Source organism: Mesorhizobium sp. GbtcB19, assembly GCF_019091085.1.
In the GTDB taxonomy this organism is placed as follows: domain Bacteria; phylum Pseudomonadota; class Alphaproteobacteria; order Rhizobiales; family Rhizobiaceae; genus Mesorhizobium.
In genome coordinates, this window is sequence record NZ_JAGXJY010000011.1 from 1 (window position 1) to 199,221 (window position 199,221).

At 64.1% G+C, this 199,221-nt stretch carries 195 protein-coding genes, 1 tRNA gene and 1 pseudogene; 90 read left to right on the forward strand and 107 right to left on the reverse strand.

From position 1 onward, the window contains the following. Nucleotides 1-237 precede the first annotated feature (237 nt). Nucleotides 238-1,851 carry a LysM peptidoglycan-binding domain-containing protein gene (locus tag KVT37_RS19000; RefSeq protein WP_217575850.1) on the reverse strand — a complete coding sequence of 538 codons (1,614 nt, stop codon included), beginning with the start codon at nt 1,849-1,851 and terminating at the stop codon, nt 238-240. Between the two features lie 120 nt (nt 1,852-1,971). Here KVT37_RS19000 and KVT37_RS19005 point away from each other — a divergent pair, with 120 nt between their 5' ends. Further along, nucleotides 1,972-2,583: a TIGR00730 family Rossman fold protein gene (locus tag KVT37_RS19005; protein ID WP_217575852.1), complete on the forward strand. Its 612-nt coding sequence runs from the start codon at nt 1,972-1,974 to the stop codon at nt 2,581-2,583. Between the two features lie 86 nt (nt 2,584-2,669). On the opposite strand, the gene KVT37_RS19010 is transcribed toward KVT37_RS19005, so the two are convergent. Beyond that, the gene (locus tag KVT37_RS19010; RefSeq protein ID WP_217575854.1) at nt 2,670-3,554 is read right to left on the reverse strand and encodes a LysR substrate-binding domain-containing protein; all 885 of its coding nucleotides are present in this window, start codon (nt 3,552-3,554) and stop codon (nt 2,670-2,672) included. A gap of 117 nt (nt 3,555-3,671) precedes the next feature. Between KVT37_RS19010 and KVT37_RS19015 the strand changes: the two genes are divergently transcribed. Continuing rightward, complete coding sequence (locus KVT37_RS19015; protein WP_217575856.1) at nt 3,672-3,962, forward strand: muconolactone Delta-isomerase family protein; 291 nt, start codon at nt 3,672-3,674, stop codon at nt 3,960-3,962. Nucleotides 3,963-4,004: 42 nt separating this feature from the next. On the opposite strand, the gene KVT37_RS19020 is transcribed toward KVT37_RS19015, so the two are convergent. Then, nucleotides 4,005-4,856 carry a hypothetical protein gene (locus KVT37_RS19020; protein ID WP_217575858.1) on the reverse strand — a complete coding sequence of 284 codons (852 nt, stop codon included), beginning with the start codon at nt 4,854-4,856 and terminating at the stop codon, nt 4,005-4,007. 73 nt (nt 4,857-4,929) lie between these two features. Further along, entirely contained in the window at nt 4,930-5,304 is a 375-nt protein-coding gene (locus KVT37_RS19025; protein ID WP_217575860.1) for a hypothetical protein, read from the reverse strand. 167 nt (nt 5,305-5,471) lie between these two features. Here KVT37_RS19025 and KVT37_RS19030 point away from each other — a divergent pair, with 167 nt between their 5' ends. After that, the gene (locus tag KVT37_RS19030; RefSeq protein WP_217575863.1) at nt 5,472-6,242 is read left to right on the forward strand and encodes a pyrroline-5-carboxylate reductase; all 771 of its coding nucleotides are present in this window, start codon (nt 5,472-5,474) and stop codon (nt 6,240-6,242) included. 180 nt (nt 6,243-6,422) lie between these two features. Here KVT37_RS19030 and KVT37_RS19035 read toward each other — a convergent pair whose 3' ends face one another. Next, complete coding sequence (locus KVT37_RS19035; RefSeq protein ID WP_217575865.1) at nt 6,423-7,139, reverse strand: FadR/GntR family transcriptional regulator; 717 nt, start codon at nt 7,137-7,139, stop codon at nt 6,423-6,425. Between the two features lie 181 nt (nt 7,140-7,320). On the opposite strand from KVT37_RS19035, the gene KVT37_RS19040 reads away from it, so the two are divergent. Both KVT37_RS19040 and KVT37_RS19045 read left to right on the forward strand, forming a co-directional pair. Then, complete coding sequence (locus KVT37_RS19040) at nt 7,321-8,103, forward strand: glucose 1-dehydrogenase (protein ID WP_217575866.1); 783 nt, start codon at nt 7,321-7,323, stop codon at nt 8,101-8,103. Between the two features lie 12 nt (nt 8,104-8,115). Then, nucleotides 8,116-8,430 carry a putative quinol monooxygenase gene (locus KVT37_RS19045; protein ID WP_217575868.1) on the forward strand — a complete coding sequence of 105 codons (315 nt, stop codon included), beginning with the start codon at nt 8,116-8,118 and terminating at the stop codon, nt 8,428-8,430. 4 nt (nt 8,431-8,434) lie between these two features. Here the strand turns inward: KVT37_RS19045 and KVT37_RS19050 are convergent, their stop codons facing one another. The 5 genes from KVT37_RS19050 to KVT37_RS19070 all read right to left on the reverse strand — a co-directional run bounded on the left by KVT37_RS19050 (nt 8,435) and on the right by KVT37_RS19070 (nt 14,657). Further along, a complete protein-coding gene (locus KVT37_RS19050; protein ID WP_217575870.1) occupies nt 8,435-9,046 on the reverse strand; it encodes a nucleoside/nucleotide kinase family protein in 612 nt (203 codons plus the stop codon). Between the two features lie 189 nt (nt 9,047-9,235). Further along, nucleotides 9,236-9,994 carry a glutamine amidotransferase gene (locus tag KVT37_RS19055; RefSeq protein ID WP_217575872.1) on the reverse strand — a complete coding sequence of 253 codons (759 nt, stop codon included), beginning with the start codon at nt 9,992-9,994 and terminating at the stop codon, nt 9,236-9,238. A gap of 64 nt (nt 9,995-10,058) precedes the next feature. Continuing rightward, nucleotides 10,059-11,060: a rhamnose ABC transporter substrate-binding protein gene (locus KVT37_RS19060; RefSeq protein ID WP_071074644.1), complete on the reverse strand. Its 1,002-nt coding sequence runs from the start codon at nt 11,058-11,060 to the stop codon at nt 10,059-10,061. A 46-nt stretch (nt 11,061-11,106) separates the two neighbouring features. Beyond that, entirely contained in the window at nt 11,107-12,096 is a 990-nt protein-coding gene (locus tag KVT37_RS19065; protein WP_217575875.1) for an ABC transporter permease, read from the reverse strand. Continuing rightward, nucleotides 12,093-14,657, reverse strand: coding sequence for an ATP-binding cassette domain-containing protein (locus tag KVT37_RS19070; protein WP_217575877.1), 2,565 nt, complete (start codon nt 14,655-14,657; stop codon nt 12,093-12,095). The genes KVT37_RS19065 and KVT37_RS19070 overlap by 4 nt, the downstream gene beginning before the upstream one ends. Before the next feature lie 189 nt (nt 14,658-14,846). Here KVT37_RS19070 and KVT37_RS19075 point away from each other — a divergent pair, with 189 nt between their 5' ends. Beyond that, entirely contained in the window at nt 14,847-16,097 is a 1,251-nt protein-coding gene (locus KVT37_RS19075) for an ROK family transcriptional regulator (protein WP_217575879.1), read from the forward strand. Nucleotides 16,098-16,118: 21 nt separating this feature from the next. Here KVT37_RS19075 and KVT37_RS19080 read toward each other — a convergent pair whose 3' ends face one another. The 4 genes from KVT37_RS19080 to KVT37_RS19095 all read right to left on the reverse strand — a co-directional run bounded on the left by KVT37_RS19080 (nt 16,119) and on the right by KVT37_RS19095 (nt 18,734). Next, the gene (locus KVT37_RS19080; protein WP_217575881.1) at nt 16,119-16,625 is read right to left on the reverse strand and encodes a DoxX family protein; all 507 of its coding nucleotides are present in this window, start codon (nt 16,623-16,625) and stop codon (nt 16,119-16,121) included. Nucleotides 16,626-16,833: 208 nt separating this feature from the next. After that, the gene (locus KVT37_RS19085; protein ID WP_217575883.1) at nt 16,834-17,295 is read right to left on the reverse strand and encodes a tetratricopeptide repeat protein; all 462 of its coding nucleotides are present in this window, start codon (nt 17,293-17,295) and stop codon (nt 16,834-16,836) included. A 35-nt stretch (nt 17,296-17,330) separates the two neighbouring features. Next, a complete protein-coding gene (locus KVT37_RS19090; RefSeq protein WP_217575885.1) occupies nt 17,331-18,302 on the reverse strand; it encodes an MBL fold metallo-hydrolase in 972 nt (323 codons plus the stop codon). A gap of 216 nt (nt 18,303-18,518) precedes the next feature. Beyond that, nucleotides 18,519-18,734, reverse strand: coding sequence for a DUF680 domain-containing protein (locus KVT37_RS19095; protein WP_217575887.1), 216 nt, complete (start codon nt 18,732-18,734; stop codon nt 18,519-18,521). A gap of 42 nt (nt 18,735-18,776) precedes the next feature. On the opposite strand from KVT37_RS19095, the gene KVT37_RS19100 reads away from it, so the two are divergent. From KVT37_RS19100 to KVT37_RS19120, 5 genes are all read left to right on the forward strand, one after another. After that, nucleotides 18,777-19,313 (forward strand): CU044_2847 family protein, encoded by a 537-nt coding sequence (locus KVT37_RS19100; protein WP_217575889.1) that lies wholly within the window; start codon nt 18,777-18,779, stop codon nt 19,311-19,313. Nucleotides 19,314-19,320: 7 nt separating this feature from the next. Further along, the gene (locus KVT37_RS19105; RefSeq protein ID WP_217575891.1) at nt 19,321-22,653 is read left to right on the forward strand and encodes a serine protease; all 3,333 of its coding nucleotides are present in this window, start codon (nt 19,321-19,323) and stop codon (nt 22,651-22,653) included. 196 nt (nt 22,654-22,849) lie between these two features. Beyond that, the gene (locus KVT37_RS19110) at nt 22,850-23,929 is read left to right on the forward strand and encodes a glycosyltransferase (RefSeq protein WP_217575893.1); all 1,080 of its coding nucleotides are present in this window, start codon (nt 22,850-22,852) and stop codon (nt 23,927-23,929) included. Continuing rightward, nucleotides 23,926-26,769 carry a class I SAM-dependent methyltransferase gene (locus KVT37_RS19115; RefSeq protein ID WP_217575895.1) on the forward strand — a complete coding sequence of 948 codons (2,844 nt, stop codon included), beginning with the start codon at nt 23,926-23,928 and terminating at the stop codon, nt 26,767-26,769. Before KVT37_RS19110 ends, KVT37_RS19115 begins: the two co-directional genes overlap by 4 nt. A 110-nt stretch (nt 26,770-26,879) precedes the next feature. After that, entirely contained in the window at nt 26,880-27,875 is a 996-nt protein-coding gene (locus tag KVT37_RS19120; protein WP_217575897.1) for a transporter, read from the forward strand. Nucleotides 27,876-27,877: 2 nt separating this feature from the next. Here KVT37_RS19120 and KVT37_RS19125 read toward each other — a convergent pair whose 3' ends face one another. The 9 genes from KVT37_RS19125 to cysS form a co-directional block, all read right to left on the reverse strand. Continuing rightward, entirely contained in the window at nt 27,878-28,564 is a 687-nt protein-coding gene (locus tag KVT37_RS19125; RefSeq protein ID WP_217575899.1) for a glutathione S-transferase, read from the reverse strand. A 60-nt stretch (nt 28,565-28,624) separates the two neighbouring features. Further along, nucleotides 28,625-29,554, reverse strand: coding sequence for an EamA family transporter RarD (rarD, locus tag KVT37_RS19130; protein WP_217575901.1), 930 nt, complete (start codon nt 29,552-29,554; stop codon nt 28,625-28,627). A gap of 306 nt (nt 29,555-29,860) precedes the next feature. Continuing rightward, on the reverse strand, nt 29,861-31,477 hold the full coding sequence (cimA, locus tag KVT37_RS19135) for a citramalate synthase (RefSeq protein ID WP_217575903.1): 1,617 nt from the start codon (nt 31,475-31,477) through the stop codon (nt 29,861-29,863). A 49-nt stretch (nt 31,478-31,526) separates the two neighbouring features. Beyond that, the gene (gene pip, locus KVT37_RS19140) at nt 31,527-32,492 is read right to left on the reverse strand and encodes a prolyl aminopeptidase (protein WP_217575905.1); all 966 of its coding nucleotides are present in this window, start codon (nt 32,490-32,492) and stop codon (nt 31,527-31,529) included. Then, on the reverse strand, nt 32,489-32,965 hold the full coding sequence (locus KVT37_RS19145; protein WP_217575907.1) for a GFA family protein: 477 nt from the start codon (nt 32,963-32,965) through the stop codon (nt 32,489-32,491). Before KVT37_RS19145 ends, pip begins: the two co-directional genes overlap by 4 nt. Beyond that, entirely contained in the window at nt 32,962-33,453 is a 492-nt protein-coding gene (locus KVT37_RS19150; protein ID WP_217575909.1) for a GFA family protein, read from the reverse strand. Before KVT37_RS19150 ends, KVT37_RS19145 begins: the two co-directional genes overlap by 4 nt. Before the next feature lie 21 nt (nt 33,454-33,474). Next, nucleotides 33,475-33,861, reverse strand: coding sequence for a VOC family protein (locus KVT37_RS19155; protein WP_217575911.1), 387 nt, complete (start codon nt 33,859-33,861; stop codon nt 33,475-33,477). Then, the gene (locus KVT37_RS19160) at nt 33,858-34,256 is read right to left on the reverse strand and encodes an endonuclease domain-containing protein (protein WP_217575913.1); all 399 of its coding nucleotides are present in this window, start codon (nt 34,254-34,256) and stop codon (nt 33,858-33,860) included. Before KVT37_RS19160 ends, KVT37_RS19155 begins: the two co-directional genes overlap by 4 nt. 283 nt (nt 34,257-34,539) lie before the next feature. Next, nucleotides 34,540-35,991: a cysteine--tRNA ligase gene (gene cysS / locus KVT37_RS19165; RefSeq protein WP_217575915.1), complete on the reverse strand. Its 1,452-nt coding sequence runs from the start codon at nt 35,989-35,991 to the stop codon at nt 34,540-34,542. Between the two features lie 391 nt (nt 35,992-36,382). On the opposite strand from cysS, the gene KVT37_RS19170 reads away from it, so the two are divergent. Beyond that, nucleotides 36,383-36,538 (forward strand): hypothetical protein, encoded by a 156-nt coding sequence (locus KVT37_RS19170; protein WP_140755187.1) that lies wholly within the window; start codon nt 36,383-36,385, stop codon nt 36,536-36,538. Nucleotides 36,539-36,646: 108 nt separating this feature from the next. Here KVT37_RS19170 and KVT37_RS19175 read toward each other — a convergent pair whose 3' ends face one another. Continuing rightward, on the reverse strand, nt 36,647-37,408 hold the full coding sequence (locus KVT37_RS19175) for an SOS response-associated peptidase (RefSeq protein ID WP_217575917.1): 762 nt from the start codon (nt 37,406-37,408) through the stop codon (nt 36,647-36,649). A 118-nt stretch (nt 37,409-37,526) separates the two neighbouring features. Between KVT37_RS19175 and KVT37_RS19180 the strand changes: the two genes are divergently transcribed. From KVT37_RS19180 to KVT37_RS19195, 4 genes are all read left to right on the forward strand, one after another. Beyond that, nucleotides 37,527-37,937: an NUDIX hydrolase gene (locus KVT37_RS19180; RefSeq protein ID WP_217575919.1), complete on the forward strand. Its 411-nt coding sequence runs from the start codon at nt 37,527-37,529 to the stop codon at nt 37,935-37,937. Nucleotides 37,938-38,021: 84 nt separating this feature from the next. Then, nucleotides 38,022-38,399 carry a TIGR02301 family protein gene (locus KVT37_RS19185; protein ID WP_217575921.1) on the forward strand — a complete coding sequence of 126 codons (378 nt, stop codon included), beginning with the start codon at nt 38,022-38,024 and terminating at the stop codon, nt 38,397-38,399. A 357-nt stretch (nt 38,400-38,756) separates the two neighbouring features. Beyond that, complete coding sequence (locus KVT37_RS19190; protein ID WP_040984202.1) at nt 38,757-39,014, forward strand: hypothetical protein; 258 nt, start codon at nt 38,757-38,759, stop codon at nt 39,012-39,014. Between the two features lie 235 nt (nt 39,015-39,249). After that, nucleotides 39,250-40,032 carry a hypothetical protein gene (locus tag KVT37_RS19195; RefSeq protein ID WP_217575923.1) on the forward strand — a complete coding sequence of 261 codons (783 nt, stop codon included), beginning with the start codon at nt 39,250-39,252 and terminating at the stop codon, nt 40,030-40,032. 9 nt (nt 40,033-40,041) lie between these two features. Here KVT37_RS19195 and KVT37_RS19200 read toward each other — a convergent pair whose 3' ends face one another. The 3 genes from KVT37_RS19200 to KVT37_RS19210 all read right to left on the reverse strand — a co-directional run bounded on the left by KVT37_RS19200 (nt 40,042) and on the right by KVT37_RS19210 (nt 42,430). Then, nucleotides 40,042-40,755, reverse strand: coding sequence for a nucleotidyl transferase AbiEii/AbiGii toxin family protein (locus KVT37_RS19200; protein WP_217575925.1), 714 nt, complete (start codon nt 40,753-40,755; stop codon nt 40,042-40,044). Nucleotides 40,756-40,822: 67 nt separating this feature from the next. Next, on the reverse strand, nt 40,823-41,047 hold the full coding sequence (locus KVT37_RS19205; RefSeq protein ID WP_127228498.1) for a hypothetical protein: 225 nt from the start codon (nt 41,045-41,047) through the stop codon (nt 40,823-40,825). A 51-nt stretch (nt 41,048-41,098) separates the two neighbouring features. Continuing rightward, a complete protein-coding gene (locus KVT37_RS19210; RefSeq protein WP_217575927.1) occupies nt 41,099-42,430 on the reverse strand; it encodes a dihydroorotase in 1,332 nt (443 codons plus the stop codon). An 85-nt stretch (nt 42,431-42,515) separates the two neighbouring features. On the opposite strand from KVT37_RS19210, the gene KVT37_RS19215 reads away from it, so the two are divergent. The 6 genes from KVT37_RS19215 (at nt 42,516) to KVT37_RS19240 (ending at nt 49,141) form a co-directional block, all read left to right on the forward strand. Further along, nucleotides 42,516-43,394: a folate-binding protein YgfZ gene (locus KVT37_RS19215; protein WP_217575929.1), complete on the forward strand. Its 879-nt coding sequence runs from the start codon at nt 42,516-42,518 to the stop codon at nt 43,392-43,394. Beyond that, on the forward strand, nt 43,394-44,032 hold the full coding sequence (locus KVT37_RS19220; RefSeq protein WP_217575930.1) for an HD domain-containing protein: 639 nt from the start codon (nt 43,394-43,396) through the stop codon (nt 44,030-44,032). Before KVT37_RS19215 ends, KVT37_RS19220 begins: the two co-directional genes overlap by 1 nt. A 165-nt stretch (nt 44,033-44,197) precedes the next feature. Beyond that, a complete protein-coding gene (locus KVT37_RS19225) occupies nt 44,198-45,028 on the forward strand; it encodes an oxidoreductase (RefSeq protein ID WP_217575932.1) in 831 nt (276 codons plus the stop codon). Between the two features lie 34 nt (nt 45,029-45,062). Next, entirely contained in the window at nt 45,063-46,106 is a 1,044-nt protein-coding gene (locus KVT37_RS19230) for an AraC family transcriptional regulator (protein WP_217575934.1), read from the forward strand. A gap of 156 nt (nt 46,107-46,262) precedes the next feature. Continuing rightward, the gene (locus KVT37_RS19235) at nt 46,263-46,886 is read left to right on the forward strand and encodes a methyltransferase domain-containing protein (protein WP_217575936.1); all 624 of its coding nucleotides are present in this window, start codon (nt 46,263-46,265) and stop codon (nt 46,884-46,886) included. A gap of 113 nt (nt 46,887-46,999) precedes the next feature. Further along, a complete protein-coding gene (locus KVT37_RS19240; RefSeq protein ID WP_217575938.1) occupies nt 47,000-49,141 on the forward strand; it encodes a bifunctional diguanylate cyclase/phosphodiesterase in 2,142 nt (713 codons plus the stop codon). A 13-nt stretch (nt 49,142-49,154) separates the two neighbouring features. Here the strand turns inward: KVT37_RS19240 and KVT37_RS19245 are convergent, their stop codons facing one another. Beyond that, nucleotides 49,155-50,072 carry a fatty acid desaturase family protein gene (locus tag KVT37_RS19245; RefSeq protein WP_217575940.1) on the reverse strand — a complete coding sequence of 306 codons (918 nt, stop codon included), beginning with the start codon at nt 50,070-50,072 and terminating at the stop codon, nt 49,155-49,157. 84 nt (nt 50,073-50,156) lie between these two features. Here KVT37_RS19245 and KVT37_RS19250 point away from each other — a divergent pair, with 84 nt between their 5' ends. Further along, a complete protein-coding gene (locus tag KVT37_RS19250; protein WP_217575942.1) occupies nt 50,157-51,080 on the forward strand; it encodes a LysR substrate-binding domain-containing protein in 924 nt (307 codons plus the stop codon). A 22-nt stretch (nt 51,081-51,102) separates the two neighbouring features. On the opposite strand, the gene KVT37_RS19255 is transcribed toward KVT37_RS19250, so the two are convergent. The 6 genes from KVT37_RS19255 to KVT37_RS19280 all read right to left on the reverse strand — a co-directional run bounded on the left by KVT37_RS19255 (nt 51,103) and on the right by KVT37_RS19280 (nt 58,471). Next, nucleotides 51,103-51,375, reverse strand: a complete 273-nt coding sequence (locus KVT37_RS19255; protein ID WP_217575944.1) for a DUF3303 family protein — start codon at nt 51,373-51,375, stop codon at nt 51,103-51,105. A gap of 90 nt (nt 51,376-51,465) precedes the next feature. Continuing rightward, nucleotides 51,466-52,929: a RimK family protein gene (locus tag KVT37_RS19260; RefSeq protein ID WP_217575946.1), complete on the reverse strand. Its 1,464-nt coding sequence runs from the start codon at nt 52,927-52,929 to the stop codon at nt 51,466-51,468. A gap of 3 nt (nt 52,930-52,932) precedes the next feature. After that, nucleotides 52,933-54,030 carry a GNAT family N-acetyltransferase/peptidase C39 family protein gene (locus KVT37_RS19265; RefSeq protein WP_217575949.1) on the reverse strand — a complete coding sequence of 366 codons (1,098 nt, stop codon included), beginning with the start codon at nt 54,028-54,030 and terminating at the stop codon, nt 52,933-52,935. 207 nt (nt 54,031-54,237) lie between these two features. Continuing rightward, nucleotides 54,238-55,032, reverse strand: coding sequence for an anti-sigma factor (locus tag KVT37_RS19270; RefSeq protein ID WP_217575951.1), 795 nt, complete (start codon nt 55,030-55,032; stop codon nt 54,238-54,240). After that, nucleotides 55,029-55,547, reverse strand: coding sequence for an RNA polymerase sigma factor (locus KVT37_RS19275; protein WP_112095761.1), 519 nt, complete (start codon nt 55,545-55,547; stop codon nt 55,029-55,031). The genes KVT37_RS19270 and KVT37_RS19275 overlap by 4 nt, the downstream gene beginning before the upstream one ends. A 131-nt stretch (nt 55,548-55,678) precedes the next feature. Then, nucleotides 55,679-58,471 carry a DUF2339 domain-containing protein gene (locus tag KVT37_RS19280; protein ID WP_217575953.1) on the reverse strand — a complete coding sequence of 931 codons (2,793 nt, stop codon included), beginning with the start codon at nt 58,469-58,471 and terminating at the stop codon, nt 55,679-55,681. Nucleotides 58,472-58,713: 242 nt separating this feature from the next. On the opposite strand from KVT37_RS19280, the gene KVT37_RS19285 reads away from it, so the two are divergent. Beyond that, nucleotides 58,714-59,178, forward strand: coding sequence for an NUDIX domain-containing protein (locus KVT37_RS19285; RefSeq protein WP_217575954.1), 465 nt, complete (start codon nt 58,714-58,716; stop codon nt 59,176-59,178). Nucleotides 59,179-59,193: 15 nt separating this feature from the next. Here the strand turns inward: KVT37_RS19285 and recO are convergent, their stop codons facing one another. The 7 genes from recO to KVT37_RS19320 form a co-directional block, all read right to left on the reverse strand. Continuing rightward, a complete protein-coding gene (gene recO, locus KVT37_RS19290) occupies nt 59,194-59,952 on the reverse strand; it encodes a DNA repair protein RecO (protein WP_217575956.1) in 759 nt (252 codons plus the stop codon). Nucleotides 59,953-60,040: 88 nt separating this feature from the next. Beyond that, nucleotides 60,041-60,934, reverse strand: coding sequence for an aminoglycoside phosphotransferase family protein (locus tag KVT37_RS19295; RefSeq protein ID WP_217575958.1), 894 nt, complete (start codon nt 60,932-60,934; stop codon nt 60,041-60,043). Between the two features lie 42 nt (nt 60,935-60,976). Then, nucleotides 60,977-61,909 (reverse strand): GTPase Era, encoded by a 933-nt coding sequence (era, locus tag KVT37_RS19300; protein ID WP_217575961.1) that lies wholly within the window; start codon nt 61,907-61,909, stop codon nt 60,977-60,979. After that, complete coding sequence (gene rnc, locus KVT37_RS19305; RefSeq protein WP_217575963.1) at nt 61,894-62,610, reverse strand: ribonuclease III; 717 nt, start codon at nt 62,608-62,610, stop codon at nt 61,894-61,896. Before rnc ends, era begins: the two co-directional genes overlap by 16 nt. 4 nt (nt 62,611-62,614) lie before the next feature. Continuing rightward, nucleotides 62,615-63,364: a signal peptidase I gene (gene lepB, locus KVT37_RS19310; protein WP_217575965.1), complete on the reverse strand. Its 750-nt coding sequence runs from the start codon at nt 63,362-63,364 to the stop codon at nt 62,615-62,617. Between the two features lie 78 nt (nt 63,365-63,442). After that, nucleotides 63,443-63,856 carry a holo-ACP synthase gene (acpS, locus tag KVT37_RS19315; protein ID WP_217575967.1) on the reverse strand — a complete coding sequence of 138 codons (414 nt, stop codon included), beginning with the start codon at nt 63,854-63,856 and terminating at the stop codon, nt 63,443-63,445. Further along, a complete protein-coding gene (locus tag KVT37_RS19320) occupies nt 63,853-64,440 on the reverse strand; it encodes a DUF2062 domain-containing protein (protein ID WP_217575969.1) in 588 nt (195 codons plus the stop codon). Before KVT37_RS19320 ends, acpS begins: the two co-directional genes overlap by 4 nt. A gap of 215 nt (nt 64,441-64,655) precedes the next feature. Between KVT37_RS19320 and KVT37_RS19325 the strand changes: the two genes are divergently transcribed. Beyond that, entirely contained in the window at nt 64,656-65,186 is a 531-nt protein-coding gene (locus KVT37_RS19325; protein ID WP_217575971.1) for a GNAT family N-acetyltransferase, read from the forward strand. Here the strand turns inward: KVT37_RS19325 and KVT37_RS19330 are convergent. The 4 genes from KVT37_RS19330 to rpoZ all read right to left on the reverse strand — a co-directional run bounded on the left by KVT37_RS19330 (nt 65,164) and on the right by rpoZ (nt 69,111). Further along, a complete protein-coding gene (locus tag KVT37_RS19330) occupies nt 65,164-65,547 on the reverse strand; it encodes a VOC family protein (protein ID WP_217575973.1) in 384 nt (127 codons plus the stop codon). The genes KVT37_RS19325 and KVT37_RS19330 overlap by 23 nt on opposite strands. A 13-nt stretch (nt 65,548-65,560) precedes the next feature. Continuing rightward, the gene (pyrE, locus tag KVT37_RS19335) at nt 65,561-66,139 is read right to left on the reverse strand and encodes an orotate phosphoribosyltransferase (protein WP_217575975.1); all 579 of its coding nucleotides are present in this window, start codon (nt 66,137-66,139) and stop codon (nt 65,561-65,563) included. A gap of 76 nt (nt 66,140-66,215) precedes the next feature. Then, on the reverse strand, nt 66,216-68,447 hold the full coding sequence (locus KVT37_RS19340; RefSeq protein ID WP_217575977.1) for a bifunctional (p)ppGpp synthetase/guanosine-3',5'-bis(diphosphate) 3'-pyrophosphohydrolase: 2,232 nt from the start codon (nt 68,445-68,447) through the stop codon (nt 66,216-66,218). A 262-nt stretch (nt 68,448-68,709) separates the two neighbouring features. Next, nucleotides 68,710-69,111, reverse strand: a complete 402-nt coding sequence (rpoZ, locus tag KVT37_RS19345) for a DNA-directed RNA polymerase subunit omega (protein ID WP_127228529.1) — start codon at nt 69,109-69,111, stop codon at nt 68,710-68,712. Between the two features lie 303 nt (nt 69,112-69,414). On the opposite strand from rpoZ, the gene KVT37_RS19350 reads away from it, so the two are divergent. Both KVT37_RS19350 and KVT37_RS19355 read left to right on the forward strand, forming a co-directional pair. After that, nucleotides 69,415-69,996 (forward strand): NYN domain-containing protein, encoded by a 582-nt coding sequence (locus KVT37_RS19350; RefSeq protein ID WP_040984251.1) that lies wholly within the window; start codon nt 69,415-69,417, stop codon nt 69,994-69,996. A gap of 12 nt (nt 69,997-70,008) precedes the next feature. Further along, entirely contained in the window at nt 70,009-70,665 is a 657-nt protein-coding gene (locus KVT37_RS19355) for a uracil-DNA glycosylase (RefSeq protein ID WP_217575979.1), read from the forward strand. Between the two features lie 29 nt (nt 70,666-70,694). Here the strand turns inward: KVT37_RS19355 and KVT37_RS19360 are convergent, their stop codons facing one another. Further along, nucleotides 70,695-71,168, reverse strand: a complete 474-nt coding sequence (locus KVT37_RS19360) for an Lrp/AsnC ligand binding domain-containing protein (RefSeq protein ID WP_308642662.1) — start codon at nt 71,166-71,168, stop codon at nt 70,695-70,697. Between the two features lie 144 nt (nt 71,169-71,312). Between KVT37_RS19360 and KVT37_RS19365 the strand changes: the two genes are divergently transcribed. Continuing rightward, a complete protein-coding gene (locus KVT37_RS19365; RefSeq protein WP_217575981.1) occupies nt 71,313-72,242 on the forward strand; it encodes a DMT family transporter in 930 nt (309 codons plus the stop codon). A 41-nt stretch (nt 72,243-72,283) separates the two neighbouring features. On the opposite strand, the gene KVT37_RS19370 is transcribed toward KVT37_RS19365, so the two are convergent. The 3 genes from KVT37_RS19370 to dapA all read right to left on the reverse strand — a co-directional run bounded on the left by KVT37_RS19370 (nt 72,284) and on the right by dapA (nt 74,534). Beyond that, entirely contained in the window at nt 72,284-72,994 is a 711-nt protein-coding gene (locus KVT37_RS19370) for a GH25 family lysozyme (RefSeq protein ID WP_217575983.1), read from the reverse strand. Between the two features lie 153 nt (nt 72,995-73,147). Then, nucleotides 73,148-73,627 carry an SsrA-binding protein SmpB gene (gene smpB, locus KVT37_RS19375; protein WP_112095724.1) on the reverse strand — a complete coding sequence of 160 codons (480 nt, stop codon included), beginning with the start codon at nt 73,625-73,627 and terminating at the stop codon, nt 73,148-73,150. A gap of 25 nt (nt 73,628-73,652) precedes the next feature. Then, entirely contained in the window at nt 73,653-74,534 is an 882-nt protein-coding gene (gene dapA, locus KVT37_RS19380) for a 4-hydroxy-tetrahydrodipicolinate synthase (RefSeq protein ID WP_217575985.1), read from the reverse strand. 302 nt (nt 74,535-74,836) lie between these two features. Here dapA and KVT37_RS19385 point away from each other — a divergent pair, with 302 nt between their 5' ends. Further along, nucleotides 74,837-76,870 (forward strand): lytic transglycosylase domain-containing protein, encoded by a 2,034-nt coding sequence (locus KVT37_RS19385; RefSeq protein WP_217575986.1) that lies wholly within the window; start codon nt 74,837-74,839, stop codon nt 76,868-76,870. 232 nt (nt 76,871-77,102) lie between these two features. Then, nucleotides 77,103-77,999, forward strand: a complete 897-nt coding sequence (locus KVT37_RS19390; RefSeq protein WP_217575988.1) for an alpha/beta fold hydrolase — start codon at nt 77,103-77,105, stop codon at nt 77,997-77,999. A gap of 78 nt (nt 78,000-78,077) precedes the next feature. Here KVT37_RS19390 and KVT37_RS19395 read toward each other — a convergent pair whose 3' ends face one another. From KVT37_RS19395 to KVT37_RS19405, 3 genes are all read right to left on the reverse strand, one after another. Then, nucleotides 78,078-79,142: a site-specific integrase gene (locus KVT37_RS19395; RefSeq protein ID WP_217575990.1), complete on the reverse strand. Its 1,065-nt coding sequence runs from the start codon at nt 79,140-79,142 to the stop codon at nt 78,078-78,080. Nucleotides 79,143-79,387: 245 nt separating this feature from the next. Further along, nucleotides 79,388-80,542 (reverse strand): porin, encoded by a 1,155-nt coding sequence (locus KVT37_RS19400; protein WP_217575992.1) that lies wholly within the window; start codon nt 80,540-80,542, stop codon nt 79,388-79,390. 391 nt (nt 80,543-80,933) lie between these two features. Next, a tRNA-Ser gene (locus KVT37_RS19405) sits at nt 80,934-81,024 on the reverse strand. Nucleotides 81,025-81,349: 325 nt separating this feature from the next. Between KVT37_RS19405 and KVT37_RS19410 the strand changes: the two genes are divergently transcribed. Beyond that, the gene (locus KVT37_RS19410) at nt 81,350-82,510 is read left to right on the forward strand and encodes a porin (protein ID WP_217575994.1); all 1,161 of its coding nucleotides are present in this window, start codon (nt 81,350-81,352) and stop codon (nt 82,508-82,510) included. A 206-nt stretch (nt 82,511-82,716) separates the two neighbouring features. Here the strand turns inward: KVT37_RS19410 and KVT37_RS19415 are convergent, their stop codons facing one another. Together KVT37_RS19415 and KVT37_RS19420 are read right to left on the reverse strand one after the other, a co-directional pair. Continuing rightward, nucleotides 82,717-84,384, reverse strand: a complete 1,668-nt coding sequence (locus KVT37_RS19415) for a tetratricopeptide repeat-containing sulfotransferase family protein (RefSeq protein ID WP_217576196.1) — start codon at nt 84,382-84,384, stop codon at nt 82,717-82,719. Nucleotides 84,385-84,642: 258 nt separating this feature from the next. Then, nucleotides 84,643-86,310, reverse strand: a complete 1,668-nt coding sequence (locus KVT37_RS19420) for a sulfotransferase (RefSeq protein WP_217575996.1) — start codon at nt 86,308-86,310, stop codon at nt 84,643-84,645. 119 nt (nt 86,311-86,429) lie between these two features. Here KVT37_RS19420 and KVT37_RS19425 point away from each other — a divergent pair, with 119 nt between their 5' ends. After that, nucleotides 86,430-87,542: a pyridoxal phosphate-dependent aminotransferase gene (locus tag KVT37_RS19425; protein WP_217575998.1), complete on the forward strand. Its 1,113-nt coding sequence runs from the start codon at nt 86,430-86,432 to the stop codon at nt 87,540-87,542. Nucleotides 87,543-87,555: 13 nt separating this feature from the next. Here the strand turns inward: KVT37_RS19425 and KVT37_RS19430 are convergent, their stop codons facing one another. After that, nucleotides 87,556-88,062, reverse strand: a complete 507-nt coding sequence (locus tag KVT37_RS19430; protein WP_217576000.1) for a MarR family winged helix-turn-helix transcriptional regulator — start codon at nt 88,060-88,062, stop codon at nt 87,556-87,558. 130 nt (nt 88,063-88,192) lie between these two features. Here KVT37_RS19430 and KVT37_RS19435 point away from each other — a divergent pair, with 130 nt between their 5' ends. From KVT37_RS19435 to KVT37_RS19445, 3 genes are all read left to right on the forward strand, one after another. Next, nucleotides 88,193-88,492 (forward strand): acylphosphatase, encoded by a 300-nt coding sequence (locus KVT37_RS19435; RefSeq protein WP_217576002.1) that lies wholly within the window; start codon nt 88,193-88,195, stop codon nt 88,490-88,492. A 146-nt stretch (nt 88,493-88,638) separates the two neighbouring features. Further along, entirely contained in the window at nt 88,639-89,286 is a 648-nt protein-coding gene (locus KVT37_RS19440) for a TetR/AcrR family transcriptional regulator (protein ID WP_217576004.1), read from the forward strand. Nucleotides 89,287-89,335: 49 nt separating this feature from the next. Then, nucleotides 89,336-90,499, forward strand: a complete 1,164-nt coding sequence (locus KVT37_RS19445) for an isovaleryl-CoA dehydrogenase (protein WP_217576006.1) — start codon at nt 89,336-89,338, stop codon at nt 90,497-90,499. Here the strand turns inward: KVT37_RS19445 and KVT37_RS19450 are convergent. Together KVT37_RS19450 and KVT37_RS19455 are read right to left on the reverse strand one after the other, a co-directional pair. Beyond that, nucleotides 90,496-90,864 carry a type II toxin-antitoxin system HicB family antitoxin gene (locus KVT37_RS19450; RefSeq protein WP_140807565.1) on the reverse strand — a complete coding sequence of 123 codons (369 nt, stop codon included), beginning with the start codon at nt 90,862-90,864 and terminating at the stop codon, nt 90,496-90,498. The two genes, KVT37_RS19445 and KVT37_RS19450, sit on opposite strands and share 4 nt — an antisense overlap. Beyond that, nucleotides 90,861-91,115 carry a type II toxin-antitoxin system HicA family toxin gene (locus KVT37_RS19455; RefSeq protein WP_140822150.1) on the reverse strand — a complete coding sequence of 85 codons (255 nt, stop codon included), beginning with the start codon at nt 91,113-91,115 and terminating at the stop codon, nt 90,861-90,863. Before KVT37_RS19455 ends, KVT37_RS19450 begins: the two co-directional genes overlap by 4 nt. 103 nt (nt 91,116-91,218) lie before the next feature. Between KVT37_RS19455 and KVT37_RS19460 the strand changes: the two genes are divergently transcribed. The 6 genes from KVT37_RS19460 (at nt 91,219) to KVT37_RS19485 (ending at nt 96,683) form a co-directional block, all read left to right on the forward strand. Then, the gene (locus KVT37_RS19460) at nt 91,219-92,826 is read left to right on the forward strand and encodes a carboxyl transferase domain-containing protein (protein WP_217576008.1); all 1,608 of its coding nucleotides are present in this window, start codon (nt 91,219-91,221) and stop codon (nt 92,824-92,826) included. Between the two features lie 2 nt (nt 92,827-92,828). Then, the gene (locus tag KVT37_RS19465; protein ID WP_217576010.1) at nt 92,829-93,356 is read left to right on the forward strand and encodes an O-acetyl-ADP-ribose deacetylase; all 528 of its coding nucleotides are present in this window, start codon (nt 92,829-92,831) and stop codon (nt 93,354-93,356) included. A 119-nt stretch (nt 93,357-93,475) separates the two neighbouring features. After that, on the forward strand, nt 93,476-93,847 hold the full coding sequence (locus tag KVT37_RS19470) for a hypothetical protein (RefSeq protein ID WP_217576012.1): 372 nt from the start codon (nt 93,476-93,478) through the stop codon (nt 93,845-93,847). Between the two features lie 39 nt (nt 93,848-93,886). Then, a complete protein-coding gene (locus KVT37_RS19475) occupies nt 93,887-94,258 on the forward strand; it encodes a hypothetical protein (RefSeq protein WP_217576014.1) in 372 nt (123 codons plus the stop codon). A 39-nt stretch (nt 94,259-94,297) separates the two neighbouring features. Next, nucleotides 94,298-94,669, forward strand: a complete 372-nt coding sequence (locus KVT37_RS19480; RefSeq protein ID WP_217576016.1) for a hypothetical protein — start codon at nt 94,298-94,300, stop codon at nt 94,667-94,669. A gap of 49 nt (nt 94,670-94,718) precedes the next feature. Next, complete coding sequence (locus KVT37_RS19485) at nt 94,719-96,683, forward strand: acetyl/propionyl/methylcrotonyl-CoA carboxylase subunit alpha (RefSeq protein WP_217576019.1); 1,965 nt, start codon at nt 94,719-94,721, stop codon at nt 96,681-96,683. Nucleotides 96,684-96,863: 180 nt separating this feature from the next. Here the strand turns inward: KVT37_RS19485 and KVT37_RS19490 are convergent, their stop codons facing one another. Together KVT37_RS19490 and KVT37_RS19495 are read right to left on the reverse strand one after the other, a co-directional pair. Beyond that, nucleotides 96,864-97,985 carry an ABC transporter substrate-binding protein gene (locus KVT37_RS19490; RefSeq protein ID WP_217576020.1) on the reverse strand — a complete coding sequence of 374 codons (1,122 nt, stop codon included), beginning with the start codon at nt 97,983-97,985 and terminating at the stop codon, nt 96,864-96,866. A gap of 369 nt (nt 97,986-98,354) precedes the next feature. Then, nucleotides 98,355-98,621 (reverse strand): sel1 repeat family protein, encoded by a 267-nt coding sequence (locus KVT37_RS19495; protein ID WP_112095690.1) that lies wholly within the window; start codon nt 98,619-98,621, stop codon nt 98,355-98,357. Nucleotides 98,622-99,054: 433 nt separating this feature from the next. Here KVT37_RS19495 and KVT37_RS19500 point away from each other — a divergent pair, with 433 nt between their 5' ends. From KVT37_RS19500 to KVT37_RS19515, 5 genes are all read left to right on the forward strand, one after another. Further along, nucleotides 99,055-99,396 (forward strand): DUF2147 domain-containing protein, encoded by a 342-nt coding sequence (locus KVT37_RS19500; protein ID WP_217576022.1) that lies wholly within the window; start codon nt 99,055-99,057, stop codon nt 99,394-99,396. Nucleotides 99,397-99,592: 196 nt separating this feature from the next. Continuing rightward, nucleotides 99,593-99,727: a hypothetical protein gene (locus tag KVT37_RS33805; RefSeq protein ID WP_306796981.1), complete on the forward strand. Its 135-nt coding sequence runs from the start codon at nt 99,593-99,595 to the stop codon at nt 99,725-99,727. A gap of 66 nt (nt 99,728-99,793) precedes the next feature. Then, nucleotides 99,794-99,997, forward strand: a complete 204-nt coding sequence (locus KVT37_RS19505; RefSeq protein ID WP_217576024.1) for a hypothetical protein — start codon at nt 99,794-99,796, stop codon at nt 99,995-99,997. Between the two features lie 179 nt (nt 99,998-100,176). Beyond that, on the forward strand, nt 100,177-101,637 hold the full coding sequence (locus KVT37_RS19510) for an AMP nucleosidase (protein ID WP_254634132.1): 1,461 nt from the start codon (nt 100,177-100,179) through the stop codon (nt 101,635-101,637). A 130-nt stretch (nt 101,638-101,767) separates the two neighbouring features. Then, the gene (locus KVT37_RS19515; RefSeq protein ID WP_217576197.1) at nt 101,768-102,772 is read left to right on the forward strand and encodes an endonuclease/exonuclease/phosphatase family protein; all 1,005 of its coding nucleotides are present in this window, start codon (nt 101,768-101,770) and stop codon (nt 102,770-102,772) included. A 60-nt stretch (nt 102,773-102,832) separates the two neighbouring features. Here KVT37_RS19515 and KVT37_RS19520 read toward each other — a convergent pair whose 3' ends face one another. Continuing rightward, the gene (locus tag KVT37_RS19520) at nt 102,833-103,426 is read right to left on the reverse strand and encodes a DUF922 domain-containing protein (protein WP_217576028.1); all 594 of its coding nucleotides are present in this window, start codon (nt 103,424-103,426) and stop codon (nt 102,833-102,835) included. 239 nt (nt 103,427-103,665) lie between these two features. Beyond that, nucleotides 103,666-105,345, reverse strand: coding sequence for an electron transfer flavoprotein-ubiquinone oxidoreductase (locus KVT37_RS19525; protein WP_217576030.1), 1,680 nt, complete (start codon nt 105,343-105,345; stop codon nt 103,666-103,668). A gap of 251 nt (nt 105,346-105,596) precedes the next feature. Here KVT37_RS19525 and KVT37_RS19530 point away from each other — a divergent pair, with 251 nt between their 5' ends. From KVT37_RS19530 to KVT37_RS19540, 3 genes are all read left to right on the forward strand, one after another. Continuing rightward, nucleotides 105,597-106,271, forward strand: a complete 675-nt coding sequence (locus tag KVT37_RS19530; protein WP_217576032.1) for a hypothetical protein — start codon at nt 105,597-105,599, stop codon at nt 106,269-106,271. A gap of 200 nt (nt 106,272-106,471) precedes the next feature. Then, entirely contained in the window at nt 106,472-107,407 is a 936-nt protein-coding gene (locus KVT37_RS19535) for a uracil-DNA glycosylase family protein (RefSeq protein WP_217576034.1), read from the forward strand. A gap of 209 nt (nt 107,408-107,616) precedes the next feature. Then, nucleotides 107,617-108,429, forward strand: coding sequence for a helix-turn-helix domain-containing protein (locus KVT37_RS19540; protein ID WP_217576036.1), 813 nt, complete (start codon nt 107,617-107,619; stop codon nt 108,427-108,429). Between the two features lies 1 nt (nt 108,430). On the opposite strand, the gene KVT37_RS19545 is transcribed toward KVT37_RS19540, so the two are convergent. Further along, entirely contained in the window at nt 108,431-109,378 is a 948-nt protein-coding gene (locus KVT37_RS19545) for a DMT family transporter (RefSeq protein ID WP_217576038.1), read from the reverse strand. Nucleotides 109,379-109,612: 234 nt separating this feature from the next. Here KVT37_RS19545 and pepN point away from each other — a divergent pair, with 234 nt between their 5' ends. The 4 genes from pepN to KVT37_RS19565 all read left to right on the forward strand — a co-directional run bounded on the left by pepN (nt 109,613) and on the right by KVT37_RS19565 (nt 115,734). Continuing rightward, entirely contained in the window at nt 109,613-112,258 is a 2,646-nt protein-coding gene (gene pepN / locus KVT37_RS19550) for an aminopeptidase N (protein WP_217576040.1), read from the forward strand. Between the two features lie 380 nt (nt 112,259-112,638). Next, nucleotides 112,639-114,960, forward strand: coding sequence for a PAS domain-containing sensor histidine kinase (locus tag KVT37_RS19555; protein WP_217576043.1), 2,322 nt, complete (start codon nt 112,639-112,641; stop codon nt 114,958-114,960). Between the two features lie 79 nt (nt 114,961-115,039). Beyond that, on the forward strand, nt 115,040-115,300 hold the full coding sequence (locus KVT37_RS19560) for a type II toxin-antitoxin system prevent-host-death family antitoxin (protein WP_217576045.1): 261 nt from the start codon (nt 115,040-115,042) through the stop codon (nt 115,298-115,300). Beyond that, the gene (locus KVT37_RS19565) at nt 115,297-115,734 is read left to right on the forward strand and encodes a type II toxin-antitoxin system PemK/MazF family toxin (RefSeq protein WP_217576047.1); all 438 of its coding nucleotides are present in this window, start codon (nt 115,297-115,299) and stop codon (nt 115,732-115,734) included. The genes KVT37_RS19560 and KVT37_RS19565 overlap by 4 nt, the downstream gene beginning before the upstream one ends. On the opposite strand, the gene KVT37_RS19570 is transcribed toward KVT37_RS19565, so the two are convergent. The 4 genes from KVT37_RS19570 to KVT37_RS19585 form a co-directional block, all read right to left on the reverse strand. Beyond that, nucleotides 115,719-118,700, reverse strand: a complete 2,982-nt coding sequence (locus tag KVT37_RS19570; protein ID WP_217576049.1) for a bifunctional [glutamine synthetase] adenylyltransferase/[glutamine synthetase]-adenylyl-L-tyrosine phosphorylase — start codon at nt 118,698-118,700, stop codon at nt 115,719-115,721. The two genes, KVT37_RS19565 and KVT37_RS19570, sit on opposite strands and share 16 nt — an antisense overlap. Nucleotides 118,701-118,814: 114 nt before the next feature. Beyond that, nucleotides 118,815-120,293 (reverse strand): HAMP domain-containing sensor histidine kinase, encoded by a 1,479-nt coding sequence (locus tag KVT37_RS19575; RefSeq protein WP_217576051.1) that lies wholly within the window; start codon nt 120,291-120,293, stop codon nt 118,815-118,817. A 7-nt stretch (nt 120,294-120,300) separates the two neighbouring features. Beyond that, complete coding sequence (locus KVT37_RS19580; RefSeq protein WP_040991372.1) at nt 120,301-120,975, reverse strand: response regulator transcription factor; 675 nt, start codon at nt 120,973-120,975, stop codon at nt 120,301-120,303. A 203-nt stretch (nt 120,976-121,178) separates the two neighbouring features. After that, nucleotides 121,179-122,735: a Do family serine endopeptidase gene (locus KVT37_RS19585; RefSeq protein WP_217576053.1), complete on the reverse strand. Its 1,557-nt coding sequence runs from the start codon at nt 122,733-122,735 to the stop codon at nt 121,179-121,181. A gap of 192 nt (nt 122,736-122,927) precedes the next feature. Here KVT37_RS19585 and KVT37_RS19590 point away from each other — a divergent pair. Further along, a pseudogene (locus tag KVT37_RS19590) lies at nt 122,928-123,074 on the forward strand (CopG family transcriptional regulator); the annotation flags it as partial. Between the two features lie 268 nt (nt 123,075-123,342). Here KVT37_RS19590 and KVT37_RS19595 read toward each other — a convergent pair. The 8 genes from KVT37_RS19595 to KVT37_RS19630 all read right to left on the reverse strand — a co-directional run bounded on the left by KVT37_RS19595 (nt 123,343) and on the right by KVT37_RS19630 (nt 130,458). Beyond that, on the reverse strand, nt 123,343-123,804 hold the full coding sequence (locus KVT37_RS19595) for a cytochrome c-type biogenesis protein (RefSeq protein ID WP_217576057.1): 462 nt from the start codon (nt 123,802-123,804) through the stop codon (nt 123,343-123,345). Beyond that, entirely contained in the window at nt 123,801-125,783 is a 1,983-nt protein-coding gene (locus KVT37_RS19600; RefSeq protein WP_217576059.1) for a heme lyase CcmF/NrfE family subunit, read from the reverse strand. Before KVT37_RS19600 ends, KVT37_RS19595 begins: the two co-directional genes overlap by 4 nt. Continuing rightward, a complete protein-coding gene (ccmE, locus tag KVT37_RS19605; protein WP_217576061.1) occupies nt 125,783-126,226 on the reverse strand; it encodes a cytochrome c maturation protein CcmE in 444 nt (147 codons plus the stop codon). The genes KVT37_RS19600 and ccmE overlap by 1 nt, the downstream gene beginning before the upstream one ends. 4 nt (nt 126,227-126,230) lie before the next feature. Next, nucleotides 126,231-127,367, reverse strand: a complete 1,137-nt coding sequence (ccmI, locus tag KVT37_RS19610) for a c-type cytochrome biogenesis protein CcmI (protein WP_217576063.1) — start codon at nt 127,365-127,367, stop codon at nt 126,231-126,233. 85 nt (nt 127,368-127,452) lie between these two features. Next, the gene (locus KVT37_RS19615; protein WP_217576065.1) at nt 127,453-127,890 is read right to left on the reverse strand and encodes a hypothetical protein; all 438 of its coding nucleotides are present in this window, start codon (nt 127,888-127,890) and stop codon (nt 127,453-127,455) included. Between the two features lie 128 nt (nt 127,891-128,018). Continuing rightward, entirely contained in the window at nt 128,019-129,407 is a 1,389-nt protein-coding gene (locus KVT37_RS19620) for an ATP-binding protein (RefSeq protein ID WP_308642668.1), read from the reverse strand. 22 nt (nt 129,408-129,429) lie between these two features. Then, nucleotides 129,430-130,095: a response regulator transcription factor gene (locus KVT37_RS19625; RefSeq protein ID WP_027164846.1), complete on the reverse strand. Its 666-nt coding sequence runs from the start codon at nt 130,093-130,095 to the stop codon at nt 129,430-129,432. A 63-nt stretch (nt 130,096-130,158) separates the two neighbouring features. Further along, nucleotides 130,159-130,458 (reverse strand): hypothetical protein, encoded by a 300-nt coding sequence (locus tag KVT37_RS19630; protein ID WP_217576067.1) that lies wholly within the window; start codon nt 130,456-130,458, stop codon nt 130,159-130,161. 225 nt (nt 130,459-130,683) lie between these two features. Here KVT37_RS19630 and KVT37_RS19635 point away from each other — a divergent pair, with 225 nt between their 5' ends. After that, the gene (locus KVT37_RS19635) at nt 130,684-131,070 is read left to right on the forward strand and encodes an ester cyclase (protein ID WP_217576070.1); all 387 of its coding nucleotides are present in this window, start codon (nt 130,684-130,686) and stop codon (nt 131,068-131,070) included. Nucleotides 131,071-131,088: 18 nt separating this feature from the next. Here the strand turns inward: KVT37_RS19635 and KVT37_RS19640 are convergent, their stop codons facing one another. The 3 genes from KVT37_RS19640 to KVT37_RS19650 all read right to left on the reverse strand — a co-directional run bounded on the left by KVT37_RS19640 (nt 131,089) and on the right by KVT37_RS19650 (nt 132,179). Beyond that, nucleotides 131,089-131,496: a DUF3168 domain-containing protein gene (locus KVT37_RS19640; RefSeq protein WP_217576072.1), complete on the reverse strand. Its 408-nt coding sequence runs from the start codon at nt 131,494-131,496 to the stop codon at nt 131,089-131,091. Nucleotides 131,497-131,652: 156 nt separating this feature from the next. Then, a complete protein-coding gene (locus KVT37_RS19645; protein WP_217576074.1) occupies nt 131,653-131,919 on the reverse strand; it encodes a DUF1488 domain-containing protein in 267 nt (88 codons plus the stop codon). Then, nucleotides 131,916-132,179 (reverse strand): hypothetical protein, encoded by a 264-nt coding sequence (locus KVT37_RS19650; RefSeq protein WP_217576076.1) that lies wholly within the window; start codon nt 132,177-132,179, stop codon nt 131,916-131,918. Before KVT37_RS19650 ends, KVT37_RS19645 begins: the two co-directional genes overlap by 4 nt. A 248-nt stretch (nt 132,180-132,427) precedes the next feature. Between KVT37_RS19650 and groL the strand changes: the two genes are divergently transcribed. The 3 genes from groL (at nt 132,428) to KVT37_RS19665 (ending at nt 134,743) form a co-directional block, all read left to right on the forward strand. After that, nucleotides 132,428-134,053 carry a chaperonin GroEL gene (gene groL, locus KVT37_RS19655; protein WP_217576078.1) on the forward strand — a complete coding sequence of 542 codons (1,626 nt, stop codon included), beginning with the start codon at nt 132,428-132,430 and terminating at the stop codon, nt 134,051-134,053. Between the two features lie 83 nt (nt 134,054-134,136). Next, nucleotides 134,137-134,523 (forward strand): hypothetical protein, encoded by a 387-nt coding sequence (locus tag KVT37_RS19660; RefSeq protein ID WP_217576080.1) that lies wholly within the window; start codon nt 134,137-134,139, stop codon nt 134,521-134,523. A gap of 55 nt (nt 134,524-134,578) precedes the next feature. Further along, nucleotides 134,579-134,743 carry a hypothetical protein gene (locus KVT37_RS19665; RefSeq protein WP_217576082.1) on the forward strand — a complete coding sequence of 55 codons (165 nt, stop codon included), beginning with the start codon at nt 134,579-134,581 and terminating at the stop codon, nt 134,741-134,743. A 15-nt stretch (nt 134,744-134,758) separates the two neighbouring features. Here the strand turns inward: KVT37_RS19665 and KVT37_RS19670 are convergent, their stop codons facing one another. Next, nucleotides 134,759-136,312, reverse strand: a complete 1,554-nt coding sequence (locus tag KVT37_RS19670) for a trimethylamine methyltransferase family protein (RefSeq protein ID WP_217576084.1) — start codon at nt 136,310-136,312, stop codon at nt 134,759-134,761. A gap of 15 nt (nt 136,313-136,327) precedes the next feature. After that, nucleotides 136,328-138,736 carry an FAD-dependent oxidoreductase gene (locus KVT37_RS19675; RefSeq protein ID WP_217576086.1) on the reverse strand — a complete coding sequence of 803 codons (2,409 nt, stop codon included), beginning with the start codon at nt 138,734-138,736 and terminating at the stop codon, nt 136,328-136,330. A gap of 110 nt (nt 138,737-138,846) precedes the next feature. On the opposite strand from KVT37_RS19675, the gene KVT37_RS19680 reads away from it, so the two are divergent. Then, a complete protein-coding gene (locus KVT37_RS19680) occupies nt 138,847-139,485 on the forward strand; it encodes a TetR/AcrR family transcriptional regulator (protein WP_217576088.1) in 639 nt (212 codons plus the stop codon). 28 nt (nt 139,486-139,513) lie between these two features. Here the strand turns inward: KVT37_RS19680 and KVT37_RS19685 are convergent, their stop codons facing one another. From KVT37_RS19685 to KVT37_RS19695, 3 genes are read right to left on the reverse strand one after another with little or no spacing between them, the layout of a single operon-like run. After that, nucleotides 139,514-140,386 carry an alpha/beta fold hydrolase gene (locus KVT37_RS19685; protein WP_217576090.1) on the reverse strand — a complete coding sequence of 291 codons (873 nt, stop codon included), beginning with the start codon at nt 140,384-140,386 and terminating at the stop codon, nt 139,514-139,516. Between the two features lie 42 nt (nt 140,387-140,428). After that, nucleotides 140,429-140,956: an SRPBCC domain-containing protein gene (locus KVT37_RS19690; protein WP_217576092.1), complete on the reverse strand. Its 528-nt coding sequence runs from the start codon at nt 140,954-140,956 to the stop codon at nt 140,429-140,431. Then, the gene (locus tag KVT37_RS19695; protein WP_217576094.1) at nt 140,953-141,282 is read right to left on the reverse strand and encodes a helix-turn-helix transcriptional regulator; all 330 of its coding nucleotides are present in this window, start codon (nt 141,280-141,282) and stop codon (nt 140,953-140,955) included. The genes KVT37_RS19690 and KVT37_RS19695 overlap by 4 nt, the downstream gene beginning before the upstream one ends. A gap of 272 nt (nt 141,283-141,554) precedes the next feature. Here KVT37_RS19695 and KVT37_RS19700 point away from each other — a divergent pair, with 272 nt between their 5' ends. From KVT37_RS19700 to KVT37_RS19715, 4 genes are all read left to right on the forward strand, one after another. Continuing rightward, nucleotides 141,555-143,711: a transglycosylase domain-containing protein gene (locus tag KVT37_RS19700; RefSeq protein WP_217576096.1), complete on the forward strand. Its 2,157-nt coding sequence runs from the start codon at nt 141,555-141,557 to the stop codon at nt 143,709-143,711. Between the two features lie 80 nt (nt 143,712-143,791). Beyond that, nucleotides 143,792-144,376, forward strand: coding sequence for a DUF1214 domain-containing protein (locus KVT37_RS19705; protein WP_217576098.1), 585 nt, complete (start codon nt 143,792-143,794; stop codon nt 144,374-144,376). After that, entirely contained in the window at nt 144,369-144,917 is a 549-nt protein-coding gene (locus KVT37_RS19710) for a DUF1254 domain-containing protein (RefSeq protein ID WP_217576100.1), read from the forward strand. Before KVT37_RS19705 ends, KVT37_RS19710 begins: the two co-directional genes overlap by 8 nt. Nucleotides 144,918-145,358: 441 nt before the next feature. Further along, nucleotides 145,359-146,363: a DUF2336 domain-containing protein gene (locus KVT37_RS19715; protein WP_217576102.1), complete on the forward strand. Its 1,005-nt coding sequence runs from the start codon at nt 145,359-145,361 to the stop codon at nt 146,361-146,363. Nucleotides 146,364-146,368: 5 nt separating this feature from the next. Here the strand turns inward: KVT37_RS19715 and KVT37_RS19720 are convergent, their stop codons facing one another. From KVT37_RS19720 to KVT37_RS19730, 3 genes are all read right to left on the reverse strand, one after another. Continuing rightward, nucleotides 146,369-146,716, reverse strand: coding sequence for a DUF1491 family protein (locus KVT37_RS19720; protein WP_217576104.1), 348 nt, complete (start codon nt 146,714-146,716; stop codon nt 146,369-146,371). Between the two features lie 72 nt (nt 146,717-146,788). Further along, nucleotides 146,789-147,577, reverse strand: a complete 789-nt coding sequence (locus tag KVT37_RS19725; RefSeq protein WP_217576106.1) for a peptidoglycan-binding protein — start codon at nt 147,575-147,577, stop codon at nt 146,789-146,791. Then, on the reverse strand, nt 147,552-149,288 hold the full coding sequence (locus tag KVT37_RS19730; protein WP_217576108.1) for a HAMP domain-containing sensor histidine kinase: 1,737 nt from the start codon (nt 149,286-149,288) through the stop codon (nt 147,552-147,554). Before KVT37_RS19730 ends, KVT37_RS19725 begins: the two co-directional genes overlap by 26 nt. Before the next feature lie 555 nt (nt 149,289-149,843). Between KVT37_RS19730 and KVT37_RS19735 the strand changes: the two genes are divergently transcribed. The 3 genes from KVT37_RS19735 to KVT37_RS19745 all read left to right on the forward strand — a co-directional run bounded on the left by KVT37_RS19735 (nt 149,844) and on the right by KVT37_RS19745 (nt 151,042). Continuing rightward, complete coding sequence (locus tag KVT37_RS19735) at nt 149,844-150,236, forward strand: DUF5330 domain-containing protein (RefSeq protein ID WP_217576110.1); 393 nt, start codon at nt 149,844-149,846, stop codon at nt 150,234-150,236. A 60-nt stretch (nt 150,237-150,296) separates the two neighbouring features. Next, entirely contained in the window at nt 150,297-150,527 is a 231-nt protein-coding gene (locus KVT37_RS19740; RefSeq protein ID WP_217576204.1) for a hypothetical protein, read from the forward strand. A gap of 86 nt (nt 150,528-150,613) precedes the next feature. Next, a complete protein-coding gene (locus KVT37_RS19745) occupies nt 150,614-151,042 on the forward strand; it encodes a SufE family protein (RefSeq protein ID WP_217576112.1) in 429 nt (142 codons plus the stop codon). An 82-nt stretch (nt 151,043-151,124) separates the two neighbouring features. Here the strand turns inward: KVT37_RS19745 and KVT37_RS19750 are convergent, their stop codons facing one another. Continuing rightward, nucleotides 151,125-151,550: a MucR family transcriptional regulator gene (locus KVT37_RS19750; protein WP_027164827.1), complete on the reverse strand. Its 426-nt coding sequence runs from the start codon at nt 151,548-151,550 to the stop codon at nt 151,125-151,127. Between the two features lie 414 nt (nt 151,551-151,964). Beyond that, nucleotides 151,965-152,315 (reverse strand): SH3 domain-containing protein, encoded by a 351-nt coding sequence (locus KVT37_RS19755; RefSeq protein WP_254634135.1) that lies wholly within the window; start codon nt 152,313-152,315, stop codon nt 151,965-151,967. A gap of 127 nt (nt 152,316-152,442) precedes the next feature. On the opposite strand from KVT37_RS19755, the gene KVT37_RS19760 reads away from it, so the two are divergent. The 3 genes from KVT37_RS19760 (at nt 152,443) to KVT37_RS19770 (ending at nt 156,068) form a co-directional block, all read left to right on the forward strand. Then, the gene (locus tag KVT37_RS19760; protein WP_217576116.1) at nt 152,443-154,554 is read left to right on the forward strand and encodes a S9 family peptidase; all 2,112 of its coding nucleotides are present in this window, start codon (nt 152,443-152,445) and stop codon (nt 154,552-154,554) included. 99 nt (nt 154,555-154,653) lie between these two features. Beyond that, nucleotides 154,654-155,043: an SET domain-containing protein gene (locus KVT37_RS19765; protein ID WP_217576118.1), complete on the forward strand. Its 390-nt coding sequence runs from the start codon at nt 154,654-154,656 to the stop codon at nt 155,041-155,043. Between the two features lie 200 nt (nt 155,044-155,243). Beyond that, a complete protein-coding gene (locus KVT37_RS19770; RefSeq protein ID WP_217576120.1) occupies nt 155,244-156,068 on the forward strand; it encodes an LON peptidase substrate-binding domain-containing protein in 825 nt (274 codons plus the stop codon). Between the two features lie 13 nt (nt 156,069-156,081). On the opposite strand, the gene KVT37_RS19775 is transcribed toward KVT37_RS19770, so the two are convergent. From KVT37_RS19775 to KVT37_RS19790, 4 genes are all read right to left on the reverse strand, one after another. Continuing rightward, the gene (locus KVT37_RS19775; RefSeq protein WP_217576122.1) at nt 156,082-157,029 is read right to left on the reverse strand and encodes a cytochrome c; all 948 of its coding nucleotides are present in this window, start codon (nt 157,027-157,029) and stop codon (nt 156,082-156,084) included. Between the two features lie 9 nt (nt 157,030-157,038). After that, nucleotides 157,039-157,476 (reverse strand): cytochrome c, encoded by a 438-nt coding sequence (locus KVT37_RS19780; RefSeq protein WP_217576124.1) that lies wholly within the window; start codon nt 157,474-157,476, stop codon nt 157,039-157,041. A 261-nt stretch (nt 157,477-157,737) separates the two neighbouring features. Further along, on the reverse strand, nt 157,738-158,340 hold the full coding sequence (locus KVT37_RS19785; protein WP_217576125.1) for a superoxide dismutase: 603 nt from the start codon (nt 158,338-158,340) through the stop codon (nt 157,738-157,740). A 203-nt stretch (nt 158,341-158,543) separates the two neighbouring features. Beyond that, the gene (locus KVT37_RS19790) at nt 158,544-159,422 is read right to left on the reverse strand and encodes a branched-chain amino acid aminotransferase (protein WP_217576127.1); all 879 of its coding nucleotides are present in this window, start codon (nt 159,420-159,422) and stop codon (nt 158,544-158,546) included. 150 nt (nt 159,423-159,572) lie between these two features. Here KVT37_RS19790 and KVT37_RS19795 point away from each other — a divergent pair, with 150 nt between their 5' ends. Next, nucleotides 159,573-160,232: a haloacid dehalogenase type II gene (locus KVT37_RS19795; protein WP_217576129.1), complete on the forward strand. Its 660-nt coding sequence runs from the start codon at nt 159,573-159,575 to the stop codon at nt 160,230-160,232. Nucleotides 160,233-160,612: 380 nt separating this feature from the next. Beyond that, complete coding sequence (locus KVT37_RS19800; protein WP_217576131.1) at nt 160,613-161,440, forward strand: L,D-transpeptidase; 828 nt, start codon at nt 160,613-160,615, stop codon at nt 161,438-161,440. Nucleotides 161,441-161,535: 95 nt separating this feature from the next. Here KVT37_RS19800 and KVT37_RS19805 read toward each other — a convergent pair whose 3' ends face one another. Further along, entirely contained in the window at nt 161,536-162,963 is a 1,428-nt protein-coding gene (locus tag KVT37_RS19805) for a PLP-dependent aminotransferase family protein (RefSeq protein ID WP_308642667.1), read from the reverse strand. A gap of 76 nt (nt 162,964-163,039) precedes the next feature. Between KVT37_RS19805 and KVT37_RS19810 the strand changes: the two genes are divergently transcribed. Together KVT37_RS19810 and KVT37_RS19815 are read left to right on the forward strand one after the other, a co-directional pair. After that, complete coding sequence (locus KVT37_RS19810) at nt 163,040-163,663, forward strand: FMN-binding negative transcriptional regulator (protein ID WP_217576133.1); 624 nt, start codon at nt 163,040-163,042, stop codon at nt 163,661-163,663. 34 nt (nt 163,664-163,697) lie between these two features. Further along, nucleotides 163,698-164,348: a LysE family translocator gene (locus KVT37_RS19815; RefSeq protein WP_217576135.1), complete on the forward strand. Its 651-nt coding sequence runs from the start codon at nt 163,698-163,700 to the stop codon at nt 164,346-164,348. 34 nt (nt 164,349-164,382) lie between these two features. Here KVT37_RS19815 and KVT37_RS19820 read toward each other — a convergent pair whose 3' ends face one another. Beyond that, entirely contained in the window at nt 164,383-165,708 is a 1,326-nt protein-coding gene (locus KVT37_RS19820) for an aspartate aminotransferase family protein (RefSeq protein WP_217576137.1), read from the reverse strand. Beyond that, nucleotides 165,705-166,595: a MurR/RpiR family transcriptional regulator gene (locus KVT37_RS19825; protein ID WP_217576139.1), complete on the reverse strand. Its 891-nt coding sequence runs from the start codon at nt 166,593-166,595 to the stop codon at nt 165,705-165,707. Before KVT37_RS19825 ends, KVT37_RS19820 begins: the two co-directional genes overlap by 4 nt. Nucleotides 166,596-166,674: 79 nt before the next feature. On the opposite strand from KVT37_RS19825, the gene KVT37_RS19830 reads away from it, so the two are divergent. From KVT37_RS19830 to KVT37_RS19855, 6 genes are all read left to right on the forward strand, one after another. After that, entirely contained in the window at nt 166,675-167,502 is an 828-nt protein-coding gene (locus KVT37_RS19830; protein ID WP_217576141.1) for a 3-keto-5-aminohexanoate cleavage protein, read from the forward strand. Between the two features lie 119 nt (nt 167,503-167,621). Next, nucleotides 167,622-168,374 carry a glutamine ABC transporter substrate-binding protein GlnH gene (gene glnH, locus KVT37_RS19835; protein ID WP_217576143.1) on the forward strand — a complete coding sequence of 251 codons (753 nt, stop codon included), beginning with the start codon at nt 167,622-167,624 and terminating at the stop codon, nt 168,372-168,374. A gap of 71 nt (nt 168,375-168,445) precedes the next feature. Then, the gene (glnP, locus tag KVT37_RS19840; protein ID WP_217576145.1) at nt 168,446-169,102 is read left to right on the forward strand and encodes a glutamine ABC transporter permease GlnP; all 657 of its coding nucleotides are present in this window, start codon (nt 168,446-168,448) and stop codon (nt 169,100-169,102) included. Then, complete coding sequence (gene glnQ / locus KVT37_RS19845) at nt 169,099-169,827, forward strand: glutamine ABC transporter ATP-binding protein GlnQ (protein WP_126061996.1); 729 nt, start codon at nt 169,099-169,101, stop codon at nt 169,825-169,827. Before glnP ends, glnQ begins: the two co-directional genes overlap by 4 nt. Continuing rightward, nucleotides 169,817-170,875 carry a C45 family peptidase gene (locus KVT37_RS19850; RefSeq protein WP_217576147.1) on the forward strand — a complete coding sequence of 353 codons (1,059 nt, stop codon included), beginning with the start codon at nt 169,817-169,819 and terminating at the stop codon, nt 170,873-170,875. The genes glnQ and KVT37_RS19850 overlap by 11 nt, the downstream gene beginning before the upstream one ends. A gap of 9 nt (nt 170,876-170,884) precedes the next feature. Beyond that, nucleotides 170,885-171,802, forward strand: coding sequence for a MurR/RpiR family transcriptional regulator (locus KVT37_RS19855; RefSeq protein ID WP_217576149.1), 918 nt, complete (start codon nt 170,885-170,887; stop codon nt 171,800-171,802). 33 nt (nt 171,803-171,835) lie between these two features. Here the strand turns inward: KVT37_RS19855 and KVT37_RS19860 are convergent, their stop codons facing one another. From KVT37_RS19860 to KVT37_RS19890, 7 genes are all read right to left on the reverse strand, one after another. After that, nucleotides 171,836-172,309, reverse strand: coding sequence for a DUF4189 domain-containing protein (locus KVT37_RS19860; protein WP_217576151.1), 474 nt, complete (start codon nt 172,307-172,309; stop codon nt 171,836-171,838). 51 nt (nt 172,310-172,360) lie between these two features. Next, nucleotides 172,361-173,083 (reverse strand): hypothetical protein, encoded by a 723-nt coding sequence (locus KVT37_RS19865; RefSeq protein WP_217576153.1) that lies wholly within the window; start codon nt 173,081-173,083, stop codon nt 172,361-172,363. Between the two features lie 12 nt (nt 173,084-173,095). Then, nucleotides 173,096-173,671, reverse strand: a complete 576-nt coding sequence (locus KVT37_RS19870) for an invasion associated locus B family protein (RefSeq protein ID WP_217576155.1) — start codon at nt 173,669-173,671, stop codon at nt 173,096-173,098. Nucleotides 173,672-173,679: 8 nt separating this feature from the next. After that, nucleotides 173,680-178,197 carry a YadA-like family protein gene (locus KVT37_RS19875; RefSeq protein WP_217576157.1) on the reverse strand — a complete coding sequence of 1,506 codons (4,518 nt, stop codon included), beginning with the start codon at nt 178,195-178,197 and terminating at the stop codon, nt 173,680-173,682. Continuing rightward, on the reverse strand, nt 178,194-178,649 hold the full coding sequence (locus KVT37_RS19880; protein ID WP_217576159.1) for a hypothetical protein: 456 nt from the start codon (nt 178,647-178,649) through the stop codon (nt 178,194-178,196). The genes KVT37_RS19875 and KVT37_RS19880 overlap by 4 nt, the downstream gene beginning before the upstream one ends. Before the next feature lie 197 nt (nt 178,650-178,846). Further along, nucleotides 178,847-179,269 carry a helix-turn-helix domain-containing protein gene (locus KVT37_RS19885; protein WP_254634136.1) on the reverse strand — a complete coding sequence of 141 codons (423 nt, stop codon included), beginning with the start codon at nt 179,267-179,269 and terminating at the stop codon, nt 178,847-178,849. Nucleotides 179,270-179,705: 436 nt separating this feature from the next. After that, complete coding sequence (locus KVT37_RS19890; RefSeq protein ID WP_217576161.1) at nt 179,706-181,229, reverse strand: helicase HerA-like C-terminal domain-containing protein; 1,524 nt, start codon at nt 181,227-181,229, stop codon at nt 179,706-179,708. A 252-nt stretch (nt 181,230-181,481) separates the two neighbouring features. On the opposite strand from KVT37_RS19890, the gene KVT37_RS19895 reads away from it, so the two are divergent. From KVT37_RS19895 to KVT37_RS19905, 3 genes are read left to right on the forward strand one after another with little or no spacing between them, the layout of a single operon-like run. Continuing rightward, nucleotides 181,482-182,924, forward strand: a complete 1,443-nt coding sequence (locus KVT37_RS19895) for a methylmalonyl-CoA mutase subunit beta (RefSeq protein WP_217576163.1) — start codon at nt 181,482-181,484, stop codon at nt 182,922-182,924. After that, entirely contained in the window at nt 182,921-185,044 is a 2,124-nt protein-coding gene (scpA, locus tag KVT37_RS19900) for a methylmalonyl-CoA mutase (protein WP_217576165.1), read from the forward strand. Before KVT37_RS19895 ends, scpA begins: the two co-directional genes overlap by 4 nt. A 60-nt stretch (nt 185,045-185,104) precedes the next feature. Beyond that, entirely contained in the window at nt 185,105-185,335 is a 231-nt protein-coding gene (locus tag KVT37_RS19905; RefSeq protein ID WP_217576167.1) for an AbrB/MazE/SpoVT family DNA-binding domain-containing protein, read from the forward strand. 9 nt (nt 185,336-185,344) lie between these two features. Here the strand turns inward: KVT37_RS19905 and greA are convergent, their stop codons facing one another. Continuing rightward, nucleotides 185,345-185,827 (reverse strand): transcription elongation factor GreA, encoded by a 483-nt coding sequence (gene greA / locus KVT37_RS19910; RefSeq protein ID WP_217576169.1) that lies wholly within the window; start codon nt 185,825-185,827, stop codon nt 185,345-185,347. A 106-nt stretch (nt 185,828-185,933) separates the two neighbouring features. Here greA and KVT37_RS19915 point away from each other — a divergent pair, with 106 nt between their 5' ends. Next, nucleotides 185,934-187,310, forward strand: coding sequence for a TIGR03808 family TAT-translocated repetitive protein (locus tag KVT37_RS19915; protein ID WP_217576171.1), 1,377 nt, complete (start codon nt 185,934-185,936; stop codon nt 187,308-187,310). Nucleotides 187,311-187,338: 28 nt separating this feature from the next. Here KVT37_RS19915 and KVT37_RS19920 read toward each other — a convergent pair whose 3' ends face one another. Then, on the reverse strand, nt 187,339-187,674 hold the full coding sequence (locus KVT37_RS19920) for a hypothetical protein (protein WP_217576172.1): 336 nt from the start codon (nt 187,672-187,674) through the stop codon (nt 187,339-187,341). A gap of 150 nt (nt 187,675-187,824) precedes the next feature. Further along, on the reverse strand, nt 187,825-188,637 hold the full coding sequence (locus KVT37_RS19925) for a class I SAM-dependent methyltransferase (RefSeq protein WP_217576174.1): 813 nt from the start codon (nt 188,635-188,637) through the stop codon (nt 187,825-187,827). A gap of 179 nt (nt 188,638-188,816) precedes the next feature. On the opposite strand from KVT37_RS19925, the gene KVT37_RS19930 reads away from it, so the two are divergent. Both KVT37_RS19930 and KVT37_RS19935 read left to right on the forward strand, forming a co-directional pair. Further along, a complete protein-coding gene (locus KVT37_RS19930) occupies nt 188,817-189,098 on the forward strand; it encodes a DUF1778 domain-containing protein (protein WP_217576176.1) in 282 nt (93 codons plus the stop codon). After that, on the forward strand, nt 189,098-189,577 hold the full coding sequence (locus KVT37_RS19935) for a GNAT family N-acetyltransferase (protein WP_217576178.1): 480 nt from the start codon (nt 189,098-189,100) through the stop codon (nt 189,575-189,577). The genes KVT37_RS19930 and KVT37_RS19935 overlap by 1 nt, the downstream gene beginning before the upstream one ends. Here the strand turns inward: KVT37_RS19935 and KVT37_RS19940 are convergent. Next, nucleotides 189,570-190,571: an asparaginase gene (locus KVT37_RS19940; RefSeq protein WP_217576180.1), complete on the reverse strand. Its 1,002-nt coding sequence runs from the start codon at nt 190,569-190,571 to the stop codon at nt 189,570-189,572. The genes KVT37_RS19935 and KVT37_RS19940 overlap by 8 nt on opposite strands. 52 nt (nt 190,572-190,623) lie before the next feature. Then, nucleotides 190,624-191,790 carry an acetyl-CoA acetyltransferase gene (locus KVT37_RS19945; protein ID WP_217576182.1) on the reverse strand — a complete coding sequence of 389 codons (1,167 nt, stop codon included), beginning with the start codon at nt 191,788-191,790 and terminating at the stop codon, nt 190,624-190,626. A gap of 188 nt (nt 191,791-191,978) precedes the next feature. Between KVT37_RS19945 and betI the strand changes: the two genes are divergently transcribed. From betI to betB, 5 genes are read left to right on the forward strand one after another with little or no spacing between them, the layout of a single operon-like run. After that, complete coding sequence (gene betI, locus KVT37_RS19950; protein WP_217576184.1) at nt 191,979-192,569, forward strand: transcriptional regulator BetI; 591 nt, start codon at nt 191,979-191,981, stop codon at nt 192,567-192,569. Beyond that, nucleotides 192,566-194,095: a choline-sulfatase gene (betC, locus tag KVT37_RS19955; protein WP_217576186.1), complete on the forward strand. Its 1,530-nt coding sequence runs from the start codon at nt 192,566-192,568 to the stop codon at nt 194,093-194,095. Before betI ends, betC begins: the two co-directional genes overlap by 4 nt. Beyond that, nucleotides 194,092-195,096, forward strand: a complete 1,005-nt coding sequence (locus KVT37_RS19960; RefSeq protein WP_217576188.1) for a threonine/serine dehydratase — start codon at nt 194,092-194,094, stop codon at nt 195,094-195,096. Before betC ends, KVT37_RS19960 begins: the two co-directional genes overlap by 4 nt. Then, nucleotides 195,089-196,741 (forward strand): choline dehydrogenase, encoded by a 1,653-nt coding sequence (gene betA, locus KVT37_RS19965; protein WP_217576190.1) that lies wholly within the window; start codon nt 195,089-195,091, stop codon nt 196,739-196,741. Before KVT37_RS19960 ends, betA begins: the two co-directional genes overlap by 8 nt. 53 nt (nt 196,742-196,794) lie before the next feature. Beyond that, a complete protein-coding gene (gene betB / locus KVT37_RS19970) occupies nt 196,795-198,258 on the forward strand; it encodes a betaine-aldehyde dehydrogenase (protein WP_217576192.1) in 1,464 nt (487 codons plus the stop codon). Nucleotides 198,259-198,368: 110 nt separating this feature from the next. Here betB and KVT37_RS19975 read toward each other — a convergent pair whose 3' ends face one another. Next, nucleotides 198,369-199,211 carry a LysR family transcriptional regulator gene (locus KVT37_RS19975; RefSeq protein ID WP_308642669.1) on the reverse strand — a complete coding sequence of 281 codons (843 nt, stop codon included), beginning with the start codon at nt 199,209-199,211 and terminating at the stop codon, nt 198,369-198,371. Nucleotides 199,212-199,221 lie beyond the last annotated feature (10 nt).

A 199,221-nucleotide genomic window follows, 5' to 3' on the forward strand; every position in this document is an offset into this window, starting at 1 on the left:
CGCAAGGAAGCTCCTGGTCGTCCTCAACGCCATCATCAGGGACAAAATCGCATTCGCATGAACACAGTTGCCATGCCATTACGTCGAAACCGGCGATGGAGAATTCTCACCCGTGCCGACGGGCGCTGGCAGCGGCCATTTCTGCACCGCTGCATCCTTCAGCAGCCGTCACGGCATGGATCCTAGGGTCTGCGCGCGTCGCTTCGCTCCTTGCTCCGCCCTAGGATGACGAAGTCGCTATTCCGTCTTCGCCGGCGCGGCGGTCATCTGCTCGCCCATGGCCTTCATGTCGGCAGCCTCGCCTTCCTTCGACGTCGAAGGCACCTTGAACACCTGGCCCGGCCAGATGCGGTCGGGATCGCGGATCTGGTCCTTGTTGGCGAGATAGAGGGTCGAGAAGCGCGTGCCGTGGCCGTAGACGCGACGCGAGATGCGCCAGAGTGTGTCGTTGCGGCGGATGATGACGGCGCCGTCGGCATGTTCGAGCTTCGGCGCAACCGTCTCGGGCACATCGGTCGAAGGCGTCGCCTCGGCAACCTTGGCGGGCGCCTCGGCTGCCGGTGCCGCGGGCTTGGCCGCTTCGGCCGTCGTCGTGACCTGCGTGGTGGTTTCGGCCGGCTTGGTTTCCGTGGCCTGGGAGCCCGCGCCCTGGACCTGTGCGAGCTTGGTCTCCGCTGGCTTGGCCTCGCCGGTGTTTGTCTCGCCAGCCTTCGTCTCGCTTGGGGCTACGGCGGCGATCGCCTCGCCGGGCTCGCGCTCGAACGGCACGGCAGCGCGGGCGACGACCTTGACGCCGTCATCGTCCAGCCCGTCGACATGGATGGTGTAGCTGCCGACCGGAATGTCGCGCGTCGCTTCGATCAGGAAATGGCCGTCGGCCGAGGTCTTGGCATCGCCGAGCAGGATGGCGTCGGCATAAGCGCGCACCTTGCGGCCGGGATCGGCGGTGCCGGCGACGAAGATCTTGCTGCCGTCGATCTCGACCGCCTCGACGGCGATCTTGGGCTCGGCCGCAGCGGCAGCCGGCGCGGTCGCAGCCGCCTGATCGGTGGCGGCGGGCGCGGTCGCGGCGGGCGCCGAGGTCGTATCGGACGCAGCCGGCGCGGTCGTTGCCGGAGCTTGCGCAGCCGGTGCCGCCTGGTCGGTGGCGGTCGGCGCCGCCGGCTTGGTCTCGGCCTGCGGCACGGTGATCAGTTGCGAAGCCTTGCCGGGCTCCTCGACCATCGCCAGCACCTGGCCGGTCGGGCTCTGCGGCACCGAGACGACAGCGGTTTGGGCCGAGGCGACGGCCGTGCCGCCAACCGTCTGGCGCAGCGTGATGGTGTAGTCGCCGGGCTTCAGCGGATCGTCGAGCACGATGGCGAAGGCGCCGTCGGGGCCTGAATCGGTCGCGCCGAGTACCGTCCCGCCATTCAGGATCTCGACCTTGGCATTGGGCGCGGCGCTGCCGGCGACGACGATCGAGCCATTGCCTTCGACGCGCACGACATCGAAGGTCGGCAGTGCCGGGCCGGCCGCGGCGGCAGGCGCCTGGGCGGCTGGAGCGGTCGCGTTGTTGGCCGATGCCATCGTGTTGGCGGGGGCCATCTTGTTGGCAGGCGCCATGGTGTTGGCTGGCGCCATGGTGTTGGCCGGAGCCATCGTGTTCGCAGGCGCCTGGGGCACGCGCCCCTCGGTGCTCGTGCTCGAGGATTCAGCCGGTTTCGCATCGCCTTGCGGCAATGCCGCGACCTGCGCCGGCTTCTGGTTGTTGATGTAAGGGTCGAGCGCGCCCGACCCGTAGGCGACCGCCGCGACGACGACCACGCCGCCCGCCGCGAACAAAAACGCCTTAGAAGGATTGATAGCCATAATTCCGTATTGCCCCCTTAGCCACCTAACGCCCGGTCTAGCGTGTTTTCTCCTAGCTCACAAGAAAAAGCCCGCCCGCGGGCTTGACCCCGCCGACCGTCCCTATCACCAATCATCGCCATGAACACGATTCGATCCGTCTGCGTCTATTGCGGCTCGTCTCCGGGCCGCGACGAGGCCTATATCAAGGCCGGCCACACACTCGGCCGCTCGCTTGCCAAATCCGGTTTGCGCCTGATCTATGGCGGCGGCACCAAGGGCATCATGGGCGCCGTCGCCGATGGCGCGCTCAAGGCCGGCGGCAAGGTCACCGGCATCATCCCGCGCTTCCTGATCAACAGGGAAGCGACCGAAACCGCGCTCGACAAGCTCGACGAATTGCTGATCACCGACAACATGCACGAGCGCAAGCACAGCATGTTCGAAAAATCCGACGCCTTTGTGGCGCTGCCCGGCGGCATCGGCACGGTGGAGGAAATCGTCGAGATCATGACCTGGGCGCAGCTCGGCCATCATCGCAAGCCGATCGTCTTCGCCAACGTCAAGGGTTTCTGGGACCCGATGCTGGCGCTGATCGAGCATATGTCGGCCGAAGGCTTCATCCACACCGCGCAGCGCGTGAAGCCGCTGGTGGTCAACGACCCCGAAGCCATCGTCGCCGCCATCATGGTGGCCGGATCGTCGGTCGACGCGCCGACGGAGGGTGTAAGGGCGGTGATAGATAAAATGTAGGGCAATAAGGGAGTAGGGCAGTAAGGCAGTATGTGAGGTTGCGGAACACGCCCCCTACTGCCCTACTGCCCTACTGCCCTACTGCCCTACTGCCCTACTGCCTTCCTCAAATCCCCAATCACCGCCCGCCGGTCATTCCTGCGCCACGCCAGATGGATCGACACGCTGCGCTTGAACCACGGCAGGTCGCGGAAGATCACGCCGGGGGGTGCGGCGCTTCGCAGGCTTTCCTGAACCGTCGCCAGGCCGAGACCGGCGCTGACCAGGCCGAGCGACGTCAACGGGTCGTTGGTCTCATAAGCGATGTCGGGCACGAAGCCGGATTCGACGCAGGCCGCAAGGAATTGTGCGCGGTTGGTGTCGCCGGGCTGGCGCACGACAGTGATCCAGACGCGGCCGTCGAGATGGCCGGGTTGGATGTCGGCGATACTGGCCAGCGGATCGCCTTCCGGCATTGCCAGAACCAGCGGCTCGCGCCGCACCAGCCTGCTTTCGAGATCGGGATCGCCCTCCGGCGCCGGCGAATAGACGAAGCCGAGATCGAGGACGCGCTGCCGCAAATCCTCGAACTGCGCCGCCGTCCGGCGGCTGCGCAATTGCAGATGAAAATCCGGCCGCGCGCGGCGGAAATCCCTCAGCATGTCGGCGACCAGTCCGGAATGCACCGCGCCCTCGACATAGCCGATGGCGAGGCTGCCTGCCGCGCCGCTGGCGAGGTTGCGGCCGAGCTCTTCCAGCCGCGCGGCATTGGCAAGCAGCGCTCGCGCTTCGGCGAGGAAGGCCCTGCCCTCGGCGTTGAGATGGACGCGCTGCTTCGCCCGCTCGAACAAAGTGACGCCGAGCTGCTCCTCGAGCTGAATGATCTGCCGGCTCAAGGGTGACTGCGAAATGTGCAATTGCTCGGCGGCTCGGCCGACATTGCCGGCCTCGGCGACGGCGACGAAATATCTGATCTGGCGCAGGTCGAGCATTTTTCGCTCCAACAGGTTAAGACTTTGATGGTCTTAACTATAGCCTAATCAGTCTTGGACAGTCTGGCCAGTCAACGCGATATCTCCGGGCATCAACCGGCCACAAAGGAGACAGCCATGCAGTTCTTTGCCCTGCTCACCCGCAATACCCAGAAGTTCAGCGACGCCGACTTCGCGCCGCTGCTGCCGCCAGAGTCCGAACAGCGCAAGACGCTCTACGTACAAGGCGCGGTACGCCAGATCTGGAACCGTGGCGACGTTCCCGGCACCGGCATCATGTTCGAAGCAGCCGACGAGAAGGAAGTCCGCGGCCATCTCGCCACGCTGCCGCTGATCGAGGCCGGCATGATGGACATCGCGGCGATCGTGCCGCTCAACCCCTATCCCGGTTTCGGCCCGAAGCGCTGAGGCAACGGCAGCGCGAGCTGCTGCCGCCCTTTTTGGCTGCGCCTATCCGCGACCGAAAAGACGACTGAAAAGCCCCGGGCGCGCGCCGCCGTAGCACTCGGGTAGCGGGCGCGTGAGCAGGAACTGATCGAGACCCTCGACGGTCTCCGTGCCGCAATAGCTGCATTGCAGCGAACGGGCCAGGGGAGCGATTTCCCGCAGCACAGCGCGAAACCCCTCGCCATCGATCGGCACGTCCTTCGCCATCCTGAGCTCGTGCGAGAATATCTCCATGCCAAGGAAGCGAAAGCCGCGCTTTTCGAGCGCGGCGCGCAACTTTGCCAGGGACGGCTCCGCGCCCCAGAACTCGAAGCGCGTCGGCCGGATGCGGGCATCCGCGGCGACTTCCAGTCCGAGGTCGCCGATAGCCTCGGCGGGAAGAATGAGCGGCGCAAGTGCTGCAAGCGAATGCCGTTCCAGCGTGAGCGGGAAGGCCAGCGCCTCGGCGGCCTTGCCGGCTATCCGTTCGAAACCGGTGATGTCTTCGGTCGTAAAGTAGAAATCCCGGCGTCCCTCGCCATGCTGTTCGGCGATGTAACAGGCGGGGCAGTTCGCGGCGGCCAGATCCTCGCAAAGCCTTTCGAGGAAAGCGTAGTTTCGCTGCGACCCTTTGGGCGTCAGCAACCCATCGCGCGGCATCAATTCGTTTGCGCGTGGCGTGATCTTCAGGCGCAGGATCGGCAGCGATGCGGCGGCGCGCAGCAGCGCCATGTTCACCCTTGTATGGATGAACAGCTCGCCGCCGTCGGGGCGATAGCGCACCAGGGCGCGATGCGGTTCCGCCTCGCGGATGACCTCTTCGGTCTCCTCGTTCGAGACCTGTTCGCCGGTGACCGGGAATTGCAGCAAGGTCATGCGATCGCCCCCAATCGCTTTGGTCGGCCCATCCTGCCAGTTTGTCGGGCCGGAGCCTAGAGCGTTCAGTGGCTTACGGCCATGCGTCCTGCATAGCGTTCACCGACAGCCATGCCATCATCGGCAACGCGACCAGCAGCGCCAGCCGCAGCCCCGCGGATCGCGCCTGGTCGGGCTCCTGGCGCTGAAGCCGGCGCCAGATCTGGAATGCCGCGAAGAAAATGAGCAGCGCATAAAAGCCGGCGAGCAGCCAAAGGGCCGTCTGGCCGGATATCGCAATGCCGTTGTTCTCGAGCACCTTGCCGATCAGCATGGCCGGCCCGGCGACGAAGAAGGCAATGGCGGTGCCGAACAGGAAGCCGATCATCGCGCCTGGAAAGGACGTGGCCGACAGCGCGACGAGCACCGCCAGCAGGATGAGCAGGGTGATGAACGCGCGCTGGCTCATGGCCACATTCCCCGACCTAACGCGGAGGAATGTACCAGTCCGGCCTTAATCGCGCGTAACGGCATGGGTCTTCGGAGGCGCAGCATGGCCAAAACCTCCCTCCCCTTGCCGGCAACGGAACCGTCGCTATTGTCGACGGCGATCCGAAACAGTGGGGACGGAACTTCATGAAACTTGGCTTTGTCGGCACGGGCGCGCTGAGCTCGGCCATCGTCACCGGGCTGAAATCGCTGCCGGGCGAGACGACGCCGGTGGTGGTCTCGCCGCGCAACGAGGAGATCGCCGCCGAGCTCGCCGCGCGCTACCCCGATGTGCGCATCGCCGCCGACAACCAGGCCGTGCTCGACCAGTGCGACACCGTCATGCTGGCGGTGCGGCCGCAGATCGCGCGCGAGGTGTTGCGGGAATTGCGGTTCCGGCCGGACCATCATGTCGTCAGCCTAATCGCCACCGTTTCGCGCGAGGAGATCGCCGGCCTCGTGGCGCCGGCGACGCATGTCGGCAAGGCCCTGCCCATGCCGATGATCGCCCGCCTGCAGGGCGCGACGCTCATCTGCCCGCCGGACCCGATCGTGGCGGCGTTCTTCGGCAGGCTGGGCGGCGTGATCGAGGTCGAGGATCAGAGCGAGTTCGACGCGCTCAGCGTCGTCACCGCGACCTATGCCAGCTATTTCAAATATCTCGACACGATCCATACCTGGGTGCGCAGCCAGGGGGTGGACGGCGACAAGGCCCGCGACTACATCACCAGCATCTACAAGGCGCTGGCCAACGCGCCTGATACTGCGCCGGACGAAGATTTCACGCATCTTGCGCAGGACTATGCGACGCGCGGCGGCATCAACGAGCAGGTGCTGCGCGAGCTGACCGAGCGGGGAACGTTCGAGGCCTTCGCGGAAAGCCTGGAGCGCATTCACCAGCGCGTCGCGGGCAAGTAGCCGGCGAGCCCAAGCAGCGATTGCCATCACGCCGCCGGCGCGAGCCGCAGCGACGGCTTCCGCGCGCCGAGCCGATCGAGATACAGATAGACGACCGGCGTGGTGTAGAGCGTCAAGAGCTGCGAGACGATGAGGCCGCCGACGATCGCCGCGCCGAGCTACGGTTCCGGTCCGAACGATTCAACCGGCACCTGTCAGCTCGACGGCCGTGCGCACGCGGGCGAGCACTTCGCTCAGCATGTCGTGCATGGCCTTGCGCGCCTTGGCGGCATCGCCGGCCTCGATCGCCCTCAGCACCTTGCCGTGCGCGTCGAGATCGCCGACCGGGTGACCGAACAGCGCGTTGGTGGTGGGCACGCTATATTGCAAGGCGGTGTGGATCAGCGCCGAGAGCGGCAGGAAGAAGCGGTTGCCGGTGGCGGCGAGCACGGCCTCGTGGAAGGCAGCGTCCGAAGAGACCGGATCGCCCTCGCCGGAGGATGCGGCGCGCATCGCTTCGAAGGCCTCGCGGATGACGGCAATTTCGTCCGGGTCGTTGCGGCTCGCGGCAAGGGCCGCGGCCTCGCATTCGAAGCCCAACCGCACTTCCAGAAGCTCGATGATGAAGTGGCGCGGCGTAGCACTTGCGCGCAGCCAGCCCAGCACCGAGGGGTCCAAGAAGTTCCAGTCCTTCAGCGGGCGGATGCGCGAGCCGCGCCGCGGCCGGGTGAGCAGCAGGCCCTTGGCCCAAAGAATCTTCACCGCTTCGCGCGCCGCACTGCGGCTGGCGCCGAAGCGGGCGCAGATCTCTTCCTCGCCCAGCAGCGTCGCGCCAGGCGGAAACAGCCCGCCGAGGATCTCGCGGCCAAGACTATTGGTTATCTCATCAGTCACCGACGAGGTCTGGTTGCCTGCCATTTGTCCCGGTTCGTCTTAGCCTGCCAACAACCGGTCGGTGTTACCGCACCGGGTTGTGCCTGTCCATGTCATCTGATTTGTCAGATAAATTGAGTTGAAGCCGCCGCGGCTTTCCGGCTAGCTGTGGGGAGAAAAGCCTTCGAGTTGGCCAGCGACAAATCGCAATCGATGAAGGTGCAAATTGCGTTCGACTGATTATCTCGGCCGTCTGTTCGGCCTCGAAGGCAGGCATGCCTTCATCACCGGCGCCAGCCGCGGACTGGGGCTTGCCTTCGCGGAGGCGCTGGCAGGCGCCGGCGCGCGCGTCACCATAGGCGGCCGTAAGGCCGACGAGCTCAAGGCCGCCGGTGACCGGCTGCGCGCCGAGGGCTACCCGATTGCGGAGTCACTGATCGACGTCACCGACACGCAGTCGGTCGATGCGGCAATCGCGGCGAGCGAAGCCGGCACCGGCCCGATCGACATCCTGGTCAACAATGCCGGCATCCAGCGCCGCGCGCCGCTCGAGAGTTTTTCCGACGCCGACTGGGACGCGCTGATGGCGACCAATCTCGACGGCGTGTTCAAGGTCAGCCGCGCCGCCGTGAAGGGCATGATCCAACGCCGCAAGGGCGTGATCATCAATGTCTCCTCGGTGCAGAGCACGCTCGCCCGTCCCTCGATCGCGCCATACGCGGCGAGCAAGGGCGCCATCACCATGCTGACCAAGTCGATGGCCGGCGAATGGGGCCAGCACGGCGTGCGCGTCAACGCCATCGCGCCCGGCTATTTCAAAACCGAGCTCAACGCCGCGCTGGTCGCCGACGAAAAATTCTCAACCTGGCTCACTGGCCGCACCCCGATGCGCCGCTGGGGCGATGTGGAGGAACTGGCGGGTGCGGTGGTGTTCCTGGCGTCAGACGCGGCGAGTTTCGTCACCGGGCAGACGCTGCTGGTGGATGGCGGGATTACGAGCGTGCTTTAAGCGGATCGAACAATGATCGTAAGGATGGCCGAGCTGGAGATCGACCCAGGCAGCGTCGACGCGTTCAACGCATTGCTCTCAGAAGAGATCGAAGCCTCGGTGCGACTGGAGCCTGGGGTGCTGTTTTTGTTTGCGGTTGCCGTGAAAGAAAATAGCCACCTGGTACGAGTGATCGAAGGTTATGCTGACCAAGCAGCATATGAAGCGCATCTGACCGCGCCGCACTTTCTCAAATACAAGGTCGGGACCGCCGATATGGTCAAGTCGCTCCGCCTACTCGAAACCGATCCGATTTTGCTCAAGGCGAAACCCCAAATTTCAAACTGAGACACTACTCCCACGTCACATCCGCCGGCACACTGTGCTCCAGCACGAGGTCGACATTGAGCATGTCGTTGCCGCGGACCTTGGCGATCGCATATTCATCCGGGTAGCTGAGGTCGGTCCAGCGCTTCAGCAGCCGCTGTTCCAGCTCGGCGCGCGACGCGGTCAGGAAGACCGTCAGGTCGAACAGGCGGGCGAGGCCGGACCAGGGCGCGCGGCCGAGCAACAGGTAGTTGCCTTCCACGATGACATAGCGGGTCGATGGCGCGATCAGCCTGGCGCCGGCGCGCGAAAGGTCTAGCGGGCGGTCGAAGGTCGGCACGGCGACGCTTTGCGCGCTATCGCGCACGCGCCGCAAGGTGAGCTCGAAATTGTCGAAATCGAAGGTCTGCGGCGCGCCCTTGCGCTGGCGCAGGCCAAGCCGGTCGAGCACCGCATTGTCATAATGGAAGCCATCCATCGGCAGGATTTCCGCACCCTCCGAGGCGAGTTCCTTCCGCAGCCGCTCCGCGATTGACGACTTGCCGGCGGCGGGAGGGCCAGCGACGGCGATCATGACGCGCGCGCCGGAGGCGTCGGTCGCCAGGATACGCGAGACGAGATCGTTCCAGTCGCTCATGGTCGGTCCTTGGGCCTGGCTGTTGCAAGGATGTTGTTGGAGCATGATCTTTTCCGAAAACCGGATCCCACTTTTCGGGATCATGCTCTGATGATGAAAGGGGTTGACCAGTGCCGCCTCGCCAAGGCGGTCAACCTGGCGATGCCCGCAGGGAGCGCCGGGCGGCGGCACTGGTCAAGGCGGTGAAGGTCAGTCGGCCGATATCCAGCGGATGATGTTCGCCATCAGCCGGCCGTAGAGCGGCCATGCAAGAAAATCCTGCGACAGCCAGTGCGGGCCGATATCGGTCGTCCAGGCGGCGGTCCGGCCCTTGCCAAGCTCGCGTACGGAAAGCAGCGGCCAATCCGCGCCGCGATAATGGCAGGAGGCGAGCAGCCGCGAAGAGCCGTCGCGGCGGAAGTCGGTCTTATTCATGCCGAGGATCGGCGGCAGCGGCCCCTCGATGCCGGCGAAGATTGGATGCGAGGACTGCAGGATGGAGGCCTGCAGGCCCTGCGGCACTTCCAGTCCGTCGCTGAACGGCAGGCAGCGCACCGGCAGCACGTCCTCCACCGGCGTGTCGCGGAAACGCGCGGTGCCGAACATGCCCTGAAAACCCATATAGCCGCCGGCCAGCATCAGCCCGCCGCCGGCCTCGACATAGGCCTTCAGCACATCGAGGCGGTTGACGCCGACGCAGCCGGCGCGGGCTTCGGGTGTGACCAGCAGGCTCAGCGCGCCGACGTCGGAAATCACCACCGCGTTGTAGGGCGCCAGCGCTTCGAGGTCGTAGGGGAATTCGGCCGGGCAGCGCTCACCGCCGATCTGGGTGACCGAGATGCCCTCGGCGGCCAGAGCGGCGTTGAAGGCAGCGGCGCCGTTGACATAGGCGGCGCTCGTCAGCACCTCGGCGCCGGATGCCACCGATGTCGTGGCCGAAAAGGTTTCGCCCGCAAGCAGGATTTTCATTGCGCACCGTGCTGTCGATCGAGAGAAAGCGGCGGGCGCCGTGGCGCCCGCCGGGTTTGGGGGATCAGAACTTGAACTCGGCAAGGTTCTCCGGCGTCACGATCTTGGCCGGGCCGAGCACCAGCTCGCCGCCGGCGCCGATCGTGTATTCGCCCAGACGGCCGGCCTTGAACTTCTCGCCTTCCTTGCCGGTGATCTTGCACTGCGCCAGCGCCTGCGCGGTCTGATAGGTCAGGTAGCCGAGGTCGGAGACGTTCCACCAGATGTCCTGCGCGGAGCCGTCCTTGATGTATTTCGAGATCAGCGTGGCTGGCGCCAGGCCCGTCAGCTTGACCTTGCCCATCAGGCCGGCTTCCTCGAGCGCGCGCGCCGCGGCCGGCAGGCCGATGCCGGCCGGAACGATGATCGCCTTCAGATCGGGGAAGGCCTGGACCAGCGCCAGCGCCTGCTGCTGGTTGACCTGCTCGCTCTCCTCGCCATAGGCGACCTGCACCAGCTTCATCTTCGAAAATTTCGGCTCGGCCGCCATCTTCTTCTTCATGAAGTCGATCCAGGCGTTCTGGTTGGTGGCGGTCGGCGTCGACGACAGGATGGCGAAGTCGCCCTCGCCGCCCATCAGATTGTAGGCGCTTTCCAGCATCATCTCGGCCAGGCTGTCGCCCTTGGCCTGGTTTGCGAAGACCGCGCGGGCATCACCCGCGACGTCGGAATCGTAGGACACCACCTTGACGCCCTGCTGGGCTGCGCGCTTCAGCGCCGGCGCCACGGCGTTGGCATCATTGGCCGAGATCGCGATGACGCCGACCTTCTGGGTGACCAGGCTGTTGATGAAATCGATCTGCGCCTCGGCAGTCGCCTGCGAAGGCGCGACCTGGATCGCCTTGCCGCCGATCTCCTTGGCGGCCTCCTCGGCGCCCTGCTGGGCGACCTTGAAATAGGGATCGGTGTCGAGCTTCGGCAGGAAGCCGACGGTCACCGGCTCCTTGGCGCATTCGTCGGCCAGGGCCAACGATGCGGGGGCAAGCAGAATGGTCGATGCGAGCAGGGCTAGTCCAAACGCTTTCATTGTACACTCCTCCGTTTAGTTCGGGCTTGCTGGAAGGGGCCCGATATCACCCCTTGGTTTCGCGCAAGGCGCGCGATCTTGAGAGGCGCTCCTCCAGGGAGCGCCAGTAATTGCCGATGAGCAGCGAGCCGATCAGAAGCAGGCCGATGATCATGCCTTGCGCGTCGCCACCGATCTGGTTGAGCGCCAGCACGTTGCGGATGATGGCGATCAGCACCAGCGCCAGCATGACGCCGGTGAGCTTGCCCTTGCCGCCGAAGACGCTGACGCCGCCGAGCAGCACGATGGTGATGACGTCGAGCTCCATGCCGAGCGCGTTGTTGGCGCGCGCATTGGCAAGGCGCGCCGTGTAGACGATGCCGGCAATCGCCGCGACGACGCCGGAGACGACGAACAGCCAAAGCACCATGCGGCGCGTGTTGATGCCGGAGTAGCGCGCGACTTCGGGGCTGCCGCCCAGCGCATAGAGCCGCTTGCCGGTCGCGGTCTTCTGCAGCACGACCGCAAAGACCGGCGCCAGTATGAGGAAGGGCACGATGGTCCAGGGGATCTGCGTTCCAGGCAGATTGTCGATGCCGAAATCGACGATTGCGGGCGGCAGGATGTTGACCGAGCCGGTGCCGAGCAGGATGTAGCCGATGCCGCGATAGAGCGCCATGGTGCCAAGCGTCACCACCAGCGACTGCAGGCCTAAGCGCGACACCAGAAAGCCGTTGAAGGCGCCGAGCAGCGCGCCGAAGAGCAGCGTCAACGGGATCGCGGCGAAGGTCGGCATGCCCGCTTGAACGGCAAGGCCGAAAATCACCGAGGTCAACGCCAGCACCGAGGCGATCGACAGGTCGATCTCGCGGCAGATGATGAGCAGCGTCATCGGCAGGATCAGCAGCGCTTTTTCCGAAGCGCTGGCGGCGAGCTGCGAGAGGTTGAAACCGGAGACGAAGTTCGGCGCGAAAAGCGCGGCGTAGAGGAAGACGGCGAGACAGGCGGCGGCCAGCAGCAGGTCCCAGAAATCGATCGAGCGGAGGAACTTCGTCATCTCATCCTCGCCTGTCTGGCATGTTCGGCGCGCCGCACGATGAAGGTGTCGATGCCGATGGCGACCAGGATCACCAGGCCGTAGACGCCCTGCAGCCACAGCGGATCGACGCGCACCAGGGTCAGACCGTTCTTGATGACCAAGAGCGTCAGCGAGCCGAGCACGATGCCGAGCAGCGTGCCGGAGCCGCCGCGGATGGCGACGCCGCCGACCACGGCTGACGCGATCACCGTCAGCTCGAAACCGAGCGCGACGCGGGCGTCGATGGTGGCGTAGCGCGAGGCCCAGAGCGCGCCGCAGAGGCCGCCGAGCAGGCCCGCCAATCCAAAGGCCATCAGGATGCGCCGGTCGACAGGAATGCCGATGAGGCGCGCGCCGTCCGGATTGGAGCCGGTGGCGAACAGCTCGCGACCGACCGCCGTGCGGTAGAGCAGCACATAGCCGGCGCCGAGGATGAGGACGGCGATGGCGACGATCAGCGGCACGCCGGCGAGCTTCAGGCCGGTCATGTCGAGCCAGCGCTGCGTCACCTCATCGGCGCTGACCTGGTCGCCGGCGGCCCAGATCGAATTGAAGCCGCGGAAGATCGACATCGAGGCCAGGGTGACGACGATTGCCGGGATTTTTCCCCGGGTGACGACGAGGCCGTTGATCAGCCCGCAGACGCCGCCGACGGCGCAGGCGGTGGCGAGGCCGATCGCGATATCGAGGCCGGGATGGGCCTGGACCATGCTGGCCGCCATATAGGCCGACAGGCCGATCACCGAAGCGATGGAAAGATCGATGTTGCGGGTGATCAGCACCAGCATCTGGGCAAGTGCCGCGACCACCAGAAGTGCGGCGTCCATCGAGACCGCCGTCAAATTGGCGGCGCTGACCATGCGCGGGTTGATGATGGTGACCGGAATGGCGACCGCCAGCATCGCGGCAAGCAGGCCGAACTCGCGGCGCTTGAGGATATTTGCCGGACCTTTGCTGGCTTCCGCGAGCGCGGCCTGCGCGGCCTCGGTCGGCGCACCAGCCTGCTCGACCGCGCGGGTCGCGGCTTCCAGCACCTTTTCCTGCGTCGCCTCGCCGCTCGCGAACTCGGCCGTGCGATGGCCCTCGCGCAGCACGACGATACGGTCGCACATGCCGATCAGCTCGGGCATTTCGGAAGAGATCAAGAGGATCGCCATGCCCTGCGCGGCCGAGTCGGCGATCATGGCATGCACCTCGGCCTTGGTGCCGACATCGATGCCTTGCGTCGGCTCGTCAAGGATCAGCACGCGCGGCTCGGTGCGCAGCCATTTGGCCAGCACCACCTTCTGCTGGTTGCCGCCGGACAGTTCCTTGACCGGCTGGCCGTAGCCGGCGAAGCGCAGCTTCATGCGCTTCAGCCAGTCGGCGACGAGACCGGTGGCGCGGTCGGTGCCGTAGAGACCGAAGCGCGCCGCCTTGTCCAGAACCGGCAGCACGGCGTTGTCGAGAACGCCGAAATCCATCACCAGGCTCTGGCCCATGCGGTCTTCCGAGACATAGGCGATGCGGGCATTCATGGCGTCGCGCGCCGAGGCAAAGCGCACCGGCTCGCCGTCGATGCGGATCTCGCCAGCATCGGGCCGGTCGATGCCGAACAGGACACGCGCGATCTCGGTGCGGCCGCTGCCGACCAGGCCGCCCAAGCCCACCACTTCGCCGGCATTGAGCTCGAGGTCGATATCGGCGAAGGCGCCGGTGCGCGACAGTCCCTTCGCCTCCAGCACCAGCGCGCCGGGTTTTTCGCGACGGTCCGGATAGAGATCGCTGACCTCGCGGCCGACCATCATGGAAATCGCCGCGGCGCGGCCGAGCTCGGCCTTCGGCCTGACGCCGACAAGGCGCCCATCGCGCAGCACCGCGATGCGGTCGGCGATGCGAAAGATCTCGTCCATGCGATGGCCGACGAACATCATCGCCACGCCATGTTGCCTGAGGTCGGCGACCACAGTGAAAAGCCGCTCCACCTCGCGCTGCGAGAGTGCCGCGGTCGGCTCGTCCATGATCAGCACGCGCGCGTCGAGCGAGAGCGCGCGGGCGATCTCGACCAGCTGCTGCTCGGACGTGCGTAAGGCGCCGAGCCTGGTGTCGGTCGGCACGGCAAGGCCGACGGTCGCCAGCACCTTCTTCGCACCGGCGAGCATGGCTGAATTGTCGATGCCGCCGAAACGGTCCCGTGGCATGTGGCCGAGATAGATGTTTTCCGCCACCGACAGGTCGGGGAACAGGCCGGGATGCTGGTGCATGACGGCGATGCCGGCGGCCTGAGCATCATGCGGGGAGCGGAAGGCGGCGGGTTTGCCGTCGACCTCGACATGGCCGTCGGTCGGTGAATATACGCCGGCGAGCAGCTTTACGCAGGTGCTCTTGCCGGCGCCGTTCTCGCCGAGCAGCGCCAGCACCTCGCCGGGACGCAGGTCGAAAGAAACATCCTTCAGTGCGACGGTGCCGCCAAAGGCCTTGGTGGCGCCGACCAGCGCTACCGGAGCAGCCTTCCCCTGCGCCGTTGCTACGGCTTCACCAAGCGCGCCTTGCTGCAGCACGTTTCCTCCCTGGTCGTAGTTATTTTTTCAGTTTGCTATATTAAATGCCTCCAAGCCGCAACCGGAAAATTGACTTCCTGACGCGCAACGCGCAGTGTCGCGCCACGCTTCGACGCGATCCGGCGGCTTCACGACCGCGATTGCAGATAGAGCCGGCCGCATCGGCGGCAAGACCTGGGGGATGGCGGTTTGTCGGGAAAAGGCAGCAATTCGGTCAAGGTTCGGCACTATAACGAGCGTTTCGTGCTCGACGCCGTCCGCCGCCTGAAGGAGGCGTCCAAATCCGACCTGGCGCGCGCCGCCCATCTCACGCCCGCCGCCGTTGCCGACATCGTCGATGGACTGGAGCAGGCCGGTTTCGTAAAGCAAGTGGGAAAAAGGTTCGGGCAGCGAGGATCGCCTTCGATCCTCTACCGGCTGGCGCCGGAGCGCATCTACAGCGTCGGCATCAAGATCGGCCGGCGCGCGCTGGAGGCGGTGCTGGTCGATTTCGCCGGCGAGGTGCGGGCGCGTGCCTCGCATGAATACCGCTATCCGGACCCGGATCTGGTGCGCAAGGCCGGCAACACCTCGCTCGCCAATTTCGAGGCGCTGGTCGACGGGCTCGACGATGCCTCGATCGTCGGCGTCGGCATCGCCTCGCCCTATTTCCTCGGCGGCTGGAGCGAGGAACTGGGTTTCCCTGACGACCTCGGCGATCGTTGGGAAGCGATCGATCTCATGACCTTCTTCGCCACGCCGCCGAAGGCACCGGTGTTCATCGAAAACGACGCCACTTCCGCCGCGCTGGCCGAGCTCGTGCAGGGCGCGGGTTCGCGCTTCCGCGACTTCATGCACATCTCGATCGACACTTTCGTCGGCGGCGGCCTGGTGCAGAGCGGCAAGGTGCATACCGGGCCGCATGGCAACAGCGCCGCGCTCGGCCCGTTGCCGGTCTCGCCGTCGAGCCTCGATTCGGTGGCGGCGAAGCCGGCGCGCTACCAGAGCCTGCTGCACCGCGCCTCGATCTATGTGCTGGTCAATCATCTCAAATCGCGCGGCATCGAGATCGTCCGCGTGCGCGAGCTCGACCCCATGCCGCCCGGCGCGCGCGAGCCGCTGTTCGAATGGATCGAGGACTGCGCCAACGCGCTGGTCGAGGCGATCATCGCCATCACCTCGGTCATCGACATCGAGGCGATCGTGCTGGACTCGATCCTGCCGCGTTCGATCCATCTCGAATTGCTGGCGAAAGTGCAGAACCAGTTCAACCGGGTGAGCGCCATCGGCATCGTCGCGCCGGAAATAGTACCGGGACAGTTTGGCCCCGAGGCCTCGCCGATCGGCGCCGCCATGCTGCCCTTCTCGGCCCTGCTTGCGCCCGACAGCAGCGTGCTGATGATCGGCAAGGACCGGACGAAGCTGTTGAGCAGCCTCTCGGCGCTCGCCGGCCAGGGCTGAGAGAAGGCGGCAGCCTGGCCGTCACACCGGCAGGCTTGTCACGCCGGTCGAAAGATGCGGCTCGGCCGGTGTGGCTGTGGAGCCAACCTTGGCGCTTGCGCCCGCTTTGCCCTTCATCGTCTCGACGAGCACGCGGTCGACCGACAATCCGCCCGCGCCGCTCAGCGCCAGGATGAACATACCGCCAGCAATCGCGAGGTCCTTTTCGAAATGCAGCAATTCGTTCTGGCTGGCGAAATTGGTGTGGAAGAGGCTTGCCGTCATCAGGCAGAACAGGCCGAGCCCGACCGCGCCCAGCCGCGCCAGTATGCCCAAGGCCACCGACAGGCCGGCGCCGAGCTGCAGCAGGATGGTGGCGACGAGCAGCGGCGTGCCGACTCCGAGCGCGGCCATCGCTTTTTGAGCGCCCTCGAAATGCGTCGCCAGTTGCAGTCCCTCATGCACGAAGATCAGGGACAGAAGCAGCCGGCCGGCAAGCAGGACGACGTCCCTGGCATGCAGCTTCTCGGCAAGTTCGGTCGATGTCATGGTCGGCTCCAGTCTTTGGAAACAGGCAGGATCGAGATTGAAAGGTCGGAGCCGGCGCGAGGGAGAGGAACGCCGGCTCCGGTTTTCGGGCGCTACCGCCGTGGCGCCCAAAAAGTTGGTGTTAGCGAGAGAGATCAGCGCGAGGCCCCCTCTCCGGCCGCTTCGCGGCCACCTCTCCCCGCTTCGTGGGGCGAGGAAACAGGCGGGGTTACTTCGTCACCTTGGTGTCGATGGCCTGCTTGAGGTCCGAAAGCTCCTCGCAGCCGGCCGGGCAGAGTTTTTCCAGTGAGGCAAGCTGCTCGTTGGCCTTGGCCATGTCGCCGGTCTCGACATAGAGCTCGCCCAGATATTCATGCGCGGCCTTGTGGTCGGGCTTAAGCTCGAGCGCCTTTGTGTAGTAGGTGAGCGAGGTCTGATAGTCGCCGGTCTTGCGCAGCGTGAAGCCGAGCAGATTGTAGACGTCGGCCTGCTGGGTGTCCTGCGCGAGGTCGCGCAGGTCGGCCAACGCGCCCTTGTAGTCCTTGGCGTCGATCTTGGCCTTGACGGCCGTGAGGTCCGGCGCATCGGCGCCTTCGATGTCGTCGACGGCATAGGCCGGAACGGCGATGGCGATCGGGGCCGCGGTCAAGACCGCAATGGCGCCGAGCACCGCGAAAAGTGCGTGTTTCATGGAAGTTGTCGCTTTCTGTTCAGGATCCGATTCAATCAGATCTCGGTTGGAGTGAAGGCGTAGGCGCTGCCGTCCTTGACGAAGCTGCCGGTGCCGGGGAACGGGAAGTGCGAGCCGCAGATGCGGACATTGTCGGCAATCACCTGATCGATGATTTTGTGACGCGTGGTGATCGCCATCGGCCCGTCCTGGTCGTAGGCGCCCTGCCATTCGGGATGCGGGGCAAGCAGCGCCGGCACGTACATGGTGTCGGCCGAGACGAGGAACTGCTCGGCGCCGGCATCGACATGGTAGACGGAATGTCCGGGCGTATGGCCGGGCGCCGCCATGATGCGGATGCCGGGCACCACCTCCGCGCCGTCCTCGACCAGCTTCCAGTTCTTCCATTTCGGGAAGTTCTCGGCGATGCGCTTGCCCGCCGGCTTGCGGCCCTCGGGCAGCTTGGCGAGGCGGCTGGGATCGGTCCACCAGTTGTACTCGGTGGCGTTGACGATCAGCTCGGAGTTCGGGAATACCGGGTCGTTGGTGCCCTTCTCCATCAGGCCCCAGACATGGTCGGGGTGGAAATGCGAGATCAAGATGGTGTCGATCGCCTTGTAGTCGATGCCGGCGGCCTTCATATTGGCCGGCAGATGCGTGGCGTTGGCCTGCCACTGGCCGACGCCGGAGCCGGCATCCATCATGATGGTGCGGCCGTTCATCTGAAGCACCACGACGGTGAGCGGGATCGGCATGAAGTCGGTGGTGAGCCCCGCCTTGGCGAGCGCTGCCTTGGTGTCGTCGACCGACACGTCCTTGATGAAGGCCGGGTCGTGTGGCTTGCGCCAAATGCCGTCATAGACGGCGGTGACCTCGAGCGAGCCCACCTTGTATTTGTAGAAGCCGACCAGCGGCTCGACCGGCGTTTCGGCGTGAGCCGCGGGCGCGAATTCCAGCTTGCCGGCAATGCCGAAGGCGGCAGCGGCGGCGGCTGATCCGAGCACCATGCGGCGTGTCATGTTGAACATCAGAAATCTCCTCTTGTGGCTACGTTCTGCTTCAGGTTTCAGGCGGTACGATTGAATGGCGGAGGGCCCGGTGCGACCCTCCGCCGGCTGCGGAAACCGGAGTCGGCCGGTCCGACTGAAGACCGACCTGCGCCGGGGAGATCGGGACTTCGGTTCCTTAACCGACGAGGCGTGCCTTCCTCACCCGGATGGGACGTTCGGCCCCGAACTCCGAGCTCAATGACCCCAGATGCGTTGGCCGGGCTCATCCGCAGCAATCCTGGCCGCCGGCTTCATGTCGTGGGCGGCCATTTCGGGCTTCACGATGGAAGCGGTGGTGGTGGTGTCGACGGCGACAGCCTGCTGGCCGGTCGCGGAGAAGTGGTCGCTGCCGGCAAAGGCGCTGCCGGTGGCAACGAGAATGGCGAGAGCGGCGAAGACGGTTCTGTTCATGTCGGTATTCCTTCCGGTTTGATCGATGCGTGCCTTGGGAGGATGGCCTCGCTACAGCCAAGACCCGGAAGGCCCGGGCTTTATTCCCGGGGCGCGGCAGATTTTTTTGCGCGGGCATGGGAAGTACTGCCCGAACCGGCAGCACCGAACGCTGCTGGTTCGGAGGCATCACGGATTTTGCGGCGGCCATGCACCGGCAAGAAATGGCTCGCCTACCCAAGTATTATCGGCAATACTGGCGTTGGCGTGACAATCACGGAGGGGGAGTTCGAAGTGGCGGATACTGTCGTTTTCCAAGTGGAAGGTTTTGAGATCCGGGCTGAAGTCTCGGACACAGGAGGGCCGCTCAAGGCCGCCGGCGCCGAGGATGTGGCGCATGTGGCGCAGAAGCCGTTCAAGGCGGCCATCGGAATGGTCGGGGCTCTTGCCGACGCCTTCGCGGACGCCTTCAAGGGACGTAAAGTCGGCGCGGCGGAGATAACCCTCGGCCTCAAGGTCACCGCCAAGGGCGATTTCATCGTCGTGGGATCGTCGGGGGAAGCCTCGCTCAACCTGAAACTTACACTGACGCCCGGTTGAGGCGACCATGAATGCCGATGTTCTCCAGGCGGCGACGTTCCGCCTGGAGACCAAGGATCGCAAGCTGGCCGGCACGGCTGTTCTCGTCGATGGCGAGGGCACCCTGCTGACTTGTCATCATGTCGCCGCGACAGGCAGCGAGCTCGTGGCGACCAGCCGGGACGGAGTAAGAGCAAAGGTCGCCTGGCTTACCTCCTCCGACAACGTACTGGCAGCTTGCGACCTGGCGCTGATGCGACTCGACATGCCGCCGGACACTTCCCTTCCAGCCGCCGTCCCGCTTCTGTCCGCCGCTATCGGAGGGCCTTTCCAGACACGTGTCCAGCTCTTGGCCGCCGGGGCCTTCGGCGAAAGCGCGCCATTGAGCGGAACCGTCACGGGGGAAATGAAGATAAGCTACCCGCACGATGCCCGCACCTACACCATCACCGGCGGCCTGGTAACGGGCTTCCAGGTGCTTGGCGGCATGAGCGGATCGCCGATCTGGGACCCTGTCCGAGGCGCGGTCACCGGCTTGCTCGCGGTCGGCTCCGAACCGGGCAATATCGGGGGCTTCGTCAGCCCACTAGCGCAAGCAGCCGCTTCCCAGACGCTGCAGCGACTGCTCGCCCACAACGAGCAAACCGTTCCCCGCTACGGCAATTCGCCCAATCGTCTGGCGGCCAAAGAGCTGCTGAGGTCGGCCACGGAAACGACGCTGCAGCGGATGCGCGACCGCGACATCATCGTTACGGCCGACCGTATCGTTTCGCGCGAGGGCTTCGAGCAAGCCCTGAATGATTTCCTGCAATCGAACGTCGCAGCCTTTCCGATTATCTCCGCCGCCGGCCAGGGCAAAACGACGCTCCTCGTGCAATTGGCAACGCAGCGCTCGCAATACCCTGTCTGGCTCGTTCGCGGCGCCGACCTACCCAGCAACCAGCCCGTAGCGCAGGCATTTGAAGCGCTCCTGGCAGCGTCCGCAGCCATGCCCGCCGGGTGCGGCATGCAGGCGCTTGGAAGCCGCTGCGAGCCAAAGCCGCTGTTGCTGCTCGATGGCCTCAACGAAGTGCCGCTGGAACTTCGAAAGGTCGCCGATGAATGGCTTCCCGACCTGCTGGGCTTAATCGACCGAACGGGTTGGCGCATGGTTTTCACCACGCAGCGCGAACTGTTCTCCCGCGTCGAAAAGCAGGTAGGCAAAAAGCTGTTCATGGCGAAGGCTGCGGACGAAGAACGGGGTTGGTTCCGACTGGGTCAATTCACCACTGATGAGGCCGCTCAAGCGGCGCAGGCCTACCACCTCCCGGCCAGTCTTGCCCGCGCGATCGGTCGCCAACCTTTGATGTTTCGCCTGGCGACACCTGGCGCGGGCACCCAGCACCGCAGCGCCGTCCTGTCGAGTTATCTCGACACGCTGCTCGACCGGGCAATGGTGCAGTTGAAGGACAGGCATCCCGCCAAGGCTCGTGCACAGACGATCGCGCTGGCGGCGGAGATGGCCAAAGAACCTTCCGGCGTACTCGGCTTCGACCACGAAGCCGTCGCGGACGCCGCGCTGGTCAATGCGTTATGCCACGCCAACATCCTTGAACCGGTCGAGGCAGGTTACCGCATCATCTTCGACGAATTGAACGACTTTTTATTGGCGTTGAAATTAGCCGCGGACGGCGCGTCAAACTGGCCAACCGCGGCACCCAATGTCGTCACACTGACGATCGAGCTTCTGCTGGACAAAGATCAGGCGAAGGCCACGCAGATGGCGGAGCAGGTCGCCACGGGCAGCGGGAATGCCAGTATTTGGGACTGGCTCCGCTTCTTCGGCATCCTGGTTGGTTTGGAACGAAGGCCCGAATTGGATGCGGCGAAAATCTCAATCGTGAATGCGCTCGTCGAAAAAGAGCTCGTCGAAAGCGCGATCAGCGCCGAGACCGACCTGCCTGCCAGCCTGCCTTTGCCCGCTCTTCGGATCTTGCTGAGAGAGGCTATCCTTTTGCAGGAGGGCTATGGCTGGCGTGAAAAGGACGTCTACAGCAAGTGGCATCGCCCCGGCACGGTGGGATCCGCCCGACTTGGACTCGGGCTGACGCGTCTGGTGGCCGAGCTCGTGCAGGAAGATACGATCGACGGAGCGGGCATTTTGATCGACCTGCTCTCGGATGGCGCAACGTTGTCCCATCACAGCGAGCGCGGAGCATCTCGCGAAGCGACGGTCGGCAGCTTCGCCTTATGCATGCTGCTCGCCCATCGCGAGCGGATCGGCCTTGGCCGAGTGTTCAAGGAGGTCATCCTTGTCGAGCGACAGGGTGGCGATTCCCTCCTGGAAGCCCTTTGTGAGGATGAGCCAAGCCTGGTGGCGGAACAACTCGAGCAGTCGGCGCAGCAGAGGCCTGGGCCAACGCCTGTTGTTCTGCGCAAGGCCTGGATGACGTTGCTGGAAAAGGCAGAACCAAATGAAGAAATTCGAGCGCGTATCCGCAACGGCTTGTTGCAGCTAATCGACCGATTGGACGACCTTCAACTGCAGGAAATGTTCATCGCCTGCGCGCCAACGCGGTTACTGCCGCCCGAGACGTCGCAACAATTGTTCAATAGGATCGTTGCGTCTCACTGTCTGCATGAGGCAACGTTGGTTGCAGGCGTCAGAACGAACATCGTCGGTATCAATGACGCACTTGCGATCGCCAAGCGTCTGGGACTGGAGAAGCGAGTCGTCCTGCGGTTGACAAATCATTGGAAGCCCGACGATCCGCAGCTTTCGCTCGACGATCTGGTCCCGTTGCTCAAGGCTTATTTTCCTCCCCGTGAGAAGATGAGCAGTGATGTGCGTTATGCGCTCGAAGAGGTTTGCTACAGAACGACCCTGGAACAGGCCAAAGTCTCCCAGTTCTGCGATTATCTCGAAAAGGTCCTGGCGGTCTGCCATCCAGACGATACCCACATTTTCGTCTATCCAGCCTTTTCCGCTTTTGGCGACCTAACACCTGGTCAGGCCGCATTTCGCGAATGGCTTGGCTTAGAACTTTCCAAGATGAGTCAGGTGACTTCAATCGCGTCGCTTGCTTTGAAAAAGCTCATGTCAATTAACCCTATGTCAAACGAGGTACCCCCTCTCGCGTTCGTCTTTGCCCGTTCTGCCGACCCGCGCGACGTTTTCTGGTTCGCAGAAGAGGAATTTTCACCGGTTAAGGTGAGAGCAGTCCTCAATGCCATCTTGGAAGAGACACGCCGTCGAGGCGATCAAGATGGCGAGAAGGCCCTCCTCTATCTGCTTGAGATATTCGAGGATGACAGCCTCACCCCAGCAGAACGCAAGGATCGCATCTGGAAAGCAATAATGTCGGGGAAACTATCCCGCTGAACGAACCTCGCGGATACGGGGTCGGCGAATTCCTAAAGCCGTAGGTCAGGCCCCAGTTTGCCGATACCGACCCAACGCGGCCGCACTCTCGTCCTGAGAGGTGGTTGCGGCCTTCGATTTCCGTTTGCGGTGGCCGGCCCGGTTGGCTATCGGATGGTACGGATCGGAGGCAGGCTTGCAGCGGCGACAGGACGAAATGTCAGATCACATTCCGCGCGCATCCGTGGTGATGACGGCCTATACCGACCAGCGTTTTCTCGACAGGGCGGTCGACAGCGTCCTCAGCCAGGACTTCGAAGACCTCGAACTGATCATCGTCGACGACGCCAGCGGCCGTGGCGAGGTGTTCGAGGCGCTGGCGCGGCGCGATCCGCGCATCCTGATCCTGACCAATCCGACCAATCTCGGCACGGCCGCGGCAGCCAACCGGGGCATCGCCGCGGCGCGCGGCGACATCATCCTGCGGCTCGATTCCGACGACGTGGCCGAGCCTTCCCATGTCGCGCGGCTGGTGGCGGCGCTCGACGAGGACAGCGAGCTCGGCCTCGTCGGAAGCGCGGTGACGCTGATCGACGAAGCTGACCGGGTGGTCGGGGCTCAGGCCATGCCCGAAACGGACCTCGAAATCCGCTGGACGATCCTGTTCCACAATCCGTTCTACCATTCGGCGGTCGCCTATCGCAGAAGCCTGTTCGAGGCGGCAGGCACATACCGGGTCCACGAGCTCGTCTCCCAGGACCATTATCTGTGGTTCGACATGCTGCCGCTCTGCAGGGCGCGCAATCTTGCCGAGCCGCTGACGCTTTACAGGTTGAACACGCTGGGACTGACGGTGGCCAACGCAACGAATGCCCGCAACCGCACGCATGCGATCCGCGAGGCTTCCTGGGCCCGTATCGGGCTCACCTACGACCTCTACGACGATGCCTTCGCGCGCGACCTGACCGGCTTCATCCGCGGCACAGACATCGCCATCGAGCGAAGGGCCGTCGCCTATCGCAAGCTGCTGGACGTGCTCGGGGTCTTCCTTGCCGCCTCCGGGCCTTTCAAGCGCCCGGACGATGCGGCGGCGGCAAGACGGCTCAAGCGCCACATCACCGCCCGCATGCTTGCCAGCCCGCCGCAGCGGCTCAAGGATGCGCTGGCGCTGTGCTTGCGGTGCCTGCCCGTCCATCCGCTCGAAGCGACCCGCGCCGCCGCCAGGCGCCTGGCGTTGGGCGTGGCATCCAGGATGGGTTCGGCCGGATCGAACCCGTCGGGACAAGAGCGGGAATGATGAACGCCGATTTCGCAAGCTGGTTCGAAGGCAAGGCGCTCTCCACCGACTGGACGTCGCGGTTCTTCCCGGTTTGGGCGACGCTGCTCGCGGCGCGGCGCGAAGCGCCGCTCGACGTGCTCGAGATCGGATCGTGGGAGGGCCGCTCGGCGATCTTCTTCCTGCGCTATCTAGCCTCCTGCCGCCTGACCTGCATCGACAGTTTCGAAGGCAGCACCGAGCATGCGCTTCGCCTCAAATGGTCGAACCAGCTGCCGCATATCGAGCAGCGCTTCGACTTCAATCTCGCCGAGTTCCAGGGGCGATTCGAAAAGCTGAAGGCCATGTCTTCGGCGGCGCTGGCCGGCCTCATCGCCGAGCGGCGCCGCTTCGACCTGATCTATATCGACGGCAGCCACCACAGTGCCGACGTGCTGGCCGACGCCGTGGCGTCATGGCAGATGATCGACAAAGGCGGCCTCATCATCTTCGACGACTATGAATGGGCCTTCTTCGCGGACGAGGCCGACCGCCCGAAGCTCGGGGTCGACACCTTCCTCGCGAGGCACAAAGGCGAATATCGCGAACTCCATCGCGGCGAACAGCTCATCATCCAGAAGACCGTGCCTCTGGAAGCGGCCAACCCGCGTACGGATCGGACTGCGTCTTTCGCAAAGCCGTTGCCGGACAATCCGGCCAAAAGCGTCGAATTCGTTCTGATCGCCGAGGCCGGTGTGCTGGAGGCGCAGGCGCTGCTGCTTTGCGAGAGCATACGTTCTTTCGCAGGCAGCTATTCGCAATGTCCGATCATTGTCGTTTCGCCGAGAAGCGACCGTCGGCCGTCGGCGTCGACGATCCAGAAGCTCGAGCAGATGGGGGTCGAATACCTGCCACTGGAGATCGACAGCTGCTGCCCGCAATACGGCACCTCCTGGCGCATCCATTCGCTTGCCGCGGTCGAGCGCCGGCCGGGGCCGCCGGTCATCGTCCAGCTCGACAGCGACGCGGTCTTCATCGGCGAACCCGATCTTCTGCTCGAAGACTGCGACGCGGCGGCGCGCCCGGTCGACAGCAAGGGCATGTGCACGACAGGCCCAGGCGATGCCTTCGATCCCTATTGGCGGGACCTGTGCGGGCTTGCCGGCGTCGAATACGAGCACCTGCCGGTCGTATGGACGAGCGACGGCGCCGCTGTCGTGCGGGCAAGCTACAATGGCGGGCTGATCGCCGCCCGCAGAAGCTGTGCCCTTTTCCAGCGCACCGAAGGCATCTTCAGGCAGTTGGTGGCGGCGGAGCTGAAGCCCTGGCGCACCGACCAGCCGACCTACAGGACCGGCACCGGCCTCCAGAGCGGCGAAGCAACCGCCTATTGGGGGACCAGCCAGGCGGCTCTTTCGCTGGCGGCCGTCGCCGGCAATCATGCGGTGCGCCATTTGCCGGCGACGCATAATTTTCCGCTGCACAATCTGGCGCGCACGAAGGCTCCGGACCCCGCGAAGCTGATCCACATCCACTATCACGGGCTGTTTTCGGCCAACTCCAGCGAAGCCAATCCAATATTCGACGGCAGGCTCGAGCTGCCGGCCGGTATCGCCGAATGGCTGCAGGCGCGTTTGCCGCTACCGGAAGAGCCGCAGCCCGCGGACGAGAAAGCCCGCTCTGTCCATGCGAAGCGAGAAGCGATTCTTATCCTGGGTATGCATCGCAGCGGCACTTCCGTCCTGGGCGGCATGGTCAACGCGCTGGGCGTCGCCGGCCCGCACAGCCTGATGTCGGGGGACCGTCACAACCCGACGGGATATTGGGAAAGCCTGCGCCTCAACGCGGCGACCAACGATCTGCTCGCCGCGGCCGGTTCCGGCTGGCACGACTGGCTGCCGCTCGATCCGGGCTGGATGGCTTCCGAAGTGGCGCAAGGGCATCGCCACAGGATCGAGGCGATCCTGGAAAGCGAGTTCGGCGATGCGGCGCTGTTTTTCATCAAGGAGCCGCGCAGCTGCCGCTTCCTGCCATGGATGTCATCGATCCTCGCCGACATGCGGATCGACACGGCCGCGCTGCTTCCAATCCGCAATCCCCTCGAGGTCGCCTATTCGATAGAGCGGCGCGACGGTTTTCCAGTGGCCGGCTCGCTGCTGGTGTGGCTGAGGCACGTGCTCGATGCGGAGCTGCACTCCAGGCACATGCCGCGCTCTTTTCTGCTCTACGAAGATTTGCTTGCCGACTGGCAAGGTCAGCTGACGAAAGCCTCCAGGGCGATCGATCTTGCCTGGCCGATCCGGCCGGAGCAGGCCGGGAGCGACGTGGAAAGCTTCCTGTCGCAAGAGCTGCATCATCAACGATGCACCGTCGATCAGCTGCGCGACCACCGGGATGCTCCGCCCATCGTGGCCGATGCCTATGCGATATTGCGCGCGATGGCGCGCGACGGCGACAGCCAGGACCTTCGCGATCAACTCGACGGGATTCGCGTTAAGTTGGACAGCGCCTCAGCCCTGGTGGGGCGGACATTTGCCGGCGAAAGGGCCGCAGCGAGGCGGTCGGTCGACGATCTCCAAAGCCGGCTGGGCGAGTTCCATACGCAGTCCGAGCAGTTGCATGCGATCGTCGCAGAATTGCATCGGGACCGCGACGCTGTGCTTGGCGATCGCGACCGGTTGCTTCGCGAGAATGCGGCTCGGTCCGGTGAGCGAGAGGCGTTGCTGCACGAGAGGGATGCGTTGCACCGCGAGAGGGAGGCCTTGTACCGGGAGCGAGAGGGCCTCGTCACAGCGCGCGAAGCGATGCTCGCCTCGCACAGCTGGCGTTTGACCGCGCCGCTGCGCTGGCTGCGCAACCCGTTCGCCAAACGCGGCGAGTGAAGCGGCCGAAACGCGGTCACCAAACCGTCACACCAGGCGGAAACCTCCATGGTAAGGTTGCCATGGCCGCCCAGCGAGCCGTTTGCAGAACCAAGACCGGCGAAGCCGCCATGAACATTGCTGTTCCTTCCGAAGGCACCGATCTCTCGCCCTATCTGCCGGACGAGCACGGACTGTTCTTCATCTACCATTTCAAAGAAGACGGTTCCCGCACAAAGGACCCCGCCGAGGCGCATTGGAGCTGGCGCAGCTACCAGATCACCGACATGCGTGCGCGTCAGGAGATCGGCGCCGAGCAGGCGCTGCCGGCGCCGGTGCGCGATGCCTTCCTGTCGCCCAGCCATGGCTGCCAGATCGATTTCGAGGACGATTTTCTCTATGGCGACCTGCCCGACCTCAGGCACGATTTCGCCGAAGCGCGCGGGCTCACCCATTTCCGCTTCGCCTTCAACGACAGGATGCTGATCGGCGCCCGCAAACAGCCGCTGGAATCGGTCGACAAGATTCGCAAGCTGGTGGAAAGCGGCGCGCGCAAGTTCCGCACACCGTCCGAGCTGATCGAGGCGGTGATGGGCCAGTCGCTCGACGGCATGGCGGTCGAGCTCGACAAGATGGGCGACACGCTCGACGGCATCGAGGACCGCATCGTTTGCGATGCATGGCACAATGAGCGCCAGGCGCTGGTCGACGCGCGCCGCCAGCTGGTGCTGATCCACCGCCAGATGGCGACGCTCACCAATCTCTTCCGCCATCTCGACCATTCGCATCGCAATGAGCTGCCCGACCCGATCAACGACATGGCCACGCGCCTGTCGCACCGGGCGCACACGCTGCATCACGACGGCGAGCAGTTGCAGGCGCGCACGCGGCTGTTGCAAGACGAGCTGATGGCCAAGCTGACCGAGCAGTCGAACCAGCTGCTCTACATCCTCTCCGTCATGACGGCGGTGCTGTTGCCGATGACCATCATCTCCGGCCTGTTCGGCATGAATGTCGGCGGGCTGCCGCTGGTCGATACGCCGCACGGCTTCTGGGTGGTGACGGCGATCTCGATCGTCATCGCCGGCATCGTCTACAAGATCGTGCGGCGGCTGGGCCGGGTGTAGCTCTAAGCGATCGCGCGCAAATCCTCGACGATCGTGCCGGCCGCGCCGACTTCCGCTTCGTGGCCAGACTCGCGCCATGTCTCGGCAAGTCCGGCCGCGTGCCATTCACGCATGGCCGGCAGGTCGAGCAGCTGCTGCGGATAGATTGCGGCGGCGCCTTCGAAAGCCAGGCCATAGGACTGCGCCCTGAACGCGATGGGCGCGAAGAAGGCGTCGACGGCGCCGAACCGGTCGCCGGTCAGGAATGGTCCGCCGAAACGCACAAGGCCGTCGTTCCAAAGATCTCCCATGCGGAAGAGGTCGTGTTCCAGCGCGGCGGACATCGGCAATGGCTCGACGCGCACGCCGCAGCTCATCGGGCAGTCGTTGCGCAGCGCGGTGAAGCTCGAATGCATCTCAGCGGCAGCCGAGCGCGCCCAGGCGCGCGCTTTCGCATCCGCCGGCCAGACGCCCGGATGGCGTTCGGCCAGGTATTCGACGATCGAGAGTGAATCCCAGACCGCCCAGCCATCGTCGACCAGGCAGGGCACGCGTCCATTCGGCGAGAATTGCCGGTAGAGGCTGAAACTCGGTCCGGCCGGGAATGGCGTCAGCCGCTCTTCGAAGGGAATGTCGAGGACGCGCATCAGCAGCCAGGGCCGCAGCGACCAGGACGAATAGTTCTTGTTGCCGATATGCAGAACATACATCGGGCGCCCTCTCCTTCTCGCTTATGCAATTTCCAGACGGCCAGCCGTCTCGCCCTTTGCCTATCTTGTCGCGGGCGCCGGCGGGCGGACCTCGCGACCCCTGAACATCGACCAGCTGTACATCGCCAGCGCCGTCCAGATCAGCGCGAAGGCGATCGCCTGCGTGGTGCCGAACGGCTCGCCGAAGATCAGCACGGCGATCAGGAACACCATGGTCGGCGCGATGTATTGCATGATGCCGATGGTGGACAGGCGCAGCAGCTTGGCGCCGAAGGCAAAGAGCAGCAGCGGCACCGCGGTGATCGGGCCGCAGCCGATCAGCAAGGCCGTGTCGGAGCCGGTGCTGGAGATGAGATGATCCTGCCCGGTGGCGATCAGATAGGCGATGTAGCCGAGCGCCGGCACCGACAGCAAAAGCACTTCGAGCAGGAAACCCTGGCTCGGGCCGATCGGCAATGTCTTGCGGAAGAAGCCGTAGGCAGCGAAGGAAAAGGCCAGCGCCAGCGACACCCAGGGCAGCTTTCCGGCCTCGATTGTGAGCACCGCCACAGCGATGGCGGCAAGCGCGACCGCGGCAATCTGCAGCCGGTCGAGCCGCTCGCCGAGAAGCACCGCGCCGACAACGACCACCACCAGCGGGTTGATGTAATAGCCGAGCGCCGTCTCCACTGTACGGTCGACCGCGATCGCCCAGACATAGATGCCCCAGTTGATCGAAATCAGCGTCGCCGTCAGCGCTGCCATGGCGATGCTCTTCGGTGAGCGGATCGCCGCCTTGAAGTCGGCGGTGCGGCCGGTCCAGACCAGAACGCAAGCCGCGATCGGCACCGACCAGACGACGCGGTTGGCGATCACCTCGGCTAGCGGCAGATGCGCCACCGCCTTCATGTAAAACGGCAGCAGTCCCCAGAGGAAGTAGGCGCCAAGCGCCAAAAGGAAGCCGCGGCGGGCCTTGGCATCTTGATCGAGATCGGCTGTAGCGGTGACCATGGTCCAACGCTATGGCCCAGCGGGTCGCCCAAAACCATCACAAAATTATGATGGATCAATGGACTTATGGTGATGGTTCAAGCGGCCGGGGCGCTATTCCTCGCCCCACGCAGTGGGGAGAGGTGGCCCGGCGAAGCCGGGACGGAGAGGGGCCAGCGCGGCGGTTGACAATTACCGCTTCGGGATGACCAGCCTCCCACCCTCTCTTGCATCCACTCTGGCTTCGCGGAGGGCGTCCTCCTCTCCGTCCCGGCTTCGCCGGGCCACCTCTCCCCCGCTTTGCGGGGGCGAGGAAATGAGGCGGTGCTACTCCGCAGCCACCAATCCAGCCATCTCGCGGTTCTTCATCAGCTTGTAGATGATCGAATCCATCAGCGCCTGAAAAGAGGCGTCGATGATGTTTTCCGACACGCCGACCGTCCACCAGCGGGCGCCGGTGGAATCGTGCGATTCGACCAGGACGCGGGTGATGGCCTCGGTGCCGCCATTGAGGATACGCACCTTGAAGTCGGCAAGCTCGAGGTCGACGATCTCGCTCTGGTATTTGCCGAGGTCCTTGCGCAGCGCGATGTCGAGCGCGTTGACCGGGCCGTGACCTTCCGCCACCGACATCTTCTCCTCGCCATCGACCTCGACCTTCACGATCGCCTCGGAGACGGTCTTCAGATTGCCGTTGGCGTCGAAGCGGCGCTCGACCATGCAGCGGAAAGAGGTGACGTTGAAGAACTCCGGCAAGCCGTGCAGCATTTTTCGCGCAAGCAACTCGAAGGACGCGTCGGCGCCCTCATACGCGTAGCCTTCGGCCTCGCGCTCCTTGACCACGGCGATCAGCGCGTCGAGCCGGTGATCGTCCTTCGGCACGTCGATGCCGCGCCGCTTCAACTCGGCGAGGAAATTGGCCTTGCCGCCCTGGTCGGAGACCATGACCCGGCGGCGGTTGCCGACGGCTTCCGGCGGCACGTGTTCGTAGGTCGCCGGCTCCTTGGCCAAAGCGGAGGCATGGATGCCGGCCTTGGTGGCGAAGGCTGAGGCGCCGACATAGGGCGCCTGCGCTTCCGGGGCGCGGTTGAGCAATTCGTCAAACGCGCGGGAAAGCCTGGAAATCCCGGTCAGCGCTTCGGCCGAAATGCCGGTTTCGAATCGGTCGGCGAAGGCTGGCTTCAGCGCCAGCGTCGGGATGATGGAGATGAGATTGGCGTTGCCGCAGCGCTCGCCGATGCCGTTCAACGTGCCCTGGATCTGGTGCACGCCGGCCTCGACGGCGGCGAGGGAATTCGCCACCGCCTGGCCGGTGTCGTCATGTGCGTGGATGCCGAGATGATCGCCCGGGATGCCGCCGGCGATCACCTTCTCGACAATGGCGCGTACTTCCGAGGGCTGCGTGCCGCCATTGGTGTCGCACAGCACGACCCAGCGCGCGCCGGCATCATAGGCGGTCCTGGCGCAGGCCAGCGCGTAGTCCGGATTGGCCTTGAAGCCGTCGAAGAAATGCTCGCAGTCGACCATCGCTTCCCTGCCGGCCGCGACAGCCGTCTCGACCGAGATTTTTATGGACTCCAGGTTCTCCTCATTGGTGCAGCCGAGCGCGACGCGGACGTGATAGTCCCAGCTCTTGGCGACGAAGCAGATGGCGTCGGACTCCGACTGCACCAGCGCCGCCAGCCCCGGGTCGTTGGAAGCCGAGACCCCTGCCCGCTTGGTCATGCCGAAGGCGACGAAGCTGGCTTTCGCCGTCCGCTTCTTCTGGAAGAAGGCGGTGTCGGTCGGATTGGCGCCCGGATAGCCGCCCTCGACATAGTCGATGCCGAACTCGTCGAGCAGTTTTGCGATCGCGATCTTGTCCTCGACGGAAAAGTCGATGCCCGGCGTCTGCTGGCCGTCGCGCAGCGTGGTGTCGAAGAGATAGAGGCGTTGCTTTGTCATGGCTGTAGCTCGAAAGGCCGCGATCGCCGTAGAGCGCGGACGTGCATCATCATTTCCCCGCGAACCGATCCGTCGCCCGGATCAACTGATCGAGTATCCCCGGCTCCGAATAGGCGTGCCCTACCCCCTCGATGAGATGGAAATCCGCCTTCGGCCAGGCCTTGTGCAGCGCCCAGGCATATTTAGCCGGACACGGCATGTCGTAGCGACCGTGGACGATGGTGCCGGGGATGTCCTTGAGCTTCCACGCATCGCGCAGCAGCTGGCCCTCCTCCAGCCAGCCGGCATGGACAAAATAATGGTTCTCGATGCGGGCGAAGGCGACCGCGTAGTCGTCCTCGCCGAACTTGCCGCTGGTCTCGGGCTCGGGAAGCAACGTGATCGTCTCGCCTTCCCACAGGCTCCAGGCGAGCGCCGCCTCCACCTGTGCCTTGCGGTCCGAGCCGACCAGCCGCTTGCGGTAGGCGGCCATCATGTCGCCGCGCTCGGCCTCGGGGATCGGGGCGACAAAACGCTCCCATTTGTCGGGGAACATCTCCGAGACGCCGAACTGATAGTACCATTCGAGCTCGGCGCGGGTGAGCGTGTAGATGCCGCGCACGACCAACTCGCTGACGCGCTCGGGATGCGTCTCGGCATAGGCGAGCGCCAGCGTCGAGCCCCAGGAGCCGCCGAACACCAGCCATTTGTCGAAGTCGGCCATCTCGCGCAGGCGTTCGATGTCGGCGACGAGGTGCCAGGTGGTGTTGGCCTCGAGCGAAGCGTTGGGCGTCGACTTGCCGCAGCCGCGCTGGTCGAACAGGATGACGTCATAAAGCTTCGGGTCGAACAGGCGCCGGTGTTTCGGCGAGATGGTGCCGCCCGGACCGCCATGCAGGAACACGGCGGGCCTGGCGCCCCTGGTGCCGGAACGCTCCCAATAAATGGTGTGGCCGTCGCCGACATCGAGCATGCCGGACTCGAACGGCTCGACCTCCGGATAGAGGCTGCGCAAGGAACTGCCGTGGATCGTCATAGTTTCAAGCCCTGCTGTGGCCAGTTGGCCGTCTCGTGGTCGGGATGCTGAAAGGAGATGATCTGCTCCTGCCGTCGATAGAAATCGGGATCGTCGAGGGTCGGCGCCTCGAAGATCTTCTCCACCCAGGGCAGGCGAACCGCGTAGTTGACCTGGATCTGCGGCGCGAGATCGGAGCGGTCGTCGAAAGCGCCGATGGCGATCTCCAGCGCGCCGGGCTGGCGGTAGGTCAGCGGCGTGCCGCAGCGGGCGCAGAAGCCGCGATCGATGTTGACCGACGACTGGAAATAGCTCGGCTCCTCGTGGGTCCATTCGACGCCGTCCTTCGGCACCGTCACCAGCGCGCCGAAGAAAGAGCCGAACTGTTTCTGGCACATGCGGCAGTGGCAGATGGACGGGCGCCCGAGCTTGCCCTTGATACGGAAGCGCACCGCGCCGCATTGGCAGCCGCCGGTTCGAACTTGATCGGTCATGGTCTTTCCTCCGGCGGCCATTGGTCGGTGTCGTGATCGGGATGCTGATAGGAAACGAGCTCGGCGAGATACGGCGCCGAGGCGATATCGGCCATCGTGTCCTCGGACGGCAGTTTCGGGATGCCGTCGACATAGGGGAGCTTTGCCTCCGTCCCCCACTGGACGGTGGGCGCGATGCCGGTCGGGTCGTCGAAGGCGGCAATCGCCAGCGCCACGCCATCCGGCGCCTCGAAGGTCAGCGGCGTGCCGCAGTCGGCGCAGAAGCCGCGCCAGGCGGCGTTGGACGAACGGAAGCGTTTCGGCTCACCGCGCGTCCAGTCGAGCGTGGCGCCGCGCACCGACACCAGCGGCAGGTAGAAATTGCCGCTCGCCTTCTGGCACATGCGGCAATGACAGACGGAGGCATCGCCAAGCGCGCCCTCGACGCGGAAGCGCACCGCGCCGCATTGGCAGCCGCCGGTGTAGATCGGCCGGTTGTCGAGGCTCATCGCTCGCTCCTGATCTTGGGCTCACGCCGGGTCATGACAAACCGCCTCGACATTGTTGCCGTCGGGATCGAAGACGAACGCGCCGTAATAGTTGGGATGATAATGCGGACGCAGGCCCGGCCCGCCATTGTCCCTGCCGCCGGCGGCAAGCGCCGCGGCATGGAAGGCGTCGACCTCGGCGCGGCTGCGCGCGGTGAAGGCGATATGCTGGTGGTCCTTCGGCTTCTCCTTGCCCGCGCTCACCCAGAACACCGGCCGGTCGCGGCCATAGCCGCCGACCTTGGCGCCGCCGGTATATTCCTGCGGCACCATGTAGAGCAGCGAAGCCCCCAGCGGCGCCATCGCCTTGTCGTAGAAGGCCTTCGATGCGTCGAAATCGGCGACGCTGATGCCGAGATGGTCGATCATGGAACGAGTTCCTCCCTTGGTGGCGCGGGCGCATCGGCCAGGCCGGCCACGATGACGATGTGCTGGCAGACATTGTCGATATCGCGGATTATGTCGTCGTTCCAGAAGCGCAGGATGGTCCAGCCGCTGGCAGCCAGAAAGGCGCTTCTTTCCTCGTCACGCAGAGAGTGTTCGGTCTCGCCATGCTGACTGCCGTCGACCTCGAGAATGAGACAATGGGTCGAGCATGCGAAATCGACGATGTAAGGCCCTATCGGCACCTGTCGCCGAAAGCTCATGCCCATCAGCCTGTGAGCACGCAACTCGTTCCAAAGCTTCAGCTCGGCATCGGTCATCGCTTTGCGCATCGATTTGGCGTTCTTGCGCTGACGGGATGGAACGCGGTCGTGGCCCATGCTCAGGCCGCCCAACGCTGGAGGTTAGCGAAACCGCACGCGACAGCACATCTCCCCCCTTGCGGGGGAGATGTCCGGCAGGACAGAGGGGGGTGCTGTCCCGCCGACGTGGCAACGAAAGAGCGCTGGACTTTCAGAAGATGCACACTGTCACCTACGGCAGGCGGAGAGGTCGGCGTTCCGTCACACCCCCCTCTGTCCTGCCGGACATCTCGCCCGCAAGGGGGGAGATTGGCCGTCACAAGCGCCTCCGCCAGTCTTGCAACGATGTCCTGCGACACCATCACCGCTTCACCTCCCACGTCGTTATGCGCGCGCCCGTGACCGCGTCCTTGCCGTCCTTCAATTGCACGCCCTGCGCCAGCAGCTCGTCGCGAACGCGATCCGCTTCGCCCCAATTCTTGGCCGCAATCAGCGCGAGCCGATCCGCGATCGCCTTTGCCACCGCTACCTCGTCCACCTTGGCGGCGCCGACATCGAAGCCGAGGAAGGCCAGCGCTGCCTTGAGCGATGCGGCAGGCTTATTCTCGCCGGCACCGCCGAACTCACCTGCCTCGCCGGTCAGCTGCGTCAGGCGTTGGAACGCCGTGTAGGTGGCGAGATCGTCGGACAGCGCTTCCACCACCTCGGCCGGCAATTCCTTCGCGGCCGCGGGGGCGAGATCGGCGGCGCGTTTCCATTTGCGCAGCGTGTTTTCCGCCTCCTCCAGCTTGCGCACCGAAAAGTCGATCGGCTCGCGATAGTGCGTCATCAGCATCGCCAGCCTGAGCACCTCGCCGGGCCAGGTGCGGCCACCAAAAGTCTCGGTCTCCAGCAATTCGTGGATCGAATAGAAATTGCCGAGGCTCTTCGACATCTTCTGGCCTTCGACCTGCAGGAAGCCGTTGTGCATCCAGACATTGGCCATGACCCTGGTGCCGTGGGCGCAGCGCGACTGGGCGATCTCGTTCTCGTGGTGCGGGAAGATCAGGTCCAGCCCGCCGCCATGGATGTCGAAGACTTCGCCGAGATAGGCGGCCGACATGGCCGAGCATTCGATATGCCAGCCGGGCCGGCCCCTGCCCCACGGGCTTTCCCAACCGGGCTCTTCCGGGCTCGACAATTTCCACAGCACAAAATCGCCGGGGCTCTTCTTGTGCGCGTCGACCGCGATGCGGGCGCCGGCCTGCTGCTCGTCGAGATTGCGCTTCGACAATTCACCATAGTCAGGCATCGAGGCGGTGTCGAACAGCACCTCGCCGCCGGCGACATAGGCGTGGCCGCGCTCGATCAGTTGCGAAATCAGCGACAGCATGTCGGCCTTGCCGTCCGCGCGGGGTGCTACAAACTCCGTCGCGCGCGGCTCATAGGTCGGCTCGAGGCAGCCGAGTGCGGCGACGTCCTTGTGGTACTGGTCGGCCGTTTTTTCGGTGACCTTGCGGATGGCGTCGTTGAGCGACAGTTTTCCGGTCGCGATGTCGTCGCCGAAGTCGCGCAGCGCGCGGGCGTTTATCTTGTCGTCGACGTCCGTGATGTTGCGCACATACGTGACATGGCTTTCACCGTAGACTTGGCGCAACAGACGGAAGAGCACGTCGAAGACGATCGCCGGACGCGCATTGCCGATATGGGCAAAGTCGTAGACGGTCGGGCCGCAAACATACATGCGCACATTTTGCGGGTCGATCGGAACGAAAGGTTCCTTCGCCCGCGTTAGCGTGTTGTAGAGGCTGAGGCCTTTCGATGCGTCAGACATGCGGTCCCGGTCCTTAATTTGGGTTCGCTGAAACCGAATCCGCGCCGCAGGCACAAATCTGGCTCCAGCCTGCTGGCCGGGGCGTTTGTCCACTCTAGGGAAAGATGAGGCGAAAACGTCCGGACCAGCGCGAGGCTAGCCAATAATGCAAATGCCACAAATGGCGAAAGACGTTTTCATGGCCGGCTTTATCGCGCCGGCAGGTGTTGCCGTCAAGTCGCTCCACTTGGGAAAGATGTCGTCGGATCACAGGTAAAGACAGGCCGAAACATTTTATTAAACATGTCGGCACAGTGATGAAACATTCGCCGGCTAGACCGCCAGATGTCACGATTTGGTCGGAATCCGCCGCCAAACGCTGAACACGAAACCGTTACCAGGGAAGAGAATCATGGCTCGTAGCAAGCAAGAACAGAACCGACAAACGCAGCCCGCACTGGCCAGCCACTACCGCGCGATCGGCCCGGCGGCTATCGTCGCAGCCCTTCTTCACACCGCGAAGAAGAAGAAGCCGGCGCAGAAGATCGTCTCGCCGCGCGCTGCCTGAAACGGCACGACCGGCACCGTCCCCGACGATGGGGATGCCGGCGATGAAGGCGCCATAGAGCGCCTTTGAGATGAAGGCCCCAAAGCAGCCCTCCCGAGGCAGCCTTCGCTAAAATAAAGTCATCTGGTTTTCGTCCGCGCCAGACTTCTGGCGCCTCGGCTTTTCCGCCTGCGGCGAAACGATGCCCTGCTCCTGAATCTCAGGCCCGGTGTTGGCGACCTTGTTGACGAGGTCCGAAACCGGAATCGCTTCGAAGAAATCGGGCTCAGTGGGCTTGAGCAGGTCGAGCACGTCGCGCGGCTCCTGCGTGCGGCAATCGAGCCAGCGGGCGAAGTCGCGTTCCTCGATCACCACCGGCATGCGGTCGTGGATGTGAGCTATGCCGGTATTGGCCTCGGTCGTAATGATCGCGCCGGTATCCATCTCGGAGCCGCCCGGTTCGGAAAAAGTCTCGATCAGGCCGGCGAAGGCGACCACGCCGCCGCGTCGCGGGCGGATCCAGTAGGGCTGACCCTTGCCGCTACCCGACTGCTGCCACTCGTAGAAACCGGAGGCCGGCACAAGCGCGCGGCGGTGGCGCATGGCGGTCTTGAACGAGGCCTTTTGCAGCACGCCTTCGGAGCGGGCGTTGATGAGCAGCGGAAACGCCTTTGTGTCTTCGACCCAGGCCGGTATCAGACCCCAGCGCACCAGCATCGCCTGGCGGTCCGGCAGGTTCGAGCCCGGCTCCCGCTGCGGGCCGGCAAGCGCCATCAGCACCGGCTGGGTCGGCGCGATGTTGTAGCGCGCCGGAAATTCCTCCAGCTCCGCAAGGCCAAGCAAGGCGGCGGTCTGGTCCGGCGTGGCGGTCAGGGCAAAGCGTCCGCACATGGATCTGGCTCGTCGATTGATGTTCGATGAAAGTGGCGATGGAACCGCCACGCCGCAACGGCTAAAGCTTGATCGGGCCAATCGGTCCACAACAAGGCTGCAACGCAAATCGGCTAATATGGAATCCAGAAAGATCGTCCCAGCCGTCTCCGTCGCCGTCGTGCGCGGCAAGACAGTGCTTCTCGTCAAACGCGCGCGGGCACCGTCGCAAGGGCTCTACGCCTATCCCGGCGGCAAGGTCGAGCCGGGCGAAACGCTGGCGGAGGCCGCCGCGCGCGAATTGCTGGAAGAAACCGGTCTCGAGGCGACAGGCTACCGCCCGCTGCGCGACATCCATATCGACGGCAGCGGCGAAAATCACGCGGTCGACTATCTGCTGACGGTGTTCGGCGCCGCCTATGCCCGCGGCGAACCCGTGGCCAGCGACGACGCCGAGACCGCGGCCTTTTATACGCTGGCGGAAATGGCCGCGATGCCGCTGGCCGGCGACGTTTTCTCGGTGGCCGAGGAATTGCTCGGGGTCGTTTAGGACGCGCAGGCAACCGGCAAAATCACCTTGCCGGCGACAAAATGTTTCGCCACAAAGCTTTAGCTCCCTCACGCCAAGGCTTTGATGACCCGCGCCTCGCCCTTTCTTGCCGCATGCCTTGCCATCAGCATGGCAGTGGTGGCGCGGCCGACGCTCGCCGCCGAGGCGCCCTTCGAGCCCGGGCTGATGCGGCTGGCCGAAGTGCTGGGCTCGCTGCATTTCCTGCGCAACCTTTGCGGCGAGAAGGGTGACCAGTGGCGGGTCGAGATGGAAAAGCTGCTCGAATCGGAAAACCCCGATCCCGACCGGCGCGCCCGCTTCATCGCCTCGTTCAACCGCGGCTACCGCTCCTTCAGCGGCACCTATACGCAATGCACGCCTTCGGCCACTGAGGCCATCGCCCGCTATATGAAGGAAGGCGAGACGTTGTCACGCGACATCGCTTCCCGCTATGGCAATTGAGGCCGGCTCGGCCGCCAAGCGCGTTTTGCCCAGATTTTTTTGCGACAATTGGCGCCAATGTGACGTGCCTTATTGTCTCCTGTCCCGCTCTGGTGCAATCATGTGTGGCACTTGCGCAACAGCGTTAATGAAACGTTAGTGCACAATTGTGGAATTAACTCAAACTGAAGGTTTTGATGCCGCAAGCCGGTCTAATCGGCTAAGCTCGGCATCGATTGAGGGCAGCCTTGCCGGCAATGTGAATTGCGACCCTAAAAATGTCGTATTTACAAGAACTTAAGTGAGACTGCGGACGAACTGGCAGACCAAGCCAGATCCATCGGTCCGGATCGCCGCTTGCAGAAGGTGGACATCGCAATGGAACATGGTGTCAGCGACATCGACGCGTTGGTCAGGGAAGAAAAGCGCCTGACCGCCGTGGAGAGCCACAGCGAAGCCTGGGCGGAAGGCCTGTCGGCTGGCATCGAACCGGAAATCATCGCCGAAGCAGCGCTCGAGACCGCTTTCGGCGAGATGCTGCGCGCCAATGGCGAGACCTCGGCGCTCGCGCTGCTCGACCGCATGCGGGAAAAGGTGATCGCCGGCGCGTTCGAGCCGGAACGGCTGAAGCACTAAAGCGCGTCGCGATCTTTCAGATTCGCTCCATGCGCTTTAGGTTTTTGATTTTACGCATGTCTTTATCCCGAAACCGGTTCCCACTTTCGGGAGACATGCTTAGTCGCCCGTTTTGACAGCGACTTTTTAGCAGTCACTTTTTGACGGATGCGTACCGTTTGGGCATCATGCCCAACGCGCTTGGTCATTTAAAGCGCCGCCCGGATCGGGCCCGGTAACAATGGAGAGGCAAGCGGTGAGATTTTCGATGTCCGGCCAGCCACGCGGGCTGACCCTCAACATCCTGATCGCCGCTTCCTGCCTGGCATTGTCCCTGTGCCTCACCAGCACGCCGTCCTACGCGCTGAGCGAGATCCAGCGCGAGGATCTGCCCTCCCCGGTCACTCCGCCCGCCAGTGGTGCGCCGGGCATCGCCGTGCCGACGCCGGAGGCGCCCGGCACCAAGCCTTCGGACAGCGGCCAGCCGGCCGACGACACGGACAAGTCGGAGCCGGAAACGCCGCCGGCCAATGGCGGTATCACCAGCCCGCGCGCCGATCCCGATGCGCCGCCGCCTGCGGTCGTCTACGACCTCGACACGCTTCCCGAACCGGTCAAGCGCATGCATGGGCTGATCATCGAGGCTTGCAGGAGCGGCGATATCGAGAAGCTCAGGCCGCTGATCGGTAAGGGCGATGCGATGACGCAATTGTCGCTGGGCGACATTGACGGCGACCCGGTCACCTTCCTCAAGAGCCTTTCGGGCGACGGCGACGGCCAGGAAATCCTCGCCATCCTCGAAGAGGTGCTGTCGGCCGGCTACGTTCATGTCGACACCGGCTCGCCGCAGGAACTCTATGTCTGGCCGTATTTCTTCGCGCTGCCGCTCGACACGCTCGATGCCAGGCAGCGCGTCGAATTGTTCAAGCTGGTCACGGCAAGCGACTATGACGACATGAAGCAGTTCGGCGCCTACATCTTCTACCGCGTCGGCATCACGCCGACGGGGCAGTGGCTCTTCTTTGTCGCCGGGGATTAAGCGGGAAACTTATCTCTTTCCGGTCTCCGGCCAGATGCGAGCCGCTTCCTCTTGCAAGGCCGAGATGGCGTCAGCACCTACCGCTGGGTCCATTTGCAAGACCTCGGCCGCATCGCGCAGTTCGTCTTTGTCTCGGAGCTTGTCTACCACCCAGATGACTTTGCGCTGGATGTCGGGGCCATAGGCGGCTTGCGCCTTGTCGAGAGCGTCGGCAGGGATTTTCCCGTAGGTCTTGATCAGCATTCCGAGATCGAAGGCATCGCGATATGCGACAGCACGATCCTGGCATCGATCGGCATTCGCCAGCAGCTTCTCCGCGAACATATCTGCAGGAACAAGGGCCGGTATCCCCAAATCCTCGTCAAAATGACCGCGCAAATCGATGCGGCCCTCCCGGACGACTTCGAACCGGATAGGTTGCTCCCTCAGGCGTACCACTGTCCTCAGGCCATATTGGTCGATTTGGAAATCCCGAGCAGCTTCGACTGGCCCGGGAAAAAAGGCTCGAACGCCGAGTTCGGATGCTCGTGTTCGCAGCTCGCGGTAGCCGCCAGCATCGGCGCAAAGAAAATCCAGATCCAGTGACCGGCGATATTCCCCGAGCTTCATAACAATGGCCGTGCCACCGCCAAACCAGCATTGGTTGGCCGTCAGAAAGTCGCGATCCATCAATCCGAGCGCTTCGGCAATTACCTTATGTTCCGGTTTTCCAAACGCCTTCATTATTTCTACCCGCAATATTCCCGTCGGCCGCAGCGATTGGGCGCGTCGGGGACAGAAAGATGGATTATCACGATGTGGTCAGAAGGATGCCGTGGCCGAATTCGTCAGCCAATTTCATGATAAGCAGCTTCTCACGCGCCGTGAGGCGCTTTTGATCGACAAAGCGCCAGTTGCGCTCGTAAAGCGCAAAAGCCTCTTTAGCCGGGATGGGGCGCGCGACATCGCGGTTCCAGGCGAGTGCCTGGAGCTCCGGAAACTCTGCAGGAATGATTGGCGCGATGTTGTCGGTCATAGCGCATCCAAGATAATGCAGAGCGCTTAACAAATCCAATTTTTGGCAGGGCTAAGCCGGCAGCGCCTCGGAAAACTCCACTGCCCTGCCCTGGCCGGGTGTCACGATCTCGCCCTCCCACATGACGCGCGTGCCGCGCACGATGGTGCCGACCGGCCAGCCGGTCACTTGCTTGCCGTCATAGGGCGTCCAGCCGGCCCTGGAGCCGGCCTGGGCATTGGTGATGGTCTCGCGCCGCTTCAGGTCGACGACCGTGAAATCCGCGTCGTAGCCGGCGGCGATGCGACCCTTCCCCGCCATACCGAAGATGCGCTGCGGGCCATGGCTGGAAAGATCGACGAAGCGCTGCAAGGTGAGCCGGCCGGCATTCACATGGTCGAGCATGATCGGCACCAGGGTCTGCACGCCGGTCATGCCCGACGGCGAGGCCGGGTAGGGCTTTGCCTTTTCGGCCAGCGTGTGCGGCGCGTGGTCGGATCCCAGCACATCGACGATGCCTTGCGAAATGCCTTGCCAGACGCCGTCGCGGTGGCGCGGTGCCCGCACCGGCGGGTTCATCTGGATCAGCGTGCCCAGCCGCGCATAGTCGTCGGCGGTCAGCGTCAGATGGTGCGGCGTCGCTTCGCAGGTCGCGACATCCTTGTGCTGTTCGAGGAAGACGATCTCCTCGGCCGTCGAGATGTGCAGCACATGGATGCGCGCGCGCGTCTGCCTGGCGATACGCACAAGGCGCTCCGTGCAGCGAAGTGCTGCGATCTCGTCGCGCCAGACGGGATGCGACGACGGATCACCTTCGACGCGCTCGCCGAGACGTTCGCGAAGGCGGAACTCGTCCTCCGAGTGGAAGGCGGAGCGGCGGCGGGTGTTGCGCAGGATCGAAGCGACGCCTTCGTCGTCCTCGACAAGAAGATCGCCGGTGGACGAGCCCATGAACACTTTTATGCCGGCCGCTCCCGGCAGCCGTTCCAGTTCGCCGACATCGCCGGCATTGTCGCGCGTGCCGCCGACCCAGAAAGCGAAATCGCAGTGCATGCGCCCGGTGGCGCGGCGCACCTTGTCGGCGAGCGCCGCCTCGCTGGTGGTCAGCGGATTGGTGTTGGGCATTTCGAAGACGGCGGTGACACCGCCGAGCACCGCGGCGCGGGAGCCGGACTCCAAGTCTTCCTTGTGCTCCAGCCCCGGTTCGCGGAAATGCACCTGGCTGTCGACGACGCCCGGCAGGACGTGCAGACCCGCGCAGTCGATGGTCTCGCCTGCCGAAGCCTGACCGAGATCGCCGATCCGCGCGATGCGCCCGGCCTTCACGCCGATGTCGCGCTTTCCCTCGCCGTCGTGGTTGATCACCGTGCCGCCTGTCAGGATGAGGTCGAAGGTGGTTGCCATTGGCAGGTCCAATCTCTTGCGGGGGGAGTGTGGCCGGCTTACGTAATGACCGAACGTTTTGCAAGATCAGGCCGATTTTACCCTCATGCCCTTTGCCCAGCTCAAAGACCGCGCGCTCATTTCCGTGTCAGGCCCGGATGCCGAACATTTCCTGCAGAACATCCTCACCACCGATCTCGACACGCTCGGGCCGGGTCAGGCAAAGCCCGGCGCGCTGCTGGCGCCGCAAGGCAAGATCCTGTTCGATTTCCTGATCTCGCGCGCCGGCGACGACGGCTTCCAGTTGGAATGCCGGGCCGACATCGCCGATGATTTCATGCGCCGGCTGATGCTTTACCGGCTAAGGGCGAAGGCCGATATTGCCAAGCAGGATCAGGTGCTTGTTACGATCGCATGGGGCGGTGATTCAACCGCCTCACATTTCGATTCAATCGCGGCTGATTCAACTGCGCTTGCAGACACGCGCTTCCGCGATGTGGCGGTCAGGCGCAGCTATGGCGGCGCAGCAAGCGACGGCGCTGATCCCGAAGCATGGCAGGCGCTACGCATCGGCTACGGCATCGCCGAAAGCGGCAGCGACTACCAGCTCGGCGATGCCTTCCCGCATGATGTGCTGCTCGACGAAACCGGCGGCGTCGGCTTCAAGAAGGGCTGCTATATCGGCCAGGAGGTGGTCTCGCGCATGCAGCATCGCGGCACCGCGCGACGTCGTGTGCTGATCGCGTCGGCCGAAAGTCCCCTGCCCGCTTCGGGAACCGAGCTTTCCGTTGCCGGCCGGCCGGTGGGCACGCTGGGGTCTGTCGGCGGCCGGACCGGCCTCGCCATCGCCCGTATCGACCGCGTCAAGGCGGCGCTCGATGCCGGCGAGGCGATCATGGCCGGCGAGACTCCGCTGGCGCTCGCGATCCCCGCCTGGGCAAAATTCACCTTCCCGCAGGATGCGGCCAGCGCGGAGGAGGCCTGATGGCGGCCGACCGGGCGGGCGCGCCGCCGCGCGCCTGGCAACGCATGCTTTCGGGACGGCGGCTCGACCTGCTCGACCCCTCGCCGCTCGACATCGAGATTGCCGACATCGCGCACGGCCTTGCCCGCGTCGCCCGCTGGAACGGTCAGACCAGTGGCGATCATGCCTTTTCCGTCGCCCAGCATTCGTTGCTGGTCGAGGCGCTCTATGGCGAGCTGGCACCGGAGGCCAGCGCCGAGGCAAGGCTTGCAGCACTGCTGCACGATGCGCCGGAATATGTCATCGGCGACATGATCTCGCCCTTCAAGTCGGTGATGGGCGGCTCCTACAAGGACTGCGAGTTGCGCCTGCAGCGCGCCATCCATCTGCGCTTCTCATTGCCGGCGGAGCTCGCCGCCTCCTTGGGCAAGGACATCAAGCGCGCCGACCAGATCGCCGCCTATTACGAGGCGACGCTGCTGGCCGGCTTTTCGACCGCGGAGGCGACCGAGTATTTCGGCCGGCCGCGCGGCTTCTCCGCCGAACGCTTCGACATCACGCCCAAATCCGTGACCTGGGCCCAGGCGGCTTTTCTCAAGCGTTTCAAGACGCTGGATGCCAAGCGCCAGTCTTTTCTTGCCGCCAGTTCCGCAACCTGAACGCCAGCCGGCGACCAATACAAGACATGGCCGTCAGACCTGGTCGGAGTTTTCCAAGAAAGCGACGCGGGTTTGGCGTAATCTGCTACTCTCTTGGCGTGCTTCGTCAGTGAACGTGTGAGTGTTCGCCCCTAGATTTCGGTCAAGCAAGATTAAGAGGCAATCATGTTTGACAGGAAGAAAAAGACAGCCCTTGTGACCGGCGCGTCGTCCGGCATGGGCAAGGAAATCGCCAAGCGCCTGATCCAGGACGGCTATCAGGTCTATGTTGCCGCACGCCAAGTCGAGAAGATGGAAGACCTCGCGGCGCTCGGGGCGCACCCGCTGCGCATGGACATTTCGAAGGACACCGATATCGAAGCGGCTGTTGCCGGCATCCTCGCCGAAGTCGACGGCGTCGATGTGCTCGTCAACAATGCCGGTTTCGGGCTGTACGGGCCGGTCGAGGATATCGGCATCGACGAAGCGCGCTATCAGTTCGAAGTGAATGTCTTCGGCCCGGCCCGCCTGACGCAGCTCCTGCTGCCGGCGATGCGCCGGAAGAAGGCAGGCACGATCGTCAACATCACCTCGATGGGCGGCAAGATCTATACCTTGCTCGGCGCCTGGTATCACGCGACCAAGCATGCGCTCGAAGGCTGGTCGGACAGCCTGCGGCTCGAGCTTGCCCCTTTCGGCATCAAAGTCGTGGTCGTCGAGCCGGGCCTCATCGAAACCGGATTCGGCGATGTCGTCGCCGACGGACTTTTGAAGCGATCCGGCGCCAGCGCCTACGCGAAGGTGGCCCAGACGGTGGCGAAGACGACGAAAGCGAGCTACGGCCACGGGCTCGGCAGCGACCCGCGCGTTATCGCCGACGTGGTTTCGGCGGCCGTGCGATCGGCCAGGCCGCGGACGCGCTACGCCGCCGGCAAGTATGCGAAAATGATGATCGGCGTCAGGAAGTGGTTCGGCGATCGCATGTTCGACCGCCTGATCCTCAGCCAGATGAAATGAGCGGCGCAAGCTGCGTGAACAGGGGAAACCGGGCATGAGCGGCGTTCCGGGCGACAGATGCAAGGTGCCGCGGGCGTTCTGGCGCGCCGTGGAGCGCCTCGGTCTGCCCGCGCCAGCCGTGTTGCGGCAGGCCCGGCTTCCCGCCACCCTCCACCTCAACGAGCAGGCCTTCGTCACGACCGCCCAATATTTCGCGCTGTGGAGGGCTCTCGAAGAGCTCTACGCGAAACCGGATCTGGGGTTGCGGCTGGTCGAGGCCGCCGACACCGCGATCCATCCACCCTCCACGCTCGCCGCCTTCCACGCGCGCGACTACCGCGACGGCATCAGCCGGATCGCTCGTTTCAAACGCCTATGCTCGCCCGAGCAACTGCATGTAGTCGAAGAGAACGGTGAATGCGCGATCAGCTCCGAGTGGCTCTACGCCGCCGAGCCGACGCCTGCGGTTGCCACCGACGTCGCCTTTGCCTTTCTGGTCGAGCTCGGCCGGCGGGGAACCGGGCAGCATCTTCTCCCACTTCGTATCGAACTGACGCGCCCTGATCCCAAGAGCGACATGGTTCGGGACTATTTCGGCTGTCCGATCCGCTATGGAGCAGCGCGCGACCTGCTGGTTCTGCGCTCCGCCGACCTCGATCGCCCCTTTCCCGGCCACAACCCCGAGCTTCTCGATGTCCTCACGCCCGCACTTTCCGCAGCGCTGGGCGAGCTTCAGGCGCAAAGCTCGACCAGTGAGCAGGTCAAGATCGTTCTGAAGCGAAGCCTTGCCAGCGGAAGGCCGGAGCTTTCCGACATCGCTCGCGAGCTCGGCATGAGCGAACGCACGCTGCAGCGGCGCATCACCGGGGAAGGAACGAGCTTTCGCGAGCTTCTCGTCAACGCTCGACAGGAACTCGGCCGGCAGCTCTTGTCCGATCCCTCGGCCGACATAGACGAGGTCGCCTGCCTGCTCGGTTACCAGGATACCAGTTCCTTCTATCGCGCCTTCCGCGACTGGGAAGGCACGACGCCCAACCGTTGGCGGGAACTCAATTTCGACGACGTCAAACAGTCTGGATCGAACGGCTTCCTGCATTGATGCGCGACCGATCCGGCGCGGTGCCTCGGCCCGACTGAAGCCGACCACATTGGCGTATCGCGCAAGTGCATTGGCGTCTTCCGCCACAGCGCTGCGCGCGACCAGGCGCTATCCGAATTCCCATTGAATTGTCACAGGCTCTTCCGAGGGGGCTCGATGCGGGGCGATTTCTGGATGTTCTTTCGGTCCTGGATGGCCGCACCGCTGCGGGTGGCTGCAATAGCTCCATCCGGCAACGCGCTCGCGAGGATCATCACCCAGGACATCAACGCCGGGACGGGACGGGTGCTCGAGTTGGGACCCGGTACCGGCGTCTTCACGGCCAAACTCCTGGAGCGCGGCGTGCGGCCGGAGGACCTCACCTTGGTTGAATATGGCGAGAATTTCGCGCGACATCTGGAAGCTCGATATCCTGGGGCGCATGTGCTTCGGATGGACGCGGCCCGCGTCGGAGAGTTGCAATTTCGCGATGCACCGGTGGGGGCAGTGATCAGCGGCTTGCCGCTGCTGAGCATGCCCGACCAGAAGGTGATAGCAATCCTCGACGGCGCGTTCGCGCATCTGCGGCCCGGAGCGGCATTCTACCAGTTCACCTATGGGCCTCGGTGTCCGGTCGCGCGGCCTATCCTCGAAGGACTGGACCTCACTGCGACGCATGTTGGGCGCACGATGTTGAACGTCCCGCCTGCTTCCGTCTACAGGATCTCCAGGCGCCAAAGCGGCAAGATAAAGGCCGCGGTTTCTGGCGGCGTTAGAGAACCATCCTGGATAAGCGGCTGAAGGCGCTCAGCCAAAGGCAAGCTTTCCTGCCGTGAATTCAGCCCATAAAAGAACGCTAAATTAACCGGCGACCACGACAGTATTGCGTTCGGTCACGGTCCGAAGGCGTGCTCATGCCTGGCGCACATGTCAAGACTGGTTCGGTCGCCGGCAGGCGCAGAACCACCGGTATTGGCCCGGCTCGACGCATAGCGGAAGAATTGCGGGCCCAGAACGAGCGCTTCGCGGCGGCCGTCGAGAACATGTCGCATGGCCTGTGCATGTTCGATGCCGATGAGCGCATGATCATCTGCAATCGCAACTATCTCGACATCTTCAATCTCGACGCCAAGGTGGTGAAGCCAGGCATTCGCTTCTTCGACATCCTGCAGCATAGCGTCGACATCGGCATCGCCTCGCAGAGCGCCGGCGAGCTCTATGCCATCCGCAAACCTTATATCGACGGCGCCAGGCCTTCGACCTACGAGGAAGTTCTTTCGGACGGGCGCATCATCGTCATTTCGCATCGGCCGATCGCCGTCGGCGGCTGGGTGTCGATCTATGAGGACGTGACCGGAGAGCGGCACGCGGAGGCGGAACTGAAGGAGCAGCATCGCCGCTTCGACGCCGCCCTGGCCAACATGTCGCAAGGCCTGCTGATGTACAGCGCCGAGGGCCGCCTGATCGTGCGCAACCAGCGCTTCCTGGATCTGTGCAACGCCAAGGCCGCGGATTTCCCGCTCGGCATGACCCACGGCCAGATGCTGGAGAAACTGGTTGGTCTGCGCATCTTCATGCCCGTCGAGATCGACATCGAGGTAGGAAAGACGAAGGCCGCCCTGGACGCGGGCCAGTCGCGCTCGAGCTATCGCGAGCTCGTCGATGGCCGAACGCTGTTCGTCTCTCGCCGGCCGCTCTCCGGCGGCGGATGGGTGGCGACCTTCGAGGATGTCACCGAACGGCGCCGTGTCGAAGAGCGCATGACGCATCTTGCGCATCACGATACGCTGACCAACCTGCCCAACCGCTCGATGTTTCGCGAAAAGCTGGACCAGGCGCTTGGCGAGGCAAAGGCCGGGCCGCTGGCGATCTTCTCGCTCGACCTCGACCGCTTCAAAGCTGTCAACGACACATTCGGCCACCCGGCCGGAGACTGGCTGCTGAAATGCGTCGCGAAGCGGCTGCAGCACGCCGTGCGCGGCAGCAAGGACGTGGTGGCGCGCTTCGGCGGCGACGAGTTCGCCATCATCCAGTCCGGCATCAAAAGCGCCGCCGACGCCGAAAAGCTCGCCAAGCGGATCGTCGAGATCGTCGGCAAACCTTATCGCGACAAGGGACGCGAAATGCATGTCGGCGCGAGCCTCGGCATCGCGCTTTATCCCGGCGACGGGCACGACGCCGACACGCTGCTCACCAACGCCGACATGGCGCTCTACCGGGGCAAGAGCGAAGGGCGCAACGTCTATCGCTTCTTCGAGCCGGGCATGGATGCGTTGATGCGCGAGCGCAGGGCGCTCGAGGTCGAGCTCGAAGCCGCACTCCCGAAGCGCGAATTCGAGCTCGACTTCCAGCCGATCCTCAACATCGGCTCCGGCGACATTGTCGGCGCGGAGGCTCTGATGCGCTGGCGCTCCCCGGCGCGCGGCCTGGTGTCGCCGGAAAACTTCATCCCCGTCGCCGAGGAGACCGGACTGATCGTGCAGCTCGGCGACTGGGCATTGCGCAAGGCGTGCAACGTGGCTGCGAACTGGCCACCGGACATGCGCATGGCCGTCAATGTCTCGGCCGCGCAGATCAAGAGCGGCGGCTTCGCCCGCAGCGTGATCTCGGCGCTTGCCTTTTCCGGGCTGCCGGCCCACCGGCTGGAGCTCGAAATCACCGAGACGGTGATGATGGACGAAAGCGACGCGGTGCTGAAGACGCTCAGCCAGTTGCGCGGTCTCGGCGTGCGCATCGCGCTCGACGATTTCGGCACCGGCTATTCCTCGCTCGGCTATCTGCGCCGCTTTCCCGTCGACAAGATCAAGATCGACCGCTCCTTCATCCGCGACCTCGACAAGCGCGACACGGCGGCGATCGTGCGCACGGTGATCGGGCTCGGCGCCGAGCTCGGCATCACCGTCACCGCCGAAGGCGTCGAAACCGAAGCGCAGCTCGACATCCTGCGCAAGGCCGGCTGCGGCGAGGCGCAAGGCTATCTGATCGGCAGGCCGACCAAGGCGTCCGAAATCGGCCGGCTGCTACGCTCGCAGGCGCTGCTGCGTCAGTCGGGCTAAGTACCGTCGCCCGTCAGCGAAGACCCTCGATGTATTTCTCATGGAAGCTCACATAGCCGGGCTCGACCACCTTGAGATGACGCTCGATCAGCCGGTGGAATTCCGGCAGCTGGTGGAACGGCACGCCGGGATAGGCGTGGTGCTCGGCATGATAAGGCATGTTCCAGGCGAGTTTGCGCACGAACCAGTTGGTCAGGGTGGTCCTGGTGTTTTCCAACATGTTGGCGACGAAGGGACAGCGGCCATGCTCGGCCAGCAGATAGAGCCGCAGGAAAGGCTGGCCAAGCAGCGCCGGCACGATCCAGACATAAAGCACGACCGACGCCTTGAACCACACGGCCAGCGCGAGCAGGACGACATAGAAGGCGATCATCGCGCGCGCCTCGGCCGTCACTTTCGGCAGCCCCTTCGGCGGCACGTAACTGTCCCGGCAGCCACCGGTGGCATTGCTGTAGAGCGTCTTGAAATGACCCCACCAGACCGGCAGGCCGGAGACGTGGACGATGTATTGCCACAAGGTTTCGGGCTTCGGGAAGGCCAGCTCCGGATCGTTCTCGGGATCCTGGGTGAAGCGGTGATGGGCGAAGTGGAAATAGCGGAACCAGTCGGCGGGCAGCGCGATCGCCAGGCTGCAGAAGCGCGCGACCATATCGTTCAGCCACTGCGTTTCGAAGGCGGTCCGGTGCACGGTCTCGTGCAGCAGCGTGAACAGGAACACGATCAGGATGCCCTGCGGCAGCATCAGCAGCGGCCAGTACGGCACCTTGGCCGCGATCAGCGCGCCGAGAGCAATGATCGCGCCGAGATGGAGAGCGAACTGGATGAGGCCCGGCCCGTCCGACTTGCCGGTCAGCCGGCCGCGTTCCTCATTGGTTAGCGAGGCTATGACGTAGCGATGGTCGACAGTGGCGTCGTGGTCGATTGCGTTCATGGCTTCACGATACCCAGAAAGAAATCTTTTGAAAAACGAGGATTTCTGTAAAATAGATAAGACCACCTTATCTTTCGGGTTGTCATGGTCGCCCTTCCCTCCTTGCGCGGACTTCAGGCCTTCGAAGCGGCGGCGCGCACAGGCAGCTTTGCCGCCGCCGCTGAGGAATTGTCGGTTTCGCCAGCGGCCGTCAGCCAGCTCATCCGCACCGTCGAGGAGCAGATGGGGCGAAAACTGTTCCACCGGGTCAACCGGCGCGCGGTGCTGACCGAGGCCGGGGTGGAGATGCTGCCGAGGCTCAGCATGGCTTTCCGCGAAATCGGCAGCGTCGCGCGCGACGTCGGCGGCGATGCGTTCCGGCCAAGGCTCGTCATCTCGGTGCCGCCTTCGATGGCAATGGGCTGGCTGTCGGAGCGGCTCGCCGGCTTCGTCGCCGGTCATGGCGCCGCCGACATTTCTTTGCGCGGCGATGACGACCCCGTCCCGTTCGATCATGAATTGATCGACATCCGCCTCTCCTACGGTCCGCATTATCGGGAGCATCCGACCGAGGAGATCGTCAGGGACGCCGTCTATCCCGTCTGCGCGCCAACGCTCGCCGGTGCGGGGAGACCCGAAAGCCTTGCCGGCCTGCCACTCATCCACACCGATTGGGGGCCGACCGGCGCGTCTTTTCCATCCTGGCGCAACTGGTTCGAGGCAGCGGGAAGCGAGCCGGGCCGTGCCGTCCAGCGCGGCCTTTCGGCGAATTCGTCACGGGCAGCGCTCGATCTCGCTATTTCAGGACTGGGCGTGGCGCTGGCCCAGGGCATCTATTGCGCCCAGGCGCTTGACGACGGAAGGCTGGTCCGGCCCGTCGCCCGATCCCTCGCGCTGCGCCAGCCTTATTGCCTGACCATCCCGGAACGCAGCGCAAGACGCGATGTCGTGGCGGCGTTCCGCGAATGGCTGATCGGGGAATGCGCGAGCGCGGTCAGGTCACCGGCGCTCGGTGCCCTGTCAACCTGACAACGGCAATCCGGGCACCTGCTCACAGATGCCCGGCCAGGGCCGCGACCATGTCCTTGCTGGTCGCCACCGGAACGATCTCGAACTCGACCAGGTCGTTCCATTCGATGGCCCAGCGCTGCAGGATCGTCGCATCGTCGGCTTCCACCAGCATGAAGCAGCGGCTCATGTCGCCGGCGATCCAGCTGTGGTGGACGACAAGCTCGTCCGGCTTCAGCCGGCCCTTGTCACGGAAGCGGCGGTAGATTTCCTTGCGGTCCGCGCCGTGAAAATCCTCGATCACGAAGAACAGCATTCTTTTCCCTCGGTTTGAATGACGGGAACTGGGGAACCGAGAAGGTGATGACCCAATTCTTCAGTTCTTCAGTTCCTCTTCCCCCGCCCGCTACTTCTCCGGCCTCTCCAGCCGCTCCAGGAACCACTGCGTCAACCGCACCCACAGCTCGTCCTTCTCGCCGGAATCCTCCCAGCCATGGTCGAGATTGGGATTGTCGTTGACCTCGATGACGAAGACGCCGTCCTTGGTCTCCTTGAGATCGACGCCGTAAAGACCGTCGCCGATGCACTTGGCCGCCTTGACCGCCGTCTCGACGACATGCGGCGGTGTCTGCTTCAGCGTGAAGGTTTTGATACCGCCCTGATCGGGCTTGCCGTTCGCCTTGTGGTTGACGATCTGCCAGTGCTTCTTCGCCATCAGATAATGCACGGCAAACAGCGGCTGACCGCCGAGCACGCCGACGCGCCAGTCATATTCGGTCGGGATGAATTTCTGCGCGATCAGCAGGTCGGAATCGTCCAGCCACTCGGTCGCGAGCTTGGTCAGCTCAGCCATGGTCTCGCACTTCTTGACGCCGCGCGAGAAGGACGAGTCCGGGATCTTCAGCACCAGCGGGAAGCCCAGCGTCTGCGCCGCCACCTCGAAGTCCGACGTGCCGGCGATCATCACCGTCGGCGGCACCGGCACCTTGTTGTAGGTCATCAGCTCGTTGAGATAGACCTTGTTGGTGCAGCGGATCATCGACAGCGGGTCGTCGATCACCGGCATGCCTTCCTGCTGGGCGCGGCGCGCGAAGCGGTAGGTGTGGTTGGAGATCGAGGTGGTCTCGCGAATGAACAGCGCGTCGTAATTGGCGAGCTTGGCGAGATCCTTCCTGGTGATCGGCTCGACTTCTACGCCCATCTTCTCGGCGATCCTCGCCCAATAGCGCAGCGAGGAGATTTCCGACGGCGGCAATTCCTCATGCGGATCGACCAGCGTCGCGAACGTATAGCGCGCCGGCGTGCGGCCCTTGGTGTCGCGCCATTCGCGGTTGGTGTAGGTGTCCAGGCATTGCAGGAAGAACTCTTCCTCGCTCTCGGTCATGCGGGCGAGCGGCAGGAAACCGATCTTGCGGATCGAGGCCCATTCGGCGCTGTCCTTGATATGGACCTCGAGCGCCGGTGCGCGGAACCAGTCGAACAGCAGCTTGGCGAAGCGGTCCCAGACTTTCGACGGGCCGATGCCGAAGAAGATCGCGACCTTGGCCGGAAACGTCCCGCCGAGGTCCTTGCGGCATTTGTTCAAGGCGAGCTCGAGCTCGGGCAGCGCGTGCTCGTACAGCTTGCGCTCCGACAGGTCGATCATCGTCTCGACCGTCGGAATCACCCTGTGGCCGCGCGATCCGGCGAGCAGCGAGGCGTAGTAGCCGCGGCTCTGATAGCCGTAATTGTTCGACAGGTTGATCACCTTCGGCCGCTGGCCGCGAAACAGCGCCGGATGCGCGAGATAGTCGCGGTTGGTGATGATCTTGTGGGGTGTGGCCACCTGATCGAGATCGTTCTGCCTGCCTGTCAGGATTACCCAGGTCATTGTTCAGCGTTTTCCCAGAGTGATGGCGGCGCGCAAACCGTCGCGGCCGAACTGCGCCATGTTCATGAAGATGTCGTAGGGCACTGGAATGTTCGCGGCATCGAGAATGGTTTCCTGCCTTTCATCCTCGACCCAGGGGTCGTGGATCAGGATATGGTCGCCATCGTCGCCGATGGCCAGCACCCAATGGGGCACCTTCTTGCCGAACATAAGGAAGCCGCTGATCAGCACCACCACCAGCTTGCCCTCGGCCAGAGCCTGGCGGATGTCGCCGATGCCGAACGGGCGGTAGTTAACGGGGATGCCGTAAAGCTCGGCGCGGCGGCGGAAATCGACCTGAGCGAGCTCCATCACCCGGCGCTTGTCCTCGCTCCTCACCGACTGCAGGAACAGCGCGCCGTAGAAGGAGACGAATATCTCGGCGGCAAGCCCGCTCTCATAGCCGGCGACCGCCAGGCCGAAAGGCTCGCAGCCGCCAGGACCCGACATCATGAAGACGGTGGTCGCCTCGCGCCAGAGGCGGATTTCCATGACCGGGTCCGGCACGAAGCCGCGGTCGAAATTGGCCATCGCCATCATCAGGCAGCATGGGCCGCAGGTGAACTCGCAGGTCTGCTGATAGAACGGCACTTTGGTCGCCGTGGGTGTGTCGCCGCGCAGCGTCTTTTCGTAGCGCAGCGCCGTGGCGCCATCCTCGTAATAGTCGGGCTCGCGGCCCAATTTGCGATAGCCGGCCTGCTCGTAGACACGGATGGCGCGATCGTTGTCCTCGCGCACTTCAAGGCGCAGCAACAGCCGGTCGTGCTCGAAGGCCGCCTCCTCGGCGGCGTCAAGCAGAAGACGGCCGATGCCGAGCCGGCCGAAGAAGGGACCGACAGCGATGGAATAGAGTCGCGCCACGCCGCTGCCCTTGCGAAACAGCACCACCGCATAACCGGCGACGCGGCCCTCGCTCTCAGCCACCAGCATCTCGGCGGTCTCGCGTTCGATGAACTGACGAAAGGAGCGGCGCGAGAGCCGGTCGCCGGGAAAGACAGCCTTCTCGATGGCGGCGAGGTCATCGACGTCTGACGCGCGGGCCTTTCGAATCTCGGCAGGCATGCGGGCTTGGGAAAACCTCGATTGGGTTGTGGAAACGGCCCCGGTGGATGCGTCGCGAATACCAGCTGAAATGCCGGCATTCATCAAGCGCTATCGCTCCTTGATTAGGGCCGAATTGTGACAGTTTCCGCCACGGCAGAAAAGGGCAAAGTGTTTGAACAGAATTGCCGTTCAAGAGGCTGCCGGCCGCCGAAAAACGCAGCCGGTTCAGCTCGATATGCCGGCCAGGAGCTGGCCGTAGGCGGTCTTGGCGACATCCGACAGCCGCTCCGGCGGCAACGAGCCGACGACGGCGCAAGCATAGCCCTTGTCGAGCCAGTAGACCGCCTCCGGTCCGCCTCCTTCGGCCGTATAGGTACCCTTGGAGGTTGCGGACGATTCGGCGGTGACGAAGAGCGAAATGCGCTCGCCCTTGGCGTCCTCGTAGAGCAGCATCGCCGCCTTGCCTTGCTCACCGGCGGGCAGCAGCCGGCCGCCGACCAGCTGGAAGCCCTCGGCCGCAAGGTCGGGGGCGACCAGCTTCAGTCCGACGCGGTTCGACAGCCAGGTCTGGAGATGATCCTTGTCGCTCGCCGGGACCTCGACGGCATGACGCTGCTCGGCGGCGTAGATGACATGGGCGGCGATCGCCTGCTCGGCGAGCTGGTCGTCGTCGCCACCGCCGCGGGCAATGCTGTCGACGCCGGCGACATAGCCACCGAGCCCGCCGACGGCGAGCACCACGGCAGCGGCGGCCGAGAGCCACCAGCGCGAACGCCAGGCCGACGCCTTGGCAGGCGCCTGACCAAACAGAGCCTGCCGCAGCCTTGCCGGCACCGGCTCGTCCATCACGCCGGCCAAGGCGGCGCGCATGGCGGCACGGTCGGCAATGTAGCGCGCCGACTTTGCTTTCATTTCGGGATTGGCTTCGAGCCAGGCGTCATAGGCCATGCGCTCCTCGCCCGGCAGCTCGCCGTCGAGGGCCATATGGATATCGCGTTCGGAGAAATCGCGGCGGGTCATTTCTCAACAATCCTGATCGAGCGGCGGCGCGATGAGTCGTCGAGCAATCCTCGCAGTTCCTCGCGGCCGCGCGCGATGCGCGACATCAGCGTGCCTGCCGGCACGCCAAGAATGTTGGCGGCCTCGGCATAGGAAAAGCCCTCGATGGCGACCATCACCAATGCCGCGCGGCGATCGGGGCTGATCGCCTGCAAGGCATCCATGATCTCGCGCGAGGCGATGGTCTCGACCTGATCGGCGGGTGCGGCTTGGGCTTCCCCGGCTTCGAGAGGCAGCATCGCCGCCTCGCCTCGCCGGTTGACCTTGCGCATCTGGTCGATGAACAAGTGATGCATGATCGTAAACAGCCACCTCCGGGGGCTTTCTCCCGTCTGCCAGTTGTCGAGCCGCACAAGCGCCCGTTCCAGGCAGTCCTGGACGAGATCGTCGGCGGAATCCCGGTCGCGCAGCAACGAGCGCGCATAGCGCCGCAACCGCGGTATTTCGCTCAGGATCGCTGCCTTCTTGTCGTCCATGACCGCTTTGTTTCGAGGTCGCTTTCCATCCCGATAGAACGCGCCTTTCCGGCGCGGTGCAAGCAGTCAGCGCGAAGCGGCCGAACCGCTGCGATTACCCAAGCACGCGAATAACGACGGTGGATGGCGGTTTATTCCCGGCTATCCGCTTGTTCCTGAATGTTTTCGGTCTTCTCCCTTGCCGCCCTGGTCAGCAGCCGCTGATAGAACAGCCCGATGCCGATCAGCACGGCGCCGAGACCGATGAAGGAGAGCGCGCGCAGCACGCCTTCCAGCTCCGACATGTCGAAGAGGAAGACCTTCACCACCGCGACCGCGATCAGCACCGCGGATGCGATGCGCAGGACCTGCGATTTCAGCCAGACGCCGGCGGTCAGAAGCGCCACGCCAATGATCAGCCAGAGCGCCGAATAGGTGTAGGTCTCAAGCTGGCCAAGCCCGCTCCACCAGGCGATGAACTCGCCTTTGAACAGGCGCCGCACCGAGAGCGTCGCATAGGCGAAGGCCAGCAGCGAGGCGATCAGCGCCAGCATCGCCGCATACCACCTGGGACGCTTGTCGCGGACATAGAGGGCCAGCGCGCCGGCGGCGATCGCCGGCAGCAGGTAGGCCAGGAGCAAAAGGTTGAAAACCGGGATCGTACCGGTCGACTCGTCCGTCAGCAGTGGGTTCAGCACGACGAAGTGCTGAACCGCGATCAAGCCGGCCGAGACAACGCCGGCGGCCATCGAGCCATAGCGCAGAACCGAGCTCGGCGAGCGCATGTCGATGGCGACCAGGATAGCGCCGGCGCCGAGCGCGATCAGCGTGTAGATCGCCTGTTCGGCAAGCGTCACGGTGCCGGCGTCGATGACGCCGCCATGCATGGCGTGGCGGACCAGCATGGCAATGGCGAGCAGCGCGAACAGCGCCGAGGCCGCCTCCATGGCAAGACGCGGCCGGCCGTTGGTGGTGCGGGCGAGCTGCCACGCGGCGAAGCCGAAGGCGAGCGCCGGCACGCCATAGCCCGGCAGCAGCCAGTTGAAGACCGGCGTCCTGGAAAGAAACGCCGCGCCGACGATGGTCGGATCGAAGGCGACGCGGCCAAGCACGGCGACAGCAGCGCCCACCGCGATCCAGCCCAGCACGGGGTAGGACCGCCAACGCGTCGCCAGCGCCGGCATAACAGCGGCGGCGCCGAGCAGCACGGTCGTCCAGCCCGAACCGAAGGCCATATGCAGCATCAGCAGGCCGGCGACGCCGGCGCCGGCAAGCGCGAATGAAACGGCCGGACCACCGGTCAGCGGCGGCGCCTCGGCGCGCGCGATCCATTCGCCGCCGGCGGCAAGGGCCAGCACCAGCAACAGCGCCGGCAGCGCATAGAAGAGGTCACGGTCGATGTCGCCGAAGGTCAGCCACAGCGCGAGCAGCACAACCAGCGGGGCGATGACACCCCAGGCCGCCCAGCAGGCCGCGCGCACCGGGGCGGTGACGACGAAGCGGCGTGCCGCCCAGAAGCCGGCGGCGAGGAAGACCAGGCCGAGCACGATGCCGACGCGGAATGTCAGCGCGTCGGACGAGGCCAAGGGCTGGGCATCCAGCCCGACGTCGAGCGCATTGGCGCCGACGGTGGCGGGCGGGATGATGCCGAGATAGATCAGTACGGTGGCAATGCCGGCGGCAAAGACGAGCGGCAGGGCACGCGGCCGGTAGAGCGCCACTGCGACCAGCGCGGCCAGCAGGACCGCGCCGTGCAAGGCATCGCCGGCGCTGGCAAAGGCCGGGTCGACGGACAGGCCGAGCGCGGTCAGGGCGATGAAGAAGCCGGGCACGATCGACGGCCAGTCGAAGCCGCGCTCCGCGCCGTCGCGGCCAATAGTCAAGAACGGGGCGAGCCAGACGAAGGCAAGCACGGCGAGCGTGGCGAGGCTGATGAACAGCACAGCGGCGAGGTTCATGTCCGGCGCGTCGGTCATGTAGAGAATGGTCCAGATGCCGGTCCCGGCGAAGGCGGCGGCCACCAGCGCCTTCCAGTCGCGGATGCGGGCGATTGCCGCTGTCGCCGCAAGCACGATCGCCAGATAGACGAACAGCGCCCAGGGATTGGGCGCCTGCGAGGAAACCAGCGCCGGCGTGACCATGGCGCCGACGAGGCCGATGCCGGCCAGCGCCAGGCCATGCACAAGCGAAGCGCCAATGGTCGCGACGCCGATGACGCCAAGCAGAGCGAAGGCGGTCGCCGGACCGATGAAGCCGTAGATGCCGTGGGCGGCGTAAACCGTGCCGAACAGGATGAAGGCGCCGGCGCCGGTCAGGATCGCCGGGATATAGGCGCCGGCGGCGCCCTGCACCGGCACCTTGAAGCCCGTGCGGCGGATGAACTCGGCGCCGCCAACCAGCACCAGCCCGAGGATGCCGGCCATCGTCAGGCGCACGCCGGGGCCGAAAATGCCGGCCTCGATGGTGTAGCGGATCAGGAAGACGCCGCCCAGCGCCAGCGCGATGCCGCCGACCCAGACCGCCCAGCGCGTACCCAGAGCCGTCTCGACATCGGTCTGGCGCGCGGCTTTGGCTGGTACCGCCGTTCCGGCGGGCGTAGCCGTGTCAGCGGGTTCGGCTTTTTCGGGTTCCTTCGCGCCGTCCCTGCCCGCCTCGCCTTTCCACGGCCCGGCCACGACCTCGGTATCAGCCGTATCGGTCTTCGCCGCGGCTGGCTCGGCGACAGCGGCGTCCTGGGCCGCAGGCTCAGCGACCAAAACCGCTGCCGGTGCTTCCTCACTTGGAGCGCTTTGAGCCGCCTTGGATGTGGGTAGCACAGCGCCGGAAAGCATCAGGCTGCGCAACGCGCCAAGCTCGCGTTCAATCAGGCTGATGCGGTTCTGCTGGCGTGAAACAATGACGAAAAGAGCGATGACGGCGGCAATGGCGATCAGGCTGAAAAACATGGCGGTTTCCCTCAAAACCAGACCAGTCGTGGCCAATAAATGCGGCAATGAGACGACTATCCAAATCAGCGCCTTGCCGACTGACAAGATCGAGCATGTTTCGTCGCCGATTGCCAGCAACTTGCCGGTTTATCCCATGCCGAGCCGCCGATGCTGGCGGCATTGCCGACGGGATTGCGCAACCCCACCGCGAAATACTCATGCTACTCTCCCATGATTGAGGAAATGCCGCGAGGTGACCGATGCCGCAGCGAAGTGCCGGCCTGCTGATCCACAGGCGCACCGCCGGTGCGTTCGAATTCCTGCTCGTGCATCCGGGCGGACCGTTCTGGGCGCGAAAGGATGAGGGTGCGTGGTCTATTCCGAAAGGACTCATCGACGACAACGAAGATGAGTTCGAAGCCGCCAGGCGCGAAGCCGAAGAGGAACTCGGCGTCGCCATCGACGGCGACTTCCAGCCGCTCGGCAGCTACAAGCAGCCGGGCGGGAAGATCGTCATCGCGTGGAGCGTCGAAGCGGACATCGACGCAAATGCCGTCAGGAGCAACATGTTCACCATGGAGTGGCCGCCGAAATCGGGAAACATGAAGGCATTTCCCGAAGTGGATCGAGCCGGCTGGTTTTCGCTTCCCGAAGCCGGCCTCAAGATCCTCAAAGGTCAGCGCGCCATGCTCGACGATTTCCTGGAGCGGCGCGGAGCGGATTAGGCGCGATTGCCTCTGTTATCCTGGCTCGCCCGCAACCGCCTTGACCACCGCATGATGCCGGCGCAGCGCGGCCAGGAAGCCGGCACGGGCGTCGGGCGGCTCCATGCCGCGCGGTTCGTAGACATGGCGGGTGAAGAAGAAGCCGCTGAGCCGGAAGGCGTCTTCCAGCGCTGCCGCGTCGGCGCGCAGGCCGGAGCCGCGCTGCAGGAAAGCCGGCAGCGCCAACATCTGGTCATGCCAGGGAGCGCCGGCACCACGCGACACCGCGCGGCCGGATTTCGGCGAGACATAGGCGAGATCCTGCCGCGTACCGGTCGCCGCGCATTGGCTGAGATCGAGGCCGAAGCCCAGTTCATCGAGGATGAGCAGCTCGAAGCGCGCCACCAGCTCGCCCGCCGCATCGGCATCGTCGAGATGGGAGATCATCACGGCAAGCGCCTCATAGAGCCCGCCATGGGCGTCACGTTCCGGCAGGAGCCTGAGATGCGCGGCCATGGTCTGCAGGCCGTAGACAGCGACCGCGCTGTCCATCAGCCGCGCGGCGTTCATCTCGATCGCCTCGGCCTGGAAGACGCCGAGATGCTCGTCGAGCCGCGCCCGCCACAGAAGGTCGACGCGGTTGCCGGCCTGCAGCACCGGCTGCTGCTTGCGCGAGCGCCCTCCCCGCACCAGACCGAGGTGGCGGCCATGGGCGCGCGTCATCACCTCGAGGATGGCGCTGGTTTCGCCATGCTTGCGAGTGCCGAGAACGATTCCCTCGTCGCGCCATTCCATAGGCTTGAGCTTTTCACCCGTTGCGCGGCGAAATCAAGATTTCGGCACGCCGGGGTCCAATTTGTACTGACATTCGCTGATACCCGCATCACGCCCATTTCCGATGGTCGGCGAGCACCTCCTCGATCGCATGGCGTTGCCTTTCGGCCTCGGCCTGGTTCGCGTCGTGTCCGGCGACGGTGATCAGCGCCTTCCACAGTGCCCAGCCGCGGCCGCGTGCCCAGGTGGCATCGTCGACGGCGATACGGCCGCGGAAAGCCTCGCGACTGTCGCCCTCGAAGAAGGTCCAGGCGATCGCCAGATCGCAGGACGGGTCGCCGACGCCCGACGTGCCGAAATCGATGACGGCGCTCAAGCACCCGTCCTCGACCAGCAGATTGCCCGAGGCGACGTCGCCGTGGAACCACACCGGCGTACCATGCCAGGTGGCGGCAAGGGCCGCCTCCCAGACGGCGGTGGCGGCTCGCGTGTCGATCCGGACTTCGAGCGCGTCGATGGCTTGTCGCGCCTCGCCGTCATAGACGCTCAATGGCCCGCCGCGATGAAAATTGTGCGGGCCGGGACCCGGCCCATCCGTTGGGTCGATACCCCTCAACGCGACGAGGAAATCGGCTAGCGCGATGGCAAACGCTCGACGATCCGTGATCTGCGCAGTCTTCGCCGTCTCGCCCTCGATCCAGCGATAGACCGACCAATGCCAGGGATAGAATTCCGCCGGCTTGCCCATCGCAAGCGGCGTCGGGATCGGCAGCGGCAAAAGCGGCGCGAGCTTCGGCAACCAGCGTTGCTCTTTTTCAACTTGCAACGAATAAGGCGCGGCGCTCGGCAGGCGCACCGCCATCGCGTCGCCGAGATGAAAGGTCCGGTTGTCCCAACCGCCGAAGGCGACCGGGTTCACCGGCAGATGCCGCCACTCAGGGAACTGCATGTCGACCAGCCGGCGCGCTAGACCGGCATCGATGGCGACTTCCGAGTTATGCATGTCGTTGTCCCAAAACCGCTTCGCACCTTTGGGCGACATGCATTAATGGGGAAACTCCAGCCCCATCTCGCGGTAGCGCTCGGGATCGTCGCCCCAGTTCTCACGCACCTTGACGAACAGGAAGAGGTGCACCTTCTGCTCGAGGATCTCGGCGATCTCGGTGCGCGCGGCCTGGCCGATGGCGCGGATCGTCTCGCCCTTGTGGCCAAGCACGATCTTCTTCTGGCTGTCGCGCTCGACATAGATGACCTGCTCGATGCGCACCGAGCCGTCCTTCTTCTCTTCCCATTTCTCGGTTTCGATATGCGAGGAATAGGGAAGCTCCTGATGCAGCCGCAGATAGAGCTTCTCGCGGGTGATCTCGGCCGCCAGCTGGCGCATCGGCAGGTCGGAGATCTGATCTTCCGGATAGTACCAAGGACCCGCCGGCAGCGTCTCGGCGAGATAATCGAGCAGATCCTTGCAGCCGGAACCGGTCAGCGCCGACACCATGAAGGTGCGCTTGAACGGCACGCGTTCGTTGGCGGTCGCTGCCAGCGCCAGCAGCGTCTCCGGCTTGACGCGGTCGACCTTGTTGAGAACGAGCAGCATCGGCTGCCGGACGTCCTTCAACCGGTCGAGGATGGCATCGGCATCGCCCTTGATGCCGCGCTCCGCATCGATCAAAAGCACGACGACATCGGCATCCTTGGCGCCGCCCCAGGCGGTTGTCACCATCGCGGTGTCCAGTCGCCGCTTCGGCTTGAAGATGCCGGGCGTGTCGACGAAGACGATCTGCGCGTTGTCATGCGTGGCGATGCCGCGGACGATGGCGCGCGTGGTCTGCACCTTATGCGTGACGATCGACACCTTGGCGCCGACCAGTTGGTTGACCAGCGTCGACTTGCCGGCATTGGGCGCGCCGATCAGCGCGACGAAGCCGGAGCGCGTCGCGGGGACTTCAGGGGTTTCAATTTCCGTCATGCCGCGCTCCATACGCCTTCGCGCAGCAAAAGAGTAGCCGCCGCGGCCTGCTCGGCTTCGCGCTTGGAGCGGCCGCTGCCGGTTGCCGGGGCAAATGAGCCGACCTTGACGCTGACGGTGAACAGCGGATCGTGATCCGGCCCCTCGCGGCCGTCGACGCTGTAAGCCGGCACGGCGCCGGCGGCGGCCTGGTGGGCCCATTCCTGCAATTCGGTCTTGGCGTCGCGGCGGGCAGCGCCGATCGCCTGCGAGCGCGGCTGCCAGTAGCGGTGGATGAAGGCGCGGGCAGTCTCAAGGCCACCATCCAAATAGAGCACGGCAATCAGCGATTCCAGCGCATCGGCGCGCAGATTGGTGCGCTTGCGCCCTTCGAGGTTGCGCACGTCGGAACCGGCGCGGACCAGGTCCGGCAGGCCGATCTCCTCGGCGATTTCGGACAGCGCCTCGGCATTGACCAGCGCGTTGAGACGCAGCGAAAGCTCGCCCTCGGCGGCATCGGGGAAGGTCGCGAGCAGCATGTCGGCGACGACGAGACCGAGAACGCGGTCGCCCAGGAATTCGAAACGCTCGTAATCGACACCGGCATGGGTCGAGCGCGCACTGGCATGCGTCAGCGCCCGCTGCAGGCGCTGGCGGTCGGCGAAGACATGGCCGGTGCGCGGGGCTAGCGCTTCGGCCAGGGCATCGGCGGTCAAACGCTTGCTGGCCGCCATCGCTCTAGTGGACGAAATGGAACAGGCGCCCGGCGCGCATCAGCGACGGCCACTTCCAGACCTCGAGCGGGCTCGCCTTGCCGGCGATCGAGAAGAAGATGAGGTTGGCGCGGCCGACCAGGTTTTCAGCCGGCACGAAACCGACGGTGAAGCGGCTGTCGGAAGAATTGTCGCGATTGTCGCCCATCATGAAGTAGTGGCCGGCCGGCACGGTCCACTCAGGGGTGTTGTCGCCGATCGAATTCGGCGTCAGGTCGAGCGTGTCGTAGCTGACACCGTTCGGCAGCGTCTCGCGATAGACGTCGACCGGCTGAGGCACTTCGGTGATGTCGGGGTTTTCGATCTGGCCGGTCTTCACCCGCGGCACGCCGACATCATTGATGAAAAGTTGGCCGTTCTTCACCTGGATCTTGTCGCCGGGCAGGCCGACGACGCGCTTGATGTAGTCGACCGACGGATCCGGCGGGAATTTGAACACCACCACGTCGCCGCGCTTGGGGTCCGAGCCCCAGATGCGGCCGGAGAAGAGGTCGGGGCCGAACGGCAGCGAATAGCGCGAATAGCCATAGGCCCATTTGGTGACGAAGAGATAGTCGCCTTCGAGCAGCGTCGGCCGCATCGAGCCGGACGGAATGGAGAAGGGCTGGAAGAGCAGCGTGCGGATGACGAGCGCGAGAAGCAGAGCCTGGATGATGACGGAAAAGGTCTCACCAAGCCCGCCGGATTTCTTCTGCGATTTTTCAGCCACGCTCATGTCGTCCTCGATTGTGCGATGTTGGTATAGAGTCTCGGCGCGCGCTGGGCAACGTCATGCCGTCGTGGTCAGATGGAATCAATGTGGCGCTTGTTCGGCGGGCACCGCCTCGATGATCACAAAGGCTTGAGCAAGCGGAAAATCGTCGGTGATGGTGAGATGGATCAGCGCGCGGTGGCCTTTCGGCAGGATCTTCTCCAGCCTGGCCGCGGCGCCGCCGGTCAGCGCCATGGTCGGCGCACCGCTGGCTAAGTTGACCACGCCCATGTCGCGCCAGAACACCCCCTCGGCCATGCCGGTGCCCAGCGCCTTGGCGCAAGCCTCCTTGGCGGCGAAGCGCTTGGCGTAGGAGGCCGCGCGGGCGGCACGCCTTTCCGACTTGGCCTGCTCGACCTCGGTGTAGATGCGCTGGACGAAGCGCTGGCCGTGCCGCTCCAGCGATTTCTCGATGCGTCTGATGTCGATGAGGTCGCTGCCGATGCCGATGATCATTGCGCCGGCATTTCCCGTCCGCCCTGCCGCACCTTCTTCTCGGCGCGCTCTGCCATGCGCTTCCTGCGCTGCTCGCGAAATACGGTCATGCCCCAGCGCGTGATACCATAGAACAGGAGGCCGAAGATCAGGCCAAGCAGCACCGCGCCGATCAGCATCGGCTCCAGGACGGGGTGCCATAGCTTGTCGAAGGAGAGCTTGTGCATCATTTCGCCGAGATGCTCGGGCGGCCCGTGCCTCGGCAGGTGCTCATGCAGGATGAGCTTGCCGATTTCCCAGGACGCGCCCCACAGCAGCGGGGAGGTCAGCGGATTGCCGAAAAACACCGCGCCAAGCGCCGCCGCGACCAGATTGCCGGCGATCACCCAGCAAAGCACCGCGGCAACCACGAAATGGACGCCAAGCGGGAAGAAGGAGGCAAAAACACCCGCGGCGACGCCGGCGGCGACCGAATGCGGCGTCGACTTCAGCCGCAGGATGCGCTTGGAGAAATATTGCACGGAACGTGAGAACGAGCGGCGCGGCCAAAGATAAGTACGCACCCGCTCCAGGAGGCCATCAGGCACTCGGCGTCGAAAAAGCACTCTGTTCCAGTTCCCGGTCCAACACGCGCTGCCCCTGCCCACCGGGTCGCGCCAACACATCTTGCGCTTCGATGGCGCAGTAAGGCAACAAGACTTTGATATAGAGACCGTCAGGCCGCGAAACAACGAAAACGCCGCCGCGATGGTCTGCCGCAGGCTGTTACAAGAGCCTCATTTCTGGCGAAACTGAGGAAAAGAACCGGGATGCAGTACCGATGACCACCATTCGACCGGCGCGGTCCGAGGACGCGGAGGCATTGCCGACCATCGAACAGTCGGCCGGACTGGCTTTCCGCGCCATTGCGGACCTGGCGTGGCTCGCCGACGGAGACAATGTCGCCGTCGGGCGACACCGTGCTCTGATTGCAGGAGGCGCATGCTGGATTGCCGCCGACGAGAAGGACCAGCCGGTCGGCTTCCTGAGCGCCGGGATCGAGGGCGGTGCGATGCATATCTGGGAGTTGGACGTGCACCTCGACCGGCAAGGCCAAGGCATCGGCCGCGCGCTGCTCGAGCGGGCGGTCGCGGACGCCCGGCGGCGTGGCCTGGCAGGGGTGACGCTGACGACGTTTCGCACCGTCCCCTGGAACGCGCCCTTCTATCGAAAGTTCGGATTTCGCATCCTGGAAGGCGCCGAGATCGACGAACGGTTGGCCAGCGTGCTCGGCGACGAGGCCGAGCACGGTATGCCTTCGGACCAGCGCTGCGCCATGCGGCTTGATCTCAGTCGAGCCGGTACTCACTGACCTCGACCAGATTACCGTCCGGATCGCGGAAATAGACCGACATCATCGGGCCGCGCGCGCCGGTGCGTTCGACCGGGCCGACTTCGATCGCCACGCTATTGGCCGTGAGACTGGCCTGGATTTCGGCAAGCGGCACCGCCGCCACGAGGCAGAAATCGCCGGAGCCCGGCGTCGGCGCCTTTGCCTTCGGCTCGAACGTGCGGCCGGTTTCATGCAGGTTGATCTTCTGCGATCCGAACAAAAGCGCCGTCGGCCGGTTCGGCTCGTCCAAGCGGCGCATGCCAAGCACGCGTCGATAGAAATCGCAGGTCGCCTCGATCGAGCGGACCGTCAGCACGAAATGGTCGATGCCGGCGATCATTCTGTTGAGACCCTCAGATATTGCGGCTTCCGGGCTTAACGGCCGGGATGGCGGCAAGTTCCGGCGGCAGGCGATCGGCGGGATAGGCCGGCACTTCATATTCGGCGAGCGCGATCAGCGGCACGCCTACATCGGTCTTACCGGCCGATCGGTCGATGATGCAGGCTGCCGCCACCACCTCGGCGCCGATCTCGCGCAGGCAGTCGATGGTCTCGCGGATCGACAGACCCGTGGTGACGATGTCCTCGACGATGACGACCCGCGAGCCCTCGGCGATCTCGAAGCGGCGCAGCCTGAACTCGCCCCCTTCCCGCTCGACCCAGATCGCCGGCGCGCCGAGATGGCGCGAGGTTTCGTAGGCCGGGATCAGGCCGCCGATGGCCGGGCCGACGACATAGTCGATCCTGCCGGGCACAGCCGTGCGGATCTTCTCGGCCAGCGCCTTGCACAGGCGCTCGGTCTTGTCGGCATGCATGAAGACGCGCGCCTTCTGCAGGAAGACGGGGCTGCGCAGGCCGGACGTCAGGATGAAATGCCCTTCCAGAACGGCGCCGGCCTCGCGGAAAATGCCCAGCACTTCATCGGTGTTCATTGTTCGCTCCATGCCCCCTTGGCGAGTGGTGAATGGTGAATGGTAGTGAGAGCGTCTTCTATTCACTATTCACTATTCACCCATTTACACGCCGCGCATCGCTGACGCTCGAATTGTCCTTGAGCTGCGACAAGAGCCGGTTGAGATGTTTCAGGTCCCAGACCTCGAGATCGATCAGCATCTCGGTGAAATCGGGCGCCGTGCGGATCATCGACAACGTATGGATGTTGGCGTCGTTGGACGCCACGACCTGGGCGATGTCGGCCAGCGAGCCCGGCGCGTTGATGGCGGTGACCGAGATGCGCGCCGGGAAACGCTCCTTGGTGCGTTCGTCGATGTCCCAGCGCACGTCGATCCAGCGCTCGGGCTGGTCGTCGAAGGCCTGCAGGGCCGGCGACTGGATCGGATAGATGGTGATGCCGGTTCCCGGCTGGATGATGCCGACGATGCGGTCGCCGGGCACCGCGCCTTCCGGTGCGAAGCGCACCGGCAGGTCGCCGCGCACGCCGCGGATCGGCACCGCGCCGTCGCGCGGCTGGTCCTTGTCCTTCTTCGCGGCGCGGCTGCCGGGCATCTGGAAAAGCATGCCGGCGGCGTTGCGGATCTTCGACCAGCCCTCCTCACGCTGCTTGGGCGCAGCGACCGTCACGCGCTCGTCCTTATAGTCGGGAAAGACCGCCTTCATGACATCGGTGGAGCTCAGCTCGCCGCGGCCGACAGAGGCGAGCACGTCCTCGATGTCCTTGCGCGCCAGCCGGTGCAGCACCGGCTTCAGGCTCTCCTTGGTGAAGGTCTTGCCGGCGCGCTCGAAAGCGCGCTCCAGAATGCGGGCGCCGAGGCCGGAATATTGCTTGCGGATCGCGTTCTTGGTGGCGCGGCGGATGGCGGCGCGCGCCTTGCCGGTGACGACGACCGATTCCCAGGCGGCGGGCGGCACCTGCGCCTTGGAGCGGATGATCTCGACCTCGTCGCCGTTCTTCAGTTCCGTCATCAGCGGCATGATGCGGCCATTGACCTTGGCGCCGACGCAGGTGTCGCCGACATCGGTGTGGACGGCATAGGCGAAGTCGATCGGGGTGGCGCCGCGCGGCAGCGCGATCAGCATGCCCTTGGGCGTGAAGCAGAACACCTGGTCCTGGAACAGCTCCAGCTTGGTGTTCTCGAGGAAATCCTCCGGATTGTCGCCTTCGGCCAGTTGCTCGATGGTGCGCCGCAGCCAGGCATAGGCGTTGGTCTCCTTGGAGATCGCGTGGCCGGCGCCATTCGTCTTGCCGCCGCTGTCCTTGTAGATCGAATGCGCGGCGACGCCGTATTCGGCTATCTTGTTCATCTCCCTGGTGCGGATCTGCAGTTCGACGCGCTGGCGCGACGGGCCGACGATGGTGGTGTGGATGGAGCGGTAGTCGTTCTGCTTCGGTGTCGAGATGTAGTCCTTGAAGCGGCCGGGTACCATCGACCAGGTGGTGTGGATGGCGCCGAGTGCGCGGTAGCAGTCGTCGACGCTATCGACGACGACACGGAAGCCGAAAATGTCGGAGAGCTGCTCGAAGGAAAGCGCCTTGGCCTCCATCTTGCGGAACACCGACCACGGCTTCTTCTGCCGGCTCTTCACGCTCGCCTTGATGGCGTGCTTCTCGAACAAGCCAGACAGCGCCGTCTCGATCTCCTGCAGGACGCCCTTGTTGCGCTCGAAAATCTCGGCAAGCCTTGCGGTAACGGCGCGATAGGCCTCCGGATTGATGTAGCGGAAGGCGATCTCCTCCAGCTCCTCGCGCATGCCCTGCATGCCCATGCGCCCGGCCAAAGGCGCATAGATGTCCATCGTCTCCTCGGCGATGCGCAGGCGCTTGGACTCGGGCATATGGTCGAGCGTGCGCATGTTGTGCAGGCGGTCGGCGAGCTTGACCAGAAGGACGCGAATATCCTCGGAGATCGCCAGCAGAAGCTTGCGCAGGTTCTCCGCCTGCTCCGCCTTCTTGGAGACGAGGTCGAGCTTCTTCAGCTTGGTCAGGCCCTCGACCAGCTTGCCCATTTCCGGGCCGAACAGCTCGTCGATCTCGGCCCTGGTCGCGGTCGTGTCCTCGATCGTGTCATGCAAGAGCGCGACCGCGATGGTCGCCTCGTCCATGTGCATGTCGGTGAGGATGGCGGCGACTTCGAGCGGATGCGAGAAATAGGGATCGCCCGAGGCGCGCTTCTGGTGGCCATGCTTCTGCATGGCATAGACATAGGCCTTGTTGAGCAGCGCCTCGTTGACGTCAGGCTTGTAGCGCTGGACGCGCTCGACAAGCTCATACTGACGCATCATGGGCGGAATCTCGCGGTGCTGAAATGATTGATGCGCCGCACCAAGGTGCGACGCATCCCATAGATAGCCACGAAACTTACGGGACGGAAGTGCCGGATGCTTGATCCAGGCAAGTTCCCGGAAGAGCTTTTCAGAATTCGCTCAGCCGAGTCGCATGGTGTGGTTTTCGAGAACCGGAGCGGAGCGGACATTCGGGTCCGTGAGCACCGGAAGCGCAGAAAACCGCGCCAGGCGGCCGGCTGAGTAGAATTATCAAAAGCTCTTAGTAGTCGTCGCTCTTTTCCGGGGGTACCAGACCTTCGATGCCGGCGAGCAGGTCTTCCTCGCTCATGCGGTCGAAGGCGATGTTCTCCTCGGCGTCGTCGGTGTCGGCCGCGACGGCAGCCGTACCGGTCTGGTCGGCGATCGCCTCGCCTTCGGCCTCCGGCTCGTCGACCTCGACATGCTTCTGCAGCGAGTGGATCAAATCTTCCTTGAGGTCGTCGGGAGACAGCGTCTCGTCGGCGATCTCGCGCAGCGCAATGACCGGATTCTTGTCATTGTCGCGCGGCACGGTGATCTGCGCGCCCTGGCTGATCTGGCGGGCGCGGTGGCCGGCGAGCAGCACGAGTTCAAAACGGTTGTCGACCTTGTCGATGCAATCTTCAACGGTTACGCGGGCCATGGACTGCCCCTTTCATGCGATGGATTTGATGGAAAGCTGGCGCGCTCCATAACGCGGGCGCGGCCGAAATACAAGCTTTATGGCTGCGGCGCCAGCTTTGCGGACCTTTGCCCGGCTCATCATCGCACCGCGCCATGACACAGCTCACATAGCCGCGATCACAATTGCTTGCAATGCGGGCTCGTGCCCTTGGATATCCATAAATTGCGCGTTATTTCGGATGTGACGGCACGAAGGCCCATTTGTCGGCCCATACGTCAAACGCTTTTAAACGACAGAAATTTTCGAAAGGAATGTTTTTCAATGTTCGATCCCCGTGAAAAGATCGCTCTTTTCATCGACGGCGCCAATCTCTATGCCACGTCGCGCGCGCTGGGCTTCGACATCGACTACCGCAAGCTTCTGTCGAGCTTCCAGAAGCGCGGCTATCTCTTGCGCGCCTATTATTACACCGCGCTGGTCGAGGATCAGGAATATTCCTCGATCCGGCCGCTGATCGACTGGCTCGACTACAATGGCTTCAAGGTGGTGACCAAGCCGGCCAAGGAGTTCACCGACTCGACCGGACGCCGCAAGATCAAGGGCAATATGGACATCGAGCTCACCGTCGATGCCCTCGAGCTCGCCGACGTCGTCGACCATTATGTGATCTTCTCCGGCGACGGCGACTTCCGCACGCTGGTCGAGGCGCTGCAGCGGCGCGGCCGCAAGGTGTCGATCATCTCGACCATGGCCTCGCAGCCGCCGATGATCTCCGACGATCTGCGCCGCCAGGCCGATCATTTCATCGACCTGATGACGCTGAAGAGCGAAGTCGGCCGCGACCCGTCGGAGCGGCCGGTGCGCCGGCCGGAACCCGCCGAAGTCGACGAGGACGATTATTGAGAAGCGGCGGCCTTGACCGCCGCGCCCTCCCCCGAACCCGGCCGCGACTGCCCGCTTTGCCCGCGGCTGCATGATTTCATCGCCGGCTGGCGCGAGCGTGAGCCAGGCTGGTTCAACGCTCCGGTGCCGACGTTCCTGCCGCCGGAGGGCGAGGCTTCGGTCAAGCTCCTGATCGTCGGCCTGGCGCCGGGGCTGCGAGGCGCCAACCGCACGGGACGCCCGTTCACCGGCGACTATGCCGGCGACCTGCTCTACGGCACGATGATCGCGCATGGCCTGGCGCGCGGCGAGTTCAAGGCGAGACCCGACGACGGGCTCGAGCTGGTCGGCACGGCCATCACCAACGCGGTGCGCTGTGTGCCGCCGGAGAACAAACCGGTGGGCGCCGAGATCGCCACCTGCCGGACGTTTCTGAAACCAACCATCGCGCGCTTTCCCAATTTGCGCGCCATCCTGACGCTGGGTTCGATCGCGCACCAGTCGACGGTGCGGGCGCTGGGCGAGCGCGTCGCGGCCATTCCGTTCCGTCATGGCGGACGGCAGGAGGCCGGCGGCATCGCGCTGTTTTCCAGCTATCACTGCTCGCGCTACAACACCAATACGGGCGTGCTGACGGAAGAAATGTTCGTCAGCGTGTTCAAGGAGATTGCGGCGTTCCTGAAGAGCTAGATTCAAGCGCCTTGCGGTGATCACCTAGCTCACACCGGCAGCAGCGCATCCGGCTTCACGTCGCCGATCGAGGCGTAGGTGTGCGTCTCCTTCACTCCGGGCAGCGGCAGGATGACCCGGGTCAAGAAATCCTGATAGGCGGCCATTTCCGAAATGCGCGCCTTTACCAGATAGTCGAAGCCGCCGACGACCATATGGCATTCCAGCACCTCGGGCGCCTTGGTCACCGCTTCGGCGAAGCGCTCGAAAATATGCGGCGCCGTATGGTCGAGACGCACCTCGATGAAGACGAGCGTGCCGCGCCCGATCTTTGCCGGATCGAGCACGGCCCTGACCGCGGTGATGTAGCCTTCGCGGAACAGCCGCTTCACCCGCTGGCTCGTGCCGGTCGGCGACAGGCCGACACGCGCCGCCAGATCGAGCGTGGTGCGACGCCCATCCTCCTGCAGCAGCCGAAGAAGACTGCGGTCGACGCTGTCGAGATCGGTCACTTCAGTGTTCACGCAAAATCTTCCTTTTATGTGCGAGTCTCACTCTAATTTCAGCAAAAGATCGTATTTCGTCACAGAACTTTCAGCAATAGCCTGCGCTTGTCATCGTATCGGCGGAGACGATCTTCGGCGACGATGTCATGACGGCGGCGGAACATGACGGACACACGAGACTCAGGAAACTCCAGGCTGGCAATCATCGCGGGCCTGATCATGATCGGCATCTACGCCGTGCAATTCGTCGCCGCGCGCTTCAGCCTCAGGGAGCATCTGACGGCGACGGATCTGGCCGCGTTGCGTTTTGGCGGCGCCGGGGCGGTCTTTCTGCCGATCGTCTTGTCAAGAAGCTTCGCGAGCCTGAAGGCCCTGGGCTGGCGGCGGGCATTGGCTTTGGCGGCGCTGGCGGGATTGCCTTATCCGCTGGTCATCAACTGGGGCCTGACCTATGCGCCTGCCGCTCATGCGGCGGCGCTCTGTCCAGCGTCGATCGTCTTCTTTTCGTTCCTGCTGTCACGCATCGTCTTCCTTGACGGCGCTTCGCAGCAACGGACCATCGGTGTCCTGGCGATCATCGCCGGCCTCTCGCTGTTCATCGCGCCGGCGCGCGACGGCACTGGCGGCGTCCTCCTCGGCGATATGCTTTTCATCGGATCCGGTCTGATGTTTTCGGCCTATGCCGTTCTTGTCAGGCGCTGGCGTGCCGATCCCGTCACCGCGACGACCGCGGTGGTGCTTCTGTCGTGCCTGCCGCTGCCGGTTCTCTATCTCGTCGCGCCAAGCCATATCCATGCCGCGACGGCCACGGAGATCGTCAGCCAGATCGTGATCCAGGGAATTCTGTCCGGCGCAGCGGCCATGTTCCTTTATACTTATATCGTCCGGCAATTGGGGCCGCAGACGGCATCGCTGTTCCTGCCCGGCATCCCCATCGCCACGGTGATTGTCGGCATGGCGGTGCTCGGCGAAACGCCGATGCCGATCCAATTCGCGGCCATCGCGATCATGGCCGCCGGAATGGGCCTGTCGGCAATCGCAGGACGTAGTGCGGGCGAACGCCTGAACGCGTCGGCGCCCGGCGGCTCGTGAGCCTTTCAGCGTTGCGGCGAACGCTTCGAAAATCGAGCAATTCAAGGCGTTGGCGCGAACAACTCGGCCAGCGTCTCGCGGTCGCCCTTCAGCACGCTGAGGTCGACATCGCCCTTGATGCCGTCGACGCGGCCCATGTTGTGATACTGCCAGTAGATCCAGCCATTCCCGCTCGGCCTGATCGCCAATGAGCGCAGCCAGCGCTGGCGCGCGATGATCTCGCCGGAATAGGCGTCGGCCGCCTCGTCGGTCAGATAGAAAATCGCCTGCTTGCCGAACGCGGTCTCGACCGGACCGAGGAAAGCCGCCAGCTCGGCGTTCAGCTGCTGCGACGACGGACGCTGCGGGCAATTACCGCCGAATTCGATGTCGACCACCGGCGGCAAGAGCGGTTCGCCGCGCGGCACGACCGCAATGAAGTTCTTCGCCTGGTCGGCGCCAGGGCGGCAGAAGGTGAAGAAGTGGTAGGCGCCGACCGCCAGGCCGGCCGCGCGCGCTTCGCGCAGGTTGGTGGCGAACTCAGTGTCGACATGGGTGCCGCCTTCGGTCGCCTTGATGATGGCGAAGGCGACGTCATCGGCAGCGACGCGCGGCCAGTCGATCTTTCCCTGATGGTGCGAGACGTCGATACCCCTGATCGGGAACTCGGCGCGGTCGGGTGAAAAGCCGCGGAACCAGAAATAGGCGCCCGCCGCGACGGCACAGGCGACGACCACGCCGGCAAGGCCCCAGAAAACAATCCGCTTCCCCAAGACCGTCCCCCGTCGGAAGGTGAGATTGCGCCGGACCAGAGAACCGGCAGGTGGCTTTTTTCAGGCGGCCCGTTTCTGCCGACGAACCAAAACTCTTTTGTTTTGACGCAATTCCGAACGGGAAAACCGCTACGCACTTTTCCTGGAATTGCCTTAGCCGCGCTCTTTCAGCAGCCGGCCCTTCTCGCGCGACCAGTCGCGCTGCTTTTCGGTCTCGCGCTTGTCGTGCAGCTTCTTGCCGCGGGCAACTGCGAGCAGCAGCTTGGCGCGGCCGCGGTCGTTGAAATAGATTTTGAGCGGCACCAGCGTCATGCCCTCGCGCTCGACGCTTTGCGAGAGCTTGGCCATCTCGCGCTTGGAGACCAGCAATTTGCGGCGCCGGCGCGGCTCGTGGTTGAAGCGGTTGGCCTGCAGATATTCCGGCAGATAGGAATTGATCAGCCAGATCTCGCCGCCTTCGGCAGAGGCGTAAGATTCCTGGATGTTGGCCTGGCCCTGGCGCAGCGACTTGACCTCAGTGCCGGTCAGCACCAAGCCGGTCTCGATCGTGTCGAGCACCTCGTAGGAAAAGCGCGCCTTGCGGTTTTCAGCAACGGTCTTGTTGTTGGGGTCGGCTTTCTTGACTTGATTCATAATGCGGAGAGGTGGAGCCTCATTCCTAATTTATCAAGCCGGCATGCTTCATCGCGGCGTCGATCTTCTCGGCGGTCGAGGCCTCGATCGTCACCAGCGGCGAGCGCACGACATTCTCGACCTTGCCGAGCTTCGACAGCGCGTATTTGGCGCCGCACAGGCCAGGTTCCACGAAGATCGCCTTGTGCAGCGGCAGGAGACGGTCCTGCAGCTCGAGCGCCTTGGCGCTGTCGCCGGAAAGTGTCGCCTCCTGGAATTCGGCGCAGAGCCGCGGCGCGACATTCGATGTCACCGAGATGCAGCCGACGCCGCCATGAGCGTTGAAACCGAGCGCGGAGGCGTCCTCGCCGGATAGCTGGATGAAATCCTTGCCGCAGGTCATGCGCTGCTCGGACACGCGTTCGACCTTGCCGGTGGCATCCTTGACGCCGACGATATTCTTGAAGTCGTGCGCCAGGCGGCCCATCGTCTCGGGCGTCATGTCGATCACCGAGCGCGGCGGGATGTTGTAGATGATGATCGGCAGCTTGCTCGCGCGGGCAACGGCGGCGAAGTGCTCGTAAAGGCCGCGCTGCGTGGGCTTGTTGTAATAAGGCGTGACGACAAGGGCGGCATCGGCGCCGGCCTGTTCGGCATACTTCACCAAGCCGACCGCTTCCTCCGTGTTGTTGGAGCCTGCGCCGGCCACGACCGGCACCCTGCCCTTGGCCACCTCGATGGCGACCTTCACGACATGGCGATGCTCCTCATGCGAGAGCGTCGGCGACTCGCCGGTGGTGCCGACCGGGACGAGGCCCTTGGTGCCCTCGGCTATCTGCCATTCGACGAAAGCGCGAAAGGCTTTCTCGTCGAAGCGCCCGCTCTTTTCGAACGGTGTCACGAGCGCGGTGAGCGAGCCTCTCAGCATATCGTCCAAACTCCTTGGAACTTTGTTCGTTTATGCATGTCGTCACCCCAAAACCGGTTCCCACTTTTGGGCGACATGCATCGGTGTTTCATTGGTCGGTTTATTTGCGCGCCTTCTAACCGAAAGCGAAGCCGCGCACCATAGTCTCGACATGGTTCAGCGGCAAGGATCGCAATAGAGCCAGCAAGCGCAATTCGAACGGCCTCGATAACCTTTTGTTTACGGGCCCTTCACCACCTAAGTTTAGAGTCTGTTTAGGCTTTGAGGCCCCGTACTCGCTGACGATGTGCTAGGATAGAGCAATGCCGACAAGGCGGCCCCATCTTTTCGCGCTTTTGGGCGCGATCGCCGCGCTGACGCCTGGCATGGCGGTCGGCGGCAGCGTCGATGCGCGCGTCACGGCCTCCATTCCCATGCCCGACGCGCCGCAGGCGCCGGGCCAAACGTCGGTCGCCCCGGACATCGCGCAACTGAAGAGCGGGCTCGACGCGCTAGCCGCCAACAATATCGCCGGCGCGCGCAATGCGCGCGATACGCTGCCCGCCATCTCGCTCGACCGGCACATCCTTGGCTGGGCGATCGCGCTTTACGGTGGCGACCAGGTGCCGAGCGGCGAGATCGCCGACGCGGCCAAGATGCTGCCCGGGTGGCCGGGCACGATCGCGCTGCGCAAGAACAGCGAGCGCGCGCTCTATCGCGAAAACCCGCCGCCGCAGGTGGTGGTGCAGGCCTTCGGCCGCAGCCAGCCGCTGACGCCGGAGGGCGTGATCATCCTTGCCCGCTCGCAAGTGGCGCTGGGCAACCAGGCCGCGGCGCGCGCGGTGCTGGTGCCGTTCTGGCGCAGCGAGAAGCTGGAAGCCAGGGACGAGGCGACCGTCATCAAGGAATTCGGGACGCTGATCCCGGCGGCCGACCATCGCTACCGCATGGAGCGGATGTTTTATGCCGACCGGCCGGCCTCGGCGCTGCGCGTCGCCGGCCTCGCCGGCGCGCAGCCGCTGGCGGACGCCTGGGCGGCGGCAGACAAGGGCGACAAGAACACCGCCAAGCTGTTGAAGGCGGTGCCGGCGACGCAGCGCTCGGCCGGCTATTTCTTCGCCGAGGCGGAATATCTGCGCAAGCAGCAGAAATTCGCCGATGCCGCTGCCGTCGTGATGAAGGCACCGGCCGACCGCGATTCGCTGGTCGACCCCGATGCCTGGTGGGTCGAGCGCCGCGTGCTGTCGCGCGAGCTGGTCGACCAGGGCGACATGAAGACCGCCTACAAAATCGTCTCCATGCATGCCGCCGAGAGCCCGCTCAACGCCGCCGAAGCCGAATTCCATGCCGGCTGGTATGCATTGCGCGGCCTCAACGACCCGGCGACCGCGGCCAGCCACTTCACGCGTATTACCGAGTTCGCCCAGGGACCGGTGTCGCTGTCGCGCGCCTATTACTGGCTCGGCCGCGCGGCGGAGGTCGGCGGCCCCGGCAGCGCCAAGGATTATTTCACGCGCGCGGCCGGCTACGGCACGACCTTCTACGGCCAGCTCGCCGGCGAGCGCGTGGGCTTGAGAACCCTCAACATCGCCTATCCAAAACCGAGCGCGGCCGACCGCCAGAGTTTTGACGGCCGCGAGGCGGTGAGCGCGATCATGCGGCTGCAGGAAGCGGGTTACGACCGCTATGCCGAGACACTCTACCGCGACCTTGCCGGGCAATTGACCAGCCCGGGCGAGCTGGCGCTGCTTGCGGTGCTCGCCGAAAAGCAGGGCAACCATTTCATGGCGCTCAAGGTCGGCAAGATCGCCGCCCAGCGCGGCATCGATGTCGGCGCGCTGTCGCATCCGCTGGGCGTCATTCCCGATTCGGCCAACATTTCCGGGTCCGGCAAGGCGCTCGCCTATGCCATTGCCCGCCAGGAAAGCGAATTCAACATCGGCGCCGTTTCCAGCGCCGGCGCGCGCGGCCTGCTGCAGTTGATGCCGGGCACGGCCAAACAATTGGCGAAGAAGGCCGGCATGAGCTTCTCGCAGGCGCGGCTGACGAGCGATGCCGGCTACAACGCAACGCTGGGCTCGGCCTTTCTCGGCGAGCAGCTCGACCGCTTCGGCGGCTCCTATGTGCTGACCTTCGCCGGCTACAATGCCGGCCCCAACCGCGCCGCCCAGTGGCTGGCCAAATACGGCGACCCGCGCGGCAAGCAGGTCGACGAGGTCGTCGACTGGATCGAACGGATCCCCTACACGGAAACAAGAAGTTACGTTCAGCGCGTGATGGAGAATTACGAGGTCTACAAGATGCGTATTTCAGGCAAATACGACATCGTGGGGGATCTCGTGAACGGACGCAGCTGAGGGCGCTCTTTCCTTCTCCCCTTGTGGGAGAAGGTGGATCGGCGCGACAGCGCCGAGACGGATGAGGGGTGTTCCAGCGGAGTGAGACGTCGGCGTTCCCTGGAACACCCCTCATCCGGCCGCTGCGCGGCCACCTTTTCCCACAAGGGGAGAAGGAAAAGAGCTTCCCCATTTGACGATCCCTGCCCTCGCCTGTAGCTGTCGGTCATCCCCAGCGAGGAGCGGCATTGCGATGGCGAGCGACGAAGGTTTCTCCGACTTCTTCTATGCGTCGCCTGACGGCCTGAAGCTCCATGCCCGAATCTATGGCGAGGCAAATGCCGGATTTCCGGTCGTCTGCCTGCCCGGCCTGACCCGCAACGCTCGCGACTTCCACGAGCTGGCACTCCATCTCTCAAGCAAGGCGGAGAAGTCGCGCAAAGTCGTCGCCTTCGACTATCGCGGGAGGGGACAATCCGATTACGATCCGGATATCGGCCATTACAATGTCGGGGTCGAAGCCGGCGACGTGCTTGTCGGGCTGTCGGCGCTCAACATCGAACAGGCCGCCTTCATCGGCACCTCGCGCGGCGGCCTGATCATCCATGTGCTCGGCGCATTGAAGCCGGCCGTGCTGAAGGCCATCGTGCTCAACGACATCGGGCCGGTGATCGAGGCTGAGGGTCTCGCCCATATCCGCTCCTATCTCGACCGCGCGCCGAAACCGAAGACATTCGCCGAGGCGGTCGACACACAGCGGAGCGTGCATGGCTCCGGCTTCCCGGCACTCGGCGATGGCGACTGGGCGCGCATGGTGAACGCGATCAGCCGCAAGACGGAAGCCGGATGGATACCGGATTTCGACCCCGCGCTGGTCGACACGCTGGCCGGCGCCGATCTGTCGAAGCCGCTGCCGGATCTATGGCCGCAGTTCGACGCGCTTGCCGCCGTATCGCTGCTTGCCATCCGCGGCGCCAATTCGAAACTGCTATCGGCGGCGACGCTTGGCGAGATGCAGCGGCGGCATCCCGGCATGGAGGCGATCATCGTCGAAGGCCAGGGCCATGCACCTTTCCTCGAGACCGGCGAGCTGCCGGCAAGGATCGCGGCGTTCCTCGATCGGGCCGAAAATCAAGTCGAATATAAGTAAAGCCCGAGACTATATCAGCCCCGGGCTCTGCCACTAGAATATAGATTTGCGTCCGCCAGCGAGGCCGATCCGCCCGGCCTACTTGCCTTTAGAGCGCTTTTTGGGCGCCTTGGCCGGTTCCGGCCCTTGCTCTTTCCGCGTGGTCGGCGTCGTGAGAGGCGACGCAAACGCGGAAGCTTCCGCCGAGCGCGGCGACGAGTCGTCGGCTCGCGGCTTCTCGAGCACGACGACGCAGCCATCGAGATCGTTGGTGGCCAGATGCGCGTAACGCATGGTCATCGACAGCGTCTGGTGGCCAAGCCACATCTGAACGCGCCTGATGTCGATGCCGCCCTGAACGAGGCGTGAAGCGCAAGTGTGGCGCAGGATATGCGGCACCACCTGCTCGTCGGCGCCAAGGCCGACTTCCGTCTTCGCCTCGTTCCAGATCGCGCGATACTGCGCCTGGGTGAGCTTGGTGAACGGGCCTTTCGGCCGGCGTCCTTCGGTGTTTGGCGGCAGTTTGATCACGTCCTTGACCCGTTCGGTCATCGGAATGGTGCGGCTGCGGCCGGATTTGGTGATCCAGAAGGAGACGCGATGCTCCTGGATGTCGTTCCAGATCAGCCCGAGCGCCTCGCCGAGACGGCAGCCGGTATCGACCAGGAAGACGGAAAGCCGGTAGGCATCCTCGCTGCGGCTCCTGATCGCCGCGAACAGCCTCGCCTCTTCGTCCCTTTCGAGGAAACGAATCCGTCCCGCACGCTCCTTCTGGCGGCGGAATTCGGGCAGGCTGTGGATATCTCCCATCTTATGAGCCTTGCGCAGCAATTTGCTGAGGGCAGCCATCTTGCGGTTGATGGTTGCGTTGCTGTTGCCGCGTTGGCGCAATGTACCGATAAGATTGTCCAGGGTGTTCTGGTCAAAGGTGCTGAAACGCTCTCCGAGAAGGATCTCGTCTATTTCACCGATGAAGGAGCTGACATTGTATTTATGCCGCCCGTCATCCCAGAGTATATCTCGATAAGCTGCAAACAGCTCCCCGATCTTATACGACTTTACTTCCCTGATCTTGTTAAACGTGTAGTTAAACTTCGAATTCTGAGAAGAAAAGACCGCAAAATGACCAGAGGCCTCGGCCTCTTGAACCGCTTCGTTCGACATTTTTAGCCACACCCCCTGTGGTTAAGGGACCAGCCCTAACCGTTTGGAGATGTCCTTTCAAGAGTTTTCGAGTCTCGCGGCCGATCCCATCCACTGCAGCGGATCCCACAAAATCGTTCCACCAGACTCAAATCAGCTTATCGTTTCACCCCCATCCTTTCGTTTGCGTTGACCAACCGCGGAAAATAAAAACGGCCCGGGCGTAGAGACGCCCGGACCGGATTTCAACTGTATCGAACCAGCCCTTAGAAGTCGCGCTGGAAGCGGAGGACGCCGCCGACGTTGTCCTTCTTGGAAGCGCCGAACCACACGCTGTGGCCCGGATCCCTGGCTTCATCGCCAACACGCTGCCAATCAACTTCGGCCGTGACGGTGAGGCCCGGAACAACGGTGTAGGCAACGTTCGCCGCGAGACCGATGTCCTGCCAGTCGTCAGTCGACGCCTGGATGTTGAACGAGGTCTTCTCGTTGAACTTGTAGGTACCACCGCCCCACACAGCCCACTTGCCGCCCCACTGCTTGTACATGCCGCGACCGAACGCCCTGATGTTGGCGGTGGGGTCGAGCAGGTTGTCGTCGGTGCCGTAGCCGGCCATGACGAACAGCGACAGAGCGTCGTTGACGTTCACGTCCAAACGGACCTTGCCGGAGACTTCTTCGTAGTTGCTGTCATAGGCGATGACGCCGGTGATGGCGCCCCAACCCTGGGTCCACTTCACGCCGCCGACGACATGCGGAACGTAGCTGTCGATCGAGTAGATGCCGTAGCCTTCTTCGAGCGAGACGACCGCCGAGAAGCCGTTGCCGGCGTCGAAGTAGTACTGCACGACGTTGGTGTCGAAGCCGCCGTAAGGAACGATCGTGTCGTTCATGACGTTGCCGGCGTAGCCGATGAACGTATCGAAGGCCGATTCGTCCTTACCGACGCGGAGACCACCGAGCTGGATCCAGGCGAAGTTCAGCGAGGAGGAGTTGCCAGCTTCCCAGCCCGTGCCGTAGCCACCGCTGTCGACGGCGTGGTTGCCGAAGTTGAAGCGGGTTTCGGTGTAGGTCTTCAAGGTGCCGAGCTCGGTTTCCTGGCCGGTCCAGGTCTTGAGCGTGAAGCGAGCGCGCTTCCAATAGGTGTCGTGCGGGTCGGCGGCATTCAGGTGGTCCGGAGCGTTGTTCGAACCCGTGATGACGCCCGAGTCACCCACGCCCATGTCGTAACGGACGTAGCCGCCGATGCGCAGGCAGGTCTCGGTGCCCGGGATGTAGAAGTAGCCGGCGCCGTAGACGTCGCAGATCTTGACGTATTCGGCCGGTTCCGGCTCGGCGACGGTCACCGCGTCGGCGGCGCGAGCACCGGAAACTGCGATCAGGGCCGCAGCTGAGCCGAGAAGAAGGCTCTTGATGTTCATTTTCTGACCTCCAGTCAAAAGTTAAAAAACGGGTCTGGGTATTTTTTGCTGAAGGACAGCGTTCCCTGCCCCATCCCCACTACCGAAAAAGATGCGCACCGCGCCGCTCCTTCGAACGTGACCTTTACCCATGAGCCGGCGCCGTTCAACCACGATCGTATCGGCGCAAGGGCTGTCCGAACGCTATCCCCGGGCGTTGTTGCACAAATGACACGATTTGGCCTCACTCCGAAAGCTCTCGTTAACCATCGAGGCCCGCGAGACGGTCGAATCCGGCCGAATCCGGCGACCGGCCGGCTGAATTGCGGCGTCCCGGCGAGTCGCCCTGTCCGGTTCTTGCCGCAGAATCGCCTTGCGAAGGGAGGCTTGTTGCGTACAGCGCAGCGGAGGATGGCGGAGAGGATGGGATTCGAACCCACGAGAAGCTTTTGACCTCTACTCCCTTAGCAGGGGAGCGCCTTCGACCACTCGGCCACCTCTCCGTCGCGCCGCTGGATAAAGAAAAGCGTGGGCACAATCAACAAGGCGGCGCCATAATCGCCGAAAAATCGTCTGGCCGGCAACTTCGGAAAGCGGTGGAGCATCGGCCCAGACGTGGCGAAGCGTGACTTATGCGGCCTTTTCGAGCCAGCAGAGGCGCCTTCATTGGAGCGCCATCGTAGACCAGAAACCGGACACGCAATCACCGGCGGACGCCCCTTCGCCGCGCTGCGCGGGGGCGAAAAAGAGCGCAATAACAAGGCGTTGCTCATAATTTTGGTCGAAAGTTCGCGTCGCTTCCGTTCGATTCTGACTGGAGGTCAGAAAATGAACATCAAGAGCCTTCTTCTCGGCTCAGCTGCGGCCCTGATCGCAGTTTCCGGTGCTCGCGCCGCCGACGCGGTGACCGTCGCCGAGCCGGAACCGGCCGAATACGTCAAGATCTGCGACGTCTACGGCGCCGGCTACTTCTACATCCCGGGCACCGAGACCTGCCTGCGCATCGGCGGCTACGTCCGCGAGGACATCGGCGTGGGCGATGCCGGCTCGCTCGACGGCGTCAACCATTCTCCGGATCACAGGGACGTGGGTGACTCCAACTCGACCTACTGGAAGAATACCCGCTTCACGCTGAAGACCTGGACCGGCCAGGAAACCGAGCTCGGCACGTTGAAGACGTATACCGAAACCCGATTCAACTTCGGCAACAATTACGGCGACTACAATGGCAATCCGTTCAGCACGGGATGGCAGGCGAACAACAAGTCCTATGCCTTGGAATTCGCCTACATCCAGCTCGGCGGTCTGCGCGTCGGCGCTGACGAATCGGCCTTCGATACGTTCGTCGGCTATGCCGGCAACGTCATCAACGACACGATCGTTCCCTATGGCGGCTTCCAGACCAACGTCGTCCAGTACTATTTCGACGCTGGCAACGGCATTTCGGCGGTGGTTTCGCTGGAAGAAGGTTCGGGCACCGACTCCATCGACAGCTACGTTCCGCACGTCGTCGGCGGCCTGAAGTGGACTCAAGGATGGGGCGCGGTCACGGGCGTCGTCGCCTATGACAGCAATTATGAGTCCGTCTCCGGCAAGGTCCGCCTGGACGTGAACGTCAACGATGCCTTCTCGCTGTTCGCCATGGTCGGCTACGGTGAAACCAAGCACCTCGAAGACATCAACAACAACATCGACGTGGCCGGTCGTGGCTTCTACAAGCCATGGGGCGGCAGCTGGGCTGTGTGGGGCGGCGGCACCTACAAGTTCAACGAGAAGACCGCGTTCAACCTGCAGGCTTCGTATGACGACTGGAAGGACATCGGTCTCGCGGCGAATGTTGCCTATACCCTTGTCCCCGGCTTCACCGTCACGGCCGAAGTCGACTGGCAGCGCGTCGGTCAGGGCTCGTTCGACCACGACTCCGTGCTGTTCGACGCGCAGAAGAAGAACAACGTTGGCGGCTTGCTGCGCTTCCAGCGCGACTTCTGATCAATCTCGCCTGTTGAAATCGAAACCCGGCGGGCGCCCGCCGGGTTTTTTCTTGGCGTCCGTCAAAAATGCGGCTTGGCGGCCACGAGGCCGGCCGACGAAGGCCGGGCGTCGGTGTGGCAGTTCACTCGATGCCTTGCCAGCAGCCCAGTTCCCATCGCCGATCACTCAGCCGAGACTGCTTGTCGGTCCGTCGGTGCGCCTGATCAATTCCCGGCCAAATCGCCCAGGGCCTCGATCAGCGGCTCAATGGAGCCGCCATAATTTTTCCAGCGGTTTATCGACGAGCTGTAGATCGGCTGCCGGACCTGCCAGCGGCTGAACGTGTCGACCGGACCGCCCTTGTCGAAAAACCGCAAGCAGGCATCGTCCCACGGCAGACCGAGATGCTCGATCAGGCGGCGTGACTGACCTTCCTGATCCGACACCAGATCCTCGTAGCGATTGCGCAGAATCCGCCCCGGAAAAACCTTGTCCCAATGGCGCATAAGCCTATCGTATTCGCGATAATACAGCCCGAGCGACCTCAGATCGGCATTGTAGACGTTGTCTTCATTGAAGTTCAGAAAATAGCACGAGATGCAATTGTCGATCGCGTTGCGCCGGCAATGAACGATGCGCGCCCTGGGAAACAGCAGCCTGATGAGGCCGACAAGCTCGAAATTATGCGGAAGCTTGTCGACGACCCGCAGCGCATCAGGCGCTTTTTGCCTGATGTGGTGAAGATACTCGTCGGCCAGGGATCTCGACTGATCGATCGTCATTTCCCTTATCGATTTGCGCAATTCTTCCGCAGATCGCGTTCGGGGCGCGAGCCTGTTCATGATCCGCCGGAGCTTCGTCAATTCGCCGGCACCGTGAGCATCGGGATGGCTTGCGCAGATTTGCTCGGTCAAGGTGGTGCCGGAGCGCGGCATGCCGAGCACGAAGACAGGCACCTCCGAAGCGCTTCCATATCCCGTCCTGTCCGCCATCATGTCCGCGCTGAACAGTTCGATCATGAAATCGACGCTGCGGCGGTAGCCATCGATGTCGAAGCGGTCGGGCGAAAGCAGTTTTGCCTTTCGCAGATGTGCCATGGCCTGTTCATAGCGCCGCAGATCATTCAGTACCTTGGCGGCCGCATAGTGGAGCCGTTCCATGCCCTTTCTATCAAGCGCCGGATTTTCGATTTCAGCCAGAATGGATTGGAACTCGGCCGGTTCCGACGAGAATTTCCGGATGCTGGCCAAGCCATCGTAGGCAGCGCCGATATCCTGGCGACGGTCGATCGCCTCCTTCATGTATCGTGCCGCCTCATCCATGCGGCCCAAGCTCACAAGCGCATTGGCCAATCCCATCCGAACAGCGGGATGGTCCTCGTTGATTTCGAGCGCCCTCTCATAAACAGACAGCGCAAGGTCGACCTTGCCTGATTTCGCATAGGCCCGGCCCAGCGCGCAAAGCGCCTCGATCCAGTCCGCCTTCAGTTTTCCGGCAAGCTCGAGATGCCTGATCGCATCGGAATGCTCGCCGACTTTCAGATAGGTCTCTCCCAAGATGAAATGATATTGCGCATTTTGAGGCGCTTCCTTCACCGCCCGCTCAAAGCACCGAATGGCCATCTCGTCGTCCAGATCGAGCGCAAAGGTTCCCAGTATGTACAAAGCAAGGGAGTGCCGCGGGCTGCGGGCCAATACCCGCTGACACAAGGCTTCCGCCTCGGGCAAACGATTCGCCCGATGAAGCTCGACCGCCTGTCTGAGCAGCACATCGTCGGCCTGGGCCTGCGATGGCAGGTTCGCTTTCGGCTGTGCGATTCTCGGCTGTGAAGTCTTCGTCCCGGGCGCTGTCTTGAGGTGTTTGGACCAGGCGGGCGGCAGACGATTGCTCATCATTCCAGATAGCAGAAAAGACCAATCGAATCCACGAGATCCGACCCTGTCGAACTACGAGCAGCGCTGCCGATCTGTCACAACTTCGAGAATGAAAACGGGGAGCGCCGCTGCGCTTCGACGCCGCGAAGCCGGTTAAGCAAAATGCCAAATCGGGCTAAGGCATTTCACCGTTTCACGGAAACGGTGAAATGCCCTATCTCCTTGTTTTTACGCAATTCCGGACGGAAAACCGCTCACACTTTTCCTGGAATTGCTCTAGGTATTCGCCAGATCGCCCAACGTTTCGATCAGCGGCCGTATCTCGCTTTCGTAATTCTTCCAGCGCTTGACGGATGATTTGTAGATCGGTTGTCGGACCTGCCAGCGGCTGGGCGTGTTCACCGAGCCGTCCTTGTCGAAAAACCGAAGACAAGCATCGTCCCAAGGCAATCCGAGGTAATCTATCAGCCGGCGCGATTGCGCCTCCTGATCGTCCACCAGCGTTTCATATCTGTTTTCGAAGATACGGCCCGGAAAAACCTTGTTCCAATGCTGCATCAGGCGATCATATTCGCGATAATAGAGGCCCAATGTCTGCAAATCGGTGTTGTAGGCGTGCCCTTCGCCGAATTTTAGGACAAAGCAAGAGACACAATTATCGATGGCGTCACGGCGGCAGTGGATAATTCTCGCGTTCGGGAACAGCAGACCGATAAGCCCGATCAGTTCGAAATTATGGGGCATCTTATCCACGATCCGAAGCGCGGCAGGCGCCCGTTCCTTCAGATAGTTCAGATGCTCTTCGGCCAACGTCGCGGACAGGTCTTTGGTGATCGACGCCACCGCCTGACCCAAACTTTCGGCCGACGACTTCCTGAGGTCGATGGCGTTTGCGACCCGCCTGAGCTTCATAAGCTCGCCCGCGCCATGAACATCGGGGTGACTGGCGCAGATCTGTTCCGTGAGCGTCGTTCCCGAGCGCGGCATGCCGACCACGAATACGGGCACCTCGGAAGCGTTTCCATAGCCGGCCGTGGCCGCCACCATTTCGGGCGTGAAGGTCTCAATGATCGAATCGACCCAGCGACGGTATTGATCGATATTGAAGTAGCGATCCGAGACCTGTTTCGATTTGTTGAAGTGGTCGAACGCATCCTTGTAGCGCTTGAGGTCGTTCAGCACCTTGCCGGCCGCCAGATGGAGCTTTTCCGCGCCATCGGGGTCCAGCCTGGGGTTTCGCAACTCGGCAAGGATGGATTTGAGTTCCTCAGGTTCTTCGGTGAACTTTTGCGTCTGCACGAGCTCGTTATAGGCCGTCGGAAGCGCGATGCGGCGGTCGATGGCCTCGTGGAGGTAGGCGGCGGCATCGTTCATGCGCCCGACGCTAGTGAGCGCCTTGGCCAATCCGATCCTGACCTTGGGATGATCGGGATTGATTTTCAGGGCCTTCTCGTAGAGCGGCAAAGCCAGGTCGGGCTTACCAAATTCGAGGTAGGCGTTCCCCAATTCACAAAGCGCTTCGATCAGGTCCGGCTGCAACTTCAAGGCATATTGCATATGCTTGATGGCCGACGAGTATTCGGTGACCTTCACATAGGCCGTGCCCAGGCCAAGATGGTAAAAAGGATTGCCGGGCTCCTCGCCGACCGCACGCGCGAAATAGCGCAAGGCCCGCTCGTCGTCATAGCCCAGATAAATCGTTCCCAAAGTATAAAGCGCCAACGGGTGGTTTGGCGTGCGCGCAAGAACCTTCAGGCACAGATCCTGCGCTTCGTCGAGCCGCTTGGCCTGCTGCAGGCTGTAGGCTTGTTTCAGCAGTTGGTCGTCGGCCGGCGTGCGAGGCAGCGCATTTGCCTTCGGCACTGCTCCCTGCGGCAAGCGTGGTTTTTGCGCGGGTCCGGGCTTGAGATGTTTGGACCAGGCTGGCGGCAGACGATTGTTCATTGCGTCTCGCTAGCAAAAAGGGCCCTGAGAATCCAGTCCGGACTGGATGCCCAATCGATCTCTTGCGGCCACCCTTTGCTCGCGCTAGCAAGAGGCCCCTTTCCATGCGAGCCTAAGCCATGCGCCAGCGCCCTTCCCTCACGCCGATCATCGGCGCGCTTCCCACCACGGTGCCGTTCGTCGGCCCGGAGGCGCAGGAGCGCGAGCGCGGCCGGCCTTTCCGCGCCCGCATCGGCGCCAATGAAAGCAGTTTCGGGCCTTCGCCGCGCGTTATCGCCCGCATGGAGAGCGTCGCTCGCGACCAGTGGATGTATTGCGACCCCGACAATTACGAGCTCAAGGTGGCGGCGGCCGCGCATCATGGCGTGGCCACTGAGAACGTGGTCGTCGGCGAGGGCATTGACGGCCTGCTCGGCCTGGTGGCGCGCATGTATGTCGCGCCGGGCGACGCCGTGGTCACCTCGCTCGGCGCCTATCCCACCTTCAATTTCCACATCGCCGGCGTCGGCGGCCGGCTGGTGACGGTGCCCTATGCCAATGACAAGGAAGACCTGGACGGGCTTCTCGCCAAGGTCGTCAGCGAAAAGGCGCCGCTGGTCTATCTCTCCAATCCCGACAATCCGATGGGAAGCTGGTGGGAGGCGCCGGATGTCATCCGCTTCATCGAGGCGCTGCCGGAAACCACCATGCTGGTGCTCGACGAAGCCTATGGCGAGTTGGGACCGGCCTCGGCGCTGCCGCCGATCGATGTCGCCCGACCGAACGTCATCCGTATGCGCACCTTCTCCAAGGCCTATGGTCTGGCCGGCATACGCTGCGGCTACGCTGTGGCCGAGGCCGAGGTGATCCGCGACTTCGAGAAGATCCGCAACCACTATGGCGTCAGTCGCATGGCGCAGATTGCCGGCCTCGAGGCGCTTGCCGATCAGGATTATCTGCGCTCCGTGGTGGCGCGGGTGGCCGCGGGCCGCGAGCGCATTTCGGCCATCGCCAGGCAGAACGACCTGAAGCCTTTGCCGTCGGCAACCAACTTCGTCACCATCGACTGCGGCCGCGACGGCGCCTTCGCGCTGAAAGTGATGCAGGGCCTGTTGTCGCGCGACGTGTTCATCCGCAAGCCGATGGCACCCAGGCTCGACCGCTGCATCCGGGTCAGCGTCGGTCTCGACCATGAGCTCGACATCTTCGCCGAGGAATTGCCGGGCGCGCTGGCGGCTGCGCGCGGAAACTGACCGGCGTAGCTGCTTACACGGCAGAAGGCCCGGTCTGACTGGATTTGTCCAGCAGCCGTGTTGCGCGCTTCAACGCATCCGAAAGCTCCAGCGCTTCCTCGCTACCGAGCCCGGCGATCAAACGGCCGAGATCACGGTTCGTCCCGGTCTCAAGGTCGGCCAGCGCGGTCTTACCCCGCACGGTCAATGAAAGAGCGGGTTGGCAGTTCGCCGGGCCTTTGCGCATTTCAACCAATCCCATGGCGGCAAATTTCCGAACGATCCGCGTGACATGGGCCGGGGCAATGCCCAGTTCGCCGGCAAGTTCGGATGCCACCGGCGCAAGATCGAGATCAAACATGCGTGCCAGAAAGCCGGCCTCGCCTCTTGCCGTCCGGGGTCTTCGGTCGAGCTCGAACAGCACGCGGGCTTCTGCCAGGGTGTACGGGCTCTGGATCAATCTCTCGTCGAGCAGCCCAATCAGGCCGGTGTAAAACCGGTTGAAGCGGCGAATCTCGTCGACCAGGGCTTGGTGCGACATGCGGACCTCCTTCAGAGACATTTGCGCCGCTCCCGATAATTCTCCGATAAGTTGACCACGTCAACTATTTGTATGACAGAGTCACCAATCGCTCGTGACCTTTGCATTTGATCCGCATTGCTCCAGATTGATGGGAAGGAGCGGACAAGTGCAGACCGGGCAAAGAGCGGTTCGGGCGCGTATTTCCGGCAAGGTGCAAGGCGTCAGCTACCGGGTCTGGACGCGTGGCGAAGCTGTGCGCCTGGGCCTCACGGGCTGGGTGCGCAACGAAAGCGACGGCTCGGTATCGGCGCTGATCGCCGGCGCCGACGCAGCGGTTGCCGCGATGATCGATCGCCTGTGGCAGGGACCGCGTGGCGCGGTAGTCTCCAGGGTCGAGATCGAGGACATTTCCGGCGAAGCGCCTGCCGACTTCAGGATAATCGTCTAGAGTGTTCCACTGAAACGCCGAACCGCTCTTATTCCGATGTTTTTACGCAGCTGCGGGCAGAGGGCCAGCGGCGTGTGCGGACGTTGGTTGATGAGACTTGAATTAATTGAACGTTCGTTTTATTAATTGGCATCGACGAGGCGATCATGGCGCGCACCACGGGTTCCGACGGAGAAAAAACGGAAGCGGCCGTCCGCGAGGCGGCGGTCAACCTGATCGCGCGGTTGGGCTACGAGGCGATGTCGATGCGGCAGCTGGCGGCGGAAGTCGGCGTGCAGGCGGCGGCGCTCTATCGCTATTTCCCGACCAAGGAAGACCTCCTGTTCACGCTGATGCGCGAGCACATGGAAGGCCTGCAGCAAGCCTGGAGCATGGCGCGGCCGGCCGCGACTGATCCAGTGGGCCGGCTTGCCGCCTATGTCGAGAACCACATTGCTTTCCACATCGAGCGGCGCCACGCCACCCATGTCTCCAACATGGAATTGCGCAGCCTTTCGCATGAAAGGCTGACGCAGATCCTCAAGATGCGCACGGCCTATGAGAAGGAGTTGCGCATGATCCTGCGCGACGGCGCCGAGGCCGGCGTCTTTGAGATCGACGACACCGGACTGACCGCCATGGCGCTGATCCAGATGATGACCGGCGTCATCGTCTGGTTCCGGCCCGGCGAGCGGCTGTCCGTCGCTGAAGTCACGGCATCATATCTGTCGATGACAATGCGCCTGGTCGGCGCGACAATCAGCCATGGCACCGCGCGTCCCACCAGGCGCGCCGGGGACGTCGTGGCACTCTGATACAGGCATGATCCCCGCGAAGACCGGGGCGTGCGCAGGGAGGAACGGCATGTACACGAATACGCTGAACTTTGGACTTGATAGCGACATAGAGGCCTTGCGCGACACCGTTCGGCGCTTCGCCCAGGACCGGATCGCGCCGATCGCGGCGGAGATCGACCGTTCCAACGAGTTTCCCGCCCATTTGTGGGTCGAGCTCGGCGCGCTCGGCCTGCTCGGCATCACCGCCGATCCGGATTTCGGCGGCAGTGGCATGGGCTATCTCGCGCATGTAATTGCAATGGAAGAAGTCTCTCGCGCGTCCGCCTCGGTCGGCCTCTCCTACGGCGCGCATTCGAACCTCTGCGTCAACCAGATCAACCGCTGGGCAACGCCGGCGCAGAAGGAGAAGTACCTACCCGGCCTTTGCTCGGGCGAGACGGTCGGCGCGCTGGCGATGTCGGAGCCAGGCGCCGGCTCCGACGTGGTGTCGCTTCGGCTGCGTGCCGAAAAGCGCAACGACCGCTATGTGCTCAACGGCTCGAAAATGTGGATCACCAACGGTCCCGACGCCGGGACGATGGTGGTCTACGCCAAGACCGATCCGGAGCGGCATTCGCGCGGCATCACCGCCTTCATCGTCGAAAAAACGATGGCCGGATTTTCGGTGGCGCAGAAGCTCGACAAGCTCGGCATGCGCGGCTCCAACACCGGCGAACTGGTGTTCGAGAATGTCGAGGTGCCGTTCGAGAACGTGCTGCACGAGGAAGGGCGCGGCGTCGAGGTGCTGATGTCGGGGCTCGACTATGAACGCGCGGTGCTTTCCGGCGGCCCGATCGGGCTGATGGCGGCCTGTCTCGACGTGGCGATCCCCTACGTGCACGAGCGCAAGCAGTTCGGCCAGCCGATTGGAACATTCCAGCTGGTGCAGGGCAAGCTCGCCGACATGTATTCGACGATGAACGCCGCGCGCGCCTATGTCTACGCGGTGGCGGCCGCCTGCGACCGCGGCGAGACCACGCGCAAGGACGCCGCTGGCTGTGTGCTGTTCGCGGCGGAGAAGGCGACGCAGATGGCGCTCGACGCCATCCAGTTGCTCGGCGGCAACGGCTATATCAACGACTATCCGACCGGACGGCTGCTGCGCGACGCCAAGCTCTACGAGATCGGCGCCGGCACCAGCGAAATCCGCCGCTGGCTGATCGGCCGCGAGATCATGAAGGAGGGGGTTTAGTGAGCTCTGCTCGTCACCTTCGTCGAGCTTTCATCGACCCGCTTGCGGGCTGCTTCGGCGAGCGTGTCAGATACCCACTGGTTGATCGATTTTCCATCGCTGGCAGCAGCCTTGCCAAGCAAGGCATGGATTTCCGGCGTGGTGCGGAGAGCGAGCTTGCCGGAATAGGGTTTTTGCGGATCGACACCGCGCTCTTTGCAAAAGGCAAGGTAGTCGTCGACGCTGTCGTGGAACGATTTCACCAATTCCTCGGCAGTCTCGGCCTCAAAGGTAACAATGTCGCGAATGCCAAGGATGCGGCCGTGGAACACCATGTCCTCATCATCGAATTCGATCGAGCCGGCATATCCCTTGTAAAGCTTCATGGCCTTATTCCAACGTTCGTCAAAAATTCTCTGATATCCCTGACCGCCCACCGCTTGGTATCGGGTGACGGATGCGGCCGGTGCAGGAACAGCGTCTGGCCGGATATCGTGAACCGGACCCGCGAGCCACTACCTTCCGAAACCTCGGCTCCGAGCGCGATCAACAACGCCTCGACGTCGCGCCACTTGATCGAGGCGCTGACCGGGTTCGCAAATATCTTGTCTAGTGTCTGCCGGTGCGCTGCTTTCATGGCTTTCGCCCTCCCCAATCGAATACCTTTGTGGTCAGTTCCTTTGGGGTTAGGGCGAGAGCCCGAAGTGATACTAAAATATGATATCATTTGAGGTTTGTCAATGCCCGCCTTGACCTCGCAGATCTCCCCCGCCTCCGACACCTTCCGCGCCAATGCCGAGCGCATGCTTGCGCTGGTCGCCGACATTTCAGAGAAGGCCGCCACTATCGAGCGCGGCGGCTCCGACGAGGCGCGCGAGCGCCACCAGGGCCGCGGCAAGCTGCTGCCGCGCGAACGGCTGGCGCAACTGCTCGACACCGGCTCGCCTTTCCTCGAGGTCGGCCAGTTCGCGGCATGGTCGATGTATGGCGAGGATATTCCCGCGGCCGGCATCATCACCGGCGTCGGTCGCGTCGAGGGCACGGAAGTGATGGTCGTCGTCAACGACGCGACCGTGAAGGGCGGCACCTATTACCCGCTGACGGTGAAGAAGCATCTGCGCGCGCAGGAAATCGCGCTGCAGAACAACCTGCCTTGCGTCTATCTGGTCGACAGCGGCGGCGCCAATTTGCCCAACCAGGACGAGGTCTTCCCGGACCGCGAGCATTTCGGCCGCATCTTCTACAACCAGGCCAACATGTCGGCGGCCGGCATCCCGCAGATCGCCTGCGTTATGGGTTCCTGCACGGCGGGCGGCGCCTATGTGCCGGCGATGTCGGACGAGACGATCATGGTGCGCAACCAGGCGACCATCTTCCTCGGCGGCCCGCCGCTGGTAAAGGCGGCGACCGGCGAGGACGTCAGCGCCGAGGAACTCGGCGGCGCCGACGTCCATACCAGGCTGTCGGGTGTCGCCGACCACTATGCGATGGACGACGAGCATGCACTGGCGATTTGCCGGCGCATTATCAGGAACCTCAACCGGAACAAGGCCGTAAGCCTCAATCTGCGGAAGCCGATTCAACCGCTTCACGATCCGCAGGAACTTTACGGCATCGTGCCGACGGATCTGCGCCAGCCCTATGACGTGCGCGAGGTGATCGCCCGCCTCGTCGACGGCTCGGAGTTCGACGAGTTCAAGCAGAATTACGGCACCACCCTGGTCACCGGCTTCGCCCATCTGCACGGCATGCCGGTCGGCATCATCGGCAATAACGGGGTGCTGTTTTCCGAAAGCGCGCTGAAGGGCGCGCATTTCATCGAACTGTGCTGCCAGCGCGGCATTCCGCTTGTTTTCCTGCAGAACATCACCGGCTTCATGGTCGGGCGAAAGTACGAGGCGGGCGGCATCGCCAAGGACGGCGCCAAGCTGGTGATGGCGGTCGCGACGGCCAAGGTGCCGAAGCTCACCGTCATCATCGGCGGCTCGTTCGGCGCCGGCAATTACGGCATGTGCGGCCGCGCCTATTCGCCCCGCTTCCTGTGGATGTGGCCGAACGCGCGCATCTCGGTGATGGGCGGCGAGCAGGCGGCGACCGTGCTCGCCATGGTCAAGCGCGAAGGTATCGAGCGCAAGGGCGGGCAATGGAGCGCCGAGGAGGAGGCGAAATTCAGAAAACCGATCCTGATGAAATACGAGCATGAGGGCCACCCGCTCTATTCCTCGGCGCGGCTCTGGGACGACGGCATCATCGATCCGGCCAGGACCCGTGACGTGCTGGCGCTGAGCCTTTCCGCCGCGCTCAATGCCGGCATCGATGAAACCAGGTTCGGCGTGTTCAGGATGTGACGATGGATATTGGCGCAAGGATCAGCATCCACACCGGCGACATCACCAAACTTGCGGTCGACGCCATCGTCAATGCCGCCAATTCCTCGCTGCTCGGCGGCGGCGGCGTCGATGGCGCCATCCATCGCGCGGCTGGGCCGGAACTGGTCGCCGAGTGTCGTATGCTCAATGGCTGCAGGACCGGCGAGGCCAAGCTGACCAAGGGTTATCGCCTGCCGGCGCGTTACGTCATCCACACGGTCGGTCCGGTCTGGCAGGGCGGCGGCATGGGCGAAGCGGAGTTGCTCGCTTCCTGCTACCGGCGCTCGCTCGAAATCGCCCGCGACCATGACTGCCGCACGATCGCCTTTCCGGCAATCTCGACAGGCATCTACCGCTTCCCGAAGGACGAGGCGACCGGGATAGCGGTCGGCGCCTCAAGCGACTTCCTGCGGCAAAACACACTGCCGGACGTCGTTACCTTCTGCTGCTTCGACGACCAGACGGCGGAGCTTTACCGGCAAACCGTTGCTGGCGCCGGGAAGGGCTGAACTTATGGACCAAAGGATTCCTCAATACAGCCAAATGCGAATTTCCACGTGGCCGCTGGCGCGGGCCGAAAATATTCGCTATTCCTCATCTTGCATTGGGCAGATGGGGTTGGGTGGAAATGATCTTGAAATATTGCCGCAAGCCGATTGTTTCGATACTTGCAGGATTTCTAATATTTATGACACCCGCCGCCCAGGCTGGCGGATCGCTGGCCGGCAGCAAAGGCGACGTGCGCTATCCGGTGACCATTCCTTGGGGCACGACGGGTGGCTGCGGCAAAGCGTATGCGGCATACATAGCGGCTTCGGGCCATTCGGCCTTCGCGGCAACACCGATCGTTCCGCAAACCGAGTACTTCATTTGCGGCGCGAAGTTGAACGCCCCGTCGCAAAAGGCGGCCGAGGACCTGGCGCTGAAATCGTGTCAGGCCAGCAAGAGCAAATACAAGGTTACGGTCGCCGGCGACTGCAGCCTCGCGGCCTCCAAATAGGCTGTGAACCGCCAGCTTTTTCTTGCCAGGGGAAACAGAATGAACTCCCGGTTTTTCGAACGGACCGCGGCCTCGCTCCTGGCGGCGCTGTTGCTGATTGCAGCACCTGGCGCCGGCATGGCCGGATCGCTGGCAGGCAGCAAGGGCGACGTTCATTATCCGGTATACTTCCCTCCTGGCACGAAGGGGGACTGCGGCAAGGCGTACAATGCCTATATCGCAGCGGGTGGCCATTCGGCCTACGCGTCCACCCCGATCGCCAGGATGACGGAGTTCTTCATCTGCGGCTTGTCCGTGAACGCCAAGAGTCAGCAGGCTGCGGAGGATCTCGCGCTGCGCAACTGCCAGGGCGGCTCGAAGAGATACAAGTTTCAGACCAGCGGAGCCTGCAGCATCGCCGCGTCGAAATAGGTGATCAGCCACAGGCTTTTTCTTCCCGGGAGGGGCGGAATGAAATCAATGGACTTGCGACGAGCGGCTGCGGCGCTGGCGGCCGCGCTGGTTTTGGCGACGCCCGGTATAGGCATGGCCGGATCGCTGGCGGGCAGCGTGGGCGACAAGCGGTTTGCTCCGACTTTGTCGCTCGATCCCAAACAGCCCTGCACCAAGGCTTACAACGCCTATATCGCCGCGAGCGGCCACTCGGCCTATGCGACGACAGCGTATGTGCGGGTCATGGATGGCTACGTCCTGTGCGGCGCCAAGTACAATGCGCCGTCGCAAAAGGCAGCCGAGGAACTGGCGATGAAATCCTGCCAATCCGCCCGGGCGCACTACAAGGTGGCGTCCGGCAGCGTGTGCCTAATCGCGGCTTCGAAGTAAGCGGGCAAAGATCCAATCGGAACCGCCCGCGCCATATCCGGGAGGTTCCATGTTCGGCAAGATCCTGATCGCCAATCGCGGCGAGATCGCCTGTCGTGTCATCCGCACCGCCCGCAAGCTTGGCGTGCACACCGTCGCCGTCTATTCGGATGCGGATGCGCGTGCCCTGCATGTCGAGATGGCGGACGAGGCGGTGCATATCGGCGCTTCGCCCGTCGGCGAAAGCTATCTGCGCGGCGACAGGATCGTCGCGGCGGCACTGGCGACCGGTGCCGAGGCCATCCATCCAGGCTACGGTTTCCTGTCGGAAAACCCCGACTTCGTCGACCAGGTGACGGCGGCAGGGCTGGTCTTCATCGGTCCGTCCGCCGCCTCGATCCGCGCCATGGGACTGAAGGACGCCGCCAAGCGGCTGATGGAAACGGCCGGCGTGCCGGTGGTGCCCGGCTATCACGGCGAGGCGCAGGAGATCGTACTACTGGCCTCCAAGGCGCGCGAGATCGGCTATCCGGTGCTGATCAAGGCACGTGCCGGCGGCGGCGGCAAGGGCATGCGGCGCGTCGACCACCCCGACGATTTCTCCGAGGCGCTATCGAGCGCGCGGCGTGAAGCGAAAGCGGCGTTCGGCGACGACCGCGTGCTGGTGGAAAAATATGTCGACAAGCCGCGCCATATCGAAGTGCAGGTGTTCGGCGACAATTTTGGCGATGCGGTGCATCTTTTCGAACGCGACTGCTCGGCGCAGCGCCGCCACCAGAAGGTGATCGAGGAAGCCCCTGCCCCGGGCATGACGCCGGCGCTGCGCAAGGCGATGACAGAAGCCGCGGTGAAGGCCGCCAAGGCGATCAACTATTCGGGCGCCGGCACCATCGAGTTCATCGTCGATGCCTCGCAGGGGCTCAAAGCCGACCGCTTCTGGTTCATGGAGATGAACACGCGACTGCAGGTCGAGCATCCCGTCACCGAGATGGTCACCGGCGTCGACCTCGTCGAATGGCAGCTTCGCGTCGCTTCCGGCGAAAAACTGCCGAAGACGCAGGCAGAAATCACTCTATCGGGCCACGCCTTCGAGGCGCGCCTCTATGCCGAGGACGCAGCGAAAGGGTTCCTGCCGGCAACCGGCACGCTGCATCATCTCAAATTCCCCGACGCGGCGCCGCAAAGCGCCGCGATGCGCATCGAGACCGGTGTGCGCGCCGGCGACGCGATCTCGCCCTTCTACGATCCGATGATCGCCAAGCTGGTGGTGCACGGCAAGGACCGGGCCACGGCGCTCGGCGCTCTGCGCGAGGCGCTGGCAAGGACGGAAGTGGCTGGCTCGACCGTCAACACCGCCTTCCTGGCGGCGCTCGCGGCCGACGCCGATTTCGCGGCGGGCGACGTCGATACCGGCCTGATCGGCAGGCATCAGGGGGCGCTCACCGCCATTCCCGCGCCGAGCGACGAGACGATCGCCGCCGCCGCGCTGGCCGCGACCGACGCCGGCGCGCCGGGTGCTGCCGCCGATCCGTGGTCCGCGCTTTCAGGCTACGCGCATTTCCATACGCTCGCCCGCCGCATCCGCCTGCGCCACGGCGAGGAGAACATCCTGGCCAGGGTTTCGGCACGGCCGGACGGCCGCTTCCAGGTGGCGCTGGAGGCGCCGCATGATGCGGTGAACACGCATGATTTGAGGACCATGCCGCATACCGCCTGCTGGCCCGGCCACGTCACCGTCTTCGACGGCGCGCTCGGCTACACGTTCGCGGTTCCCGATCCGCTGGCCAAGGCCGACGAGGCGGGAGCCGCCTCGGGCAGCCTGCGCGCGCCGATGCCTGGGCTGGTCAAGCTGGTGCGGGCAGCGGCGGGCGATGCCGTGATCAAGGGCCAGCCGCTCCTGATCCTCGAGGCGATGAAGATGGAACATATGATCGCCGCGCCGCATGACGGGGTGATCGCCGAGATCGCGACCGAAGGCGCGCAGGTCAGCGACGGCACGGTGCTGGTGCGGTTCGCGGAGGATGGCCAGGGTTGAACGCTCGTTCGCTTGTCTCGTTAACGAGACAAAAATAGCTAGGTATGGCGGGACAGCGCCCCTTTGTCCTGCCGGACAGAGCGGGCGTCGTAGAGCGTCGGCCTCGCCTGTACGTCAATGCCATCGCACAAACGAAAATGGCCGGGACAAGCCCGGCCATTTCCTCAATTGCAGAACCGATTACGGCTGGATCGGCGCGTATTTGCCGTCGTGCCACTGGTTGATGTCGTAGCTGGCGTTCTTCAGGTCGCCCTTCTCGTCGAAGATGACGTCGCCGACGACGGTGCTGATCGGCTTGCCGTCCTTGAGCGCCTCGGCGACCTTGGCCGGATCGTCGCTGCCGGCGCGCTTGACGCCTTCGGCAACGGCCTGGATCACGGCATAGGAGAACAGCGTGAAGCCTTCCGGGGTGAAGCCGCCGGCCTTGATCTTGGCGACCGCGTCCTTGGCTTCCGGCTTTGACTGCGGGTCCGACGGGAAGACGAACATGGTGCCTTCACCGGCCGGGCCGGCGACCTGCCAGAATTCCGGCGAGGCGATCGAGTCCGGCATGATCAACTGGAACTTGACGTTCTGCTCGGCCGCCTGACGCAGGATGAGGCCCGCCTCAGGGTGGTAGCCGCCGAAATAGACGACGTCGGCCTTGAGTTCCTTCAGCTTGGTGACGAGGGCCGAATAGTCCTTCTCGCCGGCATTGATGCCTTCATAGTCGACTTCCTTGAGGCCGCCGGCATTCATCGTCGCCTTCACGGCGTCGGCCACGCCCTGGCCGTAGGCGCTCTTGTCGTGCAGCACGACGACGTTCTTGCCTGCGTATTTCTTGGCGATCCACGGGCCGATGAAGGCGCCCTGCGCGTCGTCACGCGTATAGAGGCGCATGATGGTCGGCCAGCCGGACTTGGCGGCGGCGTCGGTCAGCACCGGGTTGGACGAGGCCGGGCTCATCATCAGCGTGCCGGCTTCGGCGTAGACGGCCGAGGCCGGAATGCTCGAGCCCGAGCAGGCATGGCCGTCGACGAACTTGACGCCGTTGGCGACGATGCGGTTGGCGACCGAAACCGCCTGCTTCGGATCGCACTGGTCGTCCTCGATGTCGAGCTTGATCTGGGAGCCGTTGACGCCGCCCGCCGCGTTGATGGCGGCGGCGGCGGCCTGCGCGCCCTGCTTGAACTGGTCACCGATGGTGGCGAGCTGGCCGGTCATCGGGCCGACCACCGAAATGGTGATGTCGTCGGCAAAGGCGACCGGTGCGCTCATCATCAGGCCAAATGCGGCCGCGCTCAAAATACCCAATTTTTTCATGACTATAGAACTCCTCCACTTATGCGCGGCGGCATGGCCGCGCTTCTTCCACAGAGCCGGGACAATTTCACCCTTCGCCGAAACTGTCGAGAGGACAGTGAGGCCGGTTTTGGTTCATTCCGGCGAGGATTTCTTGGGCCACGCGCGTGATTACCAAGCGTAATGCAAAAAGCCGCGCCGACCTTGTTTCGGTCGGTCACGGCTTTTGCAGTCGAGCTCCCCAGACGCCCCCGCGCCTGAAACCCGCTCGCTTCCCTGTTATTTCGCGCAACTTTGCCGGGTTTGGCCTGTTGCGTTCTTGCTCTTGGAAACCGGCCGTCTTGTCGCGGCCTTATCCTCTGAAGACTTTCGGGCCCGAAGCCGGCAGGATCAGTGCATCGTCATCCATTCGCGCGCTTCGCGCAGCGCCTTGGCGATCTCGATCTTCGACATCGTGGCCGACAGTTCCGAGCGCAGCTCGGCGGCGCGGGCCGAACCCTTGATCGCGGCGATGTTGAACCATTTGTGGGCGGCGACGACGTCGGTGTCGCAATCGCGGCCCGTCGCATACATCATGCCCAGTTCGAAAAGAATGTCGGCCTGGGCAGTTGCCCCCATGGCGCCGAAGCCGTCTTCCAGCATCTCAAAACGTGCCATTTCAATCCCCTGTCTGGCTCCCGAGAGCTGCCTCCTTTTTCCCTTGGTGTCCCTTGGGGCGGGCCGCTCTTTCGATGCTTTCGAGGATGACGGCTGCCATTGAATCCGTCGTTAAATGGCTTGCTTAATTTGAGGAAAACAAAGCTAAAACAATAGGTAAACGCTGAAATTCATTAAGCATGGGAATCCAGCGTTTCAGCCATTTTGCGTCAAATTCGATGAAAATTTCCAGGAGCGGAATCAAGACTTCGCTAACCACGGAAACCGAAGCGTTTTTCCGGCCGCGTTTATTTTCAGCCATCCGCGCGGCGAAAATCCTTGCAACCTTCCGTGGCGGCACCGCTTTTGTTTTGGCGGGAGCTGGATTAGCTTTACCTTTGCGTAAGGGGCAGACGGGCGGATCGCCCCGCCGGAAACCATAGGGAGGACAGATATGTTTCGAAAAGTGAGCCTGGCCCTGGCGGCCACCATGATCATGGCGGGCGCTGCGCTGGCGGACCCGATCGAAGGCAACTGGAAGACGCAGGCCGGCGACACCGCGGCGATCGGCGGCAGCGGGTCTTTCTCCATCACGCTCAAGACCGGTAAATACGCCGGCAAGACCATCGGCTCGCTGAAGGCGACCGGCGACAACAAATATGCCGGTAGCATCACCGACCCGGCGAACGACAAGACCTATTCCGGCAAGGCGACGCTGTCGGGCACTTCGCTCAAGATGAGCGGCTGCGTGCTCGGCGGTCTGATCTGCAAGAGCCAGACCTGGCATAAGCTCTGATCGGAATTTCTGATTGTCCAAAACGGGGCCTGAGCGGCCCCGTTTCTTTTTGCAGCCGCTGCGCTTCGCCGGAACCGACCCAAGCAGCAGGCGCCGCTCAAACCCTCGTCAATCAATTTGAACCGCAGATGAATACCGGTCTCAGAACCGGTTCAGAGGCATTGCGGCATTCTCTCCCGCATTGAAGGAGAGAGAAATGCTTGCGCGTCGCTTCACCATCGTCTGCCTGCTGATGAGCCTGTTCGGCATGCTCTTCGCCATTCTCGTGGCGGAGGCCGGGCATCCGGCTCGCTCGTGGGAACGGCCCGTGGCTGCGTTCTCGGCTTGGTGAACCAAGTCAAGCGCTGAAACGACCAAGCTGGAGAGCAATCAAATGAACAACCGGGGACACCACCAAATGAACCGCATCGCCGCCACCGCAACGAAGATCCTTCGGCTGCTGCCGCGGGCGACGCTCATCCTCATGCTGCTCGCCGCCCCGGTGCTGGCAGTGCCGATGATGCGCGCCGACACCGACCACCGGATCGAAGCGCCGGCAAACAAGAACCGGAGCGTCGGCTTCGTGCTGCTGGTCAGCCTGCAGCGCGGGCAGGCTCTATAGGTTGTGGGGTCGGATTGCCAGGCCGGCCGCCTCCAATCCGAACCCGGCTTAAACGCGCCTGAAGAAAATCGACGCTGTCGGCCCTCGCGGCACCGCCGCCCCCTCCCAAGCGCTCTCCTGAGTCTCTATATTGAGCCATGGAAAAGCGAATCTACCCCCAAGCCATCGAATCTGTCGTCATGCCGGAGCCCTTCGGCAAGCAGGAATTCCACGACGCCAAAAAGGCCGTCGCGGCACTGCAGGCGCTTTACGCCCGAAACACCAAATTCCTGCGCGACTCCTTCGCGGCCCTTGCCGCGGGCGGCGACGAGAGCAAGCGCTACCGGGCCTTCTATCCGCAGATCGGCGTCACCACGACCTCGTTCAGCCAGGTCGACTCCCGCCAGGCCTACGGCCACATGCCGACGCCAGGGAATTTCTCCACCACGATCACGCAGCCGCAGCTGTTCGAGAACTATCTCATCGAGCAGCTGAAGCTCATCATGCGCAATCACGGCGTAACGGTGACGGTGTCGGAATCGACGACGCCGATCCCGCTGCATTTTGCCTTCCTGGAAGGCACCTATGTCGACGGCGCCGCGGCCGAGCGCATCAAGCGGCCGATCCGCGACCTGTTCGACGTGCCGGATCTCGACGGCACCGACGACCAGATCGCCAACGGCACGTTCGAGGTGGCATTCGGCGAACCACGGCCGCTGGCGCCGTTCACCGCGCAGCGCATCGACTATTCGCTGCATCGCATGACGCATTACACCGCGACCAGCCCGCAGCATTTCCAGAACTTCGTGCTGTTCACCAACTATCAGTTCTACATCGACGAGTTCGTCCAGCGCGCCCGCGACCTGATGGAGAGCGGTGGCGGCGGCTACAGCGAATTCGTCGAGCCGGGCAATGTCGTGACCAAGGCTGGAGCCGCCGCGCCGGGCGAAGGTACACCGCCGCAGCGCCTGCCGCAGATGCCGGCCTATCACTTGAAGAAGCCCGGCCATGGCGGCATCACCATGGTCAATATCGGCGTCGGCCCGTCAAACGCCAAGACCATCACCGACCACATCGCGGTGCTTCGGCCGCATGCCTGGGTGATGCTCGGCCACTGCGCCGGCCTGCGCAACACGCAGGCGCTGGGCGACTATGTGCTGGCGCATGCCTATGTGCGCGAGGACCATGTGCTCGACGACGACCTGCCGGTCTGGGTGCCGATCCCGCCGCTGGCCGAAATCCAGGTGGCGCTGCAGGAGGCGGTCGCCGAAGTCACCGGGCTGTCCGGCTACGACCTCAAGCGCATCATGCGCACCGGCACCGTCGCCACGATCGACAACCGCAACTGGGAACTGCGCGACCAGCGCGGGCCGGTGCAGCGCCTGTCGCAGTCGCGGGCCATCGCGCTCGACATGGAATCGGCCACCATCGCCGCCAACGGTTTCCGCTTCCGCGTGCCCTACGGGACGCTGCTGTGCGTCTCCGACAAGCCGCTGCATGGCGAGTTGAAGCTGCCGGGCATGGCGACTGAATTCTACAAGCGGCAAGTGGCGCAGCATCTCACCATCGGCATCAGGGCGATGGAGAAGCTCGCCGAAATGCCGATGGAAAGGCTGCATTCACGCAAGCTCAGAAGTTTTTCCGAGACGGCCTTCCAGTAGCCAGCGGGAGCCGCAGGGACACGGCGAGGCAATCCGTCGTCTTGCTTGGGCCGCAATTTGGCCGATAAGCGATCCGGATGGAAGGTCGGGGTAGTCGGAGCAGATGACAACGGGCGGTGCGCGCTTGAGCATGGTGGCTCAGCTGACATTCCTGGCGATGATGGCATGCTCGGCCGCGCTCCTGGCAGGGTTCTTCGGCGCGCTGCATCCGGCCTTCGATTCCTTCTCGCATTTCCGCATGCATCTGAGCGTGCTGACGGCCTTGTTGGCGCTGTCGCTGCTTGCCGGCTCCTACCGGCTGCAGGCAGTAGCGGTGCTGGTCTTCGCCATTGCCTGCTTCGCCACGACGATGAGCGCGCTGCCCAGACTGTCGGCGCAGCAGGCGATCGCCAAGCCGGCCGACCGGATCGTCTACAGCCTGCTGCAGATGAATTTGCGCTTCAACAACCCGACGCCGAAGAAGGTGCTGTCGCTGATCGGCCGGACCAATCCGGACGTCATCACGCTGGACGAAGTGTCAGCGATGTGGGCGACCGAGCTCGGCTATATCGCCGGCGCCTACCCCTATCGCATCCTTTGCGACTATCCCAACGGCGTATTCGGCGTCGCGCTGCTGTCGCGCCGCCCCTTTGCCGCCGGCACGGCGCCGCGTTGCGAGCCGCGCGGCGCGATGGCCACCGCCACGATCGATTTCGGCGGCGTTCCCGTCAAGGTCGCCGCGATCCATCTGAGCTGGCCATGGCCGAAGGAGCAATACTGGCAGATCGGCGAACTGTCGGAGTCGCTGGCCGCGCTCGGCGAAACCGCCATCATGGCCGGCGATTGCAACGCCGTGCCGTGGAGTGCCGCGGTGCGGCGGGTGGCGCGGCTCAGCGGCATGACGATGATGCCGTCGGCCGGCCCGACCTGGATCCACCGCACATTGCCGGACTTCCTGCGCCGCTATGCCGGCCTGCCGATCGACCAGGTGTTCAGCAAGGGCGGCGTGACGATCCTGTCTTCGGCCCGGCTGGAGGATACCGGCTCCGACCATCTGCCTGTTTTGGTCGAGTTCACGCTGCGGCCCGACGCGCCCGAGGATGAGCATAAATCGGCGCTGGCTCAGAATACCTCGTCTACCGAGCCACGCGGCTGACGCGCTCGCGTCGTCATCCCAGCGCATAGGGATGCGGAGCCGAGCATACCGATCGGCCTATCAAGGCTTGATCAGGGCCATGACCAGATGCTCGACGTGGCCGCCTTGGCGATGCTCGCTCGCATCGAACGCGATCTGCTTGGCCTCATATTGCGCATAGACTGCCTCGATGCGGCGTCGCGCTTCGCGACGCGCCTTGTTGCAAGAGGAGTCGTTGGCGATCCTGAGGCCGGCGACCGATAGCTCGGCGGCGCGCATCATTTGCCTGGCGACGCGGCCATGGGTCTCCTCATGCGCCCGCACGCCGGCGAAGAACCGGCTCCAGCGCTTCCTTAGCGCCGGTGTCATGGGCGAAACGACACGGGGAAAGGTGTAAAGCATGCTCATCGTGCCGTTCGCCTGGCGTACCCGGCAGGAACCCTTGTCCTGGAGCACGACGAGATCCCAGCTGGCCACGTAGGACGTCTGGGCGATGGCGTGCGTCATGAAGCCACGCTTCGGGCCTTTGCGGTTGATGGCCACGATGAGCGCGGCGCCGGTATCGCCGCTGACGTCATATGTGCGCGTTTCGACCTGGATCCTGCTGCCGGCCGAGGCTTGCGGCGCACAGAGCGCGCCGATGGCAACGAGACACGTCAGAACCTTCAGTCGCATCCATCTTCCCCCTATCCGAGGAGAAGGAACCACAGCCACGTTTCCGTTTCAACAATAATGGCCGGGCGGATACTTAGATAGTGGTCTCCCGCCCCGGCAGCGCGGCCCACATGCCTCGACAGACCGGCCTTCGCCGGCTTTCCGTATTGTCCCGGTCGGAGCCGCTCACATGCCTTGGTAAACCGGGCCTTCGCCGGCTTTTTCTTGGACGGCGGTCGAGACGGCCCGGTCGGAGCCGCTTACATGCCTTGGTAAACCGGGCCTTCGCCGCCTTGTGGCGGCACCCAGTTGATGTTCTGGTTCGGATCCTTGATGTCGCAGGTCTTGCAGTGCACGCAGTTCTGCGCGTTGATGACGAAGCGCACATCCTTGGCCGCCGGATCGGCGGCGGCATTGCCGTCCTTATCCACCCATTCATAGACGCCGGCCGGGCAATAACGGGTCGACGGACCGGCGAAGACGTCGTGCTCGGAGCGCTGCTGCAGCGCCGTGTCGCCGACGATCAGATGGGTTGGCTCGTTTTCCTCATGGTTGGTGTTGGAGAGGAACACCGAAGAGAGCCGGTCGAAGGTCAGGACGCCGTCGGGCTTCGGATAGGCGATCTTCTGATGCTTTGAGGCCGGCTCGAGCGTCGCATAGTCGGCCTTGCCGTGTTTCAGCGTGCCGAAGGGCGAAAAGCCGAACAGCGTGTTCAGCCACATGTCGAGGCCACCGATGCCGACGCCGACGATGGTGCCGAAGCGCGACCACAGCGGCTTGACGTTGCGGACTTTCTTCAGGTCCTTGCCGATGTCGGTGCCGCGCCAGGCTTGCTCATAGGAAGCAAGCTCGTCATTGGCGCGGCCGCCGGCGATCGCTTCGGCGACATGCTCGGCCGCCAGCATGCCGGACAGCACCGCATTGTGCGAACCCTTGATGCGCGGGACGTTGACGAAGCCGGCAGCACAACCCATCAGCACGCCGCCGGGGAAAGACAGCTTCGGCACCGACTGCCAGCCGCCCTCGGTGATGGCGCGCGCGCCGTAGCCGATGCGCTTGGCGCCCTCGAAGGTGCCCTTGATCGCCGGATGCGTCTTGAAGCGCTGGAATTCCTCGAAGGGCGAGAGCCAGGGGTTCTTGTAGTTCAGGTGGACGACGAAGCCGACTGCGACCTGGTTGTCCTCGAGATGATAGAGGAAGGAGCCGCCGCCGGTCTTCATGTCGAGCGGCCAGCCGAACGAATGCTGCACCAGCCCCGGCTTGTGGTTCTCCGGCTTGACCTGCCACAGTTCCTTGAGGCCGATGCCGAACTTGCCCGGCTCGCGGCCGTCGGCAAGCCGGTACTTGGCGATGAGCTGCTTGGCCAGAGAACCGCGCGCGCCCTCGCCGATCAGCACGTATTTGCCCATCAGCGCCATACCCGGCGCGTAGGCCGGGCCATGCGTGCCGTCCTTCTCGACGCCCATGTCGCCGGTGATGACGCCGGTGACGGCGCCGGCATCGTTGTAGACGAGGCTTGCCGCGGCAAAACCCGGATAGATCTCGACGCCCAGCGCCTCGGCCTTGGTCGCCAGCCAGCGGCAGACATTGCCGAGCGAGACGATGTAGTTGCCGTGATTGTTCATCAGCGGCGGCATAAGGAAGTTCGGCAGGCGGAACGAACCCGCGGGCCCGAGCACCAGGAAATGATCGTCGGTCACCGGCGTCTTGAACGGATGATCGCTCTCCTCGCGCCAGCCGGGCAGCAGGCGGTCGATGCCGATCGGATCGACGACGGCGCCGGACAGGATGTGCGCGCCGACCTCGCCGCCCTTCTCCAGCACGACGACGGAGAGCTCGGGGTTGAGCTGCTTCAGACGGATCGCGGCGGCGAGGCCGGCGGGGCCCGCGCCGACGATCACCACATCGAATTCCATGCTCTCGCGTTCGATTTCGCTCATCGGCCCCTCACTGGCTCGCCATGTTTTCGCATTCTGCTGGCTCACGCGCTGCATAGCGCATCAATTAGCGACGCGAAACCGGCGCTGACGTGACAACGCCGATTTCGACAAAAAGTCGCGGTTTTGCATGCGAAACGGGCGATGGCACGGCCCGAACCAAGCATAGGCCAGGGCCAACCGGTTGGCAGGCCAGGCCGCGCCCGCATGTTTTTAATTGTTCGGCGGCTTGGTTATCGGCAATACTTCACGCCATGCGCAGTCCAGAGCCATCCGGCTTTCCATCGAAGCGCTTACTCTTCACGCCCGGCTTGGCTTGGCGCGTGGTTCTTCCGCTCCTCTTTTTGACCGTGCCGGCCTTTTTGACCACGCCAGCCTTTTTGACCATGCCAGTCCGGGCCGACCCGGTGAAGGTCTGGGCGACCGGAGCCTATTCCTTTTCCGATGAGCTGGGCGGCTTTCGCATCACCGGCGTGTCCGGCATCGGCACCAAGGAAGATCCGCTGGTCATCAAGGAGGAGCTCAACACGGCGACGCCGGTGACGCTGACCATCCGCGCAACCAAGCCGATCGAGCCCTTCGGCAAGGCCGGCGAGGTCGCCAATGGCGTGATGTATATGCGCATCGACGTGCTCAACAACAGCGCGCTGCCCTGGGTGGAGTTCCAGTTCGAGCTGCAGGAGATCCTCGACCAGCCGAGCGTGTTCGGCGATGGCCTGTCCTTCGACCAGCGCAACAAGACGCCCGACAACATCTGGTCGAGCAACTTCGCCGATTTCGATCGCAAGTTCGAACCTTACGACCAGTTGCTCTTCAAGAACGGCAAGGTCGACCCGCTGAAGACGGCGACCTTCGATTTCCTGGTCACCGACTACACGCCGCGCTGGACGTTTTACATCGTGCAGGATCCGCGCATACCGACAGGGTGAAGCATATCGATATTCAGGTGATGCCGGCCTGCAAATGGTGGCTTCCTGCGCTTCCGGTGCTCACGTACGAAAAGTACGCTCCGCTCCGGTTCTCGGAAACCACCATTTTCGACTCGGCCTGACCTGAATCTCGACATGCTTCAATGCAGGCGAACGTGGCTTACCTTGCAAATCGGCGCCGCGCGGACGATGGTGGCGCCATGACTGCCGCCTCCCCCAGCACACCTGCCGAGATCGCCGAGCTGCTCGCCTTCTATGCCAGCGCCGGCGTCGACGACGCGCTGGAAGACGCGCCGATCAATCGGTTTGCCGAACCGGCTGCAAGGCCGGCTGGACGCGGGCCGGGCGAACGCAGTCCTGCCGAGCGCGCGGCCGCGGCGCCGCGCCGCGAAGAGAGCCGCCCGGCACCCGAGCAGGCACCGGCGCGAGCCGAGACACCCAACCCGCCAGCACCGCCATCCGGTATCGATGTGAGCAGTATTCCGGACGCGCCCGCGCGGATGCCGGCGGCCGCGGCCGTTCCCGACGAGGCGCAGGCCGCCGCGGCGCGGCAGCTTGCGGCACGCGCGACGACGCTCGATGAGCTGCGCCAGCACATGGCCGCCTTCGACGGCTGCAATCTCAAATTCACCGCCAAGAACCTGGTTTTCGCCGACGGCAACCCCAACGCCGACCTGATGCTGGTCGGCGAGGCGCCGGGCCGCGACGAGGACCTCGAAGGCCTGCCCTTTGTCGGCCGCTCCGGCCGGCTGCTCGACCGCATGCTCGCCGCGATCGGCCTCGACCGCAGCTCGGCCTATATCGCCAACGTCATTCCCTGGCGGCCGCCCGGCAACCGCACGCCGACCCCGCACGAGACCGAAATCTGCCGCCCGTTCATCGAAAGGCAGATCGAGCTGGTCAACCCGAAGGTGCTGGTCAATCTCGGCGGACCGTCGGCGAAGACGCTGCTCAACACGACGGAAGGCATCCTGCGCCTGCGCGGCAATTGGCGAGTTCATACGACCGCATCGGGCATCGCCATTCCGGCCATGCCGACGCTGCACCCGGCCTATCTCTTGAGGACGCCGGCGCACAAGAAGCTGGCATGGCGGGATTTTCTCGAGGTTAAGGCGAAGCTGAGGGGGTTGGCATGAGCCCTCTCCTTCTCCCCTTGCGGGAGAAGGTGGATCGGCGCGCAGCGCCGAGACGGATGAGGGGTGTTCCAGCGGAGTGAGACGTCGGTGGTATCTGGAGCACCCCTCATCCGTCGCCTTCGGCGACACCTTCTCCCACAAGGGGAGAAGGGGGAGCTATAACCTCGCAGGTAATTGAATTGCGCCCCTCGCAGCCCTACGCCTCCCCCATGACGACATCCGACATCTCCGCCGGCAGCCTGATCCGTGAGTGGCGCACGCGGCGACGCATGAGTCAGCTCGACCTTGCTATGGAGGCCGACATCTCGCAGCGACATCTTTCCTTCGTCGAGAGCGGGCGCGCCCAGCCTTCGCGCGACATGGTGCTGCATCTGGCCGAGCAGCTGTCGATCCCACTCAGGCAGCGCAACCAGCTCTTGCTCGCGGCTGGTTTCGCGCCGAGCTTCAGCGAAAAATCGCTCACCGACACAACCCTTGCGCCGGCCATGGCCGCGGTCGAGACGGTGCTCAAGGGCCACGAACCCTTTCCGGCTCTGGCGGTGGACCGGCACTGGAACCTTATATCCGCCAATGCGGCGATCGCCCCTTTCCTGGCCGATATCTCCGAGCCGTCCCTGCTCCGGCCGCCGGTCAATGTGCTGAGGCTCAGCCTGCATCCGGGCGGTGTCGCGCCGCGCATCGTCAATCTGGCGGAATGGCGCGCGCATCTGCTCGAGCGGCTGAAGCATCAGAACGACGCGACCGGCGATCCGGTGCTGATCGAGCTGGAGCGCGAGCTGCGTACCTATCCGTCCGGCTTAAAAAGCAGCCGCCCGACACCAGTCGAGCCGAGCGGCATCGTCCATCCGCTCAGGCTCGCCCATAGCGATCAGGTGCTGTCCTTCATCAGCACCATCACCGTGTTCGGCACACCGCTGGACGTCACCCTGTCGGAACTGGCGATCGAATCCTTTTTCCCGGCCGATGAGCAGACAAGGACGGTGCTGGTGCGGCTGGCGAAGGAGCGGGGCGCGGCAAGCTGACCTACCCCTGCGGCGGCGTCGCCGTCCTTGTGCGCGTGCGTTCCAGACCCAGTTGCCGCTCGCGCCAGATGATGAAGATGCCGGCAGCGACCACGATGACGCCGCCGATCAGCGTGTTGAACGAGGTCACGTCGCCAAAGACGAAAAAACCGACGACAACGCCGAGGATCATCGAGGTGTATTCGAACGGCGCCACGACCGAAGCCTCGGCATGGCGATAGGCCGCGGTCATCAGTATCTGGCCGAGCCCGCCGCAGAAGCCGGCGAAAACAAGCAGCGCCGCCTGCATCGGCGTCAGCGCCTGCCAACCGAAGGGCAGCGTGAGAAGCGACAAAACCGAAGCCGTCGAGGAGAACCATAGCACGATGGTCGCCGTCTTTTCGGTCTGCACGAGATTGCGCACCAGGAGCATGGCGACGGCCGAGATCGCCGCGGCGATCAAAGCCGCCATGACGCCTAACAATTCCTGGTCGTCGAGCGCCTGGTCGGAATTGAGCAGCGTCAGCTCCGGCCAGGAGATGATCAGCACGCCGATCAGGCCGACCGCAACGGCGCTCCAGCGATAGACGCGGATCGTCTCGCCGAGAAAGACCGAGGAGAACACAACGACCAGCAGCGGCTGGGCGTAGTTCAGCGTGATCGCCTCGGGAAGTGGCAGCCTGGTCAGCGCGAAGAAACCAAGCCCCATGGCGCCGACGCCGACCAGGCCGCGCGCGATGTGGTTGAACGGCCGCCTGGTGGTGAATGCGGTGGCAAGCTCCCCCTTGAAGGCCAGGAAAGCGATGATCGGGAAGATAGCGAAGAAGGAACGGAAGAAGACGATCTGCCCGGCGGGCACATCGCCTGCCGCCTTGATGCAGGTCTGCATGCCAACGAAGACCGTCACCGAGACGATCTTCAGCGTAATGCCGCGCAGCGTGCTGTGGCCGACGGCATGATCGACGGTCATCTTGCCTCGAGAGGATGGTCGGAAAACAAAGCCGCGAAATAGCCTAAGAGCAATTCCAGGAAAAGGGTTAAACGGTTAGGTTCGGCGACTTCGCCGTAGCCTCCGTCCGGAATTGCGAAACGCCCTATCCCGCAGTTTTGTCGAGTGCCCGTTTCGTGTAAAGAGCGCGCACCTCAAAATTCTTGGACCAGCAAGCTTGCTGGCCGCCCCTAGTCGACAGGAAAAGCCCAAGGAATGCGCACAGATACCGGCCATGTCTTCAAGCTCGAAGACTATCGCCCCAGCGACTATCTCATCCCGAGGACCAGCCTCGACTTCCGGCTGTCGCCGGACGCGACCCATGTCACCGCGCTGCTCACCATCGAGCGGCGCGAGGGCGTCGCCGCCTCGGCACCGCTGGTGCTCGACGGCGACGGGCTGACGCTGCTTGGCGTTGCGATAGACGGGCATGCGCTGCCGGCCAGCGACTATGAGGCGACGCCGGACGGGCTGACGATCCTGAGGCCGCCGGCGACGGCGCGCTTCGAGCTTCGCCTGGAGACGGAGATCGCGCCGTCACGCAACGAGGCGCTGATGGGCCTCTATCGCTCGAACAACGTCTATTGCACGCAATGCGAGGCCGAGGGTTTTCGCCGCATCACCTATTTCCTCGACCGCCCCGACATCCTGTCGGTCTACACGGTGCGCATCGAAGCTCCGCACAACGAGGCGCCGTTGCTACTCTCCAACGGCAATCCCATCGAACGCGGCGCGCTCGCCAACGGCCGGCACTACGCAGTGTGGCACGACCCCTTCCCCAAACCCTCCTACCTTTTCGCGCTGGTGGCCGGCGCGCTTGGCAAGGTGGCGGACAGTTTTACCACGATGTCCGGCCGCGAGGTCGAGCTCGGCATCTATGTCGAGCCGGGCAAGGAGCGGCTTGCCGGCTACGCGATGGACGCGCTGAAGCGCTCGATGAAGTGGGACGAGGAAGCCTTCGGCCGCGAATACGATCTCGACGTCTTCAACATCGTCGCCGTGTCGGACTTCAACATGGGGGCGATGGAGAACAAGGGCCTCAACGTCTTCAACGACAAATATGTGCTGGCCGACGAAGAGACCGCCACGGATGCCGACTTCGCCAATATCGAAGCGATCATCGCGCATGAATATTTCCACAATTGGACTGGCAACAGAATCACTTGCCGCGACTGGTTCCAGCTCTGCCTGAAGGAAGGCCTGACGGTTTACCGCGACCACGAATTCTCCGCCGACCAGCGCTCGCGGGCGGTTAAGCGCATCGCCGAGGTGCGCACGCTGCGCGCGCATCAGTTCCCGGAAGACCAGGGGCCGCTTGCGCACCCCGTGCGGCCGCGGCGCTACCGCGAGATCAACAATTTCTACACGGCAACGGTCTACGAGAAGGGCTCGGAAGTGGTGCGCATGATCCGCACCATCCTCGGGCCGGAAACCTTCCGTGCCGGCATGGACCTCTATTTCGAGCGGCATGACGGCGAGGCCGCGACGATCGAGGATTTCCTGAAAGTGTTCGAGGACGTCTCCGGGCGGGACCTGGCGCAATTCGCGCTCTGGTATCACCAGGCCGGCACGCCGAACCTGACGGTAAGCTCGACGCACAACGCGGCGGCAAAGGAGTTCACGCTGGAGATCGAGCAGTCGGTGCCGCCGACGCCGTCGGAAAGTCGCAAGCGCCTGATGCATATTCCTCTTGCTTTCGGACTCGTCGGCGCTGGCGGCAAACCTGTCGCTTGGGACGCCGTCGAAGGCGCAACGGTGGATGACGGCGTCATCCATATCCGCAAGCGCCGGCACACGGTGCGCTTTTCGGGCGTTTCGGAACGGCCTTCGGTGTCGCTCAACCGCGGCTTCTCGGCGCCGATCACGCTTTCGGTGCAGCAGAAAGCCGACGACCAGTTCTTCCTCGCGGCGCATGACAGCGACGCCTTCTCGCGCTGGCAGGCGTTCAACACGCTGCTGACCGACGCACTGATCGCGGCCTTCCGCCAGGTGCTCGGCGGCAAGCAGCCGGTCTTCACGGCAAAGCTCGCCGAACTCGCCGGCAGGATCGCCGGCGACGAGACGCTTGAGCCGGCCTACCGGGCGCTGGCGCTGGCGCTGCCCGGCGAAGCCGACATTGCCCGCGATATCGGCAAAGGCATCGACCCAGACGCCATCTTTGCCGCGCGCGAGGCGCTGGCGCGCACGATCGCCAAGGCGAACCGCGAGACCTTCCTGGCGCTCTATGAAAGCCTTACCGACAACGGCCCGTTCACACCGGACGCGGCAAGTGCGGGACGCAGGGCGCTGCGCAACATCTTGCTCGACTATCTTTCACTGCTGCCGGGCGGCGCCGCCCTCGCAGCGCGACATTTCACTGCCGCCACCAACATGACCGACCGCGCCGCGGCGCTTGCCGTGCTGGCGCATCGCCATTCGGGCACTGCCGACGCCGAAGAGGCGCTGGCCGCCTTCGAGGCCCGCTATCGCGGCGACGCGCTGGTGCTCGACAAATGGTTCCAGATCCAGGCCGGCGTGCCGGGCGCGAGGACCGTCGAGAAAGTGCGCGCGCTGATGCGGCATCCGGCCTTCTCGATCGCCAATCCGAACCGGGTGCGCTCGCTGATCGGCACCTTCTCCAGCGCCAACCAGACCGGATTCCACCGCCCCGACGGCGAAGGCTATCGCCTGTTCGCCGAGACGGTGCTGGAGGTCGAGAAGCGCAACCCGCAAGTGGCGGCAAGGCTGGCGACGGCGCTCCGGTCCTGGCGCGCGTTGGAGCCTGGGCGGCAGGCCAAGGCCAAGCAGGCGCTACTCGACATGGCGAAGGCCGAGAACCTGTCGGCGGATCTGCGCGATATCGTGGAACGGACGCTGGCGTAGCACCAACTCACCTTCTCCCCTTGTGGGAGAAGGTGTCGCCGAAGGCGACGGATGAGGGGTGTTCCAGGGAAAGCCGACGTCTCACTCCGCTGGAACACCCCTCATCCGTCTCGGCGCTGTCGCGCCGATCCACCGCCCGGCCCTTCGCAGGCTCAGGGCGTTCGAAGCTCGAAAAGCCAAGCAATTGGCTTTTCGTCCGCTAACGCGGACCGCTTCTCACCCCACAAGGGGAGAAGGGAAAAAGACAAATTTCAATCAACTTTTAATCTTTTTCGCCCGCGCCTCTGGACAAGGCGAATCACCTTTGATTCTTTAATGGCGATTCGGGCGTGCGGCGTATCCGGATCATCCAGTATACGGCAGATCGGGGAGTGCCATTTATGGCCAAGGCGGACGCGTGGGGCGCGCCCGGAGGGAAGGCTTTTGCGCGTCGCAAGGCAAGGAGCGATGGACTTGCCGGCAATACGCGCCTGATCGCCGAACCCACCTATCAGCGGCTCCTGGCCGCCGAGCCGCTGCTGCGCCGGTCGATCCCGGCGCTGATCGTGATTTTCCTCGTCGTCATCGCGGCGCTGCGCTTCCTGTCGCTGATGAACGAGCATGACGAGATCGAGCGCGACGCCAAGGCGGTGCTGGCGCTGGCCGCCGGCCAGATGGCGCAGGCCGTCACCGCGGACCCCAGCGCGGCCGGCGCCAATGCCATAGGTCTCCTGGAAAGCACCAGCCGTCAGGGCGCTATGAGCCGTGCCCATGTGCTGGCCATCACCGACGGCGCGTTCAAGGTCATTGCCGTCTCGCCGCTGTCGACGGGCTGGCAGGGCCGCACGCTCGACAGTCTCGTGCTGGGCGGCCAGCCGCTGTTCATGTTCGGCGACCGGGCCGGCGTGATGGATGTCAGCATCGCCGGACAGGACTGGTTTGCCGCCGTGAGCCTCGCCAGCGACCACAAACACGCAGCCGCCGTGCTGGTGCCGCAGGAAGCGGTGTTCGACAGCTGGCGCAAGTCGATGTCGCTCAACGTCACGCTGTTCGTGCTGACGGCGGGCGTGCTGATCGTCATCCTCTACGCCTATTTCGGCCAGGCGGCGCGCGCCCAGGCAGCGGACCGCATCTATCTCGAGGCGCATCAGCGCATCGACATGGCGCTGGTGCGCGGCCGCTGCGGCCTGTGGGACTGGGATATGGTGCGCGGCAAGATGTACTGGTCGCGCTCCATGTACGACATGCTGGGCTACGAGCCCTGCGATTCAATGCTGTCCTTCGGCGAGGTCGACGAGATCATCCACCCCGACGACGGCGATCTGTTCGAGCTCGCCAACCGCATCGTCGAACGCGAGATCGACCATATCGACCAGGTGTTCCGCATGCGCCATGCCGACGGGCAATGGGTGTGGATGCGGGCCCGCGCCCAGGTGATCGACCCGGAAGCCCCGGAAATCCAGCTGATCGGTATCGCCGTCGACGTCACCGAGCAGCGGCACCTGGCGCTGCGCTCGGAAGCGGCCGACATGCGGCTCAGGACCGCTATCGAGAACATCAACGAATCCTTCGTGCTGTGGGATGCCGCCGAACGGCTGATCATGTGCAATTCGAAGTTCCAGAAGGACAACGGACTGTCGGACCGCGACGTCGTGCCGGGCGTCGTTCGCGATACGCTGGAAGAGCGGATGCTGGCCTTCGCTTCCGAGCGCAGGCTCGCCAATGCCAACGGTCCGCATGGCGGCGTTACGTTGGAGCGCCAGCTTGCCGACGGCCGTTGGCTGCAGGTCAACGAGCTTAGGACCCGCGACGGCGGCATCGTCTCGGTCGGCTCCGACATCACCCAGATCAAGCTGCACCAGGAAAAGCTTGTCGACAGCGAACGCCGGCTGATGGCGACGATCCACGACCTCAGCCTCGCGCGGCGCGCCGAAGAAGAACGCGCCAGCGAGATGGTCGAGCTCAACCGCAAATATATGAAGGAAACCGAGCGCGCCGAGGCGGCCAACCGGGCCAAGTCGGAGTTCCTCGCCAACATGTCGCATGAATTGCGCACGCCGCTCAACGCCATCATCGGCTTCTCCGAGCTGATGCAGCAGGGCCTGTTCGGGCCGCTCGGCTCCGAGCGCTACGAGGAATACGCAACCGACATCAACGGCAGCGGCAAGTACCTGCTCGGTGTCATCAACGACATCCTCGACATGTCGAAGATCGAAGCCGGCCAGTTCTCGCTCGACCGCGAGGAGATCGACCTCTGCCCGCTGATCAAGGAAACGGTGCGGGTGATCTCACTGCAGGCGGCGGAAAAGTCGATCAATGTCGAGACGCGCATCGCCGATACGATGCGACTTTACGCCGACCGCCGCGCCATCAAGCAGATCGCCATCAACCTGCTCTCCAACGCAGTGAAGTTCACCGGACAGGGCGGCAAGATCACGGTCAGGGCGCGCAACACATCGGGCGCGCTGCTGCTCACCATCGAGGACAATGGCTGCGGCATCCCCAAGCAGGCGCTGAGCAAGCTCGGCCGGCCATTCGAGCAGGTGCAGAACCAGTTCTCCAAGAACCACACCGGCTCGGGCCTCGGGCTCGCCATCTCGCGCTCGCTGGCCGAATTGCAGGGCGGCGCCCTGAAGATCCGCTCGACCGAAGGCACCGGCACCATCGTGTCGGTGCGAATCCCGCTGAAGAAGGCGCCGCCGACGGTGAAGGCGGCGGCCTGACCAGCCAGCATCCGCAACAGCTGGATCAAACTTGAAAAAGTTATCTATTTTATCTATTTTGGATAAGAGGTGACTTTCCATGCGCATAACATCGACGGAATTCCAGCAGAATGTCGGCCGCTTCCAGGATGCCGCGCAGCGGGCGCCGGTCGCGATTACGAAAAACGGACGAACCCATACGGTGCTTCTTTCGGCCGCAATGTTCGAAGTGCTGGTCAAGGGACGCGTCGCCCGCCCCGTCGAGGAACTCGACGACGAGACGCTGAAAGCCATCGCCGAGAGCGCGGTCCCTTCCCAGCATGACGAGCTGGACCAGATGCTCAAAGACTGGACGCCGTGAGCCTGCCCAAGCCTGTTCCCGGCCTGGTGATTTCCTATTCCTACCTATGGTCGGACGAGCACAGGAGAGGCGTCGAAGAGGGTCGCAAGAACCGGCCCTGCGCGATCGTTGCGGCGCGCCGGATCGTGGAAGGTCGTGAGGTCGTGACCGTCGTTCCAATCACGCACTCGCCCCCGGCCGACCCCGCCGACGCAATAGAGATGCCCGCGCCGCTCAAGGCGCATCTAGGGTTCGACGACATGCGGTCCTGGGTCTTGGTCAGCGAAACCAACGATTTCCTATGGCCAGGTCCCGATCTCCGACCCATCCCAGGAAACAGCCCAGCCCGCTTCCACTACGGCATGGTGCCGCCCCGCTTCTACGCCCATCTGCGCGATCGAATCCTGCAGGCGCACGCGCAACGCAGGCTCCGCCAGGTTCAGCGCTCCGAGTAGCCAGGCGCGCGTTTCGGCGCGCCCGCGCGAAGCAGATGGTCGAAGTCCCTCCTCACCTTCCCCGAAGTCTCCTTGAGATGTGCCTCCAGCACGGCGAAATCCGGCAGGTCGGTGACCGCCAGAAGCAGGTCTGAAAGCCCCGGCGGGACATCGTCACGCTGGAACTCGCCGGTGAGGCAGAGCCTGATCATCTGGGTCAGCGCCAGGTAGAGCCGGTAGGCCTCGCCAAGCTCTTCACGCATATCGGCTGGGGCAAAACCTGGAGAAAGCCGCGCCAGAATGTCGGCTGTCGCCGTCACCCGGCGGCCGGGTTCGACATTGCCGGTGATGGTCGCGACCTGGGCGATGAATTCGAGGTCGATCAGCCCGCCGGGGATCAGCTTGATGTCCCAGAGGTCGCGCGGCTGCTTCTCCTTCTCGATCAGCGCCCGCATGTCCGAGGCTTCGGCTTTGACCTTGCCGGCATCGCGCGGCTGCGCCAGCACCGCGGCCACCTCGTCGTCAAGCTCGGCGCAGAGTTCGGCGTCGCCACCGATGGCGCGGGCTCTTGCCAACGCCATATGCTCCCAGGTCCAGGCGTCCTGGCGCTGATATTTCTTGAACGCGTCAATGTGGGTGGCGACCGGCCCCTTATTGCCCGAGGGGCGTAGGCGCAGGTCCAGTTCGTAAAGCACGCCCTCGGCCGTCGGCGCCGAGACGGCGGCGATCAGGCGCTGCGTCATGCGGGTGTAGTAGTGCGAAGGCGCCAGCGGTTTATCACCGTCGGAGTCCTCGGCATCGGTGTGATGGTCGTAGAGCAGGATGAGATCGACATCGGAACCCGCGGTGAGCTCGCGGCTGCCGAGCTTGCCCATGCCGAGCAGCGCCACCCTGCCGCCGGCGATCCTGCCGTGACGCAGCGCGAATTCGGCGATCACCGCATTGAGCGCCGCCTCGATGGTGAGGTCGGCGAGATCGGAGAAGGCGCGGCCAGCGCGCGCGGGATCGATCGAGCCGGCAAGCAGGCGCACGCCGATCAGGAATTTCTGCTCGGAAGCGAAGATGCGCAGGCGGTCGAGCACATCCTCATAGGCGCGATCGCCCTCGATGAAGGCGGCAAGCCGCGCCGAGAGATAGGCGCGGTTCGGCAGTTCGGTGAGCAACGCCGGATCGAGCAGGCCGTCGAAGACGTGCGGACGGCGCGTGATGATGGCCGCGAGCCGGGGTGCCGCGCCCATGATGGTCGCCATCAACTTGAGCAGCGCCTGGTTCGACTGCAGCAGCGAGAAAAGCTGGATGCCCGCCGGCAGGCCGGCGAGGAACTCGTCGAAGCGTATCAGCGCCTCATCGGCGCGTCGCGTCTGGCCGAAGGCTTTGAGAAGCGCCGGCGTCAGTTCGGTCAGCCGCTCGCGGGCCTCCGCCGACCGGGTAACGCGGTAGCGGCCGAAATGCCAGCCGCGGATGACACGGCAGATGTCGCTCGGGCGCTGGAAGCCCAGACGATCCAGCGTCTGCAGCGTGTCCGGGTCATCGACATCGCCGGTGAAGACCAGATTGCCGACGCCGGCGGAAAGTTCGGGCGCGGTTTCGAACAGCGCCGCATAGTGGCGCTCGACTTGCTGCAGCGCGGCGCGGAAGGCCTCGGTGAATTCCGCCTCGCCGGCAAAGCCCAGCATCAGCGCGATGCGTTTTAGCTCCTCGTCGCTGTCCGGCAGGGTATGTGTCTGCTCGTCGGCCACCATCTGGATGGCGTGCTCAACGCGGCGCAGGAACCAGTATTGGCAGGTCAGCGCATCACGCGCGTCGGCGGTGATCCAGCCGCGCGCGGCGAGCGCGCCCAGCATCGGCACCGTCTCGCGGCCGCGCAGCTCCGGGAAGCGGCCGCCGGCGATCAGCTGCTGGGTCTGGACGAAGAACTCGATCTCGCGGATGCCGCCGCGGCCGAGCTTGACGTTGTGGCCCTTCACCGCGATCTCGCCATGGCCCTTATGGGCGTGGATCTGGCGCTTGATCGAATGAACGTCGGCGATCGCCGCATAGTCCATGTATTTGCGCCAGACATAGGGCTGCAATTCCTTGAGGAAGGCCGCGCCCGCAGCGAGGTCGCCGGCCACCGGCCGCGCCTTGATCATGGCGGCGCGTTCCCAGTTCTGGCCGCGTGCCTCGTAATAGCGAAGTGCTGCCTCGACCGGGATCGCCAACGGCGTCGAGCCGGGATCGGGACGGAGTCTCAGATCGGTGCGGAAGACATAGCCGTGCTCGGTGCGGTCCTGCAGGATGCGCACCAGACGACGCGTGAGCCGCGAGAACAGCTCGGTCGCGTCGAGCGGATCGATGACGGCCGGCGCCTCCGGCTCGAAGAAGACCACCAGATCGATGTCGGAGGAAAAATTCAGCTCATGCGCGCCGAGCTTGCCCATGCCGAGCAGGATCCAGCCTGAATCCCTGGCCGGGACCGCTGGCTTGGGCAGCTTCAGCTTGCCTTGCCGATGCGCGTCGAGCAGCAGGAAATCGACGGCGGCGGATGTGCAGGCGTCGGCGAGATCGCTGAGGCGGCGCACCGTCACCGAGGTCTCCGCCTCGCCCGAGAGATCGGCGAGCGCGATCAGAAAATGCGCTTCGGTCTTCCATTGCCGCAGCGCCATCATCAGGCCGGATTCCGAGGCATCCTCCGCCTTGGCCGCGCCGCCGATCGCCTCGCCGATGGCGCCAAGCCGCGCTTCGATCGTCCGGTCGAACAACGTGTCGAGAATTGCCGGCCGCCGGCGCGCCACATCGCGCAGGAAGGGCGAGAGGTCGAAGACGGCCGCAAGGAGGTCCTGCAGCGGCCCCTCGCCCGCCAGGAATATGGCGAGACGGGAAAGCCCCTCTTCATCCGCGGCGTCGGCGATTTCCGACAGTTCGCGCCAGGCACGATCCACGTCCAGAGACTGGAGCGCCAGTGTCGGGCTAAGCCGCAACTCGGATTCGATTTTCTTCTTCGCCATTTATCCGCGCCATTAAAGCATGTCTCCCGAAAGTGGGCCCGGTTTCGGGACAAAGACATGCTTAAATCAAAAACTTAAAGCAGGTCGCGTGAATCCTTTTTCTCGCGACCTGCTTTAATGCGTCTCCCGCAACGGGAAACTCATGACCACGGACAATCCGGGATTGGCGGGCAAAAGATCAAGCCTTCCGTTGTGGAAAGTCATGATTGCCTTGGCAAGGCTGAGGCCAAGGCCTGACCCCGGTTGCGAGCGGCTCTTTTCCAGACGCACGAAACGCTCGGTGGCCCGGGCGCGATCGGCGTCGTCCGGAATGCCGTGGCCATTGTCGGTGACGGTGAGCTTGATCTCGCCTCCGGCGCGCTCCAGCGCCACTCGCACCTTCGGCGTCTCCGCCGCGTCGGTCGAGTATTTGATGGCGTTGTCGACGATGTTGGACAGCGCCTGGCCGATCAGCTCGCGGTTGCCGTTGATCGTCAAGGCCTCGGGCGCGGTCGTTTCCAGCGCGACGCCCGCCTCCTCCGCCACCGGCTCGTAGAGTTCGACGACGTCGCTCACCGTGGCGGCGAGATCGACCGGACCGGTCTGTTCCGAGGAATAGCCGGCCTCGAGGCGCGAGATCATCAGGATGGCGTTGAACGTCTTGATGAGTTGGTCGGATTCCGCGATCGTGCCCTCCAGCGCCTGGCGGTAGTCTTCCGTCTTGTGCCGGCCGGCAAGCGTCGCCTCGGCGCGGTTGCGCAGCCTGGTCAACGGCGTCTTCAGATCGTGGGCGATGTTGTCGGAGACCTGCTTCAGCCCCTCGTTCAGCATGGCGATCCTGGCCAGCATCGAATTGAGGTTTTCCGACAGGCGGTCGAATTCGTCGCCGGCGCCGGTGACCGGAAGTCGTCCGCTGAGGTCGCCGCCCAAGATACGGCGGCTGGCGTCCGAGACGCTGTCGATGCGCTTCAGCGCGGCACGTCCGACAAAGAACCAGATCAGGATGCCGCCCAGGCCCATCATGCCGAGCGCCAGGGTCAGCGCGCGGCTGATGACGGCGCGGAAGCGTTCGGGCTCGCCGAGATCGCGGCCGACCAGCATGATCATCTGGTTGGGCAGTCGCAGCACGAGGGCGATGGCGTTGTGGCCCTTTTCTCCTGTCGACTGGGGATTGTTTTTGTCGCCGGCCTGAGGCGCGGCCTGGTCGGTTGCCCCGCTGCGCAGGCGGTCGAGTTCGCCCTCGCCGAAGCGCTGGTAGGAAAAGGGCTCGATCGTCCAGCCCTCGGTCTCGATGACCCCGGGCTCCAGGCTCTGCACGTTGCCGGTCAGGATCTGGCCGTTGGCATCGGCGATCAGATAGAGGTTGGCGCCGGGCTGGCGGGAACGGTTTTCGACCACGCGCACCAGCACCGGCAGGCCGCCGCGCTGGTAGGCGCGGGCCAGGCCCAGCACCTCATCGTTGATGGTCTCCTGCGTCTGCGCCGTCAGCATGCGCGCCGACAGCGACGTCATGTAGAAGACGAGCAGCACCGCGCAGAGCGCGAAAAGCAGAAGATAAAGCGCCGAGAGCCGGGCCGCCGTCGTCTTCATGATGGCCGGCAGGGAAAGAGCCATTTTGCCCTTAGCCGCCCTTCAGCATGTAGCCGGCGCCGCGAATGGTGTGCAGGATCGGCTTGTCGAAACCTTTCTCGATCTTGCCGCGCAGGCGCGAGACATGAACATCGATGACGTTGGTCTGCGGATCGAAATGATAGTCCCAGACATTTTCCAGAAGCATGGTGCGCGTCACAACCTGGCCGGCATGGCGCATCAGATATTCGAGCAGGCGGAACTCGCGCGGCTGCAGCGTGATCTCGCGCCCGGCCCGCTTGACCGAATGCGACAGCCGGTCGAGCTCGAGATCGCCGACGCGGTAGACGGTCTCGGACTCGCGCGCGCTGGCGCGGCGGTTCAGCACCTCGACACGGGCGAGCAATTCGGAAAAGGCGTAGGGCTTGGTGAGATAATCGTCGCCGCCGGCGCGCAAGCCGGTGACGCGGTCGTCGACCTCGCCCAGCGCCGAAAGGATCAGCACCGGCGTGGTGTTGCCGCGCGAGCGAAGGGCCGCGATCACCGAAAGGCCGTCGCGGCGTGGCATCAGGCGGTCGACCACCATCACGTCATAGTCGCCGGCATCGGCGAGCGCGAAGCCGGTCTCGCCGTCGCCGGCGACATGGGCGGTATGGCCCGCCTCGGCGAAGGCCTTCTGCAAGTAGTCCGCTGCCTCGCGATCATCTTCCATGACGAGAATCTTCATGGAGCCGTTATACGCGATTTCATTGGAAGGTTGAGGGGCAGTCATTCTTGTCGCCTTCAAGTTAAAGCGGCAGCGGGTGATGGGAAACCCGCTGCCGCCAGGAGCGAAACACGGTGACTGACTTACGTGCTCGGCCCCATGTTTTCCCGGTGGCGGCTCGGGGGTGTTGATACCGCCACAGGGAAAAGCTGAAAGCTGAAACGTCAGCCTTTGCCGACTGGCAGCGCGACGAAGCGGTTCGAGTCGTCGCGGGTGATCTGCATCAGCACCGCCTTGCGGCCGGCCTTGGCGGCGTCGGTCATCGCCTTGGAGACGTCGTCGGTGGTGTTCACATCGTTCGAATTGATCGAGGTGATGACGTCGCCCGGCTGGATGCCGCGGTCGGCCGCGGCGCTGTCGGGATCGACATCGGTGACCACGAGGCCCTTGCCGTTTTCCGCCTTGGTGACGGTCAGGCCGAGATCGGCCAGCGTGTCGGGTTTGGCGGCGGGCGCCGACTGCTTGTTGTTGTCGTCGTTCGAGGCCTGCTTGTCGCTTGCGGGCAGCGTGCCGAGATCGACCTTGACCGTCTCGGACTTGCCATCGCGCCAGACCGTGACGTCGACCGACTTGCCCGGCGAATAGCCGCCGATCAGGCGGGCGAGTTCCTTCGGCGAAGCGACATCCTTGCCGTCGACCTGGGTGATGACGTCACCGGCGGTGATGCCCGCCTTCTTGCCCGGACCGGCATCCTGGGCGCTCGACACCAGCGCGCCCTTGTCCGACTTCAGGCCGAGCGATTCGGCGATATCAGAGGTGACCGGCTGGATCTCGACGCCGAGCCAGCCGCGCTGCACGGAGCCGCTCTTCATCAGATCCTGGACGACCTGCTTGGCGGTCGAGGCCGGGATGTCGAAGGCAATGCCGACGCTGCCGCCCGAGGGCGAGAAGATGGCGGTGTTGATGCCGATCACCTGGCCGTTGAGGTTGAAGGTCGGGCCGCCCGAATTGCCGCGGTTGACCGAAGCGTCGATCTGGATGAAGTCGTCATAAGGGCCGGCGCCGATGTCGCGGCCGCGGGCCGAGACGATGCCCGCGGTCACGGTGCCACCGAGGCCGAACGGATTGCCGACGGCGACCACCCAGTCGCCGATGCGAACCTTGGAATCGTCGGCGAAGTCGACATAGGTGAACTTGTTGCCGCCGCCGTCGACCTTCAGCACCGCGAGATCGGTGCGCGGATCGGTGCCGATCAGCTTGGCGTCGAGCTCCTTGCCGTCATTGGTGACGACGCTGAAGTCCGAGCCTTCCGAGACGACGTGGTTGTTGGTGACGAGGTAGCCGTCCTCGGAGATGAAGAAGCCCGAGCCCTGCGCAACTGGGCGCGGCTGGCCATTGCCATGGTCGCGGTGGTTGAAGCGGCGCATGCCGAACTGGCCGCCCTGCCCCTGGTCGCCGAAGCCGCGGAATTCCTTGAAGAAGCGGCGCAGCTGCGGATTGTCGGGCAGGTTGTCGAAGCCATCCTGGTCGTCGGAGCCGTCGTCGGCCGTCGGCTGGATCTTGGCCTTGACCTTGACGCTGACCACCGCCGGCGAGACGTGCTCGACGACATCGGCGAAGCTCGGCATCTGCGGGGCCTCGACGCGCACGGCATCGGCCAGCACGGGGGCGGTGCCGGTTGCGAGCATGCCGGCGCCGACCGTTCCGACCACGGCCAGGGAAGCGACGGCCGCCATCAGGCGTTTGCGGGAGCTGGAAAATGAATTGGGGGCATTATTCATGGGGTTTCTTATCCTCTGTCGAAGCGGATGCGCTCAGGCGAAGCATCCTCGGGCGAGAGGATTAGAGGGCCGCACATTACGGCGCCATTTCCGATACATGAAAGTTTTGTAATGTTGGCGGACCGGCGATGACGCGTAGAATCACGAGGTTTCAAGATGCCCAAGGGGCGTACCACGCGAATTCGAGTCTCAGTCGATTGGGAGACTAAGCTGATCGAAGACATCAAGCGCGGGATAGCCGATGCAAAGGCGGGCCGTGTGGTGCCTCACGAAGCGGCAATGGCGGAAATCGACGCAGTGATCGAGATCGTGGAGGCCGAGCGCGCAGGCAAGGTGTGAGGTATGCCGCGCTTGGATTTTAGCGGATGCATCCGCGTCGTCGTCATCCCAGGGCGGAGCAGCCGCCAAGCGGCGTCGCGGAGACCCTGGGATCCATTCCGTTACCTCGCGCGAGGGGTGCCAAGAGCAGAATTCTGGACGGCCGCGACGCCTCGAAGTCACGGAATGGATCCTCGGGTCTGCGCCGCGTCGCTTCGCTCCTTGCTTCGCCCGTGGATGACGACGACGCAGGGGTCTCGGCCAACCTCCGCGGTTCGCAATTCGTGCGTTAATCGCTGAGCATCTTATCCAGGGCCGCCTGCTCTTCGGCCGAAAGCGTACCCGATGCCGGGCGGCGCGAGCGGGCGCTCAGCACGATGAAGAGGCCGCCGGCCAGAAGCAGGAGCACCGGCGTGCCCCACAGAAGCGCGTTGCGCAGGCTGAAGCGCGGCTTGAGCAGCACGAACTCGCCATAGCGCGAGACGATGTAGTCCATCACCTGCTGGTCGGTGTCGCCGGCGACGAGGCGCTGGCGCACGAGGATGCGCAGGTCACGGGCGAGATCGGCGTCGGATTCGTCGATCGACTGGTTTTGGCAGACCATGCAACGCAGGCCTTCCGAGAGCGCGCGGGCGCGGGCCTCCAGCGCCGGGTCCTGCAACACCTCATCGGGTTTCACCGCCTGTGCCGCGCCGGCAAAAAGCAAGGCCAGCAGCAGGACCAGCGAGGCGAGTGAAAATCTTGGCCTCATGTCGGGCTCGCCAACGCGGCGGCCGGCTTGCGCCGCTTGGCCGGCGCGCCGACGCGCAGGCGGCGGTCGAGCAGCGACATGGCGGCGCCCGCCATCATCACCAGGCCGCCGCCCCAGATCAGCGTCACCAGCGGCTTCCACCAGAGGCGCACGACGACGGAGCCGTCCTTGTTCTCGTCGCCGAGCGACAGATAAAGCTGGCTTAAGCCCAGCGTCCGGATGCCGGACTCGGTCGTCACCGTCTGGCGCACCGGATAGAAACGCTTGGCCGAGGTGATCTCGCCATCGGCGTTGCCGTCTGAGAGCAGCAGGAAGCGGCCGCGATCCTCGGTGAAGTTCGGACCTTTCTGCGGGGTGAGCCCTTCGAAGCGCAGCGTGTGGCCCGAAAGCTCCACCGTCTCGCCGGGATGCATCGAGAGGATTTTTTCGGTGCCGAAGCAAAGCGTGCCGACGATGCCGAGCAAGGTCAGGCCAAGGCCAAGATGGGCAAGTGCGGTGCCGAAAACCGAGCGCGGCAGGCCGGCGAAGCGGCGAAGCATGACGACCGGCGGTACCGAGCCGGCACCGGATTTGACGGCAAGGTCGGTCAGCGCGCCGGCGACCAGCCAGACGGCGAGGCCGACGCCAAGCGCCGCAAAGACAGAGGCGCCATCGACGAACAGGCCGGTGACCAACACCGCGGCGATCGCCAGCGCGAAGGCCGCCATCAGGCGCTGCGAGGCGGCAATGACGTCGCCGCGCTTCCAGGCGAGCAGCGGGCCGAACGGCACGATCGCGAGCAGCGGCAGCATCAGCGGACCGAAGGTCAGGTCGAAGAAGGGGGCGCCGACCGAGATCTTGCCGCCGGTCAGCGCCTCCAGCGCCAGCGGATAGAGCGTGCCGACGAGCACCGTGGCGGTGGCGGTGGTGAGGAAAAGGTTGTTCAGCACCAGCGCGCCTTCGCGCGAGATCGGGTGGAACAGGCCGCCGGCGGTCAACCTAGAAGCGCGCAGCGCAAACAGCGCCAGCGAGCCGCCGATGAACAGCGTCAGGATGCACAGGATGAAGACGCCGCGCGTCGGGTCGGTGGCGAAGGCGTGCACGGAGGTCAGCACGCCGGAACGCACCAGGAAGGTGCCGAGCAGCGACAGCGAGAAGGTGAGGATGGCGAGCAGCAGCGTCCAGATCTTCAGCGCCGAGCGCTTCTCCATGACGATCGCCGAATGGAGCAGCGCGGTGCCGGCGAGCCACGGCATGAAGGAGGCGTTCTCGACCGGATCCCAGAACCAGAAGCCGCCCCAGCCGAGCTCGTAATAGGCCCAGTAGGAGCCCATGGCGATGCCGCCGGTCAAAAACATCCAGGCGACCAGCGCCCACGGCCGCACCCAGCGCGCCCAGGAAGCGTCGATGCGGCCTTCGATCAGAGCGGCGACCGAGAAGGAGAAGCAGATCGAGAAGCCGACATAGCCGAGATAGAGCATCGGCGGATGGATCGCGAGGCCAAGGTCCTGCAGGATCGGATTGAGGTCGCGACCCTCGATCGGCGCCGGATTGAGGCGGAGGAAGGGGTTGGACGTCGCCAGGATGAACAGGAAGAAGGCGGCGCCGATCATGCCTTGCACGGCCAGCACATTCGCCTTGAGTGATGCCGGCAGATTGTTGCCGAAGACGGCGACCAGCGCGCCGAAGAAGGTCAGGATCAGCACCCAAAGCAGCATCGAGCCTTCGTGGTTCCCCCAGGTGCCGGTGATCTTGTAGATCATCGGCTGCAAGGAGTGTGAGTTCTCCCAGACGCTCGCCACCGAGAAGTCCGAGCCGGCATAGGCGCTCGCCAGCGCGGCAAAGGACAGCGCGGTCAGCGCGAAGCCGGTGACCGTGACCGGACCGCCGACCGCCATCAGCCGCTGATTGCCGGTGCGGGCGCCGACCAGCGGCACCAGCATCTGCACCAGCGACAGCGCGAAGGCGAGCACAAGCGCGAAATGTCCGGTCTCAACCATTATTGGCTCGTGCTTTCCTGCCAGACGCCCTTGGCCTTCAGGCCGTCAGCGACTTCCTTGGGCATGTAGCGCTCGTCATGCTTGGCCAGCACGCTGTCGGCGACGAAGACGCCGTCGGGACCGAAAGCGCCTTCGGTGATGACGCCCTGCTCCTCACGGAACAGATCGGGCAAGATGCCGGTATAGGTGACCTTGACCGACTTCTGCTTGTCGGTGACCGAGAAGGCGACGGTGGCGCCCTGCCCGCGCACGATGGTGCCCTTTTCGACCAGGCCGCCAAGGCGGATGCGCTGTCCAGGCGGCACGCTTGCCGTGGCGAGATCGGCGGGCATGTAGAAATAGGACGCTTTCTGGCCGAGCGCATAGAAAGTGAGGCCGGCGGCGGCGCCGAGGAACGCCAGCCCCGCCAGGATCACCGACAATCGCTTCTGCTTGCGCGTCATTGCCTTACTCCGTCGCCGTCACGCCGAGCGAGGCGGCGAAAGCGGTGAACTTCTTCGCCTGCTCGCTGTCGGCGCCAAAGACGGCGACAGCACGGCCGAGGGCATCGCGCGCCTGGTCGGCCTTGCCGAGCACGACATAGGAACGAATGAGCCGCATCCATCCTTCCTCGTCGCGCGGATTCTGCTTCAACTTGTCATCGAGCCCGGCGACCATGGTCTCGATCATCGCCTGCCGGTCCTGCGGCGACATCTGCTGCGCGGCTTCCACCTGTTGCGCATCCGGGCCGTTGGCCGGCGCGGCTTCGGCGAACGCCGGCTCGCCCGCCTCGGCAAGCGCCTGCTGGACAGCGTTGCGCCAGGGCGAATCCGGCGCAAGCTGGCCGAGCATCTTTTGCCAGGCGGCGACAGCCTCGGCTTTCCGGCCTTCCTGGGCGAGGCCGACCGCCAAATAGAAATTCGCCTTGGCGTTGGCCGGATCGAGCTTCAGGGCCGCCTCGAAAGCGTTTTGGGCGTCGGCCGAAACGATGCCGCCGGCAGCGCTTGCAATCGCCTCACCGAGGCCAGCCTGGCGCACCGCGCTGTCGCCGTCGAGACGGATGGCGTTGCGGTAGGCGGTCACCGCGTCGGGGAAGCGCTGCAGGCGAAGATAGATCGGCGCCAGCACGTCCCAGCCCTTGCCGTCCGACGGATTGGCGGCGAGGTGTGCTTCGGCGCGGGCGACCAACTCGTCGACGGAAGAATCGGCCGGATTCTTGGCCAGACGTTCGGCCAGCGGCTGCGAGGGCAGGTCAGGAGAGCCGAGCATGCCGTAAAGCCCCCAGCTCAGCAGCGGAACGGCGAGCACGGCCACGCTGGCGAGCAATCTGGCGCTGCGCGAAGATGTGGAATTGGTGGCGCCCGACTGCGCAGCCGCGCCGAGACGCAGGATGCGGCGGCCGATCTCGGCGCGCGCCTCTTCGGCTTCCCCTGGCTGGATCAGGCCGCGCGCCATATCGCGGTCGAGCTCGGACAGCTGGTCGCGATAGACTTCGAGATCGTGGTCGCCGGCCGGCGAGGAGCCCTTCACGCCGCCGGTAAGCGGCAACAGCACCGCCAGGCTGGCGCCCAGCGTGAGGATTGCGGCTATGACCCAGAACAGCATGGCTCTTCCAATAAAGGCAGAGCCCTGCCCTGCCAACACAGGCTTGCTGCGACGCTTTGACGGCCGCGCCGCCAGCTGTCAACCGTCAGGTCAGCGGCGTCCAGCTGCCGTCGGCATTGCGGCAGGCGGTGCCGCGCGCGGTGACGCCGGCGCCGCTGGTGTAGACGGTATGGGTGTACTGGCGGCAGTCCTGCGAGCCGACACGGTAAGGCTGGGCAGCGGTCACCTCGCCGTAATGCGAGGAGTTGTCGCTCTTCCACGTCACCTTCTGGCCGCTGGTGTTGTATTCCAGCGCCTTGTACTCGGCCTCCAGGCCCTTGCGCTTTTCGGCATCACTCAGGCCCGAGCCGATCGATCCGCCGATGAGCCCGCCATTCATGGCCGAGACGATGCTGGTCGAGACCTTGCCGCTCGTGGGCGGCGTCGAAACAGGCGTGACCGGAGAGGTTGGTCCGCCCCTGCTCAGCGTCGAGCAGCCGGAAACGGCGAGCAGGGCGGAAATGAGCGCGACGCGGATCTTCATGCCAACAACCGGTTCTCTTGGGCGGGATGAGCTGGGGGCTGCGTCATCAAGGGGATTTTCGTGGCCATAGTGTTGATATTTGTCGGAAATTTGGCCGCTGCCGACCACACGCAAATCGATAAAAAACATTATTGGAGGCTCCGCAATTTCACCACCGCCTTCAAGCCGCCCATGCCGGAACGTTCGAGGGCCAGGATGCCGCCGTACTCGTTGACGAGGTCGGCGACAATGGCAAGCCCAAGCCCGGTTCCTGGCTTCGTCTCATCCAGTCGCTTGCCACGCTTCAACACCTCCCGCGCGCTGTCCTCGGGTATGCCCGGACCGTCATCCTCTATAACGATTTCAAACAGGTTAGCGCTTCCCGAAATAGTGCCGATCGTCACGGCGACGGCGCTTTTTGCCCATTTCATCGCATTGTCGAGCAGATTGCCGAGCAGTTCCTCCAGGTCCTCGCGCTCGCCGGCAAAGACGATTTCGGCCGGCGGCAGCGACAGCGTCAGCCGCGTTTGCGGGTTGAGTTTTTGCAGCACGCGCACCATGCGTTGGACCAGCGGCGAGACCGGCGTGCGGAAGACGACGCTGTCGCGCTGCGCGGCGACGCGGGCGCGCTGCAGATAGTGGTCGACCTGCTTCTGCATCGAGGCGGCCTGGTCGGCGATCAGCTGGCCCTTGGCGCCGCCCAGCGCCCGGCCCTCGTTGATCAGCACGGCAAGCGGCGTCTTCAGCGAATGGGCAAGATTGCCGACCTGGGTGCGCGAGCGTTCGACGATGCGCCGGTTGTTCTCGATCAGCGCATTGGTCTCGTTGGCCAGCGGCTCGATCTCAGCCGGAAAGCTGCCGTCGAGCCGCTGCGCCGTTCCTTCGCGCACCATGGCGAGCGCGTTGCGGACCCTGCGCAGGGGCTGGAGGCCGAGCAGGATGGCGATGGCGTTGATGGCGATCATGCCGGCGCCGAACAGCGACAGATAGGTGAGCAGCCGGCGCTGGAAGCTCGCAATCTCCTGCTCCAGCTCGCTGTGGTTGCCCATGACGCGGAAACGGGCGGCGCGGTTCTTGGCGTCGAGAACGAACTCGCTCTCGAACACCTGGAGTTGCTCGCCCTTGATGCCTTCCGTCGCGTAGCTGCGCTGGAAATTCGAGTTGAACGGCACGTCGGCGACGCTGGGCGACAGGATCGAAGTCGTCATCGAGGAAGAATGAAGTTCACCATGCACGCCTTCGGAGGCAGGCTCCACCGACCAGTACCAGCCGGAATTCGGTTGGGAAAAGCGCAGGTCGCCCAGGTCGGGCGAGCCGGTCAGCGCGCCATTGTCGGATATGCCGACGGAGCCGATCAGGTTGAACAGATGCGCCGACAAGAGGCTGTCGAAGCCGCGCTCGCTGGCCTGGCGGTAAAGCGTGGTGATGAGGGTGAAGATGACGACCAGCGTCAGGATCGCCCAGATGGTCGAAAAGCCGATAACGCGAAAGGTCAGCGAGCGCGGCCACAGCCGCAGCTTCGACAGCCGCGTATTTATGGTTGGCTTCAGCGGTTCCGCCTCACGCCTCCGGCTCGCGCATGCGATAGCCCATGCCACGCACGGTTTCGATCATGTCGATGCCCATCTTCTTGCGAAGCCGGCCGACAAACACCTCGATGGTGTTGGAATCGCGGTCGAAATCCTGGTCGTAGAGATGTTCGACCAGTTCGGTGCGCGACACCACCTCGCCCATATGATGCATCAGATAGGCGAGCAGCCGGAACTCGTGCGAGGTGAGTTTCAGCGGCACGCCGTTGACATCGGCCTTGGACGCCTTGGTGTCGAGGCGGAGCGGTCCGCAGGTGAGTTCCGACGAAGCGTGGCCCGCGGCGCGGCGGATCAACGCCCGCACCCGCGCCAGCACCTCTTCGATGTGGAAAGGCTTCGTGACGTAGTCGTCGGCGCCGGCGTCGATGCCGGCCACCTTGTCGCTCCAGCGGTCGCGCGCGGTCAGGATCAGCACCGGCATCTTGCGGTCGCCGCGGCGCCAGCGTTCGACGACGCTGATGCCGTCCATCTGCGGCAGGCCGATATCGAGGACGACGGCGTCGTATGGCTCGGTGTCGCCGAGGAAATGCCCCTCCTCGCCGTCATAGGCGCGGTCGACGACATAGCCGGCGTCGACCAGCGCATCGGCCAGTTGCCGGTTGAGATCCTTGTCATCCTCGACGACGAGCACGCGCATGGGTTGAAGCCTGTTGCTGGATAGACGTATAGGCCGATTCCGCCGGCCTGGGAAACGAGGGCGTCAGCCTGCCGGCACCACGATTTCCGAGCGGCGTGGACGCTGGCCGTCCTTGCCGGGGACGAGCACGACGATGACGCAGACCGGCTGGCCGCCACGCGTCGCCTGCGACGCCTTGGCCAACGTGCCGCCATTCTGCGCGGCGACCTCCTGGCCGATTGCGTAGCAATCGCCCGCGGCGAGCACGACCGGCTGATCGACCGACGGCTCGACGACCGGCAGGGCGGTCGCCTGCGAGGCAAAGAGGCCGGCTGCGGCAAGCGCCAGCGCCGCTTTGCGGAGAATTGAGCCAAGGTTTTTCATAGTCACGGTTCTAACGCATATGGGCTGAACGTGAAATGAACGGTGAACGCCCGAAACGCCATGCCCGCCATTCCCCCTGCGCGAGTGTCGATGCCAAGGCCTCCCTCAAGCCCGGCTTTCGAATTCATAGCCGGAAAATCATTCGATCCGCCACGCTTTTTGGCTACGGATTCCGCGCCCTGCCCTAGCTAGTGTAGAACGGCCGGCCGACCATAGGAGCATGCGATGGCGCGCGAGGATTTTGCCGATCTTTACCGGGGCTACATCGCCTGCCTGAACGGCCAGGACTGGGACAATCTCGGCCGGTTCGTCGGCGAAGAGGTGCAATATAATGGCGAGACGATCGGGCTTTCGGGCTATCGCCGCATGCTGGAGGGCGATTTCGAGGCCATTCCGGACCTGCGCTTCACCATCGAATTTCTGATCTCGGAGCCGCCACGCCTGGCGGCGCGCCTGCATTTCGACTGCCATCCCAAGGGCGTGCTGTTCGGCCTGCCGGTTCACGGCAAACGGGTTTCTTTCGCCGAGAATGTTTTCTACGAGTTTCGCTACAGCCGCATCCGCGAGGTCTGGTCGGTCATCGACAAAGCCGCCATCCAGGCGCAGCTCTGACTTCCGTCCGGCGATCCTTCAGGCGGCTTCCTGCGTCAGCGCGCGAAAGCGCAGCAGCCCGTGATGGACGGACAGGTCCTCGTCATAGCGTGCCTCGGCGAATTCCAGCGACAGGCGGGTCTGGCCGCGCGAGCCGATGGAAAAGGCCGCGCCGTCCAGCCGCGCCCTGATGCTGTCCATGATGAGGCGCGTCTCGGCCTCGCCTTGAGCTTTCGACCAGATATGGAAGGTGACGAGTTGGTCATTGTCGTTGTCGGCACCGCTTTCCAGATTGAAGGCGCTGGTGCGGCCGCAAGTGACGTTGGGAAATGCCGCCTTGTCACTCGCGCTTTCGAGCAGACCAACGCCGCCCAGCAGCGCCGACAGGGACGCATCGGTCTTCAGCCGCAGGAACAGGGCCTGCATCAAATCGCCTGGCGTCGTCATTTCTCTCCCTTCGCCAACAAGCCTTCGCGGCGCAACGTAACCACCTTCAACTTGCCGCGCCAGATCACGAGGCTTCCGCAACCAGCCGGTCGCAGGCCTGACACCGTCTACATCTGTCGGATAGCGTGCGGCAATCAAAAGACGTCGCAATCCCATTCAGGCGAAATCGGCGGCGGTCAGCACATATATGCTTTTGCGAGTGCGGGCATAGGCCTTGCTGGCGACGTCGTGGATGGAGCCGGAAGCCGTGTCGAAGGCCGCCAGATAGGTTGCTTCGGCGGTCGCCGTTCCTGGCGGTGCGTCGGAAATTGCATCGGCGGCGACAGAGAAGGAGATCTGGAACATGCCGTCATGGCCGACGAAGCGAATTCGTCTGCCAGCCTCGTCATAGCTGCGGCTTCTGTTGGGGAATGTAAGGCTCATGACTTTACCTCCGTTGAAGCGGTCTTCTTCACCGTCCGCGGTGCCCGCTTCCTTTTCGGTGCAGGGTTCAAGGCTTCGGCAACACGGTCGGCCTCTTCCTTGGCCAGCCGCAACTCCCTCAGCCTTGCCGTCTTGATAGCCCTTGCCTTCGTCTCAGACAGATACTCAGCCGTCGCCTTGTTTCGCTCCACGGTTTTCTTCTGCCTTTCCAGGAAGCGGGCTTCAGCTTTTTCCATGATCGTTTGGCTGACTTCGGCCATCGTCGAAATCTCCTTTTTGGGACTAGCGCGGCGAAATGAATTCATCTGTTGAGATAGTTATTCACAACTGAAATTTCAATTTTCCAAATATTTTGATCTGTTCGAGTTTGCGAACCCAATCCGCAAAATAATACTTTTCAATATTTTTCACGGCTCACGAATAATTTTTGGCACTCCTATCTATCGAGTGCCAGCGGGTCTATAAGAGGGGCAGCAGCCACTTATGGCGGCTTGAACTGGAAAAAATCATGCCCGCCAAGGAAATCAAATTCTCCACCGATGCCCGCGACCGCATGTTGCGCGGCGTCGAACTCCTCAACAACGCCGTCAAGGTGACGCTCGGTCCCAAGGGCCGCAACGTGATCATCGACAAGGCCTATGGCGCGCCGCGCGTCACCAAGGACGGTGTCACCGTCGCCAAGGAAATCGAACTCGCCGACAAGTTCGAGAACATGGGCGCGCAAATGGTGCGCGAAGTGGCCTCGAAGACCAACGATCTTGCCGGTGACGGCACCACCACAGCCACAGTGCTGGCCGCTTCGATCCTGCGCGAAGGCGCCAAGCTCGTAGCCGCCGGCATGAACCCGATGGACCTCAAGCGGGGCATCGACCAGGCGGTTGCGGCTGTGGTCAAGGAGATCCAGGCGCGGGCCAAGAAGGTCAAGTCCTCGGCCGAGATCGCGCAGGTCGGCACCATTGCCGCCAATGGCGACGACACCGTCGGCGCCATGATCGCCAAGGCGATGAACAAAGTCGGCAATGACGGCGTCATCACCGTTGAGGAAGCCAAGACAGCCGACACCGAGCTCGACGTTGTCGAGGGCATGCAGTTCGACCGCGGCTATCTCTCGCCCTATTTCGTCACCAACGCCGACAAGATGCGCGCCGAGCTGGAAGAGCCTTACGTCCTCATCCACGAAAAGAAGCTCGGCAATCTGCAAGCACTTTTGCCGATCCTGGAAGCGGTCGTGCAGAGCGGCAGGCCGCTACTGATCATCTCCGAGGACGTCGAGGGCGAGGCGCTGGCGACGCTGGTGGTCAACAAGCTGCGCGGCGGCCTCAAGGTCGCGGCCGTCAAGGCGCCAGGCTTCGGCGACCGCCGCAAGGCGATGCTGGAAGACATTGCCGTGCTCACCGCTGGCCAGATGATTTCGGAGGATCTCGGCATCAAGCTTGAGAACGTCACCATCGAGATGCTCGGCCGTGCCAAGCGCGTGCTGATCGACAAGGACACGACAACGATCGTCGACGGCGCCGGCAGCAAGGCCACCATCCAGGCGCGCATCGCCCAGATCAGGGGACAGATCGAGGAAACCATCTCCGACTACGACAAGGAAAAGCTGCAGGAGCGGCTGGCCAAGCTCGCCGGCGGCGTTGCGGTCATCCGCGTCGGCGGCGCCACCGAGTCGGAAGTCAAGGAAAAGAAGGACCGCATCGACGACGCGCTGAATGCCACGCGCGCCGCCGTCGAAGAAGGCATTGTTCCAGGCGGCGGCGTGGCGTTGCTGCGAGCCAGGTCGGCGCTGAACGGCCTGAACGGCGCCAATGCCGATATGACGGCAGGCATTTCGATCGTGCTCAGGGCGCTCGAGGCGCCGATCCGCCAGATCGCCGAGAATTCCGGCGTAGAGGGCTCGATCGTCGTCGGCAAGCTCTCCGACGGCAAGGACAACAATCAGGGTTTCGACGCGCAGAACGAGATCTATGTCGACATGATCAAGGCCGGCATCGTCGATCCGGCAAAGGTGGTGCGGACGGCACTTCAGGACGCCTGTTCGATCGCCGCCCTGTTGATCACCGCTGAAGCCATGATCACCGACATACCGGCCAAGGATGCAGCGCCTTCTCCCAGCGGCGGTGGCGTGGGCTACTAACCACTGCCGGAAACAGGTTCCGCATGCCGGCGCCGGCAAGCCGGGCGACTGATCCGAACACCAACAAAAAAGGAACTTGTTCCGTGGCCACACAAAGCAGCAAGCCATCTCTTGCGCGTCGATGGGAAGATTACCAGCCGAGCAAATCCGCGCTTTTCTGGGCATGTGCCGTGACCGCCGTCGCTACGATGACCATCGGTTTCAGCTGGGGCGGCTGGGTGACAGGCGGCACGTCGCGCTCGCTGGCGACAACCGCCGGCGATGTAGCACGCGGCGAGCTGGCCTCGGCCATCTGGGTCGATCGTTTCAACGCGGCGCCCGACGCCGCCGCCAAGCGTGTCGAGTTCAAGGCCCTGACCGACAGCTACAAGAAACGGCAGTTCATCGAGACAGGGGGCTGGGCGACCATGCCCGGCAAGACCTCTCCCGACTTAGGTGTCGAGAGCTGTGCGGTAGCCCTCGCCGCCTGAGCTTCTCGACATGTGCGAGCGAACGAACTCGGCCCAACTCTAAGGAGATCGACAAATGATTACGTTCGCACCGAAGCCAAATGCCGCGCCAGCGACCGAAGCAGCCGAGGAAAACCGCTTCGATCGCATCCGCCGTCTTGCCGCGGAAAAGCACCGGAAAGCCGATGCCGGCACCACATGCCAGGACGCGCAAAAGGCCAAGGATAAGCGCCCGATGTGACGGGCGCTTATCCAGTTACGAGACCGGCGCGGCGCCACCCTCCTCGGTGCGCTTTGCTATGAATTCGTCGAGCACGCCGACTGCAGCGGCGGCGGATTGCGGCGGCTGGAAATCGGCGAGAATTCTTTTCCAGATGCCGGTCGCGCGCTCCGTCGCCGTCTTCGAGCCGGCCTCCGTCCAGTTGCCGAAATTCGACCAGTCGGCGACCAGCGGCTCGTAGAAGGCGGTGCGGTAGCGCGCCATGGTGTGGGCGGCCGAGAAGAAGTGACCGCCCGGCTGCACTTCGGCGATGGCCTCGAAGCCGATGGCGTCGGCATCGCCGGGCGTCGTCGCGCAAAGCTCGGCGACCGTCTGCAACGCCTCGATGTCGGTGATCAGCTTTTCGTAGGAGACGCTCAGGCCGCCTTCCAGCCAGCCGGCCGAGTGGATGCAGACAGTGGCGCCGGCAAGCACCGAGCCCCACAGCGCGAACTGCGTCTCGTGCGCGGCCTGAACATCGGAAATGTTGGCCGCGCTGCCGCCGCCGGAGCGCCAGGGCAGGCCGGTGAAGCGGGCGAGTTGCCCTGCCCCCAGCGTCGCCTTGATGTGCTCCGGCGTGCCGAAGGCCGGCGCGCCGGACTTCATGTCGACATTGGACGAGAAGGAGCCGTAGACCACCGGGGAGCCTGCCCGCACGATCTGGGCGAGCGTCAGGCCGGCCAGCGCCTCGGCATGCTGCAGCGTCAGCGCGCCGGCGACCGTGATCGGCGCCATGGCGCCCGCCAGGCAGAAGGGCGTGATGATCGAGACCTGGCCTGCCCGGGCGAAGTCGATGATGCCTTGCGCCATCGGGATGTCGAGCTGGCGCGGCGAGTTGGTGTTGATGACGGTGTAGCAATAGGCGCCCGCCTGGAATTCGTCCTGCGACAGGCCGCGCGCCAGCCGGATCATCTCGAAACTGTCGTCGACCTGCGGCGTGCCGCGCGCGAAGACGAAGGGGAATTTGTCGGAAAGCGTCAGCTGCGCGCGGTTGACGGCGTAGTGGCGAAAGCGGTTGTCGATGTCCTGCGGCTCGATCGAAGGGCAAAGCATATGCAGCACATCGAAATGCTGGATGAGCTTGGTCAGTTCCTCGTAGGCGGCAAGGGAGCCCGGCCGCCGGCCGCGTTCGAGATCGGTGACATTGGGCGCGCCGGCCCCGGCCAGGAAGGTCATGGAGCCGAGTTCGAGCATCAGGTCGCGCTCTCGGGCGCCGGCCAGCGCCTGAATTGATTTCGGCGCCGTGGCAAGCGCGGCGGTGACGATGTCGCGGCCGAGGCGAACCATCTGGCTGTCCTCGTCGACCAGCGCACCCGCCCTGGCGTAGGTGGCGCGGGCCTCAGGCAGCAATACCTTGATGCCGAGTTCCTCCAGCACGCGCAGCGCCGTGTCGTGGATCGCCGCGACCTGGTCGTCGGACAGGACCGGCTGCGGCAGGAACGGGTTCTTCAGCGCGCGGTAGTTCGGATGGCGGCTGGATTCCGAGCCGGCCTCGCCGGTGCGGCCGCGCCGGCGTTCGCGCCTCAGGTCGCGTGCAATGTCTTCAACCATGGCATCTGCTCCTTATTACCGCATCGCCTTGCCGTCCGGGTCGTAGGGCGAAGTCGCAATGACGCGCGCCGGCCGTTCGACCCCGACAATGTGTACGGAAAGCTCGGTCCCCTCCCCGGCGAAATCGTCGTGCAACAACGCCAGGGCGACGCTCCTGCCGAGCGTGTAGCCATAGCCGCCGGAAGTCACGAAGCCGACGCGCCGCCCCTTGGACCAGACTGGCTCGAAGCCGCTGGCATCGGCATCGACAGCATCGACTTCCAGCGTCACGACACGGCGCGAGACACCCGCCTTGCGCTCCTTGAGCGCCGCTTCGCGGCCGATGAAATCGCCCTTGTCGAAGGCGATGAAGCGGTCGAGCCCGGTCTCGCCGGGCGTATAGCCCTGGGTGAATTCGCGCGACCAGATGCCGAAACTCTTTTCCAGCCTGAGCGAATTCAGCGCGTAGTAGCCGATCTCGGCGAGGCCGAGATCCTCGCCGGCGGCGAGCAGGGTTTCGCGCAAGGCCGAATGCAGCGTGGCCGGACAGTTGATCTCGAAGCCGAGCTCGCCGGCGATGGAGAGGCGGGCGACGCGGGCGCGCACCATGCCGACGTCGAATTCGCCGCAGGCCATGAACGGCAAGGTTTTGGCGGAGATGTCCTGATGCGTGGTGCGTTCCAGGATTTTCCTGGCGTTGGGTCCGGTGACGAGAAAGCCGGACACCGTGTCGGAGATGTCGGTGACGGTGACGCCTTCGGCCATATGCGCCTCGAACCAGCGCATATGGAATTCGCGCAGGTAATAGGAGCCCATGATCCAGTATTCGCCGCCGCCCCAGTTGAGCACGGTGAGATCGCCCTTCAGCCTGCCGTCAGACCCAAGCATCGGCGCCAGCTTCGCGCGCCCCGGCTGCGGCAATTTGCAGGCGAGAAGGCGGTCGAGCCAGGCCCCGGCGCCTGGGCCTGACACGGCGTAGCGCGAGAAGGCCGTGGTATCGACGAGGCCGGCGGCGCGGCGGACTTGCAGCACCTCGTCGCCGACGATGTCGAAGGCGTTGGAGCGCTTCAGCGTCGTTTGCTCGCGAAAGCCCATCGGCGCGAAATAGGCCGGGATTTCCAGGCCCCAGGACGCCGTCCACTCGGCACCGGCGGCGCTCATGCCGTCATAGGCGCCGGGCCGTTTCAGCGGCCGGCCGGCCGGCAGCCGCTCGTTGGGGAAGGTCATGACGAAGCGGCGGGCGTAGAACTGGCGTGTGGTTTGCCTGAGATATTCACGGTTGGCGGCAAAGGCGCCGTAGCGGGCGATGTCCATGCCGAAGATGTCGGCCTGCGGCTCGCCATAAATCATCCACTCGGCCAGCGACTTGCCGACGCCGCCGCCCTGGCTGAAACCTGCCATCACGCCGCAGGCGACCCAGTAGTTGTTGAGCCCCCTGACCGGACCGACCAGCGGATTGCCGTCCGGCGTGAAGGTGAAGGCGCCGTTGACCCATTTGCGGATGCCTGCCGTGGCAAGGCAGGGAAAGCGCTGATACGCCTTGGAAAGCTCCGGGCTGATGCGGTCGATGTCCTCCGGGATCAGCTCGATGCCGTAGTCCCAGGGCGCGCCGTCCATGTTCCAGTGTTTCGGGTTCTGCTCGTAGACGCCGAGCAGCACGCCCTTTCGCTCCTGTCTTAGATACGAGAAACCATCGAGGTCGACGGCGAGGCCGAGTTCCTTGTCGAGGGCGGCGACCTCGGGAATGTCCTCGGTGACGAAGTAATGGTGCTCCATCGGGGTCACCGGCAGGTCGACGCCGACCATCAGCCCGACCTGCTTGGCCCACAGGCCGCCGGCATTGACGACATGCTCGGCGACGATCGTGCCCTTCTCGGTGACGACATCCCAGCCGCCGTCGGCGCGCGGCTTCAATTCGACGACGCGGTTGCGCAGGATAATTTCGGCGCCGCGCTTCCTCGCGGCGCCCGCATAGGCCTGTGTCGTGCCATAAGGGTCGAGATGGCCTTCGTTGGAATCGTAGAGGCCGCCCAGCACATCGCTGACGTCGACGATCGGGCATATCCGCTTGATCTCTTCGGGCGTCACCAGGCGGGCCGTCTCGATGCCGACCGACTGGAACACCGCCCAGGCCGATTTCAGCCATTCCCAGCGCTGCGGATCGCTCGCCATGTTGACGCCGCCGGTCATGTGCAGGCCGGCATTCTGGCCGGACTCGGCCTCGATCTCGCGATAGAGTTTTATGGTGTAATCCTGCAGCGCCGCGACATTGGGATCGGCGTTGAGCGCGTGGAAGCCGGCGGCCGCGTGCCAGGTGGAGCCGGCTGTCAGCTCGGCTCGCTCGATGAGCGCAACATCGCTCCAGCCGAAGCGTGTGAGATGGTAAAGCACCGAGGCGCCGACCACGCCTCCTCCGATGACAACCGCGCGATAATGCGACTTCACGAGCCTCTCCCTCTCGTTGGAGCCTCTACGATACATAGTCTGGACATATGTGTCTAGACATATATGTCCAGACCTTGCGCGCGGCCCCTTGCCGTGCCACTTGTTCGGTCATGACCATGACCGCACCCCGGGATGAGCCGGCAGCCGGCAATATCAAGGTGACCCGCGCGGATTGGATCAACCTCGCGCTGCAAACGCTGATTTCCGACGGCATCGAGAGTGTGCGCGTGCTCGCGCTCGGACAGAAGCTCGGCGTGTCGCGCTCGAGCTTCTACTGGTATTTCGAAAGCCGGCAGGATCTGCTCGACCAGTTGCTGAAGCATTGGCATGAGACCAACACCAAGGCGATCGTCGAGCGCGCCCAGCGCCCGGCCGCAACCATCATCATGGGCGTGCTGAACGTGTTCGAATGCTGGGCCGACGAGCGCATGTTCGACCCGAGGCTCGATTTCGCCGTGCGCGAATGGGCACGCCGATCCGACGACGTGCGGCGCATGATCGACCAGGCCGACGACGATCGTCTCACGGCCATCCGCGACATGTACCGACGGCACGGCTATGACGTGGAGGACGCCTTCATCCGCGCCCGCGTTCTCTACTACATGCAGATCGGCTATTACGTGCTCGACCTCAAGGAGCCGGTCGAAGCGCGCGTTAGCCACCTCGCCGCCTATCTGCGCGCCTTCACCGGCCTGGAGCCGAGCGAGGCGGATGTGGCGCATTTCATGCGCTTCATCGCGGCAAGGTGATTGGGAAGCCGCTAGCTCAGCGTCGCTGCTATGCCCCGTAAAAGAAGTCCACCAGCACGGGCACGTGCGGGCCGGGCTTCAGCATGTGGTTCTGGCCAGCCAGCGTCAGGTAGCGGGCGTTCGGGAGGGTATCGGCCAGGGCCTTGTTGCCGTGACGCATCCAGGGCGGACTCCTGCCGCCGTCCGTCACCAATGTCGGCACCGTCATCGAGGCCCACCGGCCGGGGACCAGCGGCTTGCCGCGCTGATCGTCGGCCACGATGGCGCCATCGTAAGGCAGCGTATGCGCCACTGCCTTGAGCTTCGGCCAGATCGGCGTCAGCCGCATCAGGAAGACGAGCGGGCGAGGCATGCCGACCGACTTGAGGAATATGCGCAGCGCGTCGCCGCGACGCCCGGCGGCCACGGCCGTCCGGATGCCGGCCCAGTCGGCCTCGGTGGTCGGGCGGCTGCCATCGACGATCAGCGGCGCCTCATAGAGCGCGAGCTTCCTGACGCCCGGTAGACGTTTGGCGGCCATCAGCGCCAGCATGGCGCCTGACGAGGTGCCCCAGACGAAGGCCTCTCCGCCTGCCGCATCGAGCACAGCCTCGATGTCGTCCACTTCGCGCTCGAGAGCGTAAGGCACGGCATCTCCGCTCTCGCCGCGGCCGCGGCGGTCGTAGCTGAACACCGTGAAATGCGCTGCCAGCGCCGCGGCAAGCGGGCGGCTCGGACCCATGCCGCGGAAACAGAGCGCGCCATCGACGAGAATGAGCGGACGGCCTTTTCCCTGGCGTTCGTAGGCGATCGGCGTGCCGTCGGCCGAAATCGCCGTTTGCGTTCCCGGCACGTCGGCAGAGACAGCGCGGCCCGCCGCCGGCGTGTCACGGTCCCGCGGTGTTTGCACGGACTGCTGCATGGGGCACTCCACAATCGTTTCGATGGATCTTTGGTCAGACTGTCATTCACGCGGCGGTCCGGCTTCGTCTTGCGGCGTGGCGAGCAGGCTGATCTCGCGCTCCAGCCTGTCGAAGCTTTGCATCCAGCCGCCGCGCACACCCAGCGCCAGCAACCGCTCGCGGTCGGCGGCGCTTGCAAACATCACCTCGAAGCGGACGTGGGTTCTTGCACCGTCGGCTTTAAACGTGACCGTGTGGAGGCTTCGTCCCGGCGGGTTGCCGGCCCATTCCCGCAATTCAGGATCCGGTTCGTCGGTGTAGCTGAGCCGCCGGTTCGCGACCAAGTCGACATATTCGCCCTCATTGCGATAGAGCGCGCCGCTGGCGGTGCGCATATCGATGCGCCATCTGCCGCCGACCCGCACATCCAGCGCGCAATAAGGGATGGTGCAGTCCTTGATGCCCCACCATTTCGCGACAGACAGCGGATCGGTCCATAGCCTGAACACGCGCTCGACCGGCGCGGCGAATGTCCGCTCGATCGTGAAGCTGCGTTCGGGCTGGGAGGCAACAGGCTGCGTTGCGCTCATTTTCCCATCCCCTGGTCACGCCTCAGAAGATCCTCCATGCGATCGAACCGTTCTTCCCAGAGCCTGCGGTAGTCGGCGAGCCAGCCGTCAATGTCGCGCAACGGCTTGATCTCTATCCGGCTGAGCCGTTTCTGCGCCGCCCGGCTGCGGGTGACCAGGCCGGCCTGCTCCAGCACACCGACATGCTTGGAAACTGCCCGCACCGTGAGGGCAAAGGGCTGAGCCAACTCGGCGACGGACGCTTCCCCGTCGAGCAGACGGGCCAGGATCGCCCGGCGCGTCGGATCGGCAAGAGCGGCAAAAGTTTGATTGAGGGAAATAGTCATCTGGAACCGTTTAGTTCTGGAACTATCTAGTTCTATAATGGATCGCTCGCTGACGTCAACAGCCGACGTCCGGCATCGTGGGCGCGATATTTCAGAAGACGATGGAACGTGCCTGCGAAGGCGGGCCGCCCGGCCTCAGCGTTCAACAAAGCTTGGGTGTGGCTTCGCTGCCCTTGTGAGCGGTGCTAAAATGGTCGATTAGTCTGGCAGGGAGGGCGCCCCGGAACTGCCATCGGCGGTTTCGGGCGGAAGTGCCGGGGTGGAATTCTGGAATGGACAGTCCCTCTAAACCACGCAAGAGAAGAGGCCGGATCGCTTCGGCGCTGCTCGGTGTCGACGCGTGGCTCGATACCTCGCTCTACGAGATCGGTTTCAAGGCGCGCGAATTCTGGGAGGCGGCGACCATCTTTTCGCGCCGTTTCCGTGTGCATGGCTGGCGCCGCGTCATCATCGAAATGCTGAGCGAAGGCTTCACCATGGGCGCCGGCGGCTTCGTCGTGCTGCTCGCACTCGCCATGCCGGCCTTCGACATCACCACCGGCGACTGGCGCAACCAGGGCGACTTCGCCGTCACCTTCCTCGACCGCTACGGCAACGAGATCGGCCAGCGCGGCATCATCCAGCGCGATTCCGTGCCGGTCGACGAGATGCCCGACATCGTCATCAAGTCGGTGCTGGCGACCGAGGACCGGCGCTTCTTCGAGCATTACGGCATCGACATACTCGGCCTGTCGCGCGCGATCTTCGAAAACGTCCGCGCCAATTCGGTGGTGCAGGGCGGATCGAGCCTCACCCAGCAGCTCGCCAAGAACCTGTTCCTGTCCAACGAGCGCACCTTCGAGCGCAAGATCAAGGAAGCCTTCCTGTCGCTGTGGCTGGAAGCCAATCTCTCCAAGAAGGAGATCCTGCAGCTCTATCTCGACCGCGCCTATATGGGCGGCGGCACGTTCGGCATCGAGGCGGCGGCGGATTTCTATTTCGGCAAGAGCGTCAAGGATCTGAACCTGGCGGAGGCGGCGATGCTGGCCGGCCTGTTCAAGGCGCCGACCAAATACGCCCCGCATATCAACCTGCCCGCTGCCCGCGCGCGCGCCAATGTGGTGCTGTCAAATCTCGTCGACGCCGGCTTCATGACCGAAGGCCAAGTGCTGCAGGCGCGGCTGCACCCGGCCGACGTCGTCGACCGCGGCGAGCAGAAGAGCCCGGATTACTTCCTCGACTGGGCCTTCGACGAGGTCAAGAAGATCGCCAAGCCAGGCCAGCACTCGCTGGTCGCCCATACCACTTTCGATGCCAACATCCAGAAGGCGGCGGAGGAGTCGGTCGAGTTCCACCTTCGCCAGTTCGGCAAGGAATACAACGTCACCGAAGGCGCCGTCGTGGTGATCGAAACCAATGGCGCGGTGCGCGCCATCGTCGGCGGCCGCGACTATGGCGCCAGCCAGTTCAACCGCGCCACGAAGGCGCTGCGCCAGGCCGGCTCGTCGTTCAAGCCCTATGTCTACGCCACGGCGATGGAACATGGTTTCACGCCGAATTCGATCATTTCGGGCGGGCCGATCAGCTGGGGCAACTGGTCGCCGCACAATTACAACGGCGAATCCGCGGGCAAGCTGCCGCTGATCGTGGCGATGGCCAAATCGATCAACACGGTGCCGGTCAGGCTGGCGAAGGATTATCTCGGCATCGCGCCGATCAAGGCCATGGCGGAGTCGTTCGGCGTCGAGTCGCAGCTGGAAGCGCACAAGACCATGGTGCTCGGCACGTCGCTGATGACGGTGATGGACCAGGCGACGGGTTACAGCGTGTTCGCGCAGAACGGCTTTACCGGCAGCCGCCACGGCATAACGCAGCTCGTCACCCGCACCGGCGAAGTCGTCTATGACTGGACCAAGGACGCGCCGCCGCCGCATCGCGTGTTGTCCGAGCAGGCGCTGATATCGATGAACACGATGCTGACCGCCGTGCCGGTGATGGGCACGGCCAGGCGCGCCCAGATCCCCAACATCGTGGTTGCCGGCAAGACCGGCACGACACAGTCCTACCGTGATGCCTGGTTCGTCGGCTTCACCGGCAATTACACGGCCGCCGTCTGGCTCGGCAATGACGACTTCACGCCGACCAACAAAATGACCGGCGGTTCGCTGCCGGCGATGGTCTGGCAGCGGCTGATGGTCTACGCGCACCAGAACATCGACCTGAAGCCGATCCCCGGCATCGATCACCCGTTCGTCGATCCGGAGGTGGCGGCCAAGGCCGAGGAAGCGGCCAAGAAGGAAGCCGACGACGCTGCCGCTCAGGCCGAAGCAGAACGCCCGCCGGTGCTCTCCGCCAAGACCACCCAGATGCTGCGCGACATGACAAAGGTATTCGAGGCGGCGCCTGTGCTAAGCGCCCCGGCCTCGCCGGAGACGCTGTCGGCGCTTTAAGACGGCTCGCGCGTGAAGCCGGCTTGCCACAGCACCCCGCGCCGCGATATCCCGGGCTACCTCCTCTGTTTGCGGCTCTCATGCTCAAGAACGCCATCCTGACGCTGCTTTCGCTTGCCATGGCCATCGGGCTTGGCGGCTACAGCGTCTGGTATGCGCTCAATGCGCAGGACGGCGTCGGCGCGATCCGCATCGGCCGGTGGACCGCCTTCCCCGAAATGGGAACTTTGGCCGCCGATCCCTACTCCAAGGCCCGCGTGGCGCGCGAGGGCGTGCTGGCGCTCGGCCAGGCCGAGGGACTTGCCTTCGTCGCCGAGCGCGACGAGAGCGGCGAGCCCTTGAAGCGGGAATGCACCTATTCGATCGAAGGCGGCTATCCGACCGCCCGCTTCTGGACGCTCTATGCCGCCGACCAGTCGCTTGGCGTGATCGACACCGGCAAGACGCGACAGTCGGCGCTGCAGTCCTACGAGGTGCTGCGCCAGCCCGACAATTCCGTCGTCATCACCGTCGGCAACCGACCTGCCCCCGGCAACTGGCTGCTCACCGGCGGCTCGGGCAAGATGTATTTCGTGCTGACCTTCTACGACACGCCGATCGCCTCGAGCACAGGCCTCTCCGACGTGACACTGCCGCGCATATTGAAGGCGGGCTGCAATGCGTAGGCTGCTGCATGCCCTGATCCTCGGCCTGCTCGGCGCCGGCATCGTGCACATCGTGGTGCTGTTCCTGGTGCCGGAATTCTCCGAGCGCGATGCCTGGTCGCGGCTGGCGATGGCTTCCGACCTCTACAGGATGACGCGGCTGGACGCCGAGGCCGGCGGCGCGCCGGTGGTGAAATCGGTCGATCCGCTCTTCTATGCCGCGGCCTGCCGCTTCGACCTTGCCGACGGGCTGGTGCGGATCAAGGCGCCGGGCGATGTGCCGTTCTGGTCGGCCTCGGTCTATGACCGCAGCGGCCATAACATCTATTCCTTCAACGACCACAACGCCAATGGCGAGAAGCTCGATGCGGTGGTGCTGACGCCGGCGCAGATGATCGATGTGCGGCGCGACCTTCCGGAGGATCTGCAGGGCGCGATCTTCGTCGAGGCGCCGATCGAGGAAGGCATTTTCGTCGTCCGCGCCTTCGTGCCGGACGAGAGCTGGAAGCCGATCGTGTCACGCTTCCTCGAACAGAGCGCCTGCGAATTGCAAGATTATTAGAGCCGGGAACGATCAGGCCCGGCGACTTCGCCGTAGCCTTCCGTCCGGAAATTTACGTCCTATCAGTGATGCGGTGTCGAAGGTGGCGGCGAGCCAGGCTTGTCCGGACTGCCGGGCTGAGCCTCACCGGCCTGCGGACGCAATTCATAACGGACGCCGGGAAAAATGATGACCGCCGCCGCCGTAGTGGTGTCGTGACTTGCTCGATTTACAGGTGCCGCTCGCGGCACAAATGACAGGACCATGCCCATGGTTCGCGCATTCCCTCTCGGTTTGACCGGAGCACAACGCAACGCCTCCAATGTTGATTAAGGGGCTTAGAGGGTTAACGTAGCGCTAACGGATCGCGGCTAATTTGATGTTTGTTTTTCCTGGAGTTGCGAAACCGGCCCGGCCGGATTGCGCGGTTCGGGACTGTGTCGAGTGTCGGGCGTATCCTCCGTGTCATCTTCGGATTTCAGGCAAATCGCTATCCGGACCGAAGCGGGAAAAGCCGAGAGGCTGTTCCGCGCCGCCGTGTCGGCATTCTGCTCGCTGACGCGCCCCTCGCGGCGCGAGATCGCCCAACTCGAGGATCTGACGCTGCCGCTGTTCGACGAGGTCTCGGTCGAGTCGCGCCGCTATGTCGCCGCCGCGCTCTCCGAATGCGAATATGCGCCGACCGCGCTGGTCAGGCGGCTGGCCGAGGAGCCCGTCGAGGTCGCGGCCCCGCTGCTTACCCGTTCCAACGCGCTGAGCGACATCGACCTGATCGCGCTGATCGGCCGGCACGGACTGCCGCATGCGCGCGCCATCGCGCGCCGCAAGGAGCTCAACCCGACGATCGCCGACCTGATCCGCGCGCTCGAAAGACCGGCGCTGGTCAAGACGCGCCCGCCGGAAACGGTCACCAAGCTGGCGCCGAAACCGGAGCCCGCAACCGAAGCGGACGCTGCCAGTTCCGTCCCAGGCGAAGCCGCGGAGAACGCGCGGCGCCGCCTGCGTTCGATGATGCGCCCGGCCGACGACAGCGCCGACGTCAATGCCTTCCTCGGCCAGCCGGCTTATGTGAAGCTGCGCGAGACAGCGCTGACCGGTAATGCGGCCTTCTTCCAGACCGCCCTTGCCGACGCGTTGGAAATCGACTTCGCCACCGCCCGCTCCGTGACGGGGCAGTCAGGCTATGCCGCCTTGCTTGCGGCGCTGCGCGCGCTCGACCTCAGCGAAGACAGGGCCTTCCTGATCGCGGTGGCGGTCTATCCCGGCGAGTTCCCGCATCCGCAGGCGATCCGGCTCTTCCTCGACCGCTACCGGCTGCTGCACCGCGAGGCGGCGCTCGACAAGGTGCGCGCCTGGAAGACCGAGTCCCTTTCGCTGGCGATCCATGGCAATTCGTCCGACGCAGCCGGCGCCGAGCACCAGCCGTCGAACAGCGACCAGGCGAGCTCCAGCCTCAAGGCATCCTGACGCGGTTATTCCGCCTTCACGGAGAGAAGCTCTTCGACCGGAACGGTCCCTGCTTCGATTTCGACCACCCAGATGTCGGGATCGAATTTCTTCTCCCGCTCCAGCCGCGCATCGAAGGCCGAGCCATTGTCGCTGGCATCGAGCTTGGTGAAGAAGCGCTCGTCGGGCTTGGCCGAATCGTAGCTCGTCTGCGGCGCCGGCCCGTAGAGGGCCACCTCCCCCAAACGCCCGCGCGACAGCACGAAGACGGCGCCCGCCTCGGTGGCACCGCGCTTGACCACTGCGGCAAAGCCGCCGGCGCTGAAGACGCGGCGCAGGAGGGCCGAGACCCAGAGATCGGTGGTTACGCGCATGGGAAGGTTCCGGATGTCATGCGCGGTTCCTTACCGCAAGAATGAAGGAACCGAAACGATCGTTGCCGCCGCTCAGTTCGTCAATCCGATCTCGCGCATCTTGACGTAGACGGCCTCGTCCGGCTCGCCGGTCTCGGGCAGGCCGAACAATGCCTGAAATTCCTTGATCGCGGATTTGGTGCGGGCGCCGACCTTGCCGTCGAGCTGCATGTCGTTGTTGCCGAAGGCCTTCAGGCCGGCCTGAATCTTGACGATGCGGGCGTCGGGCGACTGCGTGGCGCCATCGGCCGGGGCCGAAACCGGAATCACCGGCGGTTTGGCAGCCGGGGCAACCGCGCTGTCAGCCGGCCGCGGCATCGGATGCGGAATGGCAGCCGTCGTCTGGCGCGCGCCAAGCTGGTCGAGCAGTGTGTTGTCAATTTCGCCCGATCCCGGCAGCCCGACTTTCAGCTGATAGGCCTGGATGGCCTTGCGCGTCGCCGGGCCGGTCAAACCGTCGACCGTGCCGTCGTAGAAGCTGAGATCCTTCAGAATGCCCTGCACCTGCTCGACGACCGGATCCGGCTTGGGCGCGGGCTGCGCCGGCGCCTGGCGCACGATGTTGATGGTGGTTTCCGGTTCGTTGGACAGGGTGTGGGGGAAGTTCTCGATGCTTCGGGTGGCGAAGAAAGCGCCGGTGTGCGGAAAGGGCTGATACCAGAGCGCGTTGGCCGAGACGTAGAACAGCGTCACCAGGAAGGCGGTCGAGCCGCCGACCAGAACCGGATTGCTTGCGATCATCTGGCCGACGGCAACCGCGCCCTCGGCAAGAACACCGCGCTCGGGCTCGACGACCTTAGGCCGTTTTGCGGAGCGAGCCATTTCTCTCCCCATCTCTATCCCCCTTCGGCTTCACCACCGGCATGGCCAGCACGCCGGAAGGCGCACCGGAATGCCGCTTCGGCCCATTCACCGGCAGGCCGATCGTCACCGTGGTGCCCTCGCCCGGCGCGCTCTCGATCGACATCGTGCCGTCGTGCAGCGCCACCAGGCCCTTGACCAGCGACAGGCCGAGCCCGGTTCCCTCGAAACGGCGCGTGTAGTCGTTCTGGATCTGCATGAACGGCTTGCCGAGATTGGCCATATCCTCCTCGGCGATGCCGATGCCGGTGTCGCTCACCCAGAAATGCAGCCGCGAGCCGACACGCTTGGCGCCGATCACGACGCTGCCGCCATCGGGCGTGAACTTCACGGCGTTCGACGCGAGATTGATCAGGATCTGCTGCACCGCGCGGCGGTCGGCATTGATCTCGCCCGCGTCCGGCGCGATCTGCGTGGCAAGCACGATGCTCTTGGCATCGGCCAGCGGCCGCATCATCGAACGGCACATGTCGACGGCCTCGACGAAGCGGAACGGCTCCAGCTCGGTCGCATAGGCGCCCGCCTCGATGCGCGAAACATCGAGGATCGAGGTGACGACGGACAAAAGATGCTGGCCGGACTCCCTGACCAGGCCGACATATTCCTTCTGGCGCGGATCCTTGAAGCCGCCGAACATCTCATGCAGCAGCATGTCGGAAAAGCCGATGATGGCATTGAGCGGCGTGCGCAGCTCATGGCTGACGACGGCCAGGAAGCGGCCCTTGGACACTTCGGCTGCCGCAGCGGCTTCCTTGGCTTCCACCAGTTCTTCGCGCAGCGCCGCGACAGCGTCGTTCTCGCGCAGGACCAGGGTGAACAGGTCGCGGTCGGCTTCACCGCGCATCAGCTCGAGGCTGAACGGACGGAAATTGTCGGCCGCGGCGGAACCCTCGCGCGGCAGGCGGATGCGCAGCTCCAGCCGGCGCTGCGGCGCATCCTCGCGCATGTCGGCCAAAGCGGTGAGATAGGCGACGCGGTCTGAAAGATGAACACGGTCGAACAGGCCGGTGCCGAGCAGGAGCTCCGGTGCCAGTTTCAGGATGGAACGCGCCTTGGCGGACGCGTCGAGCACTTCGCCCTGGCGCCCGACACGCAGCACGACGGCGTCGATGACGTCCTCGAGACGGTCCGCGACGGGCTCCGCCAGCCGCAAACTGGCGGGATTGGCAAAGGCGGCCGCGCGCGGCAACAGCGTCAGTGCCCAGGCGAGCGGCAGCAGCCAATGCCAGGTGGCGATTTCGCCAAGCGGCAGGACATGGCCGGCAACAGGCTGCAGCACGATGGCGGCAAGCGACGCCAGCGCGCCCGACAACGCGGCGCGCCGCGACCCCGAGACCCACCAGGTTTCGACCGGCAATGCGACGGCGAGCAGCGCGACCGGCGAGGCCAATCCGCCCGCCGCCGCGATGGCGCCGGCAAGGGCAAGCCCGCCCGACACGACCGCCATACGGCCGGCGAGCGCCATATGGCCGGTGGCCGCGACCAGAAGGGCTGCGAACCAGCACAGGCCGAAAGCGGCGAAGATGGCGGCCACGGTGACGGCAGCGCCGAGGCTCGAGGTGACAAGTGTAACCGCGGCACCGGCGGCGAGGAAGGGCGCGGCGAGCATGACGCCGATGAAGCGCCGCTGGCGCAGGCGTTCGGCTTCACCCGTCACGGTCGGATGAACCATGCGTTCGCAGCCGGCGGCGACCGCGCCGGGCAATTGAACGTATCTGGCTGAAATAGAACTCAACGCACGCGTACCCGGTGGTAAAAAACGCCCTGCCTGGCAGGTGACTCAATCAATGACTTGAAACTCGCATCCAGCGTTTAAGGAATGGATAAGGCTGACGGAGCCGGCGACCCGCCCCGAGGCAAATATTGTGATGCCGGCCCCGCAAAGCACGCCGAGTTGCCGCCATGGTAAACGGCGGGTTAGCCGCGAGGCCTGTGCCAAAACGGGCCGGAACCTGACCCGGCTAATCGCATTCAAAGAAAAAATCATTCAATAACAATATGATATATGGTTATCGTAAAGTTAATTCTGTCGATGAGATTCGACACAAGTCGACATAAAAACCAATCCTTTCGAATTTGCCTAAAATTTGAGGAAAATTCGCGGCTTCGCTGCAAGCCGTCTTTTGCGTGAGCGTGTCATCATAGTGCCCATAAAAGAGGTCATGCCGAGGATGCATGATCCGTCACGGATGGATAGACGATCCATCCCGGATGAGAGGCAAGTAAGATGGGCTTTCTGATCAGGATGGCTTTCTGGTTTTCGCTGGTGCTGCTGGCGCTGCCGCTCGGCGTCGGACCGGGCGAAGACGGCCAGCAGAGCGTCGGACCGATCCAGGCGCTGTTTGCGGCGCGCGAGGCGGTCGGCGACATCGCAGGGCTCTGCGAGCGCAAGCCCGACGTCTGCGAAACCGGCAAATCGGCCATGTACACCATCACCGTTCGCGCCAAGGAAACGGCCAAGATCGCCGCGGCCATGATCGACGACCAGCAGTCCGGGCAGCCGGCCGCGCCCGAGACGAAGGTCGCGGATGGCGCCGTCACGACCACCGGCAGCGTCGCCGAGGACATCGTGCTGCCCGCCAAGGTCAACATCCCGGTAATGCTGACCGCGAAGAATTGAGTTCTTTCCAGCCGTTTCACTCGGCTCTTTAGTTCTGGCGCAATTCCGGACGAGGGCGACGTGGCCGAGCCTGACCGCTTCGCACTTTTCCTGGAATTGCTCTGTCTTTGGTTTTTGGCGCAATTCCGGACGGAAAACCGCTTCGCACTTTTCCTGGAATTGCTCTCTTTGATTTTGGCGCAATTCCGGACGGAAAACCGCTTCGCACTTTTCCTGGAATTGCTCTCTCTTTGGTTTTTGGCGCAATTCCGGACGGAAAACCGCTTCGCACTTTTCCTGGAATTGCTCTAACGCCGCGGGCCCGTCCGACCTCTCGACGCCCGCGGCGTCTTTCTTTTTCCGTGACGCGGCAGTGCCGGGTCACTATATGCGGGACAATGACCACCTCGATCCAGACGATCCGCGACGACTTTTCCCTGCTTGATGAGTGGGAGGACCGCTATCGCTATGTGATCGAACTCGGCGAAGGCCTGCCGCCGTTTCCCGAAGCGGCGCGCACCGCCGCCAACAAGGTGCCTGGATGCGTGAGCCAGGTGTGGCTCACCACCGAGCAGCGAGCGGGTGCCGATCCGGTGATCAGCTTCCAGGGCGATTCGGACGCCCATATCGTGCGTGGCCTCGTCGCCATCATGCTGGCTCTGTTCTCAGGTCGGCATGCAAGCGAAATCCAGAACACCGACGCCGAAGCGACCCTGAAGGAGCTCGGCCTCGACGAGCATCTGTCGCCGCAGCGCGCCAACGGCCTGCGCTCGATGGTCAAGCGCATCAAGCGCGACGCTGAAGCGGCGTTGAAGCAGACGGCCTGATCAAGTCGACATTTCAAATACCCAAGACAGCAAAACGGCGCCCCATAGGGCGCCGTCGAACTGCTTGAAGAGCTGCGGCCTCTCAGCGGCCTTTGCGCTTGCGGCCCAGGCCCATCTTCTTGGCGAGCTGCGAACGGGCAGCCGCGTAATTGGGCGCGACCATCGGATAGTTGGCGTCCAGGCCCCACTTCTCCCGGTATTCTTCCGGCGTGAGATTGTAGTGGGTCATCAGGTGACGCTTCAGCGACTTGAACTTCTTTCCGTCCTCAAGGCAGACGATATAGTCGTCATGGACGGAGCGCTTCGGGTTGACGGCCGGCTTCTGCTTCTCGGCCGACGGCTGCTCCGGCGAGCCGCCGACCCGGCCCAACGCGGCATGAACGTCGGCGATAAGGTTCGGCAGTTCCCCAACGGGCACCGGGTTGTTGCTGACATAGGCGGCGACGACATCGGCTGTCAGCTCGATCAGCGCATCACCGTTTTTCGAAGGTGTTTCGACGATTTCCATAGTGCTAAGGCCCCAACGAGAGTTGTTTCTAAAACTGCGCCCTTTTTTCTAGGATCGGGCATCGCGCGAATTTCATGCAGGAAAGCCTGCGATTCGCGTCAGTTATCTTAATGGCGCTGCATCGCAAGTAAGTCAATTCGTCCATTGACTTATATTCGCCGATATTCATCAAATATTGCCGATTCAGCTTCAAAAATTCGTGCACCGTGTAACTTCGCGAGATTTTTCTGGCCAGACCAGCATGCCGTGACGTTACGTCATCGATATGTTAGACATCCGATCGCCATTCGACACGGCGCCCAATGCTTGGCAATGCTTGCGTGCCTGTTGCGCCAGCGCGATGAATCCTGCAGCGCAACGCGGCGCAAGGACACCGCCTCGCCGGCCGAACCGGCAAGGTGGATGACAAGATCCTCAGTAAGGCGCGACGTATTTGCCGTAGACCCAGCCGGTGAGGAAATGGCCATTCTGGGCCGGGTCGTGCCAGACCTCGCACCAGCGATAGCGGATCATCTGACGCTGCTTCCAGTTCGGCTGCCGGGCGATATCGAGCAGGTTCACGCCACCGGTGCAGCGGCCGGTCATCTGCAGCACGGTGCCGTTCGGATAGGCGGCCTGCTTCTGCGACGCGTTGGAAGGATATTTTCGCGCGTTGAGCGTGTCGCCGAACGGCACTCCCGCCACTTGCCACGCGGCAAAGACGGTTGCATGAGACTGGCTGGAAAAAGCCAGAACCGATGCGGCGACAGCAACAGCCATAGCCATAAGTACACAGGATTTCATCTTTCCCCCTTCAACTTAGCTTCTGAAGAGCAACTTGAACCACGCCCCTTGAACCGCCGCCGAGCGGCGTGTTCATTCGTCATTCAAGCAAATTCCGCAGCGAGACGTAATGACCCGAGCTTCCGCCTTGACTTCCGCCTTCCCGGCCGCCAACCCGCCGACGCCCGAGAAACATCCGGTTTCCGACACCCATCACGGCATCACCCGCAGCGACGACTATGCCTGGATGCGGGCCGACAACTGGCAGGCCGTGTTCCGCGACCCTTCCCTGCTCGACGGCCGGATCCGCTCCCATCTCGAGGCTGAGAACGCCTATCAGGCCAAGCTGATGGCCGGCACGGCCGACCTGCGCGGCAAGCTGTTTGCCGAGATGAAAGCGCGCATCAAGGAAGACGACTCGAGCGTGCCGATGAAGGACGGTCCCTACGCCTATGGTTCGTCCTTCCGGCAGGGCGGCGAGCAGCCGCGCTATTTCCGCACGCCGCGCGACGGCGGCGCCGAGACGATCCTGCTCGATGGCGACGCAGAGGCAGAGGGCAAGGCCTATTTCCGGCTGGGCGGCGTCGACCATTCGGCAGACCACAAGAAGCTCATCTGGGCCTTCGACGACAAGGGCTCGGAATTCTTCACGCTGCGGGTGCGCGACCTTGCAAGCGGCAAGGAACTTGCCGACCAGATCCCGGATACGGGCGGCGGCGGGGTGTGGAACGCCGGCGATGACGGCTTCTTCTACACCCGCCTCGACGACAACCATCGCCCGTCGAAAGTGTTCTTCCACGCGCTCGGCGACAAGCCCGAGAACGACCGGCTGATCTATGAGGAGACCGATCCGGGCTTCTTCATGGATGTGAGCGGCACGCGCGCCAACGACTGGATCATGATCGGCATCAACGATCATGAGACATCGGAGTATCGGCTTCTGCCGGCCAACGATCCATCGGCCGGGCCAAAGCTGGTGGCGGTGCGCGAGACCGGGCTGCAATACGATCTGGAAGAAGGCGGCGACGTCTTCTTCATCCTGACCAATGCCGACGGCGCCAAGGACTTCAAGATCATGACCGCGCCGGTCGCCAATCCGGTGCGCGCCTACTGGCAGGAACTGGTGCCGCACGAGCCGGGGCGGCTGATCCTCTCGGTGCTCGGTTTCAGGGACCATATGGTCAGGCTGGAGCGCAAGGAGGGCCTGCCGCGCATCGTCGTGCGTGAGCGCGCCAGCGGCGAGGAGCATTTCATCTCCTTCGACGAGGAAGCTTTCTCGCTCGGTCTCTCCGGCTCCTACGAATACGACACCGAAGTGATGCGCTTCACCTATTCGTCGATGACGACGCCGGCGCAGGTATTCGACTACAATATGCGCAGCCGAGAGCGCACGCTTTTGAAAACGCAGGAGGTGCCGTCCGGCCATGATCCGGACCACTATGTCACGCGCCGTCTGATGGCGCCCGCCGCCGACGGCGAACTGGTGCCGATCTCGCTGCTATACCATCGCGACACGCCGCTCGACGGTTCCGCGCCCTGCCTGCTCTACGGCTACGGCTCCTACGGCATCACGGTGCCTTCGGCCTTCAACACCAACTGCCTGTCGCTGGTCGACCGCGGCCTCGTCTATGCGATAGCGCATGTGCGCGGCGGCAAGGACAAGGGCTATGGCTGGTACGACGACGGCAAGCGCTCGCATAAGATGAACACCTTCACCGATTTCATCGCCTGCGCCCGCCATCTCGTCGCCGAGCGCTACACGCAGCACGACCGCATCGTGGCGCAAGGCGGCTCTGCCGGCGGCATGCTGATGGGCGCTATCGCCAACATGGCGCCCGAGAGCTTCGGCGGCATCGTCGCCGAGGTGCCGTTCGTCGACGTGCTCACCACCATGCTCGACGCCAGCCTGCCGCTGACGCCGCCCGAATGGCCGGAATGGGGCAACCCGATCGCCTCGGCCAACGACTACAACACGATCGCGGCCTATTCGCCCTACGACAATGTCGACGCGCTCGACTACCCACCGATCCTGGCGCTGGCTGGCCTCACCGATCCGCGCGTCACCTATTGGGAGCCGGCGAAATGGGTGGCGCGGCTGCGCGAACGCAAGGCGGGCGGCAACCCGGTCCTGTTCAAGATCAACATGGATTCCGGCCATGCCGGCGCATCGGGCCGCTTCTCGCGGCTGGAGGAGATCGCCTACATTTACGCCTATGCCCTGAAAGTGACCGGCAAGGCCTGATTTTCCGCTCGCAATCCAGAGGACCGCGCGTTACGCAATGCGCGGTCATTTTTTGGCCGCGGCCCTCCGGGCCGCCAGTTCCCATTCACAAGGCTCGTCATGCTGCTCGTCGACACTTATCTCGACAAATCGTCCATCCAGGGTATCGGCGTCTTCGCCAGGCACCGCATCGCGAAGGGTACGCTGGTCTGGAAGCTCGATCCGAGGTTCGACCGACGCATCCCGGTCGACACCTATGAGGCCCAGATCGGTCCGGTGAAATCCTATCTCGACCGCTATTCCTATCCGGACCGGCACGACCCGAGCTTCATCGTCTTCGAAGCGGACGACGCGCGTTACATGAACCACGACGACGACCCGAACTGCGACGTCTCTTCGTCCGAAGAGACTTACGCCCTGCGCGACATCGCACCCGGCGAGGAGCTGACCTGCAACTACAATCACTTCTTCGAAGACGGTTTTGATTTTCTGGGCGACCGCCACCCGTGAGCAGCGGGCAGACTCGCTGTCAGGATTGACAAACTCCGCAGCTTCGGCGCACCTTCGTGGCCGGTAGATACAACCTGCTGCTTGCACCCCCTTGGGTACGGTGAATGTATCGAGCCAATTCAGGCTCCCTTTGCCCGAACGAACGGGTCAGTAACGCAAGCCCCTGTCGCTTTCCGTTCGTTTACGCAGAGGATGATCTCATGCGCGTTTTCCGCGACGCTAAGGCTATGGCGCAAACGCTAAGTGAAGCGCTGGCCGCCAAATCCGTTTCCCTTTCTCACAGCGAAAGCCTGGAGTTGATTGCCAAGATTCTTGGCCTCCGTGACTGGAACATATTGGCCGCAAGGATTCAGGCGAGCCAGCATGCAACTGCACCCGGAGCGGCGCCAGTAGCGGTCCCTTCCAGTCTCACACAGACAGAGATCCCCATTTTTCCCATGCGGGATCTTGTGCTGTTCCCGCAAGCGATCACGCCTATTTTCGTGGCGCGCGACAAAACGCGGCGCGCCGTCGAACATGCCATGGCAGGTGATCGCAGGGTTCTTGTGGTCGCTCAGAAGCATGGTGCCGATGACGATCCCAGCACTCTTCAATCTCTCCATTCGGTGGGCGTTACGGCGAACATAATAAATAGCCAGACACAGATGGACGGGGTTCTCAAAGTCACGGTGTCCGGCCTTCAGCGCACGGCCATCACACGCCTGATCAGTCGCGAATTCCTAGCAGCCGAGATAGAGCCCATTGAAGAACAGCGCGGCAAGTCGGAGGAGGCTGCCTCACTTTCTCGTATGGTGCTTGATGCGTATCAAATCCACGCCAAGATCGACCTTTCCTCGCTTCCGGTGCGCCAGCGAGTCCGCTTCGGTCTTCCTTCAACCGAAAATCCCAGTCTGTTGGCCGATACAGTCGCTCAGCGTCTATCGATAGGTATCGATGAGAAGCAGCAGCTTCTGGAAACCAGTGATGTCGTCGCGCGGCTCGGAAGGGTGCTCGAGTTGATAAATATCGGCCAGCCGGAGCAATAAATCGGCGGTGTTCTCAGCTCGCCGGCTTGCGCGCCGGATAGCCGTTGGGATGCGGCGGCACGGCCTTGAGGTAGGCCGCGATTGCGGCGCGGTCGTCGGCGGTCAGCTGCGCCATGTTCTTTTGCACCTCGACCATGGCGCCGCCGACGGAATCGAAATCGGGCGTGAAGCCGGTTTCGAGGTAGTTGGCGATGTCGGCTTCCGACCAGCTCTTGATGCTCTTCCCGTCGGGCGTGATGTTGGGCACCACGCCCGAGCCTTCGGCCGCCACGGCGCCGGCCAGCCATTCGCCCTTCTTGACGCCGCCGGCGAAATCGCGCGGCGTATGGCATTCGCCGCAATGTCCAGGACCCTCGACCAGATAGCGGCCGGCCAGAACCTTGTCCGGCGCGCCGCCGGGCAGCGCGATCACCGGTTCGGGGCTGAGATAGAGAAGCTTCCACAGGCCGATGCCGCGACGAATGTTAAAGGGGAAGGACAGCTTGTGATCCGGCGCCTTGGCGGCAACCGCCGGCAGCGTCTTCATGAAGGCGTAGAGATCGGCGATGTCGGTCGGCTTCATGCGCGCGTAGGACGCATAAGGGAAGGCCGGATAGAAATGTTCGCCGGAAGGCGAGACGCCTTTCAGCATGGCGTTGGCGAAGTCTTCCTCGCTCCAGGCGCCGATACCGTCCTTGGCGTCCTGCGAGATGTTGGGCGGCACGAAGGTGCCGAACGGCGTCTTCAGCTCGAGGCCACCGGTCAGTTGCAGGCGAGCATCGCCCTGCGATCCCGGCTTGGCGTGGCAGGAGGTGCAGCCCCCGGCATAAAAGATGCGCTTGCCTTTTGCCGCGTCGCCCGGCCCAAGCTGCGCGACGGCCCCGGTGTCAAGCCTGACCGGCGCCGACAGCACCCAGCCGGCGGCGGCCGCGGCGCCGCCAAGCACGATGGCGGCGCCGACCAGCTTCTTCAGCCAGGCCATTTCAGGCGATCAGCCCTTCTTGACCCTGTAGCTCTGATGGCAGGCGCCGCAATCGCCGCCAAGGGTGTTGAGCTGCGCCTTCAGACCATCGACATCACCCGGCGGCGAGGCGACCGCTTCCTTGGTGTTGGCCAGGAACTTGTCCTCGGCGGCCTTGAAGCCGGCCATGTCTTCCCAGATCTTCGGCGCGGCCGTGGTGTCGCCCTGATCGGTGCCGGCCGGGAAAAGCTTCTCGGCATCGAACTTCTCGGCATTGGCCTGCAGGGCCTTCAGCGTCGTCAGCACGGCGGCCGCGTCGAAATCCTCCTCACCCTTGACCACCTTGGACAATTGGCCGGCGAGCTTGCCGCGCTCCTTCATCAGGGCCTGGCGATCCTGAATCGGATCGGCAAAGGCGACCGAGCCGGCAAAGGCGAGCATAGAGATGGCGAGGACAAGCTTTCTCATTCAATTGGCTCCATGGGAAGAGAACTACGGGGACTGAACGTTAACGGGCGTCAAAGCGGGATTATTCCCCTTCGCCGTGACGATTTTGCTGGCTGGCTTGCGTTCTCCTTGCTCGAAAAAGAAAAGCCCCGGCGTGCCGGGGCTTTTCATCAAAAATCGCTCAGCCATTACAGCGCCGCGCGCCTTTCGGCGCGCAAAGGACGCTGTAACGCTTTGATTCTGCGCATGATCCTTTCCGAAAATCGATCTCGATTTTCGGGGTCATGCGCGAGCCTTTTCGTACATTTCCAGGACGTGGTCCCAGTTGATCAGGCTGTCGACGAAGGCTTCGAGATATTTCGGCCGCGCATTGCGGTAGTCGATGTAGTAGGAATGCTCCCAGACGTCGACGCCGAGGATCGGCGAGCCGCCATGCACCAGCGGGTTCTCGCCGTTCGGGGTCTTGGAGATTTCGAGCTTGCCGTTCTTGACCGAAACCCAGGCCCAGCCGGAACCGAACTGAGTGGTGCCGGCGGCAATGAAATCCGCCTTGAACTTGTCATAGCCGCCGAGATCGCTGTCGACGGCCTTCTGCAGCGCGCCCGGCAGCTTGTTGCCGCCGCCGCCCTTCTTCATCCACTTCCAGAAATGGATGTGGTTGTAGTGCTGGGCCGCGTTGTTGAAGAGCCCGGCATTCTTGCCGAAGGACTGCTTGACCACCTCTTCGACCGACAGGTCGCCCATTCCGGCCTCGGCGGCCAGCTTGTTGCCGTTGTCGACATAGGCCTTGTGGTGCTTGTCGTGGTGATACTCCAGCGTCTCCTTCGACATATAGGGCTGAAGCGCCTCGTAGTCGTAAGGCAAAGCGGGCAACTCAAAAGCCATGGATGGTACTCCCTCGAGGAAAAAGTCCGGTGAAACTACCGAACTTAGATAGGTCTGGAATGGGTTGGGGCAACTCCGGAATGAAGCGCCGAGCGACTTTAGAGCAATTCGCGGAAAAGTGTGAAAGGGTTTTCCGTCCGGAATTGCGTCAAACAAGAGAAAGAGAGGTTCGCCGTTCCGTGAAACGCTGAAACTCCAGCCGCTCAAGCGGCGGAAGTCGAATGCGCCCATTCCCAATAGAGCTCGCGCGCCTTCTTGGCCACGGGTCCGGGCTGCAGGTCGCGGTTCTCGATGCGGGTGATCGGCACGATTTTGGAATGGTTGCCGGTCGAGAAGATCTCGTCGGCTTCGAGGAAATCACGGACCGACAGCGTCCTCTCGGTGGTCCTGAAACCATAGTCGCCGAGCAGGTTGATGGTGCGCGAGCGGGTGATGCCGGACAGAAACGTGCCGTTCGGGGCCGGCGTCATCACATGACCGTCCTTGACCAGGAAGATGTTGGAGGTACCGGTCTCGGCGACATTGCCCAGCATATCGAGCACCAGCGCGTTGTCGAAGCCGCGGTTCTTGGCCTCCAGGATGGCGCGGCCATTGTTGGGATAGAGGCATCCGGCCTTGGCGTTGGTCGGCATGGTCTCGATGGTCGGGCGCCGGAACGGCGAGACGCCGATCGAAAAGCCGGATGGTGGGATCATCGGCGATTCGTAAAGGCAGAGGCAGAAGCGCGTCGAGGCCGGATCGGCCGGAACGCCCATATAGCCGCCATGCTCGGCCCAGTACATCGGCCTGATATAGACCGCCGTGTTGCCGTCGAATTTCTTCAGCCCGTCCCAGGTCAACCCGACGATCTCTTCCGCGGTCATGGAAGGTTTCAGACCGAGCGCGATCGCCGAGGCGTTGACGCGGGCGGAGTGAAGCTCGAGGTCGGGCGCGACGCCCTCGAACCAGCGGCCGCCGTCGAAGACGCTGGTGCCGAGCCACATGGCATGGCTGCGCGGGCCCAGTATCGCGACATTGCCCTCGTACCAGTCGCCGTCCACATAGGTCCAAGTCGCGGTTTGCGCCGCTGCCGCCAGTGTCATGTCTGCCGTCCGTATGGATGATTTCAGGCCGGCATAGGACGATGCTTTGACGGCCGGCGTCAACCGACATGGGCAAAAATCGTTGAGGCCAGCGGCACTTAACTGCAATCAGCGCTTGCACGGCGAGGCTGGCCGCCGCAAAACTCTTCCATGCATCACGCGGCTTATGTCTTCGACGCCTATGGCACGTTGTTCGACGTGCACGCCGCCGTGCGCCGCCATGCCGGCGAGATCGGCCCGGACGGCCAGCTGCTGTCGGAAATCTGGCGCGCCAAGCAGCTCGAATATTCCTGGGTGCGGACGCTGATGGGCGCCTACGCCGATTTCTGGCAGCTCACCGAGCAGGCGCTGGACTTCGCGCTGAAGAAGGTGCCCTCGGCCGACCCGGCGCTGAGGGCCAAACTGCTGGAAGCCTATTGGCGGCTCGACTGCTACCCGGAAGTGCCGGCGGTGCTGAAAGCGCTGAAAGGGTCCGGCGCGAAGCTCGCGATCCTCTCCAACGGCTCGCCGGAGATGTTGCAGGCGGCGGTGAAATCCGCTGCCCTCGATCAGATCCTCGACGACGTGTTTTCGGTCGATGCGGTGCGCAAATTCAAGACCGACCCGTCGGTCTACGACATGGTGGTCACCGGCTGGCGGCTCTATCCCGGCGCGGTGTCGTTCCAGTCGTCGAACCGCTGGGACATAGCGGGCGCCACAAGGTTCGGTTTCCGCACGGTGTGGATCAACCGCGCCGACCAGCCGGACGAGTACCGCGACTTTCCGCCGGGGCTGATCCTGCCCTCGCTCGAAGGTCTGCTTACGGGGTAGCTGAAGCAATTCCAGGAAAAGTGTGAGGCGGTTTTCCGTCCGGAATTGCGTCAAAAAAGGAGAAAGGGCGGTTCGGCGTTCCCCCGAAACGGCGAACCGCCCTGAACCGTCCTGTTGCTGCAGCGCAACAGCCGTGGCGCGGTCACAGCTTCGCCTTTTTCTGTCCACCCTCAGGCCAGAATTGGAACCGCCTATCGCCGCCGACTGTTATGGATGCCGTCGGCGATAAGCCTTCGCATTCATGCTTTCTTGCGAATTAAGACCTAGAGCATGATCCCGAAAAGTGGGAACCGGTTTTCGGAGAAGATCATGCTCCAACAAACAGTTAGATCAGAGCAGCGGTTCAACGAAACGCCGCTCTGATCTAAGAAAAGGCAACCATGTCAGACGTTTCCTTCCGCCTCAGCCGCCGTGGCTTCCTCAATTTGACAGCTCTCGGCGCTGCTTCGGCCGCTGTTTCGGCTTGCACAACCACCAGTGATCAGGGTCCGGCACCGGTTCAAACGCCGCCGCCCCAGGCCTATGTCGAGCCGCCGCTCGGCGACTATGAGACGATGTATGGCGCGATGTCCGACAATGGTTTCGACCTGCCGGCCATTCCGGTGAACAAGATCGATCACCGATTCCTGCGCCAGATCGTTCCCGATCCGACTGGGCAGCGCCCCGGTACCATCGTCGTCGATACCACCGGCCACTTCCTCTATCTGGTGCGCGAGGGTGGCCAGGCGATCCGCTACGGCGTCGGCCTCGGCCGCGCCGGCTTCGAATGGTCGGGCGACGCGGTCGTGCAGTGGAAGCAGAAGTGGCCGAAATGGACGCCGCCGGACGAGATGGTCGCGCGCCAGCCGGAACTGACGCAATACAGTGCCAAGAATGGCGGCATGCCGGGCGGCCTGAAGAACCCGCTCGGGGCGCGTGCGCTGTATCTCTTCCAGGGCAACCAGGACACGCTCTACCGCCTGCACGGTTCGCCCGAATGGTGGTCGATCGGCAAGTCGGTGTCGTCGGGTTGCGTGCGCCTGATCAACCAGGACATCATCGACCTCTATGACCGCGTGCCCACCAAAACGCCGGTCATCGTGACAGCCAATATAGGCGCGCCGGAAGAGGACATGCCGGAGCGCAAAGCAATCCCGATCGACAACGGCGTGCCGACGGGCTCGATCCTGCTCGGTCCGGTGAAGAAGCTCACCAACGAGATTTTCTGACCTGCTCAAAAGCGCGATGGGCTTTGAGCCTTTGTTTCTCGTGCATGTCGTTTTCCCAAAACCGCTGCACACTTTTGGGCGACATGCATTGGTCGTCAGCGGTGCTCGGCCAATAGGGCGGCCAGCACCGCAACGCCGCGTCGCAATGCCTCCGTATCAAGCCCGGCGTAACCCAGGATGAACCCGGCCTCGCGCGGCCGAGGGCCGGTCGGTTGGTAGAGCGGCGATACGGGATAGAGACCGATCCCGGCGGAGCGAGCCGCCGCGATGATCGCGTCCTCCTGTTCAGCGGCCGTGCCCTTCATCCAGACAACGAGATGCAGTCCCGTGTCGGCGCCCTCGACGACGGCCTTTGAACCGAAATGATCGGCCAAAGCCTGCAACAGCACCTGCCTTCGCTCGGTATTCCTTCTGCGGATGCTGCGCACGTGGCGCTCGTATGCGCCGCTCGCCAGCAGCTCGGCCAACACGTCCTGTTCCAGCATCGGAGCATGCCGGTCGGTCAGTCGCTTTGCCTCGCTGAACGGCCGCCGTAGGCTGGCGGGGACAACGAGATAGCCGAGCCTCAAGGTGGGCGAGAGCGTCTTGGACATCGTCCCGACATAGATGACGGAGTCCGCGTCGAGCGCCTGCAGAGGCGGAATGGGACTAATGTCATGGCGGTATTCGCCGTCATAATCGTCTTCGACAATATAGGCGCCCGATGCCGTGGCCCACGCAAGCAGCGCACGCCGCCGCGTCGCCGACAGCACACCGCCGAGCGGAAACTGATGCGAGGGCGTCACATAAGCCAGACGGGCCGGCGGCAGCGAATCCGCCCTTAGCCCATCCGCGTCGACGGCAACCGGCACGGCGATACCGCCTGCAGCCACGAAGGCATGGCGGGCCAGCACATAGCCGGGATTCTCGATGATGAACGGGTCGCCGGGATCGAGCAGCAGCCGCGCGCAGAGGTCGAGTCCTTGCTGCGAGCCGTTGACGATGACGATCTGGTCCGGCGTGCAATTGATCCCGCGGGCGCGCCAGAGATAGGCCTGAAGCGCATTGCGCAGTACGAAAGATCCCTGCGGGTCGCCATAGCGCAGTCGCGCGGCACGGTTGAGGATTGCCTTGTTCGAGGCCCGCCGCCAGGCCAGCACGGGGAAGTCAGCGCCGGACAGGTCGCCATAGCGAAAATCCGCAACCTTGGCCGGCCGCTGTTCCGTCGGCGAAGGCAGGGTGAGCAGCCGGCGCGCGAATGCCGAGAGGTTTCGTGGCGAACCAGTCGTGACCGGCACCTCGCCCGACACCCTCTCCAATCCTGGAGCCACGATCGCACGCGCCCCTTGCCGGATGATCAGATAGCCTTCGGCATCGAGCTGGTTATAGGCCGCCGTCACCGTGGTTCGCGACGCACCCCATTCAGCGGCAAAGGCTCGCGACGACGGCAGGCGGTCGCCGGGCTGGTAAGTGCCGTTGTGGATCTGCGCCTTGATCGCCGCGATGATCCGGCGCGCGACGCCTTCCTGCTCCAACTGGACCACAGAAAACCTTCAAAACTGGATGTTCAAAGCAAGCCAGAATTGAGGCATCTTCAGTTGCGACGCAAGGAGTTTTGTCATGTACACGCCCCCCGCCTTCCGCGATGACGACAAGCAGAGCCTCACAGCCACGATCCGCGCTACGCGGCTGGCCACCTTGGTCACCGCCACGGCGGAGGGGCCGTTGGCGACGCCGTTGCCGCTTTTATTCGACGCCAACGAGGGCGAACATGGCGTGATCTACGGCCACGTCGCGAAGGCAAATCCGCAATGGCGCGTGCCGCAACTGGGTGACGGCTTGGCGATCTTCATGGGGCCGGACGCTTACGTGACGCCGGCCTGGTACCAGACCAAGCAGGAGACCGGGAAAGTCGTGCCGACCTGGAACTATGTCGCTGTCCATGCGCATGGACCGATCGAATTCTTCGAGGACGCCGACAGGCTGCTCGAGGTCGTGACCCGCCTGACCAACCTGCATGAAGGCGAGCGCATTGCGCCTTGGTCCGTATCGGATGCGCCGGCGGATTTCATCCAGTCGCAATTGCGAGGCATTGTTGGCCTGCGCATCCCGATCACGAGGCTCGAAGGCAAGCGTAAGATGAGCCAGAACCGCAACGCGGCCGATCGCGCCGGCGTCGTGTCCGGTCTGGCGGCGAGCGAGCGGGCTTCCGATCGTGAGGTCGCGCCGCTCATCCCGTCGTGACAGCCGACACCAGCTGATTGCCAGTGAGCCCATCATGCCGGACCTGACCCAGTTCGCCCTGTATTTCGCCGCGGCCCTCCTGCTCGCCATCACGCCCGGCCCGGGCATTTTCTATGTCGCCGCGCGCACGCTGGCCGGAGGACGCGCGGAAGGCATCGCCTCGAGTTTCGGGACGGGGCTGGGCGGCATGGTGCACGTGCTCGCCGGCAGCCTCGGCGTTTCAGCCATCGTGCTCGCCAGCGCGGAGCTGTTCACGGCGTTGAAGCTGATTGGCGCCGTCTACCTCGTCTGGCTCGGCTTTCGCACCTTTCAAGCCGCTCGCCACGAGGCAAAGACAATGCTGGAAGGCGGCCCGCCGGCGCCTGCGGTCGGCGCGAGCAAAGCATTTCGCGAAGGTGTGCTCGTCGAGGCATTGAACCCGAAGACGGCTGCCTTCTTCCTGGCCTTCATTCCGCAATTCGTGAACCTGGGCGCTGGCCACGTTGCCTTGCAGTTCATGGTCCTCGGCTTCATATCGGTAACGCTCAACACGCTCGCCGACGTCGTGGTCGCCTTTGCGGCCAGCCGAATCCGTGAGGGCGCAACCGGGCGCTCAGGCGTGATCCGCCGCCTGCGCGAGGCCTCCGGCGGCGCAATGATCGCGCTTGGCATAGGCCTGGCCATAGCCAAGCGCCCTGCCCTGTGATTGCCCGGCCACGCACGGTGGGCTGCGGATCTGGCTAGGTCCGCAATGCCTCGCCGATGGCGTCGTCGAGACGATCGACGATCGCGTCGATGGCCACGACATCGCAGATGAAGGGCGGCGCCAGAAGCACGTGGTCGCCAACTGCACCATCGATCGTGCCGCCCATCGGGTAGACGAGAAGGCCGTTTGCCATGGCGGCCTTCTTGATGCGCGCATGCAGCTTCCGCTTCGGATCGAAGGGCTGCTTGGTCGAACGATCCTCGACCAGTTCGACGGCCATGAACAGGCCGCGCCCGCGAATGTCGCCGACATGAGGATGATTGCCGAAGCGCTCGCCGAGCCGGCGCGCCAGATGCGCGCCCATGGCTTTCACATTGTCGAGCAGCCTGTCGCGGGCAATGACCTCCTGGACGGCGAGCGCCGCGGCACAGGCCATCGGATGGCAGATATAGGTGTGGCCGTGCTGGAAGAGGCCTGAGCCGTTGGCGAAGGCGTCGAATATCTTGCGGCTGAGCAGGACAGCGCCGATCGGCTGATAGCCGCCGCCCAGACCCTTGGCGATCGTCATCAGATCGGGGGCGACGCCATCCTGCTCGCAGGCATGCAGCGTTCCGGTGCGGCCCATGCCGCACATCACCTCGTCGAGGATCAGCAGGACGCCGTAACGATCGCAGATCTCGCGGATACGCCGCAAATAGTCCACCACAGGCGGCACCGCGCCCGCCGTCGCGCCGACGACCGTTTCGGCAACGAAGGCCATGACCGTTTCCGGTCCGAGCTCGATGATCTTGTCTTCCAGCGCCTGCGCCGCGCGCGCCGCATAGGCCTCGTCGGTCTCGCCGGCTTCCTGGAAGCGATAGGCGAAGCATGGGTCGATGTGATGCGTTTCGATGAGCAGCGGCCGGAACTGGGCGCGGCGCCATTCGTTTCCGCCGGTCGCGAGCGCGCCGAGCGTGTTGCCGTGATAGCTCTGCCTGCGTGCGATTATGTTGCGGCGTTGCGGCTGGCCGATCTCGACGAAATACTGCCGCGCCATCTTGAGCGCCGCCTCGACCGCCTCCGAGCCGCCGGACACGAAATAGGCGTGGCTGATGCCGGCAGGCGCGTCGGCGACCAGCCGGTCGGCAAGGGCTTCGGCGACCTCGCTGGTGAAGAAGCTGGTATGGGCGTAGGCCAGAGTGTCGGCCTGCCGGTGCATGGCGGCGATGACATCGGGATGGCCGTGGCCGAGGCAGGAAACGGCGGCGCCGCCCGAGGCGTCGATATAGGCGCGCCCATTGCTGTCGAAGAGCTCGATGCCCTTGCCGCCGCTGGCGACCGGCAGCGAAGCGTGGATCTGGCGATGCAGGATATGGGTCATGATTTCCTCCGGCCGCGCGGCGGCAAGATGTGGATGTCGAGTTGGGAGAGTTGGTCCTCGGTGCGGCGGATGGCGGCAAGCGCCTTGTCCCCGCCCTTGCCGGCGATCAGCGCCGCGAGGATTTCGCCGACGACGAAGGCCGGCGCCATGGCATGGAAGAAGGACGGGCTTTCCGTCGGCACCAGCACCGACAGCGCGGCGAGGCCGACAAGCGGTGACACGGCACTGTCGGTCAGCGCGATCACCGGCACGCCGCCTGCCGCGGCGCGGCGGGCAAGATCGACGGTGAGCCTGGTGTAGGGAGCGACGCTGACCACGAACAGGATGTCTTGCGAGGTCGCGAGGCGAATGGCGTCGGTGCCGGTTCCCGATGCGCCGTCGAGCATCACCGCCTTTTCGCCGAGGAAGGACATGACGTAGGAAAAATGCGCGACGACCGGATGGCTGGAGCGCAGTCCGAGGCAGAATATCCGGCGCGCCGCATGCAGCCGCTCCGCCGCCGCGACTAGCGTGTCGAGCCGCTCCGGCTCGCCAAGTTCGGCGATCTGGCTGGACAGCGATCTTATCATTTCGGCGGCCAACGCCCGGTCGCCAACCTCCTGTTGGTGCGCCAGCTGTGTGCCGGCCTTGCCGGCAAAGCCGAGCTCGCCCTGCCGCATGGCATTGGCGTAAAGCGAGCGAAGCGGCTCGTAGCCATCGAAGCCCAGTCGCTTGGCCAGACGCACCATCGTCCAGGGCTGCAGGCCGGCGCGCCGCGCCTGCTCGCGCATCGACAGCAGCGCCACGTCCTCGGGGTTGTCGAGAAGATAGCGGGCAGCGTCCTGGAGCTGCGAAGGCAAGCTGTCGAAGACCTCGACGATGGCATCGGTGAGCGGCGCGCGGATCATGCCACAACCATAGACGCGAATGCATGGTTGTGCAATATATGTTGCACAAGTTTATCTATTGCAACAAATGGAGCAATCGATGCCGAACCAAAATCGCGTTGCGATCGCCGTGGCGCCAAATGGCGGCCGGCGCACCAAGGCCGACCATCCAGCCTTGCCGATCACTCCGGATGAGTTGGCGGATGTGGCCGCCACCTCGCTCGATGCCGGCGCCGCCATGATCCATGTCCATGTTCGCGACCGCGACGGACGCCACTTGCTCGACGCCGAGGCTTACCGGGCCGCGACAGCGGCGATCAGGGCCAGCGTCGGCGACAGGCTCGTGCTCCAGATCACCAGCGAGGCGCTGGGTCTCTATCGCCCGGAACAGCAGATGCGGGTAGTGCTGGAAGCGCGGCCCGAAGCGGCTTCGCTGGCCTTGCGCGAACTCGTGCCCGACCCAACGCATGAAGCGGCTTTCGCGTCGTTTCTCGAAACGCTGCGGGTGGAAAAAGTCACGCCGCAGATCATCCTCTATACCCCCGAAGAGGCGAGCTATCTCGCGGCGCTCGCTGGTCGCGGCCTGATCCCCTTCGACAATCTGCCGGTTCTCTATGTGCTCGGCCGCTATACGGTCGGCCAGACATCCCGCCCCGCCGACCTGCTGCCGTTCCTAGCGCCTGGCATCGCCGCCGCCAGCCATTGGATGGTCTGCGCCTTCGGTGGCCAGGAGACGGCCTGCGTGACCGCAGCGGCGCTGCTCGGCGGACATGCGCGCGTCGGCTTCGAGAACAATCTTTTCCTGCCCGATGGAGCCCTGGCGTCCGGAAACCAGGACCTCGTCGTGGCCACGAGGCGGGCCGTCGAAGCCTGCGGCCTCGCCGTTGCCGACGCCGACGTGTTGCGAAGCCAGTGGTTGAATGCCTAATGCATCAGCATTTTGCAAATTTGCAGTGCATTTTATATTACAATGCATTTTCAATTTGCCGACATGACTCAACGGTGCTAGGCTTCCCGGGCAATTCCAACAAAAAGGGGAACCCGAAAATGAAGTTCGCACTTGCAAGCCTCACCGCCGCCGCGGCCGTCGCGGCAACGCTCGCCTTCGGTCAGCCGGCCTTCGCCGACGACCTGATCGTGGCGACCGACACCGCCTTCGTTCCGTTCGAATTCAAGGAGGGCGACAAATATGTCGGCTTCGACATCGACCTGTGGGCCGCGATCGCCAAGGATATCGGCGTGACCTACACGCTGCAGCCGATGGACTTCAACGGCATCATCCCGGCGCTGCAGACCAAGCAAGTCGATGTCGGGCTGGCCGGCATCACCATCAAGGACGAGCGCAAGAAGGTCATCGACTTCTCCGACGGCTATTACGACAGCGGCTTCCTTTTGATGGTGCCGGTCGACAGCACGATCAAAGGACCGGACGATCTCGTCGGCAAGACGCTCGCCGTGAAGACCGGCACGTCGGCGACCGACTACGCCAAGGAGCATTTCAAGGGCACGGAGCTGCGCCTGTTCCCGAACAGCGACAACGCCTATCTCGAAGTCGCGACCGGACGCGCCGACGCCGCCATGCACGACACCCCGAACGTGCTCTATTACATCAAGACTAACGGTCAGGGGAAAGTGAAGACGGTCGGCCCGCAGATGATGGCGCAGCAATATGGCATCGCCTTCCCGAAGGGCAGCCCGCTCGTTGCCAAGGTCAATGCTTCCATCGCCAAGCTGAAGGGCGACGGCACTTACGCCGACATCTACAAGAAGTGGTTCGGCACCGAGCCGCCGAAGAGCTGATCACCGGGGTTCCCGTTGGATCTTCTGGCGCGCCGGCATGGCCGGCGCGCCTCCCCTGAAGGATAGCTCTCATGGATTTCGACTGGTCCGTCATCTGGCAGGCCCTGCCCGAACTGTTGAAGGGCGCCCGCCTCACCGTGCTGATCGCGCTCGCCGGTCTCGCTGGCGGCCTTGTCATCGGCTTCGCCGCCGGACTGGCGCGCGCCTATGGCAACATCGTGCTCAACGCCATCGCCATGGTCTATGTCGAGATCATCCGCGGCACCCCGATCATCGTGCAGGTGATGTTCATCTATTTCGCGCTGCCGATCCTGGCGGATGTCCGCATCAACCCGCTGGCCGCCGCGATCATGGCCATCATCATCAATGCCGGCGCCTATATCGCCGAGATCGTGCGCGGCGCCTTCCTTTCGGTGCATCGCGGCTTGCGCGAGGCCGGCCTGGCGCTCGGCCTGCCGTTCTGGAAAGTGCTTGTCTACATCATCGGCCCGCTCGCCTTCCGCCGCATGATCCCGGCGCTCGGCAACCAGTTCATCGTCAGCCTGAAGGATACCTCGCTGTTCATCGTCATCGGCGTCGGCGAACTCACCCGGCAAGGCCAGGAAATCATGGCGGCCAACTTCCGCGCCGTCGAGATCTGGTCGGCAGTGGCGATGTTCTACCTGATCATGACGGGCACGCTTACGCTCATCCTGCGGCTGACCGAAAAGAGGATGCGCATCCTGTGAGCATCGTGGCGTTCAACAAAGTCACCAAGCGCTTCGGCCAGGTCACCATACTCGACCAGGTGGATCTTTCGATCGAGCCCGGCGAGAAGGTCGTGCTGATCGGCCCTTCCGGCTCCGGCAAATCGACGCTGCTGCGCTGCATCAACGCGCTGGAGGAGATCAACGGCGGCGATCTCGTCGTCGACGGCATCAGCGTCAAATCAGGTGGCCGCAAGGTCCGCCTGATCCGCCAGGAAGCCGGCATGGTCTTCCAGCAGTTCAACCTGTTTCCGCAGATGACGGCGCTGGAGAACGTCGCCTTCGGCCCGCGCCGCGTGCGTGGCGAAACGCGGCAGGAAGCACGCAAGCAGGCGCTGGAAATGCTCGCCAAGGTCGGCCTTGCCGAACGCGCGCATCACTATCCGAGCGAGCTTTCAGGCGGCCAGCAGCAGCGCGTCGCCATTGCGCGCGCGCTTGCCGTCAAGCCGAAGCTGATGCTGTTCGACGAACCGACCTCGGCGCTCGACCCCGAACTCAGGCACGAGGTGCTGCGCGTGATGCAGGCGCTGGCCGAGGAAGGCATGACGATGATCGTCGTCACCCATGAGATGGCCTTTGCCCGCAAGGTCGGAACCAGGCTGATCTTCATGGAAGGCGGCAAGATCGCTGTTGACGGCGAGCCGCGGGAGCTGCTTGCAAACCCGCAGAACCCTCGCTTGAAAGAGTTTCTCCAGCATGTTGCATGATGCCGGCCGCCGGCTTTCCTTCATCGATGTCGCGGGTTCGCCCTATGACGTCGGGGCCGCCCTCGGGCGCTTCGGCCGGACGGCGCTCAACGACCATTTCCAGACGTCCGCCGCATGGCGCGAGCTCAACGCGCGCCGCGCCGATCCGCGCATCGGCACGATGGCGACGATCGTGCGGGAGCGGTTTCCGCGCTACTGGGCCGAACTGCAGGGCCTGGCCGCCGGGCTGGAACTGGCTTTCGACGACGTCTTCCTGTGGAACTGCCGCGGCGACATCTGGGCGATGGCGCCGGATGGCTGCACGACGGTGCAATTGCCGGGATCCCCGCATGTCATCGGTCACAACGAGGACGGCGATCCGGATTTCGCCGGCCATTGCGCGCTGGCCCATGTGACGTCCGAAGGCGGTAACGCATTCACCGCCTTCGTCTATCCCGGCTCGCTGCCCGGCCACACGTTCGCGGCGACGTCGACAGGGCTGGTGCAGACGGTCAACAACACCAGGCCGCTGGCCGGCGGCGCCGGGGCGCCGCGCATGGTGCTTGCCCGTGCGGTTCTCGACGCAGCGAACCTCGACGCGGCGCTGGCCCTGCTCGAATCGGTGCCGCGCGCCGGCGCCTTTCACCTCACCCTGGCGCAGGCCGGCGACGAGCGGCTGCTCAGCGTCGAGTTCACCGCGCAGGCCCTGTCGGTCGATCGCGTCGAAGCGGCGCGCGTCCACTCGAACCACCTCATCCATGCCGACACCGGGCGCATGTCACAGATCGTCACCGGCTCGTCCGGCGTGCGCCAGCGACGCGGCGAAGCGCTGTTGGATCAGACGCCTCGGTCCGAGCCGCAACGCCGCGCGCTCGACATCTTGTGGGACGCGGCCGACCCGGAGCTGCCGATCTATCGCACCGACCCGGCCGACAGCGATGTCGAGAACACGCTTGCCAGCGCCGTCTTTCGCGTCGGGGCTGACAAGGTCGAGTGGGCTGTCTACGATGCGGCACACGAAGCAGCGCGCTTCGACATGCGGGATGGGCTGGTCCCTGTCGCGGGGTGAACAGGAACGATGCCAGAGGAAGCCGTTGCGGAGCCGCCGCGCACCATCGAGGATCTGAGGGCGCTGGCCCTCTCGGTCGGCCGCGACGAAGCAGGCTTTTCCCTCGGCTCCAAGGCGCATGATGTGTTCGCCAAGCTGGTCGAGGCGCCCGAACAATCGGCCGTCCGCACCATCTCGGAACTCGCCGATCAGTTCGGCATCAATCCGTCGACGCTGACCAGGCTGGCGAAGCGGCTCGGCTTTGAAGGTTTCAGCGATTTCCAGGCCGTCTTCCGCAAGGCCATCGCCGACGACCAGCAGTATTTCTACAGCCGCCAGGCCGGAAGGCTGATGACGACGCCGTCGGCGGGCGGCGCCGAAGTCGAGGTCTTCGAGCGGCTGGCGCGCGAAACGGCGGCGAATGTCGATGGCTTCCTCGGCCAGTTGGACGACGCCTCGCTGAAGGGCGCGATCGCGCTGCTGGCGGGCGCGCGGCGCGTGCGCGTGCACGGCGTCCGCCAGTTCCATTCGCTGGCAAGCTTCCTCACCTATTGCCTGGGCATGGTGCGCTCGGACGTGGCCCTCCTGGACGCGCCGCGCCTCGGCGTCGCGGAAGCGCTGTCACAGCTTGAGCCGGGCGATGTCGTCATCATAGCCAGCTGCGCCCCCTATACCCGCAGCGTCGCCGAGGTCGGGCGTGTTGCTGCGGCAAACGGCCAGAGCGTGATCGCGATCACCGATTCCCGATCCTCGCCGCTCGTTCCTCCAGCCGAGCATGCCTTCTTCATCCCGCATGCCAGCAGCTTCTATTCGAACAGCATGGGCGCCTATGTCGTGTTTTGCGAAGCGCTGCTCAACCTCGTCGCCCGCGAGCTCGGCGATAAGGCGCTGAACTCGCTGGCCGGGCGCGAGCGGCTGATCGCCGAGATGAACATCGAGATCGGCTGATCACCTCAGCCGCTTGAATCGCGCAGCCGGCGCTCAGGTGCAGACCCACTCGCGGATCTTGCACTCCTTCCCCTCGCCGCCGCATTGCGCCGTGGCCTTGTCCTCCGCGTCCTTGCGGGTCGTGGCCGACGCGACGCCCCAGAACGGAGTGGCCGCGCCGCGGCTCTTGCCGACCGACAAAGCCGCGCAATGCTCATAGGGAAAGCCAGTGCCGTCGTCATCGTCCCAGTGGCGGTGGTTGCGGAACACTTCGACCACTCTGCAACCCTTGCCGTCCGCGTTCTCGCAATATTTGAGCGCGATGTCCTCGGCCTCCTGGCGCTTGTCGGCACCCCAGAAGAAGCCGTGCCGTCCGTCGTCCGGCGAATAGGCGATCGCCCCCCAGATGCCTTTTTCCTCACCCGTCTCAGCCGGCGGCGGCGCCACCAGGTCGGCGGCGTGGGCCGCGATCGTAAGTCCGGCCAGTGCCGCCAGCAGCGGGACTGAGAGGCGAAGGTTGACCAGCATTTTCGTAGCTCCCAATTGCAGCGGTTCAGAATCGATGACCGTGCTCCGTCGCTATCCGCCCATGCGCGCGACCGAGACGACGATGCAGGTGTTTCCGGTCGGAACCAGCAGGGCCTGACCGCCATTGTTGGCCAGGTTGAAAAGCATCGTGTTCGACAGATTGTCCGCCGCAACGCTGCCCTTCGGCAGGGTCTGCGTGACCTGCTGGCAGGTCTTCTGGAAAGGAGCCACGCGCACCAGGCTGCCCTCGCAGGTCTGGCCGACCGGCGAAGCGATGACGACGCCGGCGGCCTGCGTCTTGTAGTCCGGCAGGTCGTAGGTCATTCCGGCCACCGCCTGCACTGCATGGGCGTCCGGCGATGCTTTGTCCCATTGCGTCTGGATCGCATAGGTCGTCCCCGCCGTCAGCGACTGCCCGAGCGCGGCAAAGAGATTGGCGCAGGTGTGGACACCCGCCTGGCTCACATGCGCCTGGAACGGATTCTGGTTCGCCGCCGCATCCGCCGCCGCGGACCCGGCTTCGGCCGGCTTGCCCTGGGCGGGCGCCTGCGTTTGCGCTGAGGCGGTTCCGGCGAATGTCGCGAGCGCGGGAAAGAAACGCAGCGACGATATGACTGCAGCCGCGACCACGACCGCGAAAGCGCCGAGCAGCGCGGCGTTTCGGATGAGCCGCCAGGCCGACGAGCGCACCGGCGGCGGGCCTGCCGGCGGCTCCGGCAGCGGAACAGGCTGAGGGCGCGTCAGGATTCTGTCCTCGATGGATTGCCGGGTCATTCGCAAATCTTTCTATTTGATGGTCGAAAGCGCTGTTTTGAGCCCCTTGAAAGGTGCATCGAGGCTGACGGTCGCGCCCGACGGCAGCGAGTAGGAAACCTGGACGGTGGTCTCCTTGCCGATCTGCTCGCGAAGCACGGGACCGACGGACACATAACCGACGCAAACCGACGTGTCGCAGCCTTGAAGCTGAACGTCGACCGGCTGCTTGCGGCCAGCGAGTTTGAGGGAGAGCTTGCTGCCTGCGCCCATCGCGCTGGGGGTCCGCAATATCATGAAGGGCTTGCCTTTCTCATCGGCCGCGAGCGACCAGCTGAAGACCAGGGCCTGGCTGCGGTCGACGAAGGATTGGCTGATGTTGCAGACCTTCTTCCTGGCCTGCAGGTTCTCGTCGCAGATCAGCGTCCAGTTCTCGAACGGGCGCGTGGTCCGTTGGTAGTCGCCGAGTTTTACGCCCGCAGGCACCGCAACGTCCGAAGGCTTTATCCGATAGGCAGACGGAGCCGCCTCCTGTGCGGCCGCGCGCGGGCCGGACAGGAGCAGGCAAGCCACGCACAGTGCGACAGCAGAGACCGCTTGCCTTGCCATCTATAGACTCAGTTCAGGGTGAAGCTGAGGCCCGCACCGACACCCCAGTGCCCGCCAGCCGTCGTGCCGGAGACGTTTGCCCGGGCTCTTCCATCCTCGCTGGTGTAGCCGGCGCCAAACGCCGCCGCCCCCTCGCCGCGCCAGTAGCCGCCACCGGCCGCGACGCTCAGCTTGCCCGGACGGTCGTCATAGCGCAGCGAGGCGGCTGCAAGGCCGATCGCGGCGGCTTGCCGCGCTTCGCCCTTGGCCTCGTCCATGTCCATGTTGAGCTGGCTGAGCTTGGAGTCGGTATAGGCGTTTGCCTGCTGGAGCGTGGTGGCCGCCACCTGGTTGGTGTAGGTCTTGGAGTTGTCGAACGTCGTCGCCAGCCCGAGGTTGAGCTGCTGGACGTTGACCGCATCGGTGTTGGCGACCCCGGGGCCGACATTGTGGATGACGACAGGCGCGTTCACATCGCCGCCGACGAGCGTCAGCGAGTTGGACTTGGTGCCGTCCGGGTTCTTGTCGTACTGGACAGAGAACTCGGTGAGATTGCCGACGCTTCCCTGCACGGCTTCGACAGCCTGGTTGGTGGCGTAGAGCTGGCTGCCGTTGATGGCGTCGGTCGAGGTGCCGCTGATCCGGCCGGCCGCGACATTGGTGACGGTTCGCTCCTTACCGACGTCGCCGACGCTCACCGTGCTCGTCGGAGCGGTTCCGGCGAAGGTGTAGGCGACGCCGTTGATGGTGGTGCCCGTGGTCGCCACAGCGGCCGCCGTCTTCGAGCCGGCACCGAGAGCGACGCTGCCCGGCTCGTTGGCCGTGGCGCCAGCGCCGAGCGCCATCGACTGGGCACCGTTGGCGGTCGAGTTGGTGCCAAGCGCAATGCTGTCGGCCTGGTTGACGGTCGCCGTCTGGCCGATGGCGATGCCGCCCGGCGCCGTCTGCTGGACGATGGCGCCGTTGCCCATGCCGATGCCGTTGTCGCCGTTGACGGTCGTGCGCGGACCGATCGCCACCGAATCGGTGCCGACCGCGACCGAATCCGAAGCAGTCGAATTGGCATGGAAGTACATGGTTGGCGTCACCGCGAAGGAGCTCAGCGCGCCCTTCAATTGGCGAAGCGTCACCGCGTCCTGATCCTCGGTTCCGTCGGCCACGTTGATGATCTGGCGATAGGACGTGGAGGTACCGACCGAGACGGCGCCGAGCAAAGTCTTGTCCGTGGTGTTGTAGGGGACGAGGCCGGTGCCAGCGAGGATCGATCCCGATGCCGGTGCCACCGCACGATCGGAAACCGAGCCTGAGCCCAGCGCCACGCCGTCGGTGATGGAGACCGTGGTGCCGCGGCCGAGCGCGAGCGAATTGGCGGCGGATGCCGTCGCCTGGTAGCCGAGCGCGGACGAGCCGACCCCTTGCGCGAAGGCGTCAGTGACGGGAAGCGTCGTGTCGTTGGTGCGCACATAGCGGATGCCGTCGCCATTGGCGTCGGTGTAAGCGGTGGAGGTGTCACCGGCGATGTTGGTGATCGCGTTGCCGAGCGTGGTGATGTCGGCCGTGTTGGCGGCGATGTCGGTGGTGTTCTGCGTCACCTGCTGGTTGGTTGCGAAGAGCTGCGAGCCGTTGACCGCATCGGTCGAGGAGCCGCTCAACTGCCCGGCCGCGACGTTCTGGATCTGACGTTCCGCGCCGACCGAGCCAACCGAGAACGCGCCGGCAGGCGTGGTTCCGGCGAAGGTGTAGGCGACACCGCCGATCGTCGTGCCGCCGACCGCCGTCGTGGTGCCGGACACCGAATTCAGGCCGATCGCCACATCGCCGGCATTGTTGGCCACCGCATTCGGGCCGACGGCGACCGAATCCGTCCCGAGAGCCTGGGAATCGGCAAGCGTCGAATTGGCATGAAAATACTTGATGCCGCCGCCGGTGTTTATGTTGTTGATCGTGTTGCCGAGATTGGTGATGTCGGCGGTGTTGGCGGCGATATCGGTCGTGTTCTTTGTCACCTGCTGGTTGGTGGCGAAGAGCTGCGAGCCGTTGACTGCGTCGGTCGACGAGCCGCTCAACTGCCCGGCCGCGACGTTCTGGATCTGGCGCTCGGCGCCGACCGAGCCGACCGAGAACGCACCAGCCGGCGTGGTGCCGGCGAAGGTATAGGCGACACCACCGATCGTCGTGCCGCCAACTGCCGTCGTGGCGCCTGATACGGAATTCAGGCCGATCGCCACGTCGCCGGCGTTGTTGGCCACCGCATTGGGGCCGACGGCGACGGAATCCGTCCCGAGCGCCTGGGAATCCGGCAGCGTCGAATTGGCGTGGAAATATTTGATGCCGCCGCCGGTATTGATGTTGTTGACCGTGTTGCCGATGGCGTCGACCGCCTGGTTCGTCGCGAAGAGCTGAGACCCATTGACCGCGTCGGTCGAGCTTCCGCTGATCCGCCCCGCCGCGAGATTGGTGAGCGTGCGCTCCGCACCGGGCGCGCCGATGCTGACCGTCGAGGTTGGCGCGGTGCCCTGGAAGGCATAGGTCGTGCCGTTGATCACGGCGCTGGCCGTGCCGACCGCCGCCGTGGTCACCGAACCGGAACCCAGCGCCACGTCGCCGGAGCTTGCCGCGGCGGTGGCGCCATTGCCCAGCGCGACATTGCCCGCGAGGCCAGCGGCGCCTGCTGTGGAGCCGTTGCCCAGTGCGACCGAGCCCTGTCCGATCGCCTTGTTGCTGTTGCCGATGGCGACGGCACCGTTGGCCATATTGGCGGCGGTGGCGCTGGCGGTGCCGTCGCTATTGGCGATGTTGTTGGCGCCGCCGGTGAAGGCGCCGGTGCCACTGGCATAGCTCGGATCGCCGATGGCCACCGAGCCGTCACCATAGGCTGTGTTGCCGGCGCCGATGGCGACGGCCTTGCCGCCATCGGCAGTCGCGCCCGTGCCCATGGCGATGGAGTCGGCGGAAAGCGCCGCGGACTGCAGACCGACCGCGATGGCGTTGGTCGCCGTCGCCTGGCTCTCGCGTCCCATCGCAAGAGCGTCGTCCGCAGATGCCGTCACGTCCGTGCCGATGCCGATGGCGTTGTCTCCACTGGCGCTCGTTGCAAAAGTGCTCGAGCCGACATAGACGGCGCCTATCCCGGTCGCCCTCGTGCCTGCGCCGAGAGAAATGGAGTTCAGGGCGCTGCTTTGGGCGCCGCGGCCGAGCGCGGTACTGTTGAGTCCGGTGGCGCGGGCTTCGCGTCCGACGGCGGTGGAATTGTCGGCGCTGGCTACGGTGCCGATGCCGAGAGCGGTGCTGTCGAGTCCACCGGCGTTGGCGCTGACGCCGGCCGCGAGGGAATTGTCTCCTCCCGCAGTTGCTCCGGACCCGAACGAGGAGGCGTTCGCGCCGCTGGCAACGGCGGTGTTGCCAACCGCAGTGCTGGCGGTGCCACTCGCCTTTGAGGTCGTGCCCATGGCGATGGCGTCTTGCGCGCTCGCATTAGCTTGCTTGCCAACCGCCGTGCCGTCCACACCGCTCGCCGTGGCGCCCAATCCCAGCGCGGTTGCGTCTGCGCCCGTCGCCGCGGCATTGTTGCCGAGTGCGGTGGCGGAAACACCGGTGGCCTGGGCTCCCGAGCCCGCCGCGACAGAGCCGACTCCACTCGACACAGCCTGGTTGCCTAGCGCCAACGAGAAATCGGCCGAGGCATTGGTGCTGGAGCCGAGCGCAGTCGAGTTCAGCCCTGCCGCGCTGGCCGATTTGCCTACGGCGACGGCACTGCCCCCGCTAGCAACAGATGACCAGCCTCCGGCGAACGAAAAGGCGCCGCTGGCCAAAGAGCTGGTGCCGACGGCAGTGGAATTCCCTCCTGAAGCGACGGAGAAGGTACCCAAGGCGTTGGCGCCAGCCGCGATGGCTTGGGCCTGAACACCGAGCGCTACAGAATTGACGTTGTTTGAGATCGTGCCTTGGCCCAGCGCCATCGCGCCACCTGTGCCCGTGGCTTTCGCGTTCAGGCCGAGAGCCACGGAATATTGTGCCGACGCAACGGAGGAACGTCCTATCCCGATGGCGTCGGCCTGGGATGCCGTAACATCCGTGCCGATGCCGATGGCGCTCGTGGCAGTGGCACCTGTTCCCACAACGGTTCGTGAGCCAAGATAGATGGAGTTGATCTGGGACGCGATCGTTCCAAAGCCGATCGCTACGGCATTCTGGGCGCCCGCGTTGGCATTGGTGCCCTCGGCTATCGAGTCGGCTCCGTTTTGCACGGCTCCGGATCCAAACGCGATACCGCGCACGCCGTTTGCCGTGCCACCGCCGCCGAAAACTTGTGCTGATGCCGGCGTGGCGATGCCGCCCAATGCGATCGCACCCAGCGCCACCGCCAGTGTCCTGCCGGCGCCCAGCGCGCCAAGCCCTAGCCCCTTGCGGCGCATGCCGAGCACGCGGTGCGCGTTGCGTAGTGCCGCCATCAGGCGGCGGCGGAGCGAGCGACCGCCTTCGGCGCCGGAAACCCAGTTTCCGGCAAATCGGTCGCGCCCGATGGTATGTCCTTGCCTGAAGTTCATTGCGAGAATGCCTCCTTTGGTGCGTCGCGCTCGATGACGACAGGTTCCGCCGACCCTGCCGCCGAAGCGTGTCTGCTCGAAAATGGAATGACGACGTCGGCGCCGCGCGCGAGCAGCGCATGGCCCTGTTTTTCACCGATCGCCTCGACGCGATCGAGGGTGTTCTCAAGCCAGGAATCGCCCTCTTCGGGAACGGCGCGGAGCGCCGCCGCAACGCGCTCCCTGGGAATCAACCGCTCCAGATAGGACTGCACGGCCGCCAGATGGACGGCCGGCTCATCGCCGGCGTGGACCACTGCCGTGAGGCCGTAGAGATAGTGGGCGAGCAGGGCATCCTGCTTGGCCACAGGCACGCCATTTCCATAGCGCTTTTCGAGCGTCCTCGAGGCCGACTCCAGCCAATAACCGATCTCCTCGGAAAGGCTTCGGCGAATCGCCGTGTCGTCGCTCATGTCCCCTCACAGCCAAATCAGAATCCGAGACAGCCGGAATTGCTTCAAGAGGTCATGTTTTTGAACTGAGGTATTCCAATAAATTGCTGTTCTATCCAAAAATATCCATTGAGAAATCGGGAGTTAACAATGAGTTACTCAAGCAATAGACTTAATTAGCAGGCATTAAACTTGCATATTCCTAATTTAGAATGGTCTTATTTTTCGGACTGCGCGCGCCGTTGCCCGATGCGCACCTGCTGAGGCGTCGCATGGCGATATTTCCTCATCATAGTGGTGAAGTGGCTCTGGCTTGAAAACCCGGTCAAATCAGCAATGTCCGTTATCGACATGCGGCTGTCGGCAAGCAGCTTTTCGGCGAGGTCGAGGCGAAGAACCAGAACATATTGATGCGGCGACACGCCGAACGTCTTCGAAAAAGCACGGGCGAAATGGTAAGGGGACAAGTCGCACACGGCCGCCATCTCCGCCAGCGACAGCTTGCGCGAGAAATTCTCTTTCAGGAATTGCTGGATCTGGTGGGTATGCCTTGCCGACAATCCGCCTTTCGCGTTCAGCAAGGGAGCCCTGTCGGAAGCGATCTCCGACAACAGGGCTGGTAGATCATCGTCGCGCCGCAACACGGCCTCCTGATGCTCAGCCCCCGCCCGTCTTGGCCCAACCTCAACACGTGTTTTCGGTTCCCCAGGCAAAACAAATCGTGATCAAGCGCATGGTTGGTGAACGCCATCGGATTCCGACCCAACGGCAGCCTCGCAAGAGCCATGATTTGAGGCGTCCGGTATTTCACGAAATTGCGGTTCGGCGAGGAAAAACTTCACTCACGAAAACTTTAGATACCAATGATGCTATCTGCTTGTTCTCAGGTAAGATTTTTTCGTCCTGAGGTAACAAAGGCAGCCTCCGAGGCGTCAGCGCGCGCCATGCAAATTCGCCTAGAGCGGCGAGCGTCAGATCCAATCGGCCCAAATGCCAGTGACGGGGACCATGCCGGCGGTGGGACGGTCGCCTTGTTTGATCTGGTGGGCTAAGCAAGCGGACAGTCGCCGCCTGGCACTAGCGCCCACGCGCCAGACTGCCCAGTATGCCGCGCACGATGGCGCGGCCGACGGACGAGCCGACCGAGCGCACCACCGACTTGATCGCCGCTTCGGCGACCGTCTGGCGGTTGGAAGACCGCCGGTTGCCGGTTCCCAGAACATCGTCGAAGCCCGGAATGGTCCAGCGCGAGCCGCCGCTGTTTTGCTGTTGTGCCTGCGCCTCGGCGTCCTGCGCTTCCTTCGCCTTCTTCTGCAGGATCTCGAAGGCCGATTCGCGATCGACGACCTGGTCGTACTGGCCGGCGACCGGGCTCTGGGCGATGATCTTGCGGCGCTCGTCCGGCGTGATCGGGCCAAGCCGCGAGGATGGCGGGCGGATCAGCGTGCGCTGAACCATGGCCGGCACGCCCTTGTCCTCCAGCATCGAGACCAGCGCCTCGCCGGTGGCGAGCTGGGTGATCGCCGTGGCGCAGTCGAAATCGGGATTGGGCCGGAACGTGTCGGCGGCCGTGCGCACCGCCTGCTGTTCGCGCGGCGTGTAGGCGCGCAGCGCGTGCTGGACGCGGTTGCCGAGTTGAGCGAGCACCTTTTCCGGAATATCGAGCGGATTCTGGGTGACGAAATAGACGCCGACGCCCTTGGAGCGGATCAGTCGCACCACCTGCTCGACACGGTCGATCAACACCTTCGGCGCGTCCTCGAACAAAAGATGCGCCTCGTCGAAGAAGAAGACCAGCTTCGGCTTGTCGAGGTCGCCGACCTCGGGCAGTTCCTCGAACAATTCCGACATCAGCCAAAGCAGGAAGGTGGCGTAGAGCCTGGGGTTCATCATCAGCTTGTCGGCCGCCAGAACGCTGATCGCGCCGCGGCCGTCGCGGGTGGTGCGCATGATGTCGGCTATGCGCAGCGCCGGCTCGCCGAAGAAGTTCGCTGCGCCCTGCTGCTCCAGCACCAGGAGCGTGCGCTGGATGGCGCCGACGGAAGGCTTGGTGACGTTGCCGTAGCGCGCGCTGAGCTCGTCGGCGCGCTCGGCGATGTTGGCGAGCAGCGCCTGCAGGTCCTTCAGATCAAGCAGCAGCAGGCCTTCCTCGTCGGCGATGCGGAAGGCGATATTCATGACGCCTTCCTGCGCCTCCGTGAGGTTCATCAGCCGCGACAGGAGCAGCGGCCCCATTTCGGAAATGGTGGCGCGGATCGGATGGCCCTGCTCGCCGAACAGATCCCAGAAGATGACCGGGAATTCCTGGAACTGGTAGGGATCGAGCTTCACCTGCTCGGCACGCTTGACCAGGAAATCCTTGGCCTCGCCCATCATGGATATGCCGGAAAGGTCGCCCTTGATATCGGCGCAGAACACCGGCACGCCGGCATTCGAAAAGCCCTCGGCCAGGATCTGCAGGCTGACCGTCTTGCCGGTGCCGGTGGCGCCGGTGACAAGGCCGTGGCGGTTGCCGTAGCGCAGCAAAAGCTCTTCCGCGCGTTGGTAGGAATCGTCGGGCTTGCGGCTGGCGCCGATGAAGATGCTGGTCTCGTCAACCATGTCCGGTCTCCGCAATCTGTTCCGCTCAAGGGCCTCACCCGAGGTATAGTAACGCAAGCGGCAGGCGGCAATGGCCAGTATCGCGTTTGGGACCGGCTTCGAATTTGGTCTTTGGCGCTTGCGGATTTTGCCCATGTTTGGCAATCGGTTAGCTGGCCACGATTTAACCCGGCCGGATGACGCATTGTGATATCCGGTTGCTGACCTTAGATTGGCTGGACCGGCTGATGCGGCCGAGAAGCGAGGAGAGCGATGGGCGCCGGCGCCTTGACCAGGGATGTCGACCTTCCGAACCCGGACGCCAAGCGTTGGCAGGCGCTGGCGGAGAAGGCGCTTGCCGGCGGTTCCTTCGAGGAAAAGCTTGTTTCCCGCACCGATGACGGTATCCGCATCGAGCCACTCAGCCAGCGCTCGACGGCCGCCGAGCCATGGCCGCGCACCAATCCGACAATGCCCTGGATCGTCAGCCAGCGTGTCGACGACCCGGACATCGCGCGGGCCAGCGCGCAAGCCCTGGAAGACATCGCCCAAGGCGCGACCGGCCTGTCGCTGGTGTTCGAAGGCGCGCCGAACGCCTTCGGCTACGGCCTGCCGCGCACCGCGGAAGCGCTTGAGGCGGTGCTCGACGGCGTGCCACTCAACCGTGTGCAGGTGCGCATCGACGCGCATCCGTGGAGCCGCGCCGTGGCCGACTGGCTGCTCGCCTTCTTGAGCAAACGCCGCTCCGACCCGACCAAGCTCAACCTCTCCTTCGGCATCGACCCGGCGGCGATCTTCGCCGGCACAGGGCGACTGCGCACCTCGATCGAGGCGCTGCAGGAATCGATGCCGCAATCGCTGGCGCATTTCTTCTCGATGGGCGTGCCCGGCGTGCTGCTCGAGGCCGACGGCCGCGTCTTCCACAATGCCGGCGCCACCGAGGCGCAGGAGCTCGGCACGATGATGGCCTCGGTCGTGTCCTATCTCAGGATGTTCGAGAAGGCGCGCCAGCCGCTCGTCTATGCAGCACCCCATATCGGCTTCGCGCTCAGCGTCGACCAGGACCAGTTCCTGTCGATGGCCAAGGTGCGGGCCTTGCGCAAGCTGTGGGCGCGCGTCCAGGAGGCCTGCTCGATCCCGGCCTCGACCGCCAGCATCCATGCCGAGACCTCCTATCGCATGATGACGATGGCCGATCCGGAGACCAACATATTGCGCACGGCGATCGCGGCCTTCGCGGCAGCGACCGGCGGCGCCGATTCGATCTCGATCCTGCCGCACACGATCGCGCATGGGCTGCCGGCCGGCTTTGCCCGCCGCGTGGCGCGCAACGCGCAGCTGATCATGGCCGAGGAGAGCCATGTCGGCCATGTCGCCGATCCCGCCAGCGGCTCGGGCGCCGTCGAAGCGCTGACCAACGATCTCTGCGCTTCAGCCTGGGAGGAATTCCAGCGCATCGAGGCCGAGGGCGGCGTGCTCGCCAGCCTGCAGCAGGGCTATATCCAGAACCGCGTCCAGACGGCCGCCGCCAAACGCAACGCCGCCTATCGGTCTGGCGAACGCGGCATTGTCGGCACGACGCTTTTCCGCGCGCCGAATGAACGGCCGGTCGAGACGTTGCCGGCGGAACGGCGGCCGGCGCTGACCGAAGGCGTGGCGACCTGCGAGCCGCTTTTTCCGCTGCGCATCGACCAGTCGATCGGAGCCGGATCATGATCCCGGATTTCAGCAAGGTCGGCTGGTCGGCGCCGCGTCGCGCGCCGGTCGAGCTCAAGGGCCAGCGGATGACGCCGGAAGGCATCGCCGTAAAGCATCTCTATACGCAAGGCGACCTCAAGGGGCTCGCCAATCTCGACACCTATCCGGGCCTGCCGCCTTTCGTGCGCGGCCCCTACCCCACCATGTATGTCCAGCAGCCCTGGACGATCCGGCAATATGCCGGCTTCTCCACGGCCGAGGAATCCAACGCCTTCTACCGGCGCAACCTCGCCGCCGGCCAGAAAGGCCTGTCCGTCGCTTTCGACCTCGCCACGCATCGCGGCTATGACAGCGACCATCCGCGCGTCGCCGGCGATGTCGGCATGGCCGGCGTGGCGATCGATTCCATCCTCGACATGCGGCAGCTGTTCGACGGCATTCCGCTGAACGAGATGACGGTGTCGATGACGATGAACGGCGCGGTGCTGCCGATCATGGCTCTGTACATCGTGGCGGCCGAGGAACAGGGCGTCGCGCAGAAGGATTTGGCCGGGACCATTCAGAACGACATCCTGAAGGAGTTCATGGTCCGCAACACCTACATTTATCCGCCGAAACCTTCGATGCGGATCGTGTCGGACATCTTCGCCTACACCTCCAAGCATATGCCGAAGTTCAACTCGATTTCGATCTCCGGCTACCACATGCAAGAGGCCGGCGCGACGGCCGACCTCGAGCTTGCCTACACCATTGCCGACGGCATCGAATATGCGCGCGCCGGCGTTGCCGGGGGCCTCGACATCGACCGCTTCGCGCCGCGGCTTTCGTTCTTCTGGGCGATCGGCATGAACTTCTTCATGGAGGTCGCCAAGCTCAGGGCGGCACGGTTGCTGTGGTCGAGCCTGATGCAGAAGAATTTTGCGCCGAAGGACGAGCGCTCGCTGTCGCTGCGCACCCATTGCCAGACCTCGGGCTGGTCGCTGACGGCGCAGGATCCCTACAACAACATCACCCGCACGATGATCGAGGCGATGGCAGCGACGCAAGGGCATACGCAGTCGCTGCACACCAATTCCTTCGACGAGGCGATGGCGCTGCCGACCGACCATTCGGCGCGGATCGCCCGCAACACCCAGCTCATCCTGCAGAAGGAATCCGGCACCACGCGCATGATCGATCCGTGGGGCGGCTCGGCCTATGTCGAGCGGCTGACGCACGACCTGGCGGCACGCGCGCTCGCCCATATCGAGGAGGTGGAAAGCCTCGGCGGCATGGCGGCGGCGATCGAGAAAGGCATTCCGAAGCTGCGCATCGAGGAAGCGGCGGCGCGCACCCAGGCGCGCATCGATTCCGGCGAACAAATTCTGGTCGGCGTCAACGCGCATCGGCCGCAGACCGACATCGAAGTCGATGTGCTGAAGATCGACAATGCCGAGGTCAAGGCCAGGCAATTGGCGAAGCTGCAGCGGCTCAAAGGCACGCGGGATGTGGCGGCGCTGGAGGACGCGCTGACGGCGCTGACCCGTGCCGCCGAGGGCGACGAGAACCTGCTCGAATTCGCGATCCGCGCCGCCCGCGCCAACGCCACGGTCGGCGAGATTTCGCTGGCGCTGGAAAAGGTGTTCGGCCGCCATACGGCGGCGGTGCAGACGATCTCCGGCGTCTATCGCGACGCGCTTGGCGACAACCCGGCGCTCGACCGGCTGCAGGAAAAAATCGAGGCGTTCGAGAAGAAATCCGGCAGCAAGCCACGCATCCTGGTCGCCAAGATGGGCCAGGACGGCCACGACCGCGGCCAGAAGGTGATCGCCAGCGCCTTTGCCGACCTCGGCTTCGACGTCACCGTCGGGCCGATGTTCCAGACGCCGGACGAGATCGCCAAGCTGGCGGTCCAGCACGACGTCGACATCATCGGCGCCTCCTCTTTAGCCGCCGGGCACCTGACGCTGATCCCAGAGCTCAAGGAATCGCTTAAGAAGCTCGGCCGTGGCGACATGCTGATCGTCGCCGGCGGCGTCATCCCGCCACAGGACTATGATGCGGTGCTGCAGGCGGGCGCGGCGGAGATTTTCCCGCCGGGGACGGTGATACCGGACGCGGCGAACCGGCTGATGGATCGGCTGCTGGCCGATCAGTGACAGCTTGTTGAATTAGCCGACAGGTTGCTCTATTGCAGAAGACACAACCAGGACGCGATTATGGTCAAGACGACCATTCACAGGCTTGAGGACGGATCGGGAGCCCTGCTGCTGCCACGAGAGATGCTTGGCAGCTTGAACCTTCAGGTTGGCGATGAGTTCCAGATCATCGAAACCGACGACGGCGTCATTCTAAGGCCAATCCGCCACGACAACTACAAACGGCAAATCAACGCCGCCCACGATGTCATGGACAAATATGAAGCAGCGCTGCAGAAGCTGGCAAAGTAAGCTTAGTTGCTAGCTCTCGGCCTTGTCCGAGAGCTTGACGATTTCCCATTGCTTGCCGTTCACGGCAGCCACATCGCCGACCTTCTTGCCGAACAGCGCCACGGCCATCGGCGAGACGTGGGAAATGCTGCCCTTCGACGGATCGGCCTCGTCCTCGCCGACGATGCGCCAATGCACCTTCTTGCCGTCGTCGTTTTCCAGCGTGACGCCCATGCCGAAGCGGACCACGTCGCTGCCGGGTTCGGGCACGGAAAGCTCGGCATTCTCGCGCCGCGCGGTCCAGTAGCGCAGGTCGCGCGAAACCACCGCGATGCGCTCGCGGTCGCCCTTCCGTTCGGCCTTGGCCAGGATGTCGCGCAGGTCGGCGAGGTTGTCCTCGATCATCGCCAGGCCGCGCTCCGTCACCAGATTGCGGTGGGTGCTGACGGGACGTTCGCCGACGCCGGCAATGGCGTTTTCGCTGTCTTCTTCGCGGGTAAAAGCTCTGCTCATACAGTGAACTTAGGCTTGGCAAGGCAACTGCACAAGCGGTTTGCCTATGAGCCCACTCTGGCACGATTCCTGCGATGGACAGGGCGAAACGCCAGGACCTGTGCCGATGTTGAACAGACGAACGCTGCTTGCCCGGACCGCCGGCTTCGCCGTCGCCGGCCTCTACGCCGGCAGGGCAGCGGCGAAATCGCTGCCGGGTATCGAGATGGCCGCGATGCGCGGCTCGATCAATGCCACAGAGATCGGCGTGCAGCCGGGCGCGGTCGATGACCAGAGCAAGGTCTTCGCCGAGATGCTGGCCGAGGCCAGCGACCGCGACCAGCCGGTATTCCTGCCGCCCGGCACCTATCTCGTCTCGAATCTCAAGCTGCCTGCCCGCGTGCGCCTGTCGGGCGTGCCCGGCGCGACGCGCATCGTCTATGGCGGCAACGGCCATCTGATGATGGCCGAACAGGCCGAGCATATCGAGCTCAGCGGGCTGGTGCTGGACGGTGCCAACCGCTGGCTGGCCGACTACACGCAAGGGCTGCTCGACCTGCGCCGCGTCGCCCATCTCGTCATCGACAATTGCCAGGTGACCGGCAGCGGCAAGAACGGGCTGGCGCTCGAGCATGCCGTCGGTCGCGTCGGCCGCTCCGATATTTCGGGCGCGGCGGATGCAGGCATCTATTCGGTCGAGGCCGGCGGGCTGGAGATTTCCGGCAATACGGTTTCGGACTGCGCCAATGGCGGCATCCTCGTTCATCGCTGGCAGGCAGCGGAGGACGGCACCATCGTCAGCGGCAACCGGGTCCAGCGCATCGGCGCGCGGAGCGGCGGCACCGGCCAGAACGGCAACGGCATCAACGCCTTCCGCGCCGGCAACGTCATCATCTCGGGTAATGTCGTCTCCGACTGCGCCTTCACCGCGATCCGCGCCAACAGCGCCAGCAATTTGCAGATCACCGGCAACACCTGCTCGCGCTCGGGCGAGACCGGGATCTATTCGGAATTCTCGTTCGAAGGCGCGATCTTGAGCAACAATCTGGTCGACGGCGCCGCCAACGGCATCTCGATCGTCAATTTCAACGAGGGCGGCCGCATGGCGGTGTGCTCGAACAACATCGTGCGCAATCTTACGACAGTTGGTCCCTACGCGGCCGACCCGCCCGGCTTCGGCGTCGGCATCAGCGCCGAGGCCGACACCACGGTCTCAGGCAACGTCGTCGAGAACGCGCCGCTCTACGGCATGCAGCTCGGCTGGGGGCCGTATCTGCGCAATGTCGTGGCGACCGGCAACATCATCCGCAAGGCCGGCACCGGTATCGTGGTTTCGGTCGTCGAAGGGTCCGGCACCGCCGTCATCTCGGACAATGTCATCGACGGCGCTCGGAACGGCGCCATCATCGGCCAGCGCTGGGCCGATCCGGTGACGGGCGACCTCGCGAAGGCAAGCGAGAGCGGCTATGCGCACCTGACCGTCGAGCGTAACAAGGTGAGCTAGGACAGTCAGGTGATGCCGGGGATCGGTTTCAACGATCGCCCGGCTTCTCGCGTTTTATTGGCGGCGACTTCTCGTGAGCGACGTCCGGTACGACATCGACCGTCACTTGGTTCACGAACCAGGCATGGTCGGAGTGCCTGCTCGAAGGCGGAAAATTGAGCGTCGGAAAAGCCTTGTTGATCTTGTTAATGGCCCAGACCAAGCCGGACATAACACCGATATAGGCCAACACACATGCAAGCATTGCTTTCAGACCCGCATTGTCGGCAACCCAATGCGCTGTCCGCTCAGCATAGCCTAAAAGCGCCAAGCCGGTAAAAAGAAGTCCGTATAGAAGACCAAGTGCAATTCGGTGATACGCCATGCCATTCCCAGTCTTGAATATGCAGCCGGCTTGCTCGCAAAGCTCTGAAACCCGTTAAAAGCAGAGCATTAAATTTGAACGACCACAATGTATCGCCAAAGGCATTTCGGTCGACTATGGACGGATGCCAACCACACGCAACGACACGGGTTAGAGCACAGCCACGATAATGTGCGCCTGGATCTTGGCCGCCACCTCGCCATGGCCATGCCTTTCGGCAAGCGCGGCTTCCGCGTAGTCGGTTGCCGATGCCAAGCTGCCGGCCTGCCTGGCCTCGATCTCGTTGCGAAGCAGGGTTCCCTGACAATAGGCGACGGCCGGAACGCGCGGCGAGGATGCGCGGCTCTGCTCGGCCCGGGTATCGATCGCCACGCCGGAAAATCCCGCAGCCTGCAGGTCGCTGCGGATCAGGTCCTTGTCGTGATAGCCATGCGGCGTGCGTGCCAGGAAACGTGGCGGGTCATGAGGAAAGATCCGGGCGAGAGCATTCGTCACGTCGTCGGCGAATATATTCTCCTCGATGCGGTCCCAGACGCTGAACAGGAAATGTCCGCCGGGCTTCAGGACCCGCCTTGCCTCGCGGTACGCAGCCGGCCGGTCGGGAAAGAACATGGCGCCGAACTGACAGCAGACGAGGTCGAAGGCCGCATCGTCGAACGGCAACTTCAGCGCATCCGCCTGGCGCCATGTGATGCGGCTGTCGGGACCCTGGCGCGAAGCCGCATAGTCGAGCATCGGCTGGTTGAGGTCGGTCACGATGTAGCTGGCATGGGGAGCAAGTTTCGGCGCCAGGGCGCGGGTGACGGCTCCGGTGCCCGCGGCGGTTTCCAAAACGGCGACGGGTGAGAAGGACGCCGCCCACCGCGCGGTCTCGGCGGCATAGGCCTCGAAAATCAACGGCACCATGTGGCGATCGTAATTTTCCGGGATAGACCCGGCAAACACCTTGTCCGCTTCCAGCATGGTCAGCCCCGCCATCCGTTGATGGTGGAGGAGACTAGCAAAAACATGAACTCGCTGCTGTTCAGTTTGTAGCAGAACGGCGTTTTCCAGGTCGCTGGCGGCCAAAACAGGCGACCCCAGAATTAGATACACATTGTGTATGCAAAAATGCTATATCGGTGATGGAAGGATTCATTGCCATGGTCACGAAAAACCAGGACACCCACGCCAAGCCCGTCAATCTGCGCATCCGCGAGGATGTCCGCATCCTGATCGACCGCGCCGCGAAGATCCGCGGCAAGACCCGCTCCGACTTCATGATCGACGCAGCTTACCGCGCAGCCGAGGACACGCTGCTGGACCAGACGCTCGTCAAGGTCGATGCCGAGAGCTATCAGCATTATCTCGATATCCTCGATCAGCCACCGGGCGGCGAGGGATTTGCCCGTCTGATGAATGCGCCCAAGCCCTGGCGGGATTGATGCTTTCGGCGCCAATCCTTCTTGCCGATAGTCACGAACTCGACCTTTTTCAAAGCGGAACCGACAGCCTGGATCAATGGCTTCGGCGGCGGGCGCGCGCCAATCAAGTCAGCGGCGCGTCCAGAACCTATGTGATTGCGGAAGGCACGCGTGTCGTCGGTTATTATTGCCTTTCATCAGGTGGACTTGACCTGGTGGATGCTCCCGGTTCGATCCGGCGCAATATGCCCGATCCCGTGCCCATTGCTATACTTGGCCGGCTGGCTGTCGATGCCAGTTGGCAAGGCAAGGGCCTGGGCCTCGCCCTGCTGCAGGACGCGGTGCTGCGGACCGGTCAAGCGGCAGCCATTCTCGGCATTCGCGGACTCCTGGTTCACGCCATATCGGATGCGGCCAAAGCGTTTTATGAGCACTATGGCTTCCAGGCTTCGCCAAAAAATCCGATGACTTTGGTGCTGTCGCTGAAGACGGCTAGCTGAGCGCCGGCGTCGGCCGCAGCAAGCCTACCTTGGCGCCGATGCGGCTTTCGACCGCGGGATGGGCGAGTTGGGTGAGCTTGGCCGCAACCGCTTCATCGGCGCGCAGCAGCTTTGCCAATACCGCCGCGATCATCACCTCCGCCCCCCTGGCGGCGCCGTCATCGCATTTCAAGGCGATGCCGAGGCCGAGTTCGGGCAAAGCCGCGCAATAGACGCCTTCGGCGCCTGTCTTGACGAAGATGCGGCCGGGCGCGGCCTGCATCAGCGCGAGATCGGCCTTGCCGGTGCCGGCGACGAGAAACGGCTCGGCCATGCAGGCCGAAAGCAGGCGCTTCGCCGCCTTGGCGCGTTCCGGTGAAAAACCCCTGCCCGTCGCCATGCGGGCAAAGCCCAGCGCAAAGCTTTTCAACGGCACGGCATAGGTCGGGATCGAGCAGCCGTCGATGGCGCTATTGTCGGCGTTGTGGGCGGCGCCGGTGACGGATTGCATGGCGTCGCGCACCATTTCCTGCTGCGCGTGTCCCTCCTTGACGTAGCCCTGATGGGCTATGCCCGAATGCACGCATGTGCAGAGGAAGCCGGCATGCTTGCCGGAACAGTTGTTGTGCAACGCGCTCGGCACGTCGCCGGCGCGGGCAAGCGCGATGGTGGCCTCATGGTTGGGCCAATGCGCGCCGCATTCCAGCGCGGTCTTGTCGAGACCGGCCTTGGCGAGCATCGCCCGCGCGAGTTCGACATGGACCGGCTCGCCGGAATGCGAAGCGCAGGCCAGCGCCAGTTCGCTGTCGCCGAAGCCATAGGCGTCGGCGGCGCCCGATTCAACCAGCGGCAGTGCCTGGATGGCTTTCACCGCCGAGCGCGGGAACACCGGGCGTTCCGTGTCGCCGATCTCGAACACGGCCTTGCCGTCGGCGTCGAACACGCAGATGGCGCCGCGATGGGCGCTTTCGACCACCGCGCCGCGCGTGACTTCAACCAGAACCGGATTTGCCATGCTGCCTCCCGCACGCGCGCCTATAGGCGCGCCGCTTTATTGCGGGCCGCTTCTAGCGAATCCTGTCGAGAATGGAAACGTAATTGGCGACGGCCGCGCCACCCATGTTGAAGATGCCGCCGAGTTTGGCGCCCGGCACCTGGATGCCGCCGGCCTCGCCGGTCAGCTGCATGGCGGTAAGCACGTGCATCGAGACGCCGGTGGCGCCGATCGGGTGACCCTTGGCCTTCAGGCCGCCGGAGGGATTGACCGGCAGGCGGCCGTCCTTGGCCGTCGTGCCGTCCAGCGCCAGCTTGGCGCCCTCGCCGGGCCTGGCCAGACCCATCGCCTCATATTCGATGAGCTCGGCAATGGTGAAGCAGTCGTGCGTCTCGACGAAGGAAAGGTCGTCGAGCGTCACGCCGGCCTTCTTCAGCGCCTGTTCCCAGGCACGCTCGCAGCCCTCGAAGGAGAGGATGTCGCGCTTCGACATCGGCAGGAAATCCTGGACATGCTCGTTGGCGCGGAAGGTGACGGCGCGGCGCATCCTGAGCGCCGTCGCGGTGTCGGTGAGCACAAGGGCGGCCGCGCCATCCGAGACCAGCGAGCAGTCCGTGCGCTTCAGCGGACCGGCGACGAACGGATTCTTCTCGCTTTCCTGGCGGCAGAATTCGTAGCCGAAATCCTTGCGCATCTGCGCGTAGGGATTGTCGACGCCGTTTTTGTGGTTCTTGGCGGCGATCATGGCCAGTGCGTCCGACTGGTCGCCATAGCGCTGGAAATAGGCCTGCGCGATCTTGCCGAAGACACCGGCGAAGCCGGCCGGCGTGTCGCCATCTTCCGGCAGGTAGGACGCCTTGAGCAGGTTCTTGCCGATCTCGGGACCGGGCGTGGTCGTCATCTGCTCGGCGCCAACCACCAGCACGATGCGGGCAGCATTGGCGTCGATGGCGCGGATGCCTTGCCGCACTGCTGCCGAGCCGGTCGCGCAAGCATTCTCGACGCGCGTCGCCGGCTTGAAGCGGAGCCGGTCGTCGGCCTGCAGCACGAGGCTCGCGGTAAAATCCTGCGGCGAGAAGCCGGCGTTGAAATGGCCAAGCACGATCTCGTCGACATCGTCCGGGCCGATGCCGGCATGATCGAGCGCCTCGGCGGCTACCTTGGTGATCAGGCCCTCCAGCGTCTCGCCTTCGAGCTTGCCGAAACGCGAATGCGCCCAGCCGACGATGCATGCGGTCATGACAGCCTCCATTTGCCGCAAACCTAGCACGATCCTTGCGCGGCATGTGACTAATATTGTTCAACGATGAACCGTTTTCCAGTCTTTCGCGATAGGCCAGTGCCGCACGATCGCTTGATCCGGGCGTCGATTTTTTATTGATTGATCCGTCAATAAAAAATAATCTCACTCCGGAACCGGATCCCCAAATGCCGAAAATCGGAATGGAGCCAGTGCGCCGCAAGGCGTTGATCGACGCGACGATCTCTGCGATCGGCGAGCGCGGCTCGCTGGACGTCACCATGTCGGAGATCGCGGGGCGCGCCGGCGTGTCGTCGGCGCTGGCGCACCACTATTTCGGCGCCAAGGACGAACTGCTGTTCGCGACGATGCGGCATATCCTGGCCGAGCTCAACACCGATACGCGGCGCGCATTCGGCCTCGCCGTCACGCCGCGCCAGCGCGTTTCGGCCGTGGTCGCGGTCAGCTTCTCCGACGATCAATTTCAGCCTCAGATCATCGCCGCCTGGCTCGCCTTCTATGTCGAGGCGCAGAAATCATCCGAGCTGCGGCGGCTGCTGCGCATCTATGCGCGGCGGCTGCATTCGAACCTGATGAGCGGGTTGACCGGTATCCTGCCCCGGCTCGAGGCCGACCGCGTGGCGGAAGCGACCGCGGCGCTGATCGACGGGCTCTATATCCGCCGCGCATTGAAGGATGGCGTGCCGGACGCGCAGACAGCGATCGCGCTCGTCGAGGACTACCTCGAAACCAAGCTCAACGGACGGAGCCTGCCTTGACGACCCGGCGACCCAACTTCCTGATCGTCATGGTCGATCAGCTCAACGGCACGCTGTTTCCCGATGGACCGGCCGACTTCCTGCATGTGCCGCATCTGAAGGCGCTCGCCGCCCGCTCGGCGCGCTTTGCCAACAACTATACGGCTTCGCCGCTCTGCGCGCCTGGCCGGGCCTCGTTCATGAGCGGGCAATTGCCGTCTCGGACCGGCGTCTATGACAATGCAGCCGAGTTCACGTCCTCGATCCCGACCTTCGCTCATCACCTGCGGTCTGCCGGCTACTACACCTGCCTGTCGGGCAAGATGCATTTCGTCGGGCCGGACCAGTTGCACGGTTTCGAGGAGCGGCTCACCACCGATATTTATCCCGCCGATTTTGGCTGGACGCCGGACTACCGCAAGCCCGGCGAGCGCATCGACTGGTGGTACCACAATCTGGGCTCGGTCACCGGCGCCGGCGTCGCCGAAACGACGAACCAGATGGAGTATGACGATGAGGTCGTGTTCCTGGCCTCGCAAAAGCTTTACCAGCTCTCGCGGGAGCAGGACGATACGGGCCGCCGGCCCTGGTGCCTCACCGTTTCGCTGTCGCACCCGCACGACCCCTATGTCGCGCGTAAGCAATATTGGGATCTTTACGAGAATTGTCAGGCGCTCGATCCGGAAACGCCGTTCATTGCGCATGACCAGCAGGACACGCATTCGCAGCGGCTCTATCGCGCCAGCGATTATCAATCCTTCGAGATCACGCCCGAACAGGTGCGCCGTTCGCGGCGCGGCTACTTCTCCAACATCTCCTATGTCGACGACAAGCTCGGCGAGTTGCTGGACGTCCTCGAGCGCACCCGCATGCTCGACGACACCACCATCCTGTTCTGCTCGGATCACGGCGACATGCTCGGCGAGCGCGGCCTGTGGTTCAAGATGAGCTTCTTCGAAGGCTCGGCGCGCGTGCCGCTGATGATCGCCGGCAAAGGCGTGCCGGCCGGGCTGATCAAGGCGCCGGTCTCCAACCTCGACGTGACGCCGACGCTGTGCGACCTCGCCGGCATCGACATCGCGGCGATCGCGCCATGGACCGATGGCCAGTCGCTGCTGCCGCTGCTCGATGGCAAGGCGCGCACGGCGCCGGTATTGATCGAGTATGCGGCGGAGGGTTCCTATGCGCCGCTGGTCGCGATCCGCGAGGGCAAGTACAAGTTCGTCCATTGCGAGCTCGACCCGCCGCAGCTGTTCGATCTCGAAGCCGATCCGCTCGAGCGCGACAATCTGGCTGAAGATCTGGCGAACGCTGCCCTGGTGGCGGCATTCATGGAAAAAGTGAGGGCCCGCTGGGACATGGCCGGTTTCGATGCCGCCGTGCGCGAAAGCCAGGCGCGCCGCTGGGTCGTCTACCCGGCGCTGCGCAACGGCGCCTACTATCCCTGGGATTTCCAGCCACTGCAGAAGGCATCGGAGCGCTACATGCGCAATCACATGAACCTCGACAATCTGGAAGAGAGCAAACGGTATCCGAGAGGCGAATGATGGCAGACATTCTCGTCCCTACCCTTGATCACCTGAAGCACGCCTATGCCGTCACCGCGACGGCCACGCAGGTGACGCCGCTGCTGGAGTCGGCCGCACTTGCCCGGGAGACGGGTGCCGCGCGCGTCTTCGTCAAGCCGGAGTCGCTGCAATGGGCCGGCTCCTTCAAGGTGCGCGGCGCCTATTGGCGGCTGAACCGGCTTTCTCCGGATGAGGCGAGAAAGGGCGTCGTCGCCTATTCCTCCGGCAATTTCGCGCAAGGGCTTGCGGCGGCCGGCCAGGCGCTGGGCATTCCGGTCACCATCGTCATGCCGATCGATGCGCCCGCCGCCAAGCGCGACGCGACGGCCGGTTACGGCGCGCGGGTGGTGCTGACCGATCATGGCGAGCGCGCCCGCGAGGAGGTTGCGGCCGCCAAGGCGCGCGAGATCGCCGAGACCGAGCACCTCACGCTTCTCCATCCCTTCGACGACCCGGAGATCGTCGCCGGCCAGGCCGGCGCGGGGCTGGAAGCGCTCGACCAGTTGGCGACGAAGAAGGCGCATGCCGACCTGGTGTTCTGTTCGGTCGGCGGCGGCGGGCTGATCGGCGGCGTGTCGCTCGCCTTCCACTATCTTTCGCCGAAGACCGACATCATCGCCGTCGAGCCGGAAGGTTTCAACGGCATGGGGTCGTCGCTGGCGCATGGCGCGATCGAGACGATGCCGATCGGGCCGAAATCGATCTGCGACGGGCTGATGGCCCGAAAACCCGGCGACGCGCCCTTCGCGGCGGTGAGCGCTGCCGGCGTTCGCGGCGTCACCGTCGACGATGCCTCGGTGCGGCGCGCGATGAAGATCGCCTTCGAGCGGATGAAGCTGGTGCTGGAGCCGTCGGGCGCGGCGTCGCTGGCAGCGCTGTTCGGCGGCAAGGTGGATGTGGCGGGCAAAACCGTCCTCGTTGTTGCAACCGGCGGCAATGTCTCGCTCGCCGATTTTATGGCGCATATGAACAATGCTTGAAGCGGATTTCGTCATCATCGGCTCCGGCTCCGCCGGCTCGGCCATGGCCTACCGGCTGTCGGAAGACGGCAAGCACTCGGTGATCGTCATCGAGTTCGGCGGCACCGATATGGGGCCGTTGATCCAGATGCCGTCCGCATTGTCGATCCCGCTCAATATGAGCCTTTACGACTGGGGTTTTGCCAGCGAGCCCGAGCCGCATCTCGGCGGCCGCGTGCTTGCCACGCCGCGCGGCAAGGTGATCGGCGGCTCGTCCTCTATCAACGGCATGGTCTATGTGCGCGGCCATGCGCACGACTTCGACCACTGGGCCGAACAGGGCGCGGCCGGCTGGGCCTTCGCCGACGTGCTTCCCTATTTCAAGCGCATGGAGGATGCCGACGGCGGCGAGGATGGCTGGCGGGGCAAAAGCGGGCCGCTGCACGTCCAGCGCGGCACGCGCGAGAATCCGCTCTATGGCGCCTTCACGGAGGCAGGCCGCCAGGCCGGGTTCGAGCTCACCGACGACTATAACGGCTCGAAGCAGGAAGGCTTCGGCGCGATGGAGCAGACCATCCTGGGCGGCCGCCGCTGGTCGGCGGCGAACGCCTATCTCAAGCCGGCTCTGAAGCGCGGAAATGTCCGCCTGGTCAAGGGTTTCGCCCGCCGCGTGGTGATCGAGAATCAACGCGCGATCGGCGTCGAGATCGAAGCTAACAAAAAGATTCAAGTCGTTAAGGCGCGGCGTGAGGTGATCGTCGCGGCGTCGTCGATCAATTCGCCCAAGATCCTGATGCTGTCCGGCATCGGCCCGGGCGCGCATCTGCAGGAAAACGGCATCCCGGTGATTGCCGACCGTCCGGGCGTCGGCGCCAACCTGCAGGACCATCTGGAGCTCTACATCCAGCAGGAAGCGACCAAGCCGATCACGCTGAACTCGGTGCTCAATCCCTTCTCCAAGGCGCTGATCGGAGCGCAATGGCTGTTCTTCAAGACGGGGCTCGGCGCCACCAACCATTTCGAGGCGGCGGCCTTCGTGCGCTCTGCTGCCGGCGTCGACTATCCCGATATCCAGTACCACTTCATCCCGGCTGCCGTGCGCTATGACGGCAAGGCGGCGGCGAAGTCGCATGGCTTCCAGGCGCATGTCGGGCCGATGCGCTCGAAATCGCGCGGCTCGGTTACGCTGCGCTCGCCCGACGCCCGCGCCAAGCCGGTGATCCGCTTCAACTACATGTCGCATCCTGACGACTGGAGCGAGTTCCGCCACTGCATCCGCCTGACGCGCGAGATCTTTGGCCAGAAGGCCTTCGACGGTTTTCGGGGCAAGGAGATTTCGCCGGGCAGCCATGTGCAGTCGGACGACGAACTCGACGCCTTCATCCGCGACCATGCCGAGAGCGCCTACCATCCTTGCGGCACCTGCAGGATGGGACGCGCCGACGATTTGACCGCCGTCGTCAATCCGGAATGCCGGGTGATCGGCGTCGAGGGCCTGCGCGTCGCCGACTCCTCGATCTTCCCGCGGGTGACCAACGGCAATCTCAACGCGCCCTCGATCATGACCGGCGAGAAGGCTGCCGACCACATTCTCGGTCGCACGCCGCTGGCGCCGTCCAACCAGGAACCCTGGATCAATCCGCGCTGGCAGGTGGCGGACAGATAGAGCATGATCCGGCGGGCGCCCTCCCCGCCCTGCGATTACGAACGGAGAAGATCATGCGCGCCCAGCCCACGGCATCGCACTACGTCAACGGCCGCTACATCGAGGACGAAGGCGGCGCGCCTTTGCCGGTGATCTATCCGGCGACAGGCGAGACCATCGCTACGCTGCATTCGGCGACGCCCAACGTGTTGGAGTTGGCGATCGAGGCCGCGCGGGCGGCACAGCCGGCCTGGGCGCGGCTGAAGCCGGTCGAGCGCGGCCGCATCCTGCGCCGCGCCGCCGACATTTTACGCGCGCGCAATGCCGACCTCGCCCGTATCGAGACGCTCGACACGGGCAAGGCGATCCAGGAGACTCTGGTGGCGGACGCGCCCTCGGCCGCCGACTGCCTCGAGTATTTCGCCGGCGCGGTGGCTAGCTTCAACGGCGAGATGATCGACCTCGGCGGGCCGTTTGCCTATACGCGGCGGGAGCCGCTCGGCGTCTGCGTCGGCATCGGCGCCTGGAACTACCCGATCCAGATCGCCGGCTGGAAGTCGGCGCCGGCCTTGGCCATGGGCAATGCCATGGTGTTCAAGCCGTCGGAAAACACACCGTTGTCGGCGCTGGCGCTGGCCGAGATCTATTCTGAAGCCGGCCTGCCTGACGGGCTGTTCAACGTGGTGCAAGGCTATGGCGATGTCGGCGCCGGCCTGGTCGGCCACGATGTGGTGGCAAAGGTCTCGGTGACCGGCTCGGTGCCGACCGGGCGCAAGGTGCTGTCGCTTGCCGGCTCGAAGATGAAGCACGCGACGATGGAGCTCGGCGGCAAGTCGCCGCTGATCGTCTTCGACGACGCCGATCTCGAGAACGCCATCGGCGGCGCCATGCTCGGCAATTTTTACTCGACCGGCCAGATCTGCTCCAACGGCACGCGCGTCTTCGTGCAAAGCGGCCTGCACGACCGCTTCGTCGAGCGGCTGGTAGAGCGGACGAAAAAGATCCGCATCGGCGATCCGCTCGATCCCGAAACGCAGATGGGACCGCTGGTCAACAGGGCGCAGCAGGACAAGGTGGTGTCCTATATCGAAGCCGGCAAGCAGGAGGGTGCCGCGCTCGCCTGCGGCGGCAATGTGCCGTCGCTGCAAGGTTTCGACGGCGGCTTCTTCATCGAGCCGACGGTGTTCACCGGCGTCACCGACGCCATGCGCATTGCGCGCGAAGAAATCTTCGGCCCGGTGATGAGCGTGCTGAAATTCGACAGCGAGGATGAGGTGATCGAGCGCGCCAATGACACCGAATTCGGGCTGGCCGCCGGCGTGTTCACGCGCGACCTGCCGCGCGCGCATCGCGTCATCGCCGAGCTGCAGGCCGGCACCTGCTGGATCAACGCCTACAATCTGACGCCGGTGGAAATGCCCTTCGGCGGCGTCAAGCAATCCGGCATCGGCCGCGAGAACTCGCTTGCCGCGCTGGCGCATTATTCGCAGTTGAAGGCGGTCTATGTCGAGACGGGAGACGTGGCGGCACCTTACTGACGGTTTGCGAAGCCGAGCCGACAAGTTGATCTCCCCCCGCTGAAGAGCCGGGAATGCCCTCGCTTGCAGGCACCTGTCCGCCGCAAGCGTCGCTGGCGATCCGGTGCGCATCAGTCGCGCAACACAGACAGCCCCGCGAGAAGCGGAGCGTACTCGGCGAGACTGCGGGATATAAACTCCGTGAAGAGCCGCACACGCTTCGTCTTACGTGCCTCCCCCTGGGTGAGAAGCCAAAGCGTTCCGTACATGTGCAGATCGGTGCCCGGCACTCTCGCCAGCAAGGGGTCGGCATCACCGACGAAGCACGGCAGCGTGGTCATCCCCAGCCCTTGCCGCACAGCAACGATCTGCGCTTCGCCGTCCGTGGTCCTGAATGGAACCCCGGTGGTGCGAACCTCGCCGTCGCTGGCCCAATCCGGAATTCCATGAATGCTTATGACAATCCACCGGATGGGATCAGGCGCGCCCGCACGCCACGCGGCTAGTCGATCGCGGGACATGTAGACGCCGCCGAACACCTCCGGCCCCTTCAGGCCGTGAAGATTGAGCGGCAGGGTTTTGCGGTCGTAGACAACGCGGATCGCGACGTCGGCCTCGCGGTTGGTCAGATTTGCCAGTTCGCCGGATGACACGACTTCCATCTCGATGTCCGGATGCAGACGCGCGAAATCGGCGAAGTCCGGCATAAGCAGGTGTGTCGCAAGGGGCGGCGCCAGCGTCACCCGCAGAAGCCCGCGCACGCTCTGATCGCGCCCGAAGACGCGCGTCTCCAGAAGGTGCGACGACGCTTCCATCTGGTTCGCGAATTCGAGGACCTCCTCGCCCGCAGCCGTGAGGCGGGAGCCCGAAGGCAGCTTTTCGAACAATTGCCCCCCGGGGCGTCCCTCCAACTGGGGGTGGCGCCCCAGCACGGCCGGGGGGTTCACCCCGGGGGGCTCGGGGGGAGCCGCCACCGGGCGCCCC

Excerpts from the sequence above, each read along its gene's own strand:
- KVT37_RS19000 (WP_217575850.1), bottom strand. The coding sequence starts at position 1,851 with ATGGCTATCAATCCTTCTAAGGCGTTTTTGTTCGCGGCGGGCGGCGTG.
- KVT37_RS19005 (WP_217575852.1), top strand. The coding sequence starts at position 1,972 with ATGAACACGATTCGATCCGTCTGCGTCTATTGCGGCTCGTCTCCGGGC.
- KVT37_RS19010 (WP_217575854.1), bottom strand. The coding sequence starts at position 3,554 with ATGCTCGACCTGCGCCAGATCAGATATTTCGTCGCCGTCGCCGAGGCC.
- KVT37_RS19015 (WP_217575856.1), top strand. The coding sequence starts at position 3,672 with ATGCAGTTCTTTGCCCTGCTCACCCGCAATACCCAGAAGTTCAGCGAC.
- KVT37_RS19020 (WP_217575858.1), bottom strand. The coding sequence starts at position 4,856 with ATGACCTTGCTGCAATTCCCGGTCACCGGCGAACAGGTCTCGAACGAG.
- KVT37_RS19025 (WP_217575860.1), bottom strand. The coding sequence starts at position 5,304 with ATGAGCCAGCGCGCGTTCATCACCCTGCTCATCCTGCTGGCGGTGCTC.
- KVT37_RS19030 (WP_217575863.1), top strand. The coding sequence starts at position 5,472 with ATGAAACTTGGCTTTGTCGGCACGGGCGCGCTGAGCTCGGCCATCGTC.
- KVT37_RS19035 (WP_217575865.1), bottom strand. The coding sequence starts at position 7,139 with ATGGCAGGCAACCAGACCTCGTCGGTGACTGATGAGATAACCAATAGT.
- KVT37_RS19045 (WP_217575868.1), top strand. The coding sequence starts at position 8,116 with ATGATCGTAAGGATGGCCGAGCTGGAGATCGACCCAGGCAGCGTCGAC.
- KVT37_RS19050 (WP_217575870.1), bottom strand. The coding sequence starts at position 9,046 with ATGAGCGACTGGAACGATCTCGTCTCGCGTATCCTGGCGACCGACGCC.
- KVT37_RS19055 (WP_217575872.1), bottom strand. The coding sequence starts at position 9,994 with ATGAAAATCCTGCTTGCGGGCGAAACCTTTTCGGCCACGACATCGGTG.
- KVT37_RS19060 (WP_071074644.1), bottom strand. The coding sequence starts at position 11,060 with ATGAAAGCGTTTGGACTAGCCCTGCTCGCATCGACCATTCTGCTTGCC.
- KVT37_RS19065 (WP_217575875.1), bottom strand. The coding sequence starts at position 12,096 with ATGACGAAGTTCCTCCGCTCGATCGATTTCTGGGACCTGCTGCTGGCC.
- KVT37_RS19080 (WP_217575881.1), bottom strand. The coding sequence starts at position 16,625 with ATGACATCGACCGAACTTGCCGAGAAGCTGCATGCCAGGGACGTCGTC.
- KVT37_RS19085 (WP_217575883.1), bottom strand. The coding sequence starts at position 17,295 with ATGAAACACGCACTTTTCGCGGTGCTCGGCGCCATTGCGGTCTTGACC.
- KVT37_RS19090 (WP_217575885.1), bottom strand. The coding sequence starts at position 18,302 with ATGTTCAACATGACACGCCGCATGGTGCTCGGATCAGCCGCCGCCGCT.
- KVT37_RS19095 (WP_217575887.1), bottom strand. The coding sequence starts at position 18,734 with ATGAACAGAACCGTCTTCGCCGCTCTCGCCATTCTCGTTGCCACCGGC.
- KVT37_RS19100 (WP_217575889.1), top strand. The coding sequence starts at position 18,777 with ATGGCCTCGCTACAGCCAAGACCCGGAAGGCCCGGGCTTTATTCCCGG.
- KVT37_RS19105 (WP_217575891.1), top strand. The coding sequence starts at position 19,321 with ATGAATGCCGATGTTCTCCAGGCGGCGACGTTCCGCCTGGAGACCAAG.
- KVT37_RS19110 (WP_217575893.1), top strand. The coding sequence starts at position 22,850 with ATGTCAGATCACATTCCGCGCGCATCCGTGGTGATGACGGCCTATACC.
- KVT37_RS19115 (WP_217575895.1), top strand. The coding sequence starts at position 23,926 with ATGATGAACGCCGATTTCGCAAGCTGGTTCGAAGGCAAGGCGCTCTCC.
- KVT37_RS19120 (WP_217575897.1), top strand. The coding sequence starts at position 26,880 with ATGAACATTGCTGTTCCTTCCGAAGGCACCGATCTCTCGCCCTATCTG.
- KVT37_RS19125 (WP_217575899.1), bottom strand. The coding sequence starts at position 28,564 with ATGTATGTTCTGCATATCGGCAACAAGAACTATTCGTCCTGGTCGCTG.
- rarD (WP_217575901.1), bottom strand. The coding sequence starts at position 29,554 with ATGGTCACCGCTACAGCCGATCTCGATCAAGATGCCAAGGCCCGCCGC.
- cimA (WP_217575903.1), bottom strand. The coding sequence starts at position 31,477 with ATGACAAAGCAACGCCTCTATCTCTTCGACACCACGCTGCGCGACGGC.
- pip (WP_217575905.1), bottom strand. The coding sequence starts at position 32,492 with ATGACGATCCACGGCAGTTCCTTGCGCAGCCTCTATCCGGAGGTCGAG.
- KVT37_RS19145 (WP_217575907.1), bottom strand. The coding sequence starts at position 32,965 with ATGACCGATCAAGTTCGAACCGGCGGCTGCCAATGCGGCGCGGTGCGC.
- KVT37_RS19150 (WP_217575909.1), bottom strand. The coding sequence starts at position 33,453 with ATGAGCCTCGACAACCGGCCGATCTACACCGGCGGCTGCCAATGCGGC.
- KVT37_RS19155 (WP_217575911.1), bottom strand. The coding sequence starts at position 33,861 with ATGATCGACCATCTCGGCATCAGCGTCGCCGATTTCGACGCATCGAAG.
- KVT37_RS19160 (WP_217575913.1), bottom strand. The coding sequence starts at position 34,256 with ATGGGCCACGACCGCGTTCCATCCCGTCAGCGCAAGAACGCCAAATCG.
- cysS (WP_217575915.1), bottom strand. The coding sequence starts at position 35,991 with ATGTCTGACGCATCGAAAGGCCTCAGCCTCTACAACACGCTAACGCGG.
- KVT37_RS19170 (WP_140755187.1), top strand. The coding sequence starts at position 36,383 with ATGGCTCGTAGCAAGCAAGAACAGAACCGACAAACGCAGCCCGCACTG.
- KVT37_RS19175 (WP_217575917.1), bottom strand. The coding sequence starts at position 37,408 with ATGTGCGGACGCTTTGCCCTGACCGCCACGCCGGACCAGACCGCCGCC.
- KVT37_RS19180 (WP_217575919.1), top strand. The coding sequence starts at position 37,527 with ATGGAATCCAGAAAGATCGTCCCAGCCGTCTCCGTCGCCGTCGTGCGC.
- KVT37_RS19185 (WP_217575921.1), top strand. The coding sequence starts at position 38,022 with ATGACCCGCGCCTCGCCCTTTCTTGCCGCATGCCTTGCCATCAGCATG.
- KVT37_RS19190 (WP_040984202.1), top strand. The coding sequence starts at position 38,757 with ATGGAACATGGTGTCAGCGACATCGACGCGTTGGTCAGGGAAGAAAAG.
- KVT37_RS19200 (WP_217575925.1), bottom strand. The coding sequence starts at position 40,755 with ATGAAGGCGTTTGGAAAACCGGAACATAAGGTAATTGCCGAAGCGCTC.
- KVT37_RS19205 (WP_127228498.1), bottom strand. The coding sequence starts at position 41,047 with ATGACCGACAACATCGCGCCAATCATTCCTGCAGAGTTTCCGGAGCTC.
- KVT37_RS19210 (WP_217575927.1), bottom strand. The coding sequence starts at position 42,430 with ATGGCAACCACCTTCGACCTCATCCTGACAGGCGGCACGGTGATCAAC.
- KVT37_RS19215 (WP_217575929.1), top strand. The coding sequence starts at position 42,516 with ATGCCCTTTGCCCAGCTCAAAGACCGCGCGCTCATTTCCGTGTCAGGC.
- KVT37_RS19220 (WP_217575930.1), top strand. The coding sequence starts at position 43,394 with ATGGCGGCCGACCGGGCGGGCGCGCCGCCGCGCGCCTGGCAACGCATG.
- KVT37_RS19225 (WP_217575932.1), top strand. The coding sequence starts at position 44,198 with ATGTTTGACAGGAAGAAAAAGACAGCCCTTGTGACCGGCGCGTCGTCC.
- KVT37_RS19230 (WP_217575934.1), top strand. The coding sequence starts at position 45,063 with ATGAGCGGCGTTCCGGGCGACAGATGCAAGGTGCCGCGGGCGTTCTGG.
- KVT37_RS19235 (WP_217575936.1), top strand. The coding sequence starts at position 46,263 with ATGCGGGGCGATTTCTGGATGTTCTTTCGGTCCTGGATGGCCGCACCG.
- KVT37_RS19240 (WP_217575938.1), top strand. The coding sequence starts at position 47,000 with ATGCCTGGCGCACATGTCAAGACTGGTTCGGTCGCCGGCAGGCGCAGA.
- KVT37_RS19245 (WP_217575940.1), bottom strand. The coding sequence starts at position 50,072 with ATGAACGCAATCGACCACGACGCCACTGTCGACCATCGCTACGTCATA.
- KVT37_RS19250 (WP_217575942.1), top strand. The coding sequence starts at position 50,157 with ATGGTCGCCCTTCCCTCCTTGCGCGGACTTCAGGCCTTCGAAGCGGCG.
- KVT37_RS19255 (WP_217575944.1), bottom strand. The coding sequence starts at position 51,375 with ATGCTGTTCTTCGTGATCGAGGATTTTCACGGCGCGGACCGCAAGGAA.
- KVT37_RS19260 (WP_217575946.1), bottom strand. The coding sequence starts at position 52,929 with ATGACCTGGGTAATCCTGACAGGCAGGCAGAACGATCTCGATCAGGTG.
- KVT37_RS19265 (WP_217575949.1), bottom strand. The coding sequence starts at position 54,030 with ATGCCTGCCGAGATTCGAAAGGCCCGCGCGTCAGACGTCGATGACCTC.
- KVT37_RS19270 (WP_217575951.1), bottom strand. The coding sequence starts at position 55,032 with ATGACCCGCCGCGATTTCTCCGAACGCGATATCCATATGGCCCTCGAC.
- KVT37_RS19275 (WP_112095761.1), bottom strand. The coding sequence starts at position 55,547 with ATGGACGACAAGAAGGCAGCGATCCTGAGCGAAATACCGCGGTTGCGG.
- KVT37_RS19280 (WP_217575953.1), bottom strand. The coding sequence starts at position 58,471 with ATGTTTTTCAGCCTGATCGCCATTGCCGCCGTCATCGCTCTTTTCGTC.
- KVT37_RS19285 (WP_217575954.1), top strand. The coding sequence starts at position 58,714 with ATGCCGCAGCGAAGTGCCGGCCTGCTGATCCACAGGCGCACCGCCGGT.
- recO (WP_217575956.1), bottom strand. The coding sequence starts at position 59,952 with ATGGAATGGCGCGACGAGGGAATCGTTCTCGGCACTCGCAAGCATGGC.
- KVT37_RS19295 (WP_217575958.1), bottom strand. The coding sequence starts at position 60,934 with ATGCATAACTCGGAAGTCGCCATCGATGCCGGTCTAGCGCGCCGGCTG.
- era (WP_217575961.1), bottom strand. The coding sequence starts at position 61,909 with ATGGAGCGCGGCATGACGGAAATTGAAACCCCTGAAGTCCCCGCGACG.
- rnc (WP_217575963.1), bottom strand. The coding sequence starts at position 62,610 with ATGGCGGCCAGCAAGCGTTTGACCGCCGATGCCCTGGCCGAAGCGCTA.
- lepB (WP_217575965.1), bottom strand. The coding sequence starts at position 63,364 with ATGAGCGTGGCTGAAAAATCGCAGAAGAAATCCGGCGGGCTTGGTGAG.
- acpS (WP_217575967.1), bottom strand. The coding sequence starts at position 63,856 with ATGATCATCGGCATCGGCAGCGACCTCATCGACATCAGACGCATCGAG.
- KVT37_RS19325 (WP_217575971.1), top strand. The coding sequence starts at position 64,656 with ATGACCACCATTCGACCGGCGCGGTCCGAGGACGCGGAGGCATTGCCG.
- KVT37_RS19330 (WP_217575973.1), bottom strand. The coding sequence starts at position 65,547 with ATGATCGCCGGCATCGACCATTTCGTGCTGACGGTCCGCTCGATCGAG.
- pyrE (WP_217575975.1), bottom strand. The coding sequence starts at position 66,139 with ATGAACACCGATGAAGTGCTGGGCATTTTCCGCGAGGCCGGCGCCGTT.
- KVT37_RS19340 (WP_217575977.1), bottom strand. The coding sequence starts at position 68,447 with ATGATGCGTCAGTATGAGCTTGTCGAGCGCGTCCAGCGCTACAAGCCT.
- rpoZ (WP_127228529.1), bottom strand. The coding sequence starts at position 69,111 with ATGGCCCGCGTAACCGTTGAAGATTGCATCGACAAGGTCGACAACCGT.
- KVT37_RS19350 (WP_040984251.1), top strand. The coding sequence starts at position 69,415 with ATGTTCGATCCCCGTGAAAAGATCGCTCTTTTCATCGACGGCGCCAAT.
- KVT37_RS19365 (WP_217575981.1), top strand. The coding sequence starts at position 71,313 with ATGACGGACACACGAGACTCAGGAAACTCCAGGCTGGCAATCATCGCG.
- smpB (WP_112095724.1), bottom strand. The coding sequence starts at position 73,627 with ATGAATCAAGTCAAGAAAGCCGACCCCAACAACAAGACCGTTGCTGAA.
- dapA (WP_217575985.1), bottom strand. The coding sequence starts at position 74,534 with ATGCTGAGAGGCTCGCTCACCGCGCTCGTGACACCGTTCGAAAAGAGC.
- KVT37_RS19385 (WP_217575986.1), top strand. The coding sequence starts at position 74,837 with ATGCCGACAAGGCGGCCCCATCTTTTCGCGCTTTTGGGCGCGATCGCC.
- KVT37_RS19390 (WP_217575988.1), top strand. The coding sequence starts at position 77,103 with ATGGCGAGCGACGAAGGTTTCTCCGACTTCTTCTATGCGTCGCCTGAC.
- KVT37_RS19395 (WP_217575990.1), bottom strand. The coding sequence starts at position 79,142 with ATGTCGAACGAAGCGGTTCAAGAGGCCGAGGCCTCTGGTCATTTTGCG.
- KVT37_RS19400 (WP_217575992.1), bottom strand. The coding sequence starts at position 80,542 with ATGAACATCAAGAGCCTTCTTCTCGGCTCAGCTGCGGCCCTGATCGCA.
- KVT37_RS19410 (WP_217575994.1), top strand. The coding sequence starts at position 81,350 with ATGAACATCAAGAGCCTTCTTCTCGGCTCAGCTGCGGCCCTGATCGCA.
- KVT37_RS19415 (WP_217576196.1), bottom strand. The coding sequence starts at position 84,384 with ATGAGCAATCGTCTGCCGCCCGCCTGGTCCAAACACCTCAAGACAGCG.
- KVT37_RS19420 (WP_217575996.1), bottom strand. The coding sequence starts at position 86,310 with ATGAACAATCGTCTGCCGCCAGCCTGGTCCAAACATCTCAAGCCCGGA.
- KVT37_RS19425 (WP_217575998.1), top strand. The coding sequence starts at position 86,430 with ATGCGCCAGCGCCCTTCCCTCACGCCGATCATCGGCGCGCTTCCCACC.
- KVT37_RS19430 (WP_217576000.1), bottom strand. The coding sequence starts at position 88,062 with ATGTCGCACCAAGCCCTGGTCGACGAGATTCGCCGCTTCAACCGGTTT.
- KVT37_RS19435 (WP_217576002.1), top strand. The coding sequence starts at position 88,193 with ATGGGAAGGAGCGGACAAGTGCAGACCGGGCAAAGAGCGGTTCGGGCG.
- KVT37_RS19440 (WP_217576004.1), top strand. The coding sequence starts at position 88,639 with ATGGCGCGCACCACGGGTTCCGACGGAGAAAAAACGGAAGCGGCCGTC.
- KVT37_RS19445 (WP_217576006.1), top strand. The coding sequence starts at position 89,336 with ATGTACACGAATACGCTGAACTTTGGACTTGATAGCGACATAGAGGCC.
- KVT37_RS19450 (WP_140807565.1), bottom strand. The coding sequence starts at position 90,864 with ATGAAGCTTTACAAGGGATATGCCGGCTCGATCGAATTCGATGATGAG.
- KVT37_RS19455 (WP_140822150.1), bottom strand. The coding sequence starts at position 91,115 with ATGAAAGCAGCGCACCGGCAGACACTAGACAAGATATTTGCGAACCCG.
- KVT37_RS19460 (WP_217576008.1), top strand. The coding sequence starts at position 91,219 with ATGCCCGCCTTGACCTCGCAGATCTCCCCCGCCTCCGACACCTTCCGC.
- KVT37_RS19465 (WP_217576010.1), top strand. The coding sequence starts at position 92,829 with ATGGATATTGGCGCAAGGATCAGCATCCACACCGGCGACATCACCAAA.
- KVT37_RS19470 (WP_217576012.1), top strand. The coding sequence starts at position 93,476 with ATGATCTTGAAATATTGCCGCAAGCCGATTGTTTCGATACTTGCAGGA.
- KVT37_RS19475 (WP_217576014.1), top strand. The coding sequence starts at position 93,887 with ATGAACTCCCGGTTTTTCGAACGGACCGCGGCCTCGCTCCTGGCGGCG.
- KVT37_RS19480 (WP_217576016.1), top strand. The coding sequence starts at position 94,298 with ATGAAATCAATGGACTTGCGACGAGCGGCTGCGGCGCTGGCGGCCGCG.
- KVT37_RS19485 (WP_217576019.1), top strand. The coding sequence starts at position 94,719 with ATGTTCGGCAAGATCCTGATCGCCAATCGCGGCGAGATCGCCTGTCGT.
- KVT37_RS19490 (WP_217576020.1), bottom strand. The coding sequence starts at position 97,985 with ATGAAAAAATTGGGTATTTTGAGCGCGGCCGCATTTGGCCTGATGATG.
- KVT37_RS19495 (WP_112095690.1), bottom strand. The coding sequence starts at position 98,621 with ATGGCACGTTTTGAGATGCTGGAAGACGGCTTCGGCGCCATGGGGGCA.
- KVT37_RS19500 (WP_217576022.1), top strand. The coding sequence starts at position 99,055 with ATGTTTCGAAAAGTGAGCCTGGCCCTGGCGGCCACCATGATCATGGCG.
- KVT37_RS33805 (WP_306796981.1), top strand. The coding sequence starts at position 99,593 with ATGCTTGCGCGTCGCTTCACCATCGTCTGCCTGCTGATGAGCCTGTTC.
- KVT37_RS19505 (WP_217576024.1), top strand. The coding sequence starts at position 99,794 with ATGAACCGCATCGCCGCCACCGCAACGAAGATCCTTCGGCTGCTGCCG.
- KVT37_RS19510 (WP_254634132.1), top strand. The coding sequence starts at position 100,177 with ATGCCGGAGCCCTTCGGCAAGCAGGAATTCCACGACGCCAAAAAGGCC.
- KVT37_RS19515 (WP_217576197.1), top strand. The coding sequence starts at position 101,768 with ATGGTGGCTCAGCTGACATTCCTGGCGATGATGGCATGCTCGGCCGCG.
- KVT37_RS19520 (WP_217576028.1), bottom strand. The coding sequence starts at position 103,426 with ATGCGACTGAAGGTTCTGACGTGTCTCGTTGCCATCGGCGCGCTCTGT.
- KVT37_RS19525 (WP_217576030.1), bottom strand. The coding sequence starts at position 105,345 with ATGAGCGAAATCGAACGCGAGAGCATGGAATTCGATGTGGTGATCGTC.
- KVT37_RS19530 (WP_217576032.1), top strand. The coding sequence starts at position 105,597 with ATGCGCAGTCCAGAGCCATCCGGCTTTCCATCGAAGCGCTTACTCTTC.
- KVT37_RS19535 (WP_217576034.1), top strand. The coding sequence starts at position 106,472 with ATGACTGCCGCCTCCCCCAGCACACCTGCCGAGATCGCCGAGCTGCTC.
- KVT37_RS19540 (WP_217576036.1), top strand. The coding sequence starts at position 107,617 with ATGACGACATCCGACATCTCCGCCGGCAGCCTGATCCGTGAGTGGCGC.
- KVT37_RS19545 (WP_217576038.1), bottom strand. The coding sequence starts at position 109,378 with ATGACCGTCGATCATGCCGTCGGCCACAGCACGCTGCGCGGCATTACG.
- pepN (WP_217576040.1), top strand. The coding sequence starts at position 109,613 with ATGCGCACAGATACCGGCCATGTCTTCAAGCTCGAAGACTATCGCCCC.
- KVT37_RS19555 (WP_217576043.1), top strand. The coding sequence starts at position 112,639 with ATGGCCAAGGCGGACGCGTGGGGCGCGCCCGGAGGGAAGGCTTTTGCG.
- KVT37_RS19560 (WP_217576045.1), top strand. The coding sequence starts at position 115,040 with ATGCGCATAACATCGACGGAATTCCAGCAGAATGTCGGCCGCTTCCAG.
- KVT37_RS19570 (WP_217576049.1), bottom strand. The coding sequence starts at position 118,700 with ATGGCGAAGAAGAAAATCGAATCCGAGTTGCGGCTTAGCCCGACACTG.
- KVT37_RS19575 (WP_217576051.1), bottom strand. The coding sequence starts at position 120,293 with ATGGCTCTTTCCCTGCCGGCCATCATGAAGACGACGGCGGCCCGGCTC.
- KVT37_RS19580 (WP_040991372.1), bottom strand. The coding sequence starts at position 120,975 with ATGAAGATTCTCGTCATGGAAGATGATCGCGAGGCAGCGGACTACTTG.
- KVT37_RS19585 (WP_217576053.1), bottom strand. The coding sequence starts at position 122,735 with ATGAATAATGCCCCCAATTCATTTTCCAGCTCCCGCAAACGCCTGATG.
- KVT37_RS19595 (WP_217576057.1), bottom strand. The coding sequence starts at position 123,804 with ATGAGGCCAAGATTTTCACTCGCCTCGCTGGTCCTGCTGCTGGCCTTG.
- KVT37_RS19600 (WP_217576059.1), bottom strand. The coding sequence starts at position 125,783 with ATGGTTGAGACCGGACATTTCGCGCTTGTGCTCGCCTTCGCGCTGTCG.
- ccmE (WP_217576061.1), bottom strand. The coding sequence starts at position 126,226 with ATGACGCGCAAGCAGAAGCGATTGTCGGTGATCCTGGCGGGGCTGGCG.
- ccmI (WP_217576063.1), bottom strand. The coding sequence starts at position 127,367 with ATGCTGTTCTGGGTCATAGCCGCAATCCTCACGCTGGGCGCCAGCCTG.
- KVT37_RS19615 (WP_217576065.1), bottom strand. The coding sequence starts at position 127,890 with ATGAAGATCCGCGTCGCGCTCATTTCCGCCCTGCTCGCCGTTTCCGGC.
- KVT37_RS19625 (WP_027164846.1), bottom strand. The coding sequence starts at position 130,095 with ATGCGCGTGCTCGTCGTCGAGGATGACAAGGATCTCAACCGGCAACTG.
- KVT37_RS19630 (WP_217576067.1), bottom strand. The coding sequence starts at position 130,458 with ATGAAAAACCTTGGCTCAATTCTCCGCAAAGCGGCGCTGGCGCTTGCC.
- KVT37_RS19635 (WP_217576070.1), top strand. The coding sequence starts at position 130,684 with ATGGCGCGCGAGGATTTTGCCGATCTTTACCGGGGCTACATCGCCTGC.
- KVT37_RS19640 (WP_217576072.1), bottom strand. The coding sequence starts at position 131,496 with ATGACGACGCCAGGCGATTTGATGCAGGCCCTGTTCCTGCGGCTGAAG.
- KVT37_RS19645 (WP_217576074.1), bottom strand. The coding sequence starts at position 131,919 with ATGAGCCTTACATTCCCCAACAGAAGCCGCAGCTATGACGAGGCTGGC.
- KVT37_RS19650 (WP_217576076.1), bottom strand. The coding sequence starts at position 132,179 with ATGGCCGAAGTCAGCCAAACGATCATGGAAAAAGCTGAAGCCCGCTTC.
- groL (WP_217576078.1), top strand. The coding sequence starts at position 132,428 with ATGCCCGCCAAGGAAATCAAATTCTCCACCGATGCCCGCGACCGCATG.
- KVT37_RS19665 (WP_217576082.1), top strand. The coding sequence starts at position 134,579 with ATGATTACGTTCGCACCGAAGCCAAATGCCGCGCCAGCGACCGAAGCA.
- KVT37_RS19670 (WP_217576084.1), bottom strand. The coding sequence starts at position 136,312 with ATGGTTGAAGACATTGCACGCGACCTGAGGCGCGAACGCCGGCGCGGC.
- KVT37_RS19680 (WP_217576088.1), top strand. The coding sequence starts at position 138,847 with ATGACCATGACCGCACCCCGGGATGAGCCGGCAGCCGGCAATATCAAG.
- KVT37_RS19685 (WP_217576090.1), bottom strand. The coding sequence starts at position 140,386 with ATGCAGCAGTCCGTGCAAACACCGCGGGACCGTGACACGCCGGCGGCG.
- KVT37_RS19690 (WP_217576092.1), bottom strand. The coding sequence starts at position 140,956 with ATGAGCGCAACGCAGCCTGTTGCCTCCCAGCCCGAACGCAGCTTCACG.
- KVT37_RS19695 (WP_217576094.1), bottom strand. The coding sequence starts at position 141,282 with ATGACTATTTCCCTCAATCAAACTTTTGCCGCTCTTGCCGATCCGACG.
- KVT37_RS19700 (WP_217576096.1), top strand. The coding sequence starts at position 141,555 with ATGGACAGTCCCTCTAAACCACGCAAGAGAAGAGGCCGGATCGCTTCG.
- KVT37_RS19705 (WP_217576098.1), top strand. The coding sequence starts at position 143,792 with ATGCTCAAGAACGCCATCCTGACGCTGCTTTCGCTTGCCATGGCCATC.
- KVT37_RS19710 (WP_217576100.1), top strand. The coding sequence starts at position 144,369 with ATGCGTAGGCTGCTGCATGCCCTGATCCTCGGCCTGCTCGGCGCCGGC.
- KVT37_RS19720 (WP_217576104.1), bottom strand. The coding sequence starts at position 146,716 with ATGCGCGTAACCACCGATCTCTGGGTCTCGGCCCTCCTGCGCCGCGTC.
- KVT37_RS19725 (WP_217576106.1), bottom strand. The coding sequence starts at position 147,577 with ATGGCTCGCTCCGCAAAACGGCCTAAGGTCGTCGAGCCCGAGCGCGGT.
- KVT37_RS19730 (WP_217576108.1), bottom strand. The coding sequence starts at position 149,288 with ATGGTTCATCCGACCGTGACGGGTGAAGCCGAACGCCTGCGCCAGCGG.
- KVT37_RS19735 (WP_217576110.1), top strand. The coding sequence starts at position 149,844 with ATGGGCTTTCTGATCAGGATGGCTTTCTGGTTTTCGCTGGTGCTGCTG.
- KVT37_RS19745 (WP_217576112.1), top strand. The coding sequence starts at position 150,614 with ATGACCACCTCGATCCAGACGATCCGCGACGACTTTTCCCTGCTTGAT.
- KVT37_RS19750 (WP_027164827.1), bottom strand. The coding sequence starts at position 151,550 with ATGGAAATCGTCGAAACACCTTCGAAAAACGGTGATGCGCTGATCGAG.
- KVT37_RS19755 (WP_254634135.1), bottom strand. The coding sequence starts at position 152,315 with ATGGCTATGGCTGTTGCTGTCGCCGCATCGGTTCTGGCTTTTTCCAGC.
- KVT37_RS19760 (WP_217576116.1), top strand. The coding sequence starts at position 152,443 with ATGACCCGAGCTTCCGCCTTGACTTCCGCCTTCCCGGCCGCCAACCCG.
- KVT37_RS19765 (WP_217576118.1), top strand. The coding sequence starts at position 154,654 with ATGCTGCTCGTCGACACTTATCTCGACAAATCGTCCATCCAGGGTATC.
- KVT37_RS19770 (WP_217576120.1), top strand. The coding sequence starts at position 155,244 with ATGCGCGTTTTCCGCGACGCTAAGGCTATGGCGCAAACGCTAAGTGAA.
- KVT37_RS19775 (WP_217576122.1), bottom strand. The coding sequence starts at position 157,029 with ATGGCCTGGCTGAAGAAGCTGGTCGGCGCCGCCATCGTGCTTGGCGGC.
- KVT37_RS19780 (WP_217576124.1), bottom strand. The coding sequence starts at position 157,476 with ATGAGAAAGCTTGTCCTCGCCATCTCTATGCTCGCCTTTGCCGGCTCG.
- KVT37_RS19785 (WP_217576125.1), bottom strand. The coding sequence starts at position 158,340 with ATGGCTTTTGAGTTGCCCGCTTTGCCTTACGACTACGAGGCGCTTCAG.
- KVT37_RS19790 (WP_217576127.1), bottom strand. The coding sequence starts at position 159,422 with ATGACACTGGCGGCAGCGGCGCAAACCGCGACTTGGACCTATGTGGAC.
- KVT37_RS19795 (WP_217576129.1), top strand. The coding sequence starts at position 159,573 with ATGCATCACGCGGCTTATGTCTTCGACGCCTATGGCACGTTGTTCGAC.
- KVT37_RS19800 (WP_217576131.1), top strand. The coding sequence starts at position 160,613 with ATGTCAGACGTTTCCTTCCGCCTCAGCCGCCGTGGCTTCCTCAATTTG.
- KVT37_RS19810 (WP_217576133.1), top strand. The coding sequence starts at position 163,040 with ATGTACACGCCCCCCGCCTTCCGCGATGACGACAAGCAGAGCCTCACA.
- KVT37_RS19815 (WP_217576135.1), top strand. The coding sequence starts at position 163,698 with ATGCCGGACCTGACCCAGTTCGCCCTGTATTTCGCCGCGGCCCTCCTG.
- KVT37_RS19820 (WP_217576137.1), bottom strand. The coding sequence starts at position 165,708 with ATGACCCATATCCTGCATCGCCAGATCCACGCTTCGCTGCCGGTCGCC.
- KVT37_RS19825 (WP_217576139.1), bottom strand. The coding sequence starts at position 166,595 with ATGATCCGCGCGCCGCTCACCGATGCCATCGTCGAGGTCTTCGACAGC.
- KVT37_RS19830 (WP_217576141.1), top strand. The coding sequence starts at position 166,675 with ATGCCGAACCAAAATCGCGTTGCGATCGCCGTGGCGCCAAATGGCGGC.
- glnH (WP_217576143.1), top strand. The coding sequence starts at position 167,622 with ATGAAGTTCGCACTTGCAAGCCTCACCGCCGCCGCGGCCGTCGCGGCA.
- glnP (WP_217576145.1), top strand. The coding sequence starts at position 168,446 with ATGGATTTCGACTGGTCCGTCATCTGGCAGGCCCTGCCCGAACTGTTG.
- KVT37_RS19850 (WP_217576147.1), top strand. The coding sequence starts at position 169,817 with ATGTTGCATGATGCCGGCCGCCGGCTTTCCTTCATCGATGTCGCGGGT.
- KVT37_RS19855 (WP_217576149.1), top strand. The coding sequence starts at position 170,885 with ATGCCAGAGGAAGCCGTTGCGGAGCCGCCGCGCACCATCGAGGATCTG.
- KVT37_RS19860 (WP_217576151.1), bottom strand. The coding sequence starts at position 172,309 with ATGCTGGTCAACCTTCGCCTCTCAGTCCCGCTGCTGGCGGCACTGGCC.
- KVT37_RS19865 (WP_217576153.1), bottom strand. The coding sequence starts at position 173,083 with ATGACCCGGCAATCCATCGAGGACAGAATCCTGACGCGCCCTCAGCCT.
- KVT37_RS19870 (WP_217576155.1), bottom strand. The coding sequence starts at position 173,671 with ATGGCAAGGCAAGCGGTCTCTGCTGTCGCACTGTGCGTGGCTTGCCTG.
- KVT37_RS19875 (WP_217576157.1), bottom strand. The coding sequence starts at position 178,197 with ATGAACTTCAGGCAAGGACATACCATCGGGCGCGACCGATTTGCCGGA.
- KVT37_RS19880 (WP_217576159.1), bottom strand. The coding sequence starts at position 178,649 with ATGAGCGACGACACGGCGATTCGCCGAAGCCTTTCCGAGGAGATCGGT.
- KVT37_RS19890 (WP_217576161.1), bottom strand. The coding sequence starts at position 181,229 with ATGGTTGACGAGACCAGCATCTTCATCGGCGCCAGCCGCAAGCCCGAC.
- KVT37_RS19895 (WP_217576163.1), top strand. The coding sequence starts at position 181,482 with ATGGGCGCCGGCGCCTTGACCAGGGATGTCGACCTTCCGAACCCGGAC.
- scpA (WP_217576165.1), top strand. The coding sequence starts at position 182,921 with ATGATCCCGGATTTCAGCAAGGTCGGCTGGTCGGCGCCGCGTCGCGCG.
- KVT37_RS19905 (WP_217576167.1), top strand. The coding sequence starts at position 185,105 with ATGGTCAAGACGACCATTCACAGGCTTGAGGACGGATCGGGAGCCCTG.
- greA (WP_217576169.1), bottom strand. The coding sequence starts at position 185,827 with ATGAGCAGAGCTTTTACCCGCGAAGAAGACAGCGAAAACGCCATTGCC.
- KVT37_RS19915 (WP_217576171.1), top strand. The coding sequence starts at position 185,934 with ATGTTGAACAGACGAACGCTGCTTGCCCGGACCGCCGGCTTCGCCGTC.
- KVT37_RS19920 (WP_217576172.1), bottom strand. The coding sequence starts at position 187,674 with ATGGCGTATCACCGAATTGCACTTGGTCTTCTATACGGACTTCTTTTT.
- KVT37_RS19925 (WP_217576174.1), bottom strand. The coding sequence starts at position 188,637 with ATGCTGGAAGCGGACAAGGTGTTTGCCGGGTCTATCCCGGAAAATTAC.
- KVT37_RS19930 (WP_217576176.1), top strand. The coding sequence starts at position 188,817 with ATGGTCACGAAAAACCAGGACACCCACGCCAAGCCCGTCAATCTGCGC.
- KVT37_RS19935 (WP_217576178.1), top strand. The coding sequence starts at position 189,098 with ATGCTTTCGGCGCCAATCCTTCTTGCCGATAGTCACGAACTCGACCTT.
- KVT37_RS19940 (WP_217576180.1), bottom strand. The coding sequence starts at position 190,571 with ATGGCAAATCCGGTTCTGGTTGAAGTCACGCGCGGCGCGGTGGTCGAA.
- KVT37_RS19945 (WP_217576182.1), bottom strand. The coding sequence starts at position 191,790 with ATGACCGCATGCATCGTCGGCTGGGCGCATTCGCGTTTCGGCAAGCTC.
- betI (WP_217576184.1), top strand. The coding sequence starts at position 191,979 with ATGCCGAAAATCGGAATGGAGCCAGTGCGCCGCAAGGCGTTGATCGAC.
- KVT37_RS19960 (WP_217576188.1), top strand. The coding sequence starts at position 194,092 with ATGATGGCAGACATTCTCGTCCCTACCCTTGATCACCTGAAGCACGCC.
- betA (WP_217576190.1), top strand. The coding sequence starts at position 195,089 with ATGCTTGAAGCGGATTTCGTCATCATCGGCTCCGGCTCCGCCGGCTCG.
- betB (WP_217576192.1), top strand. The coding sequence starts at position 196,795 with ATGCGCGCCCAGCCCACGGCATCGCACTACGTCAACGGCCGCTACATC.